This window comes from Williamsia herbipolensis (genome assembly GCF_036153515.1).
In the GTDB taxonomy this organism is placed as follows: domain Bacteria; phylum Actinomycetota; class Actinomycetes; order Mycobacteriales; family Mycobacteriaceae; genus Williamsia_A; species Williamsia_A herbipolensis.
On the sequence record NZ_CP108021.1, the window covers coordinates 2,302,853 to 2,533,538 of the forward strand.

Consider the following 230,686-nt stretch of genomic DNA (forward strand, 5'->3'; position numbering starts at 1 on the left):
TCTGTTCGGCGAGAACGGCGTCATCGCCGCCCTCAAGCAGTCGGGCGACGACTTCCTCAACGCGATCGGCCAGCTCGGCAAGGCGGCGCCGACCGTCACGAACACGCTGCGCGCCACGAGCAACGCCGCCGTCGCCCAGTCCACTCGGAGCACCTCCCCGGCGACAGAAACGTCCGCGCCGACCGAGACCACCTCGACGACATCGAAGGCCGCCGACACCACGTCGACGGTGACCGCGCCGGCCACCACCGCGCCCGAGACGACCACGTCGACGCCCGGTACCTCGACGCCGGAGGCCACCACGCCGTCGACGTCCGGCACGGCGACCGCCGAGAGCACCTCGACCGCCTCGACCCCCGTGGCGGCCGAGTCGGGTACGGCAGCAGCCGCGTCCGGCACGGGCACCTCCGGTGACGCCGCGGCGGGGTCCACCGCCTCGGCGACCTCGCCCGAGTCGGCCGCGCCCGCGGCGTCGAAGGCGGGTGCTTCGGCACCAGCTGCGTCCGCGTCGACGTCCCACTGACACCTTCTCGTCCGGCCTGACACGACACGACACCGACCGCGGCGTCGTCCGCCTGCGTGGGAACGTCCCCACGTGCGGCGGGCGGCGCCGCGTTCGTCATTTGTGACCGGTGCCCAAGCGATCTCGCGAACCGCTGTTCGGTGCCACCACAGGGCGCCGGTTCCTCCATGACACGCCACACACACGCCGTGAGCCTGTCTTATAGTCAGCGCGAAATCCGCAGACCGCTGACGACGTGAGGGATCACCCCATCGTGACCGACGATCGACTCCTGCTCCGACGAGCACGCACCGCATGCCTGGCCATCATGACCGCGACCGCGCTCACCACAGGCGTGGCGGGTGTCGCGCAGGCGGCCCCGGCTCCGGCCCCCGCACCCACCCCGGCCGCCTCGCCGGTGAACGACTCCTTCTACACCCCGCCCAGCCCGCTCCCGGCGGGCAAGCCCGGAGACATCATCCGGTCGGAGAACCTGCCCACCGCGATCACCATCCCGAGTCCCGAGGGAGCGGTGCCCGCGAAGGCGACTCGCATCATGTACCTGAGCATCGACGCGAACGGGGACCCGATCGCCGTCACCGGTTACTACCTGCAGCCGGTAAGCGAGTGGAAGGGCCCCGGCCCGCGTCCGGTCGTCGCCTACGCGGGAGGCCTGCACGGCCAGGGCGACCAGTGCGCCGCGTCGAAGTTGTTGCAGGAAGGCGTGACCTTCTCGTTTCCCGGCGGACCGATGGCCGAGATCGAACAGATCGTCACCCTGAACCTGGTGAAGCTGGGCTACGGGGTCGTCTCGAGTGACTACATGGGTGGCGGCACCCCCGGCACGCACACCTTCGGCAACCGCGTCGATCAGGCACACGCCGTCATCGACGCGGCGCGTGCCGCCCTGCATCTGCCCGAGGTGTCGCCGGACGCGAAGGTCGCCCTCGCCGGTTACTCCCAGGGCGGCGGGGCAACCGCGGCCGCAGCCGAACTCGTCGACTCGTACGCCCCGGAGCTCCCGCTCGTCGGCATCTACACCGGCGGCGTCCCGGCCGACCTCCTGCGCGAGATGAACTACCTCGACGGCAACCGGCTCGGCGGCGTCATCGGTTACGCACTGAACGGCGCGAGCTACCGCTACCCCGAGTTCAAGGAGCGCGTCTCCACGGTCCTGAACCCCTACGGCAAGCAGACGATGGCGCAACTGTCGGGAGAGTGCATCGTGCTGACCTCGGCACGCGGCAAGCCCAGCACCCGTGACTGGACGGTGTCCCACAAGTCGTTCGGGCAGCTCGTCACCGAGGACCCCATCCTCAGCAAGTACGTGCACATGCAGGACATCGGGAACCTCAAACCCACTGTGCCGGTGCTGCTCACGGGAAATCCCGATGACCCGACCGTGCCGATCGTCCAGGAACGAGAGCTGTACTCGAAGTGGTGCGCGAAGGGCGCGACCTCGCTGCAGTACGAGGAGATCCCCTTCCCCATCCGACTGATCGGTGGTTCGACGTTCGGCCATGTCGCCGGTGGGATCAGCGGCTTCCAGCGCGCGGTGTCGTGGTTGTCGGATCGCTTCGCGGGCAAGCCCGCGGTCACCGGCTGCTCGCGGGGCTGACGTCCTCGCGGAGACCTCTCCGCCCGACCGGTGATGTCTGCCGACCGTCGTCTCGATGATCAGCCGCGATCGCTAATCGACGTGATCACTGGTTAGGCGCGAGATGGCCGGGGGCACAGGGTTTCCCCCGTTCCGTGGTGTCGGCATCATCCGCCGGGATGTCTTGCTACATTTCCGCGGGAACGGACGCGGGGTCCGGTCATCGCAGTCGGGAGTGCACGTGGCGTCGTCAGTGTCAGCAGGTAGGAACCGTCGGTCGAAGGGACGCCATCGCGTCCACACGCAGTCGACCGCGGTGACCGCCGCGGCGTCGGCCGCCGTGGTCGCCGGGCTCGTCTCCGGGGGCGGGACCACCGCCACGGCGGCGCCTTACCAGCTCGTCCAGGATTGTGTCGCGGGAAGCAACGCGGTGACGTCGAACGTCGACTGCTCCGGATCTACCGCTCCGGTCATCGGCACGCTCGTCAAACAGCTGGTGCCCGCGCAGGTCTCGCAGATCCTCACCACGCTCGGCATCGGCGTCGACAGCAAGGCCGTCGTCGCGTTCGGCAACGGCACCGCGTCGATCAAGGGCAGCGGATTCACGATCGCCGCGAACACGCTGTCGGGCGGCCTCATCTTCCCGACGGGCGGAGCCGCGAAGGCCACGGCGGTCGATCCGTTCAGCGGCGCCGTCGCCATCAGCACGGGTAGCGGAAACGCCACGTCCACCGGCATTCTCGGCGTCGCGATCACCGCGGCGGGCTCGGACCAGACCGCGAACGCGTTCGCCCTCGGGGGCCTGGCGAGCGCGATCAACGTCACCGTCCCACTGCTCTCACCGGTCACCAACGTCAGCTGCCTCGCGGTGTTCGGCCACGCGAGCGCGAGCGGCGTCGGCAGCTGCACCAGCGTCCTGTTCATCTTCACCCAGACCAACGCCGCCGGATCGCCCATCACCTACTTCTCTATCGCCGACCCGACGTCGTTCACCCTCGGCGACGGCGTCATCCCGATCCCGCGCTTCACCCGTGACCTCGTCCGCATCGGTGTCGGCGGCCCGAACGGCATCACCGTCGAGAGCGGCGCCGCACCGCAACTCGGCACCGGCGGAGGCACCCTCTCACCGTCGCGCAACCTCGTCACTCTGTCGGCGCCGCAGGCCCTCGGCAAGATCAGCACCACGAATCTCCGAACGGCCTTCGCGCCCGCGGCGCAGAGTGCGTCGCCGGTCGACACCCAGAACGATCCGGTGCCCGCAGCCGACGACTCCACCGCGTCGACCGACACCACCACCGAGACCGGTCCGGTCACCCCGGCATCGGTCACGCCGCCGCCGGCCCAACCGTCGTCGATCACCCCCGGGCCCCAGACAGGGACCGTCGCCACCACACAGACGACGGACTCGACGACGGGGAACCACCGCAAGCCCGACACCGACACCTCGACGGGCTTCAGCATCACTCCCCCGAGCACCACTGCAGGGCCCGCGACGGCGCCGAGCAGTTCTGCCGCAACGGGATCGGGCACCACCGGTGGCACCTCGACCATCACCGCATCGGCGTCGCAGGCCCCGGCCTGATCAGCCGACGCCGGTGAAGGTGCGACGGTAGGCCGACGGCGACATCCCGATCCCTCGGCGAAGATGGTGGCGGAGGTTGTCGCCGCTACCGAGGCCCGCGAGGGTCGCAACGGCGTCGATCGAGAGGTCCCTGCGCTCCAACAGCTCACGGGCGCGGTCGATCCGACGTTTCCGGACCCAGGTTCCCGGCGCGTCGCCGGTCTCCTCGCGGAAGCGCCGGTTGAAGGTGCGGGTGCTCATCTGTGCGTGCGCGGCGAGCTGGGACACGGTCAGGGGTTCGGTGAGGTTCGCCAGGGCCCATGCGCGTGTCGCGGCGGTCCCCTGGTCACCCGGGTCGGGCATGGGAGCCGAGATGAACTGCGCCTGACCACCTTCCCGCCACGGTGGCACCACGCAGTAGCGTGCGACATCGTTGGCGACGGCGCTGCCGTGGTCGGCGCGGATGATGTGCAGGCACAGATCGATGCCGGCGGCGAGACCGGCCGAACTCAACACGCGGCCGTCGTCGACGAACAGGACGGCCTCGTCGAGGTCGACGTCGGGATAGACCGCACGGAAGTCGGCCGCGGCACGCCAGTGGGTGGTCGCGCGGCGGCCGGCGAACAACCCGGCCGCGGCCAACACGAACGCGCCGGTGCAGATCGACACGATGCGCGCGGTCGACGGGACACGTGCCAGAGCGGCAGCGAGTTCCGGTGAGAGGACGCCGTCTCGGCGCACCGAGGGATAGCGCGTCCCCGGGACCACCACGGTGTCCGCGGTCGCCAGCAGTTCGGGACCGCCCGTCGGCATGAGGCCGTATCCGGTGGTGGTCGCCACCGGACCCTCATCGAGTCCGCAGGTCACCACGTCGTAGAGCGGATGGTCGGAGACGTCGACCGCCTGACCGAACAGCGCCGAGGGGATGGTCGCGTCGAACCCGACCGCAGGGGCGAGAAGCAGGACCACCACACGGTGAGGGGCCGGGAGATGCGGATCGACAGCCATGGCACGATCTTCACACATTGTGGCATTGCTGCCAATGGCGCGGTGGAGGGCCGTGGCGCATATTTGTCCGATGACGTTCACTCCTCGACGGTCGATCGCACCGGGCCGACCCCGCCTGCACCGGGCGTGGATCGTGGCCGCGGTCAGTTTCGTCGCCATCCTCGGTGCCGCGGGATTCCGCGCGGTCCCCAGCGTGATGATGGACCCGCTGCACATGGAGTTCGGCTGGTCGCACGCCACGGTCGGCGCCGCGATGTCGGTCAACATGATGTTGTTCGGTCTCACGGCCCCGTTCTCGGCTGCGCTGATGGACCGTTTCGGGGTACGACCCGTCCTCGCCGTCGCGCTCGTGCTGATCGCGACGGGCACCGGGGTCGGCACGGTGATGACGGCGAGCTGGCAGATGCTGCTGCTGTGGGGCGTGCTCGTCGGTCTCGGCACCGGATCGATCTCGATGGGCTTCGTCGCCACCGTCTCGACGCGGTGGTTCGTGGAGAAGCGCGGACTGGTCACCGGCATCCTCACCGCCGCCAGTGCCACCGGCCAGCTGATCTTCCTTCCGGTGGTCGCCGCGGCCACCGACCGCTTCGGATGGCGCTGGGCATCGCTGATCGTCACCGGAGCCGCACTCGCCGTCGTCCCCCTCGTCCTGGTGTTCATCCGCGACCGACCGGGCGATGTCGGGCTGCGCCCCTTCGGCGCGACGGCCGACGTGGCACCCGCACCGCTCGCGGCGGGGAGCTTCTCGGCGGCGTTCAACGGTCTGCTGCGCGGCGCCCGGGTCCCGGTGTTCTGGCTCTTGGCAGGCAGTTTCGCCATCTGCGGGATGACCACCAACGGCCTCATCGGGACGCACTTCATCCCCGCCGCGCACGATCACGGCATGCCCACCACGGTCGCCGCCGGCCTTCTGGCCACCATCGGCGTCTTCGACGTCGCGGGCACCATCTTCTCGGGCTGGCTCACCGACCGCGTCCGACCGCAGGTGCTGCTCGTCGTCTACTACCTCGGCCGCGGGGTGTCGCTGATGCTGCTGCCCGCACTGTTGTCTCCGCACGCCGAGCCGAGCACCTGGGTCTTCATCATCTTCTACGGCCTCGACTGGGTCGCGACGGTGCCGCCGACCATCGCGATCTGCCGCGCCTGGTTCGGCGACGCGACCCCGGTGGTGTTCGGCTGGATCTTCGCCGCACACCAGATCGGTGCTGCCGTCGCGGCTTTCGGGGCCGGCGCGATCCGCGACGCGCACGGCGACTACGATCCCGCGTTCTGGGTGGCCGCCGGGTTGTGTGTGGTCGCCGCGGCCGCGTGCCTGGCCATCCGCATGCCGAGCGACGACGCAGACGACCGCGACGAGATCGGGACGACAGGTCCCCCGAAAGCTATGTATCGCTCTACGTTGTCACGTTAGGGTGACGCATGGTCAGCGGACACAGCAGTATCGACATAGCAGCCCCTATACCCGAGATCCTCGACGCGATAGCCGATCTCGAGTCCTACCCGTCATGGTCTCCGATCCACAAGGAGGTCGAGATCCTCGAGCGCGACGACAACGGCCGGCCCGCGAAGGCGCGGATGACGGTGTCGTTGATGGGCATCAACGACGAGCAGGTGCTCGCCTACACGTGGTCGGACACCGGCGTCAGCTGGGATCTGGTGGAGGGCACCCAGCAGAAGGCCCAGCACGCCGAGTACTCACTCACCGAGTCCGACGGCGAGACCCACGTCGAGTTCGAGATGAGCCTCGACCCGAAGATCCCGGTGCCCGGGTTCCTCATGAAGAAGGGCAAGAAGACCATCATCGACATGGCCACCGTCAGCCTGCAGGAGCAGGTCGCGAGCCGCGCCTGAACCACGATCGGCCCTGAATCACCCTTCGACGCACCAGATCCCCGCAGACGGTCGTCCCGCCCCGCCACTCAGGCGGCCGGGGCGACCGTTCGCGTCGGTGAGGAGTCGTCGTTCGACGACCCCGCGCCAGACGTGCCCGACGTCGTCGGGGTGGACGGACGGGTGGTCGTGGCCTTGGTCGACGCCGACGTGGGAGTCCCCGAGGTCGTGGTGTCCTCGCCGCCCGGCGACATGGTCGTCGAGGTCGAACTCGTTGTCTCGGTGGTGGCGGAGGGCGAGGTCGCCGAGGGGCTCGACTCCGTCGACGGCGCCGGTGTGACCGACGTGGATGTCGTGGTCGACGTGGATGGGGTGGTCGACGCGGAGGCCGTGGTCGACGCCGTCGACAGCGACGACACCCGGCGCGCCGCGGTGACGGTGGAGACCACCGGCACCGAGCGGTCGTAGGCCTTCTCGATCTCCGAGCGCAGGAAGCTGTCGAGTCCGCTCAGCAACTGCGGCGGGATGCCGAGGCCGTAGAGCCCGGCGAGCAGCGGCAACGAACTCTTGAGCGTGACGTAACGGGTGTTGCCCTCGGTGTAGTCGCTGACGATGTTGTCGGGATTCGACGGGTCGGCGTCGTAGTAGAAGCCGTGCAGCGTCACGATGCCGATCAGCGCGTTGACGACCGCGAGCAGGTTGCGGGTGTCCTTCGGGAAGTCGGCATAGCCGTCGTACTGCCACGCGATGTCGGTGACCTTGTAGTTCGAGGGGGCGCTCTCACCGTCGAAGGTGATGTCGAACGGGAACGGGATCTTCAGTCCGGCGAAGCGGCCGAGCAGACCACCGTTGGGGCGGTTGGGGTTGCCGAACACCAGGAAGCTGACGTTCGCCGGTGACGGGGTCCCGGGCGTGCCGCTCTCGGCCTGGAGCTTGCGCACCAGTTTGGTGATGACGTTCGCGCTCGACGAGTACCCGACGACCACGATCTGACCCTCGGGGTCGGCCGCGAGGGTGCGCGCGATGGCGGCGGAGATCTTCTCCACGCCGTCGGCCTGCGAATCGTCGTAGGTCTTGCCGCCGAAGAGCAGGGAGACACCACCCGACGTCGCGGTCCACGGGACCTTGGTGAGCGTGTAACCGGCGTACGGGGTTCCCTCGGCGCCGGAGAAGTAGCCGCTGAGCTCCTTCTCCATGTTGGCGCCGCCGCCGTTGTCGTTACCACCCATGACCAGCAGGGTGTCGGCGCCGGCGGAGGCTCCGAGCACCGTCTGCAGCGCGAGGAGGAGTGTCGCGGCCAGGGCGACGAGTGTCAGTCCCGCTGTCCGTACGAATCGCTTCATCGGTTTCCCCCACCGTTCGATCCCCGCGCGACATCAAGGATGCGTCGCGACTGATCGAATATGTCACAACTCGGGCCTGCTCACGTACATATGAGCAGGCCCGAGCTGTGAATCCGTGCGATCGGGGGACAGATGGCGCGTCAGGACACCGGGGTCGTGGCGGCCACCTTTCCCGAGGTCGACGCGCCGGCGGTCGACGGTGCACTCGTCGACGGCGTGCCGGTGGAGGCGGCCGTCGTGGGCGAACCGGTCGCGGTGGTCGCCGCGGTGGTCGCCGGCGGGGCCGAGGTCGTCGTCGCCGTGGTGGTCGGCGAGGACACGGACCGCTGCGCGGTGGTCGTCGCGGTGGTGGGTGCCACCGCGGCGGTCGTGCTCGACGGGGTGGTGCCCGACGGTGCGGTCGACGACGAGGGCGTGCTCGACGAGGTCGGCGCGGTCGAGGCGGCCACGGTGGGCGTCGACGTGGAGGTGATCGCCACGGTGTTGGCCGTCGCGGTCGCCACGGTGGTCGCCGGTGCAGCGGCCACGGTTGCGGTCGGCGGTGCGAACGCTGCGGCGAGGGCCGCCGCGAGTGCCTGCAGCCACTGCTGGAGCGCGGCCCCGAGGGCAGCGGCCAACGCATCACCCGGGTTCGCCGGCGGGGTCACGACCGGCGGCGTGGTCGGCGTCGTCGGATGCGCGGCGATCCAGTCCTTCACGACCTGGGCGGCGGGCTTCATCGTCCAGTCGTCGCGGTAGAGGCCGAAGGTGGCCTCACCGTCGGTGGTGTTCGACGACGACCGGTCGACCGTGGTGTAGAGGAAGGCCTTGCCGGCGTACGACAGTGAGTTCCAGGCGTCGAGGAAGTCCTTGATGTAGCTCGCCTGCTGGGCCTCGGCGGCCGGCATGCTCGGGTTGATGGTGCCGGTGGGCAGACCGTACTCGGTGGCCCAGATCTTCTTGGCCGCATCACCGTTGCCCTCCATGAGGGCGCGGATCGCGTTGAGCTGGTTGAGCGGCGACTGTCCGAGAGTGGCTCCCTGGGAGAAGGGCGTCGTGTACTGGTACGGGTGGAACGACAGGGCGTCGAAGTACCCTGCTGCACCCGCGGCGTACATGCCCTTGACGAAGTCCACCGGGTTCACCGAGAAGCCGCCCCACGAGATGACCGAACCGAGGACGCCGCCGATGACGGTCGCCTTGGAATCGGCGGCCTTGATCGCGGTGTAGCCGGCCTTGAGCATCTGGGTGTAGAGCGCCGGGTCGGGGTTGCTCAGTCCGAGTGCCGAGTTGGGCTCGTTCCACACCTCATAGGCCGAGACCTGGCCGGAGTAGCGCTTGGCCAGCACCGACATGAAGTCGCCGTAGTCGGAGATGTTGGCCGGCGGCGCGTAGTAGTCGCCGTACCAGGTGGAGGGCCGCGCCCAGGCGGGCGTGGTCGTGACCACGCCGAGGATGGTCATCCCGCGCGCCTTGGCGGCGTTGACCATGTTGTCGATCGACGACCAGTTGTACTGCCCGTTCGCCGTCTCGGTGAGGCCCCACGGGATGACGATGCGTACGTCGTTGACGCCCAACGCCTTCATCGCATCGAGGGATTTGGCGACCTTGGCGGGGTCCTGCGCCTCGAGGAAGAGGTCGGAGTCGGAGATGCCGACGGTCAACGACACCTGCTTGATGGCCGCGACCTCGACGCTGGTGTACCGCACCTCCGACTTGGCGAGGAACGCCACCGAGGTGAAGGCGCAGACCATGGCGGCGAGCACGACCAGAACCGTGAGTTCCAGCCGGGACATCCGGACCGAGGAGAGAATTCGACGTCGCACTGTGTTTCTCCGTTCATCGACGTCGGACAGGGCTGATCGCCGCGTCCGGATTCCCCCCGGTTGCGTTGTTCAGGTCATCAAAAGCGCACGATTCGTCGGAAGAACCCTCGACGTCTCGTCATCGACGAGTGAGCCGAACGGTTGCCCCGTGAACCGTTGGATAAGGTGTGTCGGCGTGCGTGGAGAGCCGCGCCTGCGATCGCGCTGCCGCTATTTCGACTCTATAACGCTCGCTGTGGGGAATCGTAACCACAAATTCCATAACTCGGCAAACAATGGCGAAATTCGCCCAGACTTCACCAAATGACGTGAATGTGATTCGATCGGCCACCCAGGGAGTCGTGGCGCCCTGAACTGGGTCGAAACAGGACATGGGGCCCTGGAAAGGGCGTGACAGAAGGTCTGCGATCACTTACTCGGTCATCCGTCTCGTCGCTTTCGACAATGCCGCCGGGTGCATCACGGCGCCTGCCGGACTGCAAAACATCTGAACGGTTAGGGCCATTGTTGATCTTTTGCTCAGCCCAAATTTTCGTTACACGAACCGTTACACAATTCATTACAGACTGGAATGTAATTACTGAATCGATGCCGTCCGATTCACCGGATATCACCGGAGAAACAATTGCGGCACGATGCCGAGGGGGCGATCAGCGATCGATGTCGTGGCCGTCGGAGAGGTCGCCGCACTCGACATCGACGACGTCGCCGCGTCCGGCCAGGAATGCCCCGGCACCCCGGTCACCGGCGAGACCGGCGCGCACCGCCGCGAGGTGGTGCGCGCCGAGGTAGACCGGATGGCCGGGCCGGCCGCCGAACACGGCGCGCGCCAACGAGTCCGGGTGGCGCCGCGAGGCGGCGAGCACCCTCCGCACGTGGTCGGCGCGTGTGTCGGGAGTGTCAACAACGAGTAACACCACGCCGGTGTCCGCACCCTGCGCCACGGCGGCATCGAGCCCCGCGCGTACCGACGCAGACAGGCCTTCGGCCCAGTCACCGACCACCACGGATATGGCCGGGTGGGGCACGTCCACCACCGCCGCCCCGAGGGTCACCACCACACGGTCGCACCCCCCGTCGACCAGTGCATCCACGGCAGTCCGCAACCATCGACCGTCGGCCGCAAGCACTTTCGGACCGCCGAAGCGCGCGCCGGCACCGGCGGCGAGGACCACGCCGACCACCTGACCGCCGCCGCGAACCCCCCGTCCGGGAGCGCTCACGATCGCACCGCGGCGCGGTACCACGGAGACGGCAGAGACGATGGCCGTTCGCGGCCGCGGCGAGTTAACACGCGGGCGTCCATGGCACGCCATTGTGCCGCCCACCGCGCGCGCGCGGCGTGATCGGTCCATCCTGATCTCGGAGTCGAGGTGACGTCAGGGGTGCGCCACCAGATCGGGAGGTACGACCATGACCAGATCCGGTGCCGGGACGAAGCCGACCGCGCGCACGAAGCGCGTACACCCCGTCGATCAGGTGCCCCCCGCGGGCAAACTGTTCACCCTCGGCCTCCAGCACGTCATCGCGTTCTACGCCGGCGCCGTGCTCGTGCCCCTGCTGATCGCCAACGCGATCGACCTCGACGGCGAAGCGCTGACCATGCTGATCACCGCCGACCTGTTCACCTGCGGCATCGCCTCGTTGCTGCAGGCGGTCGGTATCTGGAAGATCGGCGTCCGACTCCCGCTGCTGCAGGGCATCACGTTCGCGACCCTGGCGCCGGTCATCAAGATCGCCAACGACCACGGCGGTGGCCGCGTCGGTCTGCTCACCGTCTACGGCGCGGTGATCTCGGCGGGCGTGTTCACCTTCCTCATCGCCCCGTTCTTCGCCCGCCTCATCCGCTTCTTCCCGCCGGTGGTGACCGGAACGCTCATCACCATCATCGGCATCTGCCTCATCCCGGTCGGCGCCGGCGACGCGACGCGCGACCCGGCGAGCCACAACCCCGATCCCGGCAACGGTCGGTGGCTGCTCTACGCGATCGGCACGATCGTGATCATCGTGCTCATGCAGCGGTTCTTCCGCGGCTTCTGGGCGACGATCTCGATCCTGCTGGGCCTCGGCGTCGGCACCGTGATCGCGTGGGCGGTGGGCGACACGAACTTCGACAGGGTCGGCCAGGCGGGGTGGGTCGGGTTCACCAACCCGTTCGCCTTCGGCTGGCCGCGGTTCGACGTCATCGCGATCGTCTCGATGATCGTGGTGCTGCTGGTGGTGGCCGTCGAGTCGACCGGCTCGGTGTTCGCGACCGGTGAGATCGTCGGCAAACGCATCCGCAAGGAGGACATCGCCGCGACCGTGCGCGCCGACGGCCTGGCGACCATCATCGGCGGATCCTTCAACTCGTTCCCGTACACCGCGTTCTCCGAGAACGTCGGACTGGTGCGCCTCACCGGCGTGAAGAGTCGATGGGTGGTCGCCGCGGCGGGCGGCATCATGATCGTGCTCGGTGTGCTCCCCAAGACCGCGAAGATCGTCGAGTCCATACCGTCGCCCGTCCTCGGCGGCGCGGCGCTGATCATGTTCGCCACGGTGGCGATCGTCGGCATCCAGACGTTGACGACCGTCGACTTCACCGACCACCGCAACCTCATCATCGCCAGCACGTCGGTGGCCATGGGCCTCTACGTGCAGTTCTCCCAGGCCGCCGCACCCGCGACGGTGCTCGAGAACGGCGCCGAGGTGAAGGTGCCCGCCCTGCCCGGCGTCGACGAGGCCGTGCCGGGACTGCTGCAGATCCCGTTCAGCACCGGCATCACGATGGGTGCCATCACCGCGATCCTGTTGAACCTGTTGTTCTTCCACACCGGCAGCCGCGGGCCCGCGGTGGCCGGCCGCGGATCGATCCGACTCGCCGAGGTCAACGAGATGACGATCGAGCAGTTCCGGACGACGTTCGGCGGCGTGGTCCAGGGTGCGGGATGGGTGGTCGACCGCGCCTACGCCCAGCGCCCGTTCGAGACCGTCAACGACCTGCGCGCCTCGTTCCAGGAGGCCATGCTCACCGGCAGCGACGACGAGCAGTTGACGCTCATCAACGCGTTCCCCGATCTCGGTGCCGAGGACGAGTCCGGCGACCCGAAGGCCGTGGACCACACGGGGCTGTCGCATCTCGACGAATCCGAGCACGCCGACGTGGTTGCGCTGGCAGCCGCCTATCGTGAGCAGTTCGGCTTCCCGCTCGTCATCTTCGCCCGCGAGGCCGAACGGTACGAGAGGGTGCTGCGGAACGGATGGACACGCATGGACAACTCACCGGCGGGCGAACGCGCGTTCGCGCTGATCGAGATCGCCAAGATCGCCAACCGCCGCTTCGACGACCTCGTGGCCGACGCCAACCCCATCGCCACCGCGCGGTTCAGTCGCTTCGACGAACTGGTGCGCTGAGGATGCGTCGCCCCAACTGGCGGGGGATCGACAGCTTCAACGACCTCACGCAGGCGCAGGCGGTGCATTCGCTCTACGAGTGCTGCTCTTCGCGCATCTGGGCGATCCGGGTGGCGGCCGCGCGCCCCTTCCCCGACGCCGAGAGCCTCCTCGACGAGGCCGATCTCATCCTCGCCGAGCTCACCGACACCGACCTCGACGAGGCACTCGAGGGGCATCCGCGCATCGGCGAACGGTCGACGAGTGTGGCGTCGACCCGCGAACAGTCCGGGGTCGTCGGCGCCGACGCCGATGTTCTCCGTGAACTGCGGGTCTCGAACGCCGAGTACGAGAACCGCTTCGGCCACGTCTATCTCGTGTTCGCCGACGGGCGACCGGCCGAGGTGCTGCTCGACATCCTGCGGCAGCGTCTGCACAACGATCCCGAGACCGAACGTCGGGTGATGCGCGGAGAGTTGGCGAAGATCAACCGCAGTCGGCTGACGCGCATGCTGAGCCCGGTGTCGGAGGGCAGCCTGCAGTGAGACAACAGTCGTGAGCACGCTGAGCACCCACGTCCTCGACGCCGTCGCCGGTCTGCCCGCGGTCGGTGTCGCGGTCTCGCTCACCGGCGCCGGCGGCGACCAGATCGCCACGGGCACCACCGATTCCGACGGGCGGATCGCTGCGCTGGCCGAGGGCCTCGAGGCCGGCGTGTACCGGATCACCTTCGACACCGGAGCGTGGTTCGCCGAGCACGGTGTCGACGGCTTCTACCCCGAGGTCGTCATCTGTTTCACCGTCGTCGACGTCGCCAGGCACCACCACGTTCCGGTGCTGCTGAGCCCGTACGCCTATTCCACCTACCGCGGGAGCTGAGAGGGACACCATGGGAATCCGCCTGGGCGAGAACCAGTACGGCAAGGCCGAGAACCGGGTGGTGCGGATCTACCGTGACACGCCGCGTCACGAGATCGTCGACATCAACGTGGGTACCGCTCTGCGTGGGGATTTCGAGGCCGCGCACACCGTCGGCGACCAGGGCGCGGTGCTGCCCACCGACACCCAGAAGCAGACCTGTTACGCCTTCGCCAAGGAGAAGGGCATCGCCACGATCGAGCAGTACGCGCTCGATCTCGCCCACCACTTCGTGGACGAGAACGATCCGGTGCACGGCGCACGGATCGAGGTCGAACGGTACGGCTGGGAGCGGGCGACCGTCGACGGCGCCGACCACGACCACACGTGGGTGCGCAGCGGCGCGGAGGTGCGCACCGCCGACATCACCGTCGAGGGCAAGGGATCCGATCAGACGACGTGGGTGATCGGCGGGCTGAAGGACCTGACGATCCTGAAGTCGACGGGGTCGGAGTTCCACGGCTTCCCCACCGACCGCTACACGATCCTCGAACCGACCACCGACCGTGTGATGGCGACGTCACTGGTCGCGAAGTGGCGGTTCACCACCACCGATGTCGACTGGGATGCCGTGTACGCCGACGTGAAGCAGCTGATGGTCGCCGCGTTCGCGACGCTGCAGTCCCTGGCGCTGCAGCAGACGCTGTACGCGATGGGCACCGCGGTGCTCGAGGCTCATCCGGAGATCGCCGAGGTCCGCCTCTCGGCACCGAACAAACACCACTTCGTCTACGACCTGGCGCGCTTCGGCATCGAGAACCACAACGAGGTCTTCCACGCCGACGACCGCCCGTACGGCCTCATCCAGGCGTCGGTGATCCGCGACGACGCCCCCGACGCCGGACCGGCCTGGACCATGCAACGCGGCTGGCTCGCCTGACCCACCCTCACCCCCACCCCGCCAGTTGGGCACGTAACGCCCCCTGTTGGGCACGTAACGACCGCAGGTGGGCAGACGACGACTGCAGCGGGGCACCTCAGGCGACGACGCGACGGCCGCGGACCCACACCTGAGCGATCGCCGGTTCGCGGATCCCCATCAGCAGGGCGAACAGCGTCTGCGCGGTGGCGGTCTCGGTGTCGTCCGCGCGGATCCCGAACTCCAGTGTCGCGGCCAGCGGTTCCCATCCCTGCGGGTCGATCACCACGAAATCGGCGTCCTTGCCGACGTCGAGGTTGCCGAAGTCGGCCTCGCGGTCGAGTGCGCGGGCTCCGGCCAGTGTGGCGGTGAACAGCAGCTCGGCCGGGTGCAACGACACCCCCGCGTCCCCCGGCTCGGACATGTGGACCCCGAAGCAGTCCGACGCCACCTGTGGGATCAGCCATTCGTCGCCTGCGCCGATGTCGGTGCCGAGTGCCACGGTCACGCCCGCCGCGACGGTGCGGCGCCACGGCATCGTGCCCGAGCCCAGGAACAGCTGCGACGTGGGGCAGTGCGCGATCGAGGTACCGGTCTGCGCCATCCGCGCCAGTTCGGCGTCGGTGCAGTGCACCGCGTGGGCGAGGATGCTGCGTCGCCCGAGCAGTGACGCACCGCCCCGCGCCGATCCCGGTAGGAACCGGCCGTCGTAGGTGTCGAGGTAGCTGTCGGTGCCGTAGGCGGCCTTCGTGGCGTCGACCTCGCCGGTGCCCGGTCGGGCGTTCTCGTTGAGGTGCGAGTGGAAATAGACGCCGCGGTCGCGGACGGCGTCGTAGAGCTCGCCGAGCGCCACGAAGGTGTCGGGGGTGACCGACAACGAGAACCGCGGGACCACGGCGACATCGACGAGTTCCCGCCCGTGCCAGCGGTCGATCTCGGCGGCGCTTCGGGCGATGGCGGTGTCGATGTCGGTGACGAGGTCGGCGGCCGCGGCGCTGCCGACGGTCTGGATGCCCCGCCCCGACACCATCCGCAGGCCGACCCGTTCGGTCTCAGTGAACAGGGCATCCTGGGCGTCGGGGAAGGCTGATCCGAACACCATCGCCGCGGTGGTGCCGGCGGCGATCCGCCGACGACAGAAGTCGATCGCGGCGCGGCGGGCGAAGGCGGGGTCGCGGTAGCGGGCCTCGGCCGGGAAGATGCAGTTCTCGAGCCACTCGAGCAGTTGGCCACCGCCGTACGCGTCGGTGGCGTACGTCTGCGGGAAGTGGATGTGGGTGTCGACGAAACCCGGCAGGATGAACCCGCCACGGTGATCGAGCTGCGCCCACTCCCGTTGCCCCTCAGGCAGATCAGCGATCGGCCCGGAGTACACGATGCGCCCTCCGGCATCGACGGCGAGCGCACCGTCGGGCACCGACACGAGGTGCTCGCAGGCGCTCTCGATCGTCGGCGCACCACCGATGTGGAACAGGTGCGCCCGGTGGACGACGCCGGGTTCGGTTCCCATGACTGTCCATCCTGCCCCGAGAACGCATCGGAAGTACGGTGAGGAGATGGACCCGTCCGGCGCCCAGACCGTCATCTCCCACGCCCACGTGGTGACGATGGACGCCGCGGATCGCGAGTGGGCCGACGCCACGGTGGTGCTGCGGGACAACCGGATCGTGGCCGTCGGCGACGCTCGCGAGGTCGACACCGCGGCGTGGCCCGACGCCGTGCACGTCGACGGGCGTGGCTGCGTGCTCACCCCCGGTCTGGTCAACACCCACCATCACTTGTACCAGTGGATCACCCGGGGACTCGCCGCCGATCACACGTTGTTCGAGTGGCTCACCACGCTGTATCCGGTGTGGGCCGGCATCGACGCCGCGGGCGTGAACGCCGCCGCCCGAGGCGCATTGGGAGTACTCGCGACGTCGGGGTGCACCACGTCGACCGATCATCACTACGTCTTCCCGGTCGGCGCCGGCGACCTCCTCGCGGCCGAGATCGAGGCGGCGGCCGCGGTGGGTCTGCGTTTCCACCCCACGCGCGGATCGATGGACCTCGGTCGGAGCGACGGCGGGCTCCCTCCCGACGCGGTGGTCGAGTCGATCGATGACATCCTCACCGCGAGTGCCGATGCCGTCTCCCGCTGGCACGACCCGTCGCCGGACGCGATGCTGCGCATCGGCCTCGCCCCGTGCTCACCCTTCTCGGTCACGTCGGATCTCCTGGTCGCCTCGGCGGCGCTCGCCCGCGACCTCGGGGTGCGTCTGCACACCCACCTCGCCGAGACCGAGGACGAGACCGCTTTCTGCGCCGAGCGTTTCGGTTGTACTCCCCTGCAGTACATGGAACGACTGGACTGGCTCGGCGACGACGTGTGGTTCGCGCACGGGGTGCACTTCACCGACGACGCGATCGCCGACCTCGCACGCACCGGGACGGCGATCGCACACTGCCCCACCTCGAATGCGCGACTCGGTGCCGGCGTCGCACGTACGCGCGATCTCGTCGCGGCCGGTGTGCCCGTGGGTCTCGGTGTGGACGGCGCCGCATCGAACGAGTCCTGTCGGATGCTGGAGGAGGCACACATGGCGGTGATGATGGCCCGGGCGGTCGGTGGCCCCACCGCGCTCACCACACGACAGTCACTGCGCCTATCCACCATGGGCGGCGCGCGGGTGCTCGGACGCGACGCCGAGCTCGGGTCGATCGAGGTCGGGAAACTCGCCGATCTGGTCCTGTGGGACCTGACCACGCTGGCCCACAGCGGGATCGACGATCCGGTCGCGGCCCTCGTCCTCGGCGCGCAGCCACCGATCCGCCGCTCCTGGGTCGACGGACGCGTCGTCGTCGCCGACGGACACTGCACCACCGTCGATGCCGAGACGGTCGCCCGCGATGTGGCGGTGGCGCATCGACACCTGCTGGCCAAGGCCGATCGGTGACGGGCTGATGGACCAGCACTGGGTGACCGAGGTCCTGGCGCCACGCACGCGCGCCGACCTCACCGGGATCGTCGACACCGACGGCGTGTTGGCCGGCGGCACCTCGTTGATGAGCGAACCGAATCCGGGGATGACACGCCTGATCGACCTGGCCGCCCTGGACTGGCCCGACCTCGTCGTGCGCGACGACGGTCTCGAGATCGCCGCGACGTGCACCATCGACACCCTCATCCACGCCGATCTCCCCCGAACCTGGATCGCCACAACGCTGTTCGATGCCGCGGCGCGTGCCCTGCTGGCGTCGTACAAGATCTGGTACTCGGCGACCGTGGGCGGCAACGTCTGTCTCGCCCTACCCGCCGGCGCGATGACCGCGATGTGTGCCGCTCTCGACGCCCGCCTGCTGGTGTGGCGGGCCGACGGTACCGACGCACTGCTCACGACCACCGACGTCGTGGTCGGCAACGCGGAGAACTCCCTCGGCGTGGGTGACGTGCTCCGCTCCATCCACCTGCCCACCGCAGCACTCACCCAGCGGGTGTCGCTACGGAAGGCCTCCTACGCGCACCTCGGCCGCAGTGGCGCGGTCGTGGTGGCGCGGTCCGACGGCGAGTCGGTGGTCGTGACGGTCACCGCCGCCACGGTCGCCCCCGAGGTGATCACCGTCGCCTCCACCGATCCCGAGCAGGTGGCGCGCGACGTGCTCCGCTCGATCCCACCGGAGCATTTCCACACCGATGCCCACGGCACCGCCCGGTGGCGCATCGCGGTCGTCGAGTACCTCGTCGTCCAGGCCGTGCGGGACGTGATCGCATGAAGGTCAACGGGATCGACGTCACCACCACGCCGCGGCCCGGCCAGTGCCTGCGCACCTACCTGCGCGAACACGGCAACGTCGAGGTGAAGAAGGGATGCGATTCGGGCGACTGCGGGGCGTGCTCGGTCATCGTCGACGGGCGGGTGCAGCACTCCTGCCTCGTGCCGGCGTTCCGCGCCACCGGCGCCGAGGTCACCACCGTCGCCGGGCTCGGCACCGCCGAGGAGCCCCATCCGCTGCAGGAGCGGTTCGTCGGCGCCGGCGGCTTCCAGTGCGGCTTCTGCACCGCCGGGATGATCGTCACCGCATCCACCTTCGACGCCGCCGACATCGACGATCTCGAGTCGTCGCTCAAAGGGAACCTGTGTCGCTGCACGGGGTATCGGCCCATCCGCGCCGCGATCGCCGACGCCGCACCCGACGCAACACGTGACCCACGATCGGCGCCCGCACCCGCGGGCCCCGCGATCACCACGGGCGCCGAGCGCTACACCATGGACGAGATCCCCACCGACGCCGGGCACGTCGCGGTCCTGGGCAGTCCACACCCGCACGCGGTGATCACCCACATCGACATCACCCGCGCACAGGCGCTGCCCGGAGTCCGTGCGGTCCTCACCCACCACGACGATCCGGGTGTCGCGTTCTCCACCGCGCGCCACCGGGAGCGCGTCGACGATCCCGACGACAGTCGCGTCTTCGACACCCGCCTTCGATTCGTCGGCCAGCGGGTCGCGGCGGTGGTCGCCGACGACCTCGACACCGCCCGGTGCGCAGTCGATCTCGTCGACGTCACCTACGAGGTCATGCCCGCGGTGTTCGACCCGGTGCAGGCGCTCACCGAGGGGGCACCGACGGTCCACGGGGACAAGGACGGACCCGCATCACGTATCGCCGACCCGACCCGCAATCTCGTCGCCGATCTGCACGGCGAGGTCGGTGACGTCGACGGCGCGGTCGCCCACGCCCGTACCTCGGGTGGCGCGGCGATACACGGGGTGTGGCAGACCGCGCGCGTACAGCACGCGCACCTCGAAACCCACGGCACCGTGGGCAGTCTCGACGAGGACGGTCGCTACATCATCCGATCCAGCTCGCAGGTGCCGTTCCTGGTCCGCGACGAGCTGTGCCACATCTTCGGCCTGTCGCCGGACCGGGTGCGCGTGTACGCGCCTCGTATCGGCGGCGCCTTCGGCGCGAAGCAGGAACTCATCACCGAGGACCTCGTGCTGCTGGCCGTCCTCCGCACCGGGCGGCCCGTCGTGTACGAGATGACGCGCACCGACCAGTTCACGATGGCCCCCTGTCGCCACCCGATGCGGGTGGAGGTCACCGCCGCGGCCGACACCAGCGGCACGCTGACCGCTCTCGCGATCGATGTCGTGTCGGATGCGGGCGCCTACGGGAATCACAGTCCCGGAGTCATGTTCCACGGGTGCAGTGAGTCGATGGCGCTGTACCGCTGCGCGAACAAGCGCGTCGACGCGCAGTGCGCCTACACCAACAACCTTCCCTCGGGCGCCTTTCGCGGGTACGGCCTCGGCCAGGTGGTGTTCGGGATTGAATCGGCGCTCGACGACCTCGCCCGCGAGCTGGGTGTCGATCCCTTCGACTTCCGACGGCGCAATGTGGTGGTGCCCGGCGACGACTTCGTGACCTGGGAGGTCGAGGAGAGCGACCTCGAGTTCGGTAGCTACGGCCTCGACCAGTGCCTCGATCTCGCCCAGGAGGCGCTGGCCGCCGGTGCCACCGACCCGGCACGCAACGGGGCGGAACTCGAGCGCGACCCCGAGTGGCGTATCGGATCGGGGATGGCGCCGGCGATGATCGCCACCATCCCGCCGCGTGGCCACTTCGCCGATGTGCGTGCCGAACTCACCGTCGACGGGCGGTACGTGGTGTCGGTGGGAACCGCTGAGTTCGGCAACGGCACCACCACGGTGCACACGCAGATCGCCGCCGACGCCCTCGGCGTCCGGCCCGAGTCGATCGTCGTGCGCCAGGGCGACACCGACGTCGTCACCTACGACACCGGCGCGTTCGGGTCGGCGGGGACGGTCGTGGCCGGCGCCGCACTGCAGCGGGCGTGTGTGGACCTGCGTGCCGCGGTGGTCGCCGCCGCGCGCGACGACGGCGTCGACGCCGACGATCCCGTCGCGGTCGGACGCGCGACCGGTGGTCTCTCGGCCGCCGGGCGACACGAGGGCACGCCGCGGTCGGTCGCGTTCAACGTGCACGCTTTCCGGGTGGCGGTGCACCTCCCGACAGGCCGCGTGCGGCTACTGCAGTCGATCCAGTCCGCCGACGCCGGTGTCGTGCTCAACCCCGCGCAGTGTCGGGGTCAGGTGGAAGGCGGTGCGACGCAGGCGATCGGCTCGGCGCTGTTCGAGCAGATGCTCCTCGACGACGGTGTCGTGACCACGCGCGTGTTCCGGAACTATCACATCCCGCGGCTGTCGGATGCCCCCGAGACCGAGGTGTTCTTCGCCGACACGTACGACCGGTTGGGCCCCTCGGGCGCGAAATCGATGAGCGAGTCGCCCTACAACCCGGTGGCCCCGGCGTTGGCCAACGCGATCCGCGACGCCATCGGGGTCCGCGTCCACGAACTCCCGATGAACCCCGCCCGCGTCTGGGCCGCCCTGCACCCCTGACCCCAGTCGGGCACGTAACGCCCGCAGTTGGGCACGTAACGCCCGCAGTTGGGCACGTAAATTCCGCAGTTGGGCACGTAACGCCCGCAGTTGGGCAGTCGGAACGTCAGACCTTGCGCGGCAGCGTCAGGAGGTTCACGACGCTGACGATGATCAGCAGGATCGCGCCGAAGGTGATGAACGTGCTGATGGCGAAGCCCGGCAGCGTGATCACGACGATGCCGGCGATGATCGACACGATGCCCGAGAGCACCAGGACCCAGCGGGGCACGTTGTGGGTGCCCGCGCGGTCCGACATCAGGTCGTGCACGCCCTGGAAGATCCAACCGACACCGATCACGATCGCGAGCAACACGAGTGACTCGGCCGGATCGAAGAGACAGAGCACGCCGGCGACGAGGATGATCGCGCCAATGACGCCGAACACGACGCGCAGGCCGGTCGGCAATCCCTTGGCCGAGAACGCGATCGACAGCCGGTAGGCCCCGGTCAGGATCAGCGAGATGCCGAACAGCACCGCGACGACCAACAGGGTCGGTCCGGGCCACACGAGCGCGATCACACCGAGGACGATGCCGAGCACCGACGTCGAGATGAGTCCGGCGCGCACGGCGTTGCGGATCTGGTCGGGGAAGTGCGGCGTGGTGATCGGCGTCGTCATGGCACCACCATATCGCCGGACGTCGTCAGCTTCGGCGCGTCACTACGTGCCCAACCGCGGTCATTACGTGCCCAACTGGCGGCGTTACGTGCCCAACTGCGGTCATTACGTGCCCAACTGGCGGCGTTACGTGCCCAACTGCGGTCGTTACGTGCCCAACTGGCGGGGTGGGGTCGAGAGGGTCAGACGTCGGCGCGATCACCGACGGCGACGACGGCGATGAGGTCACCGCCCTCGACCTGGGTGACCCCGCTGATCGCGACACGGGTGACCGTGCCCGCCCGGGGCGCGGTGATCGCGGCCTCCATCTTCATGGCCTCGATGGTCGCGATGGTGGCGCCGGCCTCGACGCTGTCGCCCTCGCCCACCACCAGGGTGACCACACCGGAGAACGGTGCCGCGACATGCGACGGGTCGGTGCGATCGGCCTTCTCCAGCGTCGGGACGTCGGCGGTGATCGAACGATCGCGCACCGACACCGGTCGCAACTGGCCGTTGAGGATGCACATGACCGTGCGCATACCGGCCTCGTCGGGTTCGGAGATCGCCTCCAACCCGATGAGCAACTCGACGCCGCGCTCCAGCGAGACGCGGTGCTCCTCCCCCTGGCGCAGACCGTAGAAGAACTGGTTCGCCGACAGCGACGAGGTGTCGCCGTACTGCTCGCGGTGGGCGAGGAACTCCGACGTCGGACCGGGGAACAGGAGTCGGTTCAACGTGGCGCGGCGACCGGTCGAGTCGGCACCGAGGAGCTGCTGATCGTGCTCGGAGAGTTCGACCACCGCGCGGGCCTTGCCGCGGCCCTCGAGTGCCTTGGTGCGGAACGGCTCGGGCCACCCACCGGCGGGCGTACCGAGTTCGCCACGCAGGAAACCGATCACGGAGTCGGGGATGTCGAAGCGTCCCGGGTCGGCGGCGAACTCGTCGACCGACACCCCGGCACCGACGAGGTGCAGCGCGAGGTCGCCCACCACCTTCGACGACGGCGTCACCTTGATGACGCGACCCAGCAGGCGGTCGGCGTCGGCGTAGGCCGATTCGACGAGCTCGAACTTGTCGCCGAGACCCAACGCGATGGCCTGCTGGCGCAGGTTCGACAACTGGCCACCGGGGATCTCGTGGGTGTAGACGCGCCCGGTCGGTGACGGCAGCCCGGACTCGAACGGCGCGTACACCTTTCGCAGCGCCTCCCAGTACGGCTCGAGGTCGCAGACTCCTGCCAGGTTCAGACCGGTGTCGCGGTCGGTGTGCGCCGCCGCGGCGACGATCGCCGACAACGCCGGCTGCGACGTGGTACCGGCCATCGCCGCACTTGCGCCGTCGACGGCGTCGGCGCCGGCCTGCCATGCCGCGAGGTAGGTCGCGAGCTGGCCACCGGGGGTGTCGTGGGTGTGCACGTGGACCGGAAGGTCGAAGCGAGATCGCAACGCCGACACCAGGGTCGTCGCGGCGGGGGCGCGCAACAGCCCGGCCATGTCCTTGATCGCCAGGATGTGGGCGCCGGCCTCGACGGCCTGCTCGGCCAGACGCAGGTAGTAGTCTAGGGTGTAGAGGTCCTCGTTCGGGTTCGCGAGATCGCCGGTGTAGCTCATGGCGACCTCGGCGACCGCGGTCCCGGTCTCGCGCACGGCGTCGATCGCCGGCCGCATCTGCTCGATGTTGTTGAGCGCGTCGAAGATCCGGAAGATGTCCACACCGGTCGCCGCGGCCTCCGAGACGAACGCCGACGCGACGGTGTCGGGGTACGGCGTGTATCCGACGGTGTTGCGGCCACGCAGCAGCATCTGCAGACAGATGTTCGGCACGGCCTCCCGCAACGCTGCGAGCCGCTCCCACGGATCCTCGTGCAGGAACCGCAGTGCCACATCGTAGGTCGCGCCACCCCACGCCTCGATCGACAACAACTCCGGGGTGAGGCGTGCGACGTGCCCGGCCACACCCAGCAGCCCGGTGGTGCGCACGCGCGTCGCGAGCAACGACTGGTGCGCGTCCCGGAACGTGGTGTCGGTGACGGCCAACGCCGACTGCTCGCGCAACGCACGCGCGAAACCCTCCGGTCCGAGCTCGGTGAGCCGCTGCTTGCTCCCCGACGGCGGCGGGACACTCAGGTCGATGTCGGGCAGCTTGTCCTTCGGGTACACCGCCGACGGCCGCTCGCCGTGCGGCTTGTTCACCGTCACGTCGGCGAGGTAGGTCAGGATCTTCGTCCCGCGGTCGCTCGAGGCGTGCGCGGTCAGCAGAGACGGGCGCTCCTCGATGAACGACGTCGTCACCTTGCCCGCCCGGAAGTCGGGGTCGTCGAGGACGCTCTGCAGGAACGGGATGTTCGTCGACACACCGCGGATACGGAACTCCGCCAGCGCCCGCTGGGCGCGGGCGACGGCACCCTCGAAGGTCCGGCCGCGACAGGTCAGCTTCACCAGCATCGAGTCGAAGTACGCCGAGACCTCGGCACCCAGGGTGGTGCCCCCGTCGAGGCGGATGCCCGCGCCACCGGGGGTGCGGTAGGCGGTGATGCGGCCGGTGTCGGGACGGAACCCGTTGGCCGGGTCCTCGGTGGTGATCCGGCACTGCATCGCCGCACCGCGGATCGCCATGTCCTCCTGACGCAGACCGAGATCGGCCAGCGACTCGCCCGCGGCGATCCGCAGCTGCGACTGCACGAGGTCGACGTCGGTGATCTCCTCGGTCACCGTGTGCTCCACCTGGATCCGAGGGTTCATCTCGATGAACACGTGCCGACCCTCACGGTCGACGAGGAACTCCACGGTGCCGGCGCACGAGTAGTTGATCTGCTTGGCGAACGCGACCGCGTCGGCACAGATCCGCTCGCGCAGAGCGGGATCGAGATTCGGGGCGGGTGCGAGCTCGATGACCTTCTGATGGCGGCGCTGCACCGAGCAGTCCCGCTCGAACAGGTGCATCACGTTGCCCTGGGTGTCGGCGAGGATCTGCACCTCGATGTGGCGGGGCTCGATCACCGCCTGCTCGAGGAACACCGTCGCATCGCCGAACGCCGATTCCGCCTCGCGGGCGGCCGCCTCGATCGCCTCCCGCAGCGCGTCGGGGTCGCTGACCCGACGCATGCCGCGACCACCGCCACCGGCGACGGCCTTGACGAACACCGGGAACGTCATAGACTCCGCCGCGGCGAGCAACTCCTCGACATCGGTCGACGGCTCAGACGACGACAGCACCGGCAGGCCCGCGGCCTTCGCCGCCGCGATCGCCCGCGCCTTGTTGCCCGTCAGCTCCAGGACATCGGCCGAGGGGCCGACGAAGGTGATGCCCGCTTCGGCGCACGCACCGGCGAGATCGGGGTTCTCCGAGAGGAATCCGTAGCCCGGGTAGATCGCGTCGGCACCGGTGCGCCGGGCCGCGTCGACGATCTCCTCGACCGACAGGTACGTGCGGACGGGGTGGCCCTCGGTACCGATCTGATACGACTCGTCGGCCTTCGTGCGATGCACCGAGTTGCGGTCCTCGAACGGGTACACCGCGACCGTCGCCACCCCGAGCTCATAGGCGGCTCGGAACGCCCGGATCGCGATCTCGCCACGGTTGGCCACCAACACCTTGGAGAACATGAGCGCAGACTATTCCGGTGCGCCGATGTTCATCTCGTCGGGATGCGCCCCGACGCGGCCGCCCGGATCGGCCAGTCGCGAGATCTCCAGGATGTCGTCGGCGTCGAGATCGAAGTCGAACACGTCGATGTTCTGCGAGATGCGTTCTTCGTGAACCGATTTGGGGATCACGATCAACCCGTTGCTCAGATGCCACCGGATGATGACCTGCGCGATCGACTTGCCGTACTTCTCACCGATGCTCGCCAGGATCGGATCGTCGAGCAGCGTGTTCGGCTTCGAGGCCCGGCCCCATCCCGAATTGCTGGTGCCGCCGAGCGGGCTCCACGACTCGACCGCGATCTCCCGGTCGACGGCAAACGCGCGCAGATCGTTCTGCGGCAGGTGCGGGTGCAGCTCCACCTGATCGACCGCCGGCACCGTCTCCCCGTGGCCGCAGATCGTGTCGAGGTGGTGGGGTTCGAAGTTGCAGACGCCGATCGCCTTCGCCTTCCCCGACTCGGCGATGGCCTCCATCGCCTCCCACGTGCGCTTCATGCGGTCGCTGTCGAGCAGCGGCCAGTGCACGAGGTAGAGATCGACGTAGTCGACGCCGAGCTTGCCGAGGCTGGTGTCGCACGCGGCGATCGCCGACTCGTACCCCTGGTCGGCGTTCCACAGCTTGGTGGTGAGGAAGACGTCCTCTCGTGCCACGCCGGAGGCCGCGATACCGCGGCCGACGCCCTCCTCGTTGCCGTAGGCGGCGGCGGTGTCGATGTGTCGGTAGCCCGCCGCGTCGAGCGCGTGGGCCACCGCGTGCTCGGTCTCGTCGTTCTCCGCCTGCCACACACCGAGACCCAGTTGTGGGATGGACGTACCGGAATTGAGGTCGATCATCGCAACCGCGGGAGTCATGGGTGTCAGGCTAGCGACTTCAGTGCGTTCGCGAGCCAGGTCCGCGGACGGGCCAGGTGTAGCGCACCTGCGGGCGCCCGGCGCGGCCGTATTCGGTGGTGCGGTCGAGCACCCGGTCATCGGCCAACCGCTCCAGATACCGCCACGCCGTCACCCTCGAGACGCCGGCCGCGGCGGCCACCTCACCGGCGGTGAGGCCGGCCTCGCTGTCGCGGATCTGTCGCGCGATCTGTTCGGTGGTGTGCGCCGATGCCCCGGCCGGCGCGGCCGCCTTCTCGTCGGTTGCCCGCAACAACGCCATCGCGCGGTCGACCTCGGCCTGTCCCGCCGCGTCGGTACCCGCGGGCAACGCCTCGCGGTACTCGCGGTAGCGCTCGAGCTTGTCGCGGAACGCCGCGAACGTGAACGGCTTGAGCAGATAGAGCAGCACGCCGTGCGCGACGGCCGATCGCACGACCGACAGATCGCGCTCGGAGGTGATCGCGATGATGTCGGGCTCGGGACGCTGCCCCGACAGCGCCGACGCCAGTTCGATGCCGCTGGCGTCGGGGAGCCCGATGTCGAGGAGCACCACGTCGACCGGATCGCCGTCGGCGGCGCGGCCGGCCACGATCCGCAACGCGGCCTGCGCGGTACCCGCCCTCCCGACGACCCGGAACCCGGGTAAGCGGCCCACGTACTCCTCGTGCGCCTGGGCGATCAACGGCTCGTCCTCGACGATGAGAACGGTGATCATAGGGCGCGCCTCCGGCACGGGATCATCGGGCGCGCCTCCGGCACGGGATCATCGGGCGCGCCCCCCGGCGCGGGATCGCGACGGCGGTCGGGCACGTCGTCACGGGGGCACCGCCGCTCACGATTCCGCCGTACGGGGCACCGTCACGATGACGACCGAGCCGTAGGTGACCTCGGCGGTGATCGTGCCGCCGTGGCGCTCCACCGTCTGCGACACCAGCGCCAGCCCCAGACCGCGTCCGGGGTCGAGCGCGCCCTCGACGGCGGTCTTGGTGGAGTACCCGCGGCGGCGCGCACGGGCGAACTCCTCGGCGTCCATGCCCGGCCCGCTGTCGGCGACGCGGATCGACAGACCCGAGGAGTCCTCGTGCACGGTCACCTCCACCCACGGGTCGTCGCGATCACAGGCATCGAGTGCATTGTCGATCAGATTGCCCACGACCGTGACCAGTTCGGCGCTGCTGAGCACCGAGTCGGTGTCGAGCGACGAATCCCCTGTCGGAGAGAGGTTTGTCTCGTCGGTCACGGTGAGCTCGATCCCGCGTTCGTTGGCCTGCGCGCTCTTGCCGAGCAGCAGCGCGACGAGTGCGGGTTCGCCGACCGCGGCGGTCAACCGGTCGACGAGGTGTTGGGACAGTTCGAGTTCGGTGGTCGCGAAGCGCACCGCCTCGTCGCCGCGGCCCATCTCGACGAGCCCGACCACGGTGTGCAGGCGGTTCGCCGATTCGTGGGCCTGACTGCGCAGCGACTCGGCGAACAGTCGCATCGAGTCGAGTTCGCCCATGGCGCCCTGCAGCTCGGTGCGGTCGCGCAGGGTGATCACCGCACTCGTCGTCTGCGCCGCACCGCCGCCGTCACGATCGACGCCCGATCCGCTCACCCCGGAGCGGTTGACCACGAGCACCCGGTCGCCGGCGAGATACAGCACGTCTCGTAATTCCTCGGCGGTACCGGCGAATTCGGGGAGACCCTCGAGTGCTACCGGGCCGTCGCCGAGATCGAGGAGGCGGCGGGCCTCGTCGTTGACGAGCGCGACCCGTCCGTGGTCGATGACGATCAGCCCCTCCCGGACCGCGTGCAGCACCGCGTCGTGGTGCTCGTACATCACGCGCAACTCCTCGGGCCTCAGGCCACGGGTCTGGCGGAGGAGGCGTCGGCGCACCGCCCAGGTGCCGGCCACCGACAGCAGCAACGCGATCACGGTGACCACCGCGATCGTCGGCAGCTGACCGAGCCACCGGTCGGCGAGCCCGGACAGCGTGATGCCCGCCGACACCAACCCGACGATCCGCCCGTCGGACGCGCGGACCGGGGCGACCGCGCGGATGGAGGGTCCGAGTGTGCCGGTGTAGGTCTCGGTGAACACCCGGCCCGCCAGCGCGGGGCCGATGGTGCCGACGAACTTCCCGCCGATGCGGGCCGGATCGGTGTGGGTGAAGCGGGTCCGGTCGGGCGCCATGATGGTGATGAACGCGATGTCGGTGTCGGCGCGCACCGCCTCGGTGACCGGTTGCAGACGCGCGGTGGCCGAGCCGGAGGTGATGGCCTCGGCCGTCGAGGACGAGTCGGCGAGCGCGACGGCGATGGCCACGACCTGGTCACGGGCCGACCGCTCGGAGTCTCGGCGGGCGTCGTAGGCGGCCAACGACCCCGCGACGATGACGAGCACCAGGATCGCGACGACCTGCAGGAGGAACGCCTGCCCGGCGAGCGTGCGCGGGACGAGCCGTCGCATCGCACCCCCCGCCGTCACCGCCACCTCGTCACCGCACCGCCTGAACGTAATGAAACTAATCGTGACGCCAGTCACATCGACCGTCCATGATCCTCACAGACCGCTTCCGGCGCCACCGGAGACGACATCACCACCTGGAGGATCCCATGACCACGACCGACGACCGACCCCCGACGATCCCCGATCCGCCGGCGGACACCGCGACGAAGCCCAAGCGCGATCGCACGCACTGGCTCTACATCGCGGTCATCGTGGCCGTGGTCGCCGGCGTCGCGGTCGGCATCCTCGCCCCGAGCTTCGGCAAGGAACTCGGCGTGCTGGGCACGATGTTCATCAGCCTCATCAAGATGATGATCTCGCCGGTCATCTTCTGCACCATCGTGTTGGGCATCGGCTCGGTCCGCAAGGCCGCGACGGTCGGCAAGGTCGGCGGGCTCGCCTTCACCTACTTCCTCGGGATGTCCACCGCGGCACTGGGTATCGGCCTGGTGGTCGGCAACCTGATTCAGCCCGGCAACGGTCTCAACATCACCCCCGAGGTCGCGGGCAAGGGCGCCGATCTCGCCGAGAAGGCGCACGAGTCCGGCGGCACCCTCGACTTCATCCAGGGCATCATCCCCGACACCCTCGTGTCGTCGCTGACCGCGGGCAGCGTGCTGCAGACGCTCTTCGTCGCCCTGCTCGTCGGCTTCGCCATCCAGGCCCTCGGCACCCAGGGTGAGCCGGTGTTGCGCGGTGTCGCCAGCATCCAGAAGGTCATCTTCAAGGTGCTCTCGATGGTGCTGTGGCTCGCCCCGATCGGCGCGTTCGGCGCGATCGCCAACGTCGTCGGCCAGACCGGCTGGAGCGCCGTCACCCACCTGCTGATGCTGATGGTCGCCTTCTACCTGACCTGCCTGGTGTTCGTCTTCGGCATCCTCGGCACCCTGCTGCGCTTCACCGCGGGCGTCTCGATCTTCAAGCTGGTCCGCTACCTGGCGCGGGAGTACCTGCTGATCGTGGCCACCTCGTCGTCGGAGTCGGCCCTGCCGCGACTGATCGCGAAGATGGAGCACCTCGGTGTCGAGAAGTCGACCGTCGGCGTGGTCGTGCCGACCGGCTACTCGTTCAACCTCGACGGCACCGCGATCTACCTGACGATGGCGTCGCTGTTCGTCGCCGAGGCGATGGGCAACCCGCTGAGCCTGGGTGAGCAGATCAGCCTGCTGGTGTTCATGATCATCGCCTCGAAGGGTGCGGCCGGCGTCTCCGGCGCCGGACTGGCCACGCTCGCCGGCGGCCTGCAGAGCCACCGCCCCGAGCTGCTCGACGGACTGGGACTCATCGTCGGCATCGACCGGTTCATGTCGGAGGCCCGCGCGGTCACCAACTTCTCCGGCAACGCCGTCGCCACGCTGCTGGTCGGCACCTGGACCAAGACGATCGACAACGCGAAGGTGAAGTCGGTGCTCGACGGCAACGATCCGTTCGACGAGCTCAACATGGTCGACTCGCACGACTTCGACAAGTCCGAGGCGGTGTCGATCACGAAGGCTCCCGCCTGACGTCGGCGCACCAACGCGCGGTTCCTCCACGGGCCCTGCGGGTAACCTCGAGACCATGTCGATCAGCAAGGGCGACGCGGTTTCCTGGAACACCCCGCAGGGCCCGACCCATGGAAAAGCCGTCGAGAAGCGCACGAAGGAATTCGAGTTCGACGGCCAGAAGTTCAAGGCCAGTGACGACGAGCCCTACTGGATCGTCGAGTCGGACAAGAGCGGCGCGAAGGCCGCGCACAAAGAGTCCACGCTCGAGACGAAGTAGGTACCGGTGATGAGCAGTGGCGGCGCGAACCCGTTCGGCGACATCGGCACCGCGAAGTACGTCCAACTCACCACCTTCACCAAGTCCGGCGACGCCAAACCGTTGCCGATCTGGGCGGCGCTCGATCAGGGTGAGCTGCTGATGTGGACGCAGGCGTCGTCGTGGAAGGTCAAGCGGATCCGCAACACCCCACGGGTGCTGCTCGCGACCTGCGACCGCGCCGGCAAGAACGTCGGCCCCACGATGGAGGCCACCGCCCGCGTCCTCGACGAGGCCGGCACCGCACGCACCCGCGACGCGATCAATCGCAAGTACGGACTCGTCGGTCGCTTCGCCACCACCGCGAGCAGCCTGTTCAAGGGCAAGAGCTCGACCATCGGGATCGCGGTCACCGCGAACTGACGGCCCTGGCGGATCAGTCGACGCGCGAGTGCCTGCCCGGCTTCTCGTCGCGGTGACCGGGATGGATCGGGACATGCGGTTCGCCGGCGCGGACGTTGTCGGGCCGTTCGTGTCGGTGCACGAGCGCGACGGCGATGGCCGTGGTGAGCGGCACCGACAACGCGATCGCGATACCGCCGACGAACGACCGCCCCAACTCGACGGCGACGGTGTCGGTGGTGACGAGGTTCGAGAACGACTGGCCGGCCACGGAGAACAGCAACAGCAGCGGCAGTGCACTGCCCGCGTAGGCGAACACGAGTGTGTAGACGGTGCTGGCGATGTGGTCGCGACCCACACGCATGGCGGCGGCGAAGGTGGCCCGTCGGCTGCGGCCGCCTGCCGCGAGTTCGAACACCGCCGAGGCCTGGGTGATGGTGACGTCGTTGAGCACACCCAGGGCACCGATGATGAAGCCCGCCAACAGGATCCCCTGGGTGGAGATCCCGTTCTGGTACACCTGCAGGTTCGTGGTCTGCTCGCCCGACAGACCCGTGATGTTCATCGTGTGGATCGACACGTACGACAGCACCGCGGCCACCGCCAACGACGACAGCGTCCCCAACAGGGCGGCACTCGTGCGCAGACTCACCCCGTGCGCGAGGTAGATGACGACCAGCAGGATCGCCGCCGACGACGTGATGGCCACCGCCACCGGCGATTTCCCGTCGAGGATCGCCGGGAGGGTGAAGCCGAGCAGCACCGCGAAGGCGATCACCAGTCCGATCACCGACCGCAGGCCGCGCCAGGACGCGACCAGCACGATCGCCACGACGAACAGCAACGCCCACACGATCGTCGATGTGCCGCGGCTGTAGTCGTAGAACCCGTAGGTCGTCGCCCCGTTGTTGCCGGGTGCCACGGCGAGCCGGATCTTGTCGCCGACCTTGAGGTCGGGCTGTCCCGGTTGCGGACGACCGAGCTGGTCGGCCGACAGGTTCTGGGTGACCGCACCCGGCGCGGTGCCCGACTGCGCACGGTTCGTCGGTACCTCGATGAGCGTGTTGGCGTCGGCGTCCTTACCGGAGGTGATCGCGACGGTGCTCTCGATGCAGGGGCCGTCGGCGACGGGGGTGACGTCGGCGGCACCGCCGAACACCGATCCCGACGCGCGGTTGAGGCATTGCGCACGCGCCTGCGCGATCACGGTGCCGGTCGCGGTCTCGAGCTGTCCGTTCGCCGCGGCCGACTGGAACTGGATCGGGACCTGGTGCTGACGCTGCGACGGCCACAGCACCACGGCCCCGATCGCGACGGCCACCGCGACGGCGACGAGCACCCCGACGACGATGCGGGCCGCCATCGGACGCATCTGCACCGCGATCGCGGCCGGTGAATGCGTGTGGGTGTGCGGTTGGGACTGCTTCACGGCCGCAACTGTATGCGGCCAAACGCCGGTGTCGCCGCCCTGGCGTGGGTCATCATGATCGGGTGATCGACGAGTTGCAGGAGGAGGCGACCGCCGCGCTGGCGGCCGGCGACTACACCCGTGCCCTCGCCGAGTTCAGCGTGCTCCGCGAGATGCGGTCGCGCCGCGACGGTCCGTACTCGGTGCACTACCTCGCGAACCTGCACGACGCCGTCCGGTGCATGTGCCACCTGCAGCGATGGTCGGACTCAGAGCCGCTGTGCCGTGAGCTGTACGGCAAGTACCGACGCACGCACGGCCCCGGCGACTGCGACACCGTCGACGCCGCCAAGTTCTACGCCTGGGCGCTGGTCCACCTCGACCAGGCCGATCCGGCCGCCGAGCTGTACCTGACCACAGCCGACGCCCTGTGGACCCTCGGCGACCGCGAGCAGGCCCTCACCATGCTGGGAGCCGCGGTGACGCAGCGCCAGGACCTCTGCTTCGACACCCTGCGCAACCGTGTCGACCTCGCCTCCGCTGCCGTCGCCCTGGGCGTCGCGTCGTCGATGAGTCTGGTGTCACCCCTGGCCTGACCGGGTGCGACGGCCCCGGGTGGCGGGGTGGTTCGATGAACGACATGTCCGACACCCCCGCCGCCGCACCGCAGGTGACCGCCGCCGACCCCTCGGCCGCCCGCGGTGCCACCGGCCGGTGGTGGGGTGTCGCGGCGGCGATGTTCGCGATCGCGTGGGGCGGGAACGAGTTCACCCCGCTGTTGGTGATGTACAAGAGCGACCACGGACTGTCCGGCCCGGTGGTCGATGCGCTGCTGTTCGCCTACGTGCTCGGCATCGTGCCCGCGCTGCTCATCGGCGGCCCGCTGTCGGATCGATTCGGACGTGCGCGATTGATGCGCCCGGCCCCGGCGGTGGCCGCGATCGGGTCGATCATCCTCGGGCTCGGCGCCGACCACGTGGCCCTGCTGGTGATCGGACGCATCGGCAGCGGCATCGCACTGGGCCTGGCGATGGCCGTGGGCAGCAGCTGGATCAAAGAACTCTCGTCACCCCCGTTCGAGACCGACGCCTCGGGCAGTCGCGGGGCGCGCCGCTCGGCGATGAGCCTCACCGCGGGCCTCGGCATCGGCGCCGCGATGGCCGGCGTGCTGGCCCAGTGGGCGCCTCTGCCCGCGACGCTGCCCTACCTCGTGAACGTGGCGCTGTGCGTGGTCGCGACGGCGTGGGTGGTCCGCGCCCCGGAGACCGTGGTGCGCGCCGGGGCGCCGGGGCGTCTGCGCGACGATCTGCGCATCCCGGCCATCGGTCACCGACGTTTCCTGCGGGTCGTCGTGCCCGTCGCGCCGTGGGTGTTCGGGTCGGCCGCGGCCGCCTACGCGGTGTTGCCGACGCTGCTCGCCGACGAGGTCGGCGGCCTCGACATCGCCTACGCGGCACTCATCACGCTGGTGACGTTGGCCTCGGGGTTCGCCATCCAGTCGGTCGCGCGGCGCATCGACCGACCCGATTCGGCCCGCGGTTCGGTGGTGGCGATCGGATTCCTCGCGGTCGGCATGGGCATGGGCGCCTGGGCCTCGAGCACGCTGAACCCATGGGTCGCCCTCGCCGCCGGCGCGGTGCTCGGCGGCGGGTACGGCATGGCGCTCGTCGCGGGGTTGGCCGAGGTCGGGCGCATCGCCGGGCCGAAGGACCTCGCCGGGCTCACCGCGGTCTTCTACTCGCTGACCTACCTCGGGTTCGCGGCGCCGGTGGTGTTGGCGCTGGTCCACCAGGTCGTTCCCGCCCTGACCTACCCGGTGCTCTTCGGACTCGGCGTCCTGCTCGCGATCGCCTCGCTCGCGGTGGTCGCCACCGAATACCGCACCCGCCAGATCACGACAGCAGACAAGGTGACCCCATGACCCCTCCGACCCCGAAGGACCCGGACCGCAGGTACTTCATGTTCACCCTCGACGACGAGGGTCGATACGTGCCGTCGAAGTATGCGTTCGGTCGATGGGGTCCGGACATGCTCAACGGGCCCGCGGTGTGTGCCGCGGCCGCCCATGCGGTGGAGGCCGAGCACGGGTCGCCCGAGCTCGTGCCGGCCCGCATCACCATCGACCTGTTCAAGGCTGCCCGCGGCGAACCCCTCGTAGCACACACGCGGTTGGTGCGATCGGGACATCGGATCCGGGTGTCGGAGGTCGAACTGTCCCAGGGCGACACCGTCGTCGCCCAGGCCACCCTCGTCGCGCTGCGGCCGTCGCAGGAGCCGCCGGGTGAGGAATGGCACTCCGAGCACCCCTTCGACCCACCGACCGACGACAGCCGCTTCCGCTGGTACGGCAGCGACGACATGGGGTGGACGCCGGTGATGAGCGAACACCAGAACGCGGGCCGCAAACGGTTGTGGGCCACGATGATCCCCGTGATCGACGGGGTCGAGAACACGCCGTTCGTCACCACCGTGATGGCCGCCGAGGCGACGAGCCTGGTGACCAACTGGGGGTCGAAGGGCATCGGTTACATCAACTGCGATCTGACGGTGGCGATCTCACGTCTGCCGGTCGGTCAGTACATCGGCCTGCAGGCCGACACCCACATCACCGACGCCGGCCTGTCGGTCGGCACCGCCACCCTGTTCGACACCCGCGGGCCGATCGGGACCGGTATGGTCACCGCCGTCTCCAACGCCGCCGCGCAGATCGACTTCAGCGGCGCGTCGGACCTGCGCACCGAGGTGTCGCAATGACTCTCGTGGATGTGGGCAACGGCGTCTCCCTCGAGGTCACCCGGACCGGCGAGGGTCCGGCGGTGCTGCTCGTCGGCGGTCTGGGCCAACCCGCACAGGTGTGGGAGTACACCGGCGTCGTCGAGGCACTGACGTCCGCGGGATTCGAGACCATCACCTACTGCGCGCGCGGGGTCGCGCCGTCGTCGGCGCCCGAGCCGCCGTATGTCGTCGACGACCTGGCGTTCGACGCCCAATGTCTCGTGCAGACACTGGGACTCGAGCAGGTGCTCGTCGTCGCCTATTCGATGGGCTGCTACACCACGCAGGCGCTGGTGCGTCGACAACCGGGGATGGTGCGGGCCGCGGTGCTGCTCGCGGGCCTGCAGCCCTCGCCGATCGGCGAACTCGTCGGCCGCATGGAACTTGGGTTGCTCGAGAAGTACGGCGAGATTCCCGCCGACGTCATGCTCTTCGAGCAGTTGATGACCACGCTGCAACCGTCGCTGCTCCAGGATCCGGCCTCGGTGGTGGGCTGGGAGCAGGTGCTGGGCGCCTCGGGTGAGGTGTGGACGAGCGCGGAAGGCATGAGAGGTCAACTGCAGGCATCGTATTCGTGGATCACCGCGAACGAGCCACTGCCCGAACACCTCGCGGCCTTCGATCTCCCGGCCCTGGTGCTCGCCTTCGAACACGACCTGTTCTTCCCCCCGCAGGGGTGTCGTGCCGCGGCGGGACAGATGCCGAACGCGGAGTTCGCCCAGATCGACGGCGTCGCACACGGCGGACTGTTCACCGGTCAGACCGACACCGTCGCGCGCATCGTCGCGTTCTGCACCGCGCACCGCCCCGCCTGAGCCGGCTTTTCGCACGTTCACGCACCGCTCGCACGCCCACTCATCGTTCGCATGCTGCCGGCGGCATGCGAACGATGAGCGACCGTGCGAACACGGCAACTGCGGGCGGGAGGCGACCCGTAGGTGAGGCTGCGCCCTGGCCATTTCACGGCTCGATCGGGACGCCGTCCCACTCGTGGTCGTGCATGAACGCCTCGGCGAGGCCGACGCGGTACTTGAGACACATGCGGGCGATGTCGAGGTAGGCGATCGGCATCATGAACGCGGGCAACCGGTCGTGGCGGTTGGTGATCACGTCGTCGTAGGTGCGGAAGTCGCGCAGGAAGCCCCGGAACGTGTTGCCCTTCAGTGCCGATTTCTTCCAGCCGTAGAGCCCCATCCCGAAGCCGATCATCTTGCGGGTGCCCGGGTCCGGGGTGATCATCTCGGTCGTCTGGCCGGTGAACGCCCGGTCGACGCGGTTGTGCGGCTCGAACAGCATGATGCCGCTGGTCCCACGCGGGTTGCACTCGATGGTGAACAGGGCGCCCTCGTCGTCTTCGATGAAGTCGAACCCGACCTGTCCGGTGAAGTTCATCTGTTTCACGAACGAGGTGATCCAGTCGAGGATGCCCGCGTGCTCGATCGCGTCGAAGGCGATGCAGGAGCGTCCGTCGATCGCGTAGCCGACCGGATACACGGTGTGCGCCAACACCTCTCCGTCGCGACACACCGAGTACGAACAGTAAGGGGTGCCCTTCATCCACTCCTGCGCGATCCAGGGGTTCGTGGGTGAGAACTCGATGTCGGTGGGCAGCTCGCCCGGGGTGACCTTGTAGACCTTCTGCGATCCCCGCGAGTAGCACTCCTTGAGCGCGAACGGGGTGTCGAAATCCAGGGCGTCGAGATCGGCCTGGGTGCGCACCTGCGCGAACTTCAGCGTCGGGATGCCGCGCTCGGCGAGCACCCGCTGGAACTCGTATTTGTTGTGCAGGTTGTTCTCGACCTCGAAATCGGAGAGGAACAGCTCGCAGGTCTCGGGGAAATCGGCGCGCAACATCGCGATGATGTCGGTCTCCTCGTGGACCGGGATGAGCAGGTCGATCTCGCGTTCGGTCACGATGCGCGCCAGCTCGCGGCAGTAGGCACGCGGCTCGAACGTGGGCGACGGCACCTTCTCGAAGGCCGAGATCGCGTTGGAGAAGCGGCTCACAGGCAGGGAGATGCTGTCGACGATGGTCACCTCGTGCCCGCCGGCGGCCATCAGGCGGGCGAGATCGAGCGTGAGAAAGGAACGACCAAACGTGATGAGCACGCGCTTGGACCCTGGGCGAGACATGGGACCCCGTTAACTCTGCACCGCAGATAAAGGACAGAACATCAAACATGGTAGCTTAGCCAACGGTTGGAAACCGACGGGAAAAGACCTGGTTAGGGCCTATTTCACAATCACCATAGCGCGCGTGGAGGAGGCTTCGATGTTCGTGATCGGCATCGTCTTCGCCTCGCTCGCCGCGGTCGGATACGGGTTGTCGTCGGTGCTGCGCGCACTCGGCGCCCGTCGCGCCGCGGTCGCCGCCCGTGACGCCGGCGGCGATCCCGCGGTCAACTCGGCCGGCGGTCCCTCGGTCGCCTCGACCGCGGCGACCCTGCGTGATCCGGCCTTCCTCGTCGGCACGGCGCTGGTCGTCCTGGGCTTCGGCGGCGGTGCCATCGCGGCCCGTCTGCTCCCCCTGTTCCTGTCGCAGACCATCGTCTCGGCCAACCTCATCGTCACCGCACTGCTCGGTACAGCGGTCCTCGGCATCCGCCTCCACACCCGTGACTGGATCGCGATCTGCGCGGTCATCGCGTCGCTGTGCATGCTCGGCGTCGCGTCCACGCGACACAAGACCGAGGGTGCCGACAGCTTCGCCTTCCACTGGGGTCTGTTCGGCGCGACCGCCGTGATCGCGGTCGCCGCCGTCTACGCGATGTACCGCCTCGGCCCCCGCGCGGCGATCTTCGGCGGCGCGGCCGCGGGAGTGCTGTTCGGCGTCATCGCCATCGCGGTGCGCATTCTCCGCGGCATCGATTCGTTCGATCCGGTCGAGCTCATCACCGACCCGGCCGCGTGGACCATCGCCATCGCCGGCGCCGTCGGCTTCTATGTGCAGACCGTCGCGTTGCAGCTCGGCGCGGTCAACGGCGTCACCGCGGTGCTCGTCGTCGGTGAGACCGCGATCCCGGGCATCATCGGGGTGCTCTTCCTCGGCGACAAGGCCGAACCCGGTCTGGGCTGGCTCGCCATCGTCGGCTTCATCGGTGCGGTGATCGGCGCCATCGCCGTGGCGTACTACGGCTCGGCCGAGGCCGACCACTTCGGCGAGGCGCCACCCACCGAGGGTGGATGGCGCCGTCGCCGGCAGGGATCAGATCAGCTCGAGACGAGCTGACCGCACCGCTGCCGGGCCCCCTCAGTCGGCGAGCATCGCGCGCATGCGGTTCAGTTCCGCCTGCTGACTGCCGATGATGCCGCGAGCCAACGCGATCGAGTCGGCGTCGAGTCCCTTGTCGACCTCGGTGCGCGCCATCGTGATCGCGCCGGAGTGGTGGTCGATCATCATCGTCAGCCACCGCTGGTCGAACGCCCGCCCCGACAACGACCTCAGCTCCGACATGTCGGCGTCGCTCATCATCCCGCTCATCGACATGTCCCCGGACATGGGCATGGAGTGGCCGGTCCCGGTGGGCACCGGCTCGCCCCACGAGCGCAGCCGGGTGCTGAGCTGATCGATCTCGGGTTGCTGGGCGGCGGCGATCTCCCGAGCGAGGCCCGCCACCTCGGGATCGGTGCTGCGACCGGGCACCATCTGGGCCATCTCGACCGCCTGTCGGTGGTGCGGGATCATCTCGGTCGAGAAGGTGACGTCGGCCGCGTTGTGCGACACCGGATCGTCGGAGGCGCAGGCCACGCCGGTGACGGCGACGGCGGCGAGCGCCGCGACCGTGGCGACGGCGCGACGAATTCTGTTGTGGGACATGTGTGTGTACTCCTGGTGTGTGCTGGATCGGACCGGGCGGGGCGCGGTCGTGTCAGCGGACGATCACCGAGAGCTCGAGATGGCCGGGGATGGCCCAGGGCGGTGCGCGGCCCAGCACTGACGGCCGGCGTCGTATCCACACGCCCGACAGACGCGCGAGCGGCGCGATCAGGGTGACGGCCCCGAGGATCACGACGAGGGCGATGACCTCGCCGCGCAGGAACACACACCCGTGGTCGTGACCGGTGCAGTCGAGTGTCGAGGCGCCGACACGTTCGGTGCGGTCGGTCGACGGCGTCATGACGGCGTGATGCCCGCTCATCGCAGACACCGCCGATCCGGCTGCGGTGTGCCGGTCGCCGTGTGCGCCGCCGCAGAGCACGAAGATGTGCATCACCGCGACGGCGAGTGCGAGACCGAGGGCGGCCGCGACGATGCGACGGCGCGGGATCCCTCGGACGCGACTCACGGTGTCGAGGATACCCCCGGGGCGTATGTCGGGGTTGTCTCGCGACCGGACCGCCTGCGGATCCAGAGGCGTTGGGCGCCGATGACGCCGGCGGCGAGACCCCAGCCGAGCAGGATGTCGAAGACGTAGTGCTCACCGGTGTAGACGAGCGTGAACGCCATCACCAGCGCGTACCCGACGAAGAGAGATCGGCCGAGCGCGCGCACCCGCGGCCACATGAACAGGGCCAACAGCATCGTCAGTCCGGCGTGCAGCGACGGGATCGCGGCGACGAGGTTCGCCTTCGACTGCCCGACGGTGAGCAACGTCGACGCGGCCCGCACGTTGAGGACGTCCCAGCCGCGCGCGGAGATGCGCTCCACGTAGGGCGCGGCCCCCGGGTCCGAGGGCGACACCGGGCCCAGGAGCCCCCCGGAGGCGGGCGGGATCTCGGAGTACATGCACGGCGGATCCCGCGGGCTGTCGACGACCTGCTCGGCCGTGCAGCGCGCCGCGGCCCACGGCGGGGCACCGGGCACGAGCGTGTACCCGACCAGCGCGAGGAACGTGGTGGCGACGAACGCGACCGCGTACCGACGCCACGCGGTGCGATCACGCAACCACAGCACCCCGGCGACCACGTAGGGCACCACGAAGTACGAGACGTAGACGATGCTGGTGATCACCTCCCACCACGGCGGCGACGCGTCCTTGATGTGCGACTGCAACCACACGGTGGGGTTCACGCCGAACAGGAAGTGGTCGGCATCGGGCGCGAGGTGCCAGTGCGTCGGCATCCCCATCCACTGCGCGACGTTGCGCGTGAGGTCGTAGAGCAGCAGCACGCCGGCGAACGGCAACCAGTCGATGATGACGGTGATGACGCGACGACGGCCGATGCTCGCCGCGGCCAGACCCAGGCACATCCAGAGGATCAGCCGGGTGCGGTCGAACGCCAGGCCCTGTTCGGTGAACTGCCACACCATGACCGCGAACCACACCGCGATCGCCGTCCACCGGTAGAAGCGCAGATCGCGGAATCGGGACGGCGTGCGTGTGTCGTCGAGCCCAGAGGTGGTCGGCGCCGCGGTATCGGGCGGGGTGGTGGTGTCGGCCGACGGGGGCCGGGGCGGCTCGGACTGTTCTGCGCGGCCCGCCTCGGAAATCGTCAACCGGTCACCCTCCGCCGCAGTTCGCCGGGCGTTCATCGACCGGAAACCTCAGTTTGTCTGAGTTTGGTCGCCCCGTCACCTCGACTCGGCGAAAATTCATCTTCGGCCCTGCCGCCACCGGCCCGTGCGGTGGCGCGCGCAGCGTCACCGCACCGGGGGTCGATCGCTACCATCGGATCGATGAGCCATCGACGGGAACCGGGCATCCGATGGCGGTGACGATCGTGGACCGCCTCGCCGGCGGGGTGAGCCGCTTCTTCCGTACCCACCCCACCGCCGACGTGCCGACCGGCACGATGGTGCAGCTCGGCGACCGCGGCGCCACCTACGTCACCGACTCGGCGCGCATCGCCTCGGGTGGGATCGACGCGGGTGGGATCGACGCGGCCGAGGCCGCGAAACCGCCGATCATCCTGTTGCACGCGGTCGTCACGACCGGCCTGTTGTCCTGGTACTCGGTGATCGACGACCTGCGCGCGGACTTCCGCGTCATCACGATGGATCAGCGCTGGCACGGTCGGGGGATCCGCTCGCCCCGCTTCACGCTCGACGACTGCGCCGACGACGTCGTCGCCCTCGCCGACGCCCTGGGGATCGACCGGTTCGTGGCGGCGGGGTTCTCGATGGGCGGCGGCACTGCCCAGCTGACGTGGCGGCGCCACCGCGACCGGGTGTCGGGGCTCGTACTCGCCTCGACCGGACCGTATTTCGGTTCCTCGACCACCGGGCGCCCCCGTATCGACGCGATCACCCGGTTCGCCGCCCAGCGTTTCGCGACACCGGTCCCCGGCCTGGAGCCGCACGCCCTCGACGAACGCGGCCTGTCCGACGGCGCGTGGGCACTCCGCCAGGTCCGGTCGACGCGGTTGTCGCACATGGGCGAGATCGGTTACGCCCTCGGCCAGTTCGACTCGCGGCCGTGGCTCGGCGAGATCGACGTGCCGACCGCGGTGTGTGTCACCACGCGCGATCGGGTGATCCCGATCGCGCGCCAACAGCTGCTCGTCGACGGGATCCCCGGCGCGCGGCGGTTCGATGTCGCTGCCGGACACGCCTGTTGCGTACTGCAGTCGGAGATCTTCACCCCGGTGTTCGTCGAGGCGTGCGGCTGGGTCTGCACCCAGACCCCGGAATCGACCTCCCGCAGCAGCGCGCGTCCATAGGATCGACGTCATGGACGACTCCGCGGTGCCCGGCAGCGACTACGTCATCGTGGGGGCCGGGTCCTCCGGGGCGGTGATCGCCGCGCGCCTCACCGAGAACCCCGACACCCACGTCACCCTGCTCGAGGCCGGCGGCCCCGACAAGGACAAGTTCATCCACATCCCCGCCGCGTTCGCGCAGCTCTTCGGCTCCGAGGTGGACTGGAACTACTTCACCGCCGACCAGCCCGAACTCAAACAGCGCCAGATCTTCTGGCCTCGCGGCAAGACCCTGGGAGGGTCGAGTTCGCTCAACGCGATGATGTGGGTCCGCGGCTTCGCCGCCGACTACGAGGCGTGGGCCGCGGCCGCCGGCGACCAGTGGTCGTACTCCGAGGCCGTGAAGTGGTACCGGCGCATCGAGAACACCCCGTGGTCGACCGACCCCGACCACGGGCGCGGCGGACCGATGGAGATCTCCCGCCAGCGCAGCCCGAGTCCGCTCAACGACCTGTGCATGGCCGCGGCCGCGCGGCTCGGCTATCAGCAGGCGCCGCCGAACGTCGCCACCCCCGACGGGTTCACCGAGACCGTGGTGACCCAGCGTCGCGGGGCGCGGGAGAGCACCGCCGACGCCTACCTGCGCGAGGCGATGAAGCGCCCCAACCTCACGGTGCTCACCGGCGCCCACGCCACCCGCGTGGTGTTCGAGGGAACCCGCGCGGTCGGGGTGGAGTTCGTGGAGGAGCGCACCACCCGCGTGGTCACCGCGAAGCGCGAGGTCATCCTGTCCGGTGGTGCGGTCAACTCCCCTGCCCTGCTGATGCATTCGGGGATCGGCGACGCCGAACACCTGCGTGGCCACGGCATCGACGTCCTCGTCGACCGACCCGACGTCGGATCGAAGATGCTCGATCACCTGGCCGCGGGCATCACCCGCACCACCGACGAACCGACGCTGTACCGGGCGACGAAGCCGAAGTCGCTCATCAACTACCTCGCCCGCCGCAAGGGGATGCTCACCTCGAACGTCGCCGAGACCTACGGTTTCCTGCAGACCGGTCTCGACGATTCCGGCCTCGCCGACATCGAGATCCTCTTCGTGCCCGCACCGTTCCTCGGTCAGGGTCTCGTCGCGCCCGAGGAGGACGGCATCACGATCGCGGCGGTGCTGCTGCAGCCGCGCAGCGCCGGCACCGTGCGTCTGGCCTCGGCCGATCCGCTCGCCGCACCGATCATCGACCCGCGCTATCTCACCGATCCCGATGGGCACGACCGCGCGACGCTAGCCGCCGGCGTCGAGATCTGCGCGAAGCTCTTCGAGACCGCGCCGCTGTCGAACGTCGTCGGGAACCGTTACCTGCGACCGGCTCTCGACGGCAACCCCTCCCTCGGCGAACTCGTCGACGCGGCGATCAACCTCGACACCCAGACGCTCTACCACCCGGTGGGCACCTGCCGGATGGGCACCGACGACGACTCCGTCGTCGATCCCGATCTGCGCGTGCGCGGCGTGCAGGGACTGCGGGTCGCCGATGCGTCGGTGATGCCGGTGATCATCCGCGGGCACACCAACGCCCCGGCGATCATGATCGGCGAGAAGGCCGCCGAGCTGCTCGCTCAGGCGTGAGTCACGACGTGCACTCGGCGAGAAGTGCTTTCACGTCGTTCTCCATCGCGCGCATGAGGGGCCACGCGTCGGGCATCTGCTCCTTGCAGGCGATGGCGCCGAAGTTCATCTGACCGTCGCACGACATGACGGTGACGTTGAGCCCCATCCCGTGGGCGACGGGACCGAGCGGGAAGAGCGCCCGGATCCGCGACCCCAGGAAGTAGAGCGGGAACGACGGGCCGGGCACGTTCGAGATGATGACGTTCACCACCGCCGGATGACGTTCGGCGAGACGGTAGTTCGAGTACAGCCGCGTCAACGCGCCCATCGTCATCGGCGGGATGAGCTGGGCCCACCCCCGCAGCAAGGATGCGTCGAGCGCATTGTGGTGCGACTTCGCCGTCGTGGACAGCTCCCGCATGGCCTCGATCCGCGCGATGGGATCGTCGACGTCGGTCGGCAGCGTCATCATCATCGCGGTCACCTGGTTGGTCCCCGCCACCACGAGCCGGTCGTCCTCCTCGCCGTGGGTCGACACCGGGACCGCGGCGATGAGCGGCCGGTCGGGCAGGTCGTCGGTGTCGGCCAGATACTTCCGCAGGCCACCGGCGACCACCGCCATCACCACGTCGTTGATGGTGACGTCGAAGTGGTTCTTGATCGTCTTGATGTCGTCGAGCGAGATCTGGGTGAACCCGATCGAGCGGTGCGGGGTGATGGTGCCGTTGAACGCGACGCGCGGGGCGCTGAACGGCGCCGGCATGGCCTCGTTCGACCGGGACCGACTCGCCCACTGGAACGGGACCCGCACGGTCTGGGGCAGCATCCGCGCGATCGAGATGGGGCGGCGGACGGCGAAGTTGACCAGACCGTCGGCCACCAGCGCCGGCAGTGATGCGCCGCCGGCCGAGGTGCCCACCTTCGCCTCGTCGAGGTCGGGGTCCTCGGGGGTCAGCGAGCACAGCTGCGCGAGGAGATCGGCGGCCGAGACACCGTCGACGCCCGCGTGGTGCATGCGCAGCATGATCGCGATGTTGCCGTGGGGACGCCCCTCGATCACCCACAGCTCCCACAGCGGCTTGCTGCGATCGAGCGGGACCCCGGCGATGTGGGCGCAGAACTCGGCGAGTTCGGTGTCGCCGCCGGAATCCGGCAGGGCGACCCGGTGGACGTGCCGCTCGATGTCGAACGCCCGGTCCTCGATCCACACCGGGTGGTCGAGGTTGAACAGGGAGTCGTGCAGCTTGCGGCGGAAGGTCGGCATCGCGGTGATGCGACGGTCCATCTCCCGCAGCATGCGGTCGAACGACCACCCGCCGGGGACGGTCGAGGGGTCGATCTCGATCAGACCGACCACCTGCATGAGCATCGAGCGCGTCTCCAGATAGAGGAACGACGCATCCAACCCACTCAGTCGTTCCATCGCCCGACCATCCTCTCGCCCGCCACCGCGCCCACGTGCACTCCGCCGGGTGTCTCCACTCTGGACTACTCCTATCGTGGGAGTCATGCGATTGGGAGCACACGTACGCACCGACACCGACCCGATCGGGACCGCCGAGGACATGGGCGCCGATCTGCTGCAGATGTTCGTCACGGATCCGCAGGACCGGAAGATGCCGAAGCCGGAACCGCACCCCGACACCGACCGCATCCGGTCGTCACCGATCGACGTCGTCGTGCACTCCTCGTACATCATCAACGTCGCGAGCCTGAACAACCGGCTGCGGATGCCGTCGCGCAAGGCGGTCGAGCTCCAGGCCGCCGCGGCCGCCGACCTCGGCGCCATCGGCCTCGTGGTCCACGGAGGCCACCTCGGTGACGGCGAGGACGACGCCGAGGGATTCGCCAACTGGCGCAAGCTGTTCGAGCGTCAGGCCGACAAGGGCGGGTTCGCGGTGCCCATCTTCATCGAGAACACCGCCGGCGGCGACCACGCCATGGCCCGCACGCTGGAATCGATCGAGCGGCTGTGGGACGCCGTCGGCGACTTCGATCAGGCGGGCTTCTGTCTCGACACCTGTCACGCGTGGGCCGGCGGCGAGGACCTCGTCGGGCTCGTGGAGCGGATCCGCGACATCACGGGCCGCATCGACCTGGTGCACCTGAACAACTCGCGCGACGAGTTCGACTCCGGCCGCGACCGGCACGCCAACCTCACCGACGGACACATCGGCTCGGAGGTCCTCGTCGAGGTCGCCCGCGCGGCATCGGCCCCGGTCATCCTCGAGACGCCCGCGGAGGGCGTGGCCGATGACCTGGCCTTTCTCCGCGAACAGTTGGCCTGACCCCACCCTCGTCCACGGGTCACGGCAGCTCACACGGGAGCGCCCGGGGGATGTTGGCCACATCGGTCACAAGGGAGTTGGCAGGCGCCGGGTCCGGTTGTATATTTGGCGTTATTACTCGCGGGTAACCTACCGATCGCTCGCTTGTAGGCGCCTAGTTCGTGCGTCGACCCAGCCCCGTAGAACGAAGGAATTCCCTGATGGGCCATTACAAGAGCAACCTGCGAGACCTGGAGTTCAACCTCTTCGAGCTGTTCAAGCTCGACGAGGTCCTGGCCAGCGGCGACTTCGGTGACCTGGACCGCGAGACCGCGATCGACATGCTCAAAGAGGTCCGGACCCTCGCCGAGGGCCCGATCGCCGAGTCGTTCGTCGACTCCGACCGCAACCCGCCGGTCTTCGATCCCGAGAACCACACCGTCACGCTGCCCGAGGCCTTCAAGAAGTCCTACAAGGCGTTCATGGACGCCGGATGGGACAAGGTCGGCATCACCGAGGAGCTGGGCGGCATGCCCGCCCCGCGCACCCTGTTCTGGGCCATCAGCGAGATGATCCTGGGCGCCAACCCGGCCCTCTTCATGTACGGCGCCGGCACCGGCTTCTCGGAGATCCTCTGGAACAACGGCACCGACGAGCAGAAGAAGTGGGCCGAGATCTGCGCCGAGCGCGGCTGGGGCGCCACCATGGTCCTCACCGAGCCCGACGCCGGGTCCGACGTGGGCGCCGCCCGCACCAAGGCCGTACAGCAGGACGACGGCTCGTGGCACATCGACGGCGTGAAGCGCTTCATCACCTCGGCCGATCAGGACATGACCGAGAACATCTTCCACCTCGTGCTGGCCCGCCCCGAGGGCGCGCGCCCCGGCACCAAGGGACTGTCGCTGTTCTTCCTCCCCAAGTACCACTTCGACTTCGAGACCGGTGAGCTCGGCGAGCGCAACGGTGTCTTCGTCACCAACGTCGAGCACAAGATGGGCCTGAAGGTCTCGGCCACCTGCGAGGTCACCTTCGGCCAGCACGGCATCCCGGCCAAGGGCTGGCTCGTCGGCGAGGTGCACGACGGCATCGCGCAGATGTTCGACGTCATCGAGCACGCTCGGATGATGGTGGGCACCAAGGCCATCGCGACCCTGTCGGCCGGTTACCTGACCGCCCTCGACTACGCCAAGCAGCGCGTCCAGGGTGCCGACATGACGCAGATGACCGACAAGGCCGCACCGCGCGTCACCATCACCCACCACCCCGACGTGCGTCGCGCACTGCTCACCCAGAAGGCGTACGCCGAGGGCCTGCGCGCGATCTACCTCTACACCGCATCGCACCAGGACCCGTCGTCGGCGCAGATCGTCTCTGGCGCCGACAAGGACATGGCGTTCCGCGTCAACGACCTGCTGCTCCCGATCGTCAAGGGTGTCGGCTCCGAGCGGGCCTACGGCACGCTGACCGAGTCGCTGCAGACCCTCGGTGGATCCGGCTTCCTGCAGGACTACCCGATCGAGCAGTACATCCGTGACTCGAAGATCGACACCCTGTACGAGGGCACCACGGCGATCCAGGCGCAGGACTTCTTCTTCCGGAAGATCATCCGCGACAAGGGTCAGGCGCTCGCGCACGTGGCCGGCCAGATCAGCTCGTTCATCGACTCCGAGGCCGGCAACGGTCGCCTCAAGGGTGAGCGCGCGCTGCTGAAGACCGCCCTCGACGACGTGCAGGGCATGGCCGCCACCCTCACCGGCTTCCTCATGGGAGCCCAGGAGGACGCCACCCAGCTCTACAAGGTGGGCCTCGGCTCGGTGCGGTTCCTCATGTCGGTCGGCGACCTCATGATCGGCTGGTTGCTCCTGCGCCAGGCCGAGGTCGCGCTCACCGCGCTCGACAACGGCGCCACCGGTGCCGACAAGTCGTTCTACGAGGGCAAGATCGCGGTCGCCTCGTTCTTCGCGAAGAACATGCTCCCCCAGCTGACCTCCACCAAGGCCATCATCGACAACATCGACAATGACCCCATGGAGCTCGACGAAGCCGCGTTCTGATCTGACACACCACGCGTCAGGCGCAGCTTCGTGAGCTCGGACCCGATGGAGCTCGACCAAGCCGCGTTCTGATCTGACACACCACGCGTCAGGCGCAGCTTCGTGAGCTCGGACCCGATGGAGCTCGACCAAGCCGCGTTCTGATCTGACACACCACGCACAGCGGGCCCGGTCCTCATGGACCGGGCCCGCTGTCGTTGTATCGGGCGTCGACGCGCGCCCACCGTTCGCACGCGCGCCCCGCACGCCGCGCGTTCGCACGGGCCACGCGCGTTCAGTCGGCCGCGACCGTGAACCATTCGCCGACGAACTCCTCGAACGATCGCGGCGCACGGCCGGTCAACTCCTCGACGGCGGCGGTCACCCGATTCTCCGATCCGGCGGCGATGTCGCGATCGAGCGCCGCGAGGATCGGCGCGTAGTCGGCGGGCATGCCGTGTTCGATGTGTAGCGCGGCGAGTTCGTCGGCCGACACCGACCGGTGCACGAGCGACGTGCCCGTCTTCCGCGAGATCACCTGCGCGGCCTGCCCATAGGTCAGTGCCCGCGGACCGGTCAAGACGTACTCCCCGACATGCGGCGTCGGGTCGACCAGCGCCCGCACTCCGACCGCGGCGATGTCGCGGGCGTCGATGAAGGCCACCGGTCCGTCGCCGGTCGCGGTGACGATCTCGCCGCCCCTCACCCCCTCGGCCAGCGACGAGCTGCCGGTGAAGTTCTGCATGAACCACGACGGCCTCAGAATCGTCCACTCGTCGATGATCTCGCGTGCCCGAGCGTCGATCTCGCCGAGACCGGGATCGCCCGACGACACCGCCGAGGAACTCTGCACGACGACTCGGCGCACACCGGCGGCTCGGGCCGTGCGCAGGAACGGCTCGACGACCACGGCCGGATCCGCGGCTCCGACAGGCGCGATCAGATACACCGCCGAGACCCCGGCCAGGGCGGCCGACCACGTCGCCGCGTCGAACCAGTCGAACCCGATGTCTCCCGGCGTCTTCGGCGCACGCGTTGCCCGTCGGTGGGCGACACCCTCCGCGGACAACGCCTCCGACACCGCGCTGCCGACGGTCCCGGTCGCACCGACGACGAGAACCTCTCTCACGCCGATCGTCCGCCCGCGAGTTGCGCGTCGGCACCGACGATGTCGACGACCGCCGCCGGGTTCCAGTAGTCGCGGTAGCGCACGATCGCGCCGTCGCGGACGGTGATGACCGCGATGTAGACCATGCGATAGGGCAGGTCGGTCGCGACGACCACGCCGTCCGCGGTGAACTCGGCGATGACCACCTCCGGGTCGGTCGTCACGTGCACGATGCGGTCCAGGGACCGGATGTCGAGGATCGACGCATAGTCGTCGAGGTACTCGTGCAGGGCTGACCGCCCCCGGACCTCGCTTGTCGCGTCGCCGGTCGCCAGCGGGAACTCCATCACGCCGTCCGGCGCGAACAGCTCGACGAAGGCGCGCATGTCATGGGCGATCAGCAGGTCGAGTGCGTGCTCGACCGTGTCGGTGGGTGTCATCGGTCAGCTCCAGTGTCGCGTGATGGTCGGGACGGTACCGTCCCGTTCGAACATACACGGGACGGTACCGTCCCGTTCGTTGCTAGGCTCTTTGGATGACCCGACGCAGTCCCAGCGGAGCCGCCGTTCTGCGGTCCGACACCACCGACGCGATCACTCGGGCCGTGCTCGAGACGCTCGCGGAGGTCGGCATCGGACGTCTCTCGATGGAGGCCGTCGCCAAACGGGCCGGAGTGGGCAAGAGCGCCCTCTATCGCCGCTGGCCATCGAAGACGGCGATGGTGATCGCAGTCCTGTCCGATTTCAGTGTCGAGCTCGCCGCCACACCGGACACCGGTTCGCTCCGAGATGACATCCGTGAATCGGTGGAGGCACTTCGACTCTGGCTCGACCACCCACTCTTCTCGCGCATACTCCCCGACCTCGTGGCCGAATCCGGACGCAATCCCGAACTGGCCGAACTCCACACGCGGATGATCGGCGTGCCTCGCCGCGAACGCGCCGCCGAGATCTTCGCCCGCGCCCGCGATCGCGGGGAGATCGCCGAGGGCACCGACATCGAACTCGCGATGGACCTGCTGGCCGGTCCCGTCTACTGGCGGTCGGCGGTGCGCGCGCAGCCGGTGGATGCCGCCTACCTGGACTCGGTCAGCGACGCGATCGTCGCGCTCGTGACCCCCGGCAGCCACAGAGATGACGAAATCGACGCGCGCGCTCGCTGACTATCATCGATCGTCATGGACATCTCGATCTCGGGCCTGCGGGTACTCCGCGAGGTCGCCGAGCGGGGCACCTTCACCGCCACGGCGCAGGCCCTCGGTTACACCCAGTCCGGGATCTCCCGTCAGGTCGCTGCAGTGGAGAAGGCGGCGCACACCCGGTTGTTCGACCGCGTGCCCGGCGGAGTGGTCCTGACGCCGGCCGGCTCGCGTCTGCTGCCCCACGCGGCGCGGGTTCTCGACGAGATCGACGCGGCCGAGCGCACTCTGAGCGGGTCGTCGACGACCGGCCCCGCGATTCGTCTCGGCATGTTCTTCAGTGCGGGAGCGGTTCTCGTTCCGCGAGCCCTCGCCGCACTGGGCCGTCTTCGTCCCGATCTCGTGGTCACGACGCGTGAGGGGTCGTCGCCCGCGCTCGTGCGCGCGGTCCGGGCCGGTTCCCTCGACGCCGTGGTCGTGACATCGCGTCCGCCACACCGTCCGCTCGACTCCGAGTCACCCGATCTGGCCGTCACGACCATCGCCGAGGTCACCCTCATGGTCGCGGTCGCGGCCTCGGGTCCGCTGGGCGACCGTGAATCCGTCACCCGCGTCGAGCTGATGGATCAGCGGTGGATCGTCGCGCCGTCGCGCACCGAGGAACCCCTGCTCGGGGCGTGGCCGTCGCTTCCGGGGAAGCCGCACGTGGCGCACGTGGCCCGCGACTGGATGACCAAGTCGAGCCTCGTCACGGCGGGGCTCGGGGTGACGACCGTGGCGTCGAACATGGCCGACGTCCTGCCCGCAGGCGTCCGACTGCTCCGGGTGGACGACGGACCCACCGAATCTCGTCGTGTCGTCCTCGCACGCCGGGGCGGCCGGGTCGATCCTGCGATCGCTGCGATGATCGATGCGCTCCGGGGCACCGCAGGCTGATGCGGGCGACGCGGTGTATCACCGATCATGCGGCGTGAGAACGGTTCTCGTGAACGGGCCACCGTGGCTGGCGGCGTGCGCGATGGCGTCGTTCGTGCGGCCCAACGGGAAAGTGTGGACGGCGTCTTGATCCAGGTCGAGTAGACCGGCCCTGGCCAGTTCGATCAGGCGACCGTTCGCCTCACGCGGATACATCCACTGCCCGCGGACGGTCACCGAGTTCCGCATGAGCCAGGGGTAGGGCAGCGCGAGATCGGCACCGCCGAGCATTCCCACCCCGCCCATCAGGACGACGCGGCCGTACTCGCGGACGGTCATGGCCGCGGTGCGGACCACGCCCGCATCGACGGCAGGCGGAAGGATGTCGAGCACCACGTCGAGGGGACCGCCCCCGGCGGTGATCATCGCGGACCGGTCACGCTCGGCCTCACCGGTCAGGGCCACGGTGCGAACGCGGTCGCCGAGACGCACACGAAGGTCGTCGAGGACCCGCCGATCGCGCCCCACGGCCACGACCCGACTCGCCCCCATCGCGAGCCCGACCGCGACCGCTGCGCTGCCGAAGTTTCCCGTCGCGCCACTGACCAGCAACGACTCGCCGGCCCGAAGGTCGGCGGCGAGCAGGCCGCCGTACGGCACGAGGTAGACCCCCAGTGCCGACCACCGCGCCGCGTCCGCCTCGTCGACGTCCCCCAGGGGGTACACGCACTCGGTGGGCACCGACATCCGCTCGGCGAACGACCCGTCGTGGAAATGGCGCGACAACCGCAGACCACCGTCGCCCCGCGAACTCCATCCCTGCAGCGTGATGTCCGGCGTGTTCGCGTCGTCCCGCGAACGGACCGTCGCGTCACACCACACGAGGTCTCCCGGGGTCAGACGTGTCGCGTCGGGTCCCGTCGTCACCACCCGCGCGATCCCGCCGAGGCCCGGGATGACCGGGGTCTCCAACGGGTAGCGTCGCTCTCCCCCGAACACCTCGGACGCGTACGGCAGGACGCACGTGGCCAGGACGTCGACGACCACCTCGCCGTCACGCACACCCGGATCGGGTACCTCACGGACATCCAGCGGTGTGCCGAATTCATCCAATACTGCGGCCAACATGGCAGTCCTCCTCTCGTGAAACCCTTTCTCTCCCACACGCTAACGACACAGGTGGCATGCGAAAAGCGACAGCACGGCATACCCGCCATGAGATGGACGCATGATGGGGCGAGAAGTATCCGTGCGCAGCCGGTAGCGTCGAGGACACAGCCCTTTGGTGACGCACCAGTCGTCGCACCGGGATCTCCCACCAGAAGGGTCGTGCGCCATGTCAGGCGTGGCACTCCATTTCGATCGCCGCGGTAGCGGCACCCCACTGCTCCTGGTCCATGGCCTGGGCGCGAGCTGGGAGTCGTGGTCACCGATCCTCGATCAACTCGCGCAGCACCGCGACGTCATCAGCGTCGACCTCCCGGGATTCGGCGAGACCCCGCCACTCCCGGGCGAGGTGACGATCGCGTCGCTCACCGATGCGGTCTCGGATTTCATCGACACCCACGATCTGGCGGGCATCGACACGGTCGGCAGCTCGATGGGCGCACGTATGGTCCTCGAGCTCGCGCGACGTGGCGTCGGCGGCGACACCGTCGCGTTGGATCCCGGCGGCTTCTGGAGCCCCGGCGAACTCCGCTTCTTCAGCACCGCCCTCAAGGCGTCGTTGCCGCTGGTCCTCGGGTTGCAGCCGGTGATGCCGGCGCTCACCGGCAACCCGGTCGGACGCACGGCGTTGCTGACGCAGTTCTCGGCGGCGCCGTGGAAACTGCCCTCGTCGGTGGCACTGCACGAGATGCGCAGCTTTAAGAAGGCGACGTCGCTGCGCGACGCGCTCGACGCTCTGGTCGACGGTCCGCTGCAGGAGGGCGCACCGGAGGGGACGACGCCGGGCCGGGTCACCATCGGTTGGGGCCGACAGGACCGCGTGACGCTGCCCAAGCAGGCCGCACGGGCGCACGCCGCGTTCCCCGGGTCGGAGCTGCACTGGTTCGACAAGTGCGGCCACTTCCCGATGTGGGATCAGCCGGCGCAGACCGTGGAACTCATCCTCGGCCGCACCGGCTGATCCGTCGCGAGATCTACTTCGGGGGCATCCGGATGCCGCCGTCGACGCGGACGACCTCGGCGTTCATGTACGAGTTGGTGATCAGCTCGATGACCATCGAGGCCAGCTCGTCGGGGCTGCCGAGCCGGTTCGGGAACAGCACGCTCTGGCCCAGGTGTGCCTTGAACTTCTCCGAGTCCTCACCCTCGCCGTAGATCGGGGTGTCGATGAGACCCGGGGCCACGGTGTTGACGCGGATCTTGGCGGCCGCGAGGTCGCGGGCGACGGGCAGGGTCATGCCCACGACACCGCCCTTCGACGACGAGTACGCGACCTGCCCGATCTGACCGTCGAACGCCGCGACGCTGGCCATCGAGACGATGGCACCCTTCTCGCCGGTGGCGGTCTCCTCGCCGCGGCTCATCGCGGTGGCGGCCAGGCGGATGCAGTCGAAGGTGCCGATCAGGTTGATCGCGATGACCTTCTTGTAGTTGTCGAGGTTGAACGCCGAGTCGTACTCGCCGTCACGCCCGATGGTGCGCTGCGCCGATCCGATGCCCGCCGAGTTGACCAGCGCACGCAGGGGTCCCAGCTCGAGCGACTTGTCGACGGCGGCCTTGATCTGCTCGGTGTCGGTCACGTCGACGCTGACGAAGACGCCGCCGATCTCCTTGGCGAGGGCCTCGCCCTTCTCCGCCTGTAGGTCGGCGACGACGACGTGGGCGCCCTTCGCGGCGAGCTGCCGCGCGGCGGCCGCTCCGATGCCCGAGGCACCACCGGTGACGATTGCACTTGCTCCAGAGATATCCATGAACGCAGCCTACGAGCACCGGGCCGGCCGAACCAGGACACCCCGCCCGAGCGCTCGCTCAGGGGCTGGAGATCAGGGGCGGACGAGCTCGACGAGGTGTCGTCCGGAGATCACGTGGGCGGTGCCCATCTGCAAACCGGCGCGCTCGGCGATCTCGCGTGCCGCGCCCACCCCGACGCGTGCCCAGGGAAACCAGGGCCCGGCGACGTTGCGCGACTCGACGCGAACCGCGCCCGACCAGACCGACCCGTTCCACCCCGGCGCCGAGCCGACACCGGACTCGAGTTCGACGATCACGGTGCCACCGGGCGCGACGAGGTCAGCCGCCCGACGCACCACCTCGTGGGGGTCGCCGCCGATGCCGACGTTGCCGTCGATCAGCAGCGCGTGATGCCAGCCGCCCTCACCGGGCATCCGCTCGAAGATGCTGCGGCGCAGCGCAACACCGCCGCGCTTGCGGGTCATCGCGATGGCGCGGGCGCTGCGGTCGACACCGAGGGCGCACACGCCGTGCTCGATCAGCTCGCTCACCAGTCGTCCCGGGCCGCACCCGAGATCGATGGTGGGGCCCGAACACATCCGCGCGATGTGACGGTCGAAGGCGGCGTCCTCATGGTCGCCGCTCGTGCCCAACCACCGGGTCACCGGTAGGCAGGTCCGCGTGCCGTCCGCCAGCCGCAGCCAACTGTTCTGTCCGCGTACGGCGTCGAGGAAGGCGTCGTCGAAATGGGGGATCTCGTCGGACAGGTCGACTGCGCCGTGACCGACATTCGCTTCCGGGGAGAACTCGTCAGGAACGCTCATGGGCCACCGCCGATCTCAGTTCGGCGGATATCCGCGCGAACGCGCTCGTCGGGGCACAGGTCTCGGCCACCTCGGTCACGTCCGCCGGATGGTCCACATCGGTCAAGGACTTCAGGAACGCCACGCTACATCCTCCACGCCTCAGCGCGTCGGCAGTCCGCTCACCGGTGTCCGACTGCGACATCGCCACACCGGGCAGCACCTGCGCCCCGCGGGCACCCGAGACGGCGAGTCCCCACCAGCCGCCGTCGGTGGCGAGGCCGAGCGCGGCGTCGTGGTCGTCGAGCGCATCGAGCCCACTGACCAGCAGTTCCACCGTGACCTGGGGCGTGTCCATCCCGATCTGCATCACCCGACCGCCGCCCACCTGCGCGGCCGCGTCGCGATGAGCGCGGTCGAGGCGATCCCCCAGGGTGTCCCCGTGCTGTTCCACCACGGTGGTTCGAGACAGACGCGTGCGCAGATCGTCGGATCCGACGGCGTCGTCGATCACACCGGCCAGCGACACCACGACGATCGCCTCGGGCACCGACAACGCCGTGTCGAGGGTGTCGAGCAGGGCAGCCGACGCCAGCGTCGCGGCCTCGGTCGCGGAATACCCCGCCATCAGGCGCGTCTTCACCAGCCCGGGCACGGGTGCCTTCGCGACCACCAGGATCGCGCGCGACGCGCTCACGACCGGGTCCCCGAACTCAGTGCTCCGAGGAAATCGCGAGCGGCACGGGCCGATCCGACGAACGATCCCGACACCTTCGACGTCCCCGCGGTGCGCGGACGGTAGGACACGTCGGTCTCGGCGATCGTCCAGCCGGCGTCGGCGGCACGTGCCAGCAACTCCACCGGATAACCGAAGCGCATGTCCTCGATGGTCAACTCCAACAGTCGGTTCCGGCGCGCGGCGCGCATCGGTCCGATGTCGTGGACGTCGATGCCGAGCGTGCGCCGCAAACGTCGCGCCGCCCAGAGCGTTCCGAGACGTGAGTGCAGCGGCCACACGCCGCGTTCGACCGGTTTGCGGCATCCGACAGCGAGGTCGGCGCCGCCGTCGAGGAGTGCGACGAGGGCTTTCAGGTCGGCCGGATCCATCGATCCGTCACCGTCGATAGTGCAGACGATGTCGGTGCCGGCGGCGAGCACGCCGGCGTGCACCGCGCTCCCGTATCCCGGAACCGGTTGATACACAACGACAGCGCCGTGTGCGGTGGCGACCTCGGCGGTGCCGTCGGTGCTGCCGTTGTCGACCACGAGGGGGTGATAACCCTCCGGCATCCGGGCCAACACATCGGGCAGGGAACGCGCTTCGTCGCGACACGGGATGACGACCGTGACTGTGGCCGCAACAGCCGGGGTCGTACAGGCAGGGGTGTCCATCGTGTCCGAGGCTATTGGCTCGGACCGGTGTCGCGCCGCGAAAAGGCCATGCTCGAACCATAACGTGACCACCGCGCACCCCGCTGCGGTGGCGTCGTGGCCGAATCGAGGCGCTCGATGCCTAGATTGGAGCGGTGACGGCCACACAGAGCGACGAAACGGACATTCGCGAGGAGCTGCCGCGGGGTGCGTCACCCGCCGGACGGCCGAGGTGGTTCCGCGACACCGCCGCCATCCTCGCCGCGGCCGCGCTGCTGCTCACGTCGATACTCGTCCCGTTCTACGGTTCGCCGGAACTCAAACTCAACATCTTCGTGCTCGCGCCACCGCTGTTCGGTGGGGTGGAGCCGCACGGCAACTACAGCACCGCCGTCGCGGTGGCGATCGGGCTGCTGGTGATCGCGTTCGGCCCCTGGGTCGCGCGCACGCTGCGCTGGCGGGCCCTGCTGGCGGTCACGTGGATCGTGGGCATCGCGTGGACCCTGAGCCTGGCCCTCATCGACGGGTGGACCCGCGGCATCTCCACCCAGCTCGACCGACCCGACGAGTACCTCCCCACCGCACGCGGCGTGACCGACATCGGCCGCCTGATCTCCTCGTTCGACTCGCGGATCCTCGACTTCCAACCGAACTCGTGGCCCACCCATGTCTCCGGACATCCCGTGGGGGCTCTGTTGAGCTTCGTGCTGCTCGACCGCGTGGGCCTGGGCACCGGCACCCGGGCGGGGGTCTTCTGCATCGTGGTCGGCACCAGCGCGGTGATGGCGCTCTGCATCGCGGTGCGCTGCCTCGCCGACGAGACCACCGCCCGACGCCTCGCACCGTTCGCCGCGGTCACCCCGGGCGCGGTGTGGATCGGGGTGTCGGCCGACGGCTACTTCATGGGCGTCGTCGCGTGGGGGATCGCGTTGCTGGCGGTGTCGGCGACCACCGACCGCGCGCGGATCCGCGCGTTCGCGGGCATCGGGGCCGGTCTGCTGCTGGCCTTCGGCATCTTCTGCAACTACGGACTCACGCTGATGGGGGTCATCGCCGTCGCGACGCTGATCGTGGCGCGCGCGTGGCGGCCGCTCCTGTGGGCGATCCCCGCCGCCCTGATCGTCGTGGCGGTCTTCGCCGCCGCGGGATTCTGGTGGCTCGACGGCTACCACCTCGTCTATGAGCGCTACTACCAGGGCATCGCCAGCAAGCGGCCGTACTCCTACTGGGTGTGGGCGAACTTCGCGGCGTCGATGTGTGCGGTCGGCCCCGCGGCCGTGGTCGGCCTCGGCCGCGCCCTGCGCCGGCGTCCGATCGCCCGCCGCGAAGCGGTCGTGATCCTCGGCCTCGCCGGGCTGCTCGCGATGGCGCTCGCCGACCTCAGCGGGCTGAGCAAGGCCGAGACCGAACGCATCTGGCTCCCGTTCGGCGCCTGGATCCTCACCACCACCGCGCTGCTCCCGCCGCGCCAACAGCGGTTCTGGCTCGCCGCCCAGGTCCTCACGGCACTGCTCATCAACAGCATCGTCCGCACCCACTGGTGAGGAGGGGCCGGCTCAGTCCCGTAGGGGTGCGGTCGCGAACTCGCGGATCCCGTCGGCCGGGGTGATCTGGGCGGTGAACCCGAGGGTCTCGCGGGCGTGCGCGGGATCGGCGACGATGTGCCGGACGTCGCCGGGTCGGAACCGTCCGGTGGTGACCGGCTCGGGGCCGTCGATCGAGCGGCACAGCTCGTGGGCGACCTCACCGATGGTGATGGGGTGTCCCGAGCAGACGTTGAACGCATCGAACCCGGGCGGCGTGTTCTCGATCGCGGCGACGTTGGCGCGGGCGATGTCGTCGACGTGGATGAAGTCGCGCATCTGACCGCCGTCCTCGAACACCGTCGGCGCCTGACCGTTCTCCAGCTGCGACCGGAAGATCGCGGCGACACCGGCGTACGGGGTGTCGCGCGGCATGTGCGGGCCGTAGACGTTGTGGTAGCGCAGAGCGGTGACCGAGCCGCCGGTCTCCAGCGTCCAGGCCTTGGCGAACGCCTCCTGCGCGGCCTTGCTCGCGGCGTAGTAGCTGCGCGGCGCGATCGGCGCACTCTCCGGGGTCAACGCCCACTGCGCCGGGGTGCCGTCGGCGAGGTAGCGCTCGAAGTGTCCGGCCTCCAGCGCCTCGGTCGTGCGGGCCGGCGGGTCGACGGCGGCGCCCACCGCGTCGGTGTAGGTGCCGTCGCCGTAGACGACCATCGACGACGCCAGCACCAGGCGCGCACAGCCCGCGCGGTACATCGCGGCGAGCAGTCGGGCCGTCACGAGATCGTTGTCGGCGGCGTAGTCCGGGGCGTCGCGGGCGTCGACCCCGGCGCCCACCATCGCGGCCTGGTGGCATACCACGTCGACGCCGTCGAGCATCGAATCGATGTCGGCCGTGCGGAGATTGGAGACCTGGACGCCATCGGGCGCCTGTGCGTCGGGGCCGTGCGCGGCCGGGATCATGCCGTCGACGGCGACCACGTCGTGGCCGCGCTCGAGCAGCTGGCGACGGATGTGCGAACCGATGAACCCGGCGGCGCCGGTGAGCAGGACCCGACTCATGACAGGCCCGGCAGCAGTGCTGCGAGGTCGTGTCCGCCTGCGGCGCAGTCGCACTCACCCTCGGCGTCGACCAGGGCCACGGCGTGGGTCAGCAACCCCTTCAGCATGGCGAGGCTGCGTTCGAAGACGGCGTACACATCGGCCTCCGACACGCCCTCCCCTGCGTTGACACCGGCGTCGTAGTCGGTGACGAGAGCGATGGGGGCGTAACACATCTGGAGTTCCCGGGCGAGGACGGCCTCGGGGTGGCCGGTCATGTTGACCAGGGTCCAGCCCTGCCGCGCGAACCACTGGCTCTCCGCGCGGGTCGAGAAGCGCGGTCCCTCCACGATCGCCATCGTTCCGCCGTCGACCACCGGCGGCTTCGCGGGCACGGCGACCGCGGCCTCGTGCGCCGCGGCCCGCAGCTGCGGGCAGTACGGGTCGGCGAAGCTGACGTGCACGGCGTCGGTGTCGAAGAACGTCTGCTCACGTCCGGAGGTGCGGTCGACGAGTTGGTCGGGGACGACCACCGCCCCGGGTCCGATCTCGGCGACGAGGCTTCCCACGGCGCACGGCGCGAGCACCTGGCGCACGCCGAGCGATCGCAGCGCCCACATCGTCGCGCGGTAGGGCACGCGGTGGGGCGGGTACTCGTGGCGCAGACCGTGTCGGGGGACGAACGCGACGTCGACACCGTCGACGGTGCCCACCGACACCGGCGCGCTGGGCGCGCCGAACGGGGTGTCGATCTCGATCTGCTCGGCGTCGGAATCGAAGAAGGAGTAGAAGCCCGTTCCCCCGATGACACCGATCCGGGCGCGGTTGTGCTGGTCGCTCATGGCGACAACATTGCCCCACCGGCGACGCCACTGCCCGCTCGGGGGTTCGCGATAGTCTGCCACGGTGACCTCCCCTGACACGGCGCCCCGACCGGTCCACGACGAGCCCGGCACCGAGACGCCCGACGGGCGGCGGGTCGTCGCCCGCGGGCTGTTCGCGGGCACCACCCCCGTCGCCAACGCCGCCCTCTATGCGGTGGTCCGCCACGGCAGCGGCGATCAGACGCGCTCGACCCTCCACCTGCAGCGCGGCGCCCGCGCCGACATGAACACGTTCTTCGGCCGCTTCCCCGCCAGCTACTGGCAGCGCTGGACGACCGCCTCGACGGTCACCGTGAGCCTGCGGGTCCACGCGTCGGCACATTTCCGGGCCGTGCTGATGGCGTCGGACATCGGCAGCCACCACCGCATCGTCGACGCGGTCGAGCTGACCGACCCGGCCGTCGACGGACCACAGACCATCACGATGGACGCACCGCTCAACGTCTTCGCCGACGGCGGCGCGATGTGGCTGAGCTTCGAGGCGATCGACGGCGCGGCCCGCGTCGACTCGGTCGAGTGGTCGGTGATCGCGGTCGGCCCGCAGCGCCCCGTCTCGGTCGCCATCTGCACCCACAACCGCGTCCCGCAGTGCGCGGAGACGGTCGCGGCGCTGGCGTCCGACGATCAGGCCATGGCGGCGGTCGACGGCGTCTGGGTGGTCGATCAGGGCACCGACACCGTCGACGGCCACCCACTGTTCGCACAGGTGCGCCCCCGGTTCGGCGACAAGCTGCACTACATCCAGCAGGGGAACCTCGGAGGCGCAGGCGGTTTCAGCCGCGGACTGCTCGAAGCGGTGCGGCGCAACCCGCAGGGTGACGTGATCCTGATGGACGACGACATCCTGTGCGAGCCGGAGACCGTGCTGCGACTCGGCGCGTTCGCGTCGATGACCGAGTCACCGGCGATCGTCGGGGCGCAGATGTTGTTCCTGCACAACCCGACCTATCTGCTGGCGTCGGCCGAACGCGTCGATCTCGTCACCCTGCGCCGCGGCGTCGCGGGTGACAAGTACGCGCAGCAGAACAAGGACATGCTCAAGAAGATCACCGACCGCCGCATCGACGCGCAGTACAACGGCTGGTGGACGTGCCTCATCCCCGCCGAGGTCGTGGCACGGATCGGCATGCCGCTGCCGGTGTTCTTCCAGTGGGACGACGTCGAATACGGTCTGCGTGCGGCGCGGTCGGGTATCCCGACGGTGACCCTGCCCGGCGCCGGGGTCTGGCACGCCGACTTCTACTGGAAGGACGTCGACGGCTTCGCGCACTACTTCGCGACCCGTAACGGCCTCATCACCGCCGCGCTCGAGCCCGGGTTCGCCGCCGACGCGGTCATCTCCGAACTCGGCCGCGACATCGTGAAGTCGATCGTGAGCCTGCAGTACGGCCTGGCGTACACCCAGCTGCGCGCGCTCAACGACTTCCTCGACGGCCCTTCGGTTCTCGACGACGGCGGCGCGGCGGCACTCGCGGAGATCAACGCCGAACGCAAGCGGTTCGCCGAGACCGTGATCACGCCGATGACCGCGGTGCCTGCATCGGTGCCGATCCGTCGGGCCGCTCCGCCGCCGAAGCCGGGGTGGGAGAACGCCGTGCTCGCCAAGCGCGCGGCGGCCCACGCGCGCGGCCGGTTGATCGGCGGCCCGGTGGCGGTGTCGTTCGAGGACGCCGCCTGGTGGCATGTCGGGCAGTTCGACCACGTCTTCGTCACCGACGCCTCGCAGCACGGGTGTCGCGAGCGGCGCTACCGTCGTGACCTCGCCCGGGAGATGACCGATCGCCTCGTGCGGTTGTCGTTGCGGTTCCGTCGCGAGGCGCCTGCCGTGGCCGAGCAGTACCGATCGGCGATGCCCGAATTGACCAGTACGACCAATTGGGAACGGCTGTACGGGATCTGACCGCCTTGCGCTGATCGTTCGGCAGGCGAATGATCGACAGTGTGAAAAGAACAGTCGTACGGTGCGCCTCCGGCGGGCTCTACTCGACCATCTGGGTCCCGATGGTCTCGCTCAAGGCGGTGCGCCTCGGCGGCAGCCGGTGGCAGCGCTGCCCAGTGCACGGCAAGTGGGAGACGGCGAGGCCGGTCGATCCGGGTCAGCTCACCGCGGAGCAGCGGCGTGCTGCCGAGGCGATCACCGACATCGGCATCCCCTGACCGCGAGCGCTCAGTCCGGCGGGAACAGTCCGTGATAGTGGTCGGCGATGTCGCCGGCGGTCGTGAACCACACACCGTCGGCGTGCGACGTCATGTGCTCGAGCGCCGCCCGAAAGCGCCGCAGCCGGTAGGGCTGTCCGGTGAGGAACGTGTGCGTCGAGATCGACAACACCACCGGCTGCGCTCGTGCGTTCTCGAGCAGTTCGTCGAACGAGTCGACGATCATGCGCTCGAAGGTCTCGGCCGTCGCGTGGTGGTGGACGAACACCGGTAGGTCGTTCACCTCGTGCGGATAGGGCACGCTCAGCAGCGGCCCCGCGTCGGTCCTCAACCACACGGGTTGGTCGTCGACCGGCCAGTCGAGGGTGTAGGCGAAACCCCTCTCCGCCAACAGGTCCTCGGTGACGCGGCTCGGGTTCGCGCCCGGACTCATCCAGCCCCGCGGCGGACGGCCCTCGTGGGACTCGATGGCCCGGTACACCGCGTCGATCTCGGTGCGTTCGGCATCGCGGGTCAGCGCGTTGGGTTGGGTCGAGTTGGTGCGACCGTGGGCGACGACGTCGGCGTCGAGGGCGCGAAAGGCGGCGATCACCTCGGGCGCGTGCTCGTACACCTCGGTGTTGACCAGCAGCGTGGGTCGGATCCCGGTGCGGCGCAGGGTATCCGCGAGACGGAATGCGCCGACGCGGTTGCCGTACTCGCGCCACGCCCAGTTGTAGGTGTTCGGCTGATCCATGTCCGGCGTGTAGCCGAGCCCCGGCGAGCCGGAGTCGTAGGCGAAGTGTTCGCAGTTGACGGCGACGTAGACGGCCAGGCGCGCACCGCCCGGCCAGTCGAACTGCGGTCGGTCGCCGATGGCGGAGTGGTCGAAGCGACCGTGAGAGGGCAGGGCCATCACTCCATCATGCGCCGACGCGGTCGCAGGACCGCTCAGGGCGCCCGATCGGTCGAAGTTAGGTAATCATAACCTAAAGTAACGTCCATGAACCTGAACTCACCACGCGGTCATCGCGTACTCGCCCTGATCGTTGCCGGTCTCGTCGGTGTCGCCACACTGTCGGCGTGCGGCAGCGGCTCCGACACCACGGCATCCGGACCGACCGTCACGATCGCGCACAAGTTCGGCGAGACGAAGGTGCCCGCCGACCCGAAACGTGTTGTCACCGTGGGCTACAACGACCAGGACTTCACCCTGGCGCTCGGTGTGGTGCCGGTGACGACCCGCGCCTTCTTCGACAGCTACGACACACTCCCGTGGGTGCAGGCGCAGACCGGCGGCAAGGGCGTCCCGGCGATGCAGGGCGACAGCATCAACTACGAGGAGATCGCCACGGCGAAGCCCGACCTGATCCTCGCCATCTACGAGACCATCGACCGCAAGACCTACGACCGGCTCTCCCAGATCGCGCCGACCGTCATCCAGTCCGCCGAGTACAAGGACGAGGAGACGCCCTGGAACGTCCAGTTGCTGACCACCGGAAAGGCTCTCGGCCGCGAGGCCCAGGCCCGTGCCCTGGTGACGAAGGTGACCGGCGCGATCGACGCGGCGAAAGCCGCCCATCCCGAGTTCGCGGGCAAGACCCTCGTCGTCGACTACGGCCCCGAGAACGGCGGCCACTACCTTCTCGGCGCCAACGACCCCCGACGCGCCCTGTTCGACGCACTCGGGTTCGGTGCCCAGGACACCGTGGGCGACGTGTCGGAGGAGAAGCTCGGGTTGCTCGACCGCGACGTGCTGTTCGTCGAGGGAGCCACCAGATCGCAGCTCGCGTCGTCGCCGGCGTTCACGCGCCTGAACGTGGTGCGCGAGGACCGCACGCTCTACACGCAGTTCGATTCACCGTTGGCCGGAGCGCTGTCCTACAGCGGTCCCGACGCCCTGCTCTATGCGATCAAGGTCGTCGTCCCGCAGCTGTCGAACGCGCTCACGGGCAAGCCCGTCGCCGACCTCGCCGGCGCCTGACCGACGATCACCGACCGGTGCCGTCGGTCTCCCATGCCCGCCACAACTGCGCGTACCGACCGGCGTCATCGGCCAACAGCTCGGTGTGAGAGCCGAACTGGACGATCTGGCCGTGCTCCATCACCGCGATCGCGTCGGCCGTCGCGGCCTGGGTGAGTCGGTGCGCCACGACGAGGGTGGTCCGACCGTCGGTGGCCGCGAGGGCGGCGTCCTCGAGGCTGCGGGCGCTGGCGCTACCCGCCTCGGCCGTCGCCTCGTCGAGCACCACCACCCGGGGATCGCGCAGCACCAGGCGCGCCAGCGCGATGTGTTGCGCCTGCGCCGCGGTCAGTGCGAGCCCGCCCTCCCCGACCCGGGTGTCGACGCCGTCGGGCAGCGCATCCACCCAGTCCCGGGCACCCACGGCACCGAGTGCCGCGAGGACCCGCTCCCGCGTCGCCTCGGGCGCAGCCAGTCGCAGGTCGTCGATGAGCGGTCCGGCGAAGACGTGGACCTCCTGCGTCACCGTCGCCACGTGGTCGCGGAGGCGGTCGGGATCGATGTCGGTCACCGCGACCCCACCGATGAGCGCCGAACCCGCACCGGGCGTGAGCATCCCGGCGATGACGGCGGCCAGGGTGGTCTTGCCGGCACCGGTGGACCCGACGAGCGCGGTGCGCGTGCCCTCGGGAATGCGCAACGACACCCCGCGCAGCACCGGACGGTCGGGGTGGTACGCGTGGTGCACGTCGCGGACCTCGACCTCGGCCCCGACGGGCGTCGATGATGTCGTCTCTGGATTGTCGGGGCCGGGCGTGGTTTCGGGGCCGGTGGTGATGTCGAGGATGCCGACGAGTCGCGACAGGCTGGCTCCGGCCGCCTGCACCTCGTCGAAGCTGAACATCACCGTGCCGACCGGGTTGAACAGTCGTTGGAACAGCAGCGCCGCGGCCGTCACCGCACCGACGGTCACCTCACCCTCGCGCACGAGTGCGAACCCGACGATCAGGATCGCCGCCAGTCCGATGAACTCCGCGCGGTTGATCCGTCCGCTGAATCGCGTGAACTGGGCGAACACCGCGATCGAGATGTCCCGTGCGCGAGCCGATGCGGTGCTGATCGCGTCGACGTGATGGTCGTGCCGTTCGTAGGCGTCGATGGTCGGGAGGCCCTGCAGCGACTCGACCATGACCTGCCCGCGTGCGGCGATCGCCACCCGCTCGTCGCGGTACATCGGTGCCGAGCGGGGGAGGTACCAGCGCACCGCGACCACGTAGGCCGGAAGGGCCAGCGCACCGACGAGACCCAACCTCCAGTCGAGGCCGAGCATCCCGACGAGGCTGAGGACGCCGAGGAAGGCACCGTTGATCACGGTGGGCAGCACCTGCGAGACCGCCTTGCCGATCGCGCCGACATCGGCGCCCACCCGCGACAGCAGGTCGCCGCGCCCGGACTCGTCGATGGTGGTGGCCGGGAGGGTCAGGGCCCGCCGCAGGACCGACTCGCGGAGATCGGCCAACAGCACCTCGCCGAGCTTGGTCACCAGATAGGTCGAGAAACCGGTGCCCACGCCGGCGACCAGCGCAGCGACACCGATCGCCGTGGCGAGCGGCCAGATCTCGCCTGCGTCGGCGTCGTCGCGGACGCGGTCGACGAGGACACCGAGAAGATAGATGGGGACCACCGCGGCCGCGGCCGCGATCACCCCGACCAGCAGCGTGACGACGACGGTGCCGGGTCGGCGTGCCAGGTCGGCACGCATCCACGCCATCGTCCGACGCGAGCGTGACACCGGGAGGATCGGTGCGACGTCCGGGATGGTCATCGCGACACCCACTCTCGATAGTCGGTCCGCGCGCGGACGAGATCGGCGTGGGATCCCTCGGCCATGACGGCGCCGTCGACGACCAGGACCACCCGGTCGGCCGTCGCGAGCAGCGCGGGACTGCTCGTGACGACGATGGTGGTCTGGCCTTTCTCACCGCGCACGGTCCGCAGACCGTCGGCGATCTCCTGCTCGGTGACCGCGTCCACCGCGGTCGTCGGATCGTGCAGGACCAGCACCTCCGGCGCGGCGATCAGGGCTCGGGCCAGGGCGAGCCGCTGTCGCTGCCCACCCGAGAGGCTGGCCCCGCGTTCGGTGACCGGATGATCGAATCCGTTCGGATACAACGCGATCACCTCGTCGGCCGCCGACGCGGCCAGCGCCGAGACCACATCGGCCGATCGGCCCTCGGCCCGGTCACGGCCCGTCGCCGCGCCCCACAGGATGTTGCTGCCCAGCGTCCCGGTGAACAGGTGGCTGTCGTGGTGTTCGACCACGATGGCAGCGCTGCGGGCGCCCGGCGCGATGTCCTCGAGAAGTCTGCCGCCGACGGCGACCGTGCCGACCGGGCCACCCGGGGCACCGGCGAGGAGATCGATCAGCGCCACCGCGTCGCGCGCCGCCGGCGCGACCACGGCGACGAATTCGCCTGCGGCGACGTCGAGTCGGAGCCCCGGGAGCACGTCGTGCGCTCCGCACCGCACGCTCACCGCGGGACGGCGCCCGTCCTCCGAGACCGCCGGTTGCGGCGGGCCCGTCGGCGGATCGGCACGCAGCGACGGGGCCGAGAGCACCTGCGCGACCCGGTTGGCGCTCGCCCGGGCCTCGGCCACCCAACTGGGGACGATCGCCAGCACCGCGAACGGGTCGATGAGGTACTGCGCCAGACCGATGACGGTGATGAGTGCGCCGACGCCCATGTCGCCCGAGAGGGCGACGTACACCGCCACCACCGCGACACCCATGGCCGCCAGCGCGCCCGCGGCGGCCGCGGCACCCGCGTGTGCGCTCTGGATACGGGCTGCGCGCAACGATGCCGAGAGCGATGCGCGACTCGAGCGCCGGTAGCGGTCGGCGGCGGCACCGGTCGCACCGATCCCCTGCAGCGGTCGCAACCCGCTGACGAGGTCGGTGGCCATGCCGGAGGTGCGTCCCACCTCGTCCTGCTGCGCCTCGACGCGTCGGGCGATCATCGGGGCGGTGACCTGGAGGCCGAGCACCACCAGTGGGATCCCGATGAGGACGAGCGCTCCGAGGACCAGATCGATGGACAGCAGGACGATGCCGCACGCGAGGGTGCCGACCACCGCGCTGACGACCCTGGGGACGTAATCGATGACGTAGGAGGTGTTGTCGGCGTCGGTGGTCGAGATGGACAGCAATTCGCCCGCCGAGAACGCCTCCGCCCGACCCGCCGGTGCGGCGATGCCGTCGCGGTCGAGCGCCCGGGCGCTGAGCTCGTCGCGCAGCAGGTGCGACTCGCGGGCGATACCGAACATCAGTTGCCGGGCACCGAGGCGATAGAGCGTGGTCAGCACGACGAACAGCGCCGCCAGCACCGCGATCCAGAAGCCGATCGCCGCAAACGATCCCGTCGACACCGCGCGGTCGACGATGACGCCGATGAGGATCGGCACCGACACCTCACACAGCTGCCACCCCGCGATGAGGGTCGATCCACCCACGAGCCACCGTGCGTTGCGTGTGACGGTGCGCCGGAGGACCGCACCGCCGCTCACACGCACCCGACCACCCTTCGCCACCCGCCTCTCCCGGCCCGCGTGATGCGTCGCGCGCCTCGCTCGTACCAGGTGAGCCAACCAGACGGCAGGCGTGCGCGCGTCATCCCGGCTGCTCATGTCGTCCGGCGCGAGGCACGGGGGATCACCAGCGGCGTCCCGGTCTCGGGATCGTCGATGATGCGACACCGCAGTCCGTAGACCTCCTCGACCAGCCCGGCGGTGATCACCTCGGACGGATCACCCTGCGCCACGATCGATCCCGCCTTCATCGCGATGATGTGGTGGGCGAAGCGGCAGGCGTGGTTGAGGTCGTGCAGGACGGCGACGACGGTGCGGTCGCCCTCGGCGTTGAGGTCACCGAACAGGTCGAGCAGTTCGATCTGGTGGGCGATGTCGAGGAAGGTCGTCGGCTCGTCGAGCAGGATCAGCGGGGTCTGCTGCGCGAGCACCATCGCGACCCAGACCCGTTGGCGCTGCCCGCCCGACAGCGCATCGACCGGCCGCCCGGCGATGGACGTGATGCCGGTGGCGGCGAGCGCGTCCCGCACTGCGGCCTGGTCGTCGCGGGAGTACTGCCGGAAGAGCTTCTGATGAGGGAATCGTCCGCGGGCGACGAGATCTGCGACGGTGATGCCCTCGGGCGCGATCGACGACTGCGGCAACAGACCCAGCTTGCGGGCGACGTCCTTCGTATTGAGTGTGGCGATGTCGGCGCCGTCGAGGACGACCTGTCCACCCGCCGGGCGCAGCAGGCGGGCCAACCCGCGCAGCAGCGTCGACTTCCCGCAGGCGTTGGGTCCGACGATCGCGGTGATCGCGCCGGGGACGATGTCGACGGAGAGCCCGCCGACGATCAGGTCGGTGCCGTAGCCGAGGGACAGGTCCCGGGCTCCCAGGGTGATGTCGGTCAACGGGCCCTCCTGGCCTGGACGACGAGCAGATACACGAGGTAGAGACCGCCCACCGACACCGTCACCGCGCCGACCGGCAGTTGCGCCGGGGCGACGATCTTCTGGGCGACGAGATCGCTGAGCAGGAGCAGGAACGCGCCCATGACCCCGGCCGAGACGAGGCTGACCCCCGGCGCCCCCGTCAGCCGGCGCGCGAGCTGCGGGGCGGCGAGGGCCACGAAGGAGATGGGTCCGGCGGCCGCGGCGGCCACCGCCACGAGCACGACACCGATCACGAAGAACCCGACGCGTGCCCGTTCGGGCCGCACGCCCAACGCACCCGCGGCGTCGTCGCCCATCTGCATGATCGGCAGCTGTGGCCCCATCGCGAGCAACGCGGCGACGGCGATCACCACGCACACCAGCACCGGGTAGAGCTGATCCCAGTCGAGTCCGTTGAGCGTGCCCTGGTTCCAGATCGACGCGGTCACGGCCTGCGCCAGCTTGATGCGGATGACGATCCACTGGTTCACCGAGCTGAGGGCCGCACCGATCGCGATACCCACGATGATCAGTCGGAACCCGGCGATGCCGTTGCGATAGGCCAGCAGGTACACGACGAGAGCGGTGACGAGTCCGCCGATCGTGGCCCCGAGTGCGGTCAGGTAGTAGCCGCCGCCGAACGCCGCGATCGCGACCAGCGCGCCGGTGTAGGCGCCGGTGGTGAACCCGATGACGTCGGGGCTGCCCAGGGGGTTGCGGGTCAGGGCCTGGAAGATCGCGCCCGAGACCCCCAGCGCCGCACCGATCACCAGGGCCAGCAGGATGCGCGGCATCCGGAACTCGAGCACGACGACACGGGTGAAGGAGGTGTCCTGGCCGGTGACGACGCGCACGACGTCCATCGGCGAGACGGGGTATTCGCCGATGCCGAGAGCGAACACGGCGAGCACGACACCGCCGACCGCCAGGACCGACAGCGCGACGACGGTCCGGACCGACGCACGTATCGACACGTGCCGGCCGCGTCGCAGGACGAGCTGGCGGTGCCCGAAGTCGATGTCGTCGCCCGACTCGGGACGCGGCGTCGAACGCCCCTGCCTGGACACGATCGGCGGCGTCACAGGCCGGTCGCGTTCGATCGACGGATGAGCCAGATCAGCACCGGCGCACCGAGGAACGCGGTGACGATCCCGACCGGGAGTTCACCCGGCGCGACGACGACGCGGCCGACGATGTCGGCGGCCAGCATCAACGACGGGGCCGCGACGATGCAGTACGCGCAGATCCACCGCCAGTCGGGACCGGTGAACCAGCGCACCGCGTGCGGGACCATCAGTCCCACGAAGCCGATCGGGCCGGCGGCGGCGGTGGCCGACCCAGCGAGCAGGGTCACGGCGACGAGCCCGAGCACGCGAGTGCGGATCACGTTGCCGCCCATGGCCGCTGCGAGGTCGTCACCGAGGGCGACCGCGTTCAGCGAACGACTGACATGGATCGCCAGCAGCACCCCGACGACGACGAACGGCAGGATCGCCCACACCACGGACAGCGGTCGGCCGTCGAACGCGCCGGCGTCCCAGAAGCGGAGCTTGTCGAACGCGCGCGGGTTGCGGAGGCGGATGGTGTAGCCGATCCCGTCCATCACCGCACCGATCGCGACACCGGCGAGCAGGACGCGCACCGGCGTGGCGTCGGTGCGGCCGGTCATACCGACGAGGAACACGAACACCATGGCCACCAGCGCTCCGAGGAACGCGAACCAGATGTAGGACATCAGCGACGTGAGACCACCGAACGCGATGGCCGAGACGACGAACAGACCTGCGCCGGAATTGATCCCGAGGATCTGGGTGTCGGCCAGCGGGTTGCGGGTGATCCCCTGGATGAGCGCGCCGCACAGTCCGAGGCAGAGACCCACCACGATGCCCAGCACCGTTCGGGGGATGCGCAGGTCGTGCACGATCCATTCATCGCCGGTGTCGGTGTAGTCGACCACCGACCGCCAGACGGTCCCCAGACCGACCCACTGGGTGCCGATCGCGAGGCTGGCGATGACCATCACCACCAGGCTCGCGACGACGACGAGGAGACCGATCCAGCGCCGGCGGGTCAGGGCGGCGTCCGGCGGCGCGACCCCCTCGGCGGTCAGATCGGGAGGGTCGAACGTGGCGACCACGCGGGACTAGAGGCCGACGCGTTCGAGCGCGAGATCGAACTCCTCGGAGGCGATCTTGTCGCCCTTGCCGTCGGCGAGGGCCTGCGAGTACACCGCGACCAGTTCGTCGCTCATCGACTCGAACTTCTTGTCCCAGGTCTCGGAGTCGAACCGCCAGTAGCCGATGATGTCGTACTGCTCGCGCGCCCAGCTGTGGTCGCGGCGCAGGTGTTTGCGTACCGCGCGCGATTCCGACGCCTCGGCGGCGAACCAGCAGTAGCCGCGTCCCGCAGGGTGCTCGAGGGAGCGGATGCGGTCGGCCAGCGCGCTGGCGGCGTAGCCGTTGCCGGTGCCGACCGAGGTGATGAGGGTGACGTCGGGATGCGACGGCAGGTAGGCCAGGTCGGCCTCGTCGGCGACCTCGACGATCGCGATCCCCGGGGTGTCACCGGGCCACTCCTCGATGATCCGCGCGAGGGCGGGCAGACCGGACAGGTCGGCGACGAGGAGTTGCCACTGCGCGGCAGGGTCGGGGTGATACCAGCTGCGGGCGTGGGCGAGGACGACCTGGTCGCCGATCGACGCCGACCGCGCGAAGTCGCTGGCGATCCCCCGCTCGTGGAGCACGATGTCGACGGTGATCTGGCGTGGTCCGGGGCCGGCGGTGCGGATCGAGTAGTTGCGGCCGTGCGGGGCGGTGTCGGGATCGAAGTAGGCCCAGACGCCGTCGCGGCACTCCATCGCCGGCGGTGCGGCCTTCCCGGGTTCGGGGAAGTAGATCCCGACGGCGTCGTCGCCGTCGCCGGGCAGTCCGAGATCGGCGAGCGACGGCACGTCGAACACGAGGCGACGGATACGCGGGGCGGGGTCGGAGATGGCGACGACGGCGCCGAACACTGTTCCCATGACTGTAAGGCTAACCTAAGTCCGTTTCGGCGCCACGGGCACAAAAAACTTCGGCCGAGCTGCCGGGTCGGGGGTCTGGCAGCTCAGCCGAAGCTATGTGGGATATCGAGGGCACCGGGCCGGGCGTTACACAAACCGAAAAGAATTTTTCCCGGCCCGGTGACCTGCGATTATTCGTGCGTGACGATCAGGCCTCGACGATCGCGGTGACGCCCTGACCGCCGGCGGCGCAGATCGAGATGAGTGCGCGGCCGCCGCCGTTGGCGTGGAGCATCTTCGCGGTGTGGGCGACGATGCGGCCGCCGGTCGCGGCGAAGGGGTGACCCGCGGCGAGCGAGGAACCCTTCACGTTGAGCTTGCTGCGGTCGATCGAGCCCAGGGCGGCGTCGAGTCCGAGCCGGCCCTTGCAATACTCGTCGGACTCGAGCGCCGCGAGGGTGCAGAGCACGACCGAGGCGAACGCCTCGTGGATCTCGTAGAAGTCGAAGTCCTGCAGGGTGAGGCCGTTGCGCTCGAGCAGACGCGGGATGGCGTAGGTCGGGGCCATCAGCAGGCCGTCGGGGCCGTTGACGTAGTCGACCGCGGCGGTCTCGACGTCGACGAGGTGCGCGAGGACGGGGAGCTTCTTGTCCGCGGCCCAGTCGTCGGAGGCGAGCAGGACGGCCGAGGCGCCGTCGGTGAGCGGGGTCGAGTTGCCCGCGGTCATGGTCGCGTCGCCGAGGCCGACACCGAAGACCGGCTTGAGCTTCGCGAGCTTCTCCACGGTGCTGTCGGCGCGGAGGTTCTCGTCGCGGGTCAGACCGAGGAAGGGCGTGATGAGGTCGTCGAAGAAGCCCTCGTCGTAGGCCTTGGCCATGTTCTGGTGGCTCGCGGCGGCCAGCGCATCCTGATCGGCGCGCTTGATGCCGAACTCCTTCGCGGTGATGGCGGCGTGCTCGCCCATCGACATGCCGGTACGCGGCTCACCGTTCTGGGGGATCGTGATGCCGAGCTTGGGCAGCAGCGCGAGCACACCCTTCACGCGGTCGGCAGTGCTCTTGGCGCGGTTGACCTCCAGCAGGGCCTGGCGCAGCGGCTCGGACACGGCGATGGGGGCGTCGGAGGTGGTGTCGACGCCGCCGCCGATGCCGGCGTCGAACTTGCCGGTCGCGATGCCGTCGGCGACCAGGGACACCGCGGAGAGACCGGTGCCGCAGGCGTGCTGGACGTCGATGGCCGGGGTGTAGGGCGACAGCGAGGAGCCGAGCACCGACTCGCGGATCAGGTTGAAGTCGCGCGAGTGCTTGAGAACGGCACCGCCGGCGACGAGACCGAGGCGCTCACCCTGCAGGCTGAACCGGCTGACCAGGCCGTCGAGGGCCGCGGTGAACATGTCCTGGTTGCTGGCCTTGGCGTAGGCCTTGTTCTGCCGTGCGAACGGGATGCGGTTGCCGCCGACGATCGCGACGGGCCGCACGGTCTTCGCCTTGGCGGCGCTGGTCTTGGATTTTGCTGCTGTTGCCACTGCGGATCTCCCCGGGTGTCGGTTGGAAGCTATAGCGTATTCTTACTCGCGAGTAAGTTACTTGTCGAACCCCGCCGGGTGCCAATGCGCACACGCAGGGTGGGGTGGGGAAAAACCAAACCAACAAGGAGTCATGACGTGGCAAACACCGGCCTGTACTCGCAGTTCGTTCATTCACTTCCCGGCGCGTTCCTCGCCAAGCAGGCCGGTCTGCCGGTCCCGCCGCCGCTGCGTCGCTACAAGCCGTCGGACCCGGCGCTGACCGGTCCGGTGCTGCTCGGTGGTTCGGGACGTCTGATCGAGCCCCTGCGCGAGATGCTCTCGACGCCCGACTACGAGGTCATCAGCAACAACACCACCGGCAAGTCGGCCGACAAGTTCGGTGGCGTGGTCCTCGACGCGACAGGCATCACCTCGCCGAAGGACCTCAAGGAGATCTACGAGTTCTTCAACCCCGTGATGCGGTCGGTCACGCCCTGCGCGCGGTTCATCGTCATCGGCACCACCCCGGAGCTGATCACCGATCCCAACGAGCGGGTCGCCCAGCGCGCGCTCGAGGGCTTCACCCGTTCGCTCGGCAAGGAGCTCCTCAAGGGGTCGACCGCTCAGCTCGTCTACGTCGCGCCCGGCGCCTCGACCGGCCTGTCGGGTCTCGAGTCGACACTGCGCTTCATCCTGTCGGCGAAGTCGACCTTCGTCGACGCCCAGGTGATCCGCGTCGGCACCGACGAGGCCACCGCCCCCGCGAACTGGGACAAGCCGCTCGAGGGCAAGGTCGCGGTCGTGACCGGCGCCGCGCGCGGTATCGGCGCCACCATCGCCGAGGTCCTCGCCCGTGACGGCGCGCACGTCATCGTGGCCGACATCCCGGCCGCCGGTGAGGCGCTGTCGAAGACCGCCAACAAGGTCAACGGCACCGCGTTCCCCATCGACGTCACCGCCGACGACGCCGGCACCAAGCTGGCCGAGCACGTGAAGGAGCGCCACGGCGGCCTCGACATCATCGTCAACAACGCCGGCATCACCCGCGACAAGCTGCTCGCGAACATGGATGCCGGACGCTGGGATTCGGTCATCTCCGTCAACCTCATCGCACCGCAGAAGCTCGTCGACGACCTCGTCGCCGCCGACGCACTGAAGTCCGGTGGCGCGGTCATCGACGTCTCGTCGATCGCGGGTATCGCGGGCAACCGCGGCCAGACCAACTACGGCACCTCGAAGGCCGGTGTCGTCGGCCTCGTCGACGCCTACGCGCCGGTCCTCGCCGAGAAGGGCATCACCATCAACGCCGTGGCGCCCGGATTCATCGAGACCGCCATGACCGCCGCGATCCCGCTGGCCACCCGCGAGGCCGGTCGCCTCATGAGCTCGCTGCAGCAGGGCGGTCAGACCGTCGACGTCGCCGAGACCGTCGCCTACTTCGCCAACCCGGCGTCGTCGGCTGTCACCGGCAACGTGGTCCGCGTGTGCGGCCAGGCTCTGCTGGGCGCCTGACATGGCCAACACCGTTGCACTGAAGTCGCTCCCGGCGACCGCCGACGTCTACCGCAGCGCGGTGCTGGGCATGCTGCCCGGTATCGGCAAGGGCGGTTCGGTCCGTCCCGACGCCACCCTGCCCGACACCGTCTACACGGTGTCGGCGCTCAAGACCGATGCCGAGAAGGTGCGTCAGTACTGCGCCGCGACCGGGCAGCAGTTCGGTGAGCACCTCCCGCTCACCTACCCGTTCGTCGCACAGTTCCCGCTGATGATGCAGACGATGGTCGCCCCGGCGTTCCCGTTCGGCGCCGTCGGGTCGGTGCACCTCGAGAACCGCATCCGACGCGTTCGCCGGATCGCGCTGGGTGAGCCGTTGAGCATCGCCACGCACGCCGAGAACCTCCGCGAGCACCGCAAGGGCATGCTCGTCGACATCGTGAGCCGCATCAGCGTCGGCAGCGAGCTGGTCACCGAGCAGACCTCGACCTTGCTCAAGCAGCAGCGCACGTCGCTGTCGGGTGGACCGAAGTCGACGCCGCCGAAGGACCACCGTCCCCCGGCGCCCGACGTGACGCTGGCCGTGGATCTCGGGCGCATCCGCTCGTACGCCGCGGCGAGCGGTGACCGCAACCCGATCCACATGGCGAACCTGACCGCGAAGGCGTTCGGGTTCCCGCGGGCCATCGCCCACGGCATGTGGACCGCGGCCGCCGTGCTCGCCAACGTGGAGGCCTACCTCCCCGACGAGGTGACCTACGAGGCGAAGTTCGGCAAGCCGATCCTGCTCCCGGCGAAGGTCAACGGCTACGTCGACACGACCGAGGGCGGCTGGGACGTGTCGGTCCTCAACCGCAGCAAGGGCTACCCGCATCTGACGGGCACCCTGCGAGGCTGAGCCTCTTCTTTGGCCGGACTCCTCGCCCGGCGCCGGGAACGCAGTGAGCGGGCCGACTCCTCACCGTGATACGTATCACGGTGGGGAGTTCGTGCACATCGGCTGTCCGTTACGACTCAACAGACAAGTACTACGAGAGCGGCTCGAAACCCAGCGGGCCCGGTGATCACAAAGGAGTGGATTCCCATGGCTGCAGATTTCATCGACAAGGCCCAGAACAAGGCACAGGAAGTGGCCGGCGAGGCCAAGAAGGCCGTCGGCGACGCCACCGACAACGACGACCTCAAGGCCGAGGGCACCACGGACAAGGCGGGCGCGAAGGCCAAGCAGGCCGGCGACAAGGTCTCCGACGCCGCGGACAAGGCTGCCGACGCCGCCGGTGATGTCGCCGACGAGGCGAAGGACAAGGCCTCCGAGGTCGCCGACAAGACCAAGGACGCCGCTGCCGACGCCAAGGCGCAGGCCAAGGACGTCGCCGGTCAGGTGAAGGATGCCGCCCAGGGCACCAAGGAAGAGGCCAAGGACATCGCGGCCGACGCGAAGGCCAGGGCCGAGAGCGCCGCCGACGACGCCAAGGAGAAGGCCTCCGAGGTCGCCGACAAGGCCAAGGACGCCGCGGCCGACGCGAAGGCCCAGGCCAAGGACGTCGCCGAGAACGCGGAGAAGAAGGTCAACGAGGTCGCCGACAAGGTGGCGTCGAACATCCGCAGCATCGACAGCAACGACGTCGAGAAGGCCGCCACGAACCCGGCACTGCTCGCCGGCGTCTTCGCCGTGATCGCCGGCATCGTCGCCGCGATCATCTTCAAGCGCCGCTGACACTGTCGTTCGCCACGAATGGCGCCGCCCCCGAAGCCGGGAGCGGCGCCGTTTCGCGTTCGGGCGCAGCGGAGTACAACGGGGACATGCGGACAACCACCCTCGGGGAACTCGAAGTAGGACGAATCGGACTCGGCGCCATGGGCATGTCCCACGGTTACGGCGGAGCGGGCAGCGACGACGACGAGTCGATCCGGACCATTCATCGCGCCATCGACCTTGGCGTCACGCTGATCGACACCGCTGAGGTGTACGGGCCGTACATCAACGAGGAGTTGGTCGGTCGCGCCCTGAAGGGGCATCGCGATGCGGTCGTGCTTGCCACCAAGTTCGGCCTCATCTCCCACCAGGGGGGGCGACGGCGCCGACAGCAGTCCCGCGAATGTTCGCGCGGCGGTGGAAGGTTCGCTGCGTCGGCTCGACGTCGATCACATCGACCTCTGTTATCAACACCGCGTCGACCCGAACACGCCCATCGAGGACACCGTCGGTGCCATGGCCGAACTGGTCGCCGAGGGCAAGGTGCGGTACCTCGGCCTGTCGGAGGCGAGCGCGGGCACCATTCGTCGAGCGCATGCCGTGCACCCGATCACCGCGCTGCAGTCGGAGTACTCGTTGTTCACGCGCGATCCGGAGGACGGTGTCCTCACGGTCTTGGCCGAGTTGGGCATCGGATTCGTGCCCTACTCGCCGCTGGGACGCGGGTTCCTCACCGGCCAGATCCGCTCCGTCGACCAGATCGCATCAGACGACTTCCGCGCCGATAACCCGCGTTTCGTCGCCGAGAACTTCGCGCGCAACCTCGAACTGGTCGGGATCGTCGAGGCCGTCGCCGCGGAGGTCGGTGCGACGACCGGTCAGGTCGCGCTGGCGTGGCTGCTCTCCCGCGGCGAGCACATCGTGCCCATCCCGGGCACCAAGCGACGCGAGCGCGTGGAGGAGAACGTCGGCGCCGACGGGATCACGCTGACCGCCGACCAACTCGAACGGCTCGACTCACTCCCGCCCGCCGCCGGAGCCCATCACAACGAGGCCCAGATGCAGATGATCGAGCGCTGAAAGCTGATGCGCTAGCGCGATGAGCGCGGTGGGGTGGGCTTGTCGTCGGAGGTGTCGAGGTTGAGGCCTCCGAGGACCGTGGGTGCGACGTCGTCGAGTTCGCCGACGATCTCCTCACCGTTCTCCGTCGACCGCAGGTAGCGCGCAGTCTTGTGCTTTCCGTCGCCCTCGCCACCGGCCTGTGCGCCACGACCACCCATCGGGGCGGCCGACGTTCCGGCCGGGCCGGCCTTCGACGTCGCAGCCTGTTCGGCAGCCATCGCCTTCTCTGCCGCGGACATCGCACTCGCACCACGTGCACTCAGCGCGCTCTCGCTGGCGCCGGCCTTACCGAGCCCGCCCGCGCCGGCTCCACCACCGCCACCGCCTCCACCGGCTTTGGCGGCCTTCATCGCTGCCTTCTCTGCAGCTGCCTTCTCGGCTGCCGCAGCGCTCTTCAGCGCTTCAGCACTCGACGACCGAGTTGACGGCGAACCGAGGCCTCCACGCGTGAGGCCTTCAGCGGATTTGCCCATCTGCGATGCGGCGGACGCCGGACTACCCGCACCCGACGACGGCGCGGAACCCGGCTTCGCACCCTCAGCCGCCGACGCCGCAGACGGAGCAGTCCCGCTACCCGCCCTCTGCAGTTGCGAAGCGCCACCGCGGCTCGCCGCAGCAGCGGCACCCCCACCTCCACCTCCGCCGCCGGATCCGCCTCCACTTGAACCGCCTCCGACAAACTGCGACCCACCCAGAGCGCTGCCGTCACCCGCGGCAGCCTTGGGTCCCATGCCCGGCAGATACAACGGTGTCCCCACCACCGGACTCGTCGGGTCGGACAGATTCACCATCGACCCGTTCATGCTGCCGATCGGCGGATTCCACGTCGCACTCAACTGTGACTGCGAAAGCCCGTCATACAGCGCGTGCACGTTGAGACCGTTCTCAGGAGTCGCGGCCGCCAACGCGGTGGCGCGGTTCTGTTCAAGCATCTGCACCTGCGACTGCGACTGCCCCACCGACTCGGCCCATGTATTGATTGACGCCGAATTTGCTTGAGCTTCGGTCGCTATCTGCTTCCCTCGGCTCGAAAACAAGTCGAGAGAACCCTTCATTTTCGACGCTGCCTCACCCGAGAATACATCGGTACCAAGAATCGAGATCTGGTGGTCAAAATCGAAAAACGCGGCATTTAGCGCATTGGCAAGTTGGAGCCACTGCTGAGCCAAAGTGGTCAAGGCTGAAGGTACCGCGGGGCCTAACGCGGCGATTGCCGGATCGAGTGAGAAGTTCGGAATCGGCTCGGGCGCCAACCCCATCGGAAAGTTACCAGACGCAGGATCGGTGGCAGGTCTTGAAGGAGTGGTGGGCTGATTCGCAATTGTTGGCTTTGAATCAGACGTCAGCGGCCCATCCGGTGTTTGCACCTTGGCCATAGGATCAATGCCATCGGGCGCATCCAGCGCTCGGGCTATTGATCGTTGGCTCGCGTCATCCTGGTTAATCAATGCTTGCCCCGCTCCGCGCGCAGCCTTTTCCGCGCTTTCGATGGCTTCAAGCAGCATATTCAGAGCATTGACAGCCACTTCGCCGAGCTGAGATAGCTTACCGTCTACGCCGGATCCCGAGCCGTAGAGACCGCTTGCGCGGACGCTGGTTAGGTTCCGCGCAAGCAGTCTCATATCGTCGAACGCAACGCCAAGAACCGCGCAGGCGTTGACAATCTTGGCCGCTCCAGCTGGATCTAATCGAAGTTCTTCCCCCGTCATGACGTCGGCCTCATCTGCGAAGGCGATTTAGGAAGCAAGGGCTGAAGAATCTTGGCAGCAGCGACCGTCCGGTCACAGATTCCTTCCTCACTGTTATCGTCAATTATATTAATGCTTGCCGTGCCATAAAATGTTCCCCACGCAACTTCGCACGAGTACGGTCCACCGGTCTTATTGGTTGCGCGATCCCGCAATTCGTAGGCCTCGACCTTCGGCGCTATGCTCACCCCTGATCTGATTAGCGCATCTCTAAGAGACGGGGCGCCGAGGTGCTCCTGAATATTGTTGACAAATATCCCCGCACCCAGCGTGAATTCTGTCGTGAACGACGCTGCAGGACGAAGTAGGCAGGCCTGGTAGACAAGTGGGGAGCCGTAAAATCCCTTCTTTTTGGTCTCTGCCCCGAGTTCAGTCATTGCAGCGGGCGTGATGAAGTTGCAGATGTCGGGCATATTTTTGTCGTAAGGGCTTTTGCCGATGGGGACGGTGGTGATTACGCCAGTCATGTCTTTGGTGGAGTTCAGGTCGAGAACCGAGTCCTTTTCGACGCCCGGCGCAACGGATGCCGACTGGATGCGGGCCGAAGATGAGGCCGCAGGCTCCGCCGAACCACCGCCAGAACTGCATGCCGACACCGTCAGCATGGTCGCGGCCAAAACGCTGACGAACGCTCCGCCGACTCCGATTTGCTTGCGCACCATCATCCCCATTCCGCGCTCGCGCGCGCGTCGTATCGCTTCTTCACGGCGTTCACTGCACGTCTCATGCTCGACGCCATCTTGGCATCATCGACACCCACAGCAGTCCCGGGAGTGTCGATCACCAGCAGGTATCGCCCATCCTTCTCGACGTCGCGGTACTGGAGCGTGAGCCGCTCCGGACGCCGCCCGTCGACCTCAGAACCAACCTGCACACGAATCGACCCGCAGGTGGTGGGCTTCTCGTGCACGAAGACGCCGGCAGCGGTGGTTTTCGGCGCGTCTGCCGAGACCTGACGGAGCACCTCCACATCGATCGGGAGGTCGTAGAACGGCACATTGGGATCGGCCGGTAAGCGACCCGCGGCCGTGGACCTCGGCAGCAGACGAACCAGGTCATCGGTCCACGTGTCGAGGCGGGAGCGCGTCACCGACACCTCGCCACCGTGCGAGGGCGACGGGCCGGGCTTCTGACGCACCACGATCACATGGTCACCTTCGCCGCCCCATGCGCTCACCACCCGCACATGACTCGACGTGTCGGACAGAGGCTTCCGCGCGTCGAGACCGAGCAGCCCGATCGTGTAGCGGGGACGAGTGAGCGCAGCAATCGCTTCAGATTTCGCCGGGGTCATCGCGGCCCGCAGACGGGTGAGCTCAGCATTCTCCGCTGCGACCTGGTGATCGGCGGTGTCGTACTTCTCATCACCGAAAGCACAGAGCTCCGTCGGGAACTGCGCCCCCGCCGCATCACCCCACAGCAGCCGAAACTGCAACGGAGACAGCGTCCACGCGGACGTTTCCGACGTCGGTTCAGCCACCGGCAGACACGCCCTCGTGGACGACCACAGACCGGCAGGCCGACGAGTACACCGCGACACACGCCACGCGTCCGACCCCCTCCGACAGCAGGGGCGCTGCCCGTCAGCGCCGCCATGATCGTACACATTTGCAGTTCTAACGGTCAGTCGCTCATCCACATGCCCGCGCCCTGCGATAGCGCGCCCACAGATGCGGTCTATCCACAGTCGAGAAGTTCCGCTTACGGGGCTTGTCGTACCCCTGTTCTAGGCTTCTCTCATGGCTGACGGGGGTTGGGCTGGGGTGGATGCGGGGTCGGTGGGGTTGCTCGCCGATCACGTTGCTGCGTCGGTGAACTCTTTGTTGGGCAACATGGTTCACGCCGCGGCCGGGCAGGCGTTCCTGGAGTGGACGCGGTACAGGGATGCCGGTGAACTGCACCGGCAGTTGGTGGTGCCAGAAGAAGCGTCGGACCGGCGGACGTTCGACGCGACCATGCAATGCGCGGCGCGGATCGCGGTCACCCATTCGATCTCCCAGGGCGCGGCCGAGCGGATCGTCGACACCGCCGTCGCCCTGCGTGACCGGTTGCCGAAGGTCGCTGAGTGTCTCCGGGACGGGAAACTGGCACCGCGGTATGTCCGGTTGATCGTCGAACGCACCGACCTCGTCACCGACCGTGACGCCCAGCAGGTCGTCGACGGTGAGATCGCAGCCGCGTTACGGCGGCGGGGGTCCTGGTCGGCGTCGCGGATCCGGGACATGGTCGACCGCAGCGTGTATCGCGTCGACCCCGACGCCGTGCGTGCTCGCCGCAAAGCAGCGGTCGATGCGCGGGGGTTCTGGACCGAGCGCCTCGACGACGGCATGGCACGGGTCGAGGCCACCTCCACCGCTGAGAAAGCCATTCAGATCTCCCGACGGGTCGACGCTTTGGCCCGCGCGGTTTGCGGCAACGACGGACGGACTCTCGCCGCGCGGAAGTCGGATGCCCATTTTTGTCTCGTCATGGGTGTGGCGTGGGAATGCCAGTGCGGCAACGATGACTGCGACGCACCCACCATCGACGATGCCGCCCCCGCACCACGTACGGTGCCCGGTACGGGCAGCAGCATGACGCTGCATGTCATCTGCGATCTGGAGACTGTCGCCGGGGACGGGGAGACGCCGTGTTTCCTCGATGGGTACGGCGTGATCTCCCCAGCCCATCTCGACGACCTGCTCGCCGAGCCTGGTGTGACGATCGCCCCGATCGGGCACCGCGATGCTCCGCTCGCCCCACACACCCCGGGGAATCCGTATCGGCCGTCGACCGCACTGGACACCGTGGTGCGGGCCCGGTCGTTGTACTGCGACGTCCCCGGCTGCGAACGACCTGCCTGGGTCTGCGACATCGACCACGTCCGCGAGTACGACCACGACCACCCCGCCCACGGCGGCCAGACCTGCCCGGGGAACACCGGATCCAAGTGCCGGTTCCACCACAACCTCAAAACCCACACCGACTTCCTCGACGACCAGACCATCGGCCGCGACGGCCGCATCGAGTCAGTGATCATCACCCCCGAAGGCCTGACGGTGGCCGGGCCCGCATTCGACGGCACCGACCTGTTCCCCGCGTTGAAAGACATTCGTTTCACCGCACCACAGAACGCACCACCCGCCGCGGACAACGCCACAGAACCTGCACCCACCAGACGCCGACCACGCCTGGCAGACAAACACGCCCGCCGCCAGACCGAACGCGAACACAACCGCCGCACCCGCGAAACCGAGGAACAGGCCCGGGCCACTGACCCCGCCAACGACGAACTGCCGCCCTTCTGAGCAGACCGGCGGCCTAGACTCGCGTCCGATGGCCCCCGACACGTCCGCAGCCGAGACCACGCCTCCCGAGCAGTTCCTCCGCGTGGGCGCGGTGACACTGTGTTTCCAGGTGTTCGAGCCCCATCCCGACACCGCGGTGCCGACCGACAAGCCGACCGAGAAGCCGACCGTCGTGCTCATCATGGGGCTCGGCCTCGACATGCTGTGGTGGCGCGACGACTTCTGCCACGAGCTGGTGGCGCGAGGTCTTCGTGTGGTGCGCTTCGACAACCGCGACGTCGGCCGGTCGACCCGCTTCCGCGGTCCGGTACCCACTGCGCTGCAGTACGTTCGGCGCACAGCGCCGGTGACCTACACCCTCGAGGACATGGCCGACGACACCGCCGGCCTCATCCGCGCGGTCGCACCTGGCGGCGCGCACATCGTCGGCGTCTCGCTCGGGTCGATGATCGCGCAACAGACCGCGATCCGGCACCCCGACAGCGTCCGATCACTGGTGTCGATCATGGGTCGCACCGGCGACCGCAGACACGGGAAGTCGTCGAAGCGATACCTGCTGGCCGCCCTGCGCATCCCGAAGCCCGACCCGGTCGAGGACATGATTGCGGCCTTCGAACGCATCGGCTCGCTCGGTCGAACCGAGGCCGACACCGCCGACGTCCGCGACATCATGCCGCGGTCACTCGAGCGGTCCACCGACGAATCCGGCTCGGGCCGTCAGATCGCGGCGATCTTCGCCGAGACCGACCGCACCCCGGGCCTGCAGACATCGACAATGCCCGCGCTCGTCATCCACGGCGACCGTGACCCGGTGATCGCGCACTCCGGCGGCGAGGCGACGGCCCGCGCCCTCCCCGACGCCGAACTGATGATCGTCAACGAGATGGGTCACGATCTGGCCCGTCGCTTCTGGCCCGAGATCATCGACGGCATCGAGCGGACCGTTCACCGGGGCGAGTCGGCCGTGAACAGGACCAACCGCTAGCTCGGCGACTCGCCGAGGTCGCGCGCGTAGCCCCGCAGCGCGTCGATCAACACACCGAACACGCGGTGCGCGGTCGCGAGGTCGGAATCGTCGAGGTCGGCGAGCGCGGCGCGGGTGACCGCTCCGAGCGGTCCGAAGAACTCGCGCGCCACCTCCATGCCGTGGTCGTCGTAGCGGAGGATGACGCGGCGCCGATCGCTCGGATCCGGCTCGCGCCGAATGTGTTCGGAGTTGATCATCCGCTCGACCAGGTAGGTCATCGCCGCCGACGACATCCCCAGCGACGAACCCAGCTTCCCGACGGTGAGTGGCTCCCCGTCCACGTCGGCGACCATGATCCGCAGCAACGCCTGGAAATCGTTGGCACTGAGATCATGCCGCCCGGCGAACACGCGGCCGATCTGCTCCGACGCAGCGGACAACGCACGCAGGTCCGACGCCATCGCCGATTCGAGACCCGTGCGGTCGAGCGCCTCACCGCCGTCGTCCGTCGCTTCGTCATGCATCCCGTCAGGTTACGACGAACTCGTCTTAAAGTCTCATTTGCTGAACAGTTAAAAATCTGAGAGTGTCTGATTCATGACCACCGCATGGGATCGCTTCGCCTCCGTCGTGACCGGACGGCGCTCGTGGATCGTCGGACTCGTCGTCCTGATCCTCGGACTGGCCGCGATGGGTGTCGGCGGCGAGAGCAGCTCGAGTGACGACTCACCGAACTCGCTCCCCGACTCGGCCCAGTCCGCCCGCATCGACGACTACCTCGCGACGTTCCCCGACGCGAAGGTCGCGAGCGCGATCCTGGTGATCGACCGGGCCGACGGCGCCGCACTGACCGAGTCCGATCGCGCCGCGGTGGTCGCCGCCCGCGAGCGCATGGTGGGCGTCGACCGGTCCACCGACTCCGCCCCGACCGGCCCGGCGGCGATCGTCTCCCCCGACGGCAAAGCGGCCATCACCTCGGTACCGGTGTCGTCGGAGATCAGCGGATTCACCCTGCGCGACACCGTCGACTCCCTGCGCACCGCCGCCGACGACGGTCTGCCCGACGGCCTGCAGGCCCATGTCACCGGCGGCCCGGCCTTCGCCGCCGACATCGCGAACTCGTTCTCCGGCGCGAACGTCACGCTCCTGGCGGTCACCGCATTGGTCGTCGCCCTGCTGCTCATCGCCACCTACCGGTCGCCGGTGCTGTGGCTCGTCCCGCTGATCGTCATCGGTGTCGCCGATCGTCTCGCCGCAGTGGCCGGTCGAGCGCTGTCGGAGGCAACAGGTCTCGCCTTCGACGGCTCCACCTCGGGCATCACGAGCGTCCTGGTGTTCGGCGCGGGCACCAACTACGCGCTGCTGATCATCTCGCGCTATCGGGAGGAGCTGCGCCGCCACCGCGACCACCGCGACGCCCTGCGCGCCGCGGTCCGCCGCGCCGGCCCGGCCGTGCTGGCCAGCAACGTCACCGTCGTCCTCGCGCTGCTGACCCTGCTCTTCGCGGCACTGCCCAGCACCCGCAGCCTCGGCGCGAGCGCCGCCGCCGGACTGCTGCTCGCCATGGCGTTCGCCCTGCTCGTACTGCCGCCGGCCCTGAGCCTGTTCGGACGAAAGCTGTTCTGGCCGTTCATTCCCCGTGTCGAGGACGACCTCGTCGAGGACGGGACCGCCGACCTGCACGCGACCGGCGCATGGCATCGGATCGCGTCGACCGTGGTCGCCCACCCGACGTGCTCGCTCGTCACCGCCGTCGTGGTCCTCGCGGTCTGCGCGCTCGGTTTCCTCGGTACCTCGATCGGCCTGAGCCAGACCGAGCAGTTCCGGGTCACGGCCGACTCGGTGACCGGCTTCGACGTCCTCGACGAGCACTTCCCGGCCGGCCAGTCCGACCCGACCACCGTGGTCGCCCGCATCTCCGCCGCGCAGGCGGTCGAGCAGGCATTGCGCACCACCGCGGGCGTCGACACGGTGACACCCACCGGAACCTCACCGGGCGACAGCCCTTCGGGGGGCTACAGCCGGTGGAGCGTGGTGCTCACCTCACCGCCCGCGTCCGACGGCGCGTTCGACACCATCGCGGCGCTCCGCTCGTCGACCGCGCGTATCGACGGCGCCGATGCGCTCGTCGGCGGCAGCGACGCCCGCGCCTACGACACCCGCAACGCCGCGGCCGACGACCGGCTGCTGGTCATCCCCTTGATCCTGGCGGTGGTGCTGCTCGTGCTGTTCGCACTGCTGCGCGCGGCGATCGCACCGATCCTGTTGGTGCTCGCCACCGTCCTGTCGACGGTCGCCGCGATCGGGCTCGGCACGTTCGTCGGCATCCACCTGTTCGGCTTCCCCGCGCTCGACAACAACACGGTGCTGTTCACGTTCCTGTTCCTCGTCGCCCTCGGTGTCGACTACACGATCTTCCTGGTCACCCGGGCCCGCGAGGAGAGTGCACGACACCGGGTCCCCACCGCGATGATCCGCGCCGTGTCGGCCACGGGCGGCGTCATCACCAGCGCGGGCATCGTGCTCGCCGCGGTGTTCGCGGTCCTCGGCGTGCTGCCGCTGATCACGCTCACCCAGCTCGGCATCATCGTGGGCCTGGGCATCCTGCTCGACACGTTCGTCGTGCGCACCGTGGTGGTTCCCGCACTGTTCACCCTGGTGGGCGAACGCATCTGGTGGCCGACCCACCCCGGGCACCGATAGCATCCCCGGGGTGGCGCCCCTGACGGTGATGATGCCGGCACGCAATGCCGAGTCCACCGTCGCGACCGCGATCCGATCGATCACCCGGGCACTGCCTCGCGACGGCCGTGTCCTCGTCCTCGACGACGCCAGCGAGGACTCCACCGCCGCCGTGGTCCGCGATCTCGCCCGTCGCGACCGACGCGTCGGACTACTCGAGTCCCTCTCCACCCGAGTGGGCGTCGTGGCCGCCGCCACCGCGCTACTCGACGCGGCCGACACGCCCCTCGTGGCACGCATGGACGCCGATGACATCAGTCTGCCGTGGCGTTTTCGTACCCAGCTCGCGCTGCTGCGACGCCACGATCTGGACCTCGCCTTCTCTCCGCTGGTGTTCATGGGCCCCGGACGGTTCGCCGTCGAGCCCCAGCCGTTGCTGTCGGCGGGCCCCGAGTCGGTGGGTCTGGAGTTGGTGCTCAACTGCGCGGTCGCGCACCCCACGATGACCGGCCGCCGAGCCGCGATCCTCGACGCCGGCGGCTACCGATCGGCGCCGTCGGAGGACTGGGACCTGTGGATGCGCCTGTCGCTCAACGGCGCTCGGCTCGGACGGACATCGTGCCCCGGACTCGCCTACCGGCGCCACAGCGGGCAGACGTCGGCGCAGTCGGCCTGGAAGGCGGCCCTGGCCTCGGACAGCACCAGCGCCGGGGTGCATCGCGATCTGTGTCGCGCCGTGCTCGGCCGCGAGTACGACCCGGGCCCCGGCGCCTACGCCGCCCTCGCCGGACCCGGCGCGCGACCGGAGCAGGTCGCCGCCGCCGAACGCCTCATCGACGAGGTCGCCGCGCAGGCATCACGTTTCCCCCTCGCGCAGCGGTTGTCGCTCGCCGTCACCGCGCACGGGGTGCGCCTGCTGCTGCGCAAGAACTACCCGCACGCGGCGTCGGGCGCGCACGAGCCCGGGTGATCCGACCCCGGATCGGGCCCCGGGGCGGCGCGCGGTGTCTAGTCTGACCCCATGGCCGAAACTGACACACGTTCTACTTTCACCGACCGCTTCCGCCTCGACGGACGCGTCGCGATCGTCACCGGCGCCGGGCGCGGCCTGGGGGCGGCGATCGCCGTGGCCTTCGCCGAATGCGGCGCCGACGTGGTGATCGCGTCGCGGACCCGCGAGCAGCTCGACGAGGTCGCCGAGACGATCCGCGGACTCGGCCGACGCGCCGTGGTGGTGGCCGCCGACCTCAGCGATCCCGAGGTCACCGCCGACCTCGCGCGCACCGCCAAGGAGGAGTTGGGGCGCCTCGACATCGTGGTCAACAACGTGGGCGGCACCATGCCCGCGGGCCTGCTCGACACCTCCGTGGCCGCCCTCGAGGGCGCGTTCCGGTTCAACGTCTCGACCGCGCACGCACTCACCTGCGCCGCGGTGCCGCTGATGCTCGAGAACGACACCACCGAGCACAACAGCCACGGCTCGATCATCAACATCACCTCTGCGATGGGACGCCTCCCGGGCCGCGCGTTCGCGGCGTACGGCACCGCGAAAGCCGCACTCGCGCACTACACCCGACTCGCCGCCGAAGACCTCTCGCCGCGCATCCGGGTCAACGCGATCGCCCCCGGCGCGATCGCCACCTCGGCGCTGGAGATCGTGACCGGCGACGAGGGGATGCGCACCGGACTCGAGAAGGCGACACCGCTGCGACGGATCGGCGATCCGGCCGAGATCGCCGCGGCCGCGGTCTATCTGGCGTCGTCGGCGGGGGCGTACACCACCGGCAAGATCCTCGAGGTGGACGGCGGCATCATCAAGCCGAACATGGAACTGCCGCTCCCCGACCTCTGAGCCCCGGTTCAGCTTTTCGCAACGCCGGAGGCGTGATCGCTCATCATCCGCGCGCCGCCGGCGAGGCCGCGCCAGCCCATGCTGACCATGAGGTCGGCGGCGGTGTCGAGGTCGATGTCGCCCTCGGAGATCCGGTCGGCGACGGCCTCACCCGCGCCGACGAGCGCGACGGCCATGAGTTCGAAGTCGATGTCGGTGGCGCCGTCGACCGTGGTGCCGCGACGCAGGAGGTCGGCGATCATCTCGATGAGGCGTGAACGACTCGCGTCGACCAGTGCGATGAACGCGGCCTGACCGGTCGCGACACGGTAGAGCACGCGCCACGACGCACGATTGGCATCGACGAAACGCAGGAACTCGTAGATGACCGTGCGGGCCTGGTCCCGCTGACGCAGTCGCGGGTCGAACCCGGTGGTCATCGCCTCGATGAAGCGGCCGCCCTCACGGCTCAGGCACGCGGCGAACAGCTCGTCCTTCGACCCGTAGTACAGGTAGAGCATGGGCTTGCTGATGTCGGCGGCCGCGGCGATGGCGTCCATCGAGGTCTCGCGGAAGCCCTTCTCGGCGAACACGGTGACCGCAGCGTCGAGCATCTGCTGCTCGCGCACGGCGCGCGGGAGTCGCTTGGTTCCACCCGCCATCGCTCACCGCCTCTCGCTGATCCCTCAGCTTAACTTACCAGGCAGTAAGTTAGGGGTTCTCCAGACGAGTGGCCCCGGCGGCGCGGAAACGAACGGCGTCGAGCGCCGAGGCGACGGTGACCGCGACCATGGCGTCGTCGACCGGGCCCAGCGACGGCATCAGCGTGCGCAGCAGGAGTGGCCCGGTGAGCAGGTCGCAGACGAGATCGGCGTCGGTGTCGCCGGCGATGTCACCGCGCGCGGTGGCCTGCTCGAGCGCCCGGCGCACGGCCGAGCGGCGCGGACCCATGAAGTCGTCGAGCAGCCGGATGCGCAGGGTCTCGTTCCGGGAACTCTCCTCGATCAGTCCCGGCATCGCCTTGACCACCAGCGGATCGGTGAAGAAAGCGACCTGCTGCGTCTGCAGGACCTGCAGATCGGTGGGGAGATCGCCGGATTCCATCGTGGGATCGAAGACGATCCTCGAACTCATCGCCGCGGAGACGACCTGCGCGAGTGAGGCGTACCGGCGGTAGACCGCCGGCCTGGTGGTCCCGGCGGCGCGGGCCACCGCGTCGATGGTCGTCGCGCCATAGCCGTTCTCGACGACCATCTTCGCTGCCTCGTCGAGGATTGCATCGTCGATCGTCGAATCTCTTGGTCGTCCGGTGTTGACCATCATTCATTACAGACTGTAACGTAACGATGCATGAGGGCGAGAGTAGCAGCGCGAGGGGACGTTCGTCCCGGGGGGAGCTGCTGTCTCGATCGGATCGGGGGGTCCGATGGGTGACGCCTGGGTATGGCTGATGAGCGCCGTGATCATCACGGTCTCGCTGGTCATCTCGACTGTCACCCTCCTCGTCATTGCGCGGCTTCGGGATCTGGGGGGAGATCCCGGAGCCGCCGATGGTCGGGAGCTCTGGCCTGTGCCAGATCTCCCCGTGACCGCCGAGCTGCGGGCACTACGCGAATGACGAACGAATTCTACGTGGGGTACTTCGTTCGTTGATCGCGTAGTGCCCGCCGACGGTCAGCAGTATGCCGTCGAGTGGAGCACTCGAGCCGCGGATCTGTCGATTCGATCCTCGGCGAGTCGCCCCGACCGCACCGCGGTTGTGAGCGCGGCCAGCACCTCGGGCACGTCATCGGTGCTCAGCCACAACGCCATGTCGGCACCGGCACTCACCGCCCGCACCACCGCCTCGGTGATCGGGTACTTCGCGCTGATCGCGGCCATCCCGCTCAGGTCGTCGGTGAAGATCGGTCCGTCGAACGGCCGACCGCCGTAACCCGCACCCGAACGCAGCAACCGCATCGCGGCGGGCGAGATGCTCGCCGGCAGTTCGTCACCGGTCAGACCGGGCACGATGAGGTGGCCCACCATCACTCCCGTCGACGGCACCTGCGGCGTCGACCGGCCCGGCAGCAGCGTGCGATACGGCACCAGATCGTCGGCGCGCAGCTGCGACAGCGGCGGCGTCCGCACCGTCCCGGTGTGCGAGTCACCCGAACCGTGGCCGTGGCCCGGGAAGTGTTTGAACACCGGCATGATCCCGGCGTCGCGCAGACCGTCGGCGAACGCCCCGGCGTACCGCGCCACGATCGCGGGATCGTCGGAGAACGAGCGATCGCCGATCACCTCGTCGTCGGACTCGTCGCTCACGTCGGCGTCGGGCGCGAAATCGACCGTGATGCCCAGGTTCCGCAGTCCCTGACCGGTCGTCCTCGCGATGGCCCGGACCTGCGCGGGGGTCTTCGTGCGCGCCAACTCGCGCGCGGAGGGGCTGTCGATGCCGAGGCTCGTCAGTCGCGAGACGCGGCCGCCCTCCTGGTCGACGGTCACCATCAACGGACGCGGCGACGCCTTCTTCACCGCCGCGAGACCACCGTCGGCGAGGATCGACTTGTCGGTGAAGCTGCCGATGAAGATGCCGCCCACACCGAAGCGCGACACCACGTCGCGCGCGTCGGCCTGGCCACTGACGCCGACCACCAGCAACGTCGCGAGCTTGTCGCGCAACGACATCGACGACACCGCCGACGTGCAGGCCGCCGACATCGACGACGCCGTCGGGGATGCCGATACCGCGGAAGCCGATGACGAGGTCACCGGGCTGCTCGCCGTCGCGGCGGTCGAGGTGCCGGGGGCGGCTGCGGGTGGGCCGTCGGTGGCGCAGGCGGCCAGTGTGGCGACCAGCAGACAGGTGCCGAGGACCCGTGGTGTCGTCCTGGCGCGGGAGACCGCTCGGGTACGCATCCGACGAGTCTGACATGCGCCGATCTGCGGACCGACACGGGCGAAGAGGACTAAAATCGGAGTCAGCGGGGTCAGACGAAGGGATATCCGATGACCGCAACCGACGACCTGATCATGATCGCCTACGACGGCAGCGACAACGCCGATCGCGCGATCGACTGGGCGGGGCGGATCTGGGCGGGCCGCGGCGCGGTCGTCGTCACCGCCTGGGAGACCGCGCTGCACCAGACCGCGCGGATGTCGAGCATGTCGGGGATGCAGCCGGTGTTCGGCACCGCGCTCGACAGCGAGACCGACCAACTCCTCCGGATCGAGGCGGGCACCCTCAACGATCGCGGCGTCGAGCGCGCGGCCTCGTGCGGGCTGCGATCCCGCGGGCACCTCGTGGAGGTGACCGGGACGGTCTGGGGCGCGCTGATCGACGTCGCCGACGAGATCGACGCCGACGTCCTGGTGACCGGCACCCGCGGCGCGACCGGCCTGCGCGCCCTCATGCGCAGCAGCGTGGCCGAACAGGTGCTCAAACACTGCAGTCGGCCCGTCCTCGTGGTGCCCGCCCGGTGCACCGGGCCGGGCACACCGGTGACATGAGCCACGAATGGTAGCTTGACCGGCATGACCGACAACCGTCTCATCGCCGGAGCCGTGGCCGGGATCATGGGCGTGATCGTCGCCATCGCGGTGGTCTTCCTCGGGGGCTACCTCGCCTCCGACGACACCCCGTCGACGTCGGTGAACAGCTTCAACGCCGACAACGGTTTCGTGAAGGGCTCGGTCGACTACGGAACGCGCGACAACGCCGGCGTCTCCAACTGACCTGAGGCCACTCATGGTGGCCGATCGGCTCTCACGCCGAGGGGTCGCGGTCGTCGCGCTGGTGGCGCTGATCGCCTCGTTCGTCCAGTCGCCCGGCGCGGTGTCGGCCGACACCAAACTCGACCTCACCGCCGATCCGCTCGGCTTCCTCTCCCGCGCCACCCACCTGTGGTCGTCGGTGGCGCCGATGGGCCAGGTGCAGAATCAGGCCTACGGTTACTTCTTCCCGCACGGGGCGTTCTTCGTCCTCGGTGACGTCATCGGCCTGCCCGGCTGGGTCACGCAGCGACTGTGGTGGGCGCTGCTGCTGACGGTGGGCTTCATCGGCATCGTCCGGCTCGCCGAGGCGCTCGGCGTCGGCAGCCGCGGCTCGCGCCTGTTCGCCGCGACCGCGTTCGTCGTGAGCCCACGCGTGCTCACCACCATCGGGTCGATCTCGTCGGAGACGCTGCCGATGATGCTCGCGCCGTGGGTGCTGATCCCGGTGGTGATCGCCCTCGACCGCTCCGAGCACCGCTCGTCGTTGCGGCAGCTCGCGTTCCGTTCGGCCTGCGCGGTCGCGCTGATGGGCGCGGTGAACGCCGTGGCCACCGCCGCCGCGTGTGCCGCAGCGGTGCTGTGGTGGGCGCTCCACGTCCCCACCGGACGCGAGGGGGCCGCCCGGTGGACCCGGTTCACCGGGTGGTGGACACTCGGTGTCGCGCTGGCGTGCGCGTGGTGGGTGGTGCCGCTGCTCATCCTGTCGCGGGTCAGTCCCCCGTTCCTGGACTTCATCGAGTCGTCGCGGGTGACCACACGATGGACCTCGCTGACCGAGGTGCTGCGCGGCACCAGTTCGTGGACACCGTTCGTCTCGCCCGACAGGGTGGCCGGGTCGCTGCTGGTGTCGTCGCCGGTCGCCGTGCTCGCCACCGGATCGGTCGCGGCCGCCGGGCTGGCCGGGTTGGCGATGCGGTCGATGCCCGCCCGCGGACGACTCGTCACCCTCGCGGTCGTGGGTCTGGTCATCATGGGCTGCGGCTGGTCGGCCGGCACGAGCGGTGGGGGCCTGGGTTCGCCTGTCGCCGACCAGGTCCGCGCGTTCCTCGACGGCGCCGGTGCGCCACTGCGCAACATCCACAAGTTCGACCCGCTGATCCGCATCCCGATCGTGCTGGGCATCGCCCATCTGCTGGCGCGGGTGCCGCTGCCCGGCGCGGTGCGATGGCACACGACTGCGACGGCGTTCGCCCACCCCGAACGATCGCGACCCGTCGCGGCGACGATGGTGCTGGCGGTCGTGCTGTTCGGCGCCGGGTCGTTGGTGGTGACCGGGCAGTTGGCGCCCTCGGGCACGGTGCGGTCGACGCCGGACTATTGGCCGCAGACCGCGGCGTGGCTGCGACACCACTCCGGCGACGCCGCCCATCCCGCGGACTCCGCCCACCCCACCCGGGCACTGGTGGTGCCCGGGGCGCCGTTCGCGGTGCAGACGTGGGGTCTCACGCGCGACGAACCGCTGCAGCCGCTCGCGACCACACCCTGGGCGGTGCGGGACGCCATCCCGCTGGTGCCACCCGGTGCGATCCGCGCGATGGACTCCGTGCAACGACAGATCGCCTCGGGCCGTGGGTCGCCCGGGCTCGCGGCGACGTTGGCGCAGCAGGGAATCGGATACGTGGTGTTGCGCGCGGACCTCGCACCCATCCGGTCGCGGTCGGCCCGACCGATCGTGGCGCGTGCGGCGCTCACCGCCTCCCCCGGGTTGTCGAAGGTCGCCGAGTTCGGGCCGCTCATCGGGCCCGGCCGGGTGAAGGGCGTCGTCGGCGACGACGGGCTGATCCCCCCGATGCGGGCCATCGAGATCTACCGGGTCTCCTCGGCCGTCGGATTCGACGGCACCGCAACGGGACTGGTCGACCTGGCCGCGATGCCGCGGGTGGTCGGTGGCCCGGAATCACTCGCTCGCCTACAGGAACACGCCGCACGCACCGGCGCCCCCGCCCTGGGTCCCACGCTCCTCGACGCCGACGCGCGCCGCGCGGGGGTGGACGACACCGGCAGTTCGGGTGCGGTCGTCACCGACACCCCCGCCGACCGCGAGGTCGACTTCGGTCGGGTCGACGACCACAGCTCGGCCATCCGCGCGCCCGGCGATCCCCGACGTACGCAGAACGCCGCACCCGACTACCCCGTCGACGGGGCGGGCCTGGTCCGCGGACAGTGGCTGCTCGACGGCCGGCCGAACGCGGTGTCGGTGACGGCGTCGGGATCTGCCTCCGACGCAACGCAACTCGGACAGACCTCGCCGGCGAACTCACCCGCCGCCGCCTTCGACACCGACGCCAACACCTCATGGGTGAGTCGCGGCCTCGACGCCGCCGTCGGGCAGTGGCTCGAAGTCGACTTCACCCGACCGCACTCGAACCTGTCGGTGACGGTCACCCCCGGTCAGGCGCTCGGTCCGGCCGTGACCGGTCTGCTGATCACCACCGACAGCGGCACCTCGGTGGCCCAGGGCATCTCACCCGGGCAGCCGGTGACCGTCGTGGCCCCGAGCGGCCCCACACGGTCGTTGCAGGTCCGCGCGATCAGCACCGAGAACGGCACCGCGGGAAGCCAGTTCGCCATCGCCGAACTGGCGCTCACCGACACCCGGACCGGTGCGCCGCTGACCATCACCCACCGCACCGTGCTCCCCACGCAACCCGCGGGGCGCTCTGTCGCGCAGTGGGACCTGGGCCAGGACCTGCCCGGGCGCACCGCCTGCGCACCCGGCCCCGACATCACCCGCTGCTCGTCGGCGCTCGCGCTCTCCCCCGAGGAACCGGGACTGTTCTCGCGGGTGTTGTCGGTGCCGGCCGACACCCGCGTGACACCGCGGATCTGGGTGCGCGGCCGGCCCGGGACGCCGTTGAACACCTTCCTCGCGCCGACCGACGCGGCGACCGCGACGGGCACGTCGTCGGTGCCCGATCAACGCGCCTCGGCCGCGGCCGTGATCGACGGGGACCCCGGGACCACCTGGATCGCGCCCGATGCCTCCACCCGTCCCGGTGCACCCCCGGCGTCGGTGCGGATCACGCTGCCCGCACCGCGAATGGTCGACTCGGTGACCATCACCCGCCCCCGCGGCCTCTACCCCGCGGCGCCACGCCGCGTCGCGATCGACCTCGGCAGCGGCCGGCAGGTGCGGACGGTGCCCGCCGACGGGCGGATCCGCCTGTCGGCTGCACGCACCTCGACGATCACCGTCACCGTGCTCGCGGCCACCGACCTCGTCGACGTCAACAGCCTGGGCTTCGCCGCGACCGCGCCGGTCGGCATCGCCGAGATCGGTCTCGGTCCCGACAGCGGGCCGATGCCGGTCGCGTCACCGGACCGATTGGTGCGCATCGGGTGCGACGCCGGCCTGACGATGTCGCTGGGGGCGACGACCGTGCCGCTGTCGGTGACGACCACGGCGCGCCAGCTGGTCGCGGGCTCACCCGTCGCGGCGACGGTGTGCGGATCCGACGCGCCGTTGTCGCTGCGCGCCGGCGCACAACCGCTGTCGGTGAACCCGTCGGGCGCGTTCACCGTCGACTCGGTGACCCTCACCGCCGCCGCCACGGCAACACAGGCGGGCAACGCCGCCGCCTCGGCAACACAGGCGGGCACCGCCGCCACGGCGTCCGACCGCCTCGAGCCGGTGGCGACCGGGACGTGGTCGGCCGATCACCGGACCGCGACGGTGGGTGCCTCGGACCGGGACCGGGTGCTGGTGGTCCCCGAGTCGGAGAACTCCGGGTGGCACGCGAGCCTCGCCGGACGCAGGCTCACCCCGATCGTCGTGAACGGCTGGCAGCAGGGCTGGATCGTGCCCGCAGGACTCGCCGGCACCGTCACCCTCGACTACCCGCTCGACGCGCCCTACCGACTCGCGTTGCTGCTCGGGCTCCTCGCGGTCGCGCTGCTGTTCGTGCTGACCGCGATCGGCGCACGACGTCCCGGCGCCCGACACGATCCGCTGTCGGTCGGCCCGCCGCCGCGCGCGCCGGGTGTCGCCTGCGTGGCCGCGGTGGCGGCGGTCGGGGTGCTCTCGGGCTGGGGCGGACTGCTCATCGGTGCGGCGGTCGCCGCCGGCGTCCTCGCCCTGCGCCGACGACGACCGCGTGCGGTCCCGGTCGCCATCGCCTCGGCCTTCGCCCTGGCGTGCGCCGGTCTGTCACTCGGTCCGTGGGGTTCGGGTGGTCCCTACACGGGATTCGACTGGTGGGTCACCGCTCCCGCGCTCGCCGCGGTGGTGGCACTCGTGATTGTCGTCGCGGTGCCGGAGTCGGCATCGGTGCGTGTGCGCGCCTTCTCCCAGGCACGCAGGCGACGCCGCGCGGGCTCCTCCACGAGCCCGTAGCTCGCCGCGGCCACCCCGATCGAGACGATCACCGTCAGCGACCACACCCACCACGGCGAGCTGCCGTACGCCGCGAAGCCGAAGAGTCCCAACACCGCGGCCAGCACCGCGAGATGCCAGATGAAGATGCCGTACGACCAGCGCCCGAGCGTCTGCATCACCGTCGAGGTGAGCAGGCGGTGGCGGTGGTCGCCCAGGACGATCGGTGCCAGCAGACCGAACGCGACCGCGGCGCCGAGCACCGTCTTGGTCGCGAACTCGGCGCTCGACACCGCGGCGAGACCGATCGGGCCGGCGATCGGGGTGCACGCCAGCGCGTACGCCACCACGGCGAGCACACCCATGATGCGGCGGTCGGCCGCGATGCGACGCGGCCACGACCCCGTCTCGTGCACGTCGCTCACGCTCTCGGCGAGGACCATGCCCGCGACGAACCAGGCCAGGTGGCCGGGTAGCCAGTTGTCGACCGCGACGCCCGGGGCGAGGGGCAGCGTCGACGCGACCCACGGCCACGCCAGGCACACCACGGCCGCCGCGACGAGCACCGGCGACCGCCATCGCACACGATCACCGCGCAGCCGCGCGACGGACACGGCGATCACCGGGAGCAGGAGGTAGAAACTGACCTCCACCGCGAGCGTCCACATCTGGGTGAGTCCCGAGGTGAGTGAATAGGGGACATAGATCTGGGCGACGAACAGGTTGGCCAGCCACGTGGTGACACCGGCACCCCGGGCCGCCGGGAGCAGCGACAGCACCACCACGACGACCACGAGATACGCCGGCCAGATCCGCACCACCCGGTGCCGGAGATAGCGGATCGCCGAGGGCGCCTCCCGCAGACCCCGGGCCGCGGCGGCATGCGGGCGCCACAGCAGGAAACCCGAGAGCGCGAAGAACACCGCCACGGCCAGGTCGAGACGGCCGAGCACCGATCCGACGACCGAGGAGTCGAACCAGCGGGTCTGGAACGCCACGTGCGTGGTGAGGACACCGAGCGCCGCCAGCGCACGCATCCCGTCGAGCGCGGGGACGTGTCCGGACGTGGCGCGCATGGACTCGAAAGTACCGCGCTGTCCGCGCCCGGCCTTCGATCCCGTGAGGCTGCGGGGCCGACTGTTAGTCTCGCTCGCAGGGTGGGACCGCTCACGTCGGCTCTGCGGGACGACGTGGCGACCACCGGCCGGACACATCGTTCTCCGAAGGAGTCTTCGCCATGGCGTCAAGCCGTATGTCGGTCCGAGAGCTGGTGGGGCCCGTCCTCATCTTCATCGGGGCGCTGTTCGTGGTCGCCGCCATCGCGATGCCGCTGTACCTGGTGGGTCAGTTCCAGAAGACCCCGATGGACACCGATTACACGACCGTGTCGACCTCGCAGCGCACGGACGGCTCCTCGGGGAGCCAGGCGTTGCCCGCGCAGATCCTCAACCGGTGCTCGCTCACGTCGTCGAAGCCGGAGGTGTCGCCGGCGAACCTGACCCGCCAGCAGCGCGTGGTGGTCGTCAAGCCGGCGAACAGTGACCGCGTCACCTTCCAGGCCGGCACCTCGGTGCGCATCAACCAGGTGCAGATCTCGGGTGAGACCGTGACGCCCAGTTCGGATTCGACGAGCGGCGGCGGCTGCCTCGGTGCGCTGCTGAGCGCGACCAAGGACCGTGTGACCACCAACCGCACCACCGGCGCACCGGCCCTGAGCGGGGGCGGCAGCTCCGAGGTGCAGCTCGACTCGTCGGACAAGACGGTCACCATCCCCGATCGCCGCGGACTGCAGTACCGCTTCCCCTTCGACACCGACAAGGGCAAGAACTACATCTACTTCGATCTCGCGAGCCGCACCACCAGCCCGCTGAAGTACGTCGACTCGACCGAGATCAACGGCGTGTCGGTCGACCACTTCTCGCAGGAGGTGCCCGAGGCGAACCTCGCGTCGCTGAAGGACGCCAACGGCGGTGTCCCGCAGGGCACGCAGCTCACCCAGAGCGCGTCCTGGTACGGCGGTTTCCCCGGCATCGACGGCAAGCAGGTGCTGCCCGCCGACCTCTACCGCAAGACCACCCGCGACCTCTACGTGGACCCGACCACCGGGACCATCGTGAACGACCGTGAGCGCGTGCAGGAGTACTTCAAGATCTCGGGCATCAGCGACGACGCACCCGATGCGCTGAAGAACTTCTCGCTGACCAACCTCGACGCCACCTTCGCCTACGACCAGAAGACCCAGGAGCAGCGCGCGGCCGATGCGAAGGACCTCGCGTCACCGATCAAGCTGTGGGGACGGTGGATGCCGATCGTGTTCGGCATCCTCGGTGTGCTGGCGCTCGCCGCGGGCATCGTGCTGTTGCTGCGCGGACCGCGTCGCACCCCCGCCACCGCCGGCGGTGAGGACCCGTACTACCCGGTGGCCACCCAGGACACCGACGCCGGCACCGTCGGCACACGCGACGACTCCGCGAACTTCCGCGGTTCGGACACCTACGGCGGCTCGGACGATGCCACCTCGGCGTTCCCGGATCTCCGCAAGCGTGGTGGCGGCGCGGCCGGTGCGGGCGCGACCGACGACGATGCGACGCAGAACATCCCGCGCGTCACCGGCGACGAGCCGCACGGTTGGTCCGAACCCGACGAGAACGGGCCGGGATCGGCGGAGACCCGTCGCGACGACGACCCCTGGCGGGGACCCGCCACCTGATTCTGCTCCCTGACTGCGCGCCGGCCGAAAACGGCTGTGACCAGCATAATGTGCACTTCGGTTGCACTCACTGTGTTCAATGCCGGTGTGCGTCGACGCGTAGCCCCTGCGATGCGCACGGTCATGTATCGCGACATGGTTCAGGAGAAGAAATGACCTCAGTCATCAGAACATCCTCACGCGTCCGTCTCGGTTCTGTCGTCGCGGCCGCGGCGGTCGCAGCCGGCGCTCTCGGGCTCGTCGCACCCGCGACCGCGAGTGCCGCAACCGTCACGAAGACCGTGTTCGTGGACGCGAAGACGGCAGGAGCCGACGGCGTGTTCGCCGCCAGCGGGGTGGACGTGGCGGCGGGATCGACCGTGTCCGTCACCGCGACCGGCCAGGCCTCGTTCGACCCCGGCTATCGCAGCGACACCGCCGGGCCCGACGGGTTCAGCGACCTCAACTGCACCGACAGCGTCGCGCCGTGCGTTCTCAACGGTCAGCCGTTCATCGCCCTCATCGGCAAGGTGGGCACCGGCGATCCCGTCGTCGTCGGCGCCGGCCCCAAGATCCTGGCCGGCTCGGGCCCGCTGTCGTTCGCGGTGAACGACAACATCGACGGATTCGCCAACAACACCGGTGGATTCGAGGTCACGATCACCTACACCCCGCCCTGCACGGGACTGTTCTGCTTCGGTTCCTGAGACGGGACGCTCGACCCGCCCGATCCGTCGTGACTCACCGGCGGGTCGGGCGTTGTCGACTCAGCTGACCAACGGCGCGAGCGCCTGCGCAGCCATCGCGACGGTTCCCGGGATGTGGCCGTTGGGAACGAGATTGATGATCACGCCGTCGACACCGGGATCGAGCACGCGACGCTGGATCTGCTCGGCGACGTCGTCGGGCGTGCCGACGAACATCCGGTCGGTGGCCTGCGCCCACCCGTCGGCGTCGAGTGCGTCGACGTTCACACCGGTCTTGATCAGATAGTCCCGCTGCATCTGTCGGGCCTTGTCGCCGTCGGCGTCGACCATCACGAAGGCGAGGAAGCTCGTCTCGATGCTGCCGCGGTCACGACCGGCCTCCTCGCACCGCGCGGCGAGGGCGTCGAGCTTGCGGGGCAGCTCGCTCGCGTTGCAGATGATGTTGAGGTGATCGGCGTACCGCGCGGCCAGACCGAACGTCTTCTTCTCGCCGCCACCACCCAGCATGATCGGCAGCGTGTCGCGCACCCGCGGCTCGTTGAGGGTCGAATGAGCCTGGTACCACCTGCCGTCGAGTTCGGGATGACCGCCGCGCAACATCGGTTCGATGATCTGCAGGGCCTCGTCGAGACGCTCGAACCGATCGGTGAAGGTGCCGAACTCGTAGCCCATCTGCTGGTGCTCGAGCTCGAACCACCCCGCGCCGATCGCCAGGACCGCGCGACCCGCACTCACCAGGTCGAGGGTGGTGACCGTCTTCGCGAGCATCGCCGGGTTGCGGTAGGTGTTGCCGGTGACCAGCGTCGACAACTGGATCGACTCGGTCGCCCCGGCGATCGCCGCGAGCAGCGTGTACGCCTCGAGCATCGGTTCCGACGGCTCACCCAGCCCGGGGAGTTGGTAGAAGTGGTCCATCACCAGTACGGCGTCGAAGCCACTGGCCTCGGCCTCGCGGGCCTGGGCGAGCACGGTCGGCACGATGTCGGCCGGCGTCCCGGGGTAGGTGAAGTTGGGGATCTGGTAACCGAGGCGGATGCTCATGCCTCCACGGTAGGCCTCACCCCATGCCCCCACCAGAGTCGTCAGCCGATGAGATGCGCCAGCTGCTCCATGAGCTCCCCGCGCGTCCCGTCGACCTCCGAGTTCCGCAGAGCGCGGGCGTTGCGGACCACGATCTCGTCGTCGTCGCCGGCGAGCAGATCCATCACCTCGGTGACGAAATCGGCGAGCGGCATCGCCCACTCGGCGTCGGCCTGCCCGTCGAAGATGTCGGTCTGGACCGCCGGCGGGACGAGCTCGCGTACCCGGACACCGCTGTCGCGCAGCTGGATCCGGAGCGAATCGGTGAAGGCGTGGACGAACGACTTCGTGGCCGAGTAGGTGGGCGTCACCGGCATCGGCGTGAACGCCAGACCGGACGAGACGGTCACCACGGTCGCATCGGGCACCGTCGCGAGGTGCTCGGTGAACGCGCCGACGAGACGGATCGTCCCGAGGACGTTGGTGGTGATGATGCGTTCGGCGGTGTCGACGAAGTCGGCCGAGGTGAGGTCCTCGGAGCCGGCGACACCGGCCATCGTGATGAGGACGTTGAGCGCCGGGAAGCGGGCGAGCACATCGGTGGCGACGGCGTCGATCGACGCCGGGTCGGCGACGTCGAGGCGCGCGGTCTCGATGCCCGGGTGGCGGGCGGCGATGTCGTCGAGGCGTTCCTGGCGGCGCCCGGCGATCACCACGGTGTTGCCGGCGTCGTGCAGGGCGACCGCGAGGGCCTCGCCGATCCCCGAGGTGGCGCCGGGAAGGAAGATGGTGTTGCCGCTGATCTGCATGAGGATCTCGTTTCTCGTGTGCGGTGGCCGTGTGGCCCGGTGACACCAGTCGACACCGGACCGACACGGGCAGGAAGGCACCGTTCATCGGGGGATCGGCGCTCCCTGGATGCGGCGCGCGGCGTCGCCCATGATGGTCGGGTGGACACCGATCGCGCCGGGCTCGCCGAATTCCTCACGCGTCGCCGGGAGGCGTTGGCGCCCGAGGACGTGGGGTTGCCGCGCGGGCAACGACGCCGCACCCCGGGCCTGCGGCGCGAGGAGGTCGCGATGCTCGCCGGCATGTCGACCGACTATCTGTCGCGACTGGAACAGAAGCGCGGCCCGCAGCCGTCGGACCAGATGCTCTCCGCGCTCGCCCGGGCGCTGCACCTGTCGCTGGCCGAACGCGACCACCTCTTCGTTCTCGCGGGCCACCATGCGCCGCAGCGGATCACACGGAGCGACCACGTGCCGCCGGGACTGTTGCGCATCGTCGACCGACTCGGCGACACCCCCGCGATGGTCGTCAACGGAGCCGGCGAGACCCTCATCCAGACCCGCCCGGCCGTCGCCCTCCTCGGCGACGAGACCGAGTACACCGGGGTGCACCGCAGCGTCGTGTACCGCTGGTTCACCGACCCCCGCCAGCGGGCACGCGTCCCCGAGGCCGATCACGACCACCACGCGCGGGCGCACACCGCGCGTCTGCGACGTGCGGTCACCCTCGAGGGGCCGAGATCCCGCGCCGCAGAGGTGAGTCGGACACTCGCCGAGGTGTCACCGGAGTTCGTCGCACTGTGGTCGCAGCACGATGTCGATGTGGCGCTGGAGGTGTCGACGAAGCGGATCGTGCACCCGGAGCTGGGGACGATCGAGGTGAACTGCCAGACGCTCACCGAACCCGACCAGGGGCTGTTGCTCCTGGTCTACACCGCCACCCCCGGCAGTGAGAGCCACCAGAAGCTGTCGATGCTCGCCGCGGTCACGGCCTGACCGCGTCGACGAGTCCCGTCGTCACGTCGTAGACCATCCCGGAGACACGCAGGCCTGCGCCGAGACGGGTCTCGCCGTCCAGGATGCCGACGTCGTGTGCGACCGCGGCCCGCGGATCGCCGACCGACTTCGTCCCGACCTCGTCGGTGCGCACCCCGAGGAAGCCCGCCAGCGTCGCGTCGTCGCCCGCGAGTCGGGTGATGCCGCAATCGGTGTGCTGCAGCACGATCACCTCCCACCCTGCGCCGAGATCGCCACCCGCCGCCTGCGTCACCGACCGGAGCATCGCGAGCTCGTCGAGCACACCGGGTGTCACCCGACCACCCACGTTCCGGATCACGGCCACCTCGCCCACCTGCGCGCCGAGCAGCAACTCCGGATCGACACGGGGATCCACACAACCGATCACGATCGTCCTGAGCGCGGGCATCATGCGCAGACCGGGCGAGAACCGTTGCGCGGCAAAGAGCGTGTTCCGGGTCATGAGTTCCTCGGAGATCGACATGGCAGGCCCTTCATCAGTGAGTCCATAAAGTGGACTCAGTGGGTAGTACGCTACACGGGTGAGTCCAGAATCCGTACCCGGTCCGCGAGAATGTTCGATGAGTGACGCCCTGGCGGTCATCGGGGAACGTCATTCGCTCCCGCTGCTGCGCGAGCTCGCCTACGGCTATCACCGGTTCTCCGAGCTCGTCTCCCTGACCGGTGCACCACGCACCCTGCTCGCCGGTCGATTACGGAAGCTCGAGGAGAGCGGCGTCGTCGTGCGGACCCGGTACTCCGATCACCCGCCACGTTTCGACTACCACCTGACCCCCGCGGGCGAGGATCTCGTGCCGGTCATGTTGATGCTCAAGGAATGGGGCGAACGCCATGTCGGCGACGACGCGCCGAAGGCCGTCTTCCGCCACAGCTGCGGTGCGGAACTGCACCCGGAGACCGTGTGCGCCGCGTGCCGCCGGACCGTGGCACCGGGCGACTTCGAGGTCGTCGGGGGGACACACCCCCCGGTCCTGCGTCCCTAGTCGGACGGCGATGCGTGCGTTGCCGCGCCGGATCGCATCACGGCGACCACCGTGAGCGTCGCGGCGACGACCGCAGATCCCGCCGCGACGAGCGCGAGTCCGGCGACCGATGTCGCGCAGGTGAGGATGAGGACGACCTCGACCGCGAGCACCACCCAGGGCACCGCGGCGATCCGGGTGCGGTGCCGCGCGATGGCCGCGAGCAGCGCGACCTGCAGCACGGCCAGTGCGCCGCCGGTGATCGCGAACAGCCACAGCAGACCGGCGACGGGCCGATAGTCCTCCCCGATCACGATCGGCACCAGTGGCCCGCCTGCCACCGACGCGAGCGTGGTCGCCGCCGACAATCCCACCAGGACCATGATCGCCGTCCGGAGTGTCGCCGCCGAGCGCTGGGCGTCGGCGAGACGCGGGAAGACGACGAGACCCACCGCCTGGGGTAGCCAGAACGCGACCTTGCTCGCCACCGTCCCGAGCGCATAGACCCCGGAATCGCTCTCGCCCAGCACCGCCCGCGCCAGCAGCAGATCCACCGACGTCGCCGAGATCAACACCAACTGCACCTGCGACGCCTGGAGAACACTCGCGGGCGACAACCGCGGCAACGGCAAGGACCCCGACGCGGGCGCGACGAGGCGGGCCTGCCACGCGACGAGCACCGCGGCGGCCACCGCACCGACCATCGTCGCGACCAGTGCCGACGCCGGACCACCACCGAACGCCAGCGCCACGAACGGTGGCACCGTCCGGGCCACCCCGACCGTCCCGATCACCCAGGCGAGTCGACGGAACTCGGTGCGGCCCTGGATGATGCCCTGCCCGACGGAGATGAGCACCAGAAGCGGCGCCACCGTGAACGACGCCGCGGTGGCCACGGGGCCCGTGTGGGCGAAGACGGTGAACGGCCACACCGCGATCGCGGCGATCACCGCGACCGCACCGGCGGTGATCCCGCCGAGGCGAACAAGCGACGCGATCGATCGCCCCGCGACCACCTCGCGCGCGGTCACGGCCTGCACCGCCAGTGCCGGGACTCCGAGCACCAGGGTCGCCTGCAGCAGCACCGCGAACTCGCCGTAGGCATCGGTCGACAGCCAGGCGCTGGCGGGCAGGTGCACGAAGTAGGCGCAGACGTTGGCGACCATGCTGCCCACGGCCACCAGGCCCACCGAGCGCGCCATCGACCCTGTCGTCACCGGTCGAGTCTGTCAGTCGACACACGACACCCGGATCGTTCGCATCGTTTACGATCTGGCCATGCCTCGTCGTGCCGCATCGTTCCTCGCCGGCCTGTTCGTGACCGTCGCCGCGCTCGTCGTGCCCACGAGCACCGGCCCCGCCTCGGCCGCGCCGTGTCCCCCTCCGCCGGCCGCCGACACCTCGACCGCCCGAGGCTGGGTCGGCTACCTCGCCGCGCACCCGAAGGACTACGGACTCGTCGTCACCGACGGTCGCCGCGTCACCGTGTCGCACAACGCCGATCGCGCCTACCCGACGGCGTCGGCCTCCAAGCTCATCAACCTCGCCGTCTACGCGCGCGCCGTCGCATCGGGCCGGATCACCCCGACGCAGACCGTCAGCGTGAACGAGTGGGAACGCTGGTACCTGCCGATCGACGGCGGCGCCCACGTGCAGGCACTGGAGTACCTCAAGCTCCCACCGCTGACCGGGGCCCCCGGTTCGGCGCGCCCGGCGTCGCTGCGGGTGAGCCTGGCCCAGCTCGCCGACGTGATGATCCGCTTCTCAGACTCCGCGGCTCCCGACACCCTGCGCGCGGTCCTCGGTGACGCCGGTTTCGACGCGGTCATGCGGCAGTACGGGCTGAGGGGACTCCCGCCGCTGAATGCAGCGCTCTACCTCGGACTGATCGACCCGACGCTGACGACGCAGGCACGCCAGCAGGCGGCCGCGCGCAGGTACCACGACGACGCCCGCTATCGCGCAGCCGTGTTCGCCGCGGCGCCGCGTCTCACCGCCCTCACGACCAGCGCCCAGGTCGACCGTTCGTACTCGCAGCCCGCCCGGGGACTCAACCGGCTCATCGGCGCCATCGCCGACGGGTCGTTCGGGCCCGGCGCGCCCCTGGCACGGTCGATTCTCGAGTACCAGGGTCCCGGGCCGGACGGCTCGGTGCTCGGCTTCAAGGGTGGGAGTCTCCTGGCGCCGGACAACTCGGTGCTCACCGAGAACTTCGAGTTCCGTACCCCTGCCGGCCGGATCTCGACCGCCACGCTGCTGGTGCGCGGGTTGTCGCGCGCCGACTACGAGAAGTCGAACTACGCCCAGCAGACGTTGTTGCTCGGCCTGGTGCGCGGCGACGCGGCCACCGTGGCTGCGGTGCAGTGCGCGACCGGCGGTCACTAGTGTCGTGACCCATGAACCGCGGCGGAGCTCGGGCGACGCTGTGGCTCACGAGTGCAGCCCTGGCGGCGGCCGTCGTCGGTCCCCTGTTCGCGGGAGGCGACCTGCTCTACCGCGATGCGGTCTCGACACCGCGGAGCTTCGTCACCGACACCGCACTCGGGCTCGGTGACGCACCCGCGCGAGCGGTTCCGCAGGACTGGCTGATCGCAGTCGCGAGCCGGATGCTGGATGGCTCCGTGGTCGTCACCACGCTCACGTTCGCCGCGCTCGTCCTCGCCGGTGTCGGGTTCGGGCGGCTCGCCGGACGGGTCGTGCCCGCCGCGCGGACACCGGGACTCCTCGCCGGCGCGGCGATCGGGATCTGGAATCCCTTTGTCGCCGAACGCCTTCTGCAGGGTCAGTGGAGTCTGCTGCTGGGCTACGCCGCGCTCGGATGGGTGGTCCTGGCGGCCGAGGACTGCCGTCGCCGCCCTGACCGCAGGACGTGGGCGCGTCTCGCGGCGTGGGTCGCCGTCGCGGGCATCACCCCGACGGGCTGGGTACTCGCCGTCGTCGTCACCCTCGCCGTCGTGGCCGCACGGCGCCGTGCGGTGGCCGGGGTCGCGGTGGTCGCGATCGTGACCAGCCTGCCGTGGACGGCGGCCGCAGCACTGTCGACCGCGCCGGCCACCTCCGACACCGCCGCCGTGGCCGCGTTCGCCGCGCGCGCCGAGACCGGGCTGGGAACTCTCGGGACGCTCGCCGGTCTGGGTGGCATCTGGAACGCCGACGCGGTGCCGGCGAGCCGCACCGGGATGTGGGCCCTGATCGCGACCCTGTGTCTGCTGGCCGTCGTGGCGATCGGATGTGTCGCCCTGCGGCGCCGGTGGCGTCGGGTCCGGCTGATCGGCGTCACCGCGACCGTCGCGGTGGCGGCGCTCGTGCCCGTCACGCTCGCGGCCACCGCGCCCGGTCAGGCGGTGCTCCGCGGACTCGTCGACACCGTCCCGGGGGCCGGTCTGCTGCGCGACACCTCGAAGTTCGTCGCCCTGCTGGTCCCGTTCTACGCGATCGCCGCGGCCGCCGCGGTGCAGGTGATCGGGCGACTCGTACCCCGGGGGCTGGCCGCGGCGGTCGTCGCACTCCTCGTGGTCGCGCCGCTGCCCGACCTCGCCGCCGGCGTGGGAGGTGAGGTGCGCACGGTGTCGTTGCCGAGCGACTTCGCCGAGGTCGCCGCGCTGGTGCCCGCCGATGCCGGCGACATCGCCGTGCTGCCGACCGGGTCGAATCGGCGGTACGCGTTCACCGACGGTGTCGTGTCGCTCGACCCCACCGCCCGCCTGCTGCGCGCACCGGTGCTCGCGACCGGGGAGTTGTTCATCGACGGACGAGCGGTCGACACCGCTCCCGACTCGCGGGCCGCCCGCGCCGAGGCGATCCTCGCCCGGGGTGGGCCACCGGCCGACCTGGCGCGGCTCGGGGTCGGCTGGGTGCTCGTCGAATCGGTCGGACCGCACACGCCCTCGGCCACGCTGAGGACACTGCCGGTCGTCTATCGCGGCGACCTTCTCACCCTGTATCGCGTGGCCGACCCCGTCGTCGTGCGTGCGTCGACCGTCGACCGGGTGCTGGCGTGGGCGGCGCATCTCGTGTGGCTCGCGGTCATCCTCGGTGGGGTCGGGTTCGGCGGAGTGGCCGCGGGACGGGGCCGGCGGCTGTTCTCATGGGGGGCATGGAGAGCACCGACACCGCCGCCGACGTCGCCGCGATCTGCCGGCTGAAGTACCGCTACCTGCGCACACTCGACACCAAGCGCTGGGACGAATTCGAGGCCACGCTCACCGAGGACGTGACCGGCGCGTACGGGGCGTCGCTGACCTTCGACACCCGCGAGCGGCTCGTCGACTTCATGCGCACCTCCCTGGGCACCGCCGAGATCATCACCGAACACCACGTGGGCCATCCCGAGATCGACATCGATCCCGGCGGCGACACCGCGACCGGGCACTGGTACCTGCAGGACCGGGTGATCGCCGCGGGCGCGCAGTTCATGCTGTTCGGCGCCGCGGTCTACACCGACACATATCGGCGCACCGACGACGGCTGGCGGATCAGCTCCACCGGCTACCAGCGGACCTACGAGGCGACGGTCTCGCTGGCCGATGTCCCCAGCTTCGGGCTCACCACCGGACCGGCGATATACCTGCCCGAGGCCGCTGCCGACAGCACGGCACCGACGGCGTCGGCGGTGGCCGACCACGTCCAGCCCGACACCCGCTGACGCCCCGCCTCGCCCAGGGTGCGGCGTTGCTCGGGGTCGGCGAGCAATGTCGCTGCGGCACCGGCCAGTTCGGTTGAACGCGCGGTCGCACTGCCGTCCACCAGAAGGCCGGTGACGCCGTCGATCACCGAGTCGGTGAGCCCGCGCGACGTGCGGTAGCCGATGGTGGGCACGGCGTGCTGGGCCGCCTCGATGACCGCCAGCCCCCAGCCCTCGGTGCGCGAGGGCATGAGATGGATCTCGGCGCGGGCCAGCAGTTGGTGTTTGGTCGCCTCGTCGACGTGCCCGTGGAAGGTGACGTGGTCGACGATGTCGAGCTCGCCGGCCTTCTCGCGCAGGCGATCTCCCCACCAGCCGTCGCCGACGACGTCGAGGTGCACCGCGACGTCACGGGCGCGTAGGTGCGCGACCACCTCGAGGGCGTCCTCGATCTGCTTGTGCGGCACCAGTCGTGACAGCACCACGAGGCGATGACGGTCGGTGTCGACGGGCAGCGGCGTGGTGTGTGGCACCGGATCTGCTCCGGCCCGCACGATGGCCACCCGTTCGGGCTCGACACCGAGGGAGTGCAGATCACCGGCCGAGGGATCGGAGACGGTGAGGTACTGCCTGCGCCGGTGCACCCGCGGCGAGATGCGTGACTCGATGAGCCAACCGATCGCCCCGAGCAGCCGACCGGCCACCGGCCACTGCGCACGGTGACAGTGGTGGACCAACACGACGACCGGCGCGCGTGTGGCGGCGGCCGCGAAGAAGGGGATGCCGTTCTGGGTGTCGATGACGACGTCGGGTGCGAGCCCGGCCAGCGGCCCGACACCGAGACGACCCGCGACCATGGCCCCGAGCGCGCGCGGGTACACCGACAACCGGCCACCGCCGCGAGAGATGGTGATGCCGTCGCGGACCTCGGTGCGGGCGGCGCCCGGGTATCCGGCGGTGCGCAGCGTGACGCGCGCGCCGCGTCGCGCGAACTCCGCCCCGACGCGTTCGAGGTAGCGCTCGCTGCCGCCGCCCTGGGGGTGGTCGCTGTCGCGCCAACACAGCAGCAGCACCTGCTCGGGCAGCGGCCCGGTGGACGCGGTGTGGCTCGACACGTCTGCGAGGGTATCGGTCGTTAGGGTTCTGACGTGTCCGCCCCGCCCCGGTCCCCGTTCGCCCGTCGCGCCACGCTGCGTCGCGCCGCCGGGTTGCTGAACGACTTCCGCTACGAGCAGACCGACCCCGACCGCTTCTACTCGGCGCTGGCCCGCGACTCGGTGGACCTCGTGGCCGATCACCACGGCGACCTCGACGGTGCGGTGATCCTCGATGTCGGCGGCGGACCCGGCTACTTCGCCGACGGGTTCCGTGCACTCGGCGCGCGCTACGTGAGCGCCGAACCCGACCCCGCCGAACTGCACGCCGCCGCGCTCCCGCACCGCGCGACCGTGCGCGCCTCGGGGATGGACCTGCCCTTCGCCGACGGTGCGTTCGACGTCTGCTTCTCCTCCAACGTCGCCGAACACGTCCGCGATCCGTGGCGCATGGGCACCGAGATGCTGCGCGTCACCCGACCCGGCGGCACCGTGATCCTCAGCTACACCCTCTGGTACGGCCCGTTCGGTGGCCACGAGATGGGTCTCACCCACTACCTCGGCGGCGCCCGCGCCGCCCGCATGTACACCCGCCGCCACGGCCACCCACCGAAGAACCTCTACGGCACCAGCCTCTTCCGTGTCACCGCGTCCGACGGACTCCGCTGGGCGGCAACCGTTCCCACCGAGGCCGCCACCCTCGTCGCCGCGTTTCCCCGCTACCTTCCCCGCTGGGCCTGGTGGGTGATGCGCGTACCCGTTCTCCGAGAACTGTTGGGCAGCAATCTCGTACTGGTGTTCCGCTCAGGCGGCGTCCAGTAGCGACCGGAGTTGTCGTTCGACGAGACTGGCGGTCTCGTCGTGGTGACCCGGGGGCGCCGGTGCCCGCGAGACATGACTGTGTCCGGTGGGTGTCGTGATCGTCGCGGTGTGGCGGCCGGTGTCGGTGTGGTCGGCGGTGGTCATCCGCCAGCCGGGGTTCTGTTTGGCGCGGTTGTGTGACAGACACATTCCGCCGCCGTTCGACGCCGAGGTGGCACCGCCCCGGGCGTGCGGATCGGCGTGGTCGTACTCGGCGATCGGTGCATCGCAGTACGGGATGCGGCACGACTCGTCGCGCAGGTCAAGGAAGTGCTTGAGCCCGCTCGGGAACAGCCTCGCGGTGGAATCCATCGCCACCAGGGCACCGCTCGTCGGGGCCTTGTACACCCGGCGCAGGGTGGTGGCCGCGTCGGCGTCGAGGGAATCGGCGATGAGGCTGCGAGCGGTGTCTGCAGGAATCGGACCGTAGCCGTTCACGTGCGCCGCGGCCGTGCTCTCGCCGAAGAGAACGTCATCGGGCACAACCAGATTGACCGCCACCGGCAGGGCATCGACCGTCACCACACCGGTGACGCGTTCGACGAGTGCGTCGGCCATCACCTGTGCGTGGGTGCGGTCGTCGGCGCCGACGGTGGCATCGGCGTGCCTCTTCAGCGCCGCGTACACCGAGATTCCTGATACGAGCGGCAGCAATGCTGACAGGCGCACCATCCCGTCGGGTGCGGGCCGGGTCGACACGCGGCGGTCTTTCGCTGCCTGGGCGTGCCGGTCCACCACGGCCTGCGGGTCGAGTTCGTAGGCGAGGCGTTTCACTTCGGCGTCCAACGCCCGGTCGCCGACACCCTCGAGCACCGACACGTCAGCGCAGAGACGACGGTCGATCTCTCCGCGATCATGTGGGGTGAGGTGCGCGGTCTCGCGGACCAGGATCGTCGCTCGCCACTCGGTGAGCGCGCCGGACGCCAACGCGACACGCGTGTGCGGCATCTCGCGCATCACCGCACGCGCGAACCCGAGGTGCCGACCACCAGCAGAGCCGGAAGCTTTGCGTGCGAGTGCGACCTCGGCGGCCAACCCACGACCCTGGCGGGCCTTCGGCACGCCGGCGGCGGACTCGGATTCGACGCGAAGTTCCTCCAGTCGCATCGTCTCGACCGCCTGCGCCGCAGCGCATCCCGCCTTGATCGCCTCGAGTACCGAGATGCGATCGATCGCGGCCGCCTCGTCACCGGCAGCGGGGAGGTCAGCCAGTGACGACAGGAACGACTGCAGCGCAACCACAAACGCGTCGTCCGTGTCCATGATCCCCCCGAATCGTCTCTCGAATACGAGTTCGAGTCTACTCGAGGGTACCGACAGACACCACGTCGATGGCACGTTCTGTGGACAACATCGTGATCCGCATGCGTTCGCGCACAGACCCTTTCGGGAAGCCGAGACGGAACTGCCGGTCCGCGCCGATCAGCCCGCGGGCGCCTCACAGCGCAACAAGCCGGTCGACGATGTCGAGGTGTTCAGCACCTTACCGTCGCGGCTGATCGTGCACGTCAGCTGACCCTGGAGGACGACCGCCGTCAACGACGGCGTCACCCCCACATCGACGGCCACCGACCACGGCGGGGTGATGAGTCGCGGTGTGATCTTGAAGGTCTGGCCGGCCGAGTAGGTCAGTCCGAGAACCTGGCCGTTGCCCGTGATCTGGTACAGGATCTGCCCCGCGGTGGGGGTCGCCGACGTCGGCGGCTCCTCCGTGGGGATCGCGCCACCGGGGAGATCTGGGATCAGCGAATCGTCCGGCGCGGTGACCGACGTGCTGCTCGACGCCGCCAGATCGTTGTCGCTGTCATCGCCGCTGTTGCTCACCAGGAAGTAGCCGGCCACCAGCGCCACCACCACGAGCAGGGCGACCACGGCTGCGATCAGCCACAGCGTCCGGTTCGTGTTGCCGCCGCCGGGCGGTGTCCCGCCGTACTGGGTCCCGCCGTACTGGGGCTGCGCGTACGGATCCTGGCCGTACCCCGGCTGGGTGTACTGCGGCTGGCCGTACTGGGTCTGGTCGTACTGGGGCTGGCCGTACGGGGTCTGCCCGTACTGAGCGGTGCCGTACTGGGGCTCGCCGTAGGGCGGCTGCTGCCCGTACTGGGGTTGCGCGTACGGATCCTGCCGATACGGGCCCTGGGCGGGGTCGAAGGCCTGCGTGGGCGGGTTTCCGCCCACCGGGTCGACCGGGCGCCACTGATCGTCCGCTCCGGGATCCTGCTCGCCACCGGGTCGTTCGGTCATCTCGCGGCCTCTCTCGTCCCACCGACGTCCTGTCGGGTCGCCCACCAGTCTGCCTGGCGCCGAGCACCCACCCGCCGAACACCGACGTTTCGGCGTCCGGACGCGACAAATCGGTCTTCACCACGCCAACCGGGCAGAACTCTGATCAGGTGGTCTCACTCATTCGGTTATCACCGGCAACTAACAGTAGGGGTTCCCATGCGCCGCCATCTCGCCGTCACCCTCGCCGCCCTGGCCACGTCCGCGGTCGTCCCGACCCTGGCCGTCGCGGCGAGTGTCGACGTTCCCGCCACCACGAGCGCCGTCTCCGCATCCACCGGCGTCCGCGGGCATCCCCTCGTCGGCCGCAAGCCGCGCGGATCGAAGACCGGCCGTGTCGCCGCCGGAAGCACCTCGACGAACTGGGCGGGCTACGCCCAGACCGGATCGTCGGGGCAGTTCCGGAGCTCCACCGCCTCGTGGACCGTCCCCAAGACGGCGACCACCTACCCGGGCTACTCCTCGACGTGGGTCGGCGTCGACGGCGCCGCCAACAGCTTCCTCACCCAGACCGGCACCGAGGCCGACGTCGTCAACGGGAAGGTCTCGTACTACGCGTGGTGGGAGGTGATCACACCCAGCGATCCCGCCCCCGAGACCCGGTTCAGCCGTTTCCCGATCTCCCCCGGCGACGCCATCACCGCCTCGGTGGTCACCAACGGCACCACCTCGACCATGACGCTCACCGACACCACCACCGGCCAGACCGCGAGCAAGACCGCCGCCTACACCGGCCCCGGCGCCTCGGCTGAATGGATCCAGGAGGACACCGACGTCAACGGCTACATCTCGACCGCGCCGAACTGGGGTTCGGTGACCTTCCGCGCCATCACCGTCAACGGGGCCTCACCGGCACTCACCTCGAGCCAGTCCATCGACATCGTCGACGGTCAGGGCACCCAGGAGACCCGGACATCGGCCCCCAACTCCGCGGCCAACGGCTTCACCACGACCTGGCTGGCCACCGGCACCCAGACCTACACGGGCTGAACCGTTCTCAGCGTCGCGAACCACGCCCGGACCTCGGACACGAAGAGCTCGGGCTGTTCGAGGGCGGCGAAGTGGCCACCACGATCGACCTCGTGGAAGTACCCCAGGGTCGGGTACCGCTTCGCCGCCCACCGCCGAGACGTCCGGAAGATCTCCTTCGGGAACATCGAGATGCCCACCGGCACGGTGATGTTCGGCCACGTCGGGCTAATGGCCGCCTCCCAGTAGATCCGGGCCGACGACGCCCCCGCGGCGGGCAGCCAGTACATCATCACCGCGTCGAGCAGCTGATCCTGGTCGAGGATCGACGTCAGGTCGCCGTCGTGATCGGTCCACTCCCAGAACTTCTCGACGATCCACGCCGCCTGCCCGACAGGGGAATCGACGAGGCCGTATCCCAGTGTCTGCGGCCGGGTCGACTGCTGCTTCTGGTATCCGGTGCGCTGACGCCGGTGCTCGGCCGACTCGGCGAGGATCTCCGCCTCCTGCGGAGTCGGCTCGTCATCACGATCCGGCGGCGCGAGGGGCATGTTCAGGTGAATGCCCACGATGTGCTCGGCGTCGCGCTCGGCGAGACTGCTGGTGACGATCGACCCCCAGTCACCGCCCTGAGCGACGTACTGCTCGTAGCCGAGACGCGCCATGAGTTGGGCCCAGGCGTCGGCGATCCGCTCGATCCCCCAGCCCGGCGACGTCGGCTTGTCGCTGAACCCGAACCCCGGCAGGGCCGGGATCACGACGTGGAACGCCGGTTCGTCGGCGTCCGGCTCGGTCAGCGGCGCGATCACGTCGAGGAACTCGCACACCGATCCCGGCCACCCGTGGGTCAACAGCAGGGGCGTGGCGTCGGGCCGCGACGACCGCACGTGGATCACGTGGACCCGCAGGCTGTCCGGGCCTCCACCGTCGAGTTCGACCCGGAACTGCGGCAGGTCGTTGAGGCGTCGCTCGAGTCGACGCCAGTCGTAGCCGTCGGCCCAGTGAGCGACCAGCGAACGCAGCAACTCCTCCCGCACCCCCTGCGAGATGTCGTCGACGGTCTCCGGCTCGGCCCACCGGGTGCGGGCGAGGCGATCGACGAGATCGTCGAGCTGCTCCTGCGCCACCTCGACGCGGAAGGGGGTGATCGTCTCCGAAGGGGTGCTGTCGTCAGAAGTCACGCCCACCAGTGTGCCCCCATCGACTGACTTCTCGACAGCAAAGCCAGGGGTGCTAGCCTGACCCGATGGCCACGCATCCGCCGCCCGAGCTGCTCCCCGACCGTGGGGAGTGGACGCTCACGAACGCGAACTGCTCGATCGCCCGCGCCCTCGACGTGATCGGCAACCGGATCTCGCTGCTGCTGCTGCGCGAGGCGTTCTTCGGAACCCGACGCTTCGACGACTTCGCCGAACGGGTCGGGGTGTCGGAATCGGCCGCGGCGAAGCGGCTGAACGAGCTGACCGCGGCCGGGATCCTCGAACGCCGCCCCTATCGCGAACCCGGACAACGGGAACGACAGGAGTACCGACTCACCACCAAGGGTGGGGAACTCCGCGTGGTGCTCACCGCCCTGCGCGACTGGGGTGATCGGTGGGAGGCACCCGAGCCCGGACCCCCGCTGCACACCGTGCACCGCGACTGCGGCGCGACCGTGCACGCCGAGATGCGCTGTACCGATGACCATCTCGTCCCCCGGCACGAGACCGCGCTCGCCGCGGGCCCTGCACCCGACACCGAGACCCCCGAGGACCACACATGACCGATCGCACCCGCACCGTCACCTGGGACGACCCGATGGCCACGGCGTCGGCCGCGCAGGGCCGCACCGGCCTCGAGTTCATCCTCGCGCTGGCCGCCGGGGAGGTGCCCGCGCCGCCGATCATGCACCTGACCGGCGCCACCCTCGTCTCGGCCGAATCCGGTCGCGTCGTCTTCGCCCTGCAGCCCGCCGAGTACCACTACAACCCGATCGGCTCGGTGCACGGCGGCATCCTCGCCACCCTGCTCGACTCCGCCGCGGGCTGCGCGGTGCAGACCGTGCTCGACGAGGGTGTCGGCTACACCAGCCTCGACCTGTCGGTGAAGTACCTGCGCGGCGTACGTGCCGACACCGGCGAGATCACCTGCACCGGAACGGTCGTCCACGCCGGGCGCCGAACCGCGCTCGCGCAGGCCGAGATCCGCGACGGCGACGACCGACTGCTCGCCTCGGCCACCAGCAGCTGCGTGATCCTTCGACCCTGACCCGGGATCAGGCGTCGGTGATCGCCTCGAGGGGGTTGGTCCGCGCGGCGCGCACCGCCGGCCACAGCGCGGCCAGCACACCGACGAACGCGGCCGCCACCAGCGTGATCCCGATCAGGCCGTACGGCAGCACGGCGGTGGTGATCCCGAGATCGCGGAACGTGCGCACCAGGGCGATGCCGATACCGCTGCCGAGGATGACGCCCAGCACGGCACCGAAGATGGCGATCAGGACCGACTCGACGTAGATGGTGCGGCGGACCTGGGCGCGGGCCATGCCGATCGCGCGGAGCATCCCGATCTCGCGTTTGCGCTCGATCACCGACAACGCCAACGTGTTGATGATGCCGAGCACCGCGATCACCAGCGCCAACCCGAGCATGCCGTAGAGCACGGCCAGCATCTGATCGATCTGCGACGACGCCTGACCGACGAACTGCGCACGGTCTTCGACCTGCACCGTCAGGAAATCCTTGGTGGCGGCGGTCAACTCGGTCCGCAGCGCATCGACCGACTCCCCCGGCGCGGCCTTCACCAGCACCAACAGATCTGATCGATACCCGGCGGGCACCAGCTTCTCGTAGGCCCCCTCCCCCATCTGCCAGGGGTCGAGGATCTGTGAGTCCTTGTAGATTCCGGACACCGTGACCGGCACCGTGGCGCCGTCGTAACCGGTGAACGTGAGCACCTGGCCGCGTTTCCAGCCCTTGGACTTGCTGGTCTTCTCCGAGACGATCATCCCGTCGGACGGGATCGATTTCGATGCGCCGTCGAGCATCTCGTACGGCGTGACCGCGCCGAGGTCACCGGTGGGCGAGATGCCGCTGACCGCCTGTCCGTCGACCTTGGCCGCGACGATGCGGAACGACACCGCGGTGCCCACACCCTGTGCCTTACTGGCCGCGGTGACCACCGACGTCGGCAGCGCACCCTGATCCGACGTGGCCAGCACGAGATCCGCCGACAGGTTCTTGTTGATGGCGGTGTCGATCGACCCCTTCAGACTCGACCCGAACGTGCCGACCACCGCGACGAGCATCAGTCCGAGGGTGAGCGCGAAAGCCGTTGCCGCCGTGCGCCTCGGGTTCCGCACCGCGTTGGTGCGGGCGAGCCGACCGATCTTGCCGAACGGCGCACCGAGCACCCGGCCGAGTGCGCCGACGAGTGGCCGCGACAGCGCCGGGGCGAACAACACGACCGCGATGATCATGAGCAGTGCGCCGCCACCGACGGTCGACGCGTACTTCGCGCCCTGTCCGGAGGTGCCGATGCCGATGACCGCGACACCGATGACGCCGAGGATCGCGCCGGCGAGGGTGCGCCGCCTCAGCGACGAGGCACCGTCGGTGGCGCTCTCGCGCATCGCCTCCACCGGCGACACCTGACCCGCACGTCGCGCCGGGGCGTAGGCGCTGATCATCGTCACGACGATGCCCACCCCCATGCAGGCGATCACCGCGCTCGGCGTGAGTTCCAGTGGCGCACTGGGCAGTCCCGAGGTGGAGGTCGTGACCGCCTTGAGGATCGCCGCCAACCCGACGCCGACACCGAGCCCCACGAGGCCGCCGAACAGTCCGACCACGAACGCCTCGAGCAACACCGACCTGGTGATCTGCCCGCGTCCGGCGCCGATGGCGCGCAGCAGCGCGAGCTCCTTCACCCGTTGCGCGATGATCATCGCGAAGGTGTTGTAGATGATGAACGTGCCGACGATGAGCCCGATCGCCGCGAACGCCAATAGGATGTAGTTGAAGACGTCGAGGAACTGGTTGACCCGGTCCTTCTCCTCCTGCCGCACCTGGGCGCCGGTCTGGGCCTTGTAGTCGTCGCCGAACGCGGCCTGCACCCGGTCGGTGAGCGTCGTCGCGCTCACCCCCGGTACCGCCGCCATCTCGATGAACGCGGGCCGGTCGTCGGCGGAGAAGAGTTGCCGGGCAACCGATTCCTGCACCTGGACGTTGACGTACCCGCCGGTGTCCTGGGGGAGGTCGACGATGCCGACGACGGTGACCTTCATCGGCGTGGCCGCACCGCGGCTCACCACCAGCGTCGTGGTCGACCCGACCGAGAGTCCGGCCTCCTTCGCCGCACTGGCGTTGAGCGCGATCTCACCGGTCCCGACCGGCGCGCGTCCGCCGGGTTCGAGCATCGACTCCGTGGTCGACAACGCCTCGGCGGGCGGCGTGAACGCCGTCCCGACACTGGGTGCGCCACCGGTCTGCAGGGCGGTGCCGTCGGCCTTGGCGATCGTGACCGTGGCCGAGTAGCGCGGGACGATCTTGCTGATACCCAGCTGCGACTTCTCGGCCTCGAGGCGGTCGAGAACCGCGGTGTCGACCCCCGACGCCCGCGACTCGGCCGGGCTCAGTCGGGTGTCGACCCCGAGCGCGACCTTGTCGAAGATGTTGTCGAACGCCGTCGAGATGGTCCCGGTGAAGATGATCGACCCCGCCACGAACGAGGTGCCGAGCACCACCGAGAGCACCGTGAGCACGAGACGGACCTTGTGCGCGGCCAGGTTTCGCAGTGAGACCCGGCGCATGGTGGACGCCGAACTCATGCGTCGAGGTTCTTCATGTAGGCGTACACGTCGTCGGCCGACGGCTTGTGCAGCTCCTCGACGATGCGGCCGTCGGCGAGGAACACCACCCGGTCGGCCCAGCTTGCGGCGCGCGGGTCGTGGGTCACGATGACAACGGTCTGACCGAACTCGTCGACCGCGGCACGCAGGATGCTCATCACCTCACCCGAGGAACGGGAGTCGAGGTTGCCGGTGGGTTCGTCGCCGAAGATGATCGCCGGTTGGCCGACCAGGGCGCGGGCACAGGCCACCCGCTGCTGCTGTCCGCCGGACAGCTCACTGGGGCGGTGACCGAGGCGCTCACCGATGCCGAGGCGTTCGACGACGGTGTCGAACCACTGCTGATCGGGGGTGCGGCCGGCGATGTCGAGCGGCAGGGTGATGTTCTCGCGCGCGGTGAGGGTGGGCACCAGGTTGTAGGACTGGAACACGAACCCGATGCGGTCGCGACGCAACCGGGTCATCTCCTTGTCGCCCAGCGAGGTGAGATCGGTGTCACCGATGGTGACCGACCCGCCGCTCACCGAGTCGAGGCCGGCGAGACAGTGCATGAGCGTCGACTTGCCCGAGCCGGAGGGACCCATGATCGCGGTGAACTCCCCCGATCGGAACGACAGCGAGACGCCGCGCAGGGCCTCGACCGTGGTGTCGCCCGACCCGTAGGTCTTCGTCACATCGGTTGCGCGCGCCGCGATCTCCGCACTCGTCGACTGTTCTGCTGCTGAAACGCTCATGTCCGCCTTCCGACCGGGGCACCCGTGTGGCGTGTGCTCACACGAGATGATCGCCCGCGACGGTCATCGTCGACATCGGGGCAGTCCCTGATCTTTTCCCCCACCATCATCCACGGCGCGGGAGGAGTGGACTAGAAACGCAGCGCCAGCAGGTGCAGCTTGGTGTGCTGCGTCGGGTTGTTGAAGTTGTCGTCGCTGATGAGGATCAGCGCACGACGATTGCCCGACAGCCGCGGTCCGAAGGCCATGCCCTCGACGTTGTCCGGGCGCAGCAGCGGCAGCGAGGCGAAGTCGTAGACCAGCGTCTTGGGCATGACCGTCTCGCGACCCGAGAGGCGGTTCACCCCGGTCACCGAGGTCGCGCCGCGGGTCGTGGAGAAGTAGACCTTGATGTCGTTACGGCCGGTCGCGGGATCGAATCCACGCTCGAGGACGAGGAAGTCGGTGGCGTTGACGGCGAGGATCTCCGAGACGCCCTTGCTCGCACGGTTGCTCGCGTTCCGCGCGAGCGGATCGGTGCGGTAGACGTACTCGCTGGTGCCGCCGCGGGCGCCGTAGACCAGCAACCGCGAGCGGGTGCCGGCGGCCTTGGTGGGAGCGGGTCCGTCCTGGCGCAGGGCCTGCTCGGTCATCAGGGCGATCGAACCGCCCGGGGTGACCGCGAGGCCCTCGAAACCGTCGTTGACGGCCAGGCCCGACGAGCGGCCCGGGAGGTAGGCACGCGGGATCGGCAGGTCGCGTACGTAGAGACCGGGCGGGGTGATCACCCGGACGAACGGTCGTGCCCCCTCGCTGGAGACGACGTAGTTGCCACCGAGTTTGCGGATGCCCTCGAGGTCGGCGCCGCCGGGCAGGATCGGCACGTTGCCGGGCCCGAGGATGGTGCCGCCGCCGTTGATCTGCGGGGTGGTCGAGGCGAACATCCCGTCGGGCGTGATCGGCAGACCGAACTGGTAGTACCGCGTGGCGCCGTACTGGACCTTGTCGTCGCTGACCGCGACGTAGTTGCCGCCACCGATGTTGTCGATGCCCGACAGTCCGCCGAAGCGCGCGGGGAACGGGATGAAATTGTCGGGCACGGTCATCGTGTCGACGTAGCGCGCCGACGGCCCCCGCAGCCCGGGCGCGGCCGAGGACGGCGCCGCGACGACGGTGCCGACCGCGAGCGCGCAGCTCAGGAGGAGGACACCGAGAGAGGAACGACGCGCGCCGGAGCGACTGAGACCCATGAGGCGGGATGCTACCGGCACCGTCGGAACCCGCACCAGACCAAGTACCGCAAAGCGGCGGTACGAGATCGGAAAGTGACCGACCCGGGTGCGTCCGGTGATGTTCGTCGCGCTCAGCTCAGGCGCTGCTTGAGTGCGGCGAACTCGTCGGCGATCCCCGTCGGGAGCTTCTCACCGACGAACTCGAACCACTCCTCGATCGACGGGATCTCGCCGCGCCACTCGTCGAGGTTCACCGCGAGCGACTCCGCGACGTCCGCCGGCGACGCGTCGAGGCCGTCGAGATCGAGGGCCTCCGGTGTCGCGACGATGCCGATGGGGGTCTCGACGCCGTCGGCGGTGCCCTCGATGCGCTCGACGATCCACTTCAGCACGCGGCTGTTCTCGCCGAATCCGGGCCACAGGAAGCGCTTGTCGTCGCCGCGACGGAACCAGTTGACGTAGAACACCTTCGGCAGCTTCGACTCGTCGGCGTTCTTACCGAGGTCGATCCAGTGCTGCAGGTAGTCGCCCACGTTGTAGCCCAGGAACGGCAGCATGGCCATCGGGTCGCGGCGGATGGTGCCGACCGTGCCCTCGGCGGCGGCGGTCTGCTCGGAGCCCACGGTCGCGCCCATGAACACACCGTGCTGCCAGCTGCGAGCCTCGGTCACCAGCGGGACGGTGGTCTTGCGACGGCCGCCGAACAGGATGCCCGAGATCGGCACGCCCTGGGGGTCGTCCCACTCCGGCGCCATGATCGGGCACTGGCTCATCGGGGTGCAGTAGCGCGAGTTCGGGTGCGCGGCAGGCGTTCCGGACTCGGGCGTCCAGTCGTTGCCCTGCCAGTCGATGAGGTGGTCGTGCTCGCCCTCGAGACCCTCCCACCAGATGTCGCCGTCGTCGGTGCGGGCCACGTTGGTGTACATCGTGTTGCCGGCCTCGACGGTCTTCATCGCGTTCGGGTTCGACGACCAGTTGGTGCCCGGCGCCACGCCGAAGAACCCGAACTCGGGGTTCACCGCGTAGAGGCGGCCGTCGTCACCGAAACGCATCCAGGCGATGTCGTCGCCGAGGGTCTCCGCGCGCCAGCCGGGGATGGTCGGCTGGATCATCGCGAGGTTGGTCTTGCCGCAGGCGCTCGGGAACGCCGCCGCGAAGTAGTAGGCCTTCTCCTCCGGGCTGATCAGCTTGAGGATGAGCATGTGCTCGGCCAGCCAGCCCTCGTCGTGCGCCATGGCCGAGGCGATGCGCAGCGAGTAGCACTTCTTGCCCAGCAGCGCGTTGCCGCCGTAGCCCGAGCCGAACGACCAGATCTCGCGGTCCTCGGGGAAGTGGGTGATGTATTTCGTGGTGTTGCAGGGCCACGGGACGTCGGCCTCGCCGTCGGCCAGCGGCGCGCCCAACGAGTGCAGCGCCTTGACGAAGAAGCGGTCCTCGCCGAGCAGCTCGACGACCTGCGGGCCGACGCGCGTCATGATCCGCATCGACAGGACCACGTACTCCGAGTCGGTGATCTCGACACCGAGCTTCGGGTCGTCGGCGCCGAGCGGGCCCATGCAGAACGGGATGACGTACATCGTGCGTCCGCGCATGCAGCCGCGGTACAGCTCGGTCATCGTCGCGCGCATCTCGGTCGGGTCGACCCAGTTGTTGGTGGGGCCGGCGTCGATCTCGTTCTTCGAACAGATGTAGGTGCGCGACTCGACGCGGGCGACGTCGGCGGGATCGGAGGTCGCGAGGTAGGAGTTGGGCTTCTTCTCCTCGTTCAGCTTCACGATGGTGCCCGCGGCGACGAGATGGTCGGTCAGCCGCGTCCACTCCTCGTCGCTGCCGTCGGACCACTCCACGCGGTCGGGCTGGGTGAGCTCGGCGATCTCGGCGACCCAGGCCAGGAGCTCGGCGTGCCGGGTGGGGGCGTTGTCGGGATCCAGACCGGGGATGGTCGCTGAGGTCATCTGTGCATCTCCTGCGTGGCCGTCCGGCGTGGGGTCCGCAGCCCCCGCCGGGAGTGTCCGTCGCCGGTGACGGACATGGTGTCCGCCCAGGTTACTGGTTCAGGCGGGCCGTTCGCCAAACGGGTGAGCGATCGCACGCTCGGTCATCGCAGGCGCCCGATGTCGGTGCGCACCCACTCGCCGGTGGCCGTGTCGAGTCGGCGCGATTCGTAGCCCCCGTCCGCATCGACCTCCGTGATCGCGTCGATCTGACCGTCGTGATCGCTGTCGGTGTAGACGGTCATACCGTCGGGTCCGATCCGCGTGAGCGAGTCGGCGACGCCGTCGGCGTCGGTGTCGGTCTCGGCGGGCCCGAGGTCCCAGATCCGGTCGCCGTCGGCCATCCACAGGTTGTCGTGGGGGTCGTGGGCGGGGTGTGTCGCCATCGCCGGGTGCACCAGGTGGTCGTCGGGATCGCCGCCCCCGGTCTCGTCATCCTGATCGAACGCGTCACCGATCTCGATCATCTCTGTTTCCCTTCGCCGATGGCCTGTCCGTGTTCGGACGTCGCGACGGCCCGTTCGGTTCCACCCGCCCTCGAACCGCGGATCTGGGCGTCGACGGCGGCGACCTCCTCGGCGACGAGGCGCGCGCGACGGTCGTGGTGGCGCGCGATCTGTCCGGCGACGACGGGGTCGGCAGCGGTGATCCGGTCGAGGAGGTCGTGTTCGATCGTCGCCCGCGCCTCGCCGAGCGCCTCGGTGGTCCAGGTGCGGACCGCGGTGCGCAGCGCCGCGACCCGGCGCAGCCGCACCACCCCGATCGCCATCACCACACCGATGACCAGGGCCACCGGCATGGTGATCCACTGCAGGGTGTGGACCTGCGCGAGCGGTGTCACCACCAGACGTCCCAGTGCGGCCCCACCCGATGCCCCGAACAGCACCAGCAACGCGTCCTCCGCGCCGCGGCGACGCTCCGTCTGGGGTCGCAGTCGCACCGGTGGACGCTGCGGGGCGGGTGCGGCGGGTGCGACCGGCTCGATGCCCAGCAGCGCGACCGCCCGGATCTGGTCGAGTTCGGTGCGCACCCGCGCGTCGAGCCGGTCACGCAGGTGGGTCATGGCCGCGGCCACCCACTCGGCGTGCGCGGCGACGTCGTCGTCGCGCAACCCGGCGACGGTGTCGCGGGAGGTGGCGCCGATGTCGCGGACACCGGCGTTCAGATCGGCCACGGCGCGGGCACGGATGCTCGCGAGACCCGATCGCAGCGCGGCCAGCCGATCGGACCGGCCCCGATCGCGTCCGCGCACCAGGCGCGCGCGGGTCGCGGCGAGCTCGGTCGCCGACCGGCGGGCCACACCGGTGTCGTCGGCGGTGTCGTGCGACGTGACCGGCGGCGACTGTCGGATCCAGCCCAGGAGTTCGTCGACACCGGATTCGTCGACCGCACCGGCGACGGCGGCCGCACCCGACACCGCGAACACCGGCCACCGCCCGGTCGGGTCGAGCACCGCGCGGCTGGCCCGGGCGTTGGTGGGCCAGTCCCAGAACGCGTCGACCTTCGTGCACACGACGGCGACGGTGGAGGCGACCGCGCGCAGCCGGGAGAACAGGTTCACCTCCTCGTCGCCGACCACCGACGACGGGTCGATCACGAGCAACCCCACGCGGACGCGAACAGGCGGGGCGAGGTCCGCGGGTGCCACGCGCACCACCGGCAGGCCCGGATCGACGACCCCGAGGGCCTCGATCAGCGTCGTCACCCCGCTGCGGCCGACCCCGACGACCACGACCGTGTCCGGGTTCACGTCCCCGACCCCGCGAGGGTCCTCGGCCGAGGCCGACCGACAACGCCGGACTGCAACCGGCCGAGGGCCGCCTCGATCTCGTCGCGGGCGATCCCGGCGGCGGCGAGACGGTCGAGGCGGTCGACGACCACGTCGCGGCGACGGACACCGACCGCGGGCAGCGTCGCGGCGACCGCGAGTCGCAGCTGCGACACCCCGCTGTCGGCCCGCAGCGCCGCGCTGAGCTGTCGCCGGTCGAGTCGACGGCCCTCGAGGCGCGCGTCGTCGACGAGGTCGAGGGCGGTGAGGATGCCGAACTGGTCGAGCCGACGCAGCAGGCCGGTGCGCAGGGCCTGCTCCTCGCGACCACCCACGATGAAGTGCGCCGCCATCGACGGCATCGGTTCGTCGGTCGCCACCATCGTCTCCAGCAGCGCGAACTCCTCGTCGGTGAGGTCGGCGCACCCCAGCAGCGGCATCACCGGGTGCACCGGCCGGCGCAGCAGCGCCGCGATCTCGTCGGCGGTCGACCGCGCGACGTCCCACGAGCCGAGGGTGTCGGCCTTGCCCAGCACCACGAGGGTCCTCTCGGCGGGCAGCCGTCGCAGGGCGGCGTGGTCGGCGGCACGCGGCCACCCCACCAGCACGTAGATCCAGAGGTCGGCATCGGCGTCGGCATCGTCGTCACCGGGACCGATCGGCGCGACGTCGAGGTGGTCGCGGACGGCGCGGGCGAGGGTGTCGCGGCCGGTCCCGGGCCGACCGTGGACGGCGACCCGCAGTCGGTCGTGCACCTCGCGTCGGGCGTGCACGATCTCGGGACGGTCGTCGAAGCGGTCGCCGAGCGCGTCGAGCAGGGCGGCGGCGTCGGCCAGCGGGCCGTCGGAGAACAGTGCCCCGGACACCGCCACACCCGACACGTCCATCGACCCCTCACCCTCTCCCACTGCTGCCCGACTGTCCCCCGGCCCCTCGATGCGCCACCATGGCAGGGTGGACCCCGACCAGCACGCCCCCGATTCCCATGCCACGGGCACCGACACCGTGCCCGACCCGATCGATCATGTGGAACGCGCGCGGCTCTATCCCCGGGTGACCAGTTTCCGATCGCGACGCGGCGCTCTCACGCCCGCCCAGCAGCACAACTGGGAGACAGTGTGGCCGATCATCGGTCGCGATGCGACGGATTCCCCCCTCGACGTGCACGCATGGTTCGGCCGCACCGCACCGGTGATCATGGAGATCGGTTGCGGCACCGGCACATCGACCGCGGCGATGGCGCAGGTCGAGCCGCAGTTCGACGTGCTCGCGGTCGAGGTCTACAAGCCCGGACTCGCCCAGCTCATCGGCATGATCGTGCGCGAGGACATCGACAACATCCGCATCGTCCGCGGTGACGCGGTGGCGGTGCTGCGCGACATGATCGCCCCGGCGTCGCTGTTCGGCATGCGCGTGTTCTTCCCCGACCCGTGGCCCAAGGCCCGCCATCACAAACGACGGCTGCTGCAGACCGGCACGCTCGCGCTGATCGCGCAGGCGGTCGTCGACGACGCCGTCGTGCACATCGCCACCGACCACGCCGAGTACGCGGAGTACATCGCCGAGCAGCTGGCCGAGCAGGATCTGCTGGTGCCGTTCGACGGCGAGGCACCGTTCTCCCTCGACCGCCCGACCACCAAGTTCGAGGGTCGGGCCGATCGCGAGGGACGCCCGGTCACCGAGTTCGTGCTGCGCCGCATCCCCCGGGACGCAGCCTGATGTCGGGCCAGAACGGTGGTTCGGCCACCGAGGCGCCCGGCGTCGCGCGCACCATCTCCGGCGGCAGCCCGGCACCACGGTCGCTGCTGATCTGGGACGCGCCGAACCTCGACATGGGGCTCGGGGCGATCCTGGGTGGGCGTCCGACCACCTCGCACCGCCCCCGGTTCGACGCCCTGGGCCGCTGGCTGCTCACGCGCACCGCCGACCTGTCGGCCGCGGCGGACGACGGCTCCCGCGACATCGAGCCCGAGGCGACCGTCTTCACCAACATCGTCCCCGGTAGCGCCGACGTGGTGCGGCCGTGGGTCGAGGCGTTGCGCAACGTCGGTTTCGCCGTGTTCGCGAAGCCGAAGGTCACCGAGGACAGTGACGTCGACTCGGACATGCTCGACCACATCGAGTTGCGCAGGCACACTGTGGGGTTAGCGGGACTGATCGTGGCCTCGGCCGACGGTCAGGCCTTCCGGGAACCGCTGGAGGAGATCGCCGCCGAGGGTGTGCCGGTCGCCGTCCTCGGTTTCCGGGAACACGCCAGTTGGGCGGTGACGTCGGAGGTCATCGAGTTCGTCGACCTGGAGGACATCGCGGGCGTGTTCCGCGAGCCCCTCCCGCGGATCAACCTCGATTCGCTGCCCGATGACGGCGCCTGGCTGGCGCCGTTCCGCCCGCTGTCAGCGTTGCTCAGCGGGCGTTCGCACTGAGTGACCACACGGCGGAGATCCCGTCGGGAACGATGACCTGAGACAATCGTGGCGAGTTCGCCCCTGTCGCCCGCCTCGCGGCGGCGCGTGCGGGGAGCACGTGTTCGCCCGACTGGAGAGGATGTAACCGGTGTTCGGAGCCATAGGCACATTCGTGTACCGGATGCGCTTCGCCGTCATCGCGGTGCTGATCGTCCTGATGGGAGGCCTCGGCCTCTACGGGCTCACCCTCGGCAAGCACCTCAGCCAGAGCGGGTTCTTCGACGACGGGTCGCAGTCGGTCGCGGGCTCGCAGCTCGCCGACAACACCTTCGGACGCGACCACAAGTCCGACATCGTGTTGTTGATCACGCCGCCGGCCGGCACCACCGTCGACAACCCCGAGTTCGGCACCAAGGTCGAGAAGTTCGTCACCGACCTCATCGCGGCGCATCCGAACATTGTCAACCGTGACGATCCCGGGCTCATCGACCCCTTCCTCTCCGCGACCGGGGGTGCGTCGAGAGCCGCGCAGGAACAGATCCGGGCGCAGACCTTCGACGCCTCGAAACAGCACGCGTTCATCAGCATCGGCGTCAAGGGCGACAACGACACGACGATCCTGAACAACTACAAGACGATCCAGCCGTTCTTCGACAACATCGCGCAGCGCTACGACCTGCCGGGCACGACGTTCCAGCTCGCCGGGTTGCAGCCCATCGCGGGCGGGATCTCCGACGGTGTCGCGAAGGACACCACACGAGCCGAACTCGTCGCGCTGCCGCTGGTGGCGATCATGTTGTTCTTCATCTTCGGCGGTGTGGTCGCCGCGGTGTTGCCGGTCATCATCGGCGGTCTCACCATCGCCGGCGCCACCGGCATCCTCAACGCCCTCGCCCAGGCCACCGAGGTCAACTACTTCGCCCAGCCGGTGATCTCGCTGATCGGCCTGGGTATCGCCATCGACTACGGGTTGTTCATCGTCAGCCGGTTCCGAGAGGAGCTCGCCGAGGGCTATCCACCTCCGTTGGCGGTGAAACGCACGGTCATGACCGCGGGCCAGACCGTGGTGTTCTCGGCCACCATCATCGTCGCGGCGCTGGCCTGTCTCCTGCTGTTCCCGCAGGGCTTCCTCAAGTCGGTGGCCTACGGCGCGATCTGCGCGGTGAGCCTCGCGGCACTGCTGTCGATCACCGTGCTGCCGGCGATCCTCGGCATCCTCGGCCCGCGCATCGACATGCTCGGGTTCAAATTCCTGCGCAAGACCAAGACGAAGAAGGAGATCGAGGCCGGGTTCTGGGGCCGGCTGTCGGGCTGGGTGATGCGCCACCCGCTCAAGACCGCGATCCCGACCGTGCTCCTCCTGCTGGTCCTCATCGTCCCGTTCAGCAACATCTCCTTCGGCGGCATCACCGAGAAGTACCTGCCGCCGGGCAACGACTTCCGTGTCGCCCAGCAGGACTTCGACCGGATCTTCCCGACGCAGCGGACCGAGGAGATCAAACTCGTCATCCGCTACGACGAGAACAGCAGCGACGACGGCGCGAAACTGCAGCAGATCGCCGACGAGGCCAACAAGATCCCCGGCTTCACCAAGAAGTTCAGCCTCGACAGCGGCCAGGGCGCGCTCACCGGGAGCATCGAGGGCACCAGCACCGGTGTGGTGCAGATGTCGGCGGGGCTCGTCGACCGCGACACCGCGGGCGACGCGGTGAAGGCGCTGCGGGCGATCAACACCCAGGGCCTCACCATGTACGTCGCGGGCACCCCGGCGCTCACCCAGGACTCCATCGACGCCCTGCTCGACAACCTGCCGTTGATGGTGGTGCTGCTGATCTCGGTGACGTTCCTGTTGATGTTCCTGCAGTTCGGGTCGGTGGTGCTGCCGATCAAGGCCGCGCTGATGTCGGCTCTCGGACTCGGCTCGACGCTGGGCGTGCTCACGTGGATCTTCATCGACGGCCACGGATCGGGGCTGTTCAACTTCACCCCCGGCCCGCTGATGTCGCCGGTGCTGGTGTTGATCATCGCGATCATCTACGGCCTGTCGACCGACTACGAGGTGTTCCTGCTCTCGCGCATGGTGGAGGCGCGACAACAGGGCGCCACCACCACCGAGGCGATCCGCAGCGGTACCGCGCACACCGGTCGGATCATCACCGCCGCCGCGGCCATCCTCGTGGTGGTCGTCGGTGCGTTCGGCTTCTCCGAGATCGTGATGATGAAGTACATCGCGTTCGGCATCATCGCCGCGCTCCTGCTCGACGCGACCGTCATCCGCATGCTGCTGGTCCCCGCGGTGATGAAGCTGCTCGGCGACGACTGCTGGTGGGCGCCGAAGTGGATGCAGACCGTGCAGCGCAAGATCGGCCTCGGCGAGACGATCCTCGACGACGAGCCCGGTCGCGCCGCGATCCCCGGCACCCAGCGTGACGCCGGCACCGTGGTGTCGCAGGTGCCGACGACCGCGTTGGTCGCCCAGGGGCGTCCGGCGCCGCAGCGCGGTCCGGCGCGGCCCGCGGGTCCGCCCGCCGGGGCCCGACCCGCTCGACCTGCCGCACCTCCCGGACAGGGCCGTCCCCCGGTCCGCCGTGCCGAGGCCCCCGGTCCCCGACCGGCACCCGATGTCGTGCGGCGTCCACCGCCGCCGCCGGACAGCGGACCCATCGCACCCCGCCGACCGAGCCGCGAGCCGATCCCGTCCGGGTCGCGTCCCTCCGGTGCGCAACCGTCGGAGCCGAGTGGACGTCCGTTCCCGCCACGGCCGTCGGGCTCACGTCCCGACACCGGCGGGTGGAGCCTCGGTGACAGCGGCATCCGCCTCGGCGGTGCCATCAGCGCCCGTCCGCCGAGCCACGACAACAACGGCACGGTGAGCGGCAACGGCAACGGTGCCGCCGGGAACGGCAACGGGCGTCCGAGCTCGCCGCCGGTGTCACGGCCGATCCCCGTGCCGAACGCCGACGGGTCACGCCCCACGCAGGCACCGCGCCCCACCCGCGCACCGCGGCCCGAACCGGCCGACCCCGAGGTGGGGTCGGGTGGTTCCGATTCGGGCGGGCGGCGCCACGAGCGGGGCGACGGCCAGCAGATCTCGGTGCAGGATCTCCTGCGGCGGACGACGTCGCGGCGTCCCGATCAGGACTCCTGACCGGTCCGGGCGTACCGGGCCCCGAGGGCCAGCAGGACCAGACCGACCGCGATGAAGGCACCGACCCGGAAGCCGCCGTCGAGGGTGGCGAGGTCGAACACGATCAGCTTCGCGACCGCCGCGGCGGCCAGGGTGAGTGCGCCGGCGATGGGCGCGATGCGCGCCGGACCGGCCGGGACCCGGCCCGCGAGCACCAGTGCCGCACCGGCCGCGCACACCCACACGATGGTCGCGGCCATGTGGCCGGCGAGGAAGCCGGTCCCGGTGCCGCCGATCGCGACGCCCGCGGTCACCGCGGTGGCCGTGATCCCGTAGAGGGCGACCACGCCGCCGAGGATCCACGGCCACACCGCCTCCGCCAGACGTGACGCGACCACCCCGGCCGTCGTCATCGCCGCCGCGGCGAGCAGCAGCCCCCCGACGATCGACGACGTCGCGGTCGCCGTGTCGGTGACGGTCGGGTCCACCAGTGACTCCAGTCGCGTCGTCGACAGGTAGCCCAGCGCGCCGACCCCGGTGAGGGTGAGGCCGATCCCCCGACCCAGCGCGTCGTCTCGGCCGACGACGGTGACCATCACGGCCAACCCGATGAGCACCGGCACCGCGACCGGGCCGCCGAACGCCGTGGGCACCGCGATGAGCGCCGCGACCGCGGCGAGCACGCCCCCCGTGATGCGCAGTGGCTCGGTCAGGTGCGAGCGGCCGAGGGTGACCGCCGCGGTCAGCACCACGGCCATCACCGCCGTCGCGCCCGCCGCGAGCGGACGATCGACCGCCGTGCCGCACACGAGGACCGGGACGGCACCGAGCGCCGCGACGACGGCGTGGGCGGTGTCGCCGCGGGTGAGCAGGCCGCCGCCGAGCGCGATCGCCGCGGCCACCAGGCATGCGACGGCCAGCGCCCACTGGTCGAGAGCGCTTGCTTCCGAACGGTTCTGGGCCATCGTCACGATCGTCGGGACCAACCACAGCGCGGCCGCGGCGACGCGGGCGTACTGCAGATTCGCCCATGGCACCGCTGCATCGGTCCCGACACCGAACGGCAGGGTGATCGCGGCGAGCACCAGCATGAAACCGATCAGCGGCAACCCGATGCCCCCGGCGACGAACGGCGCCGCACCGATCAGCGGCACCACCACGAGCAGGGCGAGGTGTTCCGAACCCCAGCGCCGCGCCAGCGACAGACCACCGAGGGCCACGACGCCGGCGAGGACGAGTCCCGCAGCCGCGGGCAGCCAGTGATAGATCCGCGTGGTCGCCACGATGTCGAGGTAGGCGGTACCGATACCGGTCGCCACCAGCGCGATCGGACCGACCCGGGAACCCCGACGGCGGTCCCGGGCACCGATCGCCACGAGCGCGGCGGCCAGCAGACCGCCGGCACCGACGCGGACCTCGGGGCGCAGGATGCCGGCCTGTGCGGCGAGGACCAGCAGCAGCACGACCCCCACGAGGGTCACGCCCACCCCGGCGACGGCGAGGATCGTGCCCACGAGTCGGCCGTCGGTGGCCGAGGCGGCCCGACGCAGCAGCGACGGTCGGGGCGGCGGAGGCGGCGACGGCTGTCCGGCCCACTGCGGCGGGGCGGTGCCCCGCGGCGGGACGAACGGAGGGGCGAGGCGGGGCGGATGGAGGACGGGCGGGTACGCCACGGGCGGGGGCTGCCATGCCGCCTGCGGGGGCGCGGGTGGCGTCGGGGGTGCGGGCCTCGGTGGTGCGGGTTCTGGTGATGGGGGCGTCGGGGCCGGCTCGGGACGCACGGCGGTCATGGTGGTCCGCAGATCGGTGAGATCGGTGGACATCTGCGCCATCTGGCGCGACAGGGACGCGAAATCCGACGACACCCGGGACAACACGGTCCAGTCGGGGCGCGGAGGACGAGCTTCGTTGTCGGTCATGGACTCATGCTCGCCGGGCGCGCCATCGTCGAGATGAGTACGACTACTCAGCCCACCTGGGGGCTTACCCGTCGGGGCGCGGGATCAGATCTCGTCGGCGCGGATGATCCGGCGCCGCACCGAGACCAGGTGCACCTCGGGCCGACTCGCGCCGTGGCGTTCGAGACGGTCGACCACATCGGTGACGTGCGTGCGGTCGGCCGCGACGATCGACGCACCGATCCCGGCCCGGCGATGCAGGTCGAGGTGGTCGACCTCGGCGACCGACACCCCGAATTTGCGGTGCATCTCGGTGACCATCGGCCGCACCAGCGACCGCTTCTGCTTCAGCGAGTGCACGTCTCCCAGCAGGAAGTCGAACTCGATCCATCCGATCCACATGTGCGGTCGATGGTACTCATCCGTCGAGGCCGTGCTCGATCGCGTAGCGCGTCAGCTCGACGCGGTTGCCCAGCTGCAGTTTTCGCAGGGTCGACTGCACGTGGTTCTCCACGGTGCGATGACTCAGTCCGAGCTTGGCGGCGATCTGCCGCGCGGACAGACCCTTCGCCACGAGCCGCAGCACCTCGGTCTCACGCTCGGTGATCGGGGGCGTCGGGTTGTCGGTGTCGGCGTCGCCGCCACCGGCGATGCGGCGGAACTCGCCGAGCACCAGCCCAGCGAGACCCGGTGTGAACACCGCCTGGCCCGCCGCGGTCGCGGTCACCGCGTCCCGCAGCTCGCTGCGCGAGGCGCTCTTCACGAGATAGCCACTGGCCCCGGCCTTCACGGCCGCGAGCACGTCATCGCGTTCCGATGACGCCGACAACACCAGTACGCGCGTCGTCGCCGACACCGACATCACCCCGACGGTCGCGTCGACGCCCGTGCCGTCGGGCAGCTGCATGTCCATGAGCACGACGTCGGGTGTCACCGCACCGGCACGCGCCACCGCGGCACGGACACTGTCGGCAGTGGCGACCACGTCGAAACCGTCCTCGGCGAGGTCGCGGGCCACCCCGTCCCGCCAGATCGGGTGGTCGTCGACGACCATCACGCGTACCGCTGTGGTGTCGGTCATCGGTCCCTCGTCCCGTCGTGTGCCGGTCGCGGCACGGTCAGTTCCCATTCGGTGCCGGCACCCGGTGCGGAGTCGAGTACCGCGCGGCCACCGAGGGATTCGACGCGACCCACGATCGACTGCGCGATCCCGAGACGACCCGATGCCGCGGCCGCGGCGACCCGACCGGGGGCGATCCCGACACCGTCGTCGCGCACGCTCACCACCACCGACTCCCCGAGGTCCTCGAGCAGCACGAACACCCGGGCGCCCGGACCGGCGTGGCGGGCGGCGTTGTCGAGAGCGTTGTCGACCGCCGCCGACAGTTCGGCGGCGACGACGGAATCGAGCGTGACGGGCTGGCCCGGGGTGCTGACCGTGACGCGGTCGGACTCACGTGTCCGCAGCATCGTCGCGACGTCGCTGGTCGTACCGGTGCTGTCGGGGACCCCCGGCGCGCTGAGCAACGACCGCAGCACCCGCTCCTGATCGGCGGCGAGGTACGCGAGATCCTCGGTGGGCCCGCCGATCTCACGACCACGGCGAGCGATGAGCGCGAGCACCTGCAGCACACCGTCGTGGACGTGACGCGAGAGCCGCTCGCGCTCGTCGGTGGCCGCGGCCAGGCGCGTCGCCTCGGCGAGGCGCGCCGACGCCCGGCGCGCCGTCACCGCGCCCATGCCGATGATGACGCCGACGGCCAGCAGGATCACCACCGCCGCGTTGCGGCCCAGGTCGATGTTGACGAACCCCTTCACCACCGTGCTCGACACGATCACCGCGGCCGCCGCGACGCCGCCGAACACCGGGCCGGTGAGGATCGCGACGGAGATGACGGCATTGGTGGCCCACAGCGTGGTGGGCAGCGACTGGTTGTCGGCCCGCCACTGCTCACTCGCGATCAGCAGTGTCGAGAGCATCAGGGCGCACGTGAGCACCAGCTCGGCGATCACCCATCCGACGTCGCGGCCGTTGTCCAGCAGGTAGACCGCCGCGAAGACCCCTGAGCTGACGGCGACGACGGCGAACACCGCGGCCCCGAATGCGGGATGGGCCAGGTCGCCGTTGACCGCGATCTGGAACCCGAGCGCGTAGACCACCGTCAGCAGCCGGTACGCCTGCGCCGCGCGCCACAGCGGCGCGACCGCGTCGTCGGGGCCGCGACGGTTCATCAGCTCGTCGAACCCGGCGGTGGGTCGTCGGCGGTGTCGGAGCTGTCGGCGGTGTCGGAGCTGTCGGGGGGTGTCCCGGCATCCGAGTCCCGCTTGGCGAGGTCGACCGGATCGCTCAACGGGGCGGGCCCGTCACGACCCGGGGCGTCGGGGTCGTCCCACATCGGCGGGTCCGGACGCGCGGCGTACATGCCGACGCGCGTCTCCGACTCGTGCTCGTCGGCATGGGTCTGGTCGTACATCGAGCGCACCGCGGTGTTGAGGAACGCGATGATCGGTACGGCCAGCAGTCCGCCGATGATGCCCGCCGAGACGATGCCCGCCGCGATCCCCAGCACCACGGCCACCGGGTGCAGGCGCACCGAGCGCCCCAGCAGGAACGGCTGCAGCACGTGGCTCTCGATCTGCATCACCGCGACCACCACGGCGAGCGCGATCACCGCTGCGATCCAGCCCTTCGTCACCAGCGCCACGAGCACCGCGAGCGACCCGGTGACCAACGCACCGACGATCGGGATGAACGCACCGATGAACACCAGCGACGCCAGCGGCAGGGCGAGCGGCACCTGCAGGATCGCCAGTCCGACACCGATGCCGACGGCGTCGACCATCGCGACCGCGACCGTGGCACGGACGTAGCCGACGAGGGTGCCGAAACCGGCCCGACCGGCCTGGAGCACCTTCGACCGGCTGCCCCGGGGGATGAGGCGGGTGACGAACTCCCACACCTGGCCGCCGCCGAACAGGAAGAAGATCATGAGGAACAGCAGCAGCAGGGCGCCGGTGGCGAGCTGGGTGACGGTGGTCGCGGTCGCGATCGCGCCGGTGGTGATCTTGTCCTGGTTGCGCTGCAGCATGGAGACGAAATCGTCACCGACGTGGTCGAGTTGGGCCTGCCGGAGCCCGAACGGCCCGTCGACGAGCCACTGCTTGAGGGTGTCGATGGTGCTGGTGACCTGGGTGGTGAGGTCGGGCAGTCCGTCGATGAACTGCTGCACCACGAAGGTCAGGATCCCGGCGAGCACGCCGATCGCGACGATCATCGTCAGCGCCACCGCGACGCCGCGGTGCATGCCCTTGCGGTCGAGCCAGTCAACTACCGGGACGAGGAACGCCGTGCCCAGGATCGCCAACGCGACCGGCACCACGACCTCTTCGAACTCGTGGGCCACCCGCAGCACGAGGTAGGCCCCGACACCGATGACGATGAGCCGCCACGCCCATTGCGCCGCGGCCCGGACCAGCGGGTGTACCGCCGTCGCATCGTTCACCTCGCAACACTATCTGAGGTGTCGACTCCCGCTCCCACCTCGAAAGGGGGCTTCGAGGGGGTTGTCGATAAGGTAGGGCCCCATGACGGCTCAGTCCGGCGACGCCGCCGACGACGCGAGCGCCCCCGTGGCGCGCACGCGGCGTCGGTTCTGGTGGGTCCGCTGGGTCGCGCTGGCCCTCGTGGTCGTCGTCCTGACGGTGGAGGCCGTCCTGGTCTGGCCCAAGCTGAAAGAGGCGTGGGCGAGCATGGGCAGCATCCACTGGGGATGGGTCGCCGCGTGCATCGTCGCCTCGGGTCTCTCGATGGACAGCTTCGCCCAGGTCCAGCGCGCGCTGCTGCGCTCGGCGGGCGTCGCGGTGTCCCAGATGAAGTCGCTGTCGGTGGTGCTCGCCGCGAACTCCGTCAGCCAGACGATGCCCGGAGGCAACGTCCTCGCCCCGGCCTTCACCTACCGCGAGACCCGCAAGTGGGGCGCCACCCCGGTGGTCGCGTCATGGCAGGTCGTGATGTCGGGTCTGCTGATGGGCGTCGGGCTCGCGGTCCTCGGCCTCGGCGGCGCCCTGCTGGCCGGCGCCAAGACGAGCCCGTTCTCGGTGATCTTCTCCATCGCCGGTTTCCTGGCGTTCGTGATCGCCGCCCAGTACGTCGCCGGGCACCCCGAGTCGATCAAGAACATCGGCACCCGGTTCCTGCACGCCGTGAACCACCTCCGCAACAAGCCCGACGAGCACGGCGTCGAGCGCTGGCACCAGATCGTCGACCAGCTGCGCGCGGTGCAGCTCAACGGCAAGGACACCGCCATCGCCTTCGGGTGGTCGCTGTTCAACTGGGTCGCCGACGTCGCGTGCCTGGCCTTCGCCTGTTACGCGGTCGGCGGTGAGCCCAGCATCTCCGGACTCGCCGTCGCCTACGCCGCGGGCAAGGCCGTGGGTACCGCGTTCCCGCTGCTACCCGGTGGCCTCGGCGTCGTCGACGCCGTCCTCGTCCCGGCGCTCACCTCGGCGGGCATGGGTGCGGGCGAGGCCGTCACCGCGGTGCTCATCTACCGACTCATCAGCTACCTGTTGGTGTCGCTGGTGGGCTGGGTGGTCATCGTGTTCCGCTTCCGGTCGTCGATCGGCGCCACCGAGCACGAGCTCGAGGCACACGAACAGGGCGGTGACAGAGACCCGTCTCCCGATGGGGACACCCCACCGTCTGCAGCTGGAGGCAATCCGTGACATCACCGACCCGTACGCGCCCGATCGCGCTGGCCGCGGTGTGCGACGTCGTCGCGATTCTCGTGTTCGTGATCATCGGCCGGTTCAACCACGACGACGGGCTCACGATCCCGGGGATCTTCTCCACCTTCTGGCCGTTCGCGATCGGCGGCGCCGTCGGCTGGTCGATCGCCTATGTCATCGCCCACGTCCGCTCCGGTGAGATCGGCGACCACGATTTCCGTCCCGAGAACCTCGTCCCCGACGGCATCCTCACCTGGATCGGGGCGGTCGCGATCGGGATGATCCTGCGGGATCAGTTCGGACAGGGTGTCGCGGTCAGCTTCGTGATCGTCGCGACGATCGTCCTCGGGGTGTTCCTCCTCGGATGGCGCGCCGCCCGCGGCCGCCTCGCCCGCAGGGCCGCCCGCCCGTAATTCGCTGGCCGCGGGGCCCACGGCCACCTAGGGTCGATCCCCATGAGTTCGCGATCGGTCACCGTCTCGGCGCTGAGTCACCGATTCCCGGACGGCACAACGATCTTCGAGAACGTCTCGGTGTCGCTGGCCGGCCACCACGTCGGCATCGTCGGCGCGAACGGCGGCGGCAAGACCACCCTGATCCGTCTCATCACCGGCGACCTCACACCCACCTCCGGATCCGTCGACCGACCGGCGGACCTCGCCGTGGTGCCGCAGGATCTCACCGCGGCGACCGGCCGACGGATCGACGAGCTCATCGGACTCGCCGACCTGCGGGGTGCACTGGCGCGCGTCGAATCCGGCGCCTCCGACGCGGGCGATCTCGATGCGCTGGAGGGGAACTGGGATGTTGAGGAACGCGCCGTCGCCCTGTTCGGTCGGCTCGGCATGGCCCACCTAGTGACGCAGCCACAGGATCTCGACCGGGTCGTCGGCGAGCTGTCCGGGGGTGAGGCGACGCTGATCGCGATCATCGGTGCGCTGCTGCGTCGACCCGATCTGCTGGTCCTCGACGAACCGACGAACAACCTCGACCACCATGCCCGCGGCCTGCTGGTGGAGGAGATCGGCCGCTTCGGAGGTCAGGTCCTCACCGTCAGCCACGACCGCACCCTCCTCGAACACGTCGACACCATCGCCGAGGTGCGCGACGGCGCCGTCCGCACCATGGCCGGCGACTTCGACCACCACCTCGCGGTCGTCGCCGCCGAACAGCAACGGGCACAGGAGGTCCTGGCCACCGCTCGAGGACACGAGGCCCGACAGAAACGCGAGCTCGTCGAGTCCCAGACCGTCATCGCCCACCGACAGCGGTACGGGAAGAAGATGTCCGCGCAGAAGCGCGAGCCGAAGATCGTGATGAACCAGCGCAAGCGGTTCGCGCAGGAGTCGGCCGGCAAACTCGTCGGCGGACACGAACGCCGGCTCGCCGAGGCCGCGGCCCTCGCCGACGACGCCGCCGACGCGATCCGCGACGACCGCGAGGTCCGCGTCGACCTGCCCGGCACCGAGGTCCACCCCGGCCAGATCGTGCTGGCCCCGACCGTCGTCACGCTCCCGGGCGGTGCCGTCGAGGTGACCGTCACCGGGCCCGAACGGATCCATCTGCGCGGCCGCAACGGCAGCGGCAAGACGACCCTGTTGCGGGCGCTCCTCGCGGCGCCGCCCGCGGTGCCCACCGGATACCTGGCCCAGGTGCACCCCGACCCCGGTCCCACGGTGTCACCCTACGAGCTGGTGTCGCGCACCTCCCCCGGCCTCGGGATGCAGGAACGCCGGGCGGGCCTGGCGCGCATGCTGTTCCGCGGCGACGACGCCGACCGCGCATGGGAGTCGCTCTCGGGTGGCGAGCGGGTGCGCGCGGCGCTGGCCGCGGTCCTGTTCGCACGACCGGCCCCGCAGCTGCTGATCCTCGACGAGCCGACCAACAACATCGACATCGTCACCCGCGATCATCTCGCGCAGGCCCTCGCCGATTTCCGTGGCGCGCTGGTTGTCGTCGGTCACGACGACCACTTCGTCGACGAACTGGGCATCACCCGCGTCATCGACCTCGACGCCCTCTGACCGATCAGGATGTCCGGGGCACGTACCGGTCGAGCCATTTGACGATGGCGTCGCGCATGGTCTTGGCGCCGGCCGTGCCGGGTGAGGACGTGTCACCGATACCGTGGCCGAGGGCGGGTAGTTCGACGTAGCGGTTGGGCACCCCGGCCGCGGACAGCTTTCCCGCGAAGCGTTTCACCGACTTCGCGAGCACCAGATGGTCGGCGCCGCCCTGGACGATGAGGGTCGGCGGCGACTGCGCGGTGATGTGGTTGGCCGCGTCGACGTAGCGGTAGCGCTCCGGGAAGTCCTCGGGCGAGCCACCGACGAACTGCATGCCGACGGTCTTGCCGATGGCCGAGTCGGCGTACGCCTGGGTCAGGTCGACCGCGGGGTAGCCACCCACCACCGCAACCACTTTCGGGATCTCGGCGGCGGTACCGCAGGTGGGGGTGAGTGACTTCGTCACCGACATGTAGGCGGCGTTGATCGCGAGGTTGCCGCCCGACGACTCCCCGAACATCACGACGCGACTCGTGTCGAAGCCGTTGGGCTGTGCGTTGCGGGTGAGCCAGGTGAGCGCGCATCCCACGTCGCCGACCTGGGTGTCCCAGTTGTGCACGGTCGCCGACGCCAGCCGGAACTCGACGTCGAGCACCGCATAGCCGTGGTCGGCGAGGAATCGGTTGTACGGGTTGGGCCCCGGCGCTCCGGCCACGAACGCGCCGCCGTGGACGAAGACGACCACCGGGTGCGGCCCGGCGCCGTCGGGGCGGTAGAGATCGGCGTGCAGCGTGGTGGCGCCGACGGTCCCGGTGACGACACGCTGATCGGGCCCGCGCCCGAGGTCACCACCGGGGGTCGGTGGGGTGAAGAACGCGAAACCCGCTCCGGCGCTCGCGACCCCGACGCTCACCACGATCATCGTGATCACCGACGCCACCGCACCGAAGCCGGCGAGCCCGGCGACGATCGTGCGCCGACGGCTGAGGCCCTCGGGGCGCCAGCGTCGCGGTCGCACCGTGCGGAAGATGAGCGCGAGCGCGATCAGTGCGATCACCAGGTTGTAGATGCCGAGGGTGTCGCGCAGGGTGTCGATGGCGATGAACACGGTCTGGAAGAAGCCCGCCGCCAGGATCCACGACATCCACGGCACCGGCGTCAGGGCCAGCAGTTGCCCGACCACGGTGTAGAGCATGAGCAGCACACCGAAAAAGGCCGCGAGGAACCGCGAGAACTTGCGCATGCCGCCATGATGTCAGCGATCGGGTGGTCTCACCGACCCGGCTCGATCAACGACTCGGGTCACATCAGCGACTGCGGAAGTACTTCTGGGCCACCTGCAGGGCCGCCGAGCCGGATCGCTCGCCGGCACAGTGCACGACGATGACCTGCTTCCCGACGATCCCTACGAACCACCCCGGTCCCTGCGGGCCGTTGGTGCCCACCAGGGCGCGCAGTCCGGGTGCCCCGGTCAGGTCGCTGGCGTCGCCGGTCTTCGCGGTGGCGCGCATGGCGGCGTTCACGGCCGCCGAGACGCCGGCGTCGACCGGTCCGAGGTCGCCGCCGCGCACCGTGGTTGGCACGCCGGAGACGAAGGTCGGCGCGACGGAGCTCATCCGCGCCATCGCGACACCGAAGGCCCCCATCGACACCGGCGAGACCTGCAGGGAGTCCGGGTCGAACGCCGCGGCCGAGACCCGCGAGGAGTTCGCCGACGGCATCGACACACCGGGGATCGCGTAGGTGACACCGAGTCCGAGCGCGTGCAGCAGTCTCTGTGCCTTCTCGTCGTCGCCCTTCGACGCGGCCGCGATCGCCGTGGTCACCGGGGTCAGCGTGCTGCCCGGCGTGGTCGTCGCGGTCAGCACCGACCCACCGGTGCTCGCCTGCGCGGCGTCGGCGGCGTCGTTGCTCGCCGCGGCGAGGATCGCCCCGGACTGCGCGTCGAGGACGAGCATCGTGGCCGGCTGTGCGACGTCGACGACCGATTCGTTGACCGTGAGCTGGACGCCGGGGGCGAACGTGGTGGAGAAGCTGGGGGCCGCGGGGCCCTGGGCACCGGCCAGGCGGGTCACCGCGCCGTTGCGGTCGGCGAGTTCGACCGCCCAGCCCGAGGTGGCGTCGCGGATCGCCTGCCAGTAGTTCGTGATCCCGTCGGTCAGGGGCGAGCTCACCCGACGGTCGGTGACGAGTAGCGCACCCGAACGGTTCACCGAGACACCGGGCACGGCGGCCGGGTTGCCGGCGAGCACCGTCATGTCGGAGTCGCGCAGCGACACGACCTGCACCGGCTTCCCACCGGCGTCGGCGAGCCTGCGGTCGATGACGGGTCCGGTGACCAGCGGCGCGATCGGCGCGATCACCGCGGCGAGACGCCGCACCGTGTTCGGCAGGTTCGGCGTGGTGGCGGGGTCGATGACGATGTCGTTGGTGGGCTGCAGCGTCATCCACGGTGCGCGTGCGGCATCGAGGACCGCCGGCGCCGGGCGCGCGTCGGTGCGGATCGAGCGCAGCACACCGCCGGCCTGCAGTCCCGACGCGAGGACGGTCGGTTCCCACTGCACCCGCCAACCGGCGGTCAGCTTCCGGGCGGTGCCGGTGGTCTCGGTGGTGAACTCACGGTCACGCCCGAGGTGCCAGGTGGTGGTGAGGCCATAGCTCGCGGTGTGGTCGGAGTACTCGACGGGGTCGGTCACCGACACCGACACCGACTCGGCGTGCATGCCGGCCAGGGTGTCGCCGATCTGTGTGGCGGCCTGGCCCGGTGCGGAGGTCAGGGCCGCGGCCCGCGCGGCGTCCTGCGCCGAGATCGCCGAGGCGAACACGTCGAGCATGCGCTGCGAGTCGGTCTTCGGCTCGTCGCTGAACACACCGCAGGACGACAACACCAACACACCGCTGACGACCGTCGCGGCGATGACGCGCACGCGGGTCGAGATGACAACTTTCACCACGTCAGTTCACTCCTGTCACATAACTAATGACACCGTTGACGTTCGCGTTTCGCTTACGGTCCCGTCACGATCGAGTAACCGGTTCGCCGGCCCGGGACGCGGCGGCGATGTCAGGCAGGATGGAACGGTGACCTCCACAACCGCTTCCGCATCCGCACGCTCCGGTATCGACCTCGACTGGGTGGACGAGTCGATTCGCGCGCAGGACGACCTGTTCGAGCACGTCAACGGCGTCTGGCTCACCGAGCACGAGATCCCCGAGGACCGCCCCATGGACGGGTCGTTCTACACGCTGCGCGATCGGGCCGAGGAGAACGTCCGCGACATCGTCGTCGAGTGCGCCGAGACCTCCGACGCACCGACCGGGTCGGACACACAGCTGATCGGTGCGCTGTACCGCAGTTTCATGGACACCGACCGCATCGAGTCGCTCGGTCTCGACCCGATCCGCGCACAGCTCGACCGTGTCGCCGCGATCGGTTCCACCGAGGAGCTCGCCGAGGTCATGGGTGAGCTGCAGCGCGCGGGATCCGGCGGCGCCCTGGGTTTCTACGTCGACACCGATTCCAAGCAGTCCGACCGCTACCTCGTGCACGTGTCGCAGTCGGGTATCGGCCTGCCCGACGAGTCGTACTACACCGAGGACAAGCACCGCGAGACCCGGGAGTCCTACCGCACGCACGTCGGCGCGATGCTGGCGCTGGCCGGCATCGACGACGCCGAGACGAAGGCCGCGACGATCCTCGATCTCGAGACCGCGATCGCGGGCTTCCACTGGGACGTGGTCCGGCGCCGCGACGCCGACCTCACCTACAACCTGCGCTCCTTCGCCGAGATCGCCTCGGCGGCAGGCGCCTTCGACATCGCCGCGTGGACGCGTGGCCTGGGTGTCGAACAAGCCGCGCTGGACGAGGTCGTGGTGCGACAGCCGTCGTTCGTCGACGGACTCGGCGGCCTCGTCGCCGACCGCCCGCTCACCGACTGGATCACGTGGCTGCAGTGGGAGGTCGTGCACTCCGCGGCGCCCTATCTGCCCGCGGCGTTCGTCGAGGAGAACTTCGACTTCTACGGCCGCACCCTGTCGGGCACGCCGGTCAACCGCGACCGCTGGAAGCGCGGTGTCGGTCTCGTCGAGGCGGCCATCGGTTTCGCGGTCGGCAAGATCTACGTCGAGCGCCACTTCCCCCCGGCGGCGAAGGCACGCATGGACGAGCTGATCGCGAACCTGGTGGAGGCCTACCGCGGCAACATCAGTGATCTCGACTGGATGAGTCCCCAGACGCGGGAGAAGGCGCTCGCCAAGCTCGACCGGTTCACCCCGAAGATCGGCTACCCCGCGCAGTGGCGTGACTACTCCGGTCTCGAGATGGTGGCCGACGACCTCGTCGGCAACGTCGCGCGGGCGTCCGCCTTCGAGCAGGACCGGGAGCTGGCGAAGATCGGCGGACCGGTCGACCGCGACGAGTGGTTCATGACGCCGCAGACGGTCAACGCCTACTACAACCCCGGCATGAACGAGATCGTGTTCCCCGCGGCGATCCTGCAGCCGCCGTTCTTCGACCCCGACGCCGACGACGCCGCGAACTACGGCGGCATCGGCGCGGTCATCGGACACGAGATCGGCCACGGCTTCGACGATCAGGGCGCCAAGTACGACGGCGACGGCAACCTCGTCGACTGGTGGACCGACGCCGACCGCTCCGAGTTCGGCAAGCGTACGAAGGTCCTGATCAAGCAGTACGACAAGTTCACCCCTCGCGGGCTCGAGGAGTCCCACAAGGTCAACGGCGCGTTCACCATCGGCGAGAACATCGGCGACCTGGGCGGCCTGTCGATCGCCCTGGTCGCCTATCGGCTGGCCACCGAGGGCACCGAGCCACCGCGGATCGACGGGCTCACCGGTCTGCAGCGCGTGTTCTTCGGTTGGGCGCAGGTGTGGCGGAGCAAGCTGCGGGAGGCCGCGGCCATCACACGTCTCGCGGTCGACCCGCACTCACCGCCGGAGTTCCGCTGTAACGGCGTCGTCCGCAACGTCGACGCCTTCTACGAGGCATTCGACGTACGCCCCGGCGATCGTCTCTACCTCGATCCGGCGGAGCGCGTCCGGATCTGGTGAGGCCGGAAGATCGAGAGCCGTGCGAACGATGATCTCGTCGAACCAGTTCGGTGGCTGTGGCGCAGCGCAGCGTGCGGGCTGGCTATGATTTCCCGACCGACATCTAGAGCAAGGTGGCCGTCTCGCTGGGGCGTGGCCACGCTCCCGCTGACGGCCCCGTGGGAGAAAAAGCACACACGAGATGGATCACTTGAGCGAAGAAGTACGGGAGAAGCTTCGAGGGGGGAGTCACATGCAGTCGCTGGCTGACATGAACGGCGAGACCAACGACAACGGAGTCCTCTCGCGACCGGCCCCGACCACGAGCATGTCCCCGGTCGCCGCCCTCCCCGCGCAGATGGCCGACGTGGCGCGCCGACTGCGGTCGGAGAGCAAGGACACCGAGACGATCCTGCGCGCCATCAGCGCATCGGCCGTCGAGTCGATCCCCGGGGCCGAGTACGCCAGCATCACGCTCGTCACCGGCAAGGCCGCTGTGGAGAGCCCGGTGCTGATCGGCGATCTCGCCCGCGAGTCCGATCGGTTGCAGGCCGAACTCCGCGAGGGCCCCTGCATCCGTTCGGCGTTGCACTCCGACACCGTGTGGATCCGCGACATGACCGACGAGCCCCGGTGGCCGGCGTTCAGCGCCGCGGCGGCCGAGCTCGGTATCCGTTCGATGCTCTGCTTCACCCTCTACGTCGAGGGCGACAACTTCGGGGCCCTCAACCTGCACAGCACCCGGGTCGACGCATTCGACGACGACTCCCGCTCGATCGGGGCGCTGTTTGCCGCGCACGCCGCGATCGCGTTCTCCTCGGTGCGCGAGAAGGAACAGATCCGCGCCGCGCTCACCAACCGCGACATCATCGGTCAGGCCAAGGGCATGTTGATGGAGCGCTACACGCTGAACTCCGACGAGGCGTTCCGACTGCTGGCACGGCTGTCGCAGGATTCGAACACCAAGCTCGCCGACGTGGCGTTGCAGGTGGTCGACGCAGGCCCCGGCGAGTAGCACTCAGGAAGAGCGGTTCGCCAGCCGACCGACACCGGCTCGGACACCGGCTCGCGCGGTCGCGGCCGCCACCATGATCGGCGGGAGCGCCCGCGCGCCGACGACGGTGTCGGGCACCGCCCACACGTCGACGGCGTCGATCGCGTGGTTCGACCACGCCTCTTTCACCGGGGTCGACCCGCGGCCGTGATGGATGCGGTCGATGCCGAGGTCGCGATGGTGGTCGACGATCCACACCATCAACTGGTGGCCGGGCTGCAGTCGCGCGTGGTCGGGATCGAAGTGTGTCAGGTACCGGGCCCAGGTGGTGCCGCACCGGACGGCGATGTCGTGACCGACCCACACCCCGCCCACGGTGATCCCGAGGATGCGCAGGCGACCGGCGGTGGCCTCGGCGTCGAGAACGGTGCGCACCAGCGTGCCGCGGTCTCCGGCGAGCCAGGCGTCCCAGTCGGGTCGCGAGTCGGCGCGGAGTCCCGCGACCCGCCGCATGTCCTCCCATCGCCGGTCCAGATCGTCGGCGGTGCGCAGCAGTTCGAAGGCCACTTCGCGCCCATCGGCGGCGAGCTTCCTCCGGGCCGACCGCAGCTGACCCAGCGTGCGTCCGCTGCGCACGTCGCGGGCGGTGGCGTCGGGGCGCAGGCTCAGCGTCGGGATCTCCGAGACGACCCGGGTGTGGACGTGCCAGTGCCGGTCGCGGGCCAACGCGTCGAGCAGTGGGCTGTCGGCGGGGAACTGCTCGAGGCGCAGGACATGTCGCCTCCGCGCGAGGTGGCCGGCGAGGGCGTCGGCGGCGCGATCGTCGACCGCGATGACATCACCGCCCTGACCGAGGCCGTTGCCGATCGATTGGGCGAGGGTCACCGAGCCGAGCGTCCGGGCCGCGAACGCGGCGATCGCCACGAGGTCGTCACCGCGGTGGATCGCGACGGTGTGCGGAGTGGTGCGGTGCAGGGTGGCGGCGGCCGCGGCGTAGGCCGGGCCGTCGGTGAACCGTGCACCGACGTTGCGCGCCAGATCGCCCCACTGTTCGACGAGATCGCTCCCGCAGGTGCCCCCGCTCACGCTTCAGGGTAGCAACGCCTCCGAGGTGGGAGGCGATCGTCGCTCAGGCCAGGAAGGCCAGCACGGTCGCCTCGAACGCCGCCTTCGCCTCGATCATCACCCAGTGTCCGCAGCGCGGGAACACGTGCAGTTGCGCGTCGGGGATGAGTCGCATCGGCGCCAGCGCCATGTCGGGCGGGCTCACGCGGTCGTCGCGGCCCCAGGTCAGCAGGGTCGGGCAGGCCACCTTGTGCATCATCGCCCAGTAGGGCGGGGTGTCGGCGGCGGCCATGAACTGCTGCTGCATCTCGAAGGCCGCGGATCCGTACATCGCCCGACCGGTCGCGAGGGCGTCGGGATCGATGGCCGCCTCCCAGCGTTCGGCGATGAGATCGTCGGTCACCAGGGACTTGTCGAAGACCATCGCGCGCAGCCACCGGACGAGCTTGTCGCGGTCGGGGTCGTCGGCGAACTCCTGCAGCAGCGTCAAGCCCTCGCTGGGTGACGGGCTGAAGAGGTTGCCGCCGACACCGCCGATGGTGACGAGCTTCCTGACCCGTTCGGGCTTGCGGATGGCGAGGTTGACCCCGACGACACCGCCCATGGAGTTGCCGATCATCGCCGCGCTGTCGATGCCGAGTTCGTTCATGAAGAGGTTCACGGCCTTGCCGGCGTTGAGCACCGGCATCCCCTCCCAGGCGTCGCTGACGCCGAATCCCGGGAACTCGAGCACCAGGCAGCGGTGATGCTCGGCGAAGGCGCCCAGGTTGCCACGGAAGTTGCGCCAACCCGTCACCCCCGGTCCCGAACCGTGCAGCAGGAGCAGCGGCGGGGCGTCGGGATCGCCCGCCTCGTGATATCGCAGCACTCCCTTGTCGGTGGTGAGCTCGCGTCGGGTGCCCTCGTATGTCACGTCCACCCGCTCAGACTAGAACGTGTTCTCGTTTCTTCGCTATCGTGGTCGCCATGACGTCCCCGGCGGTACGAGTCGCCCGGTCCCACGAGCGGCACACGGTGGCCGCGATCCTCGCCCGGGCGTTCGCCGACGACCCGGTGGTGCGGTTCATCTTTCCCGACGGCAGGCGCATCGGACCGTTCTACGACGCCCTGATGACCCACGAGCACTGCGCACGCGGATCGTCGGACATCGCGCACGTCGACGGCGAACCGGCCGCCGCGGCGGCGTGGGACCCGCCGGGCCATCGCCCCGGACTGTGGCACCGACTGGTCGCGGGCCCGGTGTTCGCGCGCAGGATGGGCCCGGCCGCCGCGGCGCGTGGGCAGGTCGTGCAACGGGCCATGGACGACGCGCGCCCCGACGAAGACCTCTGGTATCTCGCGCTCCTCGGCGCCGTGGTCACCGGACAGGGTTGCGGCAGTGCGCTTCTCGAACACCGACTCGCGACCGTCGACGGGCCCGCCTATCTCGAGAACAGCAACGCGCGGAACACGCCGCTGTACGAGCGCTTCGGCTTCGAGATCACCCGCGAGATCGTCATCCCCGACGGCCCCACCCTGTGGGGGATGTACCGGCGCCGGTGACTGATCGGCCCGCTCGCTCCGCTCCCGGCGCCGGCGAGAATCAGCTGAAGGAGTAGCTGTCGAGATCGAATCGCCGACTCGTCCACATCGTCTCGAGCGTGGTGGATGCGCGGAACGGCACGTCGCCGTGGTCGTCGAAGTAGTAGCTGTTCGAGCCGCCGCAACCACCCTGGAAGAACACCTGGTTCCCGCGTCGGGCCAGCATCGCCTCGAAGTACTCGGTGTTGGCCTCCTCGCTCACCTCCACCCGCGTGGCGCCGGTGTCGCGGGCGCGGCGCAGGCACCGCAGGATGTGGCGCGTCTGGGTCTCGATGAGATTGAAGTACGAGGATCCGTTGTAGCCGTAGGGCCCGAGGATGGTGAACAGGTTCGGGAATCCGGGCACGCTCACGCCCTGGAACGCCTGGAAGCGGTTCTTGTCCCACCAGGTGTCGAGGTCGATGCCGCCGATGCCGCGGACACCGAAGGGCGGCATGTTCCCGCGCTCGAACACCTTGAATCCTGTTGCCAGCACGAGGATGTCGACCTCGTGCAGTGCGCCGTCGGAGGTCCGGATCCCGGTGGGGGTGATCTCGGAGATGGAGGACGTCTCCAAGGTCACGTTGTCGCGGTTGAAGGTCGGCAGGTAGGCGTTGGAGAAGCTGGGACGCTTGCAGCCGAGGGCGTAGCGCGGCGTCAGCTTCGCCCGGGTGTGCGGGTCACCGACCGCGCGGCGAAGGTAGAGGCGGCCCAGCTTCTCGCCCACCGTCGCGATCGGCAGGACGCCGTTGAAGTGCGCGGGCAGCGGGAAGTTGAACTCGACGAACACCTGACTCAGGGTGCGCGCCAGACGTTTCGCACCCGGGATGGCGCCGAGTGCGGTGCGTGCGGCCGGGGGCATCGCCGCGTCGGGTTTCGGCAGACACCAGATGGGCGTGCGCTGGAACACCGTGAGGTGGTCGACGATCGGCGCGATCGCCGGGATGGCCTGCACCGCCGAGGCACCGGTGCCGATGACCGCGACGCGCGTGCCGACGAGGTCGACGTCGTGATCCCACCGGGCGGTGTGCATCACCGTCCCCGTGAACGAGTCGATGCCGTCGATCTCGGGCGGTTTGGGCTGCGTGAGCACACCCGTCGCGCCGATCACATAGCGCGCGGTGAGGGTCTCGCCGCCGCGCAGTGTCAGCGTCCACAGGTCGTGCGTGGCATCGAAGTCGGCGTCGACCACGCGCGTGTTGAGTCGCGTGTGTGCGTCGACGCCGTACTTGCGCACACAGTCGTCGGCGTAGGCCTTGAGTTCGGAGCCCGGCGCGAACACCCGTGACCAGTCGGCGCGCTGCTCGAACGAGAACTGATAGCTGAACGACGGGATGTCGACCCCGACGCCGGGATAGGTGTTCCAGTGCCACGCACCACCGAGACCGTCACCGTCCTCGACCAGTAGGTAGTCGTCGAACCCGGCCTTCCCCAACAGGATCGCGGCCCCGATGCCCGAGAACCCTCCACCGACGATGACGACCTCGTGGTCGGGCAGGACGGGCGCGGCGTTGTCATTCATGGATGTCAGTATCCCCGACACACGGTGCCGACCGCGTGGAAACCGACCACCTCAGCCGACCGTGCCGAACCCGACCACCTCGGCTGACTGTGTGGAAACCGCCGTCGAGTGTGCTGACAACCCACCGTGACCCGACAAACGAACAACGCACACTCGACGACGGGCTTCCGCACCGTCAGCGGCTGTATAACCCAGCCCAAAGGCTCACAAGCCGCTGACGGGGCGGAAACGCCGCATCGAGTGTGCGCAGTCCAGAACACTTCTCACCCATCGAGGTCAGCACACTCGATGGCCCTTTCCGCCCAGTCAGCACACACAGAAGAGCGGCCCGGCTCCTCGTGGAGGAACCGGGCCGCGTTGCGTTCTTCTGCCGTCAGGTCAGATCAGTACTTCTCACCCTTGGCGGCCTTGTCGACCAGCGACTGCGGGGGCTCGAAGTGCTTGCCGTACTTCGACGCCAGGTCCTTCGCGCGATCGACGAAGCCCTGCAGTCCACCGGGGTACTGGTTGATGTACTGCACGACGCCACCGGTCCACGCGGGGAAGCCGATACCGAAGATCGAGCCGATGTTGGCGTCGGGGATCGAGGTGATGACACCCTCGTCGAAGCACTTCACGGTCTCGAGCGACTCGGCGAACAGCATCCGGTCGATGAGGTCCTGGAACGGGACCTCCTTGCTGCCCGACTTGAACTCCTCGCGCAGTCCGGGCCACAGGCCGGTGCGCTTGCCGTTCTCGTCGTAGTCGTAGAAGCCCTTGCCCGCGGTCTTGCCGTCGCGGCCCTGCTCGAGCAGGCGGTCGATGACCTCGTAGGAACCGTGGTCGGGGAACTCCTTGCCCTCGGCCTTGGCGCCCTCCTGCGTCTCCTTGCGGATCTTCTGCATCAGGCCGAGCTTGAGCTCGTCCGAGAGCTGCAGCGGCGCAGCCGGATAGCCCGCCTGCTGGCCCGCCTGCTCGATGATCTGCGGCTCGACGCCCTCACCGACGGCCGCGATGGCCTCGTTGATGAACGTGCCGATGACGCGCGAGGTGAAGAAGCCGCGGCTGTCGTTGACGACGATCGGGGTCTTCTTGATGGCGAGGGTGTAGTCGATGACCTTGGCCAGCACCGCATCCGAGGTCTTCGCGCCCTTGATGATCTCCACCAGCGGCATCTTGTCGACGGGCGAGAAGAAGTGGATACCGATGAAGTCCTCGGAGCGCTTCACACCCTCGGCGAGGATGGTGATCGGCAGCGTCGAGGTGTTCGAGCCGAGCACGGCGTCGGGCTCGACGATGTCCTCGATCTCCTGGAACACCTTGTGCTTGACGTCGACCGACTCGAAGGCGGCCTCGATCACCAGGTCGACACCCTTGAAGTCTGCCGCGTCGACAGTCGGGTGGATGCGGGCGAGGAGGGCGTCCGACTTCTCCTGTGTGGTCTTGCCGCGCGAGAGCGCCTTCTCCTCGAGCTTCTCCGAATAAGCCTTGCCGCGCTTGGCCGCATCGAGATCGATGTCCTTGATCACGACGTCGATACCGGCCTTGGCCGAGACGTACGCGATGGCCGCGCCCATCATGCCGGCGCCGATGACGCCGACCTTGGTGGCGGTCCACTTGTCGTAACCGTCGGGACGCGAGCCGCCGCCGTTGATGTGGTTCAGGTCGAAGAAGAACGCCTTGATCATGTTCTGCGCGACCTGGCCGGTCACCAGCGACACGAAGTAGCGGGTCTCGATCTCGGTGGCGGTGTCGATGTCGACCATCGCGCCCTCGATCGCGGCCGAGAGGATGGCGCGCGGCGCGGGCATCGGAGCACCCTTGAGCTGACGACGCAGGATGGCCGGCATGGCCGGGAGCACCTGCGCGAGCGACGGGCTCGACGGCGAGCCGCCGGGGATCTTGTATCCCTTGACATCCCAGGGCTGCACGGCCTCGGGGTTCTCCTTCAGCCACGCCTTGGCGGCCGGGAGCAGCTCCTCGACGCTGCCGACGACCTCGTGGATGAGGCCGGTCTCCTTGGCCTTCTCCGGGCGCATGCGCGGGCCCTGCAGCAGAACGCCCATGAGCGCGTTCTGGATACCGAGCAGGCGCACCGTGCGTGCGACACCGCCGCCACCGGGCAGCAGGCCGAGGGTGACCTCGGGCAGGCCGATGGAGGCACCCTTCACGTCCGCGGCGATGCGGTGCTGGGTGGCGAGGGTGATCTCGAGCCCGCCGCCGAGCGCGGCACCGTTGATGGCCGAGACGACGGGCTTGCCGAAGGTCTCGAGGCGACGCAGGTTCTTCTTGAGATGGTTGGTGCGGTTGGTGATCTCGGTGGCGATCTCCACCTTGTCGCGCTCACCGCGGTCGCTGGTCATGTCCTTGAGGTCGCCACCGGCGAAGAAGGTCTTCTTCGCCGAGGTGAGCACGACACCGGTGATGTCGTCCTTCTCGGCCTCGAGGCGGTCGACCGTGGCCTCCAGCGAGCTCATGAACAGGTCGTTCATGGTGTTCGCGCCCTGGTTCGGGTCGTCCATGGTCAGGACGACGACCCCGTCGGCGTCTTTGTCCCAGGCAATCATGTTGTCGCTCATGTGTTTCGAGTGTCCTTAGTGAGAAGCAGTCGTGTGTGGGTGAGGCCGGTGCGTCAGACGCGCTCGATGATGGTCGCGACGCCCATGCCGCCACCGATGCAGAGGGTGACGAGGCCGTAGCGGCCGCCGCTGCGCTCGAGCTCGTCGACGACGGTGCCGAGGATCATCGCGCCGGTCGCGCCGAGCGGATGGCCCATCGCGATCGCGCCACCGTTGACGTTGGTCTTCTCGTGCGGGATCTTCAGGTCCTTCATCCACTTCATGACGACCGACGCGAACGCCTCGTTCAGCTCGAAAACATCGATGTCGTCGACGGTGAGTCCGGCCTTCTTCAGCACCAGCTCGGTGGCCGGCGTGGGGCCGGTGAGCATGATCGTGGGATCGCTGCCGGTCTGTGCGGTGGCGACGATGCGTGCGCGCGGGGTGAGGCCGGCACGCTTGCCCGCCTCGGCCGAACCGACGAGCACCAGGGCGGCGCCGTCGACGATGCCGGAGCTGTTGCCGCCGGTGTGGACGTGGTTGATCTTCTCGACCGCGTGGTACTTCTGCTTGGCGACCTCGTCGAACCCGGCCATCTCGGCCATGCCGGCGAACGCGGGCTTGAGCTTGCCCAGCGACTCGACCGACGAGCCCGGGCGACGGTGCTCGTCGTGATCGAGGACCAGGACGCCGTTCATGTCCTTCACCGGGACGACGGACTTGGCGAAGTAGCCGGCCGACCAGGCGGCCTCGGCGCGGTTCTGCGACTCGACGGCGTAGGCGTCGACGTCCTCACGGCTGAAGCCCTCGAGGGTGGCGATGAGGTCGGCGCCGATGCCCTGGGGGGCGATGTACAGGTCGTAGGCGGTGGCCGGGTCCTGGAACATGGCGCCACCGTCAGAGCCCATGGGCACGCGAGACATCGACTCGACGCCACCGGCGATCACCAGGTTGTCCCAGCCCGACGCGACCTTCTGGCCGGCGAGGTTGGTGGCCTCGAGGCCCGAGGCGCAGAAGCGGTTGATCTGGGTGCCGGGAACGGTGTCGGGCAGGCCGGCGACGAGGGCGGCGGTGCGCGAGATGACCGCGCCCTGCTCGCCGACCGGCGAGACGACGCCGAGCACGACATCGTCGATGTCGGCGGGGTCCATGTCGGGGAAGCGGGTGCGGAGCTCACCGATGAGTCCGGCCACCAGATCGACGGGCTTGATCCCGTGCAGCGAACCGTTGCGCTGCTTGCCGCGAGGCGTGCGGATCGCCTCGTAGATGAATGCGTCACTCATGGTGCATGTTCCTTTCCGATGTACATCTTCGGTTGGCGGGTCCGATACCCGGGCAACTCTTGAGCATGAGGCTAACGCTCGATAACTTGTTTGGCTATACCGGCTCGTCAAACCGGTCGGCGGGGTCAGTTTCTGCGCTAAGGTCTGTTCACCATGACCGCCACCGACCCACCCGTCACGCGCCGCCCGGCCGACCGCAAGAGCCAACTCGTGGCACTCGCGGCGCAGCTGTTCGGCGAGCGCGGCTATTCGCACGTGTCGGTCGCCGACATCGCGAAGGCCGCCGGGGTCACCGGCCCGTCGGTGTACCGCCATTTCGCCGACAAGCAGGCACTTCTCGCCGCCGCGGTGCTGGCGGGCGTCGACGACCTCGAGGCCTGCACCGACCGCGCCCTCGACCGCGCCGACGGCCTGGCACCCGAGGATCCGGCGCGCCTGGACGGCCTCGTCGACAGCATCTGCACCATGGGCATCCGCCGCCCCGACGCCGCGGTGTTGTGGCGTTGGAACGGCGCCTTCCTCTCCGACGACCAGAACCGCGAGGTCGCCACCCGCACCACGGCGGTGCTCGCACGGTGGGCCCGCGCGCTGCAGGTCGGGCGAGCCGACCTCGACGACCGCGGCGCCCGCCAGTTGGCGTGGGCGGCGCTGAGCATCGCGGGTAGCACGAGCATGCACGCGACCCGTATCCCGGCGGCGCGGGCGCACGCCCGGCTGCGCCTGCTCATCACCCGGGTGGTGTCGGTCCGCACCGCCGACGCACCGCTGCTCGAGACCGGTGCACTGCCCGGGCCCGAACCGATGGGCCGTCGCGACGAGATCCTCGACGCGTCGTCGGATCTGTTCGAACGCCGCGGGTTCGGCAACGTCGGTGTCGACGAGATCGGTGAGGCCGTCGGCATCACCGGGCCCAGCGTCTACCGACACTTCTCGAGCAAGGTCGCGATCCTCACCAGCATCGGTCAGCGCAGCGCCGCGCGGCTCGAGGCCGGCGCGATGGCCGCCCACGCCGCGTCGCGCACGCCGCACGAATTCCTGTCGCGGCTCGCCGATTCCTACGTCACGGTCCTCACCGCGACACCCGACCTCGCCGTCGCCTTCCACAACGGCACCGTGCTGCGCGATGTCGATGCGCGCGATTTGCTGGCCGCACAGCGCCAGTACGTGCGACGCTGGATCGAATTGGTGTGCGAGATCGACCCCGGACTCCCCCGGGCCGAGGCCGCGGTCACCGTGCACGCAGCACTGAGCATCGCCAACGACGCGATGCGCATGCGGCGGGGACGTGATCGACCGGAGCTCCCCGGACAACTCGCGCTGATGATGAAAGGCGTTCTGGGACTGTGACCGCTGCCGAGGAGAACCCGCAGGGCGATCCCCCGCACGATCGACTGGCCGCGGTCGAGGAGATGCTGCTCGGCGGTCCCCGCGTCTTCACCCGCGATCAGGCGGTCAGCGAACTCGACATCGACCCGCAGTTCGCCGACGAGATCTGGCGGGCGTTCGGTTTCGCGCACGACTCGCGGGATCAGCCGATCTTCACCGAGGACGATCTCTCGGCGATGGGACTGGTCATCGCGGCCTACCGTTCGGCGCCGGAGGGTCAGGCGGTCGCCGCGGCGCGCGCCATCGGGCAGACGATGTCGCGTCTGGCCGACTGGCAGGCCTACCGGCTCGACGAGCTCGATCGCGACAGCGGCGTCGACACCAGCCTCGGTCAGATGGCCATGGCGATGAGCCGTGTGCAGACCCTCATCTGGCGTCGCCACCTCGCCGCCGCACTGCGCAACATCGACTCCGACCGCGTGCCCGACGACGCCGTCGGGCACGAACTCGTCGTCGGGTTCTGCGACATCGTCGGCTACACCAGCCTCTCCCGCAAGATCGGCATGGACGATCTCAACGCGCTGCTCGAGGCGTTCGAGGGCCGCGCGAACGACATCATCACCGAGCACGACGGGCAGATCGTGAAAACGCTCGGCGACGCGGTGATGTTCACCGTGGCCGACCCGGTGCAGGCCACACAGATCGCGCTCGAGCTGCACACGCTCACCGAACAGCACGACATCCCGCCGCTGCGGGTCGGTCTCGCCTACGGGCGCGTGCTCACCCGGTTCGGCGACGTCTTCGGCGAACCGGTCAACATCGCGGCCCGACTCACCGGATCGGCGCGCCCCGGCACATCGCTGTGCGACGCCGAGCTCGCCGACGCCGTCGACGACGAGCGCTACTTCTTCAAATCGATCGGCTCGCTCAGCGTCCGCGGGTACCGCCACCTCAAGGCCCGGGTCATCGAGCTCAACCGGGATCACCAGCCGGCCGACGACGCGCGATGACTTCCTGACGCGACACCGGTCTACCCCTTCAGATCGACCCACCCACACATCCGGAGGATTGCCATGCGCCCGTTGATCATCACCGCATTCGTCTCACTCGACGGGGTCATGGAGGCCCCCGGCGGCGAGCCCGGCTACCGCAACTCCGGCTGGACCTTCGAGGGCATCGAGTTCGATCCCGCCGCCTACGAGATCAAGGGACGCGAACAGCAGGAGTCGACCGCCCTGCTGTTCGGTCGCACCTCCTACGAGGCGTTCGCGCCGGTGTGGCCGACGATGGAGGAGTTCGCGCAGATGAACACCCTCCCCCGCTACGTGGTCTCCACATCGCTGGAGTCCGACGACGACCGCTGGCCGGCCACCATCCTGCGCTCGGTCGACGACGTCGCCGCACTGAAGGAGACCGAAGGCGGCCCGATCCTGGTGCAGGGCAGCGCATCTCTGGGCGCATCACTCGCCGACGCCGGCCTCGTGGATCGCTACCACCTGCTGGTGTTCCCGGTACTGCTCGGCGCGGGCAAGCGCCTGTTCAGCGAGGCGGACAAGGACAGCACGCGTCTGCGCCTCGTCGAACACGAGGCCTACGGCAACGGCATCCAGAAGCAGGTCTTCGACGTCGTCCACGCCGACTGAGGTCAGTCCGCCCGCGTTCTCCGACGGCGCGGAGAGCATCGGCGCTCCAGACCGTCGAGCGCCGCCGCCACCATCGGTTCGACCTCGTCGGCGACATCACCGGGGCGTGCACCGTCGACGATGCGGCGTCCGACGTGGTCGACGAACGATTGCAGAACCGACAGGAGCGCGGCCGCACAGGCTTTCGCTGTGAACAGTTCGTCCTCGTCGCCCGTGTCGACGATCGCGGCCGTCAGCGCATCCGCCTGGCGGTCACGCGACTCGAGAACATAGCGCCGCACCTCGCTGCTCGTCGCACACAACGCGGGTAGGTCGCCCGCCGACTCGCCGGGCGACCTCCCGCGCAGGATGTCGACCTCGGCGAGGAAAGCGGGCCGGACCGCCGCGACCGGCGAGACCCCGCGGGGTCGGGCGGTCACCAGCCGCACGAGCGTGGACGTGACCTCCTCGTCACGGTCGAACAAGAGGTCCCGTTTCGTCCCGAAATGGTTGTAGACGGTCTGCGGCGAGACCTCGGCCGCGGCGGCGACGTCTGCCACCGAGACGTTCTCGTACCCACGCTCACCGAAGAGACGTGCTGCAGCATCCGCGATCTCGGCACGCGCGCGTCGCTTCTTGCGCTCTCGGAGACTGGCCTCGGTCACGCTCGCGACCCTAACACCGATCTCCCCAAATTTGTAGTCAACTCTAGACATGGAGTCGACTCCAGAGTATCAAGGATCGAGAGATCAGCACCCGGTCGTCGAACCCTGAGCGCGGTCGTGGTGCAGCCGACAGAGAGGACGACGAGATGATGCGAGCACCACACCGCATGGGCGTGTACCGCTACGAACACACGGAGCCGCTCTTCGACGGACGAGTCGACATCGACGGTGTCGACAAGCCCCTCGTGAGTGCTGATCTCATCTCGGATCTGTTCCGCGAGGCGGCGGGCGGCGGGCTCGACATCGCCGAATACGGGCTGACCTACTTCGTCCGCACCTTCGAGCAGGACGACTCGCCGTTCCTGGCGCTGCCGATCTTCCCCAACCGCCACTTCCGCCATTCGGCGCTGTTCGTCAACGCGGACGCGGGGATCGACCACCCGTCCGACCTCGTCGGCAAGGTCGTCGGGGAGTTTGCCCTCTGGGGGCATGATCCGGGTGTCTGGATGAAGGGGGTCCTGCACGACGAGTACGGGATCACCCCCGACCAGATGTCGTGGGTCATCGGCGGCACCGATCACCCCATACCGTCGTTCGACTGGATCCCCCAGCCGGTCCCCGAGGGCGTCGACGTCCGTCACGCCGGGCCGGATCAGACGTTGGCGGAGATGCTCGAGCGTGGCGAGGTCGACGCGTTGCTCTCCGTCGACGTCCCGCGTGCCTTTCTCGACGGCACGTCGCACAGGATCCGCCGACTCTTCCCCGATCACCGCACGGTGGAACGCGACTATTACGAGCGCACCGGCATCTTCCCGATGATGCACGCCATCGCGGTCCGTCGTGAGCTCGCCGCGGACGCGGCCTTCATGCGCGATCTGTACGCCGGGTTCGACGAGGCGAAGACGATCGTCCAGAAGCAGTACCTCGAGGGGGCGTCCAAGCAGCACATGTCCGTCATCACGCCCTGGTTCAGTGACCTGTTCGCATCGAACCGGGCGTTGTTCGGCGACGACTGGTGGCCCTACGGCACCTCGGCCAATCGCACTGCGTTGGACACCTTCCTGCGGTACAGCCATGAGCAGGGCCTGACCCGGCGCCGTCTGCAGGTCGAGGAGATCGTCGTGCCGGCCCTGCTCGACACCTGATGGTCGTCGAGCGCGGACGGTCAGCGCGCCGGGTAGACCGTCACCTCGGCCGCCTTCACCGTCAGCCACACATCTGTTCCGGCAACGAGTCCGAGGTCGGCGATCGCAGCCCAGCTGACCTCGGCGGTGATCTCGGCGAGTCCTGCGACACAGCGGACCGAGGCACGGGAGCCGGCCGGTGCGATCTCGGAGACCCGGGCCGCGATGACCGTGCGCGGGCTGCCGTGGGCCGGCGGCTCGGTGTAGACCGCGACCGCGGCCGGATCGAAGACGGCGGTCGCGCCGCCGCCTGTGGTGGGGACGGCATCCGCCGACGGTTCACCCACGACCTGCAGGCGGTCGGCGTTCACGGCCTCCCCGTCCCAGCGACCGGTCACGAGGTTGAGCCCGGCCAGCCGTGCGGCGAAATCGTCGGTGGGACGGGCGAGTACGTCGCGGACCGGTCCGTGCGCGGTGACCCGACCCCCTGCGATCACGACGGCGGTGTCGGCGAGGGTGACGGCGTCGACGAGGTCGTGGGTGACCAGCAGCGCGATGCGTCCGCGGTCGGCGAGAACCCGTCCGACGAGGGTGCGCAGGCGCGCCGCCACGTCGACGTCGAGCGCCGAGAACGGTTCGTCGAGGAGCAACACCGCGGGGTCGGCGGCGAGCGCGCGGGCGACGGCGACCCGTTGCGCCTGCCCACCGGAGAGCTGATGCGGCTTGCGGTCGAGGAGGTCGGCGACGTCGACGGCGTCGGCCCACCGCTCGACCCGCTGTCGGATCTCGAGGCGTCCCAGGCGTGCCGAGGCGGGGGCGAAGGCGATGTTGCGGGCGACCGTCATGTGCGGGAAGAGTCGCGACTGTTGGCCCAGCAGGGCGACCGATCGTCGGTGCGGTGCGACGAAGGTGTCGTCGTCGACGAGAGTCCGCCCGCCCACGCTGATCGAGCCCTTCGTCGGCCGCAACAGACCCGCGACGAGATTGAGCAGGCTGCTCTTGCCCGCGCCGTTGCGACCGAGCACCGCCACCGTCGACCCGTCGGGCACCGTGATGTCGACATCGAGGTCCGGGGCGGCCGACGTCGCCCGCACACGCAGTGTCACAGCGCGTTCCCCGCACCGGGCCGACGGAGATGCACCGCGATCACGACGACGAGCGCGACGACGATGAGCACGAACGACAGCGGTAGCGCCTGCTGGGGGTCGTTGATCTCGTCGACGTAGATCTTCAGCGGCGCGGTCTGCGTGACGCCCGGCGCGTTGCCGGCGAACGTGATCGTCGCGCCGAACTCACCCATCGCGCGGGCGAACGCGAGAACCAGCCCGCTGAGCAGTGCCGGGGCGACCAGCGGGACCGTGACCCGCAGCAGCGTGCGGGTCGGTCCGGCACCCAGGGTCGCGGCCACCTGCTCATACGACGAGCCCGAGACCCGCAGCGCCCCTTCAACACTGATCACCAGGAACGGCAACGCCACGAAGGTCTGCGCCAGGACCACCGCGGTGGTGGAGAAGGCGATGTCGATGCCGAGGACGGTGAGGTGCTCACCGATCAGGCCCTTGCGTCCGAACGCGTACAGCAGCGCGATGCCGCCCACGACGGGCGGCAGCACCAGCGGCAGGAGCACCAGGGCACGCACCACCCGGAGTACCACTCCGTCGGATCGGGCGAACACCACCGCCATCGGTACCCCGATGATCACACACAGCACCGTGCTGACCACGGCGGTGCGCAGGCTCAGTTCCAGTGCCTGCAGCGATGATTCGGAGGTGATCGACGAGATGAAGTCACGCCACGGCAGACGCTGGGTGAGGGCGATCGGGGGGATGACGATGAGCGCCAACCCGACGAGCGCGGGCAGGTACAGCCAGACGGGTACACCGCGCGCGCCCGGCTGCTTTCTCACCGTCCGGCGCCGAACCCCAACGCGTTCAACACCTGCTGACCCTCGGTGCCGGTGACGAGGTCGATGAACTGCTTGGCCTCGCCGGCGTGCTGCGTGCCCTTCACCGTCGCGATCGGGTACTCGTTGACCACCGCGGCGAAGGCGGGATCGTTCACCGCCGCGACCTTCGACCCGGCGGCCTTGGCGTCGGAGGTGTAGACGAGGCCGGCGTCGGCCTGACCGCTCGTCACCTTGGTCACCACGCCCGACACCGACGTCTCCTCGCTGGCCGGGCGGATGTCGACGCCGGTGTTCTTCTCGACGGTCGCGGCGGCGTTGCCGCACGGGACCTGCGGGGCACACAGGACCGTCGTGACACCCGAGCGGGCGAGATCGCGGACCGAGGTGATGTTCTTGGGGTTGCCGGGCGCGGTGATGATGGTCAGCACGTTGCGGGTGAACGTCGTCGGGTCGAGCGCATCGGCACCGAGCGAGGTCATGGTCTTCTGGTCGGCGGTGGCGATGACATCGGCGCTCGCACCCTGCTTGATCTGGGTGACCAGAGCCGACGACCCGTCGAACGTGGTCTTCACGGTGACGTTGGGGTGCGCCTTCTCGAAGTCCTGCGCGATCTCGGTGAAGCCCTTCTTCAGCGACGCGGCCGCGAACACCGTCAGCGTCACGGGCGCGCCGCTCGCCGAGGAGCCCGACGCGGAGGTGTTCGACGATCCCGAGCCGTCGTTCGACGAACACGCGGTCGCGAGTGCGGCGACGGTCATCGCGAGAGCAGCGAGACGAATCCGGTTGCGGGTCATCAGTTCTCTTTCTCGAGGGAGCTGTCGGGGCGTTCGACGATCACGGTGGTCGCCTTCACGAGTGCGGTGGCGACGACCCCGACCTCGAGGCCGAGGTCACGGACGGCGTCGGTGCTCATCAGCGACGTGACCTCGAACGGCCCGCACTGCATGGTCACCTGCGACATCACGGTGTCGGAGCGGACGTCGGTGACGAGGCCGACGAAGCGGTTGCGGGCCGAGCGCTCGGCGCCGATGCCGTCGGCGACCGGTTCGGGGGCACGGCGACTGGCCAATCGTGCGAGGTCGGCGCCGTCGACGACGGTGCGGCCCGCGTCGTCGGTCGTCGAGGACACCTCGCCGGCGGCGATCCATCGGCGCAGGGTGTCGTCGCTGACACCGAGCAGTTCGGCGGCGCGTCGGACGCGGATCTGTTCCACGCGCGAAATTCTACGCATACGCGTCTGCGATCTGTCTTGCGAGCCGCACGTGCGGAGACAGGATGGATCAGCGCCGGGGTGGGGCCTCCGGCCCGGGTTGGCAGTGCGGGCACCACCAGGTCCGTCGGCGCTCGGGGTCGTTGGGTTCCTCGGCGACCACGCGGATCGGTGTGCCGCACCGCAGGCACGGACGGCCTCGCCGGCCGGCGACCCAGTGCTGTTCTCCGCGGCGGCTGTTGCCGGTGGTGACCTGATAGGCGCCGCGCACCGTCGCGGAGTGATGGAGTGCTTTGCGGCCGAGACGCAGGAGCGCAGGCACGTCGACCTCGCCGATCGGTGTCCACGGGTTCAGTCCGCGCAGGAAGCACAGCTCGTTGACCCACAGGTTGCCGAAGCCCGCGACACAGCGCTGGTCGAGGAGAACGGCCGAGACGGCGCGGTCGGGGTCGGCCGTCATCCTTCGCGCGGCCTCGTCGGCGTCGAAGTCGGCGCGCAGCGGGTCGGGGCCGAGGTGTCCGATCACGGTGTGTTCATCGCGGGTGCGGATCAACTCGACGATCGGCATCGAGATGCCGTATGCCGCGGGACCATCACCACCGGAGGCCGAGGCCGTGCGCAGCAGCACCCGTACCTCGGCCATGAGGTCGCGCGGCAGCCACTTGCCCTGTCGGGAGACGGTCCACGTGCCGCTCATCAGCATGTGGGTGTGGAGCGTGAGGTCGTCGGAGAACCTGGTCAGCAGGTGTTTGCCGTGCGTGTCGAGTCCCAGCACCGTGTGATCGGAGAGGTCGGCGGTCGCATGTCGGGGAACGCGCAGCTCGCCACGGGTCACCGTCCGGCCTACGAGCACGTCGAGCTTGCGGGCGGCCACATAGACGCTGTCACCTTCGGGCACTCCCCCATCGTGCCCGGCCCGCGTGCATCGGGTGGCGGGCGGCCGATAGCGTCGTCTCCCATGAGCCTGCGCATCCTGCTGACCAACGACGACGGATGGCAGGCGCCGGGGATCGTCGCCCTCGCCGAGGGGCTCCGGGCGGCCGGGCACGCGGTGACCGTGGTCGCGCCCTCGGGCAATCAGAGCGGGGCCAGCGCACGGCTGAGCGCGGGCCGCGACCTCACGGTCACCCGCCCCGACGGGGAGATCGACGTCTGGTCGGTCGAGGGGTCGCCGGCCGACTCGGTGATCTTCGGACTCTCGCAGGTGTTCGCCGACGCCGCACCCGACATCGTCGTCTCCGGCGCCAACGCCGGCGCGAACGCAGGCCAGGCCGTGCACTTCTCGGGCACCGTCGGTGCAGCGGTCACCGCGGCGAGCTTCGGGGTGCCCGCGGTCGCGGTGTCGACCGACCTGCCGTGGGCCACCGAGCCCGCCATCGCGCAGTTCGATGCGACCACGAGAATCGTTGTCGCGCTGCTCGGTTCGGCCGCACCGCGCGATCTCGTCGCCGACGGCACCGTGCTCAACGTCAACGTGCCCGCACCCGAGCACGACGCGACCGCGCGCCTCGTCGCCACCACGCCCGACCGTTTCCCGATGGGCCGCATCGGCTACACCGGCGACGGACCCGATTACGCCCTCACCTTCGAACCCGGTCCCGAACCGCTGCCCGGGACCGACGTCGCGACCATCCGCGGCGGCGACGTCAGCCTGAGCATCGTGCCGGTGAGCGGGCATCTCGACGCCGAGGTCGCGGGCCGACTCGAGCGTCTCGCCGACGCCGACATCACCTGGCGCTGATAGCTGCTGCCGCTTCTGCGGAAAACGTCCCCCTGAGGGACCACGGAGGGCGTATTCCCCTCGGACACCGCTCTCGGGGCAGTTTTCCGCAGCGGCGTCAGCTCACCAGTAGACGCCGGGGATCAGCCGCGCGATGCGCTTGGCCGACTCCGGAAGCCCCGCGTTGGGGACGGGCACCGGCGGACGCGAGGACTTCTTGCCGGCTTTGTCCGCACCCGTCGACGACTCGACCGGCTTCTCCCCCTTGGCCGCAGCCGATTCCGGGAACAGCCGGTACGCCTGGTGCAGCAGCGCATTCTTGAACCGCGGGGCGAACATGCCCGTGAACTCCGCGATGGTGCCGACCGGGGTGTCGATGCGGACCGGACGCTTCTCGAGCGCCCGGATCACCATGTCGGCGGCGTCATCCGGCGACGAGGTGGGCAGCGACTGGTAGATGGTGGTCGGCGCGATCATCGGCGTACGCACCAGCGGCATCTTGATGGAGGTGAAGGTGATGCCGTCGTCGTGGACCTCCGAGGCGATCACGTCGCTGAACGCGTCGAGCGCGGCCTTGCTCGCCACGTACGCCGAGAACCGCGGCACCTTGGTCTGCACACCGATCGACGAGATGTTCACGATGTGGCCGAAGCGACGCTCACGCATCCCGGGCAGCAGGGCGAGCACCAGGCGGACCGCGCCGAAGTAGTTGACGCTCATCGTCCGTTCGAAATCGTGCATGCGCTCGGTCGAGTACACGACGCCGCGCCGGATCGAGCGGCCGGCGTTGTTGACGAGGAAATCGACGTGATCGTGTTCGTCCAGAACGGATTTCACCATCATGTCGACCGACTCGTCGTCGGTGATGTCGCACGGATATCCGTGGGCGTCGCCGCCGGAGGCGCGGATCTCGTCGACGGCCGCCTCGAGGTCCTCGGCCCCGCGGGCCACGAGGATGACGCGCGCACCACGACGCGCCGCCTTGTGCGCGGTCGCCAGCCCGATGCCCGAGGAGCCGCCGGTGATCATCACCCGACGCCCGGCCAGTTCCCCGGCCGGGTTGGGGCGGCGCGCACGGTTCGGGTCGAGTTCGGTGAACCAATAGCGCCAGAGGACGTCGGCGTAGTGGGAGAACTCGGGCACGGCCAACCCACTGCCCGCCAACGCCTTCTGCGTCTTCTCCGACGAGAACACCGACGGGAAGGTGAGGTGATCGATCACCACCGGCGGGATCCCAACCTGATCGAGGAGGAGGTCGCGGGCGATCTTGATGCCGGGCAGTTCGCTGAGCCGCAGCGCCCCGGTCGAGATGGGCGCGGGCACCGAACCGACCACGGTCGGCGCGCCGGCCGCCTTGGCGAGGGCTCCGAAGATCTCGCGGGTCGACTGCGGGCGGGGGTTCACGAGGTGGAAGGCGCGGTGGTCGAGTCCGCTCGCGTGGATCAGCTCGACCATCGCCGACGCCACGTAGTCGACGGGCACGACGTTGGTGTCGCCGACTTCGGGGACCACAGCGGGCAACAGGTGCGGCAGCGCGCCGAGAAGCCTGATGGCGGTGAAGAAGTAGTAGGGACCGTCGATCTTGTCCATCTCGCCGGTCTCGGAGTCACCGACCACGATCGCCGGACGGTAGACCCGCCACCGCAGCCCGACGGCGTCGCGAACCATCTTCTCCGCCATGTACTTCGTCTCGTGGTACGGCGACGGCAGGCCCTGCCCGAGGTCGAAGTCGTCCTCGGTGAAGGGACCGACATGATCGCCGGCGACGGCGACCGACGACACATGGTGCAGGACGGCGTCGAGGCGCAGGGCGAGGTCGATGACCGCCTTGGTGCCCTGGACGTTCGCCGCCTCCGACTGGGCGGCGGATGCGGTCATGTCGTACACCGCGCCGAGGTGGATGATGTGGTCGGCCGCGGGCGGCTCGTCGCCGAGCCCGAGTTCGGGCTGGGTCAGATCGCCGACGAGTGGGTGTACGCGGTCGCCGCCGACCCACTCCGACGCCATCCGCTCGATGCGGGGGACCGAGGACGCGCGGACGAGCGCGTGGACGGTCGCGGCGGGTTCGCGCTCGAGCAGTCGGGCGACGACCCTCCGTCCGAGGAAGCCGGTCGCGCCGGTGACGATATAGGTGGACATGGTTTCTCCACGTTCGTTGCAGGCGGGCACGTTGTCGGGCTCAATGGTCGCCCACCCGGCGTCACCGGTGGACGGACTTCGCCAAATCCCTGCGGGGCCACGGGGTTGGTACGGTCGCGGTGTGTCCGATCCCTACTCCTCCGGCGAGCGTGTCTTCGGACCGCCGCGGGGCACGTTCGACGCGGACTGGGCGGCGACGGCGCTGCGCTCGAACCGTCCGGCCCTCGACCACCCCACCTCGGTGCGTTTGGTGGAGCTCGCCTGGGATCTGCTGCGTACCCGCGACCTGCGCGGCGACGCCCTGGCCGCCGCGCTGCACTCCGATCACGACATCGACCCCGACACCGCGCGTGACGTGGCGGCGGTCGCGACCGAGACGGCGGGTTTCTACCTCGACCGGGGGTGATCGGCCCGGCCGGCGAGCCGGTCGCGCGCGAGGTCGACCGCGTGTTGCAGGTCGACCCGCACGGTGCGGGTGATCACGGCAGGCTTGTCGGTGGCGGCGATGGTGCGGGGTTCACCGATCACCACCTCGGCGTCGCGGCAGCTCGCGTCGGGATAGGCGATGCCGATCGACACCAGCGCCACCGGCGTGCGGCGCGCGATGCCCGAGCCGATGTGGCCCACCCCGCTCGCGATGGGGAGCAGCACCGCCGGGTTCTCGTTGCGGGTGCCCTCGGGGAAGATCGCGATGCTGTCGCCCGTGGCGGCCGCACGTTCGACGCAGATGTCGATCATCTGCCGGCCCGCCGCGACGGCGGTGCGGGTGTCGTGATTCTTCGCGCGGAACACCGGGATGCCGCCCATCATGTCGATCTTCGCGCGCTGGCCGGGATCGACGAACAGTTCGTCCTTCGCGAGCACACGGGTGTGCCCGATCCGTGGCCGCAGCGTCGACCGCCAGGCGGTGGCGGCGAGGATGAACTGATCGCGGTCGGTGAGGTGGTTCGCGCAGATCACCATCGGCACACCGCTGCGGACCAGGGCGGCGATCATCCCGCGGGCGTCGCCGTCGAAGCCGACGCGGGGTCGGTAGGTACGCGCGAGGTAGAAGTAGGCAAATCGCGACTTCCACCGCGGTTGCTGGTGCTCGGCGTAATAGCGGTAGACCGCGTCGGCGTTCTCCAGGGTCACCGCGATGAGCGGCGTCGTTGCCATGAACCTACGGTACCGTAGGTTTTGGCTTCCGCCGGATTCTCCGCTCCCGTGACGACATCACCGATGAGTTCCGCGTACCGCGCCGGTCAACCCCTGCATCCGACAGCCACCCGCCGACGCAACCGCGACCATCACGCCCGATCTCTCGAGGAGCCCGTCCCATGACCCCTGTACCCGAGGTGACCACCCGCAAATCGCATGGCGATTTGTCGGACTCGACCGCTACCTTGACACCCATGTCCGCACCCACCTCCGCGCCCGCCATCGAGGCGATCGACCTCGTCAAGAAGTTCGGCGACCAGACCGCTGTCGACGGGGTCAGCTTCACCGTCCCCGAGGGCACCGTCCTGGGGTTGCTGGGCCCGAACGGCGCCGGTAAGACCACCACCGTCCGCATGATGACCACGTTGACCCCGCCCACCAGCGGGACCGCCCGCATCGCCGGATACGACGTGGTCGAGCAGCCCAAGCAGATCCGTCGCGCGATGGGACTCACCGGGCAGGCCGCCACGGTCGACGAGATCCTCACGGGCCGCGAGAACATCATGATGATCGGCGGGCTCTACGGCATCGGCCGCAAGCAGTTGAGGGCCATCGGCGACCAACTGCTCGAGCAGTTCTCCCTCACCGACGCCGCCGACCGGCCGGTCAAGGGGTACTCGGGCGGTATGCGCCGACGGATCGACCTCGCGGTCAGTCTCTTGGCCGCACCCCCGGTCCTGTTCCTCGACGAGCCGACCACCGGACTCGACCCGCGGAGTCGTTCGGAGCTGTGGGATGTGTTGCGCGCGTTGGTGAAACAGGGCACCACCCTGCTGCTGACCACGCAGTACCTCGAGGAGGCCGACCAACTCGCCGACAACATCGTCGTCATCGACAAGGGCCGCATCATCGCCGAGGGTTCGCCGCTGCAGCTCAAGGAACAGGCCGGTCAGGCCAGCCTGGTGCTCACCGTGTCGCACACCGACGACATCGGCGCCGCCGAGGGACTGCTCCGCAAGACCGGCGGCGAGGTGTTCGTCGATCTCGGCGCGCGCCGACTCACCGCGCCCGCCGAGGGCCTCGCCGATCTCAACCGGGTGATCGGCTGGTTCACCGAGAGCGGCATCGCCGTCGACGACATCGGGCTGTCGCGCCCCAGCCTCGACGACGTGTTCCTCTCCCTCACCGGCCACACCGCCGAGGACAACGCCGCCGGCACCGATCCCGCCACCTCAGCTCAGGAGACCTCGGTATGACCACCACCGCCCCCGCGCCCACCGTCGTGATCACCCGACCCGAGATCCGCGACACCAATCTCGCGCAGCAGTCGTGGATCATGGTCAAGCGCAATCTGATCCACACCAAGCGCATGCCGGAGATGCTCTCCGATGTGACCATCCAGCCGATCATGTTCGTGCTGCTGTTCGCGTTCGTGTTCGGCGCGTCCATCACCGACACCGGCGGCGTCTCCTACCGCGAGTTCCTGCTACCCGGGATCATGGGGCAAACCATCGTGTTCTCGGCGTTCGTCGTGGCCACCGGCATCACCTCCGACCTCGAGAAGGGGATCATCGATCGCTTCCGGTCGCTGCCCATCGCGCGGTCGTCGGTGCTGATCGGCCGCAGCATCGCCAGCCTCATGCACTCGTCGATCGGTATCGCGGTCATGGCCGTGACCGGTCTGCTCATCGGCTGGCGCATCCGCAACGGTGTCGGCGAGGCGATCGGCGCGTTCGCGCTGATCCTCCTGTTCGGGTTCGCGATGATCTGGTTCGGCATCCTGGTCGGTTCGCTCATGCGGTCGGTGGAGGCGGTCAACGGTGTGATGTTCACCGTCCTCTTCCCGATCACGTTCCTGGCCAACACGTTCGTCCCCACCGGGCCCATGCCGACGTGGTTGCGCGTGATCGCCGAGTGGAACCCGATCTCGTCGCTCGTGCAAGCGATGCGCGAGCTGTGGGGCAACGGTCCCGCCGCCGCTCCCTCGGCGCAGTTGCCGCTGCACCACCCGGTGCTCGCGACCGTGTTGTGGACCATCGGTCTCACCGCGATCCTCGCCCCGTTCGCACTGCGCGCCTACAACAAGCGCACGGTCGACTGACCGGGCGCACGCCGAGACGCGTCCCGTCACCCGGCGAGGGTTGACCTCGCCGGGTGACGAGCGCACCGGAGGACACCGCGCCCGCAACCGGCCATCTCCGACATAACGCGCATCTCGGTCAAAGTCACTGGGCGGTCTGGCAATTCGCACCACGCTCGGGTAAGCCGTTAGCCACAGACACCATGGCGACGGGACGGACACTCCACGCATGCGATCAGCCGGCGAGAGACTCGACACCGACCAGCGTTCGGCCTTCGCGGCGAGCTATCTCGGCTGGATGATGGATGCGTTCGACTACTTCATCCTCGTGTTGGTCTACAAGGAGATCGCCGACGATTTCGGTGTGTCTCTCGACAAGATGGCCTACCTGACGACGGTCACCCTGGTGATGCGACCGGTCGGGGCGTACCTGTTCGGGATCTGGGCCGACAAGATCGGTCGCCGCACACCGCTCATCGTCGACGTGTGCCTGTACTCGGTGATCGGCTTCCTGTGTGCTTTCGCCCCGAACTACTGGGTGCTGTTCGTGCTGCGGCTGCTCTACGGCATCGGCATGGGCGGCGAGTGGGGGCTGGGAGCGGCCCTGTCGATGGAGAAGGTGCCCGCGCACCGTCGCGGCTTCTTCTCCGGGATCCTGCAGGGCGGATACGCCGGCGGCTACCTGCTGGCATCGGTCGCGTTTCTGGTGGTGAACTCGTGGCTCGGGTTGAGCTGGCGGTACCTGTTCGCGCTGTCGATCCTCCCCGCGTTCGTGAGCCTCATCATCCGACTCAACGTCCGCGAGTCCGAGGTGTGGGTGAACACCAAGGCGCTGCTGGAGAAGAACAAGACCTCGGTCCGCACGGTGTTCCTCAACCCGAAGGTGCTGCGGCGCTTCGTGTTCCTCGTCATCCTCATGGCCGCGTTCAACTTCCTGTCGCACGGTACCCAGGATCTCTACCCGACGTTCCTCAAGTCCGATGAGAACCGCGGCGCAGGCCTCGACGCCACGACCGCCACCTGGATCGCGGTGATCTACAACGTCGGAGCGATCATCGGCGGATTCGTCCTCGGATGGGCGTCGGACCGTATCGGGCGCAAGGGCGCCATCCTCGTCGGGGCCGTCCTGACCCTGCCGATCATCCCGATCTTCGCCTACTCGACCACGGCCGGGATGCTCTGTCTCGGTTCGTTCCTCATCCAGGCCGCGACGCAGGGCGCCTGGGCGTCGGTGCCCGCGCACCTGTCGGAGATGTCGCCCAACGCCATCCGCGGCTTCTACCCCGGCGTCACCTATCAGCTCGGCAACGTGATCGCCGCACTGAATCTGCCGATCCAGCAACACCTCTCGGAGCGATGGGGCTATCCGATGGCGTTGTCGGTGACCGTCGCGATCGCCGCGGTCGCGGTGGCCGTACTCACCCTGGTGGGCGCGCAGGCCACCGCGGTCGACTTCACAGAAGAGACCGAACCGGTCGGTGTTCCCGGTCTCACTCCGTGAGGGTTCCAGGTGTCACTCCGTGAGGGTCCCCGGTCTCACGCGGTGAGAGCGAGGGCTCCGATCGGGTCGCTGTAGATCGCGTCGAGGGACACCGCGCCTGCGGCCTGCTGCTGCACGCCGGCACCTGCCCGTGTCACGCGGACGTCGCGGTTGCTCGCCGCCGGGGTCGCCCGAACGGCACGGGCCACCGCGGGCAGCGTCGACGGGGCGTCGGTGAAGGCCTGACCACCCAGGATCACGTGGTCGGGGTTGAAGATGTCGGCGATGAGCGACACCGCGCGACCGAGCACCTCGGCGCGCTCGAGCAGGATCGCCGAGGCGGTGTCGTCGCCCGCGGCGGCCGCGGCGTGCACGTCCTCGACGGACTCCACGGTCAGACCCGCGGCACGCGCCGCGTCCACCACGCCGGTGTCGCTCGCCGACGCCTCGAGGGTGCCGGTGCGACGCGGGTCGAGAAGCGTGGTGGGACCGCTCGGGAAGTGGCCGATCACCGGCGGGCCGGCGCTCGGGGTGTAGACCGTGCCACCGACGGTGAACGCGATGCCCACCATCTCGCGGGCGTAGAAGTACAGGAAGCTCCCCGGCTCGTCGGTTCCCACCGACTGCTGCGGGTTGACCAGCAGCTCCGCGGCGGCCATCGCCTCGACGTGCGAGGCGACCGACACCGGCAGTCCGATGGTCTGCGAGAGCACCGGTCCGACGGGCGCGGCCGTCCACCCCAGGCGTGGATGGTCGACGAAACCGCCCTCGGCGACGCGGCCACCGATGGCGACGCCCGTCCACAGCAGTCGCTGCGAGGGCCAACGGGAGGCGAAGCGACGGGCCGACAGACCGATCGCGGTCAGCGTCTGTTCGGGGTTGTCGCCGGCGGGGGTCGGGATCTGGATCGCGCCGACCACACGGTGCAGCAGGTCGTGGGTGGTGATCGAGGTGACCTTGAGGCCGATGTGGATGCCGACGGTGAGGAAGTCGGCGACGTTGACCTCGAACGGCAGACGCGGGCGACCGATGGCGCCTGCGGGGGCCAGGTCGGCGCGCTCCCGCACGAGGCCTGCCTTCAGCAGGGCGCTGACCTGACGGTTCACCGTCGAGATGGACAGACCCGAACCGGCCGCGGCGTCGTCGCGGAAAATGGGGCCCTGCAGTCGCGCGGTCCGCAACACCACGGCCGACGGGCGCGTCGACAGCTGGAGTTGAGGGGTCGCGATGTGGATGGTCGGGGTCCTGGTTCGCAGCGATTGGCCGGTGAGGGGCCCGTCGGCGACACCGATCGCCAGCGGACGGGAACCACTACCGGGTCGGGGTCCGGACAGTCGGGTGCGGGTCTGCGCCGGACGCCGGGTACGGGTCGAGAGATGATCGAGTGAAGCGGTCATGAAGGTGTCCCTGTCGAATGTGCCACACCGCGCGTGAACTGCGTGGATGTGGAGAACGAATGTCTGAAAGAGGTCAGAGATTCGTGCGACAGAGAAGACGTGCGAACGGCAGACGGCAGCCCAACGCGGTGATCACGTAGGTGACCTCCGGGATGTACGACGTCGTGCTCGGCATGAGCGCAATCTAGCAAGAGCCGCCGACCACGGCAAAGGCAGCCGCACGAGGGCTTTTCGATCACCGCGATTCCAACCCCTGCCCATGGATCGGTACGCGGCGAGACTGGAGCGCGACCTCGTCCACGTGCACGCACGGGCCGGGGTGTCATCCGCCCCCTGTCTCCCGAGAGGACATCGTGTCCCTGCGTCTTCACTGGTTCCTGCCGACGTACGGCGATTCGCGGAACCTGATGGCGGGCGGCCACGGCGCCGCGATGTCGGGTGACCGGCCGGCGGACCTGCGCTATCTGCGCCAGCTCGCCGGGGCCGCGGAGATCAACGGCTTCGAGTCGGTCCTCACCCCGACCGGCCTGTGGTGCGAGGACGCGTGGCTGTCGGTGGCGATGCTCGTCGAGTCGACGGAGACCCTGAAGTTCCTGGTGGCGTTGCGCCCCGGGCTGACCAGCCCGACGCTCGCCGCGCAGATGGCCGCCACGCTGCAGCGCCAGTCGGGTGGGCGACTGCTGCTCAACGTGGTGACCGGCGGCGAATCGGCCGAGCAACGCGCGTTCGGCGACTTCCTCTCCAAGGACGCACGGTACGAGCGGTCGGGCGAGTTCCTGCACATCGTCCGGCACCTGTGGACCTCCGACGAGCCGTTGACGTTCAACGGCAAGCACATTCGGGTCGAGGGTGCGGCACTCTCGCGGCGGCCGGACCCGCTGCCACCGATCTTCTTCGGCGGGTCGTCGCCGGCCGCGGGGACCGTTGCCGCCGGGCATGCCGACACCTACCTCACGTGGGGTGAGCCGCCCGCCGCGGTCGGGCGCAAGCTCGACTGGATCCGCGATCTCACCGCCGCCACCGGCCGCGCGGTCGACTTCGGGATCCGATTCCACGTCATCGCCCGTGAGACCTCCGAGGCGGCGTGGGCCGAGGCCGACCGCTTGCTCTCCGCTCTGGACCCCGGCGTCGTGGCCGACGCCCAGGCCGCGTTGGCGCGGTCGGAGTCGGTGGGGCAGCAACGCATGCGGGAGCTCCACGGCGGCGGCTCGGGGTTCGTCGCCGGTGGCGATGCCCGCGCGCTCGAGATCCACCCGAACGTGTGGAGCGGCGTCGGACTGGTCCGTGGTGGCGCCGGTACCGCCATCGTCGGATCGTACGAGGAGGTCGCCGAGCGGATCGCCGACTACGCCGATCTCGGTATCGACCACGTCATCCTCTCGGGCTATCCGCATCTCGAGGAGGCATACCACGTGGGCGAGGGCGTGCGTCCCGCACTCGCGCGGCGTGGTCTCATCGACAGTGGAATCGCCACGGCGCACCCTGTGCAGGGGGCGTTCCTTCCTACGCTGGAGCGCGCAGGCGCATCCTGACACGCCGTTCTGTTCTGCCCACCCGACATCCAGCTGTATCCCGAACACGAAAGACATGAGATGAGCACCGAGAAGATCGCCGACGAAGTGAAGTTCGCCTACTGGGTCCCCAACGTGAGCGGTGGCCTGGTCACCAGCGACATCGAACAGCGCACCAACTGGGAGTTCGAGTACAACAAGAAGCTCGCGCAGACCGCCGAGAAGGTCGGGTTCGAGTACGCGCTGTCGCAGGTGCGGTACATGGCGTCCTACGGCGCCGAGTTCCAGCACGAGTCGACGTCGTTCTCGCTCGCACTGCTGATGGCGACCGAGAAGCTCAAGGTGATCACCGCGATCCACCCCGGTCTGTGGCATCCCGCCGTGCTGGCGAAGTTCGGCGCCACCGCCGATCACCTGTCGAACGGCCGCTTCGCGATCAACGTCGTCTCGGGCTGGTTCTCGGGCGAGTTCAAGGCCCTCGGTGAGCCGTGGCTCGAGCACGACGAGCGTTACCGTCGCAGCGCCGAGTTCCTCGAGGTCATCCGGAAGATCTGGACCGAGGACAACGTCGAGTTCGCCGGCGACTTCTACCGGATCCGCGACTTCAGCCTGAAGCCCAAGCCGCTCAACACCCCCGAGCGCCCGAACCCGGAGCTGTTCCAGGGCGGCAACTCCTCGGCCGCGCGCCGCAACGGTGGTCAGTTCGCCGACTGGTATTTCTCCAACGGCAAGGACTTCGACGGCGTCACCGAGCAGATCGAGGACCTGCGCTCGGTCGCCCAGGCCCACAACCGCGAGACGAAGTTCGGACTCAACGGCTTCATCATCGCCCGCGACACGGAGAAGGAAGCCCGCGACACCCTGCGCGAGATCATCGAGAAGGCCAACAAGCCCGCGGTGGAGGGCTTCCGCGACTCGGTGCAGCAGGCCGGCAAGTCCACCTCCGATGGCAAGGGCATGTGGGCGGACTCGAAGTTCGAGGACCTCGTCCAGTACAACGACGGGTTCAAGACCCAGCTGATCGGCACGCCCGAGCAGATCGCCGAGCGCATCGTCGCCTACAAGAAGCTCGGTGTCGACCTCATCCTCGGCGGCTTCCTGCACTTCCAGGAAGAGATCGAGTACTTCGGTGAGAAGGTCATGCCGCTCGTGCGTGAGCTCGAGGCCGCCGAGAAGGTCTCGGTCTAGTCATGACCGCATCCGTCGCCGCCCGTATCGAGACCCACTCCCAGGCAGTCGATTCCGCTCGCTGTCTGGCTGCGCGTTTCGGTCCGGGCGCGGCGGAGCGCGACCGTCAGCGGTCGCTACCCCACGCCGAGGTCGACGCCCTCTCGGCGTCGGGGTTGCTCGCGATCACCGTCCCCGCCGCGTTCGGCGGGCCGGATCTGCCGCCGTCAACCGTGGCCGAGGTGGTCCGCATCCTGGCCGCGGCCGACCCCAACGTCGCACAGATCCCGCACAGCCACTTCACGAATCTCAACCTCCTGCGCCTCGCCGGGACCGACGAGCAGAAGGCGCGACACTTCGCCCATGTCCTCGCCGGTGGTCGGGTCGCGAACGCGCAGGCCGAACGGGCGACCGCGTTCGCCGACGGCGTCGACACCCGGATCACGCGCGACGGCAACGTCTTCCGACTCGACGGCGAGAAGTTCTACTGCACGGGCACGTTGTTCGCGACACGGCTGGCCGTGCTGGCCCGTCTCGACGAGGCTGACGGCGACCACAAGCCGGGCGAGTACGTCGTGTTCGTCTCCCCCGACGCCGAAGGCGTCGAATTGATCGACGACTGGAACGGCATCGGGCAGCGCACCACCGGCAGCGGTACGGCGCGGTTCACCGCGGTTGCGGTCGCCGACTACGACCTCGTCCCGCGGACCCCCGCGGTGGAGGTGCCCGCCGCCTACGGGGCGTTCTCGCAGCTGATCCACGCGGCCATCGACACCGGTATCGCCGCCGGCGCGCTCTATGCCGCAGTCGATTTCGTGCGGACCGAGTCGCGACCGTGGTTCGAGGCCGGTGTCGACAACGCCATCGACGACCCGCTGTTGGTGCAGCGTTTCGGCGAGCTCGCTGTGCTCGTCTCGACGGCTGAGGCGACACTCGACGCCGCGGCCCGAGCGGTCGACGCCACCATCACCTCACCCGACGATCCCCGTCTGCTGGCCGCCGAGGCCTCCACGGCCGTCGCGACGGCCAAGATCGTGTCGGATCGGGCGGCGACCGAGGTGTCGTCGGCACTGTTCGAGGTGAGCGGGACCCGCAGCGCGGTGGACGAACTCAACCTGTCGCACTTCTGGCGCAACGCCCGCACGCACACCTTGCACGACCCGGTCCGCTGGAAGTACCAGCACATCGGCCGATTCGTGCTGCGCGGAACTCCACCGCCGCTGAGCGCCACCGTCTGACCCCGTTGTAGTTCAGCCCTCGGCAGCGACTCTCGCGTGCGTGCCGGTGAAGAACTCCACGAGGGACTGCGGGGCGCGATCGCCGTACAGCAGCTCCTGCATGCCGGCCGAGTCGTCGGCGGCGGCGCGACTGCGCGGGAACATGGTCTGCTCGTAGCTTGCGATGGCCGCGTCGAGGTCGTCTGGATGCGCGGCGATCGCCAGCCCGAGATCGGCACCGTCGATCATCGCGAGGTTCGCACCGTCACCGGCCGGAGGCATGAGGTGCGCGGCGTCGCCGACGAGGGTCACCCCCGACCGATGCGACCACTCGTGCCCGATGGGCAGACCGTGGATCGGACGCAATGCCGGTGTCGCGTCGTGGTCGGTGATCAGCGCCGTCAACGCCGGTGCCCAATCGGCGAAACCCGTCATGACGGTCGCGATCCCGGCGGGATCGGTGACGTCGAGGCCGGTGAACCAGTCGAGGGGTTCGACCACCGCGGCGTATGTGTGCAGGACGGCATTCGCCTCGCGGTGTACCGAGATCGATCGTCCGGGCGCGAGCGCGAACATCGCGCCGTCACCGACGACGCCGGCCGCCTCCGGGTGCTCGTCGTCGACGTCGTGCAGGTAGGTCTCGACCAACGTGATCCCCGAGTACTGAGGAGTCGCATCCGACACCAGCGGACGCACCTTCGACCACGCGCCGTCGGCCCCGACGAGGAGGCCGGTCTCGACGCTCGATCCGTCCGCGAGGACCACCCGGTGTCGCCCGTCGCCGAGGGAGAGGGTGTCGATCACTTTCGCGCCCCAGCGGATGGTGCCGGCGGGCAGCGATTCGATGAGGATGCGACGCAGGTCTCCGCGCAGGACCTCGGGGCGGCCGCCGGTGCCGTCGTCGACGTCCTCGTAGAGCAGCGACGCGTGCTGGTCGAGGATCCGCAGGGCCTCGCCGCCGGAGTGGATGATCGCGCGGAACTCGTCGGTGAGGCCGGCAGCAGCGAGGGCGACCTGGCCGTCGTCCTCGTGGATGTCGAGCTGGCCGCCCTGGGTACGGGCCATGGCCGAGGGTTCGGCCTCGTAGATCGTCGCGGCGATGCCGTGGACATGGAGGACCCGCGCCAGCACCAGACCGCCCAGCCCTGCGCCGATGATCGTGATGTTCGTGTTCATGGGCTACTCCTCGCCTCGTTGGAACGTCATTCCATTGCCTACAGCTTGGAACGTCGTTCCAAGAATGTCAAGATGGCGGTATGCCCCCAACGCGACGAGCCGAGCGCCGCACCGATGCGTTGTCGACGGATCGGATCGTGGAGGAGGCCGTCGCGATCCTCGACGTCGACGGCGCCGCCGGTCTGACCTTCCGCGCGCTGGCGACGCGGTTGAACACCGGTGCGGGCGCGATCTATCACCATGTGGCGAACAAGGACGAACTGTTGGGTGCAGCGACGTCGGTGGTCGTCGAACCGGTCGTGTCGTCGGTGGTCGACGAGGACGATCCGGCGCGGGCCATTCGCACCGTCGCGGTGGGGATGTTCGATGCGATCGACGCGCACCCGTGGGTCGGCGGGCAGCTACCTCGCGAGGCCGGGCAGGAGTCGCTGATGCGGTTCTTCGAGAGCATCGGCAGCCGGGTGGTCACGCTCGGCGCGCTGTCGTCCCGAGAGGCGTTCGATGCGACGTCGGCGTTGGTGAACTACGTGCTCGGTGTCGCGGGCCAGAACGCGGAGAACGCCCAGACCGCGCGCACACGAACGCATCTGGGTGACCGTGCGACGCAGCTCGCCGCGATGGCGGATCGGTGGACCGACCTCGATCCGGTCGAGTTCCCGTTCGTCCGCCAGATGGCTGCCGCCCTCCGAGATCACGACGACCGCGACCAATTCCTCGCCGGTATCGACCTCATCCTCGCCGGCATCGAGGCGCGCAGGCGTGACGACTGAGTGTGGTGAAGTCCAGTCGCACGGTGGTGCTGATTGTGTGGAAAGTCCAGTCGAGTGTGCTCACCGCGGCGCGTGAGTTCACAGTCGGACAGCGCACACTCGATGACGACTTTCCGCACAGTCAGCGGCGGTAGAACGCAACCACCTACGAGGCAGCGGGGTACAGCGGAGCCCGGGGCCAGGTGAGGTCGAAGCTCCGAGCCGGCGTCGGTTCACTCCGCTCAGGGCACGGCGGAACGCCTTCTCGGGAATGTCGTTGCAGCAGTTCGTCGATGCGGTGCACATGATTGGCGCGAAGCTGGTCGGGTGGATCGGTGTTGCGCCGCCAGCCATACCGTCCGCGGTCGGGGCCGTCGGTGATCTTCTCGGTCGACCACTGATGCGGTTCAGGTCCGACGGCCCGATTGTGGCGGCCGCACGCCGGTGCCAGGTGCGGCGAGTCGGTGACGCCTCCTTCGGCCCAGTCGGTCTCGGCGTGGTGCATCTCGGTGTGGGCGAACGGGACACGACAGTCGTCTTTGCTACAACCCTTGTACTGGGCGAAGGCCATCAGCCGCTGCGCCTGCGACGCAAGGCGCCGGCCGCGGCCGCGGCCGCGGCCGGAGAATAGCGGTTCGCGGGTGAGGTCGCTGAACACCGCGAGGTGGGGCTGTGCGTCGGCGGCCAGTTTGATCACGTCGCTGATCGGGAGGTCGCTACCGGTGGCGGTACGTGCCACTCCGGCGTGGTCGCGGAGTTGTGCGTCGGTGATGGAGACGATGATCTGCGGCGGCAACCCCCGGTGCGACCCACCGAGGAGGCCACCGTTGACGGCGGCATCGAGCAGGGCTGTGAAGGCGTCGTGGTTGCGTTGGCTCTGGCTGCGGTAGTCCCGGTCAGCTGCGTCTTTGAGCAGTTCCGGGTCGGCATCGCCGTGATCACCCTTCGGTGACTGGTCGTCGTCAGGATTGTTCATCCCGGGCGCCGCCCACTTGGCGAGCACGACGTCGAACAGGGCCCGCGTGATCGGATCGAGTGTGGCGGTGAGTTTCGACATCAACTGGCTGTCTTGGCAGCCGAGGTTCAGTTTCCGGTTGCGTGCGCGGTCGCGGTCATCGGTGAGGGTGCCGTCGGGATCGAGGTGGGCGAGGATCCGGACGCCGGCGGCGGTGATCTCTTTCGGCGTCAAGGTCGTCGCGAACTCGGCGAGAGTCTGTTCGGCGAACGCCCGGTGTTCGGCATCCACCGCTGACGGGATCTTCTTCATCACGTCGAGAACCGCGTGGACGTGGTCGGGTCCGATCGTTCCGGCGGCCAACTCGCGAGCGGTGTTCGGGCACACCGGTGGCAGTTTCTCGCCGGTCATCGCGTGCATGGGTTCGAGCGATCGGACTGCGTCGAGCCTCTTCTTGGGGTGGGTGATGCGCAGTTTCGTCTGCAGAAACTCGGAGACGGTCACGCATCCCGCGGTCCGGTGGGCGTCGCGGTCGGAGACCTCGAGAATCCGCTGATTGCCGATGGACTCGAATTGACGCACAACGGTGTGGTGGGCGATCGCCAATTGTGCGACGGTCTCGTCGTCGTGGGCATCTGCGGTCTCTTCGGCGATCTCCTTCACCAGGGCTTGCAGGGCAGCGTATTTCGCCACGAGATCGCTCACGGACTGCCCCCTCCCCAGGTGTGACTGTACGTCTATTCTAGCACGTGTGTTCGAGGTGTGGGAGGTTGATTATCGTGAATAGTGTTGAACGTGAGTGTATTTCGGGTGGGTGGTTGCGTTCTACCGCCGCTGACGGTGCGGAAGCCGGCCGTCGAGTGTGCGTTGTCTCGTCGTCGGCTCGCGGTGTGCAGTGAGCACACTCGACGACCGTTTCCACACAGTCAGCACGAGCCACACAGTCAGCGCGTCGGGAGCGAATCCAGCCAGGTGTGGAGGTGGTGGTGGGTGAGGTCGGGGTGTTCGAGGTGGACGTTGTGGCCGCACCTGTCGACGATGACGACGGTCGCGTTCGGATAATGCTCGGCGAGGTCGAGTTGGTCACGCCAGCCGACGACGGTGTCGTTGCGGCCCACCATCATCAGGACCGGACCGGGGTACCGCGGACCCACCGTCTCCGGCGACCGCGACAACGCCGGGCGGATACGTTCGACCACATCCGGGTCGGCCGCGCGCAGGCCCGGCAACACGTACTGCTCGAACCGACGCCACACGTCGATGGTCTGTCGCGTGGTGACCGCGGTGAATTGGTCGCGGTCGGGCTCGGCGAGTCCCTCGATGAAGTTCTCGTCGACCTCGACTGCCCGCGCCTCGGGGAGCCGACGCGACGCGATCGGTTCGGCGGTGGGGCACAGCATCGCCACTCCGAGAACCTGATCCGGGCGCCGCACCGCGAGCCTGCGGGCGAGACCAGCCCCGAACGAGCTGCCCACCACGGCGAAGGGACGACTGCCGATCTCACGGTCGATGACGTCGTCGAGGTCGGCGGCGATGTCGTCGGCGTGGGAGATCGACGGGCGGTCAACCGACGACCCGAACCCGAGCAGATCCACATAGATCCGACGCCAGCCACCGGGATGCGAGGCGAACGACTCGTCGAGCGGCAGCATGATCCGATGGTCGACGGCCCAACCGTGCACCAGGAGCACCGGGACACCGGATCCTCGGGTGATGACGGGGTTGCGGGACACGGACGCAATCCAACCGCATGTTGTTACCGTCGACGACGTGGACGACGCGGGTTTCCTCCTCCAGGCCATCGACCTCGCCGAACAGGCACGGGCAAGTGGTGACCACCCGTTCGGAGCGGTGCTGGTGGGCCGGTCCGGGACGGTGGTCGGCAGCGGCCTGAACACCGTGGTCACCGACCGCGATCCGACCGGCCACGCCGAGACGAACCTCGTGCGCACGGTGGGCGGCCGCATCAGCCGCGCGGACCTGTCGACCATGACCATGTACGCCAGCACCGAACCGTGCGCGATGTGCGCGGGCGCCATCTACTGGGCCGGGATCGGGGCCGTGGTCTACGCGCTGGCCGAGTCGGAGCTGCGCGAGCTGGCCGGCGCCGACCCGGCCAACCCCGTCCTCGATCTCCCCTGCCGCGAGGTCTTCGCCCGCGGGGTGCGCGAGATCGAGGTCCGCGGCCCCGTCGACCTGCCGAAGGCGCGCGAGGTACACGCCGGCTTCTGGTCCCCGTAACCGCTGCGCAACTGTCCGATTCTTCGTACCCTGGCACGCATGACAGCCCAGCCCACCGCACCGGCAGCGAAGACATCCGCTCAGACGGTCACCGACAGCGAGTTCCTCGAGATCATCGAGCCCTACCGTCGCGAGATCATGGCGCACTGCTACCGCATGATGGGCAGCCACCACGATGCCGAGGACCTGTTGCAGGAGACCTACATCCGAGCCTGGCGCGGATATGCGGGCTACGACCAGAGGGCGTCGGTGCGCACCTGGCTGCACAAGATCGCCACCAACACCTGCCTCACCGCACTGGAGAGCAAGAAGCGCCGTCCGCTCCCCAGCGGTCTGGGCGGCGACGCCTACGACCCCGAGGCACCTCTGCTGCAGGACCACGAGGTCCCGTGGCTCGAGCCCTACGCCGATGATGCCGCGGCACCTCCGGAATCGGCCGATCCGGCTCAGGTCGTGGGCTCTCGCGAGTCGATCCGGCTCGCGTTCATCGCGTCACTGCAGCACCTGCCCGAACGACAGCGGGCCGTCCTGATCCTGCGTGACGTGCTCGCCTGGCGCGCCGCCGAGGTCGCCGACACCCTCGGACTCACGGTCGCGACCGTGAACAGCCTGCTGCAGCGCGCTCGCACACAGCTCAAAGAGGTTGCCCCCGAGCGTGACTCGGTGACCGAGCTGGACGAGTCCACGAAACGCGAGACCCTCGAGCGCTATGTGGCCGCGTTCCAGGACTACGACGTCGACGCCATCGTGTCGCTGTTCACCGACTCCTCCATCTGGGAGATGCCGCCGTTCACCGGCTGGTATCTCGGTGGCGAGCAGATCGGGAAGCTCATCCGCGGCAACTGCCCGGCCGAGAAGGCGGGCGATCAGATCCTGCTGCCGACCACCGCCAACGGCGGGCAGCCGGCGTTCGGGCTGTACATGATCGGCGACGACGGCGTGCACCGCCCATTCCAGCTGCAGGTCCTCGATCTCGACGCCGACGGCTCGGTGCGCCACGTGGTGGCGTTCTTCGCCGGCGACCTGGTGGCCGAGTTCGCGCGCTTCGGCCTCCCGGCCACCGCATCCAACGACTGACGGCCCACGGGGCGCCCCAGAGCTAGGGCTACTCGGCGGGCATCTGCGCGGGGTCCATCCACACGATCTCCCACGCGTGGCCGTCGAGATCACGGAAGCTGCGGCCGTACATGAACCCGTGGTCCTGCGGATCGGTCCACTGCGACGCACCGGCCGCGAGCGCCTCGTCGGCGAGGGCATCGACCGCTTCACGGCTGTCGGCGGAGATGGCGAGGAGCGCCTCGCGCGAGGTCGCCGTGTCGGTGATGTCGCCGTCGGCGAGGAACGAACGGAAGCGATCGGTCCGCAGCATCATCACGGTCGCCATGTCGCTGAGCACGACGCTGATGGTCGTCTCATCGGAGAAGGCCTCGTTGATGTCGAACCCGAGACCGGTGAAGAACGAGCGGGAGGCCGAGACATCGGCGACGGGCAGGTTCACGAACAGCATGCGGGACATGGGGGCTCCTCCTGGGTGTGGTCGCCGCGGGATCGCGGCGGGTCACCGATGAAGACCGGGGCTGGGGCGAGAACTCATCGGTGCCGTCTCGGATCAGTCTTTGGCCGGATGCGCGCACGGGCATCGATGGGTCACGATGGGACGACCATGTCGATCTCTGCGATGCCGGGTCCCGGGAGTCCGCCGGCCGGCAGCCTGCGCCGCCCCTGGCTGCCGGGTGCGGTGCGCGCCGAACTCGAGGACGACCCGCGCCCGCTGACGGGTCGTCGCAGTCCCCGCGACGTCGTCGTCGACATCCTCGTGATCGCCCTGGCGGCCTTCATCGGTCTCGTCGGCGCGCTGCCCTATTTCCACGGACACACGATCGACCTGCCGGTGGACCTCACGGTCGGTGCGATCGGATGCCTGCTGCTGGTGTGGCGGCGACGCTGGCCGCTGCCGATCGCGATCATCGTCAACATCATGTCCATCCCGTTCGCCGGTGCGGGTGGCGCGGCGTATCTCGCGATCTTCTCCCTCGCGGTGCATCGCCCTTTCCGACACTCCATCGGCGTCGCGGCGCTGGGTATCGCCGCGGGCATGGCCAACCTCACGATCATCGGTGACGAGAACGGCTTCTTCTTCAACGCCATGTTCTTGGTTCTGTTGATCGCGGTGGCCGTCGGATGGGGCACATCGGTCCGCAACCGTCGACAACTGCTGATCTCTCTCGCCGAACGTGCCCGCCGCGCGGAATCCGAACAGCGCGAACGACTCGGGGCCGCGCGGGCAACCGAGCGTGAGCGTCTGGCGCGGGAGATGCACGACGTGCTGGCCCATCGGATGAGCCTGCTCTCGGTGCACGCGGGCGCCCTCGAGTACCGCCCCGATGCGCCTGCGGAGGACATCGCCCGCGCGGCCGGGGTGATCCGCAGCGGTGTCCACCAGATGCTGGAGGACCTGCGGGACGTGATCCTCATGCTGCGTGAGGAATCCGACGATCTCGCCGCGGAGACCCATTCGTTGCCCGACGTGCCGAGCCTGTTCGCCGAGGCCCGTCAGGCCGGCGCGGTGATCACCCCGCACATCGAGGTCGATCGCGCCGACGACGTGCCCGGCGTGGTGGGTCGCGCGGCGTTCCGGATCGTGCAGGAGGGATTGACCAACGCGCGCAAGCACGGTGGCCGGGTACCGGTGGCGGTCGACATCGCCGGTGGGCCCGGACACGGGCTGTCGATCTCGGTGAGTCAACCTCTCAACCACAGCATCGGACTCCCCGAGATACCCGGCACCGGAACGGGTCTGACCGGACTGAACGAACGCGTGACGCTGGCCGGCGGTGAACTCATGCACGGCGTGATCGACCACCGGTTCGTGCTGAGCGCGCGACTTCCCTGGGAGACAGGAGCGGTGGATGCCTGAGGCGATACGACTGTTGCTCGTCGACGACGAGTGGCTGGTGCGCGCAGGACTGCGCACGATGCTCAGCGGTGATCCCGACATCGAGATCGTCGGCGAGGCGGCCGACGGCGACGGGATCGCCGAGCTGGTCGCCAAGACCGGCGCCACGGTGGTGTTGATGGACATCCGCATGCCCGGGGTGAACGGGCTGACCGCCGCCGAGCGTCTCTGCGCCCTACCGTCGCCGCCGCACGTCGTGATGCTGACGACCTTCGACGCCGACGATCTCGTGGTCGCCGCGCTGCGGGCGGGTGCCAGCGGATTTCTGCTGAAGGACACCCCGCCCGCCGATCTGGTCGCCGCGCTGCACGCCGTCGTCGCCGGCGATCCGATCCTGTCGCCGCAGGTCACGCGTCGGTTGATCGAGCAGGTCACCGAACCCGACCGCGACGCCCGCTCGGCCACGGCGACCCGTCAGATCGCCGACCTCACGCCCGGCGAGCAGCGCGTCGCCGTCGCTGTGGCGCAGGGTCTCTCGAACGCCGACATCGCTCGCGAGCTGTTCGTGACGGTGGCGACGGTGAAGAGCCACATCTCGCACATCCTCGACAAGTTGGCGTTGACCAACCGCGTGCAGATCGCCCTGCTGGTGCACGACGCGGGAGTGCAGCGCACCTGAACCTGTTATGTCCATTGTGTCCGATTGGTGCGCAATGGCTTTCGGATCGCTAGGTGGTCGAGCACCGCTGTGGTAGGCAGTGTCGATGAAGAAACTGCTGACCGTCCTCGTCCTGCTGCTCGCGCCGGTGCTGATCGTGTCCGGCTGCAAGTCGTCGTCGGATTCGGCGTCGAGCAGTGCCGCACCGACCAGCGCGGCGGTGGCCAGTTCGGCGGACTCGGGTTCGACCGACTGCCCGACGAGCAACACCACCTCGTTCGCGAAGACCAAGTTCGTCCTGCACAGCGGTCTCGCGTTCGGCGCGTTCCACCGCTACCTCTACAAGCCCTACAAGGCGGGCACGTTCAAGAAGGGCGCCGACGGCCGGATCACCGCCACGGTCAAGGGCGGTGTTGCGGCCCTGTTCATCAAGCGCGAGGTGCGTCTGGCGAGCGAGGACGTGAAGGCGAACCCGACCCTGTGCAAGGCCATCGCCGCGCCGCTGGCCAAGGTCGGCGACACCGTCGAGGCCGCCTTCGACAAGCTCAAGGGCGGCGACGCCTCGGGGGTCGACGCGGTGAACTCGTCGATCAGCTCGATCAGCTCGTCGTCGAGCAAGAACGGCGTCGACATCAAAGAAGACGACAATCCCAACATCGGCGGCTGAGCCGCCCCGGAGTCACAGGCGGCTGAGCCGCCCCGGAGCACAGGGGCTGAGCCGCCCCGGAGATCAGGCGACGGCGCGCATGGCGACCTTGTCGCCACCGGGATGTGTCGTGGGTGCGGGTGCCGGGATGGCGCGGGTCGTCATCTCGGTGAGCAGGTCGACGAGGTTGCCGCCGAGCGCACGGGTGACGGCACCCACGACCTCCGACGACGCCTCTTTCTGACCGCGCTCGATCTCCGACAGGTAGGTCATCGAGACGCCGGCACGCTCGGCCACGTCCTTGAGGGTCCGTTCCTGGCGTCGGCGTGCCGACCGCAGGGTGTCGCCGAGCAGCTGCCGCAGGAGTGGAGGCGCGGGGGCCGGTTCCGGGTCGGCCGGTGCCACCACGTGGAGATGATCTGCCATCGATGCCTCCGGCTGTCGTCGGGATATGTGCTCCCCAACGTAGTGCGGCCTCGACACCGCATGCCGCACCGACGAGCCGATTCCGCTCACAGCGGATCACTTCCGACGACGGTGTCGATGCGGGCCGCGATCCCGTCGAGCACGACGCCGAGACCGAACGCGAGTTCGTGCCCGTAGAACTCCGACGGCTCGCCCGAACGGATCTCCTGCGCGGCGCGCAGGAGTGCCGGGTAACGCTTCTCGTCGACGATCGCCGCGATCGTGGACTCGTAGGAGCCGTCGTCGGGCGTCGGCGTGCCATCGGGTCCGATCGCCCCGAGCTGCATCGCCTGGCGGACGTGGTTGCGCACGAAGCCGTCGAGGACCAGGAGCGACGACAGGGTGTCCTGTGCCCCGAGTGGCGTGGCCTCGAGGGCGCGCACCCCCATCTCGGTCCAGGCCAGCACGTTCGGGGTGAGCGGCGCCGCGGTCAACGGCACCGACACCACCCACGGGTGGGCGACGAAAGCATCGGCCAACGCCCGTGACCACCGGTGGGCCCGCGCGCGCCATTCCTCGCCCGCACCCCAGCGCAGGGTCGGCTGCCCGTAGGCCTCGTCCAGCATCACCATCAGCAACTGGTCCTTGGAGTCGACGTAGCGGTACAGCGACATCGTCGTCATCCCGAGGGCGGCGCCGACGGCCTTCATCGACACCGCGTCGAGTCCATCCCGGTCGGCGATCGAGACGCCCGCCGCACCGATGTCCCTGATCCCGACACCGGGCTTCGGCCCCCGCCGCACCTTGACCTCGCGGTCCCACAGCAGTTCGAGATACCGCGGGAGTGCGGAGGCGTCGCCGGTCATGGCGCCATCGTAGATGAACTGCTTGCGCGATACGCAGATACTTCCTACCATCAGCGTGCGTCATAAACAGTTGATAACGTACACAGATAGGAGATCCCGATGTCCGCTTGTCGATCACCGTGGTGGGGCCTGGTCGCGTTGTGCCTGCCGATGCTGCTCGTGTCCATGGACGTCTCGGTCCTGTTCTTCGCCGTCCCGTTCATCTCGGCCGACCTCGATCCCAGCCCCGCGCAGCAGCTCTGGATCTTCGACGTCTACGGACTCGTCCTGGCCGGGCTTCTGCTGACGATGGGCGCGGTGGCCGACCGCGTGGGCCACCGCCGACTGTTGATGGTCGGAGCCGTCGGGTTCAGTGCGGCGTCGATCCTCGCCGCCTACGCCGACAGCGCCGCCACCCTCATCGCCGCCCGGGCACTGCTCGCCGTCGCCGGCGCCACCCTCATGCCGTCGACACTGGCGCTCATCCGCCACCTGTTCGACGACGCGAGACAGCGGGCCACCGCCGTCGCCACCTGGTCGGCGGTGATGTCCGGCGGGGTCGCCGTCGGGCCGATCATCAGCGGCGTGTTGCTCGAGCACTTCTGGTGGGGCTCGGTGTTCCTCATCAACGTCCCCGTGATGGTCGCGCTCGTCGTCGTCGCTCCCCTGCTGCTGCCCGGCGGCACCGGCGACCGATCACGTCGGATCGATCTCGCGAGTTCGGTTCTCGCGCTGGCGACCCTGCTACCGATCGTGGGCGGGGTGAAGGCCCTGAGCACTGACGGTGTGAGCGCCGCCCGGATCGGTGTCGTCGTCGCCGGGGTGGTGGTCGGTGTCGTCTTCGCGCATCGCCAACTACGCCTGGCGTATCCCTTGATCGATCTGCGGATGTTCGCCGATCGTCGCTTCGCCACGTCCATCTGGATCAACCTGATCGCCATGTTCGGCGTCATCGGGAACGCGATCCTCATGACGCAGTACCTGCAGTCGGTGCTCGGGCTCTCCCCGCTACGCGCTGCGCTCTGGAGTTTGGCGCCCAGCGTGGTCGTCGCGTTCGCCGCGCCTGCCGCGACGAGCCTCGCGGCGCGTCTCGGTCGACCCGCGGTGATGAGCGGTGGTCTGGTGGTCGCCGCGGCGGGATTCGCGGTGCTCGCCACCATGACCGGTGCCGCGTCGCTGCCCGCGGTGCTCGTCGGTGCGGGACTGCTGGCGGCGGGACTGGTCGCGACGACCGCGTTGGTGGCCGACCACGTCGTGGGTGTCGCACCGTCCGATCGGGCCGGGTCGGTTGCCGGTCTGCTCGAGACCACCAGCGAGCTCGGCGGTGCGCTCGGCATCGCCGTCCTGGGCTCCGTCGTCAACGCGCTGTACCGCAACGCTTTTCCGGCCGGCGTACCCGGCGCCGACACGGCGGCGCGCGAAAGCCTCGCGGGCGCCGTCGCGACCGCAGGGCGCATGGGTAGCGGTGTCCCCGGCGCCGGCCGGGAGGTCCTCGACGCCGGGCGCGACGCCTTCGTCTCCGGTCTGCACGGTGCAGCACTCGCCGGTGCTGTCCTCCTCGCCGTCACCGCGATCGTCTGCCTGCGGATGCTCGGGGTTCGCGACCGGACACCGGAGGTGAGGATCGAGGTCGATGCCTGACACCGACCCGACCTGCCGGTGGCGCACCCGTTGCGTCACCGGCAGGCCCATGCCCGCGATGATGGACACATGGGTGTTCTCTATCTGGTCCGGCACGGGCAGGCGCGTGCGCAGGCGTACGGCGCGGGCGCATGGGCACAGCACGAGGGCGGTCTGACCGAACTCGGAGCCGACCAGGCACGCCGGGCCGGCGCGGCGCTCGCCGCACGTGTCGGTCGCATCGACCACGCCGTGTCGGGTGACCTGGCGCGACAGCGCGAGACCCTCGCCCGCATCCTCGCCGAGTTCCCCACCACACCGGACGGTGACCCCGAACCCCGCCTGGACCCACGGTGGAACGAGTACGACCTCGACGCCATCATCAGCGACACCGACCGCACCGAGAGCCCGACCGAGAAGCGGTTCCAGGCCCACCTCGACGACTCCCTACGGGACTGGATCGCCCGTCGGGTCGTGGGGTCGGAGACCTGGGCCGACTACCGGTCGCGCGCCGACGCCGCAATGGACGACGCTGTCGCACAGGCCGGTTCGGGCCGCACGGTGCTCGCGGTCTCCTCGGCCGGCACCATCTGCGCGGTGCTCGCCGGCCTGTGGGGTCTCGACGACGAACGTTGGCTCACCCTGGCCCGCACCATGATCAACACCTCGATAACCAAGATCATCGTCGGCGGGTCGGGCTGTTCGATCGTCTCGATCAACGACCACGCCCACGTCGATCTCGTCGCCGACCGTTCGCTGATGACCTTCCGCTGAGCGGCCCGGAGGGCGAGGCGTGCGCGGTCGGTGTCAGTCCGACGTCTGCAACGCCCTGAGTCCGGTGGCCATGAACTCGGCGGTGGCCTCGGCGGCCTTCTCCGCACCCGCACCCGACGACGAACCCTGCAGGGCGCGGTAGGCGATGCCCTCGCCGATCACGCCGAGTTTGAAGTTCGCCAGCGCGAGATAGAAGTTCCAGTGCGCCATGTCGACCCCGGCGGCGACCGCGTAGCGCTGGGCGAGTTCGTCGGTGTCGGGGTAGCGATCGCTGGTCCACGCCGCCGACAACCCCAGCACCCGATCGAAGATGGGCTGGCGGTAGACACACATCAGAGCGACGTCGGTGAGCGGATCGCCCAGCGTCGACATCTCCCAGTCGACCACCGCACGAACCACTCCCGGATCGTCGACGCCCAGGATCGTGTTGTCCACGCGGTAGTCGCCGTGCACGATCGCGTTCGCGCTGTCGGTGGGGATGTTCTCGGCGAGGGCCGCGGACAGTTTGTCGACATCGGGCAGGTCGCGGGTCTTCACGATCTCCCACTGTCGGGTCCAGGTCTTCACCTGCCGCGCGACGAAACCCTCCGGCCGACCGAACTCGCCGAGCCCGACCTCCTGGTGGTCGACCGCGTGCAGATCGGCCAGGCTCCGGATGAGGGCGTCGACGTTGCGGTCGACGGTGGCGTCATCGAAGGCGTCGAGATCCGCAGCGGACCGGATGACCGTGCCGTCGACGAACCCGACGACGGTGCACGGGGCGCCGAGGACGTCGCCGTCCGCGTCGAACGCGATCGTCGGGGCGACCGGAACGGCGGTGTGCTGCAACGCCTGCGTCACCGTCCACTCACGGTTCATGTCGTGCGCCGAGGGGGTGAGTCCACTCGTCGGCGGGCGCCGCACCACCCACTTCGTGGTGCCGTCGGAGGCGATGAACGTGAGGTTCGATCGGCCACCGGCGATCAGCTCGACCTCGAGATCGCCGGCGAGGTCGATGCCGTGTCCGGTGAGGAAGGTCGTCAGCGCGGCCACATCCATGCCGGGCAGGTCTGCCGACAGGCTCATCGAGCGGTCCCGGCGCGCTCGTTCTCCGCATGGATCTTCTTCTTTGCCTTGCCCACGGCACGTTTCGCGAGAGCCCAGCGGTGCACCTCCGACGGCCCGTCGTAGATGCGGAACGGGCGGAGTTCCTGCTGCAGGCGTGCCAACGGGAGGTCGTCGGTGACGCCGGTGCCGCCGCACATCTGGATGCTGCGGTCGAGCACACGCGAGTACGCCTCGGCGGCGAACGTCTTTGCGATCGAGGTCTCGTCGCCGGCGTGGTGGCCGAGATCGAGTTCGTGGCAGGCCTTGACGAGCAGGGCGCGCGAGGCGGCGAGGTCGATGACGTTCTCGGCCACCATCTGCTGGATCATCCCCAGATCACCCAGCAGGGTGCCGAACGCCTCGCGGCGCGCCACGTAGTCGACAGCGACCTCATGTGCCCGCACAGCAACACCGAGCCATCGCATCACGTGCGTCATGCGGGCGGGGCCGAGCCGCACCTGGGCGTAGCGGAAACCCTCGTCGACCTCGCCGAGCACGTTCTCGTCGGGCACGAACAGGTCATGGAACCGGATCTCGCAGTGCCCGCCGATACCCGCCTTGTCGATGGTGCCGACGTGACGGACGATCTCGATCGCCGGATCGGGTGCCGGCGCGAGGAACATCGTGGCCCCGCCGCGGCTGCCGGGCTCGCCCGAGGTGCGCGCCATGATGATGTAGAAACCCGCGCCGTCGGCACCAGTGATGAACCACTTGTGGCCGTTGATCTTCCAGCCGCCGTCGGTGCGGGTCGCCGAGCTGCGCAGGGCCGATGGATCGGCGCCCGCACCGGGCGCGGGCTCGGTCATCGCGAACGCCGACCGCACGTCACCGGCGGCGAGCGGGGCGAGGAACTGCTGCTTCTGACCCTCGCTCGCGATGTGGGAGAGCATGTGCACGTTGCCCTCGTCGGGCGCGCCGATGTTCAGCGCGATCGGGCCGAACAGGGAACGGCCGCCGGCCTCGAACACCGGTGCACGGTCGGACATGTTGTAGCCGAGGCCGCCGTACTCCACCGGCGCGTGCGGCGCGAAGATGCCTGCCGCCTTGGCCTTTCCCTGCATCTCCACGCGCAGGTCGTCGCCACCGGCCGCGGTCATGTCGCCGACGAACTCGTCCTCGAGCGGCAACACGTAATCGGCGATGAAACGCTCGGTGGCCGCAACGGTCTCGCTCACATCGGTGTCGTATCGAAGTTCGACAGCCATGGCGTACTCCTCCTCCTCGGTCCGCTGGTGCGGCGCTGTGATCGGTCAGTCTCGACGCGCGGCGTCACCGACGTAACCGACGGTGGCGCGGGCGATCCCGCGGAAGCGGGTGACGATCTCGTCGGGCGAGAGACGCCCCTCGGGCTTGTACCAGGTCGACACCCCCACGCACATGGTGGTGACGGCGCGCCCGGTGTCCTCGGGGACCTCGGTGATGAACACCCCGGCGCGCACGCCGGCGACGATGATGTCGTCGACCATGCGCTGCTGTTCGCGCCGTTTGCTCGTGTAGTTCTTGCGGTAGTCGTCGTCGAGGCTGCGGATCTCGGTCGAGCCGATGAACGCCTGCGCGCGCCGATGGATGTGGAACTGCAGGAGCGTCTCGACGACGGCGTCGAACTGGTCGACGGGGTCGTCGCCCGCAGCGGCGATCGACTGCTCCGAGCGCCACAGCAGATCGGCCATCGTCAGTTCGAGCAGACCCTGCAGCATCGACTGCTTCGACGGGTAGTGGTGGTAGAGGCCCGGCACCGACAATCCGGCCCGCGCCGCGATCTCCCGAACCGACGTCCCGTGGTACCCCTGCTCGGCGAAGGCCGCGAGCGCGGCGGCCAGCGGCACGGGGAGATCGGCCCGGCCGTAGTCACGCCAGGCCTCGGTCACGGCCAGCGGCGACTCTTCGGTCATGAGACCAACCTAGTGCGCCGCCGCCCCTGCGTGTCACCCAGTCCCTACCGAGCGTTCGCCCGGGCGTGTCGGTGCAGGTCACACCGGCGTGCTCAGCTCGCCAGACCCGCGATCACGGCGATCACCGACAGCACGACGACGCCGGCGATCACAGCCCACACATGCCCCGGACCGGGCATCGGGGCGCCGTCGCGCAGGGCCACTGTGGTCCGCCGCCACCGCACGCCCCCTGCGATCGCGGCTCCGGCGCCGAGCACGATGAGACCGATCCCGACGACGTCGCGCACACCCTGCGAGGAGAAGTCGGGCAGTACGTGGAGGACGGCCATCCCGGCGGCGATCAGGCCGAGGGCGGTGCGGATCCAGGCGAGCACGGTGCGCTCGGCGGCGAGGGTGAACCGGGCGTCGACGGAACCGGGTGGGCGGTTCTCGCGCGCGTCGGTGTCGTCGCTCATGGCGGAGCCGAGATTACCCGCCCGATTCGACACCGCGAGCGCGGTCGACAACCGTTGAGCTCATGACCGACACCGATACCGAGGTCTCCATGCCCATCGCGCGCGGTCTGGTGATCCTCTTCGCGATCACCGCCGGTGTGACCGTCTCGGCGATCTACTGCCTGCAGCCTCTGCTGGAGGAGATCCGCGGCGACTTCCACATCAGCTCGTCCACCACGAGCCTGGTGGTCACCGCGCCCCAGCTCGGCTACGCCGCCGGCCTGCTGTTGCTGGTGCCCCTCGGCGATCGGCTCGACCGTCGCGTGTTCGCGCCTGCGTTGCTGGTGGCGTCGGCGATCGCACTGCTGGTGTCGGGCCTGGCGCCGAACTTCCCGATGCTGCTGGTGGCGTCGTTGGCGGTCGGTGTCTTCGCGGCCACCGCGCAGGTCGTGGTGCCGTGGTCGTCATCGTTGGCCGCGCCCCGCGAGCGGGGTCGTGTGGTCGGGACCGTGATGAGCGGCCTGCTGATCGGCATCCTGCTGGCGCGTGTGGTCAGTGGACTCATCGCCGGTCTCGGCGGGTGGCGGCTCGTGCTGTTCGTGACCAGTGCGCTGATGCTGGCGCTCGCGATAGTGGTGTTCACCTCGACGCCGTCGGACGGTCCGCGATCGACACAGCCCTACGGTCGGCTGCTGCTCTCGGTCGCGACGATGGTCCGCGACGAGGCCGTGCTCCGACACCGGATGCTGCTCGGCTTCCTCACCATGTTCGGCTTCAGCGCCATGTGGACCTCGGTGGCGTTCCTGCTGGCCGGGACCCGTGGCGAGCACTACCACTTCAGCGAGACCGCCATCGGGTTGTTCGGCCTCGCCGGGGTGGCCGGCGCGGCCGGCGCACCCCTGGTGGGTCGCCTCGCCGATCGCGGACGGTCGCGACTGGCGACCACCTCGGCGTGGCTGATCATCATCGTCGGCTGGTTCGCGCTCGGTTGGTCGGGAGAATCCCTGGTGGCGTTGATCTTCGGGCTGCTGGTCTTCGATCTCGGCGTGCAGGCCTCGCAGCTGTCGAACCAGACCGCGATCTACGCACTCGCACCCGAGGCGCGCAGTCGTGTGACGACGGCCTACATGGTCACCTACTTCCTGGGTGCGGTCGCGGGATCGGTGTGCTCGGGTGTCGCCTACGGCGTCGCCGGATGGCTCGCCGTCTGCGCGATCGGTCTGGCCGCCGCCGTGGTCGGACTCGCGCTGTGGGGTGCGTTCGACCGACTCGAACGTCGGGCCGCCGCTAGCGTGTGAGCGTGCAGACCTTCGACGACATCGTCATCGGCGCCGGCCACAACGGGCTCACCACCGCCGCGTACCTGGCCCGCGCCGGACGCCGGGTACTGGTGCTGGAGCGCTCCGATCACGTTGGTGGCGCGTCGATCTCGGCGCAGGTCTTCCCCGGTGTCGATGCGCGGTTGTCGCGGTACTCGTACCTGGTGTCGCTGATGCCCCGGTCGATCATCGCCGATCTCGACCTCGACGTCCGCCTGGTCCGTCGACGCTTCTCGTCCTACACGCCGGTTCCGGGACAGCCCGGGACAGGACTGCTGGTCGACAACGGCGACACCGACGCCACGCGCCGATCCTTCGCCACCGTCACCGGGTCGGACGCCGATCACGCTGCGTGGCAACGGTTCTACGATCGCATGGGTCGACTGGCGCATCGCGTGTTCCCGACGGTGACCGAGCCTTTGCGCTCGGCGTCGGAGATGCGGTCACTCGTCGACGACGACGAGCTGTGGTCGGCGCTCGTGGAGCGGCCGATCGGCGAGCTCATCACCTCGACGTTCACCGACGACACCGTGCGCGGCGTGGTCGCGACCGACGCTCTCATCGGCACCTTCACCGACTTGGACGACACGTCGCTGCGGCAGAACATCTGCCTGCTCTACCACCTGATCGGTGGCGGCTCGGGCGACTGGGACGTCCCGATCGGCGGGATGGGTGCGGTCAGCGGAGCGCTGGCGCGAGCAGCTGTCGTGGCCGGCGCGGACATCCGCACCGGTGTGCGCGTCGAGGCGGTCGACCCCGACAGCGGCGTGGTGTCGTGGGCCGGTGGCGAGGCCCGCGGCGCGATGGTGCACGCGGGATGCGCACCGAGCGTGCTGAACTCGATGCTGGACGAGCCGATCGACACCGAACCGGCACCGCGAGGGGCGCAGTTGAAGATCAACCTGCTGCTGACCCGCCTCCCCCGCCTGCGCGACACGACCGTCGATCCCGCCGCCGCGTTCTCGGGGACGTTCCACATCAACGAGAGCTTCGAGCAGATCCAGTCGGCCTTCGCCGACGCCGCGGCCGGTCGGATCCCGCGGGTGCCGCCCTGTGAGATCTACTGCCACACACTGTCCGACCGCAGCATCCTCGGGCCGGGTCTCGACGACATGCACACCCTGACCCTGTTCGGACTGCACATGCCGCCGGAGCTCTTCGTCTCGCCGGGGGCACGTGACCGTGCTGTCGAGGCCACGCTGGCGTCGCTCGATGCGGTCCTCGCCGAACCGATCCGTGACGTCATCGCCGTCGACACGAACGGCGTCCCGTGCATCGAGGCGAGGTCGCCGCTTGACCTGCAGGAGTCGGTCGGGCTACCCGGGGGCAACATCTTCCACCGGTCGCTGCAGTGGCCGTGGGCCGAGACCGACGCCGAGATCGGCACGTGGGGTGTCGAGACCCGCCACCCGCGGCTCACGATCTGCGGCGCCGGCGCGCGACGTGGCGGAGGTGTCAGCGGCATCCCCGGCCACAACGCCGCGCGGTATGCGCTCGAGCGATAACCGGGTTCAGGTGCCGCAGAAGGTCTGGAAGCCCTCGCCGAAGTCGTCCGGCGCCGGTTGCGCGTAGGCACCCAGGGCCGGGTCGGCGTCGAACGGTCGCGTGATCACACCCAACAGCATCTCGAACTTCTCGAGGTCTCCCTCGGTGGCGGCGCGTAACGCGATGTCCACGAGATGGTTTCGCGGGATGTAGATCGGGTTGACGCGATCCATCGCCGCGGCGGTGGCCTCTTCTGCCTCGGGGAGCGCGGCGTGCCACCGGTCGAGCCATGGCGCGATGGCGTCGCGTGGGATCAGGTCGTCGAGGGGGCGGGAGTTGCCGCGCAGCTCCTCGGCGAGAGCCCGGAACGTGCCGGTGAAGTCGGGGCGATGCTCTCGCATCACGGTCTGAAGGTCATCGATCAGGGCCGAATCGGGCTCGGCGAGGCCGATTTTCGCCGCGAAGTGGCGTGCGAGGTGCGCGTCGTGGCGGTCGAGGAAGGTCCCGAGCACCCCGGTGAGTGCCGCGATCGCCGCGTCGGTGTCGGGCTCATCGGGATCGGCGCTGATCTGAGCTGCGACGAGTGGGATGAGCGACTCGGCGAAGCGGGCGAGGTTCCATCCGATGACCGGGGGTTGGTTGGTGTAGGCGTAGCGACCCTGGACGTCGATCGAGCTGAACACGGTGGCCGGGTCGTAGGCGTCCATGAACGCGCACGGCCCGTAGTCGATGGTCTCGCCGGAGATGGTGGTGTTGTCGGTGTTGAGCACGCCGTGGATGAACCCGACGGCCATCCACTGAGCCACCAGTGCGGCCTGCTTGTCGACGACGGCCTCGAAGAACCGCAGGTAGCGGTCGTCGGCGCCGACGAGGTCGGGGTGGTGGCGCGCGATCGCGTAATCGGCCAACGGCTGCAGGGGGTCGCCCTGCCGGAGCGCGAACTCGAAGCTGCCGACCCGTATGTGGCTCGACGCGACGCGGGCCAGCACCGCGCCCGGCTCGGGGGCGTCGCGCATGATCGTCTGCCCGGTCGCGGTGACCGCGAGCGCGCGGGTGGTCGGGATGCCGAGCGCGTGCATGGCTTCGGAGATGAGGTATTCGCGCAGCATCGGGCCGATCGCGGCGCGGCCGTCGCCACCGCGGGCGAAGCGGGTCCGGCCGGAGCCCTTGAGGTGCAGATCCCGACGCGCGCCCTCGGCGTCGACGAGTTCGCCGAGCAGCAGCGCGCGGCCGTCACCGAGGAGCGGTTGATAGCCCCCGAACTGGTGTCCGGAGTAGGCCATCGCGATGGTGGTCGCACCCGGGGGCGGTGTCGATCCCGACAGGATCTGCGCGGCCTCGGCGGTGTGCAGTGCCTCGGGGTCGAGACCCAGTTCCTCGGCGAGGTCGGTGTTGACCACCAGTACACGCGGGTCGGGTGCGTGCTCGCCGACGAAGGGCACGAACATGCCCTCGAGATCGCGGGCGAAGGTGTTCTCGAGAGTGAACAGGGTCGACGTGGCGGCCGATGACGTCATACGACCAGGCTAACCACGGTTGCCACGGGTGGGTCCCGTCAGAACGTGCCGCCGAACGAGCCCGGCGGCATCCCACCCCACTGATTCTTCTCGGCGAGGTCCGGCGAGGTGCGGTGATACGCCTCGAGGTAGAAGCCATGCCATCGCGGCCAGTCGAGGAACACATCACCTGCCTGCGCCCGATACCGCCGGTACTGTCGCCGGGCGGTGAGGGTCAGTGATTCCTGCGCGTCTCGCGCAGCGCGTCGAGCTTGTCTCGCGGCGCTGTCGGTCTGCGAGCGCGACATCGCGGTCCGACAGACGTCGTGAAAGATCGCCCGTCGCCTCGACAAGACCTGCATGCGGAGCCTCCCAACTGCACGAACCCGGTTTCGACCGTACGCCCGTGCGACCCGCTGTAGTGGCTCAGAAGCCGCCGGCGACGGCCACCACTGTGCGACCGGTGCGGCCACCATTCGCGATCTCGGCGAGCACGGCGTCGACGTCGGACACCGGGACCTCGACGGTCAGGTCGTCGAGGTGGCGGATGCGCAGGTCACCGGCCAGACGCGCCCACGTCTCCCGTCGCTCGGCGATCGGCAGCTCGACGGAGTCGATACCCAGCAGGGCGACGCCTCGGAGGATGAAGGGCATCACGGTGGTGGGCAACGACACCCCGCCGGTGAGGCCGCTGGCCGCGACGGCGCCGCCGTACCGGACGGTCGACAGCACCCAGGCCAGCGTCTTGCCGCCGACGCAGTCGACGGCACCGGCCCAGCGCGCCTTGTCGAGCGGACGGATCTTGGCCTCGGGGTCCTCCGGGACACGACCGATGACCTCCGACGCTCCGAGCGCGATCAGGAGGTCGCGCTTGTCGTTCTTGCCCGTGGACGCGACGACCTCGAAACCTGCACCGGCCAGCAGATCGACGGCAACCGAACCGACACCGCCGGTCGCACCCGTGACGAGGATCGGACCGTCGTCGGGGGTGACCCCGTGTCGCAGGAGGGCGGCGACGCTCAGCGCCGCGGTGAATCCCGCGGTACCGATGGTCGCGGCCTGGCGCGGGGTCAGACCGTCACCTAGGGCGACGACCTGCTCGGCGGGAACCCGCGTGCGCTCGGCGTAGCCACCGTGGCGCGACACCCCGGTCTGGTACCCGTGCACGACGACAGGATCGCCGGCGGCGAAGTCGGGGCTCGCCGACTCCCGCACCGTGCCGGCGAGATCGATACCGGGAACGATCGGGTAGTTGCGGACCACACCCGCGCCGGGCGTGATCGCCAGTGCGTCCTTGTAGTTCACCGACGAGTACGCGACGTCGATGGTCACGTCGCCCTCGGGCAGGAACGACTCGTCGACGGTCTCGGTGGTCAGTGAGACCGTGCCGTCGGATTCGCGGGCCACGCGGGCCGAGAAGGAGCTCATGTCGCAACCCTAACCATCCCTCGATCGTGCACTCGTTCGCATCGATCGATCCGGAGCGGCGTCGCGCCTGCCCGGCGATGTCGTGTGCCGACCGTAGACTCGCGTCCCGTGATCATCGTGAGTACCGACGGGTCGTGTCTGAAGAATCCCGGCGGAGCCATCGGCTGGGCCTGGGTCGACCACACCGGTCCCACGGCCAGCGGCGGGGCGCCGTCGGGCACGAATCAGACCGCCGAACTGCACGCGATCCTCGAGGCCATCACCGCGCATCCCGGTCCGGAACCGCTGATGGTGGAGTCGGATTCGCAGTACGGCATCAAATGCTCGTCGGAGTGGCTCCCCGGCTGGAAGCGCAAGGGATGGCGGACCGCCTCGGGCTCGCCGGTGCGCAACCTCGACCTCGTGCAGGCCATCGACGCCGCGATCACCGGCCGTACCGGCCCGGTGCGCTTCCGCTGGGTGCGCGGCCACATGGGCAACGAGTTCAACGAGATGGCCGATCAACTCGCCGGTGTCGCCGCACGCGAGGCGCAGACCAGCGGCCGTGCGTCGGCCAATCACCGTCCCGCCGAGATCGCCGAACCGGTGACCCTGTTCTGACAGTGACCGACAAAAGCCGCTGAGCGGACCGGCATGCCGCACAGGGCGATGCCGATCCGCTCAGAGGTAGATCTCAGTCGTCTGGCGAGGGAGACGACGGGTGTCAGTGACTCCCGGCGAGGCGCTTGTTGACCAGACGCGTGAGGTACACCGGCGAGAAGCGCGAGCCGGCGGCCATCAGGCGGGTCTGTGTGCCGACGTTGTAGTGCACCTGGTGGATCAGCTTGCTGAACAGGTTGGGCTCGGCCGCGGCGACGATGCGGTCGGCGACGTCCTGGGGCCCGAGCTTGATGCCCAGGGAATCGGTGGTGCCGGTCTTGATGTTGGCGGTCATCGCCGTCTGCACGTAGAGCGGCCAGATGGCGACGACGCGGATGCCGTAGCTCGACCACTCGATGTCGAGGGCCTCGGTGATCGCGCGGACGAAGTGCTTGGTCGCGCTGTAGTTGGCCAGCTCGGCCTGACCGTAGATCGCCGACGCCGACGCGAGGTTGATCGCGACCGACCGCTTGGTGGCCTTGAGGTACGGGAACGCCGCGTGCAGGCCGTTGACCACGCCCTTGGTGTTGATATCGATCTCCTTGTGCAGCGTGGAGACCTTGAGCTGCTCGAAGCGGCCGGCGATGAGGATGCCCGCGTTGTTGAGCATCACGTCGAGCTTGCCGCCGGTCTTCGAGGTGAACTCGGCGAGCCGCTCGGCGAACTCTTCGGCGTCGGTGACGTCGAGGTGGCCGATGACCGGGGTCGCACCCAGATCCTCGATCTCGTCGGACAGGGTCTTGAGCCCCGCCTCGTCGATGTCGTATGCACCGACGATGTAGCCCTTGCGGGCGAAGGACAGGGCCGTCTTACGACCGATGCCGGCAGCAGCGCCGGTGATGAACACGCTTTTCGGGGCCATGAGAGCTTTCTAGCAGGTGATCGATCCCACAGAGAACGATGTTCCGTTATCGGAATGGCGTTACGGTTCCACCCATGGCCGATCTCGACCGACGACGACGTCGCACCATCACCGCGGTGTGCACCGCCGCGCGCACGCTGTTCGAGGAACGCGGCTATCAGGCGGCCACGATCACCGAGATCGCGGCCGCGGCCGACGTCGCCGTCAGCTCCATCTACGCGAACTTCCCCGGCGGTAAGCAGGACATCTACCTCGCGCTCGCCGATCAGGCGGTCGCTGCCAACGAGCACATCCTCGACGAGGCTGTCGCCGCCTCGACCCTGGCCGAGCGGGCGGGCGCCGTGTTCGACGCCTACGTGCGGTTTCACCGCGACGACGACCAGTTGGCGTTCCGGCTGATCGCCCTCACCGACGCCCTCGAACCCGACGCCAAGTTCGACGAGGCGCGCTCGGCCATCCGGATGCGCATCGCGGCGATGCTCGTCCGGGCGGTGGGCGAGCACGACGACCTCGACCGCACCATCGCCAGTTGGGCCGCGATCAACGGTCTGTTCTCGGCCCGCACGCAGGGGTTCATCGACGACGACACCCTCGACCGGACCCTGGCGACCACCCGGGCCTGGGCCGTCGCACGATAGGGAGGGTGGGTGCGGTCACCCGGATGAGATGGTCGACCACGCCGGAGGCGTCATGACCACGCAGTAGGCTGTCGACCGATGTCTACCACCGATCTGCCCATCGAAACCCGTCGACTCGTGGGTTGGAGTCGCACCACGCCGATCGACGGCCAGGTGCTGTCGACGCCGGATGTCGAGGTCATCGCCGATGCCGTCGCGCGGGTCGCCGACAGCAACGCCGACAAGCCCTCGTACCTGCGTCGCGGCGTCATCGCCCGCGGCCTGGGCCGCTCGTACAACGAGTCGGCGCAGAACGTCGGCGGCCTCACCATCGACATGACCCGGCTCAAGCGGATCCACTCGATCAGCGACGAGACGGCCATCGCCGACGTCGACGCGGGCGTCGATCTCGACACCCTCATGAAGGTGGCGCTCCCCTACGGCCTGTGGGTCCCGGTGCTGCCGGGTACGCGACAGGTCACCATCGGCGGGGCCATCGCGCACGACATCCACGGCAAGAACCACCACAGCGCGGGCAGCTTCGGCAACCACGTCACCGAGATCACGCTGCTCGTCGCCGACGGCCGCGTCCTCACCATCACGCCCGAGGGCACCAGCGACGACCCCGACGCCTCGATCTTCTGGGCCACCGTGGGCGGCATCGGGCTCACCGGACTCATCCTGCGCGCGAAGATCGCGATGACGCGCACCGAGACGGCGTACTTCATCGCCGACGGCGCCGTCACCCACACCCTCGACGAGACGATCGCACTCCACACCGACGGCAGCGAACACAACTACACCTACAGCTCGGGCTGGTTCGACGCGATCAGCAAGCCACCGAAGCTGGGCCGCGGCACCTTCTCCCGCGGATCGCTCGCACGCCTCGACCAGTTGCCCGATGATCTGGCCCGGAACCCGTTGGCGTTCACCGGCAAGACGCTCATCAAGTTCCCCGACATCTTCCCCAACGGTCTGGCGAACAAGCTCGACTTCGCGATCGTCGGCGAGGCGTACTACCGCATGGGCGGCAACTACACCGGCAAGATCCAGAACCTGACGAAGTTCTATCACCCGCTGGATCTGTTCGGTGACTGGAACCGCGCCTACGGCTCGAAAGGCTTTCTGCAGTACCAGTTCATCGTCCCGGTGGAGGCAGTCGAGGAGTTCAAGCAGATCATCATCGACATCCAGGCCTCGGGACACGTGAGCTTCCTCAACGTGTTCAAGCTCTTCGGCGAGGGAAACCGCGCGCCTCTGAGTTTCCCGATGGAGGGGTGGAACATCTGCGTCGACTTCCCCATCAAGAAGGGCCTGCACGAGTTCGTCACCGAGCTCGACCGGCGGGTGCTGTCGATGGGTGGCCGCCTGTACTCGGCCAAGGACTCCCGCACCACCGCGGAGACGTTCCACGCGATGTACCCGCGGATCGACGAGTGGATCGCCACCCGCAGGCGGATCGACCCGCACGGCGTCTTCGTCTCCGACATGGCCCGGCGCCTCGAACTGGCCTGAGCCACTCCCCCGTACCCGTACGTCACAACGAAGGAACTCTCCATGATCAACGCCGTCGGCGTGCCGAAGACCCTGCTGCTGTTCGGTGGCAGTTCCGAGATCGGCCTGGCGATCTGCGCCGAGTACCTGAAGAAGGGGCCGATGCGCGTGATCCTCGCGACGGTGCCCGGTGACCCGGCCGGCGACGCGGCGATCGAGACGATGACCGCCGCCGGCGCCACGTCGGTCGAGCGCATCGACTTCGACGCACTCAAGCCCGACACGCACCCCGAGGTGGTCGAGAAGGCCTTTGCCGGTGGCGATGTCGACGTCGCGATCGTGGCGTTCGGTGTCCAGGGGGTCGACGAGGAGGTCTGGCAGGACCAGCGCAAGGCCGTCTTCACCGCCGACATCAACTACACCGCCGCGGTGTCGGTGGGTGTCCTGCTCGGCGAGCGCCTGCGCGCGCAGGGGCACGGCCAGATCATCGCCATGAGCTCGGTCGCCGGTGAGCGCGTGCGCCGCAGCAACTTCGTCTACGGCTCCACCAAGGCCGGGCTCGACGGCTTCTTCCTCGGACTCGGGGAGGCGTTGCGCGAGTTCAACGTCCGCGTGTTGGTGATCCGCCCCGGCATGGTGCGCACACGTCTCTCGGCGCACGTCAAGGAAGCCCCGATGACGGTGAACAAGGAAGACGTGGGCCGCCTGGCGGTACGCGCCGCCGACAAGGGCAAGGAGATCGTGTGGGCGCCGCCGCCGTTCCGCTACGTGATGATCGTCCTGCGCCACATCCCGCGGCCGATCTTCCGCAAACTCCCCATCTGATCCCGACGTGAGCGCCGCAACCACCGACGCGTCGACGGCCGAGTCGCCGCACCCGTCGCCCGCGCCCGCCGGACACCGTGGCCTGCGTCGGTACGGCGTCGACACCGCGACGATCGTCGCGGCCGCGGTGGTCGCGGCGGTGGTCGGGGCGATCGGACTGTTCGCCATCGGTCAGGTGCAGTGGCCGGCGTTCAACTCCTCGAACGTCACCGGCGCGCTCACCACCGTCGGTCAGTGCGTGGCGATCGCGGTCCTGCTCGTCGCGGTGGTGGCCTCACGGATGGGTGCACTCACCCGGTGGGTGACACCGCTGAGCTGGGTGGGCATCTCGGCGTTCGCGACGGTCACCCTCGCGATGCCACTGGGTGCCACCAAGCTCTACCTGTTCGGGATCTCGGTCGATCAGCAGTTCCGCACCGAGTACCTCACGCGCCTCGCCGACACCCACGGCCTGGCCGACATGACCTACATCGATCTCGCACCGTATTACCCGGCGGGGTGGTTCTGGCTCGGAGGTCGGTACGCGAACCTCGTCGATCAGCCCGCGTGGGAGGCGTTCAAGCCGTGGGCGATCCTGTCGATCGCCGTGGCCGCCGCCGTGGCGATGGCGCTGTGGACCCGCATGATCCGCACCGACCGCGCGATCGCGATCACCCTGGCGACGACCGCGGTGACGATCATGTACGCGGGCCCGGAACCCTATGCCGCCGTGCTGATCCTCGTCGGTGCGCCGATGATGATCACGGTGTTCCACGCGCTGCGGTCCGGTCGACGCGCGGCCCTGCTCGCCGGCGGGATCTTCATCGGCGTCAGCGCCACCTTCTACACACTGTTCACCGGGTTGTTCGCGCTGTCGGCGGTGCTGATGGCCCTCTACCTCGCCGTCGACGCGATCCGCGCGACCGCCAACCGGGCCACCGACCCCGGCGCCCTCCGGCGTCGACGCCTGCGGGTACTCGGCGTACACGCGGCGCGGCTGATCGGCATGGGCGTGGTGTCCGGGCTGATCGCGTTGATCGTGTGGGCTCCGTATCTCCTGGCACGGCTGCGTAATTCGCCGGCCAGCGGCGGGACCGCCGAGCATTACCTGCCCTCGAGCGGGGCACAGCTCCCCACACCGATGCTGCACCTGACGTTGGTCGGCGTGCTGTGCATGATCGGCCTGCTGTGGTTGCTGCTGCGCAACCGGCAGCGCACGGTGTCGCTCGCACTCGGGATCGTCGTGATCGCGATCTACCTGTTCTGCCTGTTGTCGATGGCGCTGACGGCCATGGGGACCACACTGCTGTCGTTCCGGCTCGAACCGCTGCTCGCGGTGATCCTGTCGGCCGCGGGGGTTCTCGGCATCGCCGAGATCGCGCGGGCGGCCGTGAGACGGTTCGGTGACATCCGCTTCCTGGTGGTGGTCGCGGCGGTCGTTGCCGCGGTGGGGGTCTCGCAGAACATCCCCGATCACCTGAGCTCGGAGATCACGACCGCCTACACCGACACCGACGGCAACGGTGACCGCGCCGACAAGCGCCCGCCCGGCGCGCAGTCGTACTTCCCGCAGATCGACACCCTCATCCGGCAGCAGACGGGACGCCCACGCGACGAGACGATCGTCCTCACCGCCGACTACGGGTTCCTGTCGATCTACCCCTACTACGGCTTCCAGGGACTGACCTCGCATTACGCGAACCCCCTGGCCGAGTTCGACAAACGCGCCGCCGCGATCGAGCGGTGGGCGAGCCTGCAGACCCCCGACGAGCTGATCCGCGCCCTCGACACCTCGCCCTGGCGCGCGCCGCAGGTGTTCCTGTTCCGCTACAGCGCCGACGGATATGCTCTGCGCCTGGCCACCGACGTCTACCCGAACGACCCCAACGTGCGGCGGTACACGGTCGCCTTCGGTTCGGCCCTGTTCGACGATCCACGGTTCACCGTGACCGAGGTCGGTCCCTTCGTCCTGGTGGTGCGCAGATGAGTCACTTCACGATCACGACCGTCGAGAACGAGAGTGGCGGAAGCGCGCATCTCATCCACACCGAACACGTCAACTGGGTTCTGCTGCGCGACGATTCGGGTGTCACCCTCATCGACGGCGGCTACCCCAAGCAGGTCAACGACGTGATCGCCTCGGTGCGCGAGATCGGTGCGCAGCCCGGCGACATCCGCGCCGCACTCGTCACCCACGCCCACGTCGACCACATCGGCGGCCTCAGTCGTCTCGCGAACCGCTACGCCTTCCCGGTCCACCTCGACCCGGTCGAGGTGTCCCACGCGCGCCGCGAACACCTGCAGCAGGCGACACCGAAGTCACTGGCGAAGCTCGCCTACAAGCCACGCGTGCTTCGGTGGATGGCCGAGATCGTCGCCCTCGGCGGTCTCGACACCACCGGCATCCCCAACGCCGAACCGTTCGCCACCTCCGCCGACGGGTCGCTGGACCTGCCGGGGCGCCCGGTGCCGTGGTCGGCGCACGGCCACACCGACGGCCACAGCGCCTACCTCGTGGCCGGTGGCCGCGTGCTGGTGTCGGGTGACGCGTTGGTGACCGGACACGGCGTCACCGCCCACGTCGGGCCGCAGTGCATCCACCCGGTGTTCCACCACGACGAGGCCGCGAACCGGGAGGCCCTGCGCGCGTTGGCCGAGCGGGAACGGCTGTCGGGTACGGCAGTGGAGTTCCTCTTCCCCGGCCACGGTGAGGTTCACCGCGGGTCGGTGTCCGACGCGGTGGCAACGGCCCTGCGGGGCTGACGCCTCAGGTCGTGCGGTGGCCCCGGCCGGCCGCGAGGTTGTCGGCCAACACGCCGGTGTCGCCGAACAACTCGGCCCGCCACTCCTCGAGCAGGTACTCGGTGGGGTTGTCGTCGGGGTGGAAGCCGCGCCGGGTGTAGGTGCGGAGTTCATCGAGCACCTCGCGTCCCAGCCACGGATTGTCGCGCAGCGCGGCAAGACTCGCGAACAGTCGTCGCGGGTTGTAGGTGGCGCGATCACGCGCCATCGACACCATGGTCCACACGATGGTGTTCAGGACGAACACCACGTGGACCACACGCATGGTGGCGATGCGCATCCGCTCGGTCCCGCCCACGTACCGGTAGACGTCGAACGCGACGGCCTTGTGCTCGACCTCCTCGTAGGCGTGCCACATCAGCAGCGCCCGCACCTGTTCCGACGAGATGAGTGCGCGCGCCCGCGGTTCGGTGAGCAGCAGCGACGCCAGCGTCGCGGTGTAGTGCTCGAGTGCCGCGGTGATCGCCAGGGACAACCGGTGGGGCAATCGCCGGAACATCCGCGCCAGCGCGCGTTTGGTGTGCTTGTCACACGCCATCGTCGGGTACCCCATGGCGCCGAGTCGCTCGTTGATCTCGCGGTGCTCGCGGCCGTGGGTGACCTCCTGGCCGATGAACCCGGCGATCTGCCTACTGAGCACGGGATCGGTGACCTGGTCGCGGTAGTGCTTCACCGACCGGACGAAGAAGTCCTCGCCCTCGGGGAACACGGCCGAGAGCATCGACACGATGTGGCTCATCACGAGGTCCCCGGCGACATAGTGCCGCTCGAGGGATCCCTCGGGGTAGGAGAACCTGATCCTGCGCGCCCGGATGTCGGTCGCCATGGGGAACCTCCGCTGTCGGTGCCGGGCACGGTGACCACCGATAGGTGTGTCTGCCGTCACACGTACCCTTCGAGTGTCCTCCTGCGCCGGGCGCGGTGTCAACGCCTGTTGTGATCAGGTACAGCTCGGCGACTGCTCGGACAGCACGCCGCGCACCGACAGCGGCCCCTCGAGCCGATAGGTGCCCGGCTGCGGGGCCCGCACGGTGATCCACCCCTGCTGGGTCTGATCGATACACGCACTCACCGTCGGATCGTCGACGTCACGCGCGACCAGGTAACGGTTGGGGCGGATCTGGATGGGATGTGTTCCGGTGTCGGGGATCTCGACCACCATCTGTGCGGGGGTCTCGGTCACCAGCGACAACGGCGGCGCCACGACCGATCCCGGGTTAGCCACCCGGTAGAGCGTCCACTCGTCGTTGCCCCACTCGCGCGTGAGATACGGCAGTCCCGCATTGACCAGTGCCGCTTCGGATCTCGCCTGGCGCAGCGGCTCGTCGGAGACGGCGACCCACGACACCGCGTTCTCGTTCAGCCACCGTCGGTACGACAGCGGGGTGAGCGCGTCCTTCTCGTAGAAGATCGGGTTGAACCGCGAATCGGACTGGTTCTCCCACCCCCGCGCCAGCTTCACCAGCGACCCCAGTTCGTGTGATCCGGCGTGGGTACCCGCATCGATCAGCTCCACGCGGTGGTTGACCAGGCCGGGCCCGCGCAGCAGGGCCAGGCGCAGGGGCTCGTAGTTCTTCTCGGTGTCACCGGCATCGGCGACCGCGACCTGATCGGCCACGGCGACGAACCCCGCGTAACTGACCGCGGGCAGAAGGGTGACGAGCAGGATCGGCAGGGCGCGGCGCGAGAACCACAGGATGAGACAGGGGACCACGAGACAGAAGAAGCGACTCAGGTTCGACCCGATCCCGTTGGGGACGGCGAACACCACGATCGCGGTGATCATCGCCAGCGGCGCGATCCAGCGCTGCGGCGCCTCGGTGATCGCGTACCCCGCACCCAGGCCGATGAGGATCGTCCACACCAGCGTCGTCCACGGGAAGCCCTGGGCGCCGGGCGCCCCGAAGAGTGCGAACGGCACCACCACACCCAGACCGGAGCCGATCAGCACACTCCAGACCGTCCGGGATCGGTGGCCGCCACCGAGCAGGAACGGTACGGCCGCCAATCCCACGAACGCGGGTGCCAGCGGACTGGCGAGACCGGAGACGACCAACACCACCGCGGCGAGGGTGGTCGTCCCACGCTGCAGCAACAGCACGGCGAACAGCGCGAACGCGGCACCGACGGAGAACGCCACACGACCCGACATCATGTTGAGCACGGCGGCGACCACGATGGCCCACGTCAGCATCGTCGGGTGCACCGCCCGGCTGCCCGCACCGACGCCGACCGTCGCGTGCGCCAGGGGGTGCGCCATCACCGCGATCAGCAGGGTGGCGATCGCCAGCAGGGCCAACGAGCCGGTGAGCGCCGACAACGCCGGCACGAGAAGGGAGTAGCTGCCCGGCGACACCCCGCCGTACCAGCCGAACCAGTATCCGAGACCGACGCCCGACCGTGCGGCCTCCTCGCGCGCGATCGCGGCCTGCAGGTCTCCGAGGGTCGGGCTCAGCGCCCAGAGGGTGACCGTCGCGATCAGGGCCACCGCCAGCGGGAGTGCCATCGGCCAGCTCCGTTGCCGGCCGGTCACCCCGGTGGTCATCGAATCGGTCTCATTCGGCCGCGGTCAGCGTGTCGCCGACGGCCGGTTCGGCGTGGCGCCCGGCCTGGTCCTGATACCGCCGACGGACGCGGGATCGCCACAACGCCCTGATGCCGAACACGACGGCGGCGCCGACGGCGAGCGTGGCCAGACCGGCGAGGACGTCGAGGATGAAGTGGTTGCCCGAACCCATCACCACGAAGAACGTGGTGAACGGGTAGATGAGGCCGAGGATGCGCACCCACATGCGACGCGCGAGGAAGAACAGCGACAGCCCGCACCAGGCGGCCCACGCGCAGTGCAGCGACGGCATCGCGGCGAACTGGTTGGAGATGGCGTCGCTTCCCGGGGTGCCCGATTCCGGCCACCACCCCCACGACGACGTCTGGCTCATGATGTCGACGAAACCCTGCTGGCTCAGCAGCCGCGGCGGGGCCGTGGGGAACCAGTAGAAGCCGATCAACGCGAGCACCGTGGTGACGATGAGGATGGCGCTGACCGCGCGGTAGTGGGTGCTGCGGCGGAAGAACAGCCACACGAGCACGGCAGGGGTGACGATGAAGTGCAGCGTCGCGTACTGCAGGGCGACGATGTCGGCCACGATCGGCGTGTGGTGCACCCACTCGTTGAGCGGACGCTCGAGGGCGATGTGGAACCGGTCCTCGAACGACAGGAGCGACTCGGCGTTGCGGAAGGCGATGTCGGCGACCTCGCCGACGCTGTTGCGGATCAGCGAGTAGACGCCGTACAGGGCACCGATGAGGGCGATCTCGACCCACCAGCGGGGCCGGGCGAAGTACGCCGCGAGGGCCGAGAGCACGTGGAAACGGCTGCGGACGAGATCGGATTCGATCGCCTCGAGGCCGGCGTCGTGGCCTGCCGACACCGCCGTGACCTCGCGTTCGTCGACCGGTCCGTCGGTTCCGGGCGACTGGCGGGCGATGTCAGCGGTCGACATGACGAGCCTCCCGCATCGGACCTCCACATCACCGTCGACGTGGGTGTGATTCGCCCCCGACGGTCGCTTCGCACCATCGCGCACTCCGGCGGCGCAACAGCATTGCGAGGAATACTAACGGAGGACACTCGGCATCCCGCCCCCCACTTTTGCCCGAACGGCAGTTGAACAGGACAACTGCGACCGGATCTCATACCGAAGGATGGGCCGTCACGCTGGTCATCGCCACAGCGCCGACCGAGCGTGATGTGACCGAGATCACTGCGTGTCGAGCAGCTCCGCGACCCGTCGGAGCGCGTATCCGTAGCCCGAGACACCGCATCCCGCGATCACCGCCGAGGCGATGGGCGAGACGTAGGAATGGTGTCGGAAGTCCTCGCGGGCGGCGACGTTGCTGATGTGGACCTCGACGATCGGCACCTCGGGGATCACCAGCGCATCACGCAGGGCCACCGACGTGTGGGTCCATCCTCCGGGATTGACGACGATCGCGTCGACCGTCCCGCGGGCGGCGTGGATCCAGTCGAGCATCTCGCCCTCGTGGTTGGTCTGCCGGGCGACGAGGGTCAGGCCGAGCTCGTCGGCGGTGCGCTGTGCGAGCTCGACGACGTCGGCGAGGGTCGCCGGTCCGTAGACCTCGGGCTGGCGGGTGCCGAGCATGTTGAGGTTCGGGCCGTTGAGGAGGAGGACCGTCCGGCTGCGCTGGGACATGACCGTCACTGTAGGGCGCCCGGCCTCCTGCGCGGGGCAGCCTCGCCACGCGGTTACGATCAGCAGCTGTGCCCGAAAACCCCCGGCCCGCGACGTCGCCATCCGAGCAGCCCCGGAGCGTGACGGACCGCCGATCCGGCCGGGACCGTGTGCGTGTCGCCCGCATCGTCGCCGTCGTCGCCGGACTGATCGGGTTCGTGCTCGCCATCGCCACACCCCTGCTGCCCGTCACCCAGACGACCGCCGAGATCGACTGGCCGCAGGTGTCGGCCGACCAGCAGCTGCGGTCGGTCACCGCGCCGCTGATCAGCTACGTGCCGATCGACATCGAGGTGTCGGTGCCCTGCTCGGCGGTCACCCGTCTCGATCGGCCCGGGCAGTCGGTGCTGCTGTCGACCACACCGAAGGACGCCGAGAAGGCCGTCGAGCGTGGCCTCTTCATCCGTGTCTCGGGGTCGACCACCGATCCCGCCGACCAACGATCGGTCGAGGTCGTGGTCCGCAACGTGCCGCTGGTCAGCGCATCACTGGCGCAGATCCAGGCCCAGAACTGCCGCAGCATCGACGTCACCGCCACCTCCGACGCGGTGACTGCGCGGTTCGTCGGCATGACCGACTCCGACGGCGCACCCCTGCAGGGCGAGACCTCCGACGGTGACCAGCGTCCGCAGCTGACGGGCATCTTCACCGACCTCACCGACACCGCCGGCGCGATACCGGGTCTGCGCGCCCACGCCACGATCGACTCGCGTTACTCCACCGCCTCGACCGCCATCAAGTGGACGGCGATCGTCGTCGGCGTCGTCGCCACCATCGTCGCGCTCATCGCGCTGGCCGTCCTCGACGGCACCGACGGCCGCAGGCACCGCCGCATCCTGCCCGCGCGGTGGTGGCGGTTCAATCCCCGCGACGGTGTCGTGATCGGCGGGTTGCTCGTCTGGCACATGGTGGGCGCCAACACCTCCGACGACGGTTATCTGCTGACCATGTCGCGCGTCGCCGAACACGCGCATTACACGGCCAACTACTACCGCTGGTACGGCGCACCCGAGGCGCCGTTCGGCTGGTACTACCAGGTGTTCGGATGGCTCGCCCACATCAGCACAGCGAGCCCGCTGGTCCGGCTCCCCGCGCTGCTGTGCGGGATCGCGGTGTGGCTCATCATCTCCCACGAGATCCTGCCCCGGCTCGGTCGCGCCGCCACCACCAGCCGCATCGTGCCCTGGACCGCGGCGTTCGTGTTCATGGCGTCATGGTTCCCGTTCAACAACGGTCTGCGCCCGGAACCGATCATCTGCCTCGGCGCGCTGCTCACCTGGTGTTCGGTGGAACGGGCCATCGCCACCGGGCGCACCCTCCCCGCGGCCGTGGCGTGCACCGTCGGCGCGTTCAGCCTCGCCGCCGGCCCCACCGGACTGATGGCCGTCGCGGCGCTGATCGCCGGTGGACAACCCATGATCATGTCGATCATCAAGCGCACCAAGGCGATCCAGGAGACCACCGGTGGTCGCCGCTGGGTCACCTACCTCGCGATGATCGCGCCCGTGCTCACCGCGGGGACGTTCGTGATCTTCGTGGTGTTCTCCAATCTCACGCTGACGGCGTTCCTGCAGGCGTCGAAGATGAAGACCGCGCTCGGCCCGTCGCTGCACTGGTACAACGAGATCAACCGCTACTCGGCGCTGTTCGAGTTCTCCGCGAACGGCTCGGTCGGTCGCCGGTTCGCGGTCCTGGTGATGCTGGTCGGACTCGTGGTCTCCGGCGCGATGCTGTTCCGCAAGAACCGGATCCCCGGCACCGCGATGGGCCCGACCCGACGCATCGTCGGCATCACCTTCGCCTCGCTGGTGTTCCTCATGTTCACGCCGACCAAGTGGACCCACCACTTCGGTGTGTTCGCCGGTCTCGCGGCGGCGCTGGCCGCCATCGCCGCGATCTCGGTGACGGCGACCGCGATGCACTCGCGCCGCAACCGCACCCTGGTGACCGCGCTGGTGCTGTTCGTCACCGGTCTGGCCTTCACCGGGCCGAACGCCTACTTCTACATCTCCAACTACGGGATGCCCTACGGCTCGCAGCCGGTGCGGTTGATCGTGGCGCTGGGCAGCATCCTGCTGTACCTGAGCATCGCGACGCTGGCGCTGGCGGGCTGGTTCCACCTCCGCGACCCGCACCGTCCCGCACCCGACCCCACCGCCGATACGACGACCACCGCCACACGTACGCGGCGTGCGCGGATCGTGGCCGCGCCGCTGCCGGTGGCCCGCCGTTTCGCGGCCGCCCCGCTGGCGATCATCGCCGGGCTGCTCGTGGTGTTCGAGGTCTCGACCGCCGTCGTGTCCGGTGTGAACCAGAGCGGGTCGTTCTCGGTGCCGTCGTCGAACCTCGACGCGTTGACCGGTTCGCCGTGTGCGATGGCCGAGAAGGTCCTCGTCGAGCCCGATCCGAACGCCGGCCTCCTGCAACCGATCGACACGTCGTCGTCGGATCCGCTGGCCGGACCGCGGCCCGAAGGCACGTCCGACAGCAGTGCCGCCACCAGCAACTTCACCCCCAACGGTCTGCCGATGATGCTCGACTCGACGGCCAGCGAGGGCTCCCTGGGTGTACTCAGCACCAACGTGGCGGCCTCGCCGGACGTGCTGACCAACAACACCGGGGGCACCGGCGGTGGCGAGAACGACAAGCCCGGCGTCAACGGGTCGACGGCCAAGCTGCCGTTCGGCCTCGACCCCGACCGCACCCCGGTGCTCGGCAGCTACTCCGCCGCCGACCAGGTCCCCGCACGTCTGACGTCGTCCTGGTACCGCCTGCCCGCGAAGTCGGCGAACACCCCGCTGATCGCCATGGCCGCGGCCGGGAACTTCGACATCTCCGATCTCAAGCTGGAGTACAGCACCGGCAGCGGCACCCGCGACAGCGACTACACCTCGGCCGGCGAGGTCGATCTCATCGATCCCGGACCGAGCCCGTCGTGGCGCAACCTGCGCACCTACCGCAGCTCGTTCCCCGCCGACGCGACCGCGGTGCGCATCGTGGCCACCGACGACAACCTGGCGTCGGACCGCTTCATCGTGGTCAGCCCGCCCCGGGCGCCCCGGCTACAGACGCTGCAGTCGCTCGTCGGCGACCGCGACCCGGTCCAGATCGACTGGACCTCGGGTCTGGCGTTCCCGTGCCAACGACCGTTCGATCACAGCGACGGCGTCGCCGAGGTGCCCAAGTGGCGCATCATGCCCGGCGCCGACCTCGCCGCGGCCGTCTCGGCGTGGCAGGACTCGTTCGGCGGCGGTCCGCTCGGCTGGATCGAGGTGTCGCTGGACTCCACGACGGTGCCCAGCTACCTCCAGGACGACATCGGCCGGGACTGGGGGTCGCTCGAACGCTATGAGCCCTACAACGACACCGTGGGCCCGGCGCAGCTCGAACTCGGCACCCGGACCCGCTCGGGATTGTGGAGTCCCGCCCCGATCCGCTACTGACCACCGCGCTCGCCGCACACCCGACGTCGATGTGCACAGTGGCGATGCGGCGGCCGCAGACAAGTCGCATACCATCGTTGCTCGTGCCGATGACTGCCCGACTGTCCAGTGCGACAACCGCTCGCCTGGTGGCCGTGAGTGCCGGTGTGGTGGGGATTCTCGCGTGCATCCTCACCCCGTTGCTGCCGGTGAACCAGACCACCGCCGCGTTCTCTTGGCCCGCCGGGCAGTCGCTGGCGGCCGACACGCCGTCGGTGGTCGCGCCGTTGACGGCCCAGACGCCGCAGTCGCTGACCGCCTCCATCCCGTGCTCGCTGGTCGACTCGCTCGGCACCGGTGGGGGCACGGTGCTGGCCACCATGCCGACCACCGCCGACCGCGCCTCGCAGAAGTCCCTCGTGGTGTCGGCGAACTCCTCGACGGTCACCGTCTCCTTCCGCGGCACACCGGCCGCATCGGCCACCCGTGAGCAGGTCCGGTCGCCGCAGTGCCGCTCGATCCGCGTGTTCTCCTCGCCGACCGGACCGGGCGCACAGTTCGTCGGCCTCGGTCCGGCCACCACCCTCACCCCCGACAAGCGTCCGCAGGTCGACGGGATCTTCAGCACGCTGACCACGCCCCGGGTGCAGGCCGCGGCCGCCCAGGGCCTGCGCGTCGACGTCGGCATCGACAACCGCTACGCCAGCTCGCCCTCGGCCATCAAGCTCGCGGTCATGATCATCGGGATCCTGGCGATCGCGCTGGCGCTGGTCGCGCTGGCGCGCCTCGACTGGCTGGGCGGGCACCACCGCCGGATCGGCGTGCGCTCGTGGCGGCGCGTGTTGGCCCCGCGCATCACCGACACCGCCGTCACCGCGGTGCTGGTCGTGTGGCTGTTCCTGGGTGCAGGCACCCCCGACGACGGATACGTGCTGACGATGGGTCGCGTCGCCGACGGCGCCGGGTACCTCTCCAACTACTACCGCTGGTTCGGCATCCCCGAGGCGCCGTTCGACTGGTACTACAGCTTCCTGGGTCACTGGTCGTCGGTGTCGACAGCCGGCATCTGGATGCACATTCCCGCGCTCGTCGCCGCCCTCGTCTCCTGGTTCGTGCTGAGCCGCGTGCTGCTGCCCCGTCTGGGCGCCGCGGTCCGCCGCAGCGGGTGGGCACTGTGGGCCGCCGCGGCGGTGTTCGTCGCCTTCTGGCTGCCGTTCGACAGCGGCCTGCGCAGCGAACCGATCATCGTCGCCGGCTCGCTGCTCACCTGGTGGGGTGTCGAGCAGGCCATCGGCACCCGCCGACTGCTGCCCGCCGCGCTCGCCACCGGAGCCGCCGGCCTCACCCTCGCCCTGGCGCCGCACGGCGTGATCGCCGTCGCGGTCCTCGTCGCCGGAGCGCGTGCGATGGTCGAGGTGGTGCTGCGACGTCGCCGCGACGACGGTCTCGCGGCCCTGGTGCTGCCGGTCGCGGCGGCCGGGCTGTTCACCCTCATCGTGGTGTTCCGCGACCAGACCCTCGCCACGGTCTACGACGCGGTGCGCATCCGTTTCACCGTCGGCCCCTCGCTGAGCTGGCACGAGGAGTACTTCCGTTACTTCTTCCTCACCGTCAGCACCGACGACGGCGCACTCACCCGACGGGTCCCGGTGCTGCTGTTGCTCGCCTCGGTGTTCGTGGTCCTCGCGGTCATGTTGCGCCGCAAGCGGATCCGCGGGATCGATCCGGGTCCGGTGTGGCGCGGGATCGGCGCCGTCGGTGTCACCCTCGTGCTGTGGGTGTTCGCGCCCACCAAATGGACCATCCAGTTCGGCATCTTCGCCGGGATCGCCGCGGCGCTGGCCGCCGTCGCGACCGTCGCCATCGCGCAGTCCGCGGCCCGCTCGGCCCGCAATCTCGCGGTCCTCGTCGCCGGGCTGCTGTTCGCGCTCGCGGCGTCGATGGCCGGCAAGAACGCGTGGCCGTGGGCGTACGACTTCGGCATCTCGTGGTTCGACCGCGCGCCGGTGCTGGCCGGGATCCAGGTCTCGACCATCCTGCTGGTGCTCGCCGTACTCGCCTCGGCGGGCGCGGTGTGGCTGCACCTTCGACTCGATTTCGTCGCCAACCGCGGTGTCGTCCACGAATCCGCATCCGCCGACCCGTCGGCCCACATCGAGGCACCGTCGGACGCGCCGTCCAAGGCCGACCGTCGTCGCCTGGTCCTGGCGTCGTCCCCCATCGCCGCGATCGCCATCCTCATGGTGGTGGCCGAGCTCGCGGTGTTCGCCAAGGCCGCCGTCGCCCGCGGCTCGGAGTACACGGTGGTCGGTGCGAACCTGCGAGCGCTGGGCGGGAACACCTGCGCCATGGCCGACGACGTCCTCGTCGAACGCGACGCCAACGCCGGCACGCTCGTGCCCGCCGACGGAGGTTCGGCATCGGCGGCGCTGGCCGGCACCGGTTCGGTCGGCTTCACCCCCAACGGGGTCGCGCCCGACCTGTCGCCGGAGCCGACGCAGTCACGCCCCGGCCAGATGAACGTCGCCGGCACCATCCAGAACGCCTTCACCGTCACCGGCGGACTGCCGGGAACACTGGGCGGCAACGGACCCCGCACCGTCAACGGGTCGACCGCGGCGCTGCCGTTCGGTCTCGACCCGTCGCGCACCCCGGTGCTCGGCAGCTACGGGTACGACTCGGGTCGGGCGTCGTTGACCAGCTCCTGGTACCGCCTGCCGCAGCGCGGCAGCACGCCGCTCATCGTCATCAGCGCGGCCGGCGCGATCGCCTCGGTCGACGTCGACGGTGTCGCCGAGTTCGGTCGCTCACTGCGTGTGCAGTTCGGGATCAGCTCCCCGACAGGCGAGTTCACCCAGATCGGCGCGCCGTTCATGCCGATCGACCCCGGACCCGAACCGCCGAACCGCCCGTGGCGCAACCTACGCATCCCGACCGAGGCCATCCCGCCGCGCGCGCAGGTCATGCGGATCGTCGCCGACGACGACAACCTCACCGCCGATCAGTGGCTCGCCATCACCCCGCCGCGGGCGGCGCAGCTGCAGACCCTGCAGGAGGTCGTCGGGTCCTCGGCGCCCACACTGATCGACTTCACCGTCGCCGGCCAGTTCCCCTGCCAGCAACCGATCGTCTCGCGCCACGGCGTCACCGACGTCCCGCGGTGGCGGATCCTGCCCGATCGCATCACCGCACTGTCGCAGTCGAAGACCTGGATGGACTCCGACGACGGTGGCCTGCTGGGGATCTCGGAGGGCACCACGACACCGACCACGGTGCCGACCTACCTGCGCGACGACTGGTTCCGCGACTGGGGATCGCTCGAGCGCCTGGCCCCCCTGGCGCCGGACGCGCCCACCGCGACCGTCACCCTCGGCGACCGCAGCCGCTGGGGATGGTCGCGTGACGGATCCATCCGCGTCGTGACATCGGACGACTCGTGAGCGACGACGACGTGAGCCGAGACGGCGTGAGCAACGACGGCGTGAGCGAGACCCCCGACCGCACGGGCACGACCTCTGAGGGCACCACTGTGACGAAGACATCCACACGACCGCCGACCTCGGCGCGGCGCATGCGCATCGTGCGGATCGTCGCGATCGTCACCGGCCTGCTCGGTGCGCTGCTCGCACTGGCGACGCCGTTGCTGCCGGTCAACCAGACGACGGCGTCGATGTCGTGGCCCCAGAAGGGTGTCGGCCAGAACGGGGTGGGCGACATCGCCGCCCCGCTGGTGTCGTTCGTCCCCATCGACGCCGACGTGACCGTGCCGTGTGCGGCCGCCGCGCGACTGCCCTCCTACGGCGGCAACCTGCTCTCGACGATCCCCACCGCCGGGTCGGACGCGTTCGCGCGCGGCCTGTTCGTCTCGGTGACGTCGGAGCAGATCCAGGTCACCGACCGGAACGTGGTGCTGGTCAACACCCCACGCGCACAGGCCCAGAGCGACGCGGACTGCTCGATCGTGATGCGGTTCGACGGCACCCGGACCCGCGCGGAGATCCGCGGCCTGCCCTCGGGCGCGTCCGGCCAGCTCTCGTTCGATGTCGCCGACCCGAACCTGCGACCGCAGATCGTCGGTGTCTACACCGATCTCCCGAGCTCGACCCCCGCCACCGGGCTGTCGTTGCGCGCCACGATCGACACCCGATTCGTCACCACCCCGACGGCCCTGAAGCTGACCGCGATGGTGCTCGGCATCGCGATGACGCTGCTGTCGCTGATCTCGCTGGGCATCCTCGACACCGGTGACGGGCGACGCCACAAGCGCTTCCTGCCCGCGAAGTGGTGGACCCTGCGACCGATCGACGGCGTCGTCATCGTGGTCCTCGGGCTGTGGTGGTTCCTCGGCGGCAACACCTCCGACGACGGCTACAACTTCACCGTCGGTCGCGTCGCCGACGCCGCCGGTTACCCGATCAACTACTACCGCTATTTCGGTGTGCCGCAGGACCCGTTCGGCTGGCACTACCAGGTGATCCGCGCGATGACCCACGTCAGCCTCGCCGCACCGTGGATGCGTCTGCCCGCCTTCCTGCTGGGGCTGCTCGGATGGTGGTTGCTAAGCCGCGAGGTGATCCCCCGTCTCGGGCGCACGGTCCGCCACTCCACCCCCGCGCTGTGGACGTGCGCCGCGGTGTTCCTCGCGATCTGGCTGCCGTTCAACAACGGTCTGCGCCCCGAACCCGCCCTCGCCGTCGGCGCCCTGCTCACGTGGTGCGCGGTCGACCGTTCGATCGCCACCGGACGCTTCCTGCCGTTGGCCACGGCCACGATCTTCGCGGCGTTCACCCTCGCGATCGCGCCCGGCGGTCTGATGGCCGTCGCCGCTCTGGTCGCCGGCATCCGCCCACTGGTGAAACGTCTCGCGAAGCGCCGGCACCGCGACGGGCTGCTGCCGATCCTGGCGCCGATCCTCGCCGCAGGCACCGCGGTCCTGTTCGAGATCTTCGCCGACAACACCCTGTCGGGGGTCATCACCAGCTCGAAGGTCGCGAGCGAGGTCGGACCGACGCTCGAGTGGTGGCAGGAGCCGGTGCGCTACTACTACCTGTTGCTGCCCAACCAGGTCGACGCCTCGCTGGCGCGCCGCTTCGGCATCCTCACCATGTTCCTGCTGCTGATGTTCGTGATCCTGGTGCTGCTGCGGCGCCGGTCGCCGCGCGGCATCGCACGCGGGCCGGTGTGGCGCCTCGTCGCGGTCATCCTGGGCACCGTCTTCATCATCTCCTTCACCCCCACCAAGTGGACGCACCATCTCGGTGTCTACGCCGGGATCGCGGGCGGCCTGGCGGCGGCGGCCGGGGCGATGGCGGCGCCGGCGATCCTGCGCCGACGTCGCAACCGCACCTTCCTCGTGGCGGCCCTGTTCTTCGTGATGGGCATCGCGTTCGCGGGCATCAACGGGTGGTGGTTCGTCGGCACCTACGGCGTGCCGTGGCGTGATCGACCGCCGGCCATCGGCGGCATCCGCATCTACTGGCTCCTCCTCGCGCTGTCGGTGATCACCGCCCTGATCGGGTTGTGGCAGCACCTACGCGACGATCACGTCGACGACGTCGTCGCACAGGGCCGCGGATCGAGCAGCCGATGGCGCACCCCGCACGGCGCGATCGTTCCCACGCTCATCGCCCTCGTGGTGGTGTTCGAGGTGCTCTCGCTCGTGAAAGGTGCTGTCGTACAGCGCAACAGCTTCTCGTGGGCGTCGAGCAACGCGCGTGCCCTCACCGGGAACATCTGCGGCATGGCCAACGACGTCCTCGTCGAGACCGATCCGAACGGTGGCCTGCTGGCGCCGGCGGCGGTCGCGGGCCAGTCGCCGACCACCTCACCCGGTGACGCACTCGCCGGACCGCAGCCGTCGCAGGGCTTCACCCCCAACGGGGTGCCGAACGACCTCTCGGTGGACACCACCCAGAACAGCGACGACGACGCCACCACCAGCAGCTCGACGAACACCACGCAGGGTTCGGCGGGCTCCGACGACGCCGCGACCGGGGACGCCTCGACCGAGGGCGGTACCGGTGGCGGCCAGGGTGCGCGCGGTGTCAACGGGTCGACGGTGAAGCTGCCGTTCGGACTCTCCCCCGACCGCACTCCGGTGCTCGGCAGCTACGGCGGTCCGGGCGGGTCGCTGACCAGCGATTGGTACCGGATGCCCGCGCGTTCGGCCGACGCCCCGCTGCTCACGGTGTCGGTCGCGGGTGCGGTCGAGGCGAAGAACGGACTCGGGATCGTCAGCCAGGGCCAACAGGTGCGGGTCCAGTACGGCCGCGTCGGCGCCGACGGTGCCGTGGTGCCCGTCGGACAGCGATCCCCCATCGACGTCGGCGAGGCTCCGACGTGGCGCAATCTGCGGTTCCCGCTGTCCGACGCGCCCGCGGGGGCGAACGTGGCGCGACTGCTCGTCGCCGACACCAGCGGCAGCTCCGATCAATGGGTCGCGGTCACGCCGCCGCGGATCAGCACCCTGCGCACGCTCGAGCAGGTCGTCGGCCGCACCGATCCGGTGCTCATCGACTGGGTGCCCGCCTTCGTGTTCCCGTGCCAGCGACCGATGTCGGTGCGCAACGGCGTCGAGGAGGTGCCGAAGTGGCGCATCCTGCCCGACGCGGGTGCGACCCGTCAGAACAGCCAGACGTGGATGTCGGGCAAGGCGGGTGGACCGCTGGGCCTGACCGAGGCGATGCTGCGGCCACAACTGCTGGCGACCTATCTGCGCAACAACTGGGGCAACGACTGGGGCTCGCTGCAACGCTTCAGCGAGATCCTGCCCGCGCAGACGGCGAGACTGACGATCGGCGAACAGACCCGGTCGGGTCTGTGGGATCCCGCACCCATGCGGGCGATCGGGTACTGACCCCGGAGGGGTCGAATCGGACCTATCGGACAAGGCGCGCACGTGGTGTGAGCTGCGACGATGATCCTCGACGCCGGGCGCGGCCGAGGGGATAGTGGGTCGGGTGGACATGACACCGATGGGCCCGCCCGACATCCTCACCGACTGGACCGCGACACCGGTCTGGTGGGCGGTCATGATCGTCGCCACCGCGGCCTACCTCGTCGGTGTCGCGCGGTGTGGTCGCGCCGGTGGCGCGTGGCCGTGGTCGCGGACCGCGGCGTGGTCGGGCGCGATGGCGCTGCTGGTGGTGACGCTGAATTCGAGCGCCGCGACCTTCGCGCACCATCTGTTCTGGATGCACATGATCACCCACCTGTTGCTGATCATGGTGATCCCGCTGTTGCTGGTGCTCGCGCAGCCGGTGCGCCTGGCGATGGAGTCGTCGGGGCCCGTCGGCGCCGGACGGGTCCGTGCGGTGATGACCCACCGGGTCACCCGCTTCGTCACCTCACCCGCGTTCTCGGTGCCGGTATACGCGGCGGTGCTCGTCGGCACCCACCTCACCGGTTTCCAACAGGCCATGAGCGAGCACGGCTGGATCCACACCTCGGAGACGGTGGTGTACATCGTGAGCGGGTACCTGCTGTTGCTGCCGACCATCGGGGGCGAGTTCAGCGGCCACGATCTGTCTCATCCGGTCCGCTTCGTGACGCTGTTGATCGCGATGGGCCCCGACACCCTCGTCGGCATCGTGCTCATGCTCACCGACCGCCCGTTGGCGCCGGCCTACGGCGAGTCGCGGCTCGGGTGGGGCCCCGACGCGTTGGCCGATCAGAACATCGCCGGAGCCATCATGTGGTTCGGCGGCGACGGTCTGATGATGCTGCTGCTGGTGCTGGTCGCCGGTCAGTGGATCCGGGCCGAGACGCATCGGAAGCCGGGCGAGGCGCGCCGGGTCTCGTGGTTGGACCGCGCCCGACAGGAGGCGACGCTCGCCACCGGCTCACAGGGTGACGCCACCGGGAACTCCTACGACATCGACGGGGACGACGCCGCGCTGGCGGCCTACAACGCCCGTCTCGCCGCCCTCCACGCCGCGGAGGGCGCCTCGCGCACGCGGCGGTAGCGCGAGGGTCGTGACCTGCGCCAACAATCACGCCGCACTGCTATTCTCCTCTCGCCGGGGGGCTGGACGAAGGACGGTTCCGTGCGCGAGGAGATCGACTACGAGGCCACCAAGGCCGCGTTGCGGGCGCAGGTGTCCGCAACGCCATCGGCTCATCACGCGGCGTCGGCCGGATGGCGCTGGTTCAGCGCCGTGGCCGGTGTCGTCGTCGTCGTGTGTGCGGTGACCGTCACCCTGTGGGCCACCCACGGAGGTTCGGAGGCGCAGATGCGTCTCGTCCCCAGCGCCGGACACGAGTCCGCACACTCCTCCCCGTCCTCCGACGCCACGTCTGCGCCCGCAGGCGCTCCCGCCCCCGCCGCGATCGGCGCGCCCACGCCGGCCGCCGCACCGATCGAGCCGGTCGCCGCCCCGGCTGCCGACGATGCCGTCGTCCCCGGGGACGACGGCGCCGACGTCGGTGTTGGTGTCGGACCCGTCGCGCCCGGTCCCGTCGTCGCACCGCAGACCGATGCCGCCGGCGCCGCCACCCCGTCGCCGACCCGCGACGGTGGCACCCCGTCGCGACCGTCAACCGGACCCGCGGCACCCACACCCGCACCGTCGACGGTCACGCCCCCGCCCGTCACCGCACCGCCCGTCACCGCACCGCCGAACACCGATCCGGCGCCGTCGAGCGGTGGTGGCGGCTCCGACCCCGGCGGCAGCGGTGGTGGCGGCGGACAGTCCTCCGGCGGTACCGATTCGGGCGGTACGTCGGGCTGAGGAACGTGGCCGTTGTCACGGCCGCAACTCGGGCGACGGTCGGGAACTCTGGTTCACTGTTGCGCATGGGCGAAGAACCGACGCACGAGGTCGAGCCACCTCGCACACGTCTCCTCTGGGAACTCATCCGTCCACGCCTGCCGCTGTTCGCGCTGGCCATCGTGGCGGGACTGATCGGGTCGGCCGCGCGCCTCGGCACACCTCTGGCGACGAAACACATCCTCGACTCGGTCAGCGGCAAGTCCGGTCTCATCCCACCCCTGGCGATTCTCATCGGTCTGGTGATCATCAGCGCGGCCGCTCAGTGGTGGCAGTTGGTCACCCTCGGCAACCTGTCCGAGGGGGTGGTCTACGACGCTCGACGTCGCATGAATCTCCGCTTCCTCTACGCGCGGCTCACCCCGCTGCAGCGAAGCCCCGTCGGGGAACTCGTCACCCGCGTGACATCGGATTCGGTGCTGCTGCGCGAAGCCGCGTCCTCGAGTGTCGTCGGTGGCGTCAACGGCGTGGTGATGCTGGTGGGCGCGCTGGTCATGATGGCGATCCTCGACATCACCCTCGTCGGCGTCACCCTCATCGCGGTGTTGGTCCTGACGTTCCTCTTCGGCCGCATCCTGCCCTCGATCGCCAAGTCACAGGAGCGCGCCCAGGCCGCCGTCGGCGAACTCGGCGGTGAACTCGACGGCAACCTCCGTGCCATCAAATCCATCAAGGCCGCGATCGCCGAGGAGCGGGTGCGGACCCGGCTCGACGAGATCGCCGCGCGCTCACGTGATCTGAACATGTTCGCGGTGCGGCGTCAGGCGCTCGCCATCACCACGTCGTTCACCGGCGTGCAGGTCTCGATCCTCGCCATCCTCGCCTTCGGCGCGGTACGGGTGTCCTCGGGTGCGATGACCGTCTCGACGCTCGTGGCGTTCCTCCTCTACGCCTTCCAGATCGGCGATCCGATCGGTCAGCTCAGCACCAGCCTCACCCAGCTGCAGGCGGGACTCGCCGCGGCGCGACGCATCCGCCAGGTCGACGCCATGCCGGTCGAGGGCGGTTCTCCGCAGGGCGGGTCGAACGGCACCGGTCCGCGGCATCGCGCGGGCCACCCCGTCGCGGAGTGGCAGCCCAAGCGGAGCGTCCCCACCGGCGACGGGTCGGGGATGTTGCTGCGCAACGTGTTCGCCAGCTACCCCGACGGCGATCCGGTGCTCAACGGCATCGACCTGCGGATGCCGAGCCGTGGCCACGTGGCCCTCATCGGCCCCTCCGGCGCGGGCAAGACGACCCTGCTCTCGCTGCTGCTGCGGTTCCTCGAGCCCGACAGCGGCGAGCTACGTCTGGGAACCCATGCCTACCAGGATGTCTCGGCGTCGACCACACGCACCCACTTCGCCTACGTCGAGCAGGAGTCGCCCCTCATCCCGGGCACGTTGCGCGAGAACCTGCGACTGATCAACACGCACGCGACCGACGAGGCGATGCACGAGGTCCTCGACCGCCTGTCGCTACGCAGCGTGGTGGACACCCTTCCCGGAGGGCTCGACGCCGAGGTGTCGATCAACTCGCTCTCCGGTGGTCAGCGTCAGCGCATCGCCGTGGCCCGCGCGCTGCTCGCCGACCGCCCGGTGCTGCTGCTCGACGAGGCGACCGCCCAGGTCGACGCGTTGACCGAGCACGCGATCCACGACGCGATCGTCGACCACGCCCGCACCGGTCTGGTGATCACCATCGCCCACCGACTGTCGACCGTGGTCGACGCCGACATGATCGTGGTGCTCCAGGACGGGCGCCTCATCGCCCAGGGCACCCACGAGGAACTCCTGGCCAGCAGTCCGCTTTACAAGGACCTGCTGTCGGCGCTGCGTATCCCCACCGACTCGGCCCCCGAGAACGCCGCCGAGTTCGGCTGAACCCCGTCAGTCACGGTTCGCACGCAGCCGGCGCGCTCGGGCGAACTCGTGAAAGGGCAGGGCGAGCACGAGGCGTAGGCGTCGGAGTCTCTGCCCGCGCGGTCCGCGCAGCGCGTAGACCATCGACAAGGGGTGGCTGTTGAGGGTCCAGATCGCCCCGTAGAGCCGTGCGCGCCAGGGCATCGCGGAGTCGGCGACGACGGCCCAGATCAGGCGCGGACGGTCGATCCACTCCTTCCATTCCGACTGGTTGGCGGCACTGAGCGTCGTCCCGGTGTGGTGCCGCACGGAGAGTTCCCGGTCGACGAAGGTGATCCGACCGCCGGCGCTGACGTGCAACCACAGATCCATGTCGAACGACTGCACCATGTCGGTGTGGAAACCGCCGGCGCGCACCGCGTGCGACCGCCGGAACATCACCGAGGTGGGTTCTCCGAACCAGTTGTTCAGCGCTCCGCGCAGCATGTACTCGGTGATCAGGTCGTCGGCGCGGTTGACGGTCCCCAGCGCTCGGAAACGATGGTGGAGAACGCTGCACCACCGGAGGAACTCGGGGTCATCGGAGACGACGCGGCGCGGTGCGAACGCCATCGCGACGTCGGCCTGCGTGAACGTCGCCGCCAGCGACGACAGTGCGCCGGGCAGCAGTTCGTCGTCACCGTGGACGAACTGGATGAGCTCGTTCCGTGCGAGCTCGATGCAGCGGTTGTGGTTTCCGGCCGCGCCGAGTCGGACGTCGTTGACGACGACCCGGTCGCCGTCACGGATCAGACCGCGAGCGATCTCGGCCCCACGATCCGAGGACGCGTCGTCGACCACGAGGATCTCGACGTCGTCATGGTCCTGTAAGAGCACGCTGCGCAGAGCGCGTTCGACGGTGTCGGCGTGGTGGTAGAGCGGGATGCAGACGGTCACCGACGGCAATCGGTGCACACGCTGGTTCCGGTCCATGTCGCCCGACGGTAACGACGCCCCTCGCGGCCCACAATCGTGCGGACGATCGAACCGCCCACCGGCCGCACCTATGACGTAGATCACATAACCGCCGATTCTCTCTGGAGTCGCAGGCCACGGACCCGCGGCCGCGATCCCGGCCGTCGGACGAACACACGACGATCGCTCGGCGGCGGTTCACAATCGTGCAGATGTGCGGGACAGTCGAGAGATGGCGAAGACTCTTCTGGTCACCGTCCCCGTCTTCGGGCAGATCGAGTACACCCACGCGCTGGTCGGTGATCTCGAGCGCGAGGGCGTCGACTACATGATCGTCGACAACAAGGGCGACTACTCGCCGGTCGCCGACGAGCGCGTGCACACGCCCGGTCGGAACACCGGGTGGGCGGGGGGCTCGAACCTGGGCTTCCGCACCGCGTTCGCCGAGGGTTACGACGCCGGGATGACGCTCAACAACGACGTCAGGATCTCGCGCGGTTTCTTCGACGGCATCCTCGACGAGCGGCTTCCCGACGACGCGGGCGCCGTGGTCGGTGTCTACGACGACGGCGCGCACTTCGCGATGCATTCCGAGCACGAGGGGCCGGCCGCGGAGTACGAGCCGCGCGACGCCTACCGCGAACTGGCGGTGTGCGACGGCACGGCGTTGATGCTCACCCGCGAGGCGTTCGTCGCCGTGGGCGAACTCGACGAGCGCACCTTCGGCCGGTTCGCGTGGGGCGCGGACGTCGACCTGTCCCTGCGATTGCGCGAGGAGGGATTCCGAATCGTCGCGACCGAGCGCAGCTTTCTCAACCACTTCGGTCGCCGCACCGCCGATGTCGTCGCGGGACGACGCCGCTACCAGCTGTTCGGCGGCTTCAGCATGTCCCGCGGACTGAAGCGGATCTACGGGAGGCACTGGAGCAGACGGGTCGCAGCCGAGACGGTCGACGTCCTCAGCCTCGACGACCACACGGTCCTGCACACCACCTCGCTGGCCGACCGCTCCGCCTGACCGTCGACGGTGGACCCGCTCACGGTCCCCGGCTCGCTCGGGCTCAACCCGAACGACCCTCACGGGCATGCTCGATCGCGGCGTCGACGACCTCGACGAGTCGCTGCCGGAACACCTCCGGGGAGCATGCGTCGGCGACGAAGGCGAGCGCTCCGTCTCTCGCCGCCTGCCACTGCTCGGCGTCGCGGTACAGCCGTGCGCAGGCCAGGGCGAAGCCCTCGGCATCGTCGCCGATCGCGACGGTCGGTTCGTCCACCTCGAGTTGGTCGGCGAGCTGCCGGGTGACCACGCAGGGGATTCCCTCGTTCATCGCCTCGGTCACCTTGAGGGGTATCCCGGCGGAGTACCGGGTCGGCGCCACGAAGACCCGCGATCGGTCGTAGAGCTCGCGGAGGTCGTCCACCACACCGAGGACGAGAACCCGATCCGATCGCAGGGCCTCGATCTCCGGGGAGTCGACCATCCCGGCGACGCGAAGGACGTACTCGTCACCGATGAGACGGTCGAGCGCCGGCATGATCTCGCGGACGAAGTACCGGACCGAGTCGACGTTCGGGGTCAGGTCGGGAGGCCCGGCGAGACGACCGACGAACAGGACGTCGCGCCGTTCCTCGAACCCCGCGGGAGGATCCGGCCGAACCACGGTCGCGTGGGGCAGGACCCGTGTGGGGATGTCGACCCCGGATCGGATGGCGGCGACGTCCGACGATCCCGCCGTGGCGACCGCGTCAGCCTCGGACATCAGCTGCAATTCGGTCCGGAGTTCCTCGTGGTACTCCGCATCGGACATCACCGGTGGATACAACGCGCGACGGAGCTTCTCCCGCACGGTGAACAGCGCCTCGGCGTCGTAGATCAGGGGTGGACGCCGAGCGCCCCATCGCGGCTTCCAGCCCACGGCCAGCAGGGTCCGCATGGTCGGAGGTCGGCTCACGAACAGGGCATCGTACGCGGCGCCGTCGGTGCGGAGAACGTTCCACAACCCCCACCGCCCCTGCCCGCGGCGGAACCGGACACGCCTGCCGAACAGGACCTTCATGCGTCGGCGTTCGGCACGCTTCGACCACATCGGGTAGTGGTCGACCTCGAACCCGGCGTCGACGAACGCGGAGACGATCTGGTACGCACGCGGAAGACCGGCGCCGAGAAGGGGATCCGGCACGAACTGGTCGACGATCAGGATGCGACGCGACGACGACGGCGACTCGGCACGCTTGTCGGCGAACACCGGTCACGACCTCCCGCCCTGCACCACTCGGTCAGACGAACGGTACCGATGCGCCGCCGGATGCACCACTCAGGCGAGACGGAACTCCTCGCCGCGGTGGTAGGCGAGCAGTGATCGCTGCGTCTCGGTGGTCGACGGCGGGTGGAACGAGAACGCCTGCAGGACCGACTCGAGATAGGCGATGTCGGGGTCGGTGATGAAGGCGATGCCGCCGAGCGCCGAGGTCGCCGCCGAGGCCACCCGCAACAGCGAGGTGCGCAGCGCGGTGCGGATGAACAGCAGGCGCGCCGAGATGTCCGCGCCGCGCTCACCGGCATCGAGTGCCGCGGCCACCGATTCCAGTGCCGCCATGGCGGATTCGAGTTCCGCCGCGATCGGCGTGTAGGTCGCGGCGTCGACCCGGGGACTGTGCAGCAGACGCTCGAGCAGGGTGCTCGCGGCGCCGATGTAGCCCGCGGATGCGAGCAGCCCGAACCAGAGGAAGCCGGTCATCTCGTGGATGCCGTCCGGGTCCTGCATGGTGCCGATCATCATGAGCGCTGCGGGGACGCGCACGCCGTCGAGGATGACCTCCTCGCTCTCCGCTCCGCCCAGGATGGGCGAGGTCCAGAACGGTTCGATGCTGACGCCGGGCATCTGCGCGGGGATCAGCCCGACGGCCTTGCGGCCACGACCACCCTCGGTCTCCTTGGCGTCGAGGCTCGCCGCGAGGAAGGCCATCGAATACGCCATGCTGCACGGCTTCTTGCGGCCCGTGACGACGTAGTCGCCGGTGTCCTCGTCGTACACCGCCGACACGGTGGGGATCAGCGTGCTCCCACCGACTCGCCCCTCGGCGAACGCCGACGCGATCAGGGCGTTCTGTTCGACCACGCTCTGCAGAAGGGCGAGGTCCTCCTCGGGACCGGTCAGTGCGATCTGCACGATGGTCGCGATCGACAGGTGGTGCATGACGGTGGCGACCGCCAGCGACGGCGACGCCGCCCCGATCGCGCGCTGCACCTGCAGGGCCTCGACCGCCGAGGCGCCCTGCCCGCTGATCTCGACGGGCACGATCAACCCGCACCCGCCGGCCTCGCGGAACACCTCGAGACCACGGTTGCCGGGCGCCTCCCGCTCGGCGAGGGTGGTCTCGGAGAACCACTGCGCGAGAACGGGCATCCGTCGCGCCAGCGCGGCGCGGGCCTGTGCGAGCAACACCCCGCTCTCCGCCGAGCTCTCCCGCCCCTCGTTGACACGTGCCCCCACTGCGACGCTCATCCATCCCCCGATTCACCGTCACCGCGCGCCGACACCGACCGCGATGGTGTGATGGGTACCACATACCGAACCGTATGGAAACCGTTTTCAGACAGTTCTCCACAGATGTTGAGCATGGTTGTGACCGTTGTGGAAAGTGGACAATCCGAGCCCCTCGCGGCTGTGCGCCTCGATAGCGTCGGGAGCACACGTACCGGGGGGTTCTCATGTCTTCGCAATTGATTCTCGACCGCATCCGCCACGACAAGCGCGTCTGGGCGTACCGCGTGATGCGCGACAGTGACCAGCTGCCCTTCTACCGCGTGATGAACTCCGTCAACGCGCCCACCGTCCCGGTGGAGGGGCGCGAGTGCGTGATGCTCGGGTCGAACAACTACCTCGGCATGGCCGATCACCCGAAGGTGCGCGAATCGGCCATGGCCGCGCTGCGCAAGTACGGCACCACGGTCACCGGCAGCCGACTTCTCAACGGCACGATCGATCTGCACATCGAGCTCGAGGCCGAGCTGGCCGCATGGCACGGCACCAAGAACGCGCTGCTGTTCACGACCGGTTACCAGGCGAACCTTGGTGCGATCTCCGCCCTCGTCGGCGTCGGCGACACGGTCATCGTCGACTCCGCCGCGCACGCCTCCATCTACGACGCGGCGCGCCTGAGCCGCGCGAAGATCCGCGCGTTCCGTCACAACAACGCCGCACAACTCGACGAGCGCCTGAGCCGTTCGGTGGGAGCCAAACTCGTCATCGTCGACGGCCTGTACTCGATGGAGGGTGACCTCGCCCCACTCGACGCGATCGCCGACGTCTGCGAGAAGCACGACGCCGCACTGATGGTCGACGAGGCGCACAGCGTCGGCGTCCTCGGCGAACGGCGCACCGGCGCCGCCGAGCTCTACGGTGTGGAGAAGCGCATCGACGTGCGCATGGGGTCGTTGTCGAAGGGCCTCGGATCCACCGGCGGGTTCGTCTGCGGCAACCGCGACATCGTCGACGCACTGCGCGCACACGCCCGGACGTTCCTGTTCACCACCGCCGCCGTCCCCGCGACCCTCGGTGCGGCGCTCGCCTCGGTGCGCATGCTGCAGACCGACGAGGGACGTGAACGCGGCACGCGCACACTGGCGAACGCGACGTACCTGCGCGACGGTCTCGTCGCCGCCGGCATCCCTACGGTGGACCCCTCCCCGCTCCCCGACGGTACCGAGGTGGTCTCCCCCATCGTCCCGGCGTTCTGCTACACCGAGCTGCGGGTGTCCAACACGTGGCGAAAGCTGTACGACGAGGGCGTGTTCGCCGCGGTCGCGATGTTCCCCGCGGTCCCACAGAACAAGGCCATGCTGCGTCTGTGCGTACAGACCGAGCACACCCACTCGCAGCTCGATCGCGCGATCGACGCCCTCACCCGGCACCTGCCGCCGATGGACTTCCAGGAGACCGACGCGACCAACTACGCCGCGGGAGCGGTCAGTTCGGCCGAGGCCGCCGGTATGGACGATCCCGAGAACAGCGACGCCGCCACCGACTTCGCCGACGAGCGGGTACCGGCATCGGCACTGGGCTGAGCGCCGGTGCCGTCCGAGATCTCACACGTCGAGCCCTACCCGTGCTCGCTGGATCGGCTGTACACGACGCTCACCGACGAGCAGTACTGGCGTGACCGCGTCGCGACGATGGCCGGTGGTGGGGGTGCGCTGATCAGCTGCACCGCAGACGCTTCGGGCTTTCGGGCGGTCGTGCGTCAACCGATCCCCGCCACCTCGATCCCCGCCGCCCTCACCCGCTTCGTGCCGTCACGAGTGCACGTGGAGTACACCGAGTCGTGGCTGCCCCGCGAGACCGATCACGCAGCAGGCACTTTCGTGTCGACGGTGGTGTCGATGCCCGCGCGCATCGACGCCCGCGTCGAGTTGCGGGCGGCGGGCCCCGACCGGTGCGACATGCACTTCGCCGGCATGGTCACCGCGTCGGTACCCGTCGTCGGGGCCATGGTCGAGAAGATGATGGCGGCGCAGACCGCCGAGGGTTTCCGGATCGAGCGGGAGTTCACCCTCGACTGGCTGGCACGCCCACGCGTCTGACCGCACCGAGGATCGCCTCGGCGATCCGTCGCTGCCCCTCCCCGCTGCGCAGGTCGTCGGCGACACCCACGGCCACCCGGGTGTTCGTGGCCGGCGCGGTCGGGGTGCCGCTGCGGCCCCGGCCTTTCCACGGCAGACGCGCGCCGGCCCGGAAGTCGAGCAGACCGTCGGGTCCGTCCGGTGCGGACGGGCGCCCACGCTGCGGGCCGGTGAGTTCCACGACGACGGTCGACGGGTCGGGTTGCACGGCAGCCACGGAATCGACTGCGCGTGCGTGCCCGCGGCGGGTGCCGCGGCGACCGCTGCTCAGTCCGTGACCCGGGGTGTCGACGACGACCACGGTGAGTCCGTCACGTGCGAGGCGCGCGGCCAGCGGCGTCACGTAGCGGGCGTGGTTGCGCCCGGCCACACCGAGCACGATCGTGGGTCCGCCGACGCCGGTGTGCACCTCGGCGTGCACGCCACCGACGGGGGTGTCGAACGTGATGTGACGGATCCGCGTGAGGGCGTCGTCGACGTCGCCGATCAAGTCGCCGATGGCCGAATCGGTCTCGGCCCATCGTCGCAGCCGGCGAATCGCCGGTTCGAGCGCGACCTCGGCCACCCGCGACGACGGCAGGACCTCGGCACCGCCGAACAGCGGCCGCCCACGCAGCAGGATCATCGCGGCCGCGACGTCGTTCGAGGTCGCCGACGGTTCCCAGCCGGTACTGCGGCAGAAGAGATCCGGGTCGAGTGCGGCCTCACCCGAGGAGATCCAGTGCGACGAGAACGGCACCACCCGCAGCCGGTACCCGATGTCGGCGAGCAGGCGCAGGAGCCGCAGGGGCGCGGCCGTGACCGCCTGACCCTGCATACGGGCCAGGGTCGGCACCGGGGTGTGATCGCGAGGAGCGATGTTGAACGGGCCGTTGAGATCCGACGTGGCGGCCAGGTGGAACGCGCGGGCCATGTCGTGCTGGGTCATGAACTGGTAGTGCGACATCGACGGGTCGGGGAAGGCGATCGCCATGCCGGTCAGCATGTCGATACCGTCGTTGGCGACGTCGGCACCGACCACGAACGTGGGCCGCAGCATCGCGATGGTCATCTCCCCCGGGTGGCGTCGGAGCCACCACTCCACGAAATGTTCGACCTCGGCCTTGTCGAAGAAGTAGTAGCGGCTCGGGTCCGAGGTCGGGAATTCGTCCTCGGTCACCGGCACCGGGAGATCGGTGGCGCCATAGGCACTCGCACTCGACGCGATCACCATGTGCCGCACGCCCGCCCGATGCGCGCATTCGACGGTGTTGCGGGAACCGCCGAGGTTCACGTCGCTGGAAGCGGACTTGTCGCGCTGCTCCTCGACGACGAACGCGAGGTGGATGACGACGTCGCACCCGGTGAACACGCGCTCGAGCTCCGGCGAACGGATGTCCGCGCGCACGTTGTCGAGCTTGCGGTGGTGCACCCGCGGCTCGCACCGACCCAGGCCGATCACGCGGTCGATCGTGGGGTCGGCCAGCAGGACCGGGAGGATCGCGGTACCGAAGTCACTGGTGGCGCCGGTGACGGCGACGGTCGTCATCGTTGTTCCTGGGGAGTGGCCTCCGGTTCGTTCGCCACGCCTTCTCTCGCGAGCGCCTCGACCTGATCACCGACGATGCCCGACGTGCGGTACCTCCGCGGGAGACCGATCGCGACGACGACCGCGCACACGAACACCGCGCCCGCCCCGAGGTACGAGGCGTGCGACGAACCGGTGAGTGCGGCCTGTTTCATCTGGTCGATGAGGGCGTTGCGTGCGGGATCGAAGAAGGCGGGGATGTCGCGTTCCCGGATCTGCAGAACGCTCAGCACGCTGGAGCGCGCGTACTCCTTCTCGGTGTCGTTCATCAGCCCGGCCGGGATGCCGTCGACGATCGTCCGGACGTGGGTCAGGTAGTACGAGCTGGCGATGGAACCGATCACCGCGACACCGAGGGTGCCGCCGATCTCCCGGGTGGTGTCGTTGACAGCCGAGCCCGCGCCCGCCTCGTCGAGCGGCACCGACGACATGATCGACTCGGTCGCCGGCCCCTGGATGATCGCGATGCCGATCGCGAGCAGGATCATCGCCGGCAGCACCAAGGTCAGGTAGGAGCTGTCGAGTTCGACCTGTCCGCCGACGATGAGGCCGGCGCCGATGAGCACCAGCCCCAGCACCAGCGGCGGCATGGTGCCGACCTTCTGGGCGATCACGGTCGCCGTCGGTGCCGACACGGCCAGCGCCGCCGCGAACGGCAGCGTCGCGATGCCGAAGGCCAGCGGCGTGTACTCGCGGACCCCCTGGAAGTACTGGGTGATGAGGAACAGGAAGCCGAAGAGGCTGAAGTAGCCGACCGCGATCGCCAGGGCGGGCAACGCGAACGGCCGGATCCGGAACAGTCGCATGTCGAGGACCGGTGAATCGGTGGTCAACTCGCGTCGGATGAACGCGACGACGAGGACCACCGACAGCGCGAACCCGATGAGCGTGGTCGCCGACAGCCAGCCGTAGCGCGGGGCCTCGATGATGGCGAACACACCGATCGAGATGCCCGCGATCGACAGGACGACGCCCGGCCAGTCGAGCCGACCGACGCTCGCCGCCTTCGAGTTCGGCACCAGTCGCCACACGAGGAACAACGCGACGGCCGCGACGGGTACGTTCAGCCAGAACACCGAGTGCCACGAGAAGTGTGTGAGCAGGTAGCCGCCGGAGATCGGTCCGATCGCGACCGCGACACCGGCGATCGACGACCAGATCCCGATGGCGAGCGACTTCTCCTTCGGTTCGGGGAAGATATTGGTGATGATCGCGAGCGTCGCCGGCAGCACCGCGGCGGCGAAGAACCCCATCAGCGCCCTCGACACAAGCACCCACGCCATGTCGTCGGCGACCGCGCCGATGATCGACGACAGCCCCAGGCCCGCGAGACCGCCGGCGAGCATCAGCTTCCGGCCGTACCGGTCGCCGAGGTTGCCGAAGGCGAGCAGGAAGCCGGAGAACGTCAGCGTGTAGGCATCGACCACCCACTGCAGACCGGTGATCGACGTCTCGAGCTCGATGCCGATCTGCGGCAGGGCGACGTTGATGATCGTCATGTCGAGCACGATGAGGAGCTCGCACACGCAGATCACTGCGAACGCGGAGAGCTGACGTGTGCGGGACAAGGGAACTCCTCGGGCGTCGGTGCCCACGCAGGGGCGGCGCCCGCAGAATAACGTCGCGCGATACCGCTGAGTACGGCATTACTCAACAGCTGTCGAGATGGGCAGCCACGCACCGGTCAACTGTGATCGGGTCCAGTGGACGGCCGTCGTGCGGACCCCGAGAGCGTTCCCGCCGAGTCAGACGGGCATCAGCAGCATCTTGCGCGGTGTGCGCGACATCTGCTTGTCGCGCAACTGCGCCAACGCCTTGCGTAGTTGCAGGCGCGTCTGTGAGGGCTCGATGACGGCGTCGACGTAGCCGCGTTCGGCCGCGAGATACGGCGTCGCCATCATCGTGTTGTAGAAGTTGATGAAGTCGGTGCGGATCTTGTCCGCCTCGTGCGGCGTCGCGTTCTCGGTCTGCCGACGGGTGAGGATCGCCGCGGCCGACTCGGCACCCATCACGGCGATCTTGGCCGTGGGCCAGGCGAAGTTGATGTCCGCGCCGAGCTGCTTGCAGCCCATCACCGCGTACGCGCCGCCGTAGGCCTTGCGGACCACGACGGTCACCTTCGGCACGTCGGCC

200 protein-coding genes and 3 pseudogenes (2 of these 203 cut by a window edge) are annotated in these 230,686 nt (G+C 69.3%); 102 read left to right on the forward strand and 101 right to left on the reverse strand.

What is annotated here, in order from left to right; translation table 11 throughout:
- The 3 genes from OG579_RS10345 to OG579_RS10355 all read left to right on the forward strand — a co-directional run.
- Window positions 1-523 carry the end of a hypothetical protein gene (locus OG579_RS10345; protein WP_328859060.1) on the forward strand. It extends 728 nt beyond the left edge of the window, so 523 of the gene's 1,251 nt are visible here — the last part of the coding sequence; its start codon lies off the left edge, out of view; its stop codon occupies window positions 521-523.
- A 253-nt stretch (window positions 524-776) separates the two neighbouring features.
- Window positions 777-2,120, forward strand: coding sequence for a lipase family protein (locus OG579_RS10350; protein WP_328859061.1), 1,344 nt, complete (start codon window positions 777-779; stop codon window positions 2,118-2,120).
- Window positions 2,121-2,352: 232 nt separating this feature from the next.
- A complete protein-coding gene (locus OG579_RS10355; RefSeq protein WP_328859062.1) occupies window positions 2,353-3,681 on the forward strand; it encodes a hypothetical protein in 1,329 nt (442 codons plus the stop codon).
- Here OG579_RS10355 and OG579_RS10360 read toward each other — a convergent pair whose 3' ends face one another.
- Entirely contained in the window at window positions 3,682-4,668 is a 987-nt protein-coding gene (locus OG579_RS10360; RefSeq protein WP_328859063.1) for a GlxA family transcriptional regulator, read from the reverse strand.
- Window positions 4,669-4,738: 70 nt separating this feature from the next.
- On the opposite strand from OG579_RS10360, the gene OG579_RS10365 reads away from it, so the two are divergent.
- Both OG579_RS10365 and OG579_RS10370 read left to right on the forward strand, forming a co-directional pair.
- Window positions 4,739-6,079 carry an MFS transporter gene (locus OG579_RS10365; RefSeq protein WP_328859064.1) on the forward strand — a complete coding sequence of 447 codons (1,341 nt, stop codon included), beginning with the start codon at window positions 4,739-4,741 and terminating at the stop codon, window positions 6,077-6,079.
- 8 nt (window positions 6,080-6,087) lie between these two features.
- Window positions 6,088-6,519 (forward strand): SRPBCC family protein, encoded by a 432-nt coding sequence (locus OG579_RS10370; RefSeq protein ID WP_045821353.1) that lies wholly within the window; start codon window positions 6,088-6,090, stop codon window positions 6,517-6,519.
- Window positions 6,520-6,587: 68 nt separating this feature from the next.
- On the opposite strand, the gene OG579_RS10375 is transcribed toward OG579_RS10370, so the two are convergent.
- The 3 genes from OG579_RS10375 to OG579_RS10385 all read right to left on the reverse strand — a co-directional run bounded on the left by OG579_RS10375 (window position 6,588) and on the right by OG579_RS10385 (window position 10,869).
- Complete coding sequence (locus OG579_RS10375) at window positions 6,588-7,841, reverse strand: PE-PPE domain-containing protein (RefSeq protein ID WP_328859065.1); 1,254 nt, start codon at window positions 7,839-7,841, stop codon at window positions 6,588-6,590.
- A gap of 140 nt (window positions 7,842-7,981) precedes the next feature.
- Complete coding sequence (locus tag OG579_RS10380) at window positions 7,982-9,646, reverse strand: cellulase family glycosylhydrolase (RefSeq protein WP_328859066.1); 1,665 nt, start codon at window positions 9,644-9,646, stop codon at window positions 7,982-7,984.
- A gap of 650 nt (window positions 9,647-10,296) precedes the next feature.
- The gene (locus OG579_RS10385; protein WP_328859067.1) at window positions 10,297-10,869 is read right to left on the reverse strand and encodes a nucleotidyltransferase family protein; all 573 of its coding nucleotides are present in this window, start codon (window positions 10,867-10,869) and stop codon (window positions 10,297-10,299) included.
- Window positions 10,870-11,059: 190 nt separating this feature from the next.
- Here OG579_RS10385 and OG579_RS10390 point away from each other — a divergent pair, with 190 nt between their 5' ends.
- From OG579_RS10390 to pucL, 4 genes are read left to right on the forward strand one after another with little or no spacing between them, the layout of a single operon-like run.
- On the forward strand, window positions 11,060-13,039 hold the full coding sequence (locus OG579_RS10390; RefSeq protein WP_328859068.1) for a solute carrier family 23 protein: 1,980 nt from the start codon (window positions 11,060-11,062) through the stop codon (window positions 13,037-13,039).
- A gap of 2 nt (window positions 13,040-13,041) precedes the next feature.
- Complete coding sequence (uraD, locus tag OG579_RS10395; protein WP_328859069.1) at window positions 13,042-13,563, forward strand: 2-oxo-4-hydroxy-4-carboxy-5-ureidoimidazoline decarboxylase; 522 nt, start codon at window positions 13,042-13,044, stop codon at window positions 13,561-13,563.
- A 10-nt stretch (window positions 13,564-13,573) separates the two neighbouring features.
- Window positions 13,574-13,897, forward strand: a complete 324-nt coding sequence (gene uraH, locus OG579_RS10400) for a hydroxyisourate hydrolase (RefSeq protein WP_045821349.1) — start codon at window positions 13,574-13,576, stop codon at window positions 13,895-13,897.
- Between the two features lie 10 nt (window positions 13,898-13,907).
- A complete protein-coding gene (pucL, locus tag OG579_RS10405; protein ID WP_328859070.1) occupies window positions 13,908-14,816 on the forward strand; it encodes a factor-independent urate hydroxylase in 909 nt (302 codons plus the stop codon).
- Window positions 14,817-14,913: 97 nt separating this feature from the next.
- On the opposite strand, the gene OG579_RS10410 is transcribed toward pucL, so the two are convergent.
- On the reverse strand, window positions 14,914-16,305 hold the full coding sequence (locus tag OG579_RS10410; protein ID WP_045821347.1) for a guanine deaminase: 1,392 nt from the start codon (window positions 16,303-16,305) through the stop codon (window positions 14,914-14,916).
- 46 nt (window positions 16,306-16,351) lie between these two features.
- Between OG579_RS10410 and OG579_RS10415 the strand changes: the two genes are divergently transcribed.
- The 3 genes from OG579_RS10415 to OG579_RS10425 are packed head-to-tail and all read left to right on the forward strand — an operon-like array spanning window position 16,352 to window position 21,202.
- The gene (locus OG579_RS10415; protein ID WP_328859071.1) at window positions 16,352-17,731 is read left to right on the forward strand and encodes an 8-oxoguanine deaminase; all 1,380 of its coding nucleotides are present in this window, start codon (window positions 16,352-16,354) and stop codon (window positions 17,729-17,731) included.
- 7 nt (window positions 17,732-17,738) lie between these two features.
- Window positions 17,739-18,548: an FAD binding domain-containing protein gene (locus OG579_RS10420; RefSeq protein WP_328859072.1), complete on the forward strand. Its 810-nt coding sequence runs from the start codon at window positions 17,739-17,741 to the stop codon at window positions 18,546-18,548.
- The gene (locus tag OG579_RS10425; protein WP_328859073.1) at window positions 18,545-21,202 is read left to right on the forward strand and encodes a molybdopterin-dependent oxidoreductase; all 2,658 of its coding nucleotides are present in this window, start codon (window positions 18,545-18,547) and stop codon (window positions 21,200-21,202) included. The genes OG579_RS10420 and OG579_RS10425 overlap by 4 nt, the downstream gene beginning before the upstream one ends.
- A gap of 106 nt (window positions 21,203-21,308) precedes the next feature.
- Here OG579_RS10425 and OG579_RS10430 read toward each other — a convergent pair whose 3' ends face one another.
- The 5 genes from OG579_RS10430 to OG579_RS10450 form a co-directional block, all read right to left on the reverse strand.
- Window positions 21,309-21,863 carry an HdeD family acid-resistance protein gene (locus OG579_RS10430; RefSeq protein ID WP_328859074.1) on the reverse strand — a complete coding sequence of 185 codons (555 nt, stop codon included), beginning with the start codon at window positions 21,861-21,863 and terminating at the stop codon, window positions 21,309-21,311.
- Window positions 21,864-22,045: 182 nt separating this feature from the next.
- The gene (locus OG579_RS10435; RefSeq protein WP_328859075.1) at window positions 22,046-25,450 is read right to left on the reverse strand and encodes a pyruvate carboxylase; all 3,405 of its coding nucleotides are present in this window, start codon (window positions 25,448-25,450) and stop codon (window positions 22,046-22,048) included.
- A gap of 9 nt (window positions 25,451-25,459) precedes the next feature.
- The gene (locus OG579_RS10440) at window positions 25,460-26,344 is read right to left on the reverse strand and encodes an aldo/keto reductase (protein WP_328859076.1); all 885 of its coding nucleotides are present in this window, start codon (window positions 26,342-26,344) and stop codon (window positions 25,460-25,462) included.
- 19 nt (window positions 26,345-26,363) lie between these two features.
- Window positions 26,364-27,080, reverse strand: coding sequence for a response regulator (locus tag OG579_RS10445; RefSeq protein ID WP_328859077.1), 717 nt, complete (start codon window positions 27,078-27,080; stop codon window positions 26,364-26,366).
- A gap of 117 nt (window positions 27,081-27,197) precedes the next feature.
- The gene (locus OG579_RS10450; RefSeq protein WP_328859217.1) at window positions 27,198-28,814 is read right to left on the reverse strand and encodes a sensor histidine kinase; all 1,617 of its coding nucleotides are present in this window, start codon (window positions 28,812-28,814) and stop codon (window positions 27,198-27,200) included.
- A gap of 146 nt (window positions 28,815-28,960) precedes the next feature.
- Here OG579_RS10450 and OG579_RS10455 point away from each other — a divergent pair, with 146 nt between their 5' ends.
- Genes OG579_RS10455 through OG579_RS10465 form a run of 3 tightly spaced genes read left to right on the forward strand, consistent with a single transcriptional unit; the run spans window position 28,961 to window position 31,019 of the window.
- Window positions 28,961-30,358 carry a cation:dicarboxylate symporter family transporter gene (locus tag OG579_RS10455; RefSeq protein WP_328859078.1) on the forward strand — a complete coding sequence of 466 codons (1,398 nt, stop codon included), beginning with the start codon at window positions 28,961-28,963 and terminating at the stop codon, window positions 30,356-30,358.
- A gap of 55 nt (window positions 30,359-30,413) precedes the next feature.
- The gene (locus OG579_RS10460; protein ID WP_045821338.1) at window positions 30,414-30,617 is read left to right on the forward strand and encodes a hypervirulence associated TUDOR domain-containing protein; all 204 of its coding nucleotides are present in this window, start codon (window positions 30,414-30,416) and stop codon (window positions 30,615-30,617) included.
- A 9-nt stretch (window positions 30,618-30,626) separates the two neighbouring features.
- Window positions 30,627-31,019 (forward strand): PPOX class F420-dependent oxidoreductase, encoded by a 393-nt coding sequence (locus OG579_RS10465; RefSeq protein WP_328859079.1) that lies wholly within the window; start codon window positions 30,627-30,629, stop codon window positions 31,017-31,019.
- Window positions 31,020-31,032: 13 nt separating this feature from the next.
- Here OG579_RS10465 and OG579_RS10470 read toward each other — a convergent pair whose 3' ends face one another.
- Window positions 31,033-32,370 (reverse strand): YibE/F family protein, encoded by a 1,338-nt coding sequence (locus OG579_RS10470; protein WP_150116366.1) that lies wholly within the window; start codon window positions 32,368-32,370, stop codon window positions 31,033-31,035.
- 119 nt (window positions 32,371-32,489) lie between these two features.
- Between OG579_RS10470 and OG579_RS10475 the strand changes: the two genes are divergently transcribed.
- The 4 genes from OG579_RS10475 to OG579_RS10490 are packed head-to-tail and all read left to right on the forward strand — an operon-like array spanning window position 32,490 to window position 35,996.
- Window positions 32,490-33,002 carry a hypothetical protein gene (locus OG579_RS10475; RefSeq protein WP_328859080.1) on the forward strand — a complete coding sequence of 171 codons (513 nt, stop codon included), beginning with the start codon at window positions 32,490-32,492 and terminating at the stop codon, window positions 33,000-33,002.
- A 35-nt stretch (window positions 33,003-33,037) separates the two neighbouring features.
- Window positions 33,038-34,327 carry an MFS transporter gene (locus OG579_RS10480; RefSeq protein ID WP_408068786.1) on the forward strand — a complete coding sequence of 430 codons (1,290 nt, stop codon included), beginning with the start codon at window positions 33,038-33,040 and terminating at the stop codon, window positions 34,325-34,327.
- Entirely contained in the window at window positions 34,324-35,160 is an 837-nt protein-coding gene (locus OG579_RS10485; RefSeq protein ID WP_328859081.1) for an acyl-CoA thioesterase domain-containing protein, read from the forward strand. Before OG579_RS10480 ends, OG579_RS10485 begins: the two co-directional genes overlap by 4 nt.
- The gene (locus tag OG579_RS10490; protein ID WP_328859082.1) at window positions 35,157-35,996 is read left to right on the forward strand and encodes an alpha/beta fold hydrolase; all 840 of its coding nucleotides are present in this window, start codon (window positions 35,157-35,159) and stop codon (window positions 35,994-35,996) included. Before OG579_RS10485 ends, OG579_RS10490 begins: the two co-directional genes overlap by 4 nt.
- A 145-nt stretch (window positions 35,997-36,141) precedes the next feature.
- Here OG579_RS10490 and OG579_RS10495 read toward each other — a convergent pair whose 3' ends face one another.
- Window positions 36,142-37,314, reverse strand: a complete 1,173-nt coding sequence (locus tag OG579_RS10495) for an ATP-grasp domain-containing protein (RefSeq protein ID WP_328859083.1) — start codon at window positions 37,312-37,314, stop codon at window positions 36,142-36,144.
- A 139-nt stretch (window positions 37,315-37,453) separates the two neighbouring features.
- On the opposite strand from OG579_RS10495, the gene OG579_RS10500 reads away from it, so the two are divergent.
- On the forward strand, window positions 37,454-38,410 hold the full coding sequence (locus OG579_RS10500; RefSeq protein ID WP_328859219.1) for an EamA/RhaT family transporter: 957 nt from the start codon (window positions 37,454-37,456) through the stop codon (window positions 38,408-38,410).
- A gap of 21 nt (window positions 38,411-38,431) precedes the next feature.
- Here OG579_RS10500 and OG579_RS10505 read toward each other — a convergent pair whose 3' ends face one another.
- The 3 genes from OG579_RS10505 to OG579_RS10515 are packed head-to-tail and all read right to left on the reverse strand — an operon-like array spanning window position 38,432 to window position 40,618.
- Window positions 38,432-38,998, reverse strand: coding sequence for a DUF305 domain-containing protein (locus OG579_RS10505; RefSeq protein ID WP_328859084.1), 567 nt, complete (start codon window positions 38,996-38,998; stop codon window positions 38,432-38,434).
- Between the two features lie 52 nt (window positions 38,999-39,050).
- Window positions 39,051-39,467, reverse strand: coding sequence for a hypothetical protein (locus OG579_RS10510; protein WP_328859085.1), 417 nt, complete (start codon window positions 39,465-39,467; stop codon window positions 39,051-39,053).
- Window positions 39,464-40,618 (reverse strand): phosphatase PAP2 family protein, encoded by a 1,155-nt coding sequence (locus OG579_RS10515; RefSeq protein WP_328859086.1) that lies wholly within the window; start codon window positions 40,616-40,618, stop codon window positions 39,464-39,466. The genes OG579_RS10510 and OG579_RS10515 overlap by 4 nt, the downstream gene beginning before the upstream one ends.
- Before the next feature lie 209 nt (window positions 40,619-40,827).
- Between OG579_RS10515 and OG579_RS10520 the strand changes: the two genes are divergently transcribed.
- Both OG579_RS10520 and OG579_RS10525 read left to right on the forward strand, forming a co-directional pair.
- Window positions 40,828-41,781 (forward strand): alpha/beta fold hydrolase, encoded by a 954-nt coding sequence (locus tag OG579_RS10520; RefSeq protein ID WP_328859087.1) that lies wholly within the window; start codon window positions 40,828-40,830, stop codon window positions 41,779-41,781.
- Between the two features lie 10 nt (window positions 41,782-41,791).
- Entirely contained in the window at window positions 41,792-43,390 is a 1,599-nt protein-coding gene (locus OG579_RS10525; protein WP_328859088.1) for a GMC family oxidoreductase, read from the forward strand.
- A gap of 1 nt (window position 43,391) precedes the next feature.
- Here OG579_RS10525 and OG579_RS10530 read toward each other — a convergent pair whose 3' ends face one another.
- Window positions 43,392-44,795, reverse strand: coding sequence for a WS/DGAT/MGAT family O-acyltransferase (locus OG579_RS10530; protein WP_328859089.1), 1,404 nt, complete (start codon window positions 44,793-44,795; stop codon window positions 43,392-43,394).
- Between the two features lie 85 nt (window positions 44,796-44,880).
- On the opposite strand from OG579_RS10530, the gene OG579_RS10535 reads away from it, so the two are divergent.
- Window positions 44,881-45,660 (forward strand): deoxyribonuclease IV, encoded by a 780-nt coding sequence (locus OG579_RS10535; RefSeq protein ID WP_328859090.1) that lies wholly within the window; start codon window positions 44,881-44,883, stop codon window positions 45,658-45,660.
- A gap of 200 nt (window positions 45,661-45,860) precedes the next feature.
- Window positions 45,861-47,693 carry an acyl-CoA dehydrogenase gene (locus tag OG579_RS10540; RefSeq protein WP_045821327.1) on the forward strand — a complete coding sequence of 611 codons (1,833 nt, stop codon included), beginning with the start codon at window positions 45,861-45,863 and terminating at the stop codon, window positions 47,691-47,693.
- A 274-nt stretch (window positions 47,694-47,967) separates the two neighbouring features.
- On the opposite strand, the gene OG579_RS10545 is transcribed toward OG579_RS10540, so the two are convergent.
- Entirely contained in the window at window positions 47,968-48,801 is an 834-nt protein-coding gene (locus OG579_RS10545; protein WP_328859091.1) for an NmrA family NAD(P)-binding protein, read from the reverse strand.
- Window positions 48,798-49,220, reverse strand: a complete 423-nt coding sequence (locus OG579_RS10550; RefSeq protein ID WP_328859092.1) for a nuclear transport factor 2 family protein — start codon at window positions 49,218-49,220, stop codon at window positions 48,798-48,800. Before OG579_RS10550 ends, OG579_RS10545 begins: the two co-directional genes overlap by 4 nt.
- 95 nt (window positions 49,221-49,315) lie before the next feature.
- On the opposite strand from OG579_RS10550, the gene OG579_RS10555 reads away from it, so the two are divergent.
- Window positions 49,316-49,942, forward strand: coding sequence for a TetR/AcrR family transcriptional regulator (locus OG579_RS10555; RefSeq protein WP_328859093.1), 627 nt, complete (start codon window positions 49,316-49,318; stop codon window positions 49,940-49,942).
- 15 nt (window positions 49,943-49,957) lie between these two features.
- Window positions 49,958-50,854 carry a LysR family transcriptional regulator gene (locus tag OG579_RS10560; protein WP_328859094.1) on the forward strand — a complete coding sequence of 299 codons (897 nt, stop codon included), beginning with the start codon at window positions 49,958-49,960 and terminating at the stop codon, window positions 50,852-50,854.
- Window positions 50,855-50,872: 18 nt separating this feature from the next.
- On the opposite strand, the gene OG579_RS10565 is transcribed toward OG579_RS10560, so the two are convergent.
- Window positions 50,873-51,961, reverse strand: a complete 1,089-nt coding sequence (locus tag OG579_RS10565; protein ID WP_328859095.1) for an alcohol dehydrogenase catalytic domain-containing protein — start codon at window positions 51,959-51,961, stop codon at window positions 50,873-50,875.
- Between the two features lie 217 nt (window positions 51,962-52,178).
- Between OG579_RS10565 and OG579_RS10570 the strand changes: the two genes are divergently transcribed.
- Window positions 52,179-52,961 carry an alpha/beta fold hydrolase gene (locus OG579_RS10570; RefSeq protein ID WP_328859096.1) on the forward strand — a complete coding sequence of 261 codons (783 nt, stop codon included), beginning with the start codon at window positions 52,179-52,181 and terminating at the stop codon, window positions 52,959-52,961.
- Between the two features lie 13 nt (window positions 52,962-52,974).
- Here OG579_RS10570 and OG579_RS10575 read toward each other — a convergent pair whose 3' ends face one another.
- The 4 genes from OG579_RS10575 to OG579_RS10590 form a co-directional block, all read right to left on the reverse strand.
- The gene (locus OG579_RS10575) at window positions 52,975-53,751 is read right to left on the reverse strand and encodes an SDR family NAD(P)-dependent oxidoreductase (protein WP_328859097.1); all 777 of its coding nucleotides are present in this window, start codon (window positions 53,749-53,751) and stop codon (window positions 52,975-52,977) included.
- A gap of 72 nt (window positions 53,752-53,823) precedes the next feature.
- Window positions 53,824-54,555, reverse strand: coding sequence for a class I SAM-dependent methyltransferase (locus tag OG579_RS10580; RefSeq protein ID WP_328855902.1), 732 nt, complete (start codon window positions 54,553-54,555; stop codon window positions 53,824-53,826).
- Window positions 54,542-55,231, reverse strand: coding sequence for a TIGR04282 family arsenosugar biosynthesis glycosyltransferase (locus OG579_RS10585; protein WP_328855903.1), 690 nt, complete (start codon window positions 55,229-55,231; stop codon window positions 54,542-54,544). Before OG579_RS10585 ends, OG579_RS10580 begins: the two co-directional genes overlap by 14 nt.
- Window positions 55,228-55,926 (reverse strand): glycosyltransferase family 2 protein, encoded by a 699-nt coding sequence (locus OG579_RS10590; RefSeq protein ID WP_328855904.1) that lies wholly within the window; start codon window positions 55,924-55,926, stop codon window positions 55,228-55,230. Before OG579_RS10590 ends, OG579_RS10585 begins: the two co-directional genes overlap by 4 nt.
- A gap of 134 nt (window positions 55,927-56,060) precedes the next feature.
- Here OG579_RS10590 and OG579_RS10595 point away from each other — a divergent pair, with 134 nt between their 5' ends.
- A complete protein-coding gene (locus tag OG579_RS10595; protein WP_328855905.1) occupies window positions 56,061-57,449 on the forward strand; it encodes a hypothetical protein in 1,389 nt (462 codons plus the stop codon).
- 12 nt (window positions 57,450-57,461) lie between these two features.
- Here the strand turns inward: OG579_RS10595 and OG579_RS10600 are convergent, their stop codons facing one another.
- Window positions 57,462-58,490 carry an NAD-dependent epimerase/dehydratase family protein gene (locus tag OG579_RS10600; RefSeq protein ID WP_328855906.1) on the reverse strand — a complete coding sequence of 343 codons (1,029 nt, stop codon included), beginning with the start codon at window positions 58,488-58,490 and terminating at the stop codon, window positions 57,462-57,464.
- The gene (locus OG579_RS10605; RefSeq protein WP_045821376.1) at window positions 58,487-59,311 is read right to left on the reverse strand and encodes an S-methyl-5'-thioadenosine phosphorylase; all 825 of its coding nucleotides are present in this window, start codon (window positions 59,309-59,311) and stop codon (window positions 58,487-58,489) included. Before OG579_RS10605 ends, OG579_RS10600 begins: the two co-directional genes overlap by 4 nt.
- Window positions 59,312-59,375: 64 nt before the next feature.
- Here OG579_RS10605 and OG579_RS10610 point away from each other — a divergent pair, with 64 nt between their 5' ends.
- Both OG579_RS10610 and OG579_RS10615 read left to right on the forward strand, forming a co-directional pair.
- Window positions 59,376-61,253 (forward strand): glycosyltransferase, encoded by a 1,878-nt coding sequence (locus OG579_RS10610; protein ID WP_328855907.1) that lies wholly within the window; start codon window positions 59,376-59,378, stop codon window positions 61,251-61,253.
- A 41-nt stretch (window positions 61,254-61,294) separates the two neighbouring features.
- Entirely contained in the window at window positions 61,295-61,510 is a 216-nt protein-coding gene (locus OG579_RS10615) for a hypothetical protein (RefSeq protein ID WP_328855908.1), read from the forward strand.
- A gap of 10 nt (window positions 61,511-61,520) precedes the next feature.
- Here OG579_RS10615 and OG579_RS10620 read toward each other — a convergent pair whose 3' ends face one another.
- Complete coding sequence (locus tag OG579_RS10620) at window positions 61,521-62,405, reverse strand: polysaccharide deacetylase family protein (RefSeq protein WP_328855909.1); 885 nt, start codon at window positions 62,403-62,405, stop codon at window positions 61,521-61,523.
- A gap of 87 nt (window positions 62,406-62,492) precedes the next feature.
- Here OG579_RS10620 and OG579_RS10625 point away from each other — a divergent pair, with 87 nt between their 5' ends.
- On the forward strand, window positions 62,493-63,473 hold the full coding sequence (locus OG579_RS10625) for an ABC transporter substrate-binding protein (RefSeq protein WP_328855910.1): 981 nt from the start codon (window positions 62,493-62,495) through the stop codon (window positions 63,471-63,473).
- Window positions 63,474-63,480: 7 nt separating this feature from the next.
- On the opposite strand, the gene OG579_RS10630 is transcribed toward OG579_RS10625, so the two are convergent.
- The 7 genes from OG579_RS10630 to OG579_RS10660 form a co-directional block, all read right to left on the reverse strand.
- Complete coding sequence (locus OG579_RS10630; protein ID WP_328855911.1) at window positions 63,481-65,277, reverse strand: ABC transporter ATP-binding protein; 1,797 nt, start codon at window positions 65,275-65,277, stop codon at window positions 63,481-63,483.
- A complete protein-coding gene (locus OG579_RS10635) occupies window positions 65,274-67,022 on the reverse strand; it encodes an ABC transporter ATP-binding protein (protein WP_328855912.1) in 1,749 nt (582 codons plus the stop codon). Before OG579_RS10635 ends, OG579_RS10630 begins: the two co-directional genes overlap by 4 nt.
- A gap of 110 nt (window positions 67,023-67,132) precedes the next feature.
- Entirely contained in the window at window positions 67,133-67,930 is a 798-nt protein-coding gene (locus OG579_RS10640; protein ID WP_328855913.1) for an ABC transporter ATP-binding protein, read from the reverse strand.
- Window positions 67,927-69,018 (reverse strand): FecCD family ABC transporter permease, encoded by a 1,092-nt coding sequence (locus OG579_RS10645; RefSeq protein WP_328855914.1) that lies wholly within the window; start codon window positions 69,016-69,018, stop codon window positions 67,927-67,929. The genes OG579_RS10640 and OG579_RS10645 overlap by 4 nt, the downstream gene beginning before the upstream one ends.
- Before the next feature lie 11 nt (window positions 69,019-69,029).
- Window positions 69,030-70,088, reverse strand: coding sequence for a FecCD family ABC transporter permease (locus OG579_RS10650; protein ID WP_408068661.1), 1,059 nt, complete (start codon window positions 70,086-70,088; stop codon window positions 69,030-69,032).
- 6 nt (window positions 70,089-70,094) lie between these two features.
- Window positions 70,095-70,973: a siderophore-interacting protein gene (locus OG579_RS10655; protein WP_328855915.1), complete on the reverse strand. Its 879-nt coding sequence runs from the start codon at window positions 70,971-70,973 to the stop codon at window positions 70,095-70,097.
- Window positions 70,974-71,160: 187 nt separating this feature from the next.
- Window positions 71,161-72,477, reverse strand: a complete 1,317-nt coding sequence (locus OG579_RS10660; protein WP_045821313.1) for an acetyl-CoA C-acetyltransferase — start codon at window positions 72,475-72,477, stop codon at window positions 71,161-71,163.
- Window positions 72,478-72,561: 84 nt separating this feature from the next.
- Between OG579_RS10660 and OG579_RS10665 the strand changes: the two genes are divergently transcribed.
- From OG579_RS10665 to OG579_RS10680, 4 genes and pseudogenes are all read left to right on the forward strand, one after another.
- A complete protein-coding gene (locus OG579_RS10665) occupies window positions 72,562-73,971 on the forward strand; it encodes a 3-oxoacyl-ACP reductase (RefSeq protein WP_328855916.1) in 1,410 nt (469 codons plus the stop codon).
- A gap of 1 nt (window position 73,972) precedes the next feature.
- A complete protein-coding gene (locus OG579_RS10670) occupies window positions 73,973-74,851 on the forward strand; it encodes a MaoC/PaaZ C-terminal domain-containing protein (protein WP_328855917.1) in 879 nt (292 codons plus the stop codon).
- A 186-nt stretch (window positions 74,852-75,037) separates the two neighbouring features.
- Window positions 75,038-75,670, forward strand: a complete 633-nt coding sequence (locus OG579_RS10675; protein ID WP_328855918.1) for a CsbD family protein — start codon at window positions 75,038-75,040, stop codon at window positions 75,668-75,670.
- An 86-nt stretch (window positions 75,671-75,756) separates the two neighbouring features.
- Window positions 75,757-76,729 (forward strand): annotated as a pseudogene (locus OG579_RS10680) (aldo/keto reductase).
- 11 nt (window positions 76,730-76,740) lie between these two features.
- On the opposite strand, the gene OG579_RS10685 reads toward OG579_RS10680, so the two are convergent.
- Genes OG579_RS10685 through OG579_RS10695 form a run of 3 tightly spaced genes read right to left on the reverse strand, consistent with a single transcriptional unit; the run spans window position 76,741 to window position 79,999 of the window.
- Window positions 76,741-78,480 carry a hypothetical protein gene (locus tag OG579_RS10685; protein WP_328855919.1) on the reverse strand — a complete coding sequence of 580 codons (1,740 nt, stop codon included), beginning with the start codon at window positions 78,478-78,480 and terminating at the stop codon, window positions 76,741-76,743.
- Window positions 78,477-79,184, reverse strand: a complete 708-nt coding sequence (locus OG579_RS10690) for a hypothetical protein (RefSeq protein ID WP_328855920.1) — start codon at window positions 79,182-79,184, stop codon at window positions 78,477-78,479. The genes OG579_RS10685 and OG579_RS10690 overlap by 4 nt, the downstream gene beginning before the upstream one ends.
- The gene (locus tag OG579_RS10695) at window positions 79,181-79,999 is read right to left on the reverse strand and encodes a hypothetical protein (RefSeq protein ID WP_328855921.1); all 819 of its coding nucleotides are present in this window, start codon (window positions 79,997-79,999) and stop codon (window positions 79,181-79,183) included. The genes OG579_RS10690 and OG579_RS10695 overlap by 4 nt, the downstream gene beginning before the upstream one ends.
- A 259-nt stretch (window positions 80,000-80,258) precedes the next feature.
- On the opposite strand from OG579_RS10695, the gene OG579_RS10700 reads away from it, so the two are divergent.
- Complete coding sequence (locus OG579_RS10700) at window positions 80,259-81,806, forward strand: HNH endonuclease signature motif containing protein (RefSeq protein WP_328855922.1); 1,548 nt, start codon at window positions 80,259-80,261, stop codon at window positions 81,804-81,806.
- A 28-nt stretch (window positions 81,807-81,834) separates the two neighbouring features.
- Entirely contained in the window at window positions 81,835-82,791 is a 957-nt protein-coding gene (locus OG579_RS10705; protein WP_328855923.1) for an alpha/beta fold hydrolase, read from the forward strand.
- On the opposite strand, the gene OG579_RS10710 is transcribed toward OG579_RS10705, so the two are convergent.
- A complete protein-coding gene (locus tag OG579_RS10710) occupies window positions 82,788-83,297 on the reverse strand; it encodes a MarR family winged helix-turn-helix transcriptional regulator (RefSeq protein ID WP_328855924.1) in 510 nt (169 codons plus the stop codon). The genes OG579_RS10705 and OG579_RS10710 overlap by 4 nt on opposite strands.
- Window positions 83,298-83,370: 73 nt before the next feature.
- Between OG579_RS10710 and OG579_RS10715 the strand changes: the two genes are divergently transcribed.
- From OG579_RS10715 to OG579_RS10725, 3 genes are read left to right on the forward strand one after another with little or no spacing between them, the layout of a single operon-like run.
- Entirely contained in the window at window positions 83,371-85,476 is a 2,106-nt protein-coding gene (locus OG579_RS10715) for an MMPL family transporter (protein WP_328855925.1), read from the forward strand.
- Between the two features lie 10 nt (window positions 85,477-85,486).
- The gene (locus tag OG579_RS10720; protein ID WP_328855926.1) at window positions 85,487-86,425 is read left to right on the forward strand and encodes a glycosyltransferase family 2 protein; all 939 of its coding nucleotides are present in this window, start codon (window positions 85,487-85,489) and stop codon (window positions 86,423-86,425) included.
- 51 nt (window positions 86,426-86,476) lie between these two features.
- Window positions 86,477-87,307, forward strand: coding sequence for an SDR family oxidoreductase (locus tag OG579_RS10725; RefSeq protein WP_045821304.1), 831 nt, complete (start codon window positions 86,477-86,479; stop codon window positions 87,305-87,307).
- Between the two features lie 8 nt (window positions 87,308-87,315).
- On the opposite strand, the gene OG579_RS10730 is transcribed toward OG579_RS10725, so the two are convergent.
- Together OG579_RS10730 and OG579_RS10735 are read right to left on the reverse strand one after the other, a co-directional pair.
- Window positions 87,316-87,948 (reverse strand): TetR/AcrR family transcriptional regulator, encoded by a 633-nt coding sequence (locus tag OG579_RS10730; RefSeq protein ID WP_045821303.1) that lies wholly within the window; start codon window positions 87,946-87,948, stop codon window positions 87,316-87,318.
- A 49-nt stretch (window positions 87,949-87,997) separates the two neighbouring features.
- On the reverse strand, window positions 87,998-88,609 hold the full coding sequence (locus OG579_RS10735; RefSeq protein WP_328855927.1) for a TetR/AcrR family transcriptional regulator: 612 nt from the start codon (window positions 88,607-88,609) through the stop codon (window positions 87,998-88,000).
- A gap of 127 nt (window positions 88,610-88,736) precedes the next feature.
- On the opposite strand from OG579_RS10735, the gene OG579_RS10740 reads away from it, so the two are divergent.
- Window positions 88,737-88,904 (forward strand): hypothetical protein, encoded by a 168-nt coding sequence (locus OG579_RS10740; RefSeq protein WP_160298498.1) that lies wholly within the window; start codon window positions 88,737-88,739, stop codon window positions 88,902-88,904.
- Window positions 88,905-88,960: 56 nt separating this feature from the next.
- Here the strand turns inward: OG579_RS10740 and OG579_RS10745 are convergent, their stop codons facing one another.
- Window positions 88,961-89,956, reverse strand: coding sequence for a glycoside hydrolase family 3 N-terminal domain-containing protein (locus OG579_RS10745; RefSeq protein ID WP_408068662.1), 996 nt, complete (start codon window positions 89,954-89,956; stop codon window positions 88,961-88,963).
- Here OG579_RS10745 and OG579_RS21980 point away from each other — a divergent pair.
- The 4 genes from OG579_RS21980 (at window position 89,940) to OG579_RS10760 (ending at window position 95,375) form a co-directional block, all read left to right on the forward strand.
- Complete coding sequence (locus tag OG579_RS21980; protein ID WP_408068663.1) at window positions 89,940-90,200, forward strand: hypothetical protein; 261 nt, start codon at window positions 89,940-89,942, stop codon at window positions 90,198-90,200. The genes OG579_RS10745 and OG579_RS21980 overlap by 17 nt on opposite strands.
- 77 nt (window positions 90,201-90,277) lie before the next feature.
- Complete coding sequence (locus OG579_RS10750; protein ID WP_045821300.1) at window positions 90,278-90,778, forward strand: universal stress protein; 501 nt, start codon at window positions 90,278-90,280, stop codon at window positions 90,776-90,778.
- Window positions 90,779-90,802: 24 nt separating this feature from the next.
- Window positions 90,803-91,003 carry a DUF2613 domain-containing protein gene (locus tag OG579_RS10755; protein ID WP_045821299.1) on the forward strand — a complete coding sequence of 67 codons (201 nt, stop codon included), beginning with the start codon at window positions 90,803-90,805 and terminating at the stop codon, window positions 91,001-91,003.
- Window positions 91,004-91,016: 13 nt separating this feature from the next.
- Window positions 91,017-95,375 carry an alpha-(1->3)-arabinofuranosyltransferase domain-containing protein gene (locus tag OG579_RS10760; RefSeq protein ID WP_328855929.1) on the forward strand — a complete coding sequence of 1,453 codons (4,359 nt, stop codon included), beginning with the start codon at window positions 91,017-91,019 and terminating at the stop codon, window positions 95,373-95,375.
- 14 nt (window positions 95,376-95,389) lie between these two features.
- Here the strand turns inward: OG579_RS10760 and OG579_RS10765 are convergent.
- Window positions 95,390-96,568, reverse strand: a pseudogene (locus tag OG579_RS10765) (acyltransferase family protein); the annotation flags it as partial.
- 23 nt (window positions 96,569-96,591) lie between these two features.
- On the opposite strand from OG579_RS10765, the gene OG579_RS10770 reads away from it, so the two are divergent.
- Both OG579_RS10770 and OG579_RS10775 read left to right on the forward strand, forming a co-directional pair.
- A complete protein-coding gene (locus OG579_RS10770) occupies window positions 96,592-98,064 on the forward strand; it encodes a DUF3068 domain-containing protein (RefSeq protein ID WP_328855930.1) in 1,473 nt (490 codons plus the stop codon).
- Between the two features lie 152 nt (window positions 98,065-98,216).
- Complete coding sequence (locus OG579_RS10775) at window positions 98,217-98,750, forward strand: hypothetical protein (RefSeq protein WP_328855931.1); 534 nt, start codon at window positions 98,217-98,219, stop codon at window positions 98,748-98,750.
- Window positions 98,751-98,810: 60 nt separating this feature from the next.
- Here OG579_RS10775 and OG579_RS10780 read toward each other — a convergent pair whose 3' ends face one another.
- Window positions 98,811-99,791, reverse strand: a complete 981-nt coding sequence (locus OG579_RS10780) for an LLM class F420-dependent oxidoreductase (RefSeq protein WP_328855932.1) — start codon at window positions 99,789-99,791, stop codon at window positions 98,811-98,813.
- Between the two features lie 41 nt (window positions 99,792-99,832).
- Entirely contained in the window at window positions 99,833-100,579 is a 747-nt protein-coding gene (locus OG579_RS10785; RefSeq protein WP_328855933.1) for an SDR family oxidoreductase, read from the reverse strand.
- A 141-nt stretch (window positions 100,580-100,720) separates the two neighbouring features.
- Between OG579_RS10785 and OG579_RS10790 the strand changes: the two genes are divergently transcribed.
- On the forward strand, window positions 100,721-101,554 hold the full coding sequence (locus OG579_RS10790) for a helix-turn-helix transcriptional regulator (protein WP_328855934.1): 834 nt from the start codon (window positions 100,721-100,723) through the stop codon (window positions 101,552-101,554).
- Here the strand turns inward: OG579_RS10790 and OG579_RS10795 are convergent.
- On the reverse strand, window positions 101,544-102,059 hold the full coding sequence (locus OG579_RS10795; protein WP_328855935.1) for a carbonic anhydrase: 516 nt from the start codon (window positions 102,057-102,059) through the stop codon (window positions 101,544-101,546). The two genes, OG579_RS10790 and OG579_RS10795, sit on opposite strands and share 11 nt — an antisense overlap.
- Window positions 102,060-102,156: 97 nt before the next feature.
- Here OG579_RS10795 and OG579_RS10800 point away from each other — a divergent pair, with 97 nt between their 5' ends.
- The gene (locus tag OG579_RS10800; RefSeq protein ID WP_328855936.1) at window positions 102,157-102,579 is read left to right on the forward strand and encodes a winged helix-turn-helix transcriptional regulator; all 423 of its coding nucleotides are present in this window, start codon (window positions 102,157-102,159) and stop codon (window positions 102,577-102,579) included.
- Here the strand turns inward: OG579_RS10800 and OG579_RS10805 are convergent.
- Window positions 102,576-103,775 (reverse strand): polysaccharide biosynthesis protein, encoded by a 1,200-nt coding sequence (locus OG579_RS10805; RefSeq protein ID WP_328855937.1) that lies wholly within the window; start codon window positions 103,773-103,775, stop codon window positions 102,576-102,578. The two genes, OG579_RS10800 and OG579_RS10805, sit on opposite strands and share 4 nt — an antisense overlap.
- A gap of 61 nt (window positions 103,776-103,836) precedes the next feature.
- On the opposite strand from OG579_RS10805, the gene OG579_RS10810 reads away from it, so the two are divergent.
- The 3 genes and pseudogenes from OG579_RS10810 to OG579_RS10820 all read left to right on the forward strand — a co-directional run.
- Window positions 103,837-104,943 carry a serine hydrolase gene (locus tag OG579_RS10810; protein WP_328855938.1) on the forward strand — a complete coding sequence of 369 codons (1,107 nt, stop codon included), beginning with the start codon at window positions 103,837-103,839 and terminating at the stop codon, window positions 104,941-104,943.
- Window positions 104,944-104,954: 11 nt separating this feature from the next.
- A complete protein-coding gene (locus OG579_RS10815; protein WP_328855939.1) occupies window positions 104,955-106,703 on the forward strand; it encodes a hypothetical protein in 1,749 nt (582 codons plus the stop codon).
- Window positions 106,655-107,122, forward strand: a pseudogene (locus OG579_RS10820) (nuclear transport factor 2 family protein); the annotation flags it as partial. The gene OG579_RS10815 and the pseudogene OG579_RS10820, both read left to right, overlap by 49 nt.
- Here OG579_RS10820 and OG579_RS10825 read toward each other — a convergent pair.
- Window positions 107,059-108,297 (reverse strand): glycosyltransferase family 4 protein, encoded by a 1,239-nt coding sequence (locus tag OG579_RS10825; RefSeq protein WP_328855940.1) that lies wholly within the window; start codon window positions 108,295-108,297, stop codon window positions 107,059-107,061. The pseudogene OG579_RS10820 and the gene OG579_RS10825 sit on opposite strands and share 64 nt — an antisense overlap.
- 33 nt (window positions 108,298-108,330) lie before the next feature.
- Here OG579_RS10825 and OG579_RS10830 point away from each other — a divergent pair, with 33 nt between their 5' ends.
- Window positions 108,331-109,098: a class I SAM-dependent methyltransferase gene (locus OG579_RS10830; protein ID WP_328855941.1), complete on the forward strand. Its 768-nt coding sequence runs from the start codon at window positions 108,331-108,333 to the stop codon at window positions 109,096-109,098.
- Here OG579_RS10830 and OG579_RS10835 read toward each other — a convergent pair.
- Window positions 109,081-110,400, reverse strand: a complete 1,320-nt coding sequence (locus OG579_RS10835; protein WP_328855942.1) for an HNH endonuclease — start codon at window positions 110,398-110,400, stop codon at window positions 109,081-109,083. The genes OG579_RS10830 and OG579_RS10835 overlap by 18 nt on opposite strands.
- Before the next feature lie 159 nt (window positions 110,401-110,559).
- Entirely contained in the window at window positions 110,560-111,381 is an 822-nt protein-coding gene (locus tag OG579_RS10840) for a hypothetical protein (RefSeq protein ID WP_328855943.1), read from the reverse strand.
- 198 nt (window positions 111,382-111,579) lie between these two features.
- On the opposite strand from OG579_RS10840, the gene OG579_RS10845 reads away from it, so the two are divergent.
- Window positions 111,580-112,410 (forward strand): G1 family glutamic endopeptidase, encoded by an 831-nt coding sequence (locus OG579_RS10845; protein WP_328855944.1) that lies wholly within the window; start codon window positions 111,580-111,582, stop codon window positions 112,408-112,410.
- Here OG579_RS10845 and OG579_RS10850 read toward each other — a convergent pair.
- Window positions 112,398-113,537 (reverse strand): epoxide hydrolase family protein, encoded by a 1,140-nt coding sequence (locus OG579_RS10850; RefSeq protein WP_328859220.1) that lies wholly within the window; start codon window positions 113,535-113,537, stop codon window positions 112,398-112,400. The genes OG579_RS10845 and OG579_RS10850 overlap by 13 nt on opposite strands.
- A gap of 98 nt (window positions 113,538-113,635) precedes the next feature.
- Between OG579_RS10850 and OG579_RS10855 the strand changes: the two genes are divergently transcribed.
- On the forward strand, window positions 113,636-114,151 hold the full coding sequence (locus tag OG579_RS10855) for a winged helix-turn-helix transcriptional regulator (protein WP_328855945.1): 516 nt from the start codon (window positions 113,636-113,638) through the stop codon (window positions 114,149-114,151).
- Window positions 114,148-114,636 carry a PaaI family thioesterase gene (locus OG579_RS10860; protein ID WP_328855946.1) on the forward strand — a complete coding sequence of 163 codons (489 nt, stop codon included), beginning with the start codon at window positions 114,148-114,150 and terminating at the stop codon, window positions 114,634-114,636. Before OG579_RS10855 ends, OG579_RS10860 begins: the two co-directional genes overlap by 4 nt.
- A gap of 7 nt (window positions 114,637-114,643) precedes the next feature.
- Here OG579_RS10860 and OG579_RS10865 read toward each other — a convergent pair whose 3' ends face one another.
- The 7 genes from OG579_RS10865 to OG579_RS10895 all read right to left on the reverse strand — a co-directional run bounded on the left by OG579_RS10865 (window position 114,644) and on the right by OG579_RS10895 (window position 123,811).
- Complete coding sequence (locus OG579_RS10865) at window positions 114,644-117,196, reverse strand: ABC transporter permease (protein WP_328855947.1); 2,553 nt, start codon at window positions 117,194-117,196, stop codon at window positions 114,644-114,646.
- A complete protein-coding gene (locus OG579_RS10870; protein ID WP_045821274.1) occupies window positions 117,193-117,951 on the reverse strand; it encodes an ABC transporter ATP-binding protein in 759 nt (252 codons plus the stop codon). The genes OG579_RS10865 and OG579_RS10870 overlap by 4 nt, the downstream gene beginning before the upstream one ends.
- A gap of 131 nt (window positions 117,952-118,082) precedes the next feature.
- Window positions 118,083-119,180: an esterase-like activity of phytase family protein gene (locus OG579_RS10875; protein WP_328855948.1), complete on the reverse strand. Its 1,098-nt coding sequence runs from the start codon at window positions 119,178-119,180 to the stop codon at window positions 118,083-118,085.
- Between the two features lie 113 nt (window positions 119,181-119,293).
- Entirely contained in the window at window positions 119,294-121,117 is a 1,824-nt protein-coding gene (locus OG579_RS10880; protein WP_045821272.1) for a phosphoenolpyruvate carboxykinase (GTP), read from the reverse strand.
- 143 nt (window positions 121,118-121,260) lie between these two features.
- On the reverse strand, window positions 121,261-121,623 hold the full coding sequence (locus OG579_RS10885) for a DUF6802 family protein (RefSeq protein ID WP_408068664.1): 363 nt from the start codon (window positions 121,621-121,623) through the stop codon (window positions 121,261-121,263).
- A complete protein-coding gene (locus tag OG579_RS10890; protein ID WP_328855949.1) occupies window positions 121,620-122,906 on the reverse strand; it encodes a hypothetical protein in 1,287 nt (428 codons plus the stop codon). Before OG579_RS10890 ends, OG579_RS10885 begins: the two co-directional genes overlap by 4 nt.
- Entirely contained in the window at window positions 122,903-123,811 is a 909-nt protein-coding gene (locus OG579_RS10895; protein ID WP_328855950.1) for a hypothetical protein, read from the reverse strand. Before OG579_RS10895 ends, OG579_RS10890 begins: the two co-directional genes overlap by 4 nt.
- Window positions 123,812-123,860: 49 nt before the next feature.
- Between OG579_RS10895 and trmB the strand changes: the two genes are divergently transcribed.
- From trmB to OG579_RS10910, 3 genes are all read left to right on the forward strand, one after another.
- On the forward strand, window positions 123,861-124,643 hold the full coding sequence (trmB, locus tag OG579_RS10900) for a tRNA (guanosine(46)-N7)-methyltransferase TrmB (RefSeq protein WP_052688647.1): 783 nt from the start codon (window positions 123,861-123,863) through the stop codon (window positions 124,641-124,643).
- Window positions 124,643-125,347: an NYN domain-containing protein gene (locus OG579_RS10905; protein ID WP_328855951.1), complete on the forward strand. Its 705-nt coding sequence runs from the start codon at window positions 124,643-124,645 to the stop codon at window positions 125,345-125,347. The genes trmB and OG579_RS10905 overlap by 1 nt, the downstream gene beginning before the upstream one ends.
- A gap of 130 nt (window positions 125,348-125,477) precedes the next feature.
- The gene (locus tag OG579_RS10910) at window positions 125,478-128,477 is read left to right on the forward strand and encodes an MMPL family transporter (protein ID WP_328855952.1); all 3,000 of its coding nucleotides are present in this window, start codon (window positions 125,478-125,480) and stop codon (window positions 128,475-128,477) included.
- Here OG579_RS10910 and OG579_RS10915 read toward each other — a convergent pair.
- The 5 genes from OG579_RS10915 to OG579_RS10935 all read right to left on the reverse strand — a co-directional run bounded on the left by OG579_RS10915 (window position 128,465) and on the right by OG579_RS10935 (window position 133,857).
- On the reverse strand, window positions 128,465-130,375 hold the full coding sequence (locus tag OG579_RS10915) for a DUF2339 domain-containing protein (RefSeq protein WP_328855953.1): 1,911 nt from the start codon (window positions 130,373-130,375) through the stop codon (window positions 128,465-128,467). The genes OG579_RS10910 and OG579_RS10915 overlap by 13 nt on opposite strands.
- An 84-nt stretch (window positions 130,376-130,459) precedes the next feature.
- The gene (locus OG579_RS10920; protein ID WP_045821240.1) at window positions 130,460-130,756 is read right to left on the reverse strand and encodes a DUF503 domain-containing protein; all 297 of its coding nucleotides are present in this window, start codon (window positions 130,754-130,756) and stop codon (window positions 130,460-130,462) included.
- Between the two features lie 16 nt (window positions 130,757-130,772).
- Window positions 130,773-131,435, reverse strand: a complete 663-nt coding sequence (locus OG579_RS10925; RefSeq protein WP_328855954.1) for a response regulator transcription factor — start codon at window positions 131,433-131,435, stop codon at window positions 130,773-130,775.
- Window positions 131,432-132,586: a MacS family sensor histidine kinase gene (gene macS / locus OG579_RS10930; RefSeq protein ID WP_328855955.1), complete on the reverse strand. Its 1,155-nt coding sequence runs from the start codon at window positions 132,584-132,586 to the stop codon at window positions 131,432-131,434. Before macS ends, OG579_RS10925 begins: the two co-directional genes overlap by 4 nt.
- Complete coding sequence (locus tag OG579_RS10935) at window positions 132,586-133,857, reverse strand: AI-2E family transporter (RefSeq protein WP_328855956.1); 1,272 nt, start codon at window positions 133,855-133,857, stop codon at window positions 132,586-132,588. Before OG579_RS10935 ends, macS begins: the two co-directional genes overlap by 1 nt.
- A gap of 82 nt (window positions 133,858-133,939) precedes the next feature.
- Between OG579_RS10935 and OG579_RS10940 the strand changes: the two genes are divergently transcribed.
- Genes OG579_RS10940 through OG579_RS10950 form a run of 3 tightly spaced genes read left to right on the forward strand, consistent with a single transcriptional unit; the run spans window position 133,940 to window position 137,106 of the window.
- The gene (locus OG579_RS10940) at window positions 133,940-135,079 is read left to right on the forward strand and encodes a lysylphosphatidylglycerol synthase transmembrane domain-containing protein (protein ID WP_328855957.1); all 1,140 of its coding nucleotides are present in this window, start codon (window positions 133,940-133,942) and stop codon (window positions 135,077-135,079) included.
- Complete coding sequence (locus tag OG579_RS10945) at window positions 135,076-135,495, forward strand: DUF3054 domain-containing protein (RefSeq protein WP_045821236.1); 420 nt, start codon at window positions 135,076-135,078, stop codon at window positions 135,493-135,495. The genes OG579_RS10940 and OG579_RS10945 overlap by 4 nt, the downstream gene beginning before the upstream one ends.
- Window positions 135,496-135,537: 42 nt before the next feature.
- Window positions 135,538-137,106: an ATP-binding cassette domain-containing protein gene (locus OG579_RS10950; RefSeq protein WP_045821235.1), complete on the forward strand. Its 1,569-nt coding sequence runs from the start codon at window positions 135,538-135,540 to the stop codon at window positions 137,104-137,106.
- A 4-nt stretch (window positions 137,107-137,110) separates the two neighbouring features.
- Here OG579_RS10950 and OG579_RS10955 read toward each other — a convergent pair whose 3' ends face one another.
- Window positions 137,111-138,331, reverse strand: a complete 1,221-nt coding sequence (locus OG579_RS10955; RefSeq protein ID WP_052688632.1) for an alpha/beta hydrolase fold domain-containing protein — start codon at window positions 138,329-138,331, stop codon at window positions 137,111-137,113.
- A gap of 64 nt (window positions 138,332-138,395) precedes the next feature.
- Window positions 138,396-140,042 carry an NTF2-like N-terminal transpeptidase domain-containing protein gene (locus OG579_RS10960; protein WP_328855958.1) on the reverse strand — a complete coding sequence of 549 codons (1,647 nt, stop codon included), beginning with the start codon at window positions 140,040-140,042 and terminating at the stop codon, window positions 138,396-138,398.
- Between the two features lie 127 nt (window positions 140,043-140,169).
- Here OG579_RS10960 and OG579_RS10965 point away from each other — a divergent pair, with 127 nt between their 5' ends.
- On the forward strand, window positions 140,170-142,158 hold the full coding sequence (locus OG579_RS10965; protein WP_328855959.1) for a M13 family metallopeptidase: 1,989 nt from the start codon (window positions 140,170-140,172) through the stop codon (window positions 142,156-142,158).
- A gap of 307 nt (window positions 142,159-142,465) precedes the next feature.
- A complete protein-coding gene (locus OG579_RS10970) occupies window positions 142,466-143,152 on the forward strand; it encodes a GAF and ANTAR domain-containing protein (RefSeq protein WP_328859221.1) in 687 nt (228 codons plus the stop codon).
- Between the two features lie 3 nt (window positions 143,153-143,155).
- Here OG579_RS10970 and OG579_RS10975 read toward each other — a convergent pair whose 3' ends face one another.
- Both OG579_RS10975 and OG579_RS10980 read right to left on the reverse strand, forming a co-directional pair.
- Window positions 143,156-144,217 carry a GNAT family N-acetyltransferase gene (locus OG579_RS10975; protein WP_328855960.1) on the reverse strand — a complete coding sequence of 354 codons (1,062 nt, stop codon included), beginning with the start codon at window positions 144,215-144,217 and terminating at the stop codon, window positions 143,156-143,158.
- A gap of 43 nt (window positions 144,218-144,260) precedes the next feature.
- Window positions 144,261-145,115, reverse strand: coding sequence for an alpha/beta fold hydrolase (locus OG579_RS10980; RefSeq protein ID WP_328855961.1), 855 nt, complete (start codon window positions 145,113-145,115; stop codon window positions 144,261-144,263).
- Window positions 145,116-145,162: 47 nt separating this feature from the next.
- Between OG579_RS10980 and OG579_RS10985 the strand changes: the two genes are divergently transcribed.
- Window positions 145,163-145,738 carry a GNAT family N-acetyltransferase gene (locus tag OG579_RS10985; RefSeq protein WP_328855962.1) on the forward strand — a complete coding sequence of 192 codons (576 nt, stop codon included), beginning with the start codon at window positions 145,163-145,165 and terminating at the stop codon, window positions 145,736-145,738.
- A gap of 40 nt (window positions 145,739-145,778) precedes the next feature.
- On the opposite strand, the gene OG579_RS10990 is transcribed toward OG579_RS10985, so the two are convergent.
- From OG579_RS10990 to OG579_RS11000, 3 genes are all read right to left on the reverse strand, one after another.
- The gene (locus tag OG579_RS10990) at window positions 145,779-147,278 is read right to left on the reverse strand and encodes a flavin-containing monooxygenase (RefSeq protein ID WP_328855963.1); all 1,500 of its coding nucleotides are present in this window, start codon (window positions 147,276-147,278) and stop codon (window positions 145,779-145,781) included.
- A gap of 383 nt (window positions 147,279-147,661) precedes the next feature.
- The gene (locus OG579_RS10995; protein ID WP_045821230.1) at window positions 147,662-149,836 is read right to left on the reverse strand and encodes a 3-hydroxyacyl-CoA dehydrogenase NAD-binding domain-containing protein; all 2,175 of its coding nucleotides are present in this window, start codon (window positions 149,834-149,836) and stop codon (window positions 147,662-147,664) included.
- Between the two features lie 53 nt (window positions 149,837-149,889).
- Entirely contained in the window at window positions 149,890-151,098 is a 1,209-nt protein-coding gene (locus OG579_RS11000) for an acetyl-CoA C-acetyltransferase (RefSeq protein WP_045821229.1), read from the reverse strand.
- Window positions 151,099-151,251: 153 nt separating this feature from the next.
- On the opposite strand from OG579_RS11000, the gene OG579_RS11005 reads away from it, so the two are divergent.
- The 3 genes from OG579_RS11005 to OG579_RS11015 all read left to right on the forward strand — a co-directional run bounded on the left by OG579_RS11005 (window position 151,252) and on the right by OG579_RS11015 (window position 154,067).
- Window positions 151,252-152,445 carry a TetR/AcrR family transcriptional regulator gene (locus OG579_RS11005; RefSeq protein ID WP_045821228.1) on the forward strand — a complete coding sequence of 398 codons (1,194 nt, stop codon included), beginning with the start codon at window positions 151,252-151,254 and terminating at the stop codon, window positions 152,443-152,445.
- Window positions 152,442-153,434, forward strand: coding sequence for an adenylate/guanylate cyclase domain-containing protein (locus OG579_RS11010; protein ID WP_328855964.1), 993 nt, complete (start codon window positions 152,442-152,444; stop codon window positions 153,432-153,434). The genes OG579_RS11005 and OG579_RS11010 overlap by 4 nt, the downstream gene beginning before the upstream one ends.
- Window positions 153,435-153,497: 63 nt before the next feature.
- A complete protein-coding gene (locus tag OG579_RS11015) occupies window positions 153,498-154,067 on the forward strand; it encodes a dihydrofolate reductase family protein (RefSeq protein WP_328855965.1) in 570 nt (189 codons plus the stop codon).
- Window positions 154,068-154,069: 2 nt separating this feature from the next.
- Here OG579_RS11015 and OG579_RS11020 read toward each other — a convergent pair whose 3' ends face one another.
- The gene (locus OG579_RS11020) at window positions 154,070-154,711 is read right to left on the reverse strand and encodes a TetR/AcrR family transcriptional regulator (RefSeq protein ID WP_045821226.1); all 642 of its coding nucleotides are present in this window, start codon (window positions 154,709-154,711) and stop codon (window positions 154,070-154,072) included.
- 146 nt (window positions 154,712-154,857) lie between these two features.
- On the opposite strand from OG579_RS11020, the gene OG579_RS11025 reads away from it, so the two are divergent.
- Complete coding sequence (locus OG579_RS11025) at window positions 154,858-155,856, forward strand: substrate-binding domain-containing protein (RefSeq protein WP_328855966.1); 999 nt, start codon at window positions 154,858-154,860, stop codon at window positions 155,854-155,856.
- Between the two features lie 20 nt (window positions 155,857-155,876).
- Here the strand turns inward: OG579_RS11025 and OG579_RS11030 are convergent, their stop codons facing one another.
- From OG579_RS11030 to OG579_RS11050, 5 genes are all read right to left on the reverse strand, one after another.
- The gene (locus tag OG579_RS11030) at window positions 155,877-156,941 is read right to left on the reverse strand and encodes a sulfate/molybdate ABC transporter ATP-binding protein (RefSeq protein WP_328855967.1); all 1,065 of its coding nucleotides are present in this window, start codon (window positions 156,939-156,941) and stop codon (window positions 155,877-155,879) included.
- Window positions 156,938-157,741: an ABC transporter permease gene (locus OG579_RS11035; RefSeq protein WP_328855968.1), complete on the reverse strand. Its 804-nt coding sequence runs from the start codon at window positions 157,739-157,741 to the stop codon at window positions 156,938-156,940. The genes OG579_RS11030 and OG579_RS11035 overlap by 4 nt, the downstream gene beginning before the upstream one ends.
- Entirely contained in the window at window positions 157,738-158,535 is a 798-nt protein-coding gene (modA, locus tag OG579_RS11040) for a molybdate ABC transporter substrate-binding protein (RefSeq protein WP_328855969.1), read from the reverse strand. The genes OG579_RS11035 and modA overlap by 4 nt, the downstream gene beginning before the upstream one ends.
- Window positions 158,535-158,954: a TOBE domain-containing protein gene (locus OG579_RS11045; protein ID WP_045821222.1), complete on the reverse strand. Its 420-nt coding sequence runs from the start codon at window positions 158,952-158,954 to the stop codon at window positions 158,535-158,537. The genes modA and OG579_RS11045 overlap by 1 nt, the downstream gene beginning before the upstream one ends.
- A 67-nt stretch (window positions 158,955-159,021) precedes the next feature.
- Window positions 159,022-159,849 (reverse strand): DNA-formamidopyrimidine glycosylase family protein, encoded by an 828-nt coding sequence (locus tag OG579_RS11050; protein ID WP_328855970.1) that lies wholly within the window; start codon window positions 159,847-159,849, stop codon window positions 159,022-159,024.
- A gap of 60 nt (window positions 159,850-159,909) precedes the next feature.
- On the opposite strand from OG579_RS11050, the gene surE reads away from it, so the two are divergent.
- Complete coding sequence (gene surE, locus OG579_RS11055) at window positions 159,910-160,692, forward strand: 5'/3'-nucleotidase SurE (RefSeq protein ID WP_328855971.1); 783 nt, start codon at window positions 159,910-159,912, stop codon at window positions 160,690-160,692.
- A gap of 102 nt (window positions 160,693-160,794) precedes the next feature.
- Here surE and OG579_RS11060 read toward each other — a convergent pair whose 3' ends face one another.
- Window positions 160,795-162,810: an SDR family oxidoreductase gene (locus OG579_RS11060; protein WP_328855972.1), complete on the reverse strand. Its 2,016-nt coding sequence runs from the start codon at window positions 162,808-162,810 to the stop codon at window positions 160,795-160,797.
- Between the two features lie 121 nt (window positions 162,811-162,931).
- Here OG579_RS11060 and OG579_RS11065 point away from each other — a divergent pair, with 121 nt between their 5' ends.
- Window positions 162,932-163,216 (forward strand): hypothetical protein, encoded by a 285-nt coding sequence (locus OG579_RS11065; protein ID WP_045821219.1) that lies wholly within the window; start codon window positions 162,932-162,934, stop codon window positions 163,214-163,216.
- Here the strand turns inward: OG579_RS11065 and OG579_RS11070 are convergent.
- The gene (locus OG579_RS11070) at window positions 163,198-163,968 is read right to left on the reverse strand and encodes a lysophospholipid acyltransferase family protein (protein ID WP_328855973.1); all 771 of its coding nucleotides are present in this window, start codon (window positions 163,966-163,968) and stop codon (window positions 163,198-163,200) included. The genes OG579_RS11065 and OG579_RS11070 overlap by 19 nt on opposite strands.
- A 236-nt stretch (window positions 163,969-164,204) precedes the next feature.
- Here OG579_RS11070 and OG579_RS11075 point away from each other — a divergent pair, with 236 nt between their 5' ends.
- The 3 genes from OG579_RS11075 (at window position 164,205) to OG579_RS11085 (ending at window position 167,531) form a co-directional block, all read left to right on the forward strand.
- Window positions 164,205-165,206 (forward strand): ATP-binding cassette domain-containing protein, encoded by a 1,002-nt coding sequence (locus OG579_RS11075; protein ID WP_328855974.1) that lies wholly within the window; start codon window positions 164,205-164,207, stop codon window positions 165,204-165,206.
- A complete protein-coding gene (locus OG579_RS11080; protein WP_045821216.1) occupies window positions 165,203-166,051 on the forward strand; it encodes an ABC transporter permease in 849 nt (282 codons plus the stop codon). The genes OG579_RS11075 and OG579_RS11080 overlap by 4 nt, the downstream gene beginning before the upstream one ends.
- Window positions 166,052-166,259: 208 nt before the next feature.
- Complete coding sequence (locus OG579_RS11085; protein WP_328855975.1) at window positions 166,260-167,531, forward strand: MFS transporter; 1,272 nt, start codon at window positions 166,260-166,262, stop codon at window positions 167,529-167,531.
- A 35-nt stretch (window positions 167,532-167,566) separates the two neighbouring features.
- On the opposite strand, the gene OG579_RS11090 is transcribed toward OG579_RS11085, so the two are convergent.
- Window positions 167,567-168,907 carry an ROK family transcriptional regulator gene (locus OG579_RS11090; RefSeq protein ID WP_328855976.1) on the reverse strand — a complete coding sequence of 447 codons (1,341 nt, stop codon included), beginning with the start codon at window positions 168,905-168,907 and terminating at the stop codon, window positions 167,567-167,569.
- A 353-nt stretch (window positions 168,908-169,260) separates the two neighbouring features.
- Between OG579_RS11090 and OG579_RS11095 the strand changes: the two genes are divergently transcribed.
- From OG579_RS11095 to OG579_RS11105, 3 genes are read left to right on the forward strand one after another with little or no spacing between them, the layout of a single operon-like run.
- Complete coding sequence (locus OG579_RS11095) at window positions 169,261-170,439, forward strand: LLM class flavin-dependent oxidoreductase (protein ID WP_328855977.1); 1,179 nt, start codon at window positions 169,261-169,263, stop codon at window positions 170,437-170,439.
- Between the two features lie 60 nt (window positions 170,440-170,499).
- A complete protein-coding gene (gene sfnG, locus OG579_RS11100) occupies window positions 170,500-171,606 on the forward strand; it encodes a dimethylsulfone monooxygenase SfnG (protein ID WP_045821213.1) in 1,107 nt (368 codons plus the stop codon).
- 2 nt (window positions 171,607-171,608) lie between these two features.
- The gene (locus tag OG579_RS11105; protein ID WP_328855978.1) at window positions 171,609-172,823 is read left to right on the forward strand and encodes an SfnB family sulfur acquisition oxidoreductase; all 1,215 of its coding nucleotides are present in this window, start codon (window positions 171,609-171,611) and stop codon (window positions 172,821-172,823) included.
- A gap of 12 nt (window positions 172,824-172,835) precedes the next feature.
- On the opposite strand, the gene OG579_RS11110 is transcribed toward OG579_RS11105, so the two are convergent.
- Window positions 172,836-173,978, reverse strand: a complete 1,143-nt coding sequence (locus OG579_RS11110) for an FAD-dependent oxidoreductase (RefSeq protein ID WP_328855979.1) — start codon at window positions 173,976-173,978, stop codon at window positions 172,836-172,838.
- Between the two features lie 80 nt (window positions 173,979-174,058).
- Here OG579_RS11110 and OG579_RS11115 point away from each other — a divergent pair, with 80 nt between their 5' ends.
- Complete coding sequence (locus OG579_RS11115; protein WP_328855980.1) at window positions 174,059-174,748, forward strand: TetR/AcrR family transcriptional regulator; 690 nt, start codon at window positions 174,059-174,061, stop codon at window positions 174,746-174,748.
- A 145-nt stretch (window positions 174,749-174,893) separates the two neighbouring features.
- Here OG579_RS11115 and OG579_RS11120 read toward each other — a convergent pair whose 3' ends face one another.
- Window positions 174,894-176,387 carry a DUF222 domain-containing protein gene (locus tag OG579_RS11120; protein ID WP_328855981.1) on the reverse strand — a complete coding sequence of 498 codons (1,494 nt, stop codon included), beginning with the start codon at window positions 176,385-176,387 and terminating at the stop codon, window positions 174,894-174,896.
- 239 nt (window positions 176,388-176,626) lie between these two features.
- Entirely contained in the window at window positions 176,627-177,415 is a 789-nt protein-coding gene (locus tag OG579_RS11125) for an alpha/beta fold hydrolase (RefSeq protein ID WP_328855982.1), read from the reverse strand.
- Between the two features lie 37 nt (window positions 177,416-177,452).
- Between OG579_RS11125 and OG579_RS11130 the strand changes: the two genes are divergently transcribed.
- Together OG579_RS11130 and OG579_RS11135 are read left to right on the forward strand one after the other, a co-directional pair.
- The gene (locus tag OG579_RS11130; RefSeq protein WP_328855983.1) at window positions 177,453-177,923 is read left to right on the forward strand and encodes a nucleoside deaminase; all 471 of its coding nucleotides are present in this window, start codon (window positions 177,453-177,455) and stop codon (window positions 177,921-177,923) included.
- Window positions 177,924-177,962: 39 nt separating this feature from the next.
- Window positions 177,963-179,000, forward strand: coding sequence for a sigma-70 family RNA polymerase sigma factor (locus OG579_RS11135; RefSeq protein ID WP_328855984.1), 1,038 nt, complete (start codon window positions 177,963-177,965; stop codon window positions 178,998-179,000).
- A 28-nt stretch (window positions 179,001-179,028) separates the two neighbouring features.
- On the opposite strand, the gene OG579_RS11140 is transcribed toward OG579_RS11135, so the two are convergent.
- A complete protein-coding gene (locus OG579_RS11140; RefSeq protein ID WP_328855985.1) occupies window positions 179,029-179,439 on the reverse strand; it encodes a VOC family protein in 411 nt (136 codons plus the stop codon).
- A gap of 147 nt (window positions 179,440-179,586) precedes the next feature.
- On the opposite strand from OG579_RS11140, the gene OG579_RS11145 reads away from it, so the two are divergent.
- The 3 genes from OG579_RS11145 (at window position 179,587) to OG579_RS11155 (ending at window position 182,144) form a co-directional block, all read left to right on the forward strand.
- Entirely contained in the window at window positions 179,587-180,840 is a 1,254-nt protein-coding gene (locus OG579_RS11145) for a sensor histidine kinase (RefSeq protein ID WP_328855986.1), read from the forward strand.
- Window positions 180,833-181,498, forward strand: a complete 666-nt coding sequence (locus OG579_RS11150) for a response regulator transcription factor (protein WP_328855987.1) — start codon at window positions 180,833-180,835, stop codon at window positions 181,496-181,498. Before OG579_RS11145 ends, OG579_RS11150 begins: the two co-directional genes overlap by 8 nt.
- An 85-nt stretch (window positions 181,499-181,583) precedes the next feature.
- Entirely contained in the window at window positions 181,584-182,144 is a 561-nt protein-coding gene (locus OG579_RS11155) for a hypothetical protein (RefSeq protein WP_328855988.1), read from the forward strand.
- Between the two features lie 63 nt (window positions 182,145-182,207).
- On the opposite strand, the gene OG579_RS11160 is transcribed toward OG579_RS11155, so the two are convergent.
- Both OG579_RS11160 and OG579_RS11165 read right to left on the reverse strand, forming a co-directional pair.
- Window positions 182,208-182,549, reverse strand: coding sequence for a helix-turn-helix domain-containing protein (locus OG579_RS11160; protein WP_045821205.1), 342 nt, complete (start codon window positions 182,547-182,549; stop codon window positions 182,208-182,210).
- 86 nt (window positions 182,550-182,635) lie between these two features.
- A complete protein-coding gene (locus OG579_RS11165; protein ID WP_328855989.1) occupies window positions 182,636-183,394 on the reverse strand; it encodes a TetR/AcrR family transcriptional regulator in 759 nt (252 codons plus the stop codon).
- A 150-nt stretch (window positions 183,395-183,544) separates the two neighbouring features.
- Here OG579_RS11165 and OG579_RS11170 point away from each other — a divergent pair, with 150 nt between their 5' ends.
- A complete protein-coding gene (locus OG579_RS11170) occupies window positions 183,545-185,014 on the forward strand; it encodes an MFS transporter (protein WP_328855990.1) in 1,470 nt (489 codons plus the stop codon).
- 69 nt (window positions 185,015-185,083) lie between these two features.
- Window positions 185,084-185,767, forward strand: coding sequence for a histidine phosphatase family protein (locus OG579_RS11175; RefSeq protein WP_328855991.1), 684 nt, complete (start codon window positions 185,084-185,086; stop codon window positions 185,765-185,767).
- 33 nt (window positions 185,768-185,800) lie between these two features.
- Here the strand turns inward: OG579_RS11175 and OG579_RS11180 are convergent, their stop codons facing one another.
- From OG579_RS11180 to OG579_RS11195, 4 genes are all read right to left on the reverse strand, one after another.
- On the reverse strand, window positions 185,801-186,832 hold the full coding sequence (locus tag OG579_RS11180; RefSeq protein ID WP_328855992.1) for a phosphotransferase family protein: 1,032 nt from the start codon (window positions 186,830-186,832) through the stop codon (window positions 185,801-185,803).
- Window positions 186,829-188,058 carry an acyl-CoA dehydrogenase family protein gene (locus OG579_RS11185; protein WP_045821199.1) on the reverse strand — a complete coding sequence of 410 codons (1,230 nt, stop codon included), beginning with the start codon at window positions 188,056-188,058 and terminating at the stop codon, window positions 186,829-186,831. The genes OG579_RS11180 and OG579_RS11185 overlap by 4 nt, the downstream gene beginning before the upstream one ends.
- A 45-nt stretch (window positions 188,059-188,103) precedes the next feature.
- Window positions 188,104-188,745, reverse strand: a complete 642-nt coding sequence (locus OG579_RS11190) for a TetR/AcrR family transcriptional regulator (protein WP_045821198.1) — start codon at window positions 188,743-188,745, stop codon at window positions 188,104-188,106.
- Between the two features lie 92 nt (window positions 188,746-188,837).
- The gene (locus OG579_RS11195; protein ID WP_328855993.1) at window positions 188,838-189,200 is read right to left on the reverse strand and encodes a YidH family protein; all 363 of its coding nucleotides are present in this window, start codon (window positions 189,198-189,200) and stop codon (window positions 188,838-188,840) included.
- Between the two features lie 62 nt (window positions 189,201-189,262).
- On the opposite strand from OG579_RS11195, the gene OG579_RS11200 reads away from it, so the two are divergent.
- Together OG579_RS11200 and OG579_RS11205 are read left to right on the forward strand one after the other, a co-directional pair.
- Window positions 189,263-190,477 (forward strand): MFS transporter, encoded by a 1,215-nt coding sequence (locus tag OG579_RS11200; protein WP_328855994.1) that lies wholly within the window; start codon window positions 189,263-189,265, stop codon window positions 190,475-190,477.
- A gap of 2 nt (window positions 190,478-190,479) precedes the next feature.
- On the forward strand, window positions 190,480-192,003 hold the full coding sequence (locus tag OG579_RS11205) for a phytoene desaturase family protein (RefSeq protein ID WP_328855995.1): 1,524 nt from the start codon (window positions 190,480-190,482) through the stop codon (window positions 192,001-192,003).
- Between the two features lie 6 nt (window positions 192,004-192,009).
- Here the strand turns inward: OG579_RS11205 and OG579_RS11210 are convergent, their stop codons facing one another.
- The 3 genes from OG579_RS11210 to OG579_RS11220 all read right to left on the reverse strand — a co-directional run bounded on the left by OG579_RS11210 (window position 192,010) and on the right by OG579_RS11220 (window position 194,907).
- Window positions 192,010-193,500, reverse strand: a complete 1,491-nt coding sequence (locus OG579_RS11210; RefSeq protein WP_328855996.1) for a protein adenylyltransferase SelO — start codon at window positions 193,498-193,500, stop codon at window positions 192,010-192,012.
- Between the two features lie 38 nt (window positions 193,501-193,538).
- Complete coding sequence (locus OG579_RS11215) at window positions 193,539-193,787, reverse strand: hypothetical protein (RefSeq protein ID WP_328855997.1); 249 nt, start codon at window positions 193,785-193,787, stop codon at window positions 193,539-193,541.
- A gap of 118 nt (window positions 193,788-193,905) precedes the next feature.
- Complete coding sequence (locus OG579_RS11220) at window positions 193,906-194,907, reverse strand: oxidoreductase (protein WP_328855998.1); 1,002 nt, start codon at window positions 194,905-194,907, stop codon at window positions 193,906-193,908.
- Window positions 194,908-195,015: 108 nt separating this feature from the next.
- Between OG579_RS11220 and OG579_RS11225 the strand changes: the two genes are divergently transcribed.
- Window positions 195,016-195,507, forward strand: coding sequence for a ribonuclease H family protein (locus OG579_RS11225; RefSeq protein ID WP_045821253.1), 492 nt, complete (start codon window positions 195,016-195,018; stop codon window positions 195,505-195,507).
- Window positions 195,508-195,610: 103 nt separating this feature from the next.
- Here OG579_RS11225 and OG579_RS11230 read toward each other — a convergent pair whose 3' ends face one another.
- Complete coding sequence (locus OG579_RS11230) at window positions 195,611-196,408, reverse strand: SDR family oxidoreductase (protein ID WP_055784097.1); 798 nt, start codon at window positions 196,406-196,408, stop codon at window positions 195,611-195,613.
- Window positions 196,409-196,482: 74 nt separating this feature from the next.
- Between OG579_RS11230 and OG579_RS11235 the strand changes: the two genes are divergently transcribed.
- From OG579_RS11235 to OG579_RS11255, 5 genes are all read left to right on the forward strand, one after another.
- The gene (locus OG579_RS11235; RefSeq protein ID WP_045821188.1) at window positions 196,483-197,046 is read left to right on the forward strand and encodes a TetR/AcrR family transcriptional regulator; all 564 of its coding nucleotides are present in this window, start codon (window positions 196,483-196,485) and stop codon (window positions 197,044-197,046) included.
- A gap of 78 nt (window positions 197,047-197,124) precedes the next feature.
- A complete protein-coding gene (locus OG579_RS11240; protein WP_328855999.1) occupies window positions 197,125-198,540 on the forward strand; it encodes an FAD-binding oxidoreductase in 1,416 nt (471 codons plus the stop codon).
- 42 nt (window positions 198,541-198,582) lie between these two features.
- Entirely contained in the window at window positions 198,583-199,344 is a 762-nt protein-coding gene (locus OG579_RS11245; RefSeq protein WP_045821186.1) for a decaprenylphospho-beta-D-erythro-pentofuranosid-2-ulose 2-reductase, read from the forward strand.
- A 7-nt stretch (window positions 199,345-199,351) separates the two neighbouring features.
- On the forward strand, window positions 199,352-201,310 hold the full coding sequence (locus OG579_RS11250; protein ID WP_408068665.1) for a galactan 5-O-arabinofuranosyltransferase: 1,959 nt from the start codon (window positions 199,352-199,354) through the stop codon (window positions 201,308-201,310).
- Window positions 201,307-202,086 carry an MBL fold metallo-hydrolase gene (locus OG579_RS11255; RefSeq protein ID WP_328856000.1) on the forward strand — a complete coding sequence of 260 codons (780 nt, stop codon included), beginning with the start codon at window positions 201,307-201,309 and terminating at the stop codon, window positions 202,084-202,086. The genes OG579_RS11250 and OG579_RS11255 overlap by 4 nt, the downstream gene beginning before the upstream one ends.
- Before the next feature lie 4 nt (window positions 202,087-202,090).
- Here OG579_RS11255 and OG579_RS11260 read toward each other — a convergent pair whose 3' ends face one another.
- The 4 genes from OG579_RS11260 to aroQ all read right to left on the reverse strand — a co-directional run bounded on the left by OG579_RS11260 (window position 202,091) and on the right by aroQ (window position 206,339).
- Window positions 202,091-202,951, reverse strand: coding sequence for a metal-dependent hydrolase (locus tag OG579_RS11260; protein ID WP_328856001.1), 861 nt, complete (start codon window positions 202,949-202,951; stop codon window positions 202,091-202,093).
- Window positions 202,952-203,065: 114 nt separating this feature from the next.
- Window positions 203,066-204,670: a hypothetical protein gene (locus tag OG579_RS11265; RefSeq protein WP_328856002.1), complete on the reverse strand. Its 1,605-nt coding sequence runs from the start codon at window positions 204,668-204,670 to the stop codon at window positions 203,066-203,068.
- A 10-nt stretch (window positions 204,671-204,680) separates the two neighbouring features.
- On the reverse strand, window positions 204,681-205,628 hold the full coding sequence (locus tag OG579_RS11270) for a phosphatase PAP2 family protein (protein ID WP_328856003.1): 948 nt from the start codon (window positions 205,626-205,628) through the stop codon (window positions 204,681-204,683).
- 258 nt (window positions 205,629-205,886) lie between these two features.
- Complete coding sequence (gene aroQ, locus OG579_RS11275) at window positions 205,887-206,339, reverse strand: type II 3-dehydroquinate dehydratase (RefSeq protein ID WP_328856004.1); 453 nt, start codon at window positions 206,337-206,339, stop codon at window positions 205,887-205,889.
- 119 nt (window positions 206,340-206,458) lie between these two features.
- Here aroQ and OG579_RS11280 point away from each other — a divergent pair, with 119 nt between their 5' ends.
- The 6 genes from OG579_RS11280 to OG579_RS11305 all read left to right on the forward strand — a co-directional run bounded on the left by OG579_RS11280 (window position 206,459) and on the right by OG579_RS11305 (window position 220,430).
- A complete protein-coding gene (locus OG579_RS11280; protein ID WP_328856005.1) occupies window positions 206,459-209,821 on the forward strand; it encodes an arabinosyltransferase domain-containing protein in 3,363 nt (1,120 codons plus the stop codon).
- 89 nt (window positions 209,822-209,910) lie between these two features.
- Window positions 209,911-213,240, forward strand: coding sequence for an arabinosyltransferase domain-containing protein (locus OG579_RS11285; protein ID WP_328856006.1), 3,330 nt, complete (start codon window positions 209,911-209,913; stop codon window positions 213,238-213,240).
- A 131-nt stretch (window positions 213,241-213,371) separates the two neighbouring features.
- Window positions 213,372-216,656, forward strand: a complete 3,285-nt coding sequence (locus tag OG579_RS11290; RefSeq protein ID WP_328859223.1) for an arabinosyltransferase domain-containing protein — start codon at window positions 213,372-213,374, stop codon at window positions 216,654-216,656.
- A 109-nt stretch (window positions 216,657-216,765) separates the two neighbouring features.
- Window positions 216,766-217,764: a cytochrome c oxidase assembly protein gene (locus OG579_RS11295; RefSeq protein ID WP_328859224.1), complete on the forward strand. Its 999-nt coding sequence runs from the start codon at window positions 216,766-216,768 to the stop codon at window positions 217,762-217,764.
- A gap of 81 nt (window positions 217,765-217,845) precedes the next feature.
- Window positions 217,846-218,529: a hypothetical protein gene (locus tag OG579_RS11300; protein WP_328856007.1), complete on the forward strand. Its 684-nt coding sequence runs from the start codon at window positions 217,846-217,848 to the stop codon at window positions 218,527-218,529.
- 65 nt (window positions 218,530-218,594) lie between these two features.
- A complete protein-coding gene (locus OG579_RS11305) occupies window positions 218,595-220,430 on the forward strand; it encodes an ABC transporter ATP-binding protein (protein WP_328856008.1) in 1,836 nt (611 codons plus the stop codon).
- A 6-nt stretch (window positions 220,431-220,436) separates the two neighbouring features.
- Here the strand turns inward: OG579_RS11305 and OG579_RS11310 are convergent, their stop codons facing one another.
- Window positions 220,437-221,381 carry a glycosyltransferase family 2 protein gene (locus OG579_RS11310; protein WP_328856009.1) on the reverse strand — a complete coding sequence of 315 codons (945 nt, stop codon included), beginning with the start codon at window positions 221,379-221,381 and terminating at the stop codon, window positions 220,437-220,439.
- 214 nt (window positions 221,382-221,595) lie between these two features.
- Here OG579_RS11310 and OG579_RS11315 point away from each other — a divergent pair, with 214 nt between their 5' ends.
- Window positions 221,596-222,381 (forward strand): glycosyltransferase family protein, encoded by a 786-nt coding sequence (locus OG579_RS11315; RefSeq protein ID WP_328856010.1) that lies wholly within the window; start codon window positions 221,596-221,598, stop codon window positions 222,379-222,381.
- A 43-nt stretch (window positions 222,382-222,424) separates the two neighbouring features.
- On the opposite strand, the gene OG579_RS11320 is transcribed toward OG579_RS11315, so the two are convergent.
- Complete coding sequence (locus OG579_RS11320; protein WP_328856011.1) at window positions 222,425-223,609, reverse strand: glycosyltransferase; 1,185 nt, start codon at window positions 223,607-223,609, stop codon at window positions 222,425-222,427.
- Between the two features lie 69 nt (window positions 223,610-223,678).
- Window positions 223,679-224,869 (reverse strand): acyl-CoA dehydrogenase family protein, encoded by a 1,191-nt coding sequence (locus OG579_RS11325; protein ID WP_328856012.1) that lies wholly within the window; start codon window positions 224,867-224,869, stop codon window positions 223,679-223,681.
- Between the two features lie 206 nt (window positions 224,870-225,075).
- On the opposite strand from OG579_RS11325, the gene OG579_RS11330 reads away from it, so the two are divergent.
- Both OG579_RS11330 and OG579_RS11335 read left to right on the forward strand, forming a co-directional pair.
- The gene (locus tag OG579_RS11330) at window positions 225,076-226,431 is read left to right on the forward strand and encodes an aminotransferase class I/II-fold pyridoxal phosphate-dependent enzyme (RefSeq protein ID WP_328856013.1); all 1,356 of its coding nucleotides are present in this window, start codon (window positions 225,076-225,078) and stop codon (window positions 226,429-226,431) included.
- Window positions 226,432-226,437: 6 nt separating this feature from the next.
- On the forward strand, window positions 226,438-226,947 hold the full coding sequence (locus tag OG579_RS11335; RefSeq protein ID WP_328856014.1) for a DUF2505 domain-containing protein: 510 nt from the start codon (window positions 226,438-226,440) through the stop codon (window positions 226,945-226,947).
- Here OG579_RS11335 and OG579_RS11340 read toward each other — a convergent pair.
- From OG579_RS11340 to OG579_RS11350, 3 genes are all read right to left on the reverse strand, one after another.
- Entirely contained in the window at window positions 226,913-228,514 is a 1,602-nt protein-coding gene (locus OG579_RS11340; RefSeq protein WP_328856015.1) for an NAD-dependent epimerase/dehydratase family protein, read from the reverse strand. The two genes, OG579_RS11335 and OG579_RS11340, sit on opposite strands and share 35 nt — an antisense overlap.
- Window positions 228,511-230,121, reverse strand: coding sequence for an MFS transporter (locus OG579_RS11345; protein ID WP_328856016.1), 1,611 nt, complete (start codon window positions 230,119-230,121; stop codon window positions 228,511-228,513). Before OG579_RS11345 ends, OG579_RS11340 begins: the two co-directional genes overlap by 4 nt.
- 177 nt (window positions 230,122-230,298) lie before the next feature.
- A protein-coding gene (locus OG579_RS11350) for an acyl-CoA carboxylase subunit beta (protein WP_328856017.1) crosses the window boundary here: on the reverse strand, window positions 230,299-230,686 show its end. It continues 1,160 nt past the right edge of the window; only the last 388 of its 1,548 coding nucleotides appear in the window; its start codon lies beyond the right edge, outside the window; its stop codon occupies window positions 230,299-230,301.

Coding starts and splice junctions, on each gene's coding strand:
- OG579_RS10360 (WP_328859063.1), bottom strand. CDS start 4,668: ATGGCTGTCGATCCGCATCTCCCGGCCCCTCACCGTGTGGTGGTCCTG.
- OG579_RS10365 (WP_328859064.1), top strand. CDS start 4,739: ATGACGTTCACTCCTCGACGGTCGATCGCACCGGGCCGACCCCGCCTG.
- OG579_RS10370 (WP_045821353.1), top strand. CDS start 6,088: ATGGTCAGCGGACACAGCAGTATCGACATAGCAGCCCCTATACCCGAG.
- OG579_RS10375 (WP_328859065.1), bottom strand. CDS start 7,841: ATGAAGCGATTCGTACGGACAGCGGGACTGACACTCGTCGCCCTGGCC.
- OG579_RS10390 (WP_328859068.1), top strand. CDS start 11,060: ATGACCAGATCCGGTGCCGGGACGAAGCCGACCGCGCGCACGAAGCGC.
- uraD (WP_328859069.1), top strand. CDS start 13,042: ATGCGTCGCCCCAACTGGCGGGGGATCGACAGCTTCAACGACCTCACG.
- pucL (WP_328859070.1), top strand. CDS start 13,908: ATGGGAATCCGCCTGGGCGAGAACCAGTACGGCAAGGCCGAGAACCGG.
- OG579_RS10410 (WP_045821347.1), bottom strand. CDS start 16,305: ATGGGAACCGAACCCGGCGTCGTCCACCGGGCGCACCTGTTCCACATC.
- OG579_RS10415 (WP_328859071.1), top strand. CDS start 16,352: ATGGACCCGTCCGGCGCCCAGACCGTCATCTCCCACGCCCACGTGGTG.
- OG579_RS10420 (WP_328859072.1), top strand. CDS start 17,739: ATGGACCAGCACTGGGTGACCGAGGTCCTGGCGCCACGCACGCGCGCC.
- OG579_RS10425 (WP_328859073.1), top strand. CDS start 18,545: ATGAAGGTCAACGGGATCGACGTCACCACCACGCCGCGGCCCGGCCAG.
- OG579_RS10430 (WP_328859074.1), bottom strand. CDS start 21,863: ATGACGACGCCGATCACCACGCCGCACTTCCCCGACCAGATCCGCAAC.
- OG579_RS10435 (WP_328859075.1), bottom strand. CDS start 25,450: ATGTTCTCCAAGGTGTTGGTGGCCAACCGTGGCGAGATCGCGATCCGG.
- OG579_RS10440 (WP_328859076.1), bottom strand. CDS start 26,344: ATGACTCCCGCGGTTGCGATGATCGACCTCAATTCCGGTACGTCCATC.
- OG579_RS10445 (WP_328859077.1), bottom strand. CDS start 27,080: ATGATCACCGTTCTCATCGTCGAGGACGAGCCGTTGATCGCCCAGGCG.
- OG579_RS10450 (WP_328859217.1), bottom strand. CDS start 28,814: ATGCGACGGCTCGTCCCGCGCACGCTCGCCGGGCAGGCGTTCCTCCTG.
- OG579_RS10455 (WP_328859078.1), top strand. CDS start 28,961: ATGACCACGACCGACGACCGACCCCCGACGATCCCCGATCCGCCGGCG.
- OG579_RS10460 (WP_045821338.1), top strand. CDS start 30,414: ATGTCGATCAGCAAGGGCGACGCGGTTTCCTGGAACACCCCGCAGGGC.
- OG579_RS10465 (WP_328859079.1), top strand. CDS start 30,627: ATGAGCAGTGGCGGCGCGAACCCGTTCGGCGACATCGGCACCGCGAAG.
- OG579_RS10470 (WP_150116366.1), bottom strand. CDS start 32,370: ATGCGTCCGATGGCGGCCCGCATCGTCGTCGGGGTGCTCGTCGCCGTC.
- OG579_RS10480 (WP_408068786.1), top strand. CDS start 33,038: ATGAACGACATGTCCGACACCCCCGCCGCCGCACCGCAGGTGACCGCC.
- OG579_RS10485 (WP_328859081.1), top strand. CDS start 34,324: ATGACCCCTCCGACCCCGAAGGACCCGGACCGCAGGTACTTCATGTTC.
- OG579_RS10490 (WP_328859082.1), top strand. CDS start 35,157: ATGACTCTCGTGGATGTGGGCAACGGCGTCTCCCTCGAGGTCACCCGG.
- OG579_RS10495 (WP_328859083.1), bottom strand. CDS start 37,314: ATGTCTCGCCCAGGGTCCAAGCGCGTGCTCATCACGTTTGGTCGTTCC.
- OG579_RS10500 (WP_328859219.1), top strand. CDS start 37,454: ATGTTCGTGATCGGCATCGTCTTCGCCTCGCTCGCCGCGGTCGGATAC.
- OG579_RS10505 (WP_328859084.1), bottom strand. CDS start 38,998: ATGTCCCACAACAGAATTCGTCGCGCCGTCGCCACGGTCGCGGCGCTC.
- OG579_RS10520 (WP_328859087.1), top strand. CDS start 40,828: ATGGCGGTGACGATCGTGGACCGCCTCGCCGGCGGGGTGAGCCGCTTC.
- OG579_RS10525 (WP_328859088.1), top strand. CDS start 41,792: ATGGACGACTCCGCGGTGCCCGGCAGCGACTACGTCATCGTGGGGGCC.
- OG579_RS10530 (WP_328859089.1), bottom strand. CDS start 44,795: ATGGAACGACTGAGTGGGTTGGATGCGTCGTTCCTCTATCTGGAGACG.
- OG579_RS10535 (WP_328859090.1), top strand. CDS start 44,881: ATGCGATTGGGAGCACACGTACGCACCGACACCGACCCGATCGGGACC.
- OG579_RS10540 (WP_045821327.1), top strand. CDS start 45,861: ATGGGCCATTACAAGAGCAACCTGCGAGACCTGGAGTTCAACCTCTTC.
- OG579_RS10550 (WP_328859092.1), bottom strand. CDS start 49,220: ATGACACCCACCGACACGGTCGAGCACGCACTCGACCTGCTGATCGCC.
- OG579_RS10555 (WP_328859093.1), top strand. CDS start 49,316: ATGACCCGACGCAGTCCCAGCGGAGCCGCCGTTCTGCGGTCCGACACC.
- OG579_RS10560 (WP_328859094.1), top strand. CDS start 49,958: ATGGACATCTCGATCTCGGGCCTGCGGGTACTCCGCGAGGTCGCCGAG.
- OG579_RS10565 (WP_328859095.1), bottom strand. CDS start 51,961: ATGTTGGCCGCAGTATTGGATGAATTCGGCACACCGCTGGATGTCCGT.
- OG579_RS10575 (WP_328859097.1), bottom strand. CDS start 53,751: ATGGATATCTCTGGAGCAAGTGCAATCGTCACCGGTGGTGCCTCGGGC.
- OG579_RS10580 (WP_328855902.1), bottom strand. CDS start 54,555: ATGAGCGTTCCTGACGAGTTCTCCCCGGAAGCGAATGTCGGTCACGGC.
- OG579_RS10590 (WP_328855904.1), bottom strand. CDS start 55,926: ATGGACACCCCTGCCTGTACGACCCCGGCTGTTGCGGCCACAGTCACG.
- OG579_RS10600 (WP_328855906.1), bottom strand. CDS start 58,490: ATGAGTCGGGTCCTGCTCACCGGCGCCGCCGGGTTCATCGGTTCGCAC.
- OG579_RS10605 (WP_045821376.1), bottom strand. CDS start 59,311: ATGAGCGACCAGCACAACCGCGCCCGGATCGGTGTCATCGGGGGAACG.
- OG579_RS10620 (WP_328855909.1), bottom strand. CDS start 62,405: ATGGCCCTGCCCTCTCACGGTCGCTTCGACCACTCCGCCATCGGCGAC.
- OG579_RS10625 (WP_328855910.1), top strand. CDS start 62,493: ATGAACCTGAACTCACCACGCGGTCATCGCGTACTCGCCCTGATCGTT.
- OG579_RS10630 (WP_328855911.1), bottom strand. CDS start 65,277: ATGACCATCCCGGACGTCGCACCGATCCTCCCGGTGTCACGCTCGCGT.
- OG579_RS10655 (WP_328855915.1), bottom strand. CDS start 70,973: ATGGGAACAGTGTTCGGCGCCGTCGTCGCCATCTCCGACCCCGCCCCG.
- OG579_RS10665 (WP_328855916.1), top strand. CDS start 72,562: ATGCGCACACGCAGGGTGGGGTGGGGAAAAACCAAACCAACAAGGAGT.
- OG579_RS10670 (WP_328855917.1), top strand. CDS start 73,973: ATGGCCAACACCGTTGCACTGAAGTCGCTCCCGGCGACCGCCGACGTC.
- OG579_RS10675 (WP_328855918.1), top strand. CDS start 75,038: ATGGCTGCAGATTTCATCGACAAGGCCCAGAACAAGGCACAGGAAGTG.
- OG579_RS10685 (WP_328855919.1), bottom strand. CDS start 78,480: ATGACGGGGGAAGAACTTCGATTAGATCCAGCTGGAGCGGCCAAGATT.
- OG579_RS10690 (WP_328855920.1), bottom strand. CDS start 79,184: ATGATGGTGCGCAAGCAAATCGGAGTCGGCGGAGCGTTCGTCAGCGTT.
- OG579_RS10700 (WP_328855922.1), top strand. CDS start 80,259: ATGGCTGACGGGGGTTGGGCTGGGGTGGATGCGGGGTCGGTGGGGTTG.
- OG579_RS10705 (WP_328855923.1), top strand. CDS start 81,835: ATGGCCCCCGACACGTCCGCAGCCGAGACCACGCCTCCCGAGCAGTTC.
- OG579_RS10710 (WP_328855924.1), bottom strand. CDS start 83,297: ATGCATGACGAAGCGACGGACGACGGCGGTGAGGCGCTCGACCGCACG.
- OG579_RS10715 (WP_328855925.1), top strand. CDS start 83,371: ATGACCACCGCATGGGATCGCTTCGCCTCCGTCGTGACCGGACGGCGC.
- OG579_RS10725 (WP_045821304.1), top strand. CDS start 86,477: ATGGCCGAAACTGACACACGTTCTACTTTCACCGACCGCTTCCGCCTC.
- OG579_RS10730 (WP_045821303.1), bottom strand. CDS start 87,948: ATGGCGGGTGGAACCAAGCGACTCCCGCGCGCCGTGCGCGAGCAGCAG.
- OG579_RS10735 (WP_328855927.1), bottom strand. CDS start 88,609: ATGATGGTCAACACCGGACGACCAAGAGATTCGACGATCGACGATGCA.
- OG579_RS10740 (WP_160298498.1), top strand. CDS start 88,737: ATGAGCGCCGTGATCATCACGGTCTCGCTGGTCATCTCGACTGTCACC.
- OG579_RS10745 (WP_408068662.1), bottom strand. CDS start 89,956: ATGTCGTTGCGCGACAAGCTCGCGACGTTGCTGGTGGTCGGCGTCAGT.
- OG579_RS10750 (WP_045821300.1), top strand. CDS start 90,278: ATGACCGCAACCGACGACCTGATCATGATCGCCTACGACGGCAGCGAC.
- OG579_RS10755 (WP_045821299.1), top strand. CDS start 90,803: ATGACCGACAACCGTCTCATCGCCGGAGCCGTGGCCGGGATCATGGGC.
- OG579_RS10760 (WP_328855929.1), top strand. CDS start 91,017: ATGGTGGCCGATCGGCTCTCACGCCGAGGGGTCGCGGTCGTCGCGCTG.
- OG579_RS10770 (WP_328855930.1), top strand. CDS start 96,592: ATGGCGTCAAGCCGTATGTCGGTCCGAGAGCTGGTGGGGCCCGTCCTC.
- OG579_RS10775 (WP_328855931.1), top strand. CDS start 98,217: ATGACCTCAGTCATCAGAACATCCTCACGCGTCCGTCTCGGTTCTGTC.
- OG579_RS10780 (WP_328855932.1), bottom strand. CDS start 99,791: ATGAGCATCCGCCTCGGTTACCAGATCCCCAACTTCACCTACCCCGGG.
- OG579_RS10785 (WP_328855933.1), bottom strand. CDS start 100,579: ATGCAGATCAGCGGCAACACCATCTTCCTTCCCGGCGCCACCTCGGGG.
- OG579_RS10795 (WP_328855935.1), bottom strand. CDS start 102,059: ATGTCGATCTCCGAGGAACTCATGACCCGGAACACGCTCTTTGCCGCG.
- OG579_RS10800 (WP_328855936.1), top strand. CDS start 102,157: ATGAGTGACGCCCTGGCGGTCATCGGGGAACGTCATTCGCTCCCGCTG.
- OG579_RS10810 (WP_328855938.1), top strand. CDS start 103,837: ATGCCTCGTCGTGCCGCATCGTTCCTCGCCGGCCTGTTCGTGACCGTC.
- OG579_RS10815 (WP_328855939.1), top strand. CDS start 104,955: ATGAACCGCGGCGGAGCTCGGGCGACGCTGTGGCTCACGAGTGCAGCC.
- OG579_RS10835 (WP_328855942.1), bottom strand. CDS start 110,400: ATGGACACGGACGACGCGTTTGTGGTTGCGCTGCAGTCGTTCCTGTCG.
- OG579_RS10840 (WP_328855943.1), bottom strand. CDS start 111,381: ATGACCGAACGACCCGGTGGCGAGCAGGATCCCGGAGCGGACGATCAG.
- OG579_RS10845 (WP_328855944.1), top strand. CDS start 111,580: ATGCGCCGCCATCTCGCCGTCACCCTCGCCGCCCTGGCCACGTCCGCG.
- OG579_RS10855 (WP_328855945.1), top strand. CDS start 113,636: ATGGCCACGCATCCGCCGCCCGAGCTGCTCCCCGACCGTGGGGAGTGG.
- OG579_RS10860 (WP_328855946.1), top strand. CDS start 114,148: ATGACCGATCGCACCCGCACCGTCACCTGGGACGACCCGATGGCCACG.
- OG579_RS10865 (WP_328855947.1), bottom strand. CDS start 117,196: ATGAGTTCGGCGTCCACCATGCGCCGGGTCTCACTGCGAAACCTGGCC.
- OG579_RS10870 (WP_045821274.1), bottom strand. CDS start 117,951: ATGAGCGTTTCAGCAGCAGAACAGTCGACGAGTGCGGAGATCGCGGCG.
- OG579_RS10875 (WP_328855948.1), bottom strand. CDS start 119,180: ATGGGTCTCAGTCGCTCCGGCGCGCGTCGTTCCTCTCTCGGTGTCCTC.
- OG579_RS10880 (WP_045821272.1), bottom strand. CDS start 121,117: ATGACCTCAGCGACCATCCCCGGTCTGGATCCCGACAACGCCCCCACC.
- OG579_RS10885 (WP_408068664.1), bottom strand. CDS start 121,623: ATGATCGAGATCGGTGACGCGTTCGATCAGGATGACGAGACCGGGGGC.
- OG579_RS10895 (WP_328855950.1), bottom strand. CDS start 123,811: ATGGACGTGTCGGGTGTGGCGGTGTCCGGGGCACTGTTCTCCGACGGC.
- trmB (WP_052688647.1), top strand. CDS start 123,861: ATGCGCCACCATGGCAGGGTGGACCCCGACCAGCACGCCCCCGATTCC.
- OG579_RS10905 (WP_328855951.1), top strand. CDS start 124,643: ATGTCGGGCCAGAACGGTGGTTCGGCCACCGAGGCGCCCGGCGTCGCG.
- OG579_RS10915 (WP_328855953.1), bottom strand. CDS start 130,375: ATGACCGACAACGAAGCTCGTCCTCCGCGCCCCGACTGGACCGTGTTG.
- OG579_RS10920 (WP_045821240.1), bottom strand. CDS start 130,756: ATGTGGATCGGATGGATCGAGTTCGACTTCCTGCTGGGAGACGTGCAC.
- OG579_RS10925 (WP_328855954.1), bottom strand. CDS start 131,435: ATGACCGACACCACAGCGGTACGCGTGATGGTCGTCGACGACCACCCG.
- macS (WP_328855955.1), bottom strand. CDS start 132,586: ATGAACCGTCGCGGCCCCGACGACGCGGTCGCGCCGCTGTGGCGCGCG.
- OG579_RS10940 (WP_328855957.1), top strand. CDS start 133,940: ATGACGGCTCAGTCCGGCGACGCCGCCGACGACGCGAGCGCCCCCGTG.
- OG579_RS10950 (WP_045821235.1), top strand. CDS start 135,538: ATGAGTTCGCGATCGGTCACCGTCTCGGCGCTGAGTCACCGATTCCCG.
- OG579_RS10955 (WP_052688632.1), bottom strand. CDS start 138,331: ATGCGCAAGTTCTCGCGGTTCCTCGCGGCCTTTTTCGGTGTGCTGCTC.
- OG579_RS10970 (WP_328859221.1), top strand. CDS start 142,466: ATGTCCCCGGTCGCCGCCCTCCCCGCGCAGATGGCCGACGTGGCGCGC.
- OG579_RS10985 (WP_328855962.1), top strand. CDS start 145,163: ATGACGTCCCCGGCGGTACGAGTCGCCCGGTCCCACGAGCGGCACACG.
- OG579_RS10990 (WP_328855963.1), bottom strand. CDS start 147,278: ATGAATGACAACGCCGCGCCCGTCCTGCCCGACCACGAGGTCGTCATC.
- OG579_RS10995 (WP_045821230.1), bottom strand. CDS start 149,836: ATGAGCGACAACATGATTGCCTGGGACAAAGACGCCGACGGGGTCGTC.
- OG579_RS11000 (WP_045821229.1), bottom strand. CDS start 151,098: ATGAGTGACGCATTCATCTACGAGGCGATCCGCACGCCTCGCGGCAAG.
- OG579_RS11005 (WP_045821228.1), top strand. CDS start 151,252: ATGACCGCCACCGACCCACCCGTCACGCGCCGCCCGGCCGACCGCAAG.
- OG579_RS11015 (WP_328855965.1), top strand. CDS start 153,498: ATGCGCCCGTTGATCATCACCGCATTCGTCTCACTCGACGGGGTCATG.
- OG579_RS11025 (WP_328855966.1), top strand. CDS start 154,858: ATGATGCGAGCACCACACCGCATGGGCGTGTACCGCTACGAACACACG.
- modA (WP_328855969.1), bottom strand. CDS start 158,535: ATGACCCGCAACCGGATTCGTCTCGCTGCTCTCGCGATGACCGTCGCC.
- surE (WP_328855971.1), top strand. CDS start 159,910: ATGAGCCTGCGCATCCTGCTGACCAACGACGACGGATGGCAGGCGCCG.
- OG579_RS11060 (WP_328855972.1), bottom strand. CDS start 162,810: ATGTCCACCTATATCGTCACCGGCGCGACCGGCTTCCTCGGACGGAGG.
- OG579_RS11070 (WP_328855973.1), bottom strand. CDS start 163,968: ATGGCAACGACGCCGCTCATCGCGGTGACCCTGGAGAACGCCGACGCG.
- OG579_RS11075 (WP_328855974.1), top strand. CDS start 164,205: ATGTCCGCACCCACCTCCGCGCCCGCCATCGAGGCGATCGACCTCGTC.
- OG579_RS11080 (WP_045821216.1), top strand. CDS start 165,203: ATGACCACCACCGCCCCCGCGCCCACCGTCGTGATCACCCGACCCGAG.
- OG579_RS11085 (WP_328855975.1), top strand. CDS start 166,260: ATGCGATCAGCCGGCGAGAGACTCGACACCGACCAGCGTTCGGCCTTC.
- OG579_RS11090 (WP_328855976.1), bottom strand. CDS start 168,907: ATGACCGCTTCACTCGATCATCTCTCGACCCGTACCCGGCGTCCGGCG.
- sfnG (WP_045821213.1), top strand. CDS start 170,500: ATGAGCACCGAGAAGATCGCCGACGAAGTGAAGTTCGCCTACTGGGTC.
- OG579_RS11105 (WP_328855978.1), top strand. CDS start 171,609: ATGACCGCATCCGTCGCCGCCCGTATCGAGACCCACTCCCAGGCAGTC.
- OG579_RS11110 (WP_328855979.1), bottom strand. CDS start 173,978: ATGAACACGAACATCACGATCATCGGCGCAGGGCTGGGCGGTCTGGTG.
- OG579_RS11115 (WP_328855980.1), top strand. CDS start 174,059: ATGCCCCCAACGCGACGAGCCGAGCGCCGCACCGATGCGTTGTCGACG.
- OG579_RS11135 (WP_328855984.1), top strand. CDS start 177,963: ATGACAGCCCAGCCCACCGCACCGGCAGCGAAGACATCCGCTCAGACG.
- OG579_RS11140 (WP_328855985.1), bottom strand. CDS start 179,439: ATGTCCCGCATGCTGTTCGTGAACCTGCCCGTCGCCGATGTCTCGGCC.
- OG579_RS11145 (WP_328855986.1), top strand. CDS start 179,587: ATGTCGATCTCTGCGATGCCGGGTCCCGGGAGTCCGCCGGCCGGCAGC.
- OG579_RS11150 (WP_328855987.1), top strand. CDS start 180,833: ATGCCTGAGGCGATACGACTGTTGCTCGTCGACGACGAGTGGCTGGTG.
- OG579_RS11155 (WP_328855988.1), top strand. CDS start 181,584: ATGAAGAAACTGCTGACCGTCCTCGTCCTGCTGCTCGCGCCGGTGCTG.
- OG579_RS11160 (WP_045821205.1), bottom strand. CDS start 182,549: ATGGCAGATCATCTCCACGTGGTGGCACCGGCCGACCCGGAACCGGCC.
- OG579_RS11165 (WP_328855989.1), bottom strand. CDS start 183,394: ATGACCGGCGACGCCTCCGCACTCCCGCGGTATCTCGAACTGCTGTGG.
- OG579_RS11170 (WP_328855990.1), top strand. CDS start 183,545: ATGCTGCTCGTGTCCATGGACGTCTCGGTCCTGTTCTTCGCCGTCCCG.
- OG579_RS11175 (WP_328855991.1), top strand. CDS start 185,084: ATGGGTGTTCTCTATCTGGTCCGGCACGGGCAGGCGCGTGCGCAGGCG.
- OG579_RS11180 (WP_328855992.1), bottom strand. CDS start 186,832: ATGAGCCTGTCGGCAGACCTGCCCGGCATGGATGTGGCCGCGCTGACG.
- OG579_RS11185 (WP_045821199.1), bottom strand. CDS start 188,058: ATGGCTGTCGAACTTCGATACGACACCGATGTGAGCGAGACCGTTGCG.
- OG579_RS11190 (WP_045821198.1), bottom strand. CDS start 188,745: ATGACCGAAGAGTCGCCGCTGGCCGTGACCGAGGCCTGGCGTGACTAC.
- OG579_RS11195 (WP_328855993.1), bottom strand. CDS start 189,200: ATGAGCGACGACACCGACGCGCGCGAGAACCGCCCACCCGGTTCCGTC.
- OG579_RS11200 (WP_328855994.1), top strand. CDS start 189,263: ATGACCGACACCGATACCGAGGTCTCCATGCCCATCGCGCGCGGTCTG.
- OG579_RS11210 (WP_328855996.1), bottom strand. CDS start 193,500: ATGACGTCATCGGCCGCCACGTCGACCCTGTTCACTCTCGAGAACACC.
- OG579_RS11215 (WP_328855997.1), bottom strand. CDS start 193,787: ATGTCGCGCTCGCAGACCGACAGCGCCGCGAGACAAGCTCGACGCGCT.
- OG579_RS11220 (WP_328855998.1), bottom strand. CDS start 194,907: ATGAGCTCCTTCTCGGCCCGCGTGGCCCGCGAATCCGACGGCACGGTC.
- OG579_RS11230 (WP_055784097.1), bottom strand. CDS start 196,408: ATGGCCCCGAAAAGCGTGTTCATCACCGGCGCTGCTGCCGGCATCGGT.
- OG579_RS11235 (WP_045821188.1), top strand. CDS start 196,483: ATGGCCGATCTCGACCGACGACGACGTCGCACCATCACCGCGGTGTGC.
- OG579_RS11240 (WP_328855999.1), top strand. CDS start 197,125: ATGTCTACCACCGATCTGCCCATCGAAACCCGTCGACTCGTGGGTTGG.
- OG579_RS11245 (WP_045821186.1), top strand. CDS start 198,583: ATGATCAACGCCGTCGGCGTGCCGAAGACCCTGCTGCTGTTCGGTGGC.
- OG579_RS11255 (WP_328856000.1), top strand. CDS start 201,307: ATGAGTCACTTCACGATCACGACCGTCGAGAACGAGAGTGGCGGAAGC.
- OG579_RS11260 (WP_328856001.1), bottom strand. CDS start 202,951: ATGGCGACCGACATCCGGGCGCGCAGGATCAGGTTCTCCTACCCCGAG.
- OG579_RS11265 (WP_328856002.1), bottom strand. CDS start 204,670: ATGACCACCGGGGTGACCGGCCGGCAACGGAGCTGGCCGATGGCACTC.
- OG579_RS11270 (WP_328856003.1), bottom strand. CDS start 205,628: ATGTCGACCGCTGACATCGCCCGCCAGTCGCCCGGAACCGACGGACCG.
- aroQ (WP_328856004.1), bottom strand. CDS start 206,339: ATGTCCCAGCGCAGCCGGACGGTCCTCCTCCTCAACGGCCCGAACCTC.
- OG579_RS11285 (WP_328856006.1), top strand. CDS start 209,911: ATGACTGCCCGACTGTCCAGTGCGACAACCGCTCGCCTGGTGGCCGTG.
- OG579_RS11290 (WP_328859223.1), top strand. CDS start 213,372: ATGCGCATCGTGCGGATCGTCGCGATCGTCACCGGCCTGCTCGGTGCG.
- OG579_RS11295 (WP_328859224.1), top strand. CDS start 216,766: ATGACACCGATGGGCCCGCCCGACATCCTCACCGACTGGACCGCGACA.
- OG579_RS11305 (WP_328856008.1), top strand. CDS start 218,595: ATGGGCGAAGAACCGACGCACGAGGTCGAGCCACCTCGCACACGTCTC.
- OG579_RS11310 (WP_328856009.1), bottom strand. CDS start 221,381: ATGGACCGGAACCAGCGTGTGCACCGATTGCCGTCGGTGACCGTCTGC.
- OG579_RS11315 (WP_328856010.1), top strand. CDS start 221,596: ATGGCGAAGACTCTTCTGGTCACCGTCCCCGTCTTCGGGCAGATCGAG.
- OG579_RS11325 (WP_328856012.1), bottom strand. CDS start 224,869: ATGAGCGTCGCAGTGGGGGCACGTGTCAACGAGGGGCGGGAGAGCTCG.
- OG579_RS11330 (WP_328856013.1), top strand. CDS start 225,076: ATGTCTTCGCAATTGATTCTCGACCGCATCCGCCACGACAAGCGCGTC.
- OG579_RS11340 (WP_328856015.1), bottom strand. CDS start 228,514: ATGACGACCGTCGCCGTCACCGGCGCCACCAGTGACTTCGGTACCGCG.